This window comes from Variovorax sp. MSC1_012, from assembly GCF_023667525.1.
GTDB lineage: Bacteria > Pseudomonadota > Gammaproteobacteria > Burkholderiales > Burkholderiaceae_C > Variovorax > Variovorax beijingensis_B.
In genome coordinates this window covers 111251-338209 of sequence record NZ_CM174443.1, presented here as the reverse complement: position 1 = coordinate 338209, position 226959 = coordinate 111251, and the positions used below count along the sequence as shown (strand labels likewise).

The 226959-nt window shown below is 67.7% G+C and carries 208 protein-coding genes, 1 tRNA gene and 1 pseudogene (2 of these 210 only partly in view); 100 read left to right on the top strand and 110 right to left on the bottom strand.

The window, feature by feature from the left end:
- From L1081_RS01625 to L1081_RS01610, 4 genes are all read left to right on the top strand, one after another.
- Positions 1-7: the 3' end of a T6SS effector BTH_I2691 family protein gene (locus L1081_RS01625; RefSeq protein WP_489414893.1), read on the top strand. It extends 2876 nt beyond the left edge of the window; only the last 7 of its 2883 coding nucleotides appear in the window; its start codon lies beyond the left edge, outside the window; its stop codon occupies positions 5-7.
- Between the two features lie 14 nt (positions 8-21).
- Positions 22-1146 carry an MFS transporter gene (locus L1081_RS01620; RefSeq protein ID WP_489414892.1) on the top strand — a complete coding sequence of 375 codons (1125 nt, stop codon included), beginning with the start codon at positions 22-24 and terminating at the stop codon, positions 1144-1146.
- 37 nt (positions 1147-1183) lie between these two features.
- Positions 1184-2308: a hypothetical protein gene (locus L1081_RS01615; protein ID WP_489414891.1), complete on the top strand. Its 1125-nt coding sequence runs from the start codon at positions 1184-1186 to the stop codon at positions 2306-2308.
- A 233-nt stretch (positions 2309-2541) separates the two neighbouring features.
- Positions 2542-3588 carry a hypothetical protein gene (locus L1081_RS01610; protein WP_489414890.1) on the top strand — a complete coding sequence of 349 codons (1047 nt, stop codon included), beginning with the start codon at positions 2542-2544 and terminating at the stop codon, positions 3586-3588.
- A gap of 69 nt (positions 3589-3657) precedes the next feature.
- Here L1081_RS01610 and L1081_RS01605 read toward each other — a convergent pair whose 3' ends face one another.
- From L1081_RS01605 to L1081_RS01570, 8 genes are all read right to left on the bottom strand, one after another.
- Complete coding sequence (locus tag L1081_RS01605; protein ID WP_489414889.1) at positions 3658-4623, bottom strand: aliphatic sulfonate ABC transporter substrate-binding protein; 966 nt, start codon at positions 4621-4623, stop codon at positions 3658-3660.
- 34 nt (positions 4624-4657) lie between these two features.
- A complete protein-coding gene (locus L1081_RS01600; protein ID WP_489414888.1) occupies positions 4658-5827 on the bottom strand; it encodes a c-type cytochrome in 1170 nt (389 codons plus the stop codon).
- A 1-nt stretch (position 5828) separates the two neighbouring features.
- The gene (locus tag L1081_RS01595; RefSeq protein WP_489414887.1) at positions 5829-6626 is read right to left on the bottom strand and encodes an ABC transporter ATP-binding protein; all 798 of its coding nucleotides are present in this window, start codon (positions 6624-6626) and stop codon (positions 5829-5831) included.
- On the bottom strand, positions 6620-7702 hold the full coding sequence (locus L1081_RS01590) for an ABC transporter permease subunit (RefSeq protein ID WP_489414886.1): 1083 nt from the start codon (positions 7700-7702) through the stop codon (positions 6620-6622). Before L1081_RS01590 ends, L1081_RS01595 begins: the two co-directional genes overlap by 7 nt.
- Positions 7699-8712 carry an ABC transporter substrate-binding protein gene (locus tag L1081_RS01585; protein WP_489414885.1) on the bottom strand — a complete coding sequence of 338 codons (1014 nt, stop codon included), beginning with the start codon at positions 8710-8712 and terminating at the stop codon, positions 7699-7701. Before L1081_RS01585 ends, L1081_RS01590 begins: the two co-directional genes overlap by 4 nt.
- A gap of 22 nt (positions 8713-8734) precedes the next feature.
- Positions 8735-9559 (bottom strand): class II aldolase/adducin family protein, encoded by an 825-nt coding sequence (locus tag L1081_RS01580; protein ID WP_489414884.1) that lies wholly within the window; start codon positions 9557-9559, stop codon positions 8735-8737.
- 149 nt (positions 9560-9708) lie between these two features.
- Entirely contained in the window at positions 9709-10818 is a 1110-nt protein-coding gene (locus L1081_RS01575) for an LLM class flavin-dependent oxidoreductase (protein WP_489414883.1), read from the bottom strand.
- 36 nt (positions 10819-10854) lie between these two features.
- Entirely contained in the window at positions 10855-11844 is a 990-nt protein-coding gene (locus tag L1081_RS01570) for an ABC transporter substrate-binding protein (RefSeq protein WP_489414882.1), read from the bottom strand.
- Positions 11845-11953: 109 nt separating this feature from the next.
- On the opposite strand from L1081_RS01570, the gene L1081_RS01565 reads away from it, so the two are divergent.
- The 5 genes from L1081_RS01565 to L1081_RS01545 all read left to right on the top strand — a co-directional run bounded on the left by L1081_RS01565 (position 11954) and on the right by L1081_RS01545 (position 16759).
- A complete protein-coding gene (locus L1081_RS01565; RefSeq protein WP_489414881.1) occupies positions 11954-13186 on the top strand; it encodes an acyl-CoA dehydrogenase family protein in 1233 nt (410 codons plus the stop codon).
- A complete protein-coding gene (locus tag L1081_RS01560) occupies positions 13183-14163 on the top strand; it encodes an ABC transporter substrate-binding protein (protein ID WP_489414880.1) in 981 nt (326 codons plus the stop codon). Before L1081_RS01565 ends, L1081_RS01560 begins: the two co-directional genes overlap by 4 nt.
- A complete protein-coding gene (locus L1081_RS01555) occupies positions 14160-14780 on the top strand; it encodes a cysteine dioxygenase family protein (protein ID WP_489414879.1) in 621 nt (206 codons plus the stop codon). Before L1081_RS01560 ends, L1081_RS01555 begins: the two co-directional genes overlap by 4 nt.
- The gene (locus tag L1081_RS01550) at positions 14777-16402 is read left to right on the top strand and encodes a rhodanese-like domain-containing protein (protein ID WP_489414878.1); all 1626 of its coding nucleotides are present in this window, start codon (positions 14777-14779) and stop codon (positions 16400-16402) included. The genes L1081_RS01555 and L1081_RS01550 overlap by 4 nt, the downstream gene beginning before the upstream one ends.
- 135 nt (positions 16403-16537) lie before the next feature.
- Positions 16538-16759 (top strand): hypothetical protein, encoded by a 222-nt coding sequence (locus tag L1081_RS01545; RefSeq protein WP_489414877.1) that lies wholly within the window; start codon positions 16538-16540, stop codon positions 16757-16759.
- 15 nt (positions 16760-16774) lie between these two features.
- Here the strand turns inward: L1081_RS01545 and L1081_RS01540 are convergent, their stop codons facing one another.
- From L1081_RS01540 to dcd, 3 genes are all read right to left on the bottom strand, one after another.
- A complete protein-coding gene (locus L1081_RS01540; protein WP_489414876.1) occupies positions 16775-18235 on the bottom strand; it encodes a DEAD/DEAH box helicase in 1461 nt (486 codons plus the stop codon).
- A 131-nt stretch (positions 18236-18366) separates the two neighbouring features.
- A complete protein-coding gene (gene ypfJ / locus L1081_RS01535; protein WP_489414875.1) occupies positions 18367-19260 on the bottom strand; it encodes a KPN_02809 family neutral zinc metallopeptidase in 894 nt (297 codons plus the stop codon).
- Between the two features lie 97 nt (positions 19261-19357).
- The gene (gene dcd / locus L1081_RS01530; RefSeq protein WP_018905384.1) at positions 19358-19924 is read right to left on the bottom strand and encodes a dCTP deaminase; all 567 of its coding nucleotides are present in this window, start codon (positions 19922-19924) and stop codon (positions 19358-19360) included.
- 98 nt (positions 19925-20022) lie between these two features.
- Here dcd and L1081_RS01525 point away from each other — a divergent pair, with 98 nt between their 5' ends.
- Positions 20023-20430 (top strand): hypothetical protein, encoded by a 408-nt coding sequence (locus L1081_RS01525; protein WP_489414874.1) that lies wholly within the window; start codon positions 20023-20025, stop codon positions 20428-20430.
- A 25-nt stretch (positions 20431-20455) separates the two neighbouring features.
- Here the strand turns inward: L1081_RS01525 and guaD are convergent, their stop codons facing one another.
- The 5 genes from guaD to L1081_RS01500 form a co-directional block, all read right to left on the bottom strand.
- Complete coding sequence (gene guaD / locus L1081_RS01520) at positions 20456-21742, bottom strand: guanine deaminase (protein ID WP_489414873.1); 1287 nt, start codon at positions 21740-21742, stop codon at positions 20456-20458.
- A 95-nt stretch (positions 21743-21837) separates the two neighbouring features.
- On the bottom strand, positions 21838-22953 hold the full coding sequence (locus L1081_RS01515) for a BMP family ABC transporter substrate-binding protein (protein ID WP_489414872.1): 1116 nt from the start codon (positions 22951-22953) through the stop codon (positions 21838-21840).
- Positions 22954-23047: 94 nt separating this feature from the next.
- Entirely contained in the window at positions 23048-25576 is a 2529-nt protein-coding gene (locus L1081_RS01510) for a penicillin acylase family protein (RefSeq protein WP_489414871.1), read from the bottom strand.
- Positions 25577-25672: 96 nt separating this feature from the next.
- The gene (locus L1081_RS01505; protein WP_489414870.1) at positions 25673-26479 is read right to left on the bottom strand and encodes a helix-turn-helix domain-containing protein; all 807 of its coding nucleotides are present in this window, start codon (positions 26477-26479) and stop codon (positions 25673-25675) included.
- An 88-nt stretch (positions 26480-26567) separates the two neighbouring features.
- Positions 26568-27515, bottom strand: a complete 948-nt coding sequence (locus L1081_RS01500) for a LysR substrate-binding domain-containing protein (protein WP_489414869.1) — start codon at positions 27513-27515, stop codon at positions 26568-26570.
- Between the two features lie 97 nt (positions 27516-27612).
- Here L1081_RS01500 and L1081_RS01495 point away from each other — a divergent pair, with 97 nt between their 5' ends.
- Positions 27613-28923: an MFS transporter gene (locus tag L1081_RS01495; protein WP_489414868.1), complete on the top strand. Its 1311-nt coding sequence runs from the start codon at positions 27613-27615 to the stop codon at positions 28921-28923.
- Here the strand turns inward: L1081_RS01495 and L1081_RS01490 are convergent.
- Positions 28884-29945 (bottom strand): adenosine deaminase, encoded by a 1062-nt coding sequence (locus L1081_RS01490; protein WP_489414867.1) that lies wholly within the window; start codon positions 29943-29945, stop codon positions 28884-28886. The genes L1081_RS01495 and L1081_RS01490 overlap by 40 nt on opposite strands.
- Positions 29946-30026: 81 nt before the next feature.
- Here L1081_RS01490 and L1081_RS01485 point away from each other — a divergent pair, with 81 nt between their 5' ends.
- Entirely contained in the window at positions 30027-30389 is a 363-nt protein-coding gene (locus L1081_RS01485) for a c-type cytochrome (protein ID WP_489414866.1), read from the top strand.
- Positions 30390-30410: 21 nt separating this feature from the next.
- Here the strand turns inward: L1081_RS01485 and L1081_RS01480 are convergent, their stop codons facing one another.
- Positions 30411-31313: a LysR family transcriptional regulator gene (locus L1081_RS01480; RefSeq protein WP_489414865.1), complete on the bottom strand. Its 903-nt coding sequence runs from the start codon at positions 31311-31313 to the stop codon at positions 30411-30413.
- A gap of 139 nt (positions 31314-31452) precedes the next feature.
- Between L1081_RS01480 and L1081_RS01475 the strand changes: the two genes are divergently transcribed.
- Positions 31453-32466, top strand: coding sequence for a zinc-binding dehydrogenase (locus L1081_RS01475; RefSeq protein ID WP_489414864.1), 1014 nt, complete (start codon positions 31453-31455; stop codon positions 32464-32466).
- Positions 32467-32489: 23 nt separating this feature from the next.
- Here L1081_RS01475 and L1081_RS01470 read toward each other — a convergent pair whose 3' ends face one another.
- Positions 32490-33674, bottom strand: coding sequence for a glycoside hydrolase 100 family protein (locus L1081_RS01470; RefSeq protein WP_489414863.1), 1185 nt, complete (start codon positions 33672-33674; stop codon positions 32490-32492).
- Positions 33661-34659 (bottom strand): DJ-1/PfpI family protein, encoded by a 999-nt coding sequence (locus L1081_RS01465; RefSeq protein WP_489414862.1) that lies wholly within the window; start codon positions 34657-34659, stop codon positions 33661-33663. The genes L1081_RS01470 and L1081_RS01465 overlap by 14 nt, the downstream gene beginning before the upstream one ends.
- A 47-nt stretch (positions 34660-34706) precedes the next feature.
- Here L1081_RS01465 and L1081_RS01460 point away from each other — a divergent pair, with 47 nt between their 5' ends.
- Positions 34707-35843, top strand: a complete 1137-nt coding sequence (locus tag L1081_RS01460) for a DJ-1/PfpI family protein (protein ID WP_489414861.1) — start codon at positions 34707-34709, stop codon at positions 35841-35843.
- An 18-nt stretch (positions 35844-35861) separates the two neighbouring features.
- Here L1081_RS01460 and L1081_RS01455 read toward each other — a convergent pair whose 3' ends face one another.
- Genes L1081_RS01455 through acnA form a run of 3 tightly spaced genes read right to left on the bottom strand, consistent with a single transcriptional unit; the run spans position 35862 to position 40183 of the window.
- Positions 35862-36602 (bottom strand): transporter substrate-binding domain-containing protein, encoded by a 741-nt coding sequence (locus L1081_RS01455; protein ID WP_489414860.1) that lies wholly within the window; start codon positions 36600-36602, stop codon positions 35862-35864.
- Between the two features lie 13 nt (positions 36603-36615).
- On the bottom strand, positions 36616-37512 hold the full coding sequence (locus L1081_RS01450) for an FCD domain-containing protein (RefSeq protein ID WP_489414859.1): 897 nt from the start codon (positions 37510-37512) through the stop codon (positions 36616-36618).
- Positions 37513-37543: 31 nt separating this feature from the next.
- Positions 37544-40183: an aconitate hydratase AcnA gene (acnA, locus tag L1081_RS01445; protein WP_489414858.1), complete on the bottom strand. Its 2640-nt coding sequence runs from the start codon at positions 40181-40183 to the stop codon at positions 37544-37546.
- Positions 40184-40268: 85 nt separating this feature from the next.
- Here acnA and L1081_RS01440 point away from each other — a divergent pair, with 85 nt between their 5' ends.
- Genes L1081_RS01440 through L1081_RS01420 form a run of 5 tightly spaced genes read left to right on the top strand, consistent with a single transcriptional unit; the run spans position 40269 to position 45390 of the window.
- Positions 40269-41321 (top strand): beta-propeller fold lactonase family protein, encoded by a 1053-nt coding sequence (locus tag L1081_RS01440; protein WP_489414857.1) that lies wholly within the window; start codon positions 40269-40271, stop codon positions 41319-41321.
- Positions 41322-41365: 44 nt separating this feature from the next.
- The gene (locus L1081_RS01435; RefSeq protein WP_489414856.1) at positions 41366-42349 is read left to right on the top strand and encodes a tripartite tricarboxylate transporter substrate-binding protein; all 984 of its coding nucleotides are present in this window, start codon (positions 41366-41368) and stop codon (positions 42347-42349) included.
- A gap of 33 nt (positions 42350-42382) precedes the next feature.
- Positions 42383-43372, top strand: coding sequence for a tripartite tricarboxylate transporter substrate-binding protein (locus tag L1081_RS01430; protein WP_489414855.1), 990 nt, complete (start codon positions 42383-42385; stop codon positions 43370-43372).
- Positions 43369-43881, top strand: a complete 513-nt coding sequence (locus L1081_RS01425) for a tripartite tricarboxylate transporter TctB family protein (RefSeq protein ID WP_489414854.1) — start codon at positions 43369-43371, stop codon at positions 43879-43881. Before L1081_RS01430 ends, L1081_RS01425 begins: the two co-directional genes overlap by 4 nt.
- Before the next feature lie 9 nt (positions 43882-43890).
- A complete protein-coding gene (locus tag L1081_RS01420) occupies positions 43891-45390 on the top strand; it encodes a tripartite tricarboxylate transporter permease (RefSeq protein WP_489414853.1) in 1500 nt (499 codons plus the stop codon).
- Between the two features lie 24 nt (positions 45391-45414).
- On the opposite strand, the gene L1081_RS01415 is transcribed toward L1081_RS01420, so the two are convergent.
- The 5 genes from L1081_RS01415 to L1081_RS01395 are packed head-to-tail and all read right to left on the bottom strand — an operon-like array spanning position 45415 to position 50401.
- Positions 45415-46377 carry a tripartite tricarboxylate transporter substrate-binding protein gene (locus L1081_RS01415; protein WP_489414852.1) on the bottom strand — a complete coding sequence of 321 codons (963 nt, stop codon included), beginning with the start codon at positions 46375-46377 and terminating at the stop codon, positions 45415-45417.
- Positions 46374-47273 (bottom strand): amidohydrolase family protein, encoded by a 900-nt coding sequence (locus L1081_RS01410; RefSeq protein ID WP_489414851.1) that lies wholly within the window; start codon positions 47271-47273, stop codon positions 46374-46376. Before L1081_RS01410 ends, L1081_RS01415 begins: the two co-directional genes overlap by 4 nt.
- A 9-nt stretch (positions 47274-47282) precedes the next feature.
- Positions 47283-48476, bottom strand: coding sequence for a CoA transferase (locus tag L1081_RS01405; RefSeq protein WP_489414850.1), 1194 nt, complete (start codon positions 48474-48476; stop codon positions 47283-47285).
- Positions 48477-48493: 17 nt separating this feature from the next.
- Complete coding sequence (locus L1081_RS01400) at positions 48494-49492, bottom strand: tripartite tricarboxylate transporter substrate-binding protein (protein WP_489414849.1); 999 nt, start codon at positions 49490-49492, stop codon at positions 48494-48496.
- A 39-nt stretch (positions 49493-49531) separates the two neighbouring features.
- Complete coding sequence (locus L1081_RS01395) at positions 49532-50401, bottom strand: aldolase/citrate lyase family protein (RefSeq protein ID WP_489414848.1); 870 nt, start codon at positions 50399-50401, stop codon at positions 49532-49534.
- A gap of 77 nt (positions 50402-50478) precedes the next feature.
- Between L1081_RS01395 and L1081_RS01390 the strand changes: the two genes are divergently transcribed.
- A complete protein-coding gene (locus L1081_RS01390) occupies positions 50479-51375 on the top strand; it encodes a LysR substrate-binding domain-containing protein (RefSeq protein WP_489414847.1) in 897 nt (298 codons plus the stop codon).
- A 46-nt stretch (positions 51376-51421) separates the two neighbouring features.
- Here L1081_RS01390 and L1081_RS01385 read toward each other — a convergent pair whose 3' ends face one another.
- The 13 genes from L1081_RS01385 to L1081_RS01325 form a co-directional block, all read right to left on the bottom strand.
- Positions 51422-52594 carry a BMP family ABC transporter substrate-binding protein gene (locus tag L1081_RS01385; protein ID WP_489414846.1) on the bottom strand — a complete coding sequence of 391 codons (1173 nt, stop codon included), beginning with the start codon at positions 52592-52594 and terminating at the stop codon, positions 51422-51424.
- 49 nt (positions 52595-52643) lie between these two features.
- Positions 52644-53564: an ABC transporter permease gene (locus L1081_RS01380; protein ID WP_015866677.1), complete on the bottom strand. Its 921-nt coding sequence runs from the start codon at positions 53562-53564 to the stop codon at positions 52644-52646.
- 192 nt (positions 53565-53756) lie between these two features.
- A complete protein-coding gene (locus L1081_RS01375; protein WP_489414845.1) occupies positions 53757-54908 on the bottom strand; it encodes an ABC transporter permease subunit in 1152 nt (383 codons plus the stop codon).
- Positions 54901-56430, bottom strand: coding sequence for an ATP-binding cassette domain-containing protein (locus tag L1081_RS01370; protein ID WP_489414844.1), 1530 nt, complete (start codon positions 56428-56430; stop codon positions 54901-54903). The genes L1081_RS01375 and L1081_RS01370 overlap by 8 nt, the downstream gene beginning before the upstream one ends.
- 102 nt (positions 56431-56532) lie before the next feature.
- Complete coding sequence (locus tag L1081_RS01365; RefSeq protein ID WP_489416846.1) at positions 56533-57816, bottom strand: solute carrier family 23 protein; 1284 nt, start codon at positions 57814-57816, stop codon at positions 56533-56535.
- 177 nt (positions 57817-57993) lie between these two features.
- The gene (locus L1081_RS01360; RefSeq protein ID WP_319438991.1) at positions 57994-58977 is read right to left on the bottom strand and encodes a LysR family transcriptional regulator; all 984 of its coding nucleotides are present in this window, start codon (positions 58975-58977) and stop codon (positions 57994-57996) included.
- A gap of 201 nt (positions 58978-59178) precedes the next feature.
- Positions 59179-61629 (bottom strand): xanthine dehydrogenase molybdopterin binding subunit, encoded by a 2451-nt coding sequence (gene xdhB, locus L1081_RS01355; protein ID WP_489414843.1) that lies wholly within the window; start codon positions 61627-61629, stop codon positions 59179-59181.
- 2 nt (positions 61630-61631) lie between these two features.
- The gene (gene xdhA / locus L1081_RS01350) at positions 61632-63254 is read right to left on the bottom strand and encodes a xanthine dehydrogenase small subunit (protein WP_489414842.1); all 1623 of its coding nucleotides are present in this window, start codon (positions 63252-63254) and stop codon (positions 61632-61634) included.
- Positions 63255-63442: 188 nt separating this feature from the next.
- Complete coding sequence (locus tag L1081_RS01345) at positions 63443-64702, bottom strand: MFS transporter (RefSeq protein ID WP_489414841.1); 1260 nt, start codon at positions 64700-64702, stop codon at positions 63443-63445.
- Positions 64702-65658: a glycosyltransferase family 2 protein gene (locus tag L1081_RS01340; protein ID WP_489414840.1), complete on the bottom strand. Its 957-nt coding sequence runs from the start codon at positions 65656-65658 to the stop codon at positions 64702-64704. The genes L1081_RS01345 and L1081_RS01340 overlap by 1 nt, the downstream gene beginning before the upstream one ends.
- Before the next feature lie 8 nt (positions 65659-65666).
- Positions 65667-65885: an MbtH family NRPS accessory protein gene (locus L1081_RS01335; RefSeq protein ID WP_489414839.1), complete on the bottom strand. Its 219-nt coding sequence runs from the start codon at positions 65883-65885 to the stop codon at positions 65667-65669.
- An 18-nt stretch (positions 65886-65903) separates the two neighbouring features.
- The gene (locus L1081_RS01330; protein ID WP_489414838.1) at positions 65904-67229 is read right to left on the bottom strand and encodes a nucleotide disphospho-sugar-binding domain-containing protein; all 1326 of its coding nucleotides are present in this window, start codon (positions 67227-67229) and stop codon (positions 65904-65906) included.
- Positions 67230-67247: 18 nt separating this feature from the next.
- Positions 67248-74738: an amino acid adenylation domain-containing protein gene (locus L1081_RS01325; protein ID WP_489414837.1), complete on the bottom strand. Its 7491-nt coding sequence runs from the start codon at positions 74736-74738 to the stop codon at positions 67248-67250.
- Here L1081_RS01325 and L1081_RS01320 point away from each other — a divergent pair.
- Positions 74737-75066 (top strand): hypothetical protein, encoded by a 330-nt coding sequence (locus L1081_RS01320; protein ID WP_489414836.1) that lies wholly within the window; start codon positions 74737-74739, stop codon positions 75064-75066. The genes L1081_RS01325 and L1081_RS01320 overlap by 2 nt on opposite strands.
- Before the next feature lie 57 nt (positions 75067-75123).
- Here the strand turns inward: L1081_RS01320 and L1081_RS01315 are convergent, their stop codons facing one another.
- Positions 75124-76038: a LysR substrate-binding domain-containing protein gene (locus L1081_RS01315; protein WP_489414835.1), complete on the bottom strand. Its 915-nt coding sequence runs from the start codon at positions 76036-76038 to the stop codon at positions 75124-75126.
- A gap of 123 nt (positions 76039-76161) precedes the next feature.
- On the opposite strand from L1081_RS01315, the gene L1081_RS01310 reads away from it, so the two are divergent.
- The 10 genes from L1081_RS01310 (at position 76162) to L1081_RS01265 (ending at position 87926) form a co-directional block, all read left to right on the top strand.
- Positions 76162-77361, top strand: a complete 1200-nt coding sequence (locus L1081_RS01310; protein WP_489414834.1) for a PQQ-dependent sugar dehydrogenase — start codon at positions 76162-76164, stop codon at positions 77359-77361.
- On the top strand, positions 77358-78008 hold the full coding sequence (locus tag L1081_RS01305) for a c-type cytochrome (RefSeq protein WP_489414833.1): 651 nt from the start codon (positions 77358-77360) through the stop codon (positions 78006-78008). Before L1081_RS01310 ends, L1081_RS01305 begins: the two co-directional genes overlap by 4 nt.
- 109 nt (positions 78009-78117) lie before the next feature.
- Positions 78118-80277 carry a thiamine pyrophosphate-dependent enzyme gene (locus tag L1081_RS01300; RefSeq protein ID WP_489414832.1) on the top strand — a complete coding sequence of 720 codons (2160 nt, stop codon included), beginning with the start codon at positions 78118-78120 and terminating at the stop codon, positions 80275-80277.
- A gap of 8 nt (positions 80278-80285) precedes the next feature.
- A complete protein-coding gene (locus L1081_RS01295) occupies positions 80286-81908 on the top strand; it encodes an indolepyruvate oxidoreductase subunit beta family protein (RefSeq protein ID WP_489414831.1) in 1623 nt (540 codons plus the stop codon).
- A gap of 28 nt (positions 81909-81936) precedes the next feature.
- Positions 81937-82926, top strand: coding sequence for a tripartite tricarboxylate transporter substrate-binding protein (locus tag L1081_RS01290; RefSeq protein ID WP_489414830.1), 990 nt, complete (start codon positions 81937-81939; stop codon positions 82924-82926).
- Positions 82927-82966: 40 nt separating this feature from the next.
- The gene (locus tag L1081_RS01285) at positions 82967-83398 is read left to right on the top strand and encodes a thioesterase family protein (RefSeq protein WP_489414829.1); all 432 of its coding nucleotides are present in this window, start codon (positions 82967-82969) and stop codon (positions 83396-83398) included.
- Positions 83399-83407: 9 nt separating this feature from the next.
- Positions 83408-83611 carry a hypothetical protein gene (locus L1081_RS01280; RefSeq protein WP_319427222.1) on the top strand — a complete coding sequence of 68 codons (204 nt, stop codon included), beginning with the start codon at positions 83408-83410 and terminating at the stop codon, positions 83609-83611.
- A gap of 365 nt (positions 83612-83976) precedes the next feature.
- Entirely contained in the window at positions 83977-84204 is a 228-nt protein-coding gene (locus L1081_RS01275; RefSeq protein ID WP_489414828.1) for a hypothetical protein, read from the top strand.
- Between the two features lie 221 nt (positions 84205-84425).
- A complete protein-coding gene (gene mgtA, locus L1081_RS01270) occupies positions 84426-87101 on the top strand; it encodes a magnesium-translocating P-type ATPase (RefSeq protein ID WP_489414827.1) in 2676 nt (891 codons plus the stop codon).
- Positions 87102-87209: 108 nt separating this feature from the next.
- Positions 87210-87926, top strand: a complete 717-nt coding sequence (locus L1081_RS01265; RefSeq protein WP_489414826.1) for an MgtC/SapB family protein — start codon at positions 87210-87212, stop codon at positions 87924-87926.
- A gap of 5 nt (positions 87927-87931) precedes the next feature.
- Here L1081_RS01265 and L1081_RS01260 read toward each other — a convergent pair whose 3' ends face one another.
- The 4 genes from L1081_RS01260 to xdhC all read right to left on the bottom strand — a co-directional run bounded on the left by L1081_RS01260 (position 87932) and on the right by xdhC (position 93458).
- Positions 87932-89374 carry an aldehyde dehydrogenase family protein gene (locus L1081_RS01260; RefSeq protein WP_489414825.1) on the bottom strand — a complete coding sequence of 481 codons (1443 nt, stop codon included), beginning with the start codon at positions 89372-89374 and terminating at the stop codon, positions 87932-87934.
- A gap of 176 nt (positions 89375-89550) precedes the next feature.
- Entirely contained in the window at positions 89551-90891 is a 1341-nt protein-coding gene (locus L1081_RS01255; protein ID WP_489414824.1) for a DUF4147 domain-containing protein, read from the bottom strand.
- Positions 90892-91224: 333 nt separating this feature from the next.
- Complete coding sequence (locus L1081_RS01250; RefSeq protein WP_489414823.1) at positions 91225-92430, bottom strand: urate hydroxylase PuuD; 1206 nt, start codon at positions 92428-92430, stop codon at positions 91225-91227.
- 221 nt (positions 92431-92651) lie between these two features.
- Positions 92652-93458, bottom strand: a complete 807-nt coding sequence (gene xdhC, locus L1081_RS01245; RefSeq protein WP_489414822.1) for a xanthine dehydrogenase accessory protein XdhC — start codon at positions 93456-93458, stop codon at positions 92652-92654.
- Positions 93459-93511: 53 nt separating this feature from the next.
- Between xdhC and L1081_RS01240 the strand changes: the two genes are divergently transcribed.
- Positions 93512-94012 carry a hypothetical protein gene (locus L1081_RS01240; RefSeq protein WP_489414821.1) on the top strand — a complete coding sequence of 167 codons (501 nt, stop codon included), beginning with the start codon at positions 93512-93514 and terminating at the stop codon, positions 94010-94012.
- Between the two features lie 137 nt (positions 94013-94149).
- On the opposite strand, the gene uraH is transcribed toward L1081_RS01240, so the two are convergent.
- Positions 94150-94500: a hydroxyisourate hydrolase gene (gene uraH / locus L1081_RS01235; RefSeq protein ID WP_489414820.1), complete on the bottom strand. Its 351-nt coding sequence runs from the start codon at positions 94498-94500 to the stop codon at positions 94150-94152.
- A gap of 90 nt (positions 94501-94590) precedes the next feature.
- Here uraH and L1081_RS01230 point away from each other — a divergent pair, with 90 nt between their 5' ends.
- The 5 genes from L1081_RS01230 (at position 94591) to L1081_RS01210 (ending at position 100264) form a co-directional block, all read left to right on the top strand.
- Entirely contained in the window at positions 94591-95256 is a 666-nt protein-coding gene (locus tag L1081_RS01230; protein ID WP_230537845.1) for a GntR family transcriptional regulator, read from the top strand.
- A 7-nt stretch (positions 95257-95263) separates the two neighbouring features.
- Positions 95264-96235 carry an allantoinase PuuE gene (gene puuE / locus L1081_RS01225; protein WP_489414819.1) on the top strand — a complete coding sequence of 324 codons (972 nt, stop codon included), beginning with the start codon at positions 95264-95266 and terminating at the stop codon, positions 96233-96235.
- On the top strand, positions 96232-98010 hold the full coding sequence (gene uraD / locus L1081_RS01220) for a 2-oxo-4-hydroxy-4-carboxy-5-ureidoimidazoline decarboxylase (RefSeq protein ID WP_489414818.1): 1779 nt from the start codon (positions 96232-96234) through the stop codon (positions 98008-98010). Before puuE ends, uraD begins: the two co-directional genes overlap by 4 nt.
- Before the next feature lie 11 nt (positions 98011-98021).
- On the top strand, positions 98022-99257 hold the full coding sequence (locus tag L1081_RS01215) for an ArgE/DapE family deacylase (RefSeq protein WP_489414817.1): 1236 nt from the start codon (positions 98022-98024) through the stop codon (positions 99255-99257).
- 92 nt (positions 99258-99349) lie between these two features.
- Positions 99350-100264 carry an alpha/beta fold hydrolase gene (locus L1081_RS01210; RefSeq protein WP_489414816.1) on the top strand — a complete coding sequence of 305 codons (915 nt, stop codon included), beginning with the start codon at positions 99350-99352 and terminating at the stop codon, positions 100262-100264.
- On the opposite strand, the gene L1081_RS01205 is transcribed toward L1081_RS01210, so the two are convergent.
- Positions 100224-101543 carry an aminotransferase class V-fold PLP-dependent enzyme gene (locus tag L1081_RS01205; RefSeq protein ID WP_489414815.1) on the bottom strand — a complete coding sequence of 440 codons (1320 nt, stop codon included), beginning with the start codon at positions 101541-101543 and terminating at the stop codon, positions 100224-100226. The genes L1081_RS01210 and L1081_RS01205 overlap by 41 nt on opposite strands.
- Positions 101544-101545: 2 nt before the next feature.
- The gene (locus tag L1081_RS01200) at positions 101546-102439 is read right to left on the bottom strand and encodes a transporter substrate-binding domain-containing protein (RefSeq protein ID WP_489414814.1); all 894 of its coding nucleotides are present in this window, start codon (positions 102437-102439) and stop codon (positions 101546-101548) included.
- Between the two features lie 142 nt (positions 102440-102581).
- Between L1081_RS01200 and L1081_RS01195 the strand changes: the two genes are divergently transcribed.
- Both L1081_RS01195 and L1081_RS01190 read left to right on the top strand, forming a co-directional pair.
- Positions 102582-103502 carry a LysR substrate-binding domain-containing protein gene (locus tag L1081_RS01195; RefSeq protein WP_489416845.1) on the top strand — a complete coding sequence of 307 codons (921 nt, stop codon included), beginning with the start codon at positions 102582-102584 and terminating at the stop codon, positions 103500-103502.
- Entirely contained in the window at positions 103499-103978 is a 480-nt protein-coding gene (locus tag L1081_RS01190) for an SET domain-containing protein-lysine N-methyltransferase (protein WP_489414813.1), read from the top strand. Before L1081_RS01195 ends, L1081_RS01190 begins: the two co-directional genes overlap by 4 nt.
- Positions 103979-103999: 21 nt before the next feature.
- On the opposite strand, the gene L1081_RS01185 is transcribed toward L1081_RS01190, so the two are convergent.
- Entirely contained in the window at positions 104000-105277 is a 1278-nt protein-coding gene (locus tag L1081_RS01185; protein ID WP_489414812.1) for an FAD-dependent oxidoreductase, read from the bottom strand.
- 50 nt (positions 105278-105327) lie between these two features.
- Positions 105328-106194: a GNAT family N-acetyltransferase gene (locus L1081_RS01180; protein WP_489414811.1), complete on the bottom strand. Its 867-nt coding sequence runs from the start codon at positions 106192-106194 to the stop codon at positions 105328-105330.
- Positions 106195-106519: 325 nt separating this feature from the next.
- Here L1081_RS01180 and L1081_RS01175 point away from each other — a divergent pair, with 325 nt between their 5' ends.
- The 4 genes from L1081_RS01175 to L1081_RS01160 all read left to right on the top strand — a co-directional run bounded on the left by L1081_RS01175 (position 106520) and on the right by L1081_RS01160 (position 111214).
- On the top strand, positions 106520-108013 hold the full coding sequence (locus L1081_RS01175) for a cytosine permease (protein WP_489414810.1): 1494 nt from the start codon (positions 106520-106522) through the stop codon (positions 108011-108013).
- Positions 108014-108039: 26 nt separating this feature from the next.
- Complete coding sequence (locus L1081_RS01170) at positions 108040-108777, top strand: aspartate/glutamate racemase family protein (protein WP_489414809.1); 738 nt, start codon at positions 108040-108042, stop codon at positions 108775-108777.
- A 49-nt stretch (positions 108778-108826) separates the two neighbouring features.
- A complete protein-coding gene (locus L1081_RS01165) occupies positions 108827-109582 on the top strand; it encodes an FCD domain-containing protein (protein ID WP_489414808.1) in 756 nt (251 codons plus the stop codon).
- Positions 109583-109726: 144 nt separating this feature from the next.
- The gene (locus L1081_RS01160) at positions 109727-111214 is read left to right on the top strand and encodes a solute carrier family 23 protein (protein ID WP_489414807.1); all 1488 of its coding nucleotides are present in this window, start codon (positions 109727-109729) and stop codon (positions 111212-111214) included.
- Positions 111215-111221: 7 nt separating this feature from the next.
- Here the strand turns inward: L1081_RS01160 and L1081_RS01155 are convergent, their stop codons facing one another.
- Positions 111222-112079, bottom strand: coding sequence for an aldo/keto reductase (locus L1081_RS01155; RefSeq protein ID WP_489414806.1), 858 nt, complete (start codon positions 112077-112079; stop codon positions 111222-111224).
- Positions 112080-112164: 85 nt separating this feature from the next.
- Here L1081_RS01155 and L1081_RS01150 point away from each other — a divergent pair, with 85 nt between their 5' ends.
- From L1081_RS01150 to L1081_RS01140, 3 genes are all read left to right on the top strand, one after another.
- Complete coding sequence (locus L1081_RS01150) at positions 112165-114345, top strand: PAS domain S-box protein (protein WP_489414805.1); 2181 nt, start codon at positions 112165-112167, stop codon at positions 114343-114345.
- Positions 114342-114956, top strand: coding sequence for a response regulator (locus L1081_RS01145; RefSeq protein WP_489414804.1), 615 nt, complete (start codon positions 114342-114344; stop codon positions 114954-114956). Before L1081_RS01150 ends, L1081_RS01145 begins: the two co-directional genes overlap by 4 nt.
- Positions 114957-115103: 147 nt before the next feature.
- Entirely contained in the window at positions 115104-116456 is a 1353-nt protein-coding gene (locus L1081_RS01140; protein WP_319439126.1) for an MFS family transporter, read from the top strand.
- 21 nt (positions 116457-116477) lie between these two features.
- Here the strand turns inward: L1081_RS01140 and L1081_RS01135 are convergent, their stop codons facing one another.
- Both L1081_RS01135 and L1081_RS01130 read right to left on the bottom strand, forming a co-directional pair.
- Positions 116478-117386, bottom strand: a complete 909-nt coding sequence (locus tag L1081_RS01135) for a hypothetical protein (protein ID WP_489414803.1) — start codon at positions 117384-117386, stop codon at positions 116478-116480.
- Positions 117387-117430: 44 nt separating this feature from the next.
- On the bottom strand, positions 117431-118768 hold the full coding sequence (locus tag L1081_RS01130; protein WP_489414802.1) for a glycosyltransferase: 1338 nt from the start codon (positions 118766-118768) through the stop codon (positions 117431-117433).
- 199 nt (positions 118769-118967) lie between these two features.
- Between L1081_RS01130 and L1081_RS01125 the strand changes: the two genes are divergently transcribed.
- The 5 genes from L1081_RS01125 (at position 118968) to L1081_RS01105 (ending at position 124260) form a co-directional block, all read left to right on the top strand.
- On the top strand, positions 118968-120302 hold the full coding sequence (locus L1081_RS01125; protein ID WP_489414801.1) for a C4-dicarboxylate transporter DctA: 1335 nt from the start codon (positions 118968-118970) through the stop codon (positions 120300-120302).
- 9 nt (positions 120303-120311) lie between these two features.
- Entirely contained in the window at positions 120312-121016 is a 705-nt protein-coding gene (locus tag L1081_RS01120) for a GntR family transcriptional regulator (RefSeq protein ID WP_015866725.1), read from the top strand.
- 87 nt (positions 121017-121103) lie between these two features.
- Positions 121104-122186 carry an AI-2E family transporter gene (locus L1081_RS01115; RefSeq protein WP_489414800.1) on the top strand — a complete coding sequence of 361 codons (1083 nt, stop codon included), beginning with the start codon at positions 121104-121106 and terminating at the stop codon, positions 122184-122186.
- A 128-nt stretch (positions 122187-122314) separates the two neighbouring features.
- Positions 122315-122746, top strand: coding sequence for a DUF2141 domain-containing protein (locus tag L1081_RS01110; RefSeq protein ID WP_489414799.1), 432 nt, complete (start codon positions 122315-122317; stop codon positions 122744-122746).
- Between the two features lie 14 nt (positions 122747-122760).
- Entirely contained in the window at positions 122761-124260 is a 1500-nt protein-coding gene (locus tag L1081_RS01105; RefSeq protein ID WP_489414798.1) for a carotenoid oxygenase family protein, read from the top strand.
- An 18-nt stretch (positions 124261-124278) separates the two neighbouring features.
- Here the strand turns inward: L1081_RS01105 and L1081_RS01100 are convergent, their stop codons facing one another.
- Positions 124279-125181 (bottom strand): LysR substrate-binding domain-containing protein, encoded by a 903-nt coding sequence (locus L1081_RS01100; protein WP_489414797.1) that lies wholly within the window; start codon positions 125179-125181, stop codon positions 124279-124281.
- A gap of 112 nt (positions 125182-125293) precedes the next feature.
- Between L1081_RS01100 and gcl the strand changes: the two genes are divergently transcribed.
- From gcl to L1081_RS01085, 3 genes are read left to right on the top strand one after another with little or no spacing between them, the layout of a single operon-like run.
- Positions 125294-127087 carry a glyoxylate carboligase gene (gene gcl, locus L1081_RS01095; RefSeq protein ID WP_489414796.1) on the top strand — a complete coding sequence of 598 codons (1794 nt, stop codon included), beginning with the start codon at positions 125294-125296 and terminating at the stop codon, positions 127085-127087.
- Positions 127088-127103: 16 nt separating this feature from the next.
- The gene (gene hyi, locus L1081_RS01090) at positions 127104-127883 is read left to right on the top strand and encodes a hydroxypyruvate isomerase (RefSeq protein ID WP_489414795.1); all 780 of its coding nucleotides are present in this window, start codon (positions 127104-127106) and stop codon (positions 127881-127883) included.
- 28 nt (positions 127884-127911) lie between these two features.
- Complete coding sequence (locus L1081_RS01085) at positions 127912-128820, top strand: 2-hydroxy-3-oxopropionate reductase (protein ID WP_489414794.1); 909 nt, start codon at positions 127912-127914, stop codon at positions 128818-128820.
- A 3-nt stretch (positions 128821-128823) separates the two neighbouring features.
- Here the strand turns inward: L1081_RS01085 and L1081_RS01080 are convergent, their stop codons facing one another.
- Complete coding sequence (locus tag L1081_RS01080) at positions 128824-130158, bottom strand: FAD-dependent oxidoreductase (RefSeq protein ID WP_489414793.1); 1335 nt, start codon at positions 130156-130158, stop codon at positions 128824-128826.
- Between the two features lie 219 nt (positions 130159-130377).
- On the opposite strand from L1081_RS01080, the gene L1081_RS01075 reads away from it, so the two are divergent.
- The 8 genes from L1081_RS01075 to L1081_RS01040 all read left to right on the top strand — a co-directional run bounded on the left by L1081_RS01075 (position 130378) and on the right by L1081_RS01040 (position 139227).
- Positions 130378-132681: a phosphate acyltransferase gene (locus L1081_RS01075; RefSeq protein WP_489414792.1), complete on the top strand. Its 2304-nt coding sequence runs from the start codon at positions 130378-130380 to the stop codon at positions 132679-132681.
- Positions 132682-132904: 223 nt separating this feature from the next.
- A complete protein-coding gene (locus tag L1081_RS01070; RefSeq protein ID WP_489414791.1) occupies positions 132905-133519 on the top strand; it encodes a TRAP transporter small permease subunit in 615 nt (204 codons plus the stop codon).
- A 1-nt stretch (position 133520) separates the two neighbouring features.
- Positions 133521-134786: a TRAP transporter large permease subunit gene (locus L1081_RS01065; RefSeq protein WP_489414790.1), complete on the top strand. Its 1266-nt coding sequence runs from the start codon at positions 133521-133523 to the stop codon at positions 134784-134786.
- A 47-nt stretch (positions 134787-134833) separates the two neighbouring features.
- On the top strand, positions 134834-135835 hold the full coding sequence (locus tag L1081_RS01060; RefSeq protein WP_489414789.1) for a TRAP transporter substrate-binding protein DctP: 1002 nt from the start codon (positions 134834-134836) through the stop codon (positions 135833-135835).
- Positions 135836-136048: 213 nt separating this feature from the next.
- Entirely contained in the window at positions 136049-137083 is a 1035-nt protein-coding gene (locus L1081_RS01055; RefSeq protein WP_489414788.1) for an ABC transporter substrate-binding protein, read from the top strand.
- On the top strand, positions 137083-137946 hold the full coding sequence (locus tag L1081_RS01050; protein ID WP_489414787.1) for an ATP-binding cassette domain-containing protein: 864 nt from the start codon (positions 137083-137085) through the stop codon (positions 137944-137946). Before L1081_RS01055 ends, L1081_RS01050 begins: the two co-directional genes overlap by 1 nt.
- Positions 137947-137955: 9 nt before the next feature.
- On the top strand, positions 137956-138726 hold the full coding sequence (locus L1081_RS01045; RefSeq protein WP_489414786.1) for an ABC transporter permease: 771 nt from the start codon (positions 137956-137958) through the stop codon (positions 138724-138726).
- 18 nt (positions 138727-138744) lie between these two features.
- Positions 138745-139227: a deaminase gene (locus L1081_RS01040; protein WP_489414785.1), complete on the top strand. Its 483-nt coding sequence runs from the start codon at positions 138745-138747 to the stop codon at positions 139225-139227.
- A gap of 21 nt (positions 139228-139248) precedes the next feature.
- Here L1081_RS01040 and L1081_RS01035 read toward each other — a convergent pair whose 3' ends face one another.
- The 4 genes from L1081_RS01035 to L1081_RS01020 form a co-directional block, all read right to left on the bottom strand.
- Positions 139249-139740: an SUKH-3 domain-containing protein gene (locus L1081_RS01035; protein ID WP_489416844.1), complete on the bottom strand. Its 492-nt coding sequence runs from the start codon at positions 139738-139740 to the stop codon at positions 139249-139251.
- A gap of 57 nt (positions 139741-139797) precedes the next feature.
- Positions 139798-140022 (bottom strand): oxidoreductase-like domain-containing protein, encoded by a 225-nt coding sequence (locus tag L1081_RS01030; protein WP_489414784.1) that lies wholly within the window; start codon positions 140020-140022, stop codon positions 139798-139800.
- A 43-nt stretch (positions 140023-140065) separates the two neighbouring features.
- Entirely contained in the window at positions 140066-140962 is an 897-nt protein-coding gene (gene lpxO, locus L1081_RS01025; protein ID WP_489414783.1) for a lipid A hydroxylase LpxO, read from the bottom strand.
- 94 nt (positions 140963-141056) lie between these two features.
- Positions 141057-141929 carry an NAD(P)-binding domain-containing protein gene (locus L1081_RS01020; protein WP_489414782.1) on the bottom strand — a complete coding sequence of 291 codons (873 nt, stop codon included), beginning with the start codon at positions 141927-141929 and terminating at the stop codon, positions 141057-141059.
- A 126-nt stretch (positions 141930-142055) separates the two neighbouring features.
- Here L1081_RS01020 and L1081_RS01015 point away from each other — a divergent pair, with 126 nt between their 5' ends.
- Positions 142056-142388, top strand: coding sequence for a winged helix-turn-helix transcriptional regulator (locus L1081_RS01015; RefSeq protein ID WP_337314755.1), 333 nt, complete (start codon positions 142056-142058; stop codon positions 142386-142388).
- A 30-nt stretch (positions 142389-142418) separates the two neighbouring features.
- Here L1081_RS01015 and L1081_RS01010 read toward each other — a convergent pair whose 3' ends face one another.
- Complete coding sequence (locus L1081_RS01010; protein ID WP_489414781.1) at positions 142419-142817, bottom strand: OsmC family protein; 399 nt, start codon at positions 142815-142817, stop codon at positions 142419-142421.
- 55 nt (positions 142818-142872) lie between these two features.
- On the bottom strand, positions 142873-143340 hold the full coding sequence (locus L1081_RS01005; protein ID WP_015866742.1) for an Lrp/AsnC ligand binding domain-containing protein: 468 nt from the start codon (positions 143338-143340) through the stop codon (positions 142873-142875).
- Between the two features lie 129 nt (positions 143341-143469).
- Between L1081_RS01005 and L1081_RS01000 the strand changes: the two genes are divergently transcribed.
- Complete coding sequence (locus tag L1081_RS01000) at positions 143470-144771, top strand: D-amino acid dehydrogenase (RefSeq protein WP_489414780.1); 1302 nt, start codon at positions 143470-143472, stop codon at positions 144769-144771.
- A gap of 12 nt (positions 144772-144783) precedes the next feature.
- Here L1081_RS01000 and L1081_RS00995 read toward each other — a convergent pair whose 3' ends face one another.
- Entirely contained in the window at positions 144784-145866 is a 1083-nt protein-coding gene (locus L1081_RS00995; protein ID WP_489414779.1) for a Rieske 2Fe-2S domain-containing protein, read from the bottom strand.
- Between the two features lie 296 nt (positions 145867-146162).
- Between L1081_RS00995 and L1081_RS00990 the strand changes: the two genes are divergently transcribed.
- From L1081_RS00990 to L1081_RS00980, 3 genes are all read left to right on the top strand, one after another.
- The gene (locus tag L1081_RS00990; protein ID WP_489414778.1) at positions 146163-147191 is read left to right on the top strand and encodes an ABC transporter substrate-binding protein; all 1029 of its coding nucleotides are present in this window, start codon (positions 146163-146165) and stop codon (positions 147189-147191) included.
- Positions 147188-147712 (top strand): deaminase, encoded by a 525-nt coding sequence (locus tag L1081_RS00985; RefSeq protein WP_489414777.1) that lies wholly within the window; start codon positions 147188-147190, stop codon positions 147710-147712. Before L1081_RS00990 ends, L1081_RS00985 begins: the two co-directional genes overlap by 4 nt.
- Positions 147713-147846: 134 nt before the next feature.
- On the top strand, positions 147847-148677 hold the full coding sequence (locus L1081_RS00980) for an urease accessory protein UreD (RefSeq protein WP_489414776.1): 831 nt from the start codon (positions 147847-147849) through the stop codon (positions 148675-148677).
- Between the two features lie 4 nt (positions 148678-148681).
- On the opposite strand, the gene L1081_RS00975 is transcribed toward L1081_RS00980, so the two are convergent.
- The gene (locus tag L1081_RS00975) at positions 148682-149560 is read right to left on the bottom strand and encodes a LysR substrate-binding domain-containing protein (protein WP_489414775.1); all 879 of its coding nucleotides are present in this window, start codon (positions 149558-149560) and stop codon (positions 148682-148684) included.
- Between the two features lie 106 nt (positions 149561-149666).
- Here L1081_RS00975 and L1081_RS00970 point away from each other — a divergent pair, with 106 nt between their 5' ends.
- The 4 genes from L1081_RS00970 (at position 149667) to metC (ending at position 154242) form a co-directional block, all read left to right on the top strand.
- On the top strand, positions 149667-150257 hold the full coding sequence (locus L1081_RS00970; protein ID WP_489414774.1) for a mercaptosuccinate dioxygenase: 591 nt from the start codon (positions 149667-149669) through the stop codon (positions 150255-150257).
- A gap of 90 nt (positions 150258-150347) precedes the next feature.
- On the top strand, positions 150348-151934 hold the full coding sequence (locus L1081_RS00965) for a rhodanese-like domain-containing protein (protein WP_489414773.1): 1587 nt from the start codon (positions 150348-150350) through the stop codon (positions 151932-151934).
- A 59-nt stretch (positions 151935-151993) separates the two neighbouring features.
- Positions 151994-153004: a tripartite tricarboxylate transporter substrate-binding protein gene (locus L1081_RS00960; RefSeq protein ID WP_489414772.1), complete on the top strand. Its 1011-nt coding sequence runs from the start codon at positions 151994-151996 to the stop codon at positions 153002-153004.
- Between the two features lie 35 nt (positions 153005-153039).
- On the top strand, positions 153040-154242 hold the full coding sequence (gene metC, locus L1081_RS00955) for a cystathionine beta-lyase (protein ID WP_489414771.1): 1203 nt from the start codon (positions 153040-153042) through the stop codon (positions 154240-154242).
- 22 nt (positions 154243-154264) lie between these two features.
- Here metC and L1081_RS00950 read toward each other — a convergent pair whose 3' ends face one another.
- The 9 genes from L1081_RS00950 to L1081_RS00910 form a co-directional block, all read right to left on the bottom strand.
- Positions 154265-155101, bottom strand: a complete 837-nt coding sequence (locus L1081_RS00950) for an alpha/beta fold hydrolase (protein ID WP_489414770.1) — start codon at positions 155099-155101, stop codon at positions 154265-154267.
- A 14-nt stretch (positions 155102-155115) separates the two neighbouring features.
- Positions 155116-155445, bottom strand: coding sequence for a DUF1161 domain-containing protein (locus tag L1081_RS00945; protein WP_489414769.1), 330 nt, complete (start codon positions 155443-155445; stop codon positions 155116-155118).
- A 125-nt stretch (positions 155446-155570) separates the two neighbouring features.
- A complete protein-coding gene (locus L1081_RS00940) occupies positions 155571-155990 on the bottom strand; it encodes a sel1 repeat family protein (protein ID WP_489414768.1) in 420 nt (139 codons plus the stop codon).
- Positions 155991-156147: 157 nt separating this feature from the next.
- Entirely contained in the window at positions 156148-156354 is a 207-nt protein-coding gene (locus L1081_RS00935) for a YbdD/YjiX family protein (protein WP_307657088.1), read from the bottom strand.
- Between the two features lie 12 nt (positions 156355-156366).
- On the bottom strand, positions 156367-158433 hold the full coding sequence (locus L1081_RS00930; protein WP_489414767.1) for a carbon starvation CstA family protein: 2067 nt from the start codon (positions 158431-158433) through the stop codon (positions 156367-156369).
- A 132-nt stretch (positions 158434-158565) separates the two neighbouring features.
- Positions 158566-158970, bottom strand: a complete 405-nt coding sequence (locus L1081_RS00925) for a hypothetical protein (RefSeq protein ID WP_489414766.1) — start codon at positions 158968-158970, stop codon at positions 158566-158568.
- Positions 158971-159105: 135 nt separating this feature from the next.
- The gene (locus L1081_RS00920) at positions 159106-159627 is read right to left on the bottom strand and encodes an NlpC/P60 family protein (RefSeq protein WP_489414765.1); all 522 of its coding nucleotides are present in this window, start codon (positions 159625-159627) and stop codon (positions 159106-159108) included.
- 92 nt (positions 159628-159719) lie between these two features.
- Positions 159720-160088: a DsrE family protein gene (locus L1081_RS00915; protein WP_489414764.1), complete on the bottom strand. Its 369-nt coding sequence runs from the start codon at positions 160086-160088 to the stop codon at positions 159720-159722.
- A gap of 73 nt (positions 160089-160161) precedes the next feature.
- A complete protein-coding gene (locus L1081_RS00910) occupies positions 160162-161112 on the bottom strand; it encodes an IS110 family transposase (protein ID WP_209503614.1) in 951 nt (316 codons plus the stop codon).
- Positions 161113-161342: 230 nt separating this feature from the next.
- On the opposite strand from L1081_RS00910, the gene L1081_RS00905 reads away from it, so the two are divergent.
- From L1081_RS00905 to L1081_RS00890, 4 genes are all read left to right on the top strand, one after another.
- Positions 161343-162356 (top strand): cupin domain-containing protein, encoded by a 1014-nt coding sequence (locus L1081_RS00905; RefSeq protein ID WP_489414763.1) that lies wholly within the window; start codon positions 161343-161345, stop codon positions 162354-162356.
- A gap of 75 nt (positions 162357-162431) precedes the next feature.
- Positions 162432-162992, top strand: a complete 561-nt coding sequence (locus L1081_RS00900) for a hypothetical protein (RefSeq protein ID WP_489414762.1) — start codon at positions 162432-162434, stop codon at positions 162990-162992.
- On the top strand, positions 162989-164182 hold the full coding sequence (locus tag L1081_RS00895; RefSeq protein ID WP_489414761.1) for a PrsW family glutamic-type intramembrane protease: 1194 nt from the start codon (positions 162989-162991) through the stop codon (positions 164180-164182). Before L1081_RS00900 ends, L1081_RS00895 begins: the two co-directional genes overlap by 4 nt.
- Positions 164183-164236: 54 nt before the next feature.
- A complete protein-coding gene (locus L1081_RS00890) occupies positions 164237-165013 on the top strand; it encodes an extensin family protein (RefSeq protein ID WP_489414760.1) in 777 nt (258 codons plus the stop codon).
- A 52-nt stretch (positions 165014-165065) separates the two neighbouring features.
- On the opposite strand, the gene L1081_RS00885 is transcribed toward L1081_RS00890, so the two are convergent.
- Positions 165066-165470, bottom strand: a complete 405-nt coding sequence (locus tag L1081_RS00885; protein ID WP_489414759.1) for a hypothetical protein — start codon at positions 165468-165470, stop codon at positions 165066-165068.
- 340 nt (positions 165471-165810) lie between these two features.
- Here L1081_RS00885 and L1081_RS00880 point away from each other — a divergent pair, with 340 nt between their 5' ends.
- The gene (locus L1081_RS00880; RefSeq protein ID WP_489414758.1) at positions 165811-167379 is read left to right on the top strand and encodes a serine hydrolase; all 1569 of its coding nucleotides are present in this window, start codon (positions 165811-165813) and stop codon (positions 167377-167379) included.
- Positions 167380-167381: 2 nt separating this feature from the next.
- On the opposite strand, the gene L1081_RS00875 is transcribed toward L1081_RS00880, so the two are convergent.
- The 3 genes from L1081_RS00875 to L1081_RS00865 form a co-directional block, all read right to left on the bottom strand.
- Positions 167382-168005 carry a DUF938 domain-containing protein gene (locus L1081_RS00875; protein ID WP_489414757.1) on the bottom strand — a complete coding sequence of 208 codons (624 nt, stop codon included), beginning with the start codon at positions 168003-168005 and terminating at the stop codon, positions 167382-167384.
- A gap of 61 nt (positions 168006-168066) precedes the next feature.
- Positions 168067-168711: a response regulator gene (locus L1081_RS00870; RefSeq protein WP_489414756.1), complete on the bottom strand. Its 645-nt coding sequence runs from the start codon at positions 168709-168711 to the stop codon at positions 168067-168069.
- The gene (locus tag L1081_RS00865; RefSeq protein WP_489414755.1) at positions 168708-170078 is read right to left on the bottom strand and encodes a cache domain-containing protein; all 1371 of its coding nucleotides are present in this window, start codon (positions 170076-170078) and stop codon (positions 168708-168710) included. Before L1081_RS00865 ends, L1081_RS00870 begins: the two co-directional genes overlap by 4 nt.
- Before the next feature lie 80 nt (positions 170079-170158).
- On the opposite strand from L1081_RS00865, the gene L1081_RS00860 reads away from it, so the two are divergent.
- Positions 170159-170590: a hypothetical protein gene (locus L1081_RS00860; protein ID WP_489414754.1), complete on the top strand. Its 432-nt coding sequence runs from the start codon at positions 170159-170161 to the stop codon at positions 170588-170590.
- On the opposite strand, the gene L1081_RS00855 is transcribed toward L1081_RS00860, so the two are convergent.
- From L1081_RS00855 to ppk2, 10 genes are all read right to left on the bottom strand, one after another.
- Positions 170591-171529, bottom strand: coding sequence for a VTT domain-containing protein (locus L1081_RS00855; protein WP_489414753.1), 939 nt, complete (start codon positions 171527-171529; stop codon positions 170591-170593).
- Between the two features lie 40 nt (positions 171530-171569).
- Positions 171570-172580: an aldo/keto reductase gene (locus L1081_RS00850; protein WP_489414752.1), complete on the bottom strand. Its 1011-nt coding sequence runs from the start codon at positions 172578-172580 to the stop codon at positions 171570-171572.
- Positions 172581-172697: 117 nt separating this feature from the next.
- Complete coding sequence (locus tag L1081_RS00845; RefSeq protein ID WP_489414751.1) at positions 172698-173975, bottom strand: MFS transporter; 1278 nt, start codon at positions 173973-173975, stop codon at positions 172698-172700.
- Positions 173976-174098: 123 nt separating this feature from the next.
- A complete protein-coding gene (gene urtE / locus L1081_RS00840; protein WP_021008684.1) occupies positions 174099-174791 on the bottom strand; it encodes an urea ABC transporter ATP-binding subunit UrtE in 693 nt (230 codons plus the stop codon).
- A gap of 525 nt (positions 174792-175316) precedes the next feature.
- Positions 175317-176195: an urea ABC transporter ATP-binding protein UrtD gene (gene urtD / locus L1081_RS00835; RefSeq protein ID WP_489414750.1), complete on the bottom strand. Its 879-nt coding sequence runs from the start codon at positions 176193-176195 to the stop codon at positions 175317-175319.
- A gap of 61 nt (positions 176196-176256) precedes the next feature.
- The gene (urtC, locus tag L1081_RS00830) at positions 176257-177483 is read right to left on the bottom strand and encodes an urea ABC transporter permease subunit UrtC (protein WP_489414749.1); all 1227 of its coding nucleotides are present in this window, start codon (positions 177481-177483) and stop codon (positions 176257-176259) included.
- On the bottom strand, positions 177480-179027 hold the full coding sequence (urtB, locus tag L1081_RS00825; RefSeq protein WP_489416843.1) for an urea ABC transporter permease subunit UrtB: 1548 nt from the start codon (positions 179025-179027) through the stop codon (positions 177480-177482). Before urtB ends, urtC begins: the two co-directional genes overlap by 4 nt.
- A gap of 161 nt (positions 179028-179188) precedes the next feature.
- A complete protein-coding gene (gene urtA / locus L1081_RS00820; protein ID WP_015866788.1) occupies positions 179189-180457 on the bottom strand; it encodes an urea ABC transporter substrate-binding protein in 1269 nt (422 codons plus the stop codon).
- A 168-nt stretch (positions 180458-180625) separates the two neighbouring features.
- A complete protein-coding gene (locus L1081_RS00815; protein ID WP_489414748.1) occupies positions 180626-181675 on the bottom strand; it encodes an extracellular catalytic domain type 1 short-chain-length polyhydroxyalkanoate depolymerase in 1050 nt (349 codons plus the stop codon).
- A 42-nt stretch (positions 181676-181717) separates the two neighbouring features.
- Positions 181718-182638, bottom strand: a complete 921-nt coding sequence (gene ppk2, locus L1081_RS00810) for a polyphosphate kinase 2 (protein WP_489414747.1) — start codon at positions 182636-182638, stop codon at positions 181718-181720.
- A gap of 148 nt (positions 182639-182786) precedes the next feature.
- Here ppk2 and L1081_RS00805 point away from each other — a divergent pair, with 148 nt between their 5' ends.
- The 7 genes from L1081_RS00805 to L1081_RS00775 all read left to right on the top strand — a co-directional run bounded on the left by L1081_RS00805 (position 182787) and on the right by L1081_RS00775 (position 189136).
- Positions 182787-183821 (top strand): CorA family divalent cation transporter, encoded by a 1035-nt coding sequence (locus L1081_RS00805; RefSeq protein ID WP_489414746.1) that lies wholly within the window; start codon positions 182787-182789, stop codon positions 183819-183821.
- A gap of 97 nt (positions 183822-183918) precedes the next feature.
- The gene (locus tag L1081_RS00800; RefSeq protein WP_489414745.1) at positions 183919-184776 is read left to right on the top strand and encodes a 3',5'-nucleoside bisphosphate phosphatase; all 858 of its coding nucleotides are present in this window, start codon (positions 183919-183921) and stop codon (positions 184774-184776) included.
- Entirely contained in the window at positions 184773-185750 is a 978-nt protein-coding gene (locus tag L1081_RS00795; RefSeq protein WP_489414744.1) for an EamA family transporter, read from the top strand. The genes L1081_RS00800 and L1081_RS00795 overlap by 4 nt, the downstream gene beginning before the upstream one ends.
- A 15-nt stretch (positions 185751-185765) precedes the next feature.
- Positions 185766-186401: an L-threonylcarbamoyladenylate synthase gene (locus tag L1081_RS00790; protein ID WP_489414743.1), complete on the top strand. Its 636-nt coding sequence runs from the start codon at positions 185766-185768 to the stop codon at positions 186399-186401.
- A gap of 43 nt (positions 186402-186444) precedes the next feature.
- Positions 186445-187116 carry a site-2 protease family protein gene (locus tag L1081_RS00785; protein ID WP_489414742.1) on the top strand — a complete coding sequence of 224 codons (672 nt, stop codon included), beginning with the start codon at positions 186445-186447 and terminating at the stop codon, positions 187114-187116.
- 13 nt (positions 187117-187129) lie between these two features.
- Positions 187130-188461, top strand: a complete 1332-nt coding sequence (locus L1081_RS00780) for a tryptophan--tRNA ligase (RefSeq protein WP_489414741.1) — start codon at positions 187130-187132, stop codon at positions 188459-188461.
- Positions 188462-188533: 72 nt separating this feature from the next.
- Positions 188534-189136, top strand: a complete 603-nt coding sequence (locus tag L1081_RS00775; RefSeq protein ID WP_021008700.1) for a response regulator transcription factor — start codon at positions 188534-188536, stop codon at positions 189134-189136.
- A gap of 169 nt (positions 189137-189305) precedes the next feature.
- Here the strand turns inward: L1081_RS00775 and shkS are convergent, their stop codons facing one another.
- From shkS to serS, 3 genes are all read right to left on the bottom strand, one after another.
- Positions 189306-190721, bottom strand: a complete 1416-nt coding sequence (shkS, locus tag L1081_RS00770; protein WP_489414740.1) for a surface-behavior sensor histidine kinase ShkS — start codon at positions 190719-190721, stop codon at positions 189306-189308.
- 233 nt (positions 190722-190954) lie between these two features.
- Positions 190955-191044, bottom strand: a tRNA-Ser gene (locus L1081_RS00765).
- Positions 191045-191103: 59 nt separating this feature from the next.
- On the bottom strand, positions 191104-192435 hold the full coding sequence (gene serS / locus L1081_RS00760) for a serine--tRNA ligase (protein WP_489414739.1): 1332 nt from the start codon (positions 192433-192435) through the stop codon (positions 191104-191106).
- 62 nt (positions 192436-192497) lie between these two features.
- Here serS and L1081_RS00755 point away from each other — a divergent pair.
- Positions 192498-192898, top strand: a pseudogene (locus L1081_RS00755) (VOC family protein).
- Positions 192899-192908: 10 nt separating this feature from the next.
- Here L1081_RS00755 and L1081_RS00750 read toward each other — a convergent pair.
- From L1081_RS00750 to L1081_RS00740, 3 genes are read right to left on the bottom strand one after another with little or no spacing between them, the layout of a single operon-like run.
- Positions 192909-193871: a serine/threonine dehydratase gene (locus L1081_RS00750; RefSeq protein ID WP_489414738.1), complete on the bottom strand. Its 963-nt coding sequence runs from the start codon at positions 193869-193871 to the stop codon at positions 192909-192911.
- Positions 193868-194836, bottom strand: coding sequence for a 4-hydroxy-3-methylbut-2-enyl diphosphate reductase (gene ispH / locus L1081_RS00745; protein WP_489414737.1), 969 nt, complete (start codon positions 194834-194836; stop codon positions 193868-193870). The genes L1081_RS00750 and ispH overlap by 4 nt, the downstream gene beginning before the upstream one ends.
- Positions 194837-194870: 34 nt before the next feature.
- Positions 194871-195314, bottom strand: coding sequence for an FKBP-type peptidyl-prolyl cis-trans isomerase (locus tag L1081_RS00740; protein ID WP_015866808.1), 444 nt, complete (start codon positions 195312-195314; stop codon positions 194871-194873).
- 109 nt (positions 195315-195423) lie between these two features.
- Between L1081_RS00740 and radC the strand changes: the two genes are divergently transcribed.
- Positions 195424-196101 carry a RadC family protein gene (gene radC / locus L1081_RS00735; RefSeq protein WP_489414736.1) on the top strand — a complete coding sequence of 226 codons (678 nt, stop codon included), beginning with the start codon at positions 195424-195426 and terminating at the stop codon, positions 196099-196101.
- Positions 196101-196757: a Smr/MutS family protein gene (locus L1081_RS00730; protein WP_489414735.1), complete on the top strand. Its 657-nt coding sequence runs from the start codon at positions 196101-196103 to the stop codon at positions 196755-196757. The genes radC and L1081_RS00730 overlap by 1 nt, the downstream gene beginning before the upstream one ends.
- A 145-nt stretch (positions 196758-196902) precedes the next feature.
- Here L1081_RS00730 and L1081_RS00725 read toward each other — a convergent pair whose 3' ends face one another.
- The 3 genes from L1081_RS00725 to fabV are packed head-to-tail and all read right to left on the bottom strand — an operon-like array spanning position 196903 to position 199803.
- Positions 196903-198126 (bottom strand): FAD-dependent oxidoreductase, encoded by a 1224-nt coding sequence (locus L1081_RS00725; protein WP_489414734.1) that lies wholly within the window; start codon positions 198124-198126, stop codon positions 196903-196905.
- Between the two features lie 34 nt (positions 198127-198160).
- Positions 198161-198580, bottom strand: coding sequence for a group II truncated hemoglobin (locus L1081_RS00720; RefSeq protein ID WP_015866812.1), 420 nt, complete (start codon positions 198578-198580; stop codon positions 198161-198163).
- 26 nt (positions 198581-198606) lie between these two features.
- Entirely contained in the window at positions 198607-199803 is a 1197-nt protein-coding gene (gene fabV / locus L1081_RS00715; protein WP_489414733.1) for an enoyl-ACP reductase FabV, read from the bottom strand.
- A 184-nt stretch (positions 199804-199987) separates the two neighbouring features.
- Here fabV and L1081_RS00710 point away from each other — a divergent pair, with 184 nt between their 5' ends.
- From L1081_RS00710 to L1081_RS00690, 5 genes are all read left to right on the top strand, one after another.
- Complete coding sequence (locus L1081_RS00710) at positions 199988-200815, top strand: transporter substrate-binding domain-containing protein (RefSeq protein WP_489414732.1); 828 nt, start codon at positions 199988-199990, stop codon at positions 200813-200815.
- A 90-nt stretch (positions 200816-200905) separates the two neighbouring features.
- Positions 200906-201601, top strand: a complete 696-nt coding sequence (locus L1081_RS00705; protein ID WP_489414731.1) for an amino acid ABC transporter permease — start codon at positions 200906-200908, stop codon at positions 201599-201601.
- A 13-nt stretch (positions 201602-201614) separates the two neighbouring features.
- Positions 201615-202337, top strand: a complete 723-nt coding sequence (locus tag L1081_RS00700) for an ABC transporter permease subunit (protein WP_489414730.1) — start codon at positions 201615-201617, stop codon at positions 202335-202337.
- The gene (locus tag L1081_RS00695; RefSeq protein WP_489414729.1) at positions 202334-203077 is read left to right on the top strand and encodes an ATP-binding cassette domain-containing protein; all 744 of its coding nucleotides are present in this window, start codon (positions 202334-202336) and stop codon (positions 203075-203077) included. The genes L1081_RS00700 and L1081_RS00695 overlap by 4 nt, the downstream gene beginning before the upstream one ends.
- 16 nt (positions 203078-203093) lie before the next feature.
- The gene (locus L1081_RS00690; RefSeq protein ID WP_489414728.1) at positions 203094-204098 is read left to right on the top strand and encodes a 2-oxoglutarate and iron-dependent oxygenase domain-containing protein; all 1005 of its coding nucleotides are present in this window, start codon (positions 203094-203096) and stop codon (positions 204096-204098) included.
- A 7-nt stretch (positions 204099-204105) separates the two neighbouring features.
- Here the strand turns inward: L1081_RS00690 and L1081_RS00685 are convergent, their stop codons facing one another.
- Both L1081_RS00685 and L1081_RS00680 read right to left on the bottom strand, forming a co-directional pair.
- Positions 204106-204795, bottom strand: a complete 690-nt coding sequence (locus tag L1081_RS00685; protein WP_489414727.1) for an HAD-IA family hydrolase — start codon at positions 204793-204795, stop codon at positions 204106-204108.
- A gap of 82 nt (positions 204796-204877) precedes the next feature.
- Complete coding sequence (locus L1081_RS00680; RefSeq protein WP_489414726.1) at positions 204878-206218, bottom strand: MFS transporter; 1341 nt, start codon at positions 206216-206218, stop codon at positions 204878-204880.
- A 175-nt stretch (positions 206219-206393) separates the two neighbouring features.
- Here L1081_RS00680 and cyoA point away from each other — a divergent pair, with 175 nt between their 5' ends.
- From cyoA to trhA, 8 genes are read left to right on the top strand one after another with little or no spacing between them, the layout of a single operon-like run.
- Entirely contained in the window at positions 206394-207422 is a 1029-nt protein-coding gene (gene cyoA, locus L1081_RS00675; RefSeq protein WP_489414725.1) for a ubiquinol oxidase subunit II, read from the top strand.
- On the top strand, positions 207419-209431 hold the full coding sequence (cyoB, locus tag L1081_RS00670) for a cytochrome o ubiquinol oxidase subunit I (protein ID WP_489414724.1): 2013 nt from the start codon (positions 207419-207421) through the stop codon (positions 209429-209431). Before cyoA ends, cyoB begins: the two co-directional genes overlap by 4 nt.
- Positions 209424-210101 carry a cytochrome o ubiquinol oxidase subunit III gene (gene cyoC / locus L1081_RS00665; protein ID WP_489414723.1) on the top strand — a complete coding sequence of 226 codons (678 nt, stop codon included), beginning with the start codon at positions 209424-209426 and terminating at the stop codon, positions 210099-210101. Before cyoB ends, cyoC begins: the two co-directional genes overlap by 8 nt.
- The gene (gene cyoD / locus L1081_RS00660; RefSeq protein WP_489414722.1) at positions 210098-210511 is read left to right on the top strand and encodes a cytochrome o ubiquinol oxidase subunit IV; all 414 of its coding nucleotides are present in this window, start codon (positions 210098-210100) and stop codon (positions 210509-210511) included. The genes cyoC and cyoD overlap by 4 nt, the downstream gene beginning before the upstream one ends.
- A complete protein-coding gene (locus tag L1081_RS00655; RefSeq protein WP_489414721.1) occupies positions 210508-211365 on the top strand; it encodes an SURF1 family cytochrome oxidase biogenesis protein in 858 nt (285 codons plus the stop codon). The genes cyoD and L1081_RS00655 overlap by 4 nt, the downstream gene beginning before the upstream one ends.
- On the top strand, positions 211349-212749 hold the full coding sequence (locus tag L1081_RS00650) for an ATP-binding protein (RefSeq protein WP_489414720.1): 1401 nt from the start codon (positions 211349-211351) through the stop codon (positions 212747-212749). Before L1081_RS00655 ends, L1081_RS00650 begins: the two co-directional genes overlap by 17 nt.
- Positions 212746-213294: a response regulator gene (locus L1081_RS00645; RefSeq protein ID WP_489414719.1), complete on the top strand. Its 549-nt coding sequence runs from the start codon at positions 212746-212748 to the stop codon at positions 213292-213294. The genes L1081_RS00650 and L1081_RS00645 overlap by 4 nt, the downstream gene beginning before the upstream one ends.
- 12 nt (positions 213295-213306) lie before the next feature.
- Positions 213307-213969, top strand: coding sequence for a PAQR family membrane homeostasis protein TrhA (trhA, locus tag L1081_RS00640; RefSeq protein WP_489414718.1), 663 nt, complete (start codon positions 213307-213309; stop codon positions 213967-213969).
- Between the two features lie 305 nt (positions 213970-214274).
- Here the strand turns inward: trhA and L1081_RS00635 are convergent, their stop codons facing one another.
- The 12 genes from L1081_RS00635 to L1081_RS00580 all read right to left on the bottom strand — a co-directional run.
- A complete protein-coding gene (locus L1081_RS00635) occupies positions 214275-214499 on the bottom strand; it encodes a SlyX family protein (RefSeq protein WP_021008727.1) in 225 nt (74 codons plus the stop codon).
- Positions 214500-214545: 46 nt separating this feature from the next.
- Complete coding sequence (locus L1081_RS00630) at positions 214546-216030, bottom strand: AAA family ATPase (protein WP_489414717.1); 1485 nt, start codon at positions 216028-216030, stop codon at positions 214546-214548.
- A gap of 90 nt (positions 216031-216120) precedes the next feature.
- A complete protein-coding gene (locus tag L1081_RS00625) occupies positions 216121-218637 on the bottom strand; it encodes an FtsX-like permease family protein (RefSeq protein WP_489414716.1) in 2517 nt (838 codons plus the stop codon).
- Between the two features lie 70 nt (positions 218638-218707).
- Complete coding sequence (locus tag L1081_RS00620) at positions 218708-219580, bottom strand: formate dehydrogenase accessory sulfurtransferase FdhD (protein ID WP_319427341.1); 873 nt, start codon at positions 219578-219580, stop codon at positions 218708-218710.
- Positions 219577-219990: a hypothetical protein gene (locus L1081_RS00615; protein ID WP_489414715.1), complete on the bottom strand. Its 414-nt coding sequence runs from the start codon at positions 219988-219990 to the stop codon at positions 219577-219579. The genes L1081_RS00620 and L1081_RS00615 overlap by 4 nt, the downstream gene beginning before the upstream one ends.
- Positions 219987-221210 (bottom strand): formate dehydrogenase subunit gamma, encoded by a 1224-nt coding sequence (locus tag L1081_RS00610; RefSeq protein WP_489414714.1) that lies wholly within the window; start codon positions 221208-221210, stop codon positions 219987-219989. The genes L1081_RS00615 and L1081_RS00610 overlap by 4 nt, the downstream gene beginning before the upstream one ends.
- Positions 221211-221222: 12 nt before the next feature.
- Positions 221223-221477, bottom strand: a complete 255-nt coding sequence (locus tag L1081_RS00605; protein WP_489414713.1) for a hypothetical protein — start codon at positions 221475-221477, stop codon at positions 221223-221225.
- Positions 221474-222097 (bottom strand): formate dehydrogenase FDH3 subunit beta, encoded by a 624-nt coding sequence (gene fdh3B, locus L1081_RS00600; protein ID WP_015866837.1) that lies wholly within the window; start codon positions 222095-222097, stop codon positions 221474-221476. The genes L1081_RS00605 and fdh3B overlap by 4 nt, the downstream gene beginning before the upstream one ends.
- A 9-nt stretch (positions 222098-222106) precedes the next feature.
- A complete protein-coding gene (locus tag L1081_RS00595; protein ID WP_489414712.1) occupies positions 222107-225097 on the bottom strand; it encodes a molybdopterin-dependent oxidoreductase in 2991 nt (996 codons plus the stop codon).
- Positions 225098-225112: 15 nt separating this feature from the next.
- Complete coding sequence (locus tag L1081_RS00590) at positions 225113-225343, bottom strand: formate dehydrogenase (RefSeq protein ID WP_489414711.1); 231 nt, start codon at positions 225341-225343, stop codon at positions 225113-225115.
- 113 nt (positions 225344-225456) lie between these two features.
- Positions 225457-226074: a molecular chaperone TorD family protein gene (locus L1081_RS00585; protein WP_489414710.1), complete on the bottom strand. Its 618-nt coding sequence runs from the start codon at positions 226072-226074 to the stop codon at positions 225457-225459.
- Positions 226071-226959: the end of a 4Fe-4S dicluster domain-containing protein gene (locus L1081_RS00580; RefSeq protein ID WP_489414709.1), read on the bottom strand. Its footprint extends 1250 nt past the window's final position; 889 of the gene's 2139 nt are visible here — the last part of the coding sequence; its start codon lies beyond the right edge, outside the window — the gene reads right to left on this strand; it ends in the stop codon at positions 226071-226073. The genes L1081_RS00585 and L1081_RS00580 overlap by 4 nt, the downstream gene beginning before the upstream one ends.

Here is a 226959-nt window from a genome sequence, read left to right as displayed (position 1 = left end):
GGACTGACGAACGGCGACCACATGTTTCTTTCAGAGAGCGGTTATCGACAGGAGCAACGCAGCGGAGGTACACCTCAAGCGCTCACGTACTTTGCGGACATCAACCAATACACGCGGCTGTACGGGATCCATGAGGGCATGGCACCTCGCCGGGAGAGTGAGCCAAAGCTTACGAGAAAGGAAAAGATCGAGCAGCAGAAACTCGCACGGCCTCAACTCTACGGAATGCGCTCGTTGTTCGACTTCAACGAGCATTTCATTGAGCTAAGCAATGCGGAAGAGGAAAAACGTTCGCTCAGCTCATTGCTTTTTTTCCTTTTCGCCTTCGTCCTTGCCCTACCTTTATACGTAGCTGTCAGTGCAATTCTCGGAACAGACCCCGCTTGGTTCGCTGGTGCGATGTTTGGAATGTTCCTCTTGGTGTTCTGCCTGTTGTACTTCTTGGCATGGCCCTACCTGTTTGCTCCAGCCTTCTTCACCAGCCTGCGCGCCCGTTACCGCTTCAATCGAACCACTCGCAAGGTCTACGCACTGCGTCCAAAGAAGTACGGCGGCAATGTGGTGCTCGACTGGGACCGCGTGCAGGCGCACGTCCGTTGGGCCCCGCCAAAATCCTGGACGGCCGAACAACTCGCAGCGAGCGAGGTGGCGCGCGAAGAGCGCCTGCGCTCGGCGGGCCTGGACAGCAACCTGCTGTTGTACTGGCCTCCGCTGGATGCCAACGATCCCGAGCGCAAAGGAGAAGACGTACTCTGGGTCGGGCCCACCGGCAGTGGCGAGGCTTTGTGGCAATACATCCGCACCTTCATGGAGGAAGGCATGGATGCCGTACCCAGACCTTCCGAACACGAGTGGCTACGCAAAGGATTCAGCGGCCCTGGCGAGCATCTGGAAGAAACCGTCATGCACGGTTCGCACCTGCGCGACGACATCATCGGCAAGGGCACCTCGGGTGCGACCTTCACCAACTACGCGACGAACTTCCTGTGGGCGCCGCTGCACAGCCTGGCCGAGCGGCTGTGCTACTGGCCCACGTTCCCCGAAGAATGGAGCAGCGACTGTGGCCATGAACGTCGCGAGAGCGGCATCGGCCCCGAAGAGCCATTGCGCTGGCCGTGCAAGGTGCCGAGGCAGAACGGCAAGTAGCGTGCAGGCCGAACTGCACCCCACTTGAGAACCCTTCATGTTCGTTCGAGAAAACAGCTACTGGCTGGCCAGGCGCCGCTCCCCCGAAAAAGGCCGCGCCCACATCAACCTGCAAGGGCAAAGACACTGGCCGACCCAGCGCTCCGGTGCGCGCGGTATCGAGATGCCAGGTCGGGCTGCCTACGCCCAGAACGACGCGTACCTGGAACTGTGCAACCCAGGTTGGGATTTGCAGTGGCGTGCCGGAATGGGGAATCTCTATGTTCTCCTGCCGGCTCTCGTGCTGATATGGATGTGGTATGGATTCGCGGTCCATCCTCTTCTCTTCGAAACGATCATCTTCTTTTGGCCGACCATGCCCTATGGGCAGGACGACTGGCCCTATGTCGCCTTTGGCTGGCTCCTGCTATTTCCCCTTGCATTGGCCAGCGCCTTCATGATCTTCGCGTGGTTCCACTACATGGGCATGCGCACCTGCTTCTTCACCCATGCCCGGGGGCGCATCCGCTTCAACCGGCTCACCCGCAAGGTGTATGTGCTGCGGCCTGCCTACTGCGGCGGCAACGTGGTGCTGGACTGGGAGCGCCTGGCGGCATTGTTCGAACCCGAAGGCACCAGCGCGGGCGCCAAGCAGACCATCAAGGCGCTGGCGCTTTACCACCCGCCGTTCAACCCGGCCGATCCGAGCGCCAAAGGCGAAGACTGCATCTTCGTCGGCCCGGCTCTGTCGGGTCCGCAAGAGGCGGCGTCCCTGTGGGAGTACATCCGCCAATACATGGAGGTCGGTCCCACGGTCGATCACGTGCCCGCCGACGCCTCTTCCACCTACAAGGGCCTCGCCCGCTACCTGCATCCGGACTACACCACCTATTGCGGCAAGCCCGACGCGCGCCAGTACCGGTTGGAGCAGAAACCGGGCTTCATGGAGACGAGCTTCCACATGATGAGCCAAGTGACTTGCTCATGGCCTACGTTCCCGAAAGAATGGCAAAGCGATTCAGGCATGGGCGAACCGGAAGACAAGCCGGTGCAGACGGGCGCTGTGATGACGGCTCTCGTTTACCGGGCACAAGGCAAGCTGAGCAAGGCCGACGAGATCGAGTTCCTGCAGCACTGGGGAACGCCCGAGGCGCTGCGAGAAGCGACGTCACGCGAGGAGTGAACACCGAAACTTTCTGCTGTCGACTGCACTGGAAGATGAATGCATCAATTGGGCGGATCGTCCACTGAACAAGAACAAGCTCCGATTCACACCAACCTACAAGAAGCACTGCAGAAGGCTCGCCAACCTGCGATCTGAATTGCAATCGGACCACCAGGAATTACAGAATGTTCCCAAATGAGCATGTCTATCAGCGTGCACGCAGACGTTCGATTGAGGAGGGGCGCAGGTGCGTGCAGGCCGACGGCAGCAAAAGATTGCTGACAGCCGGTGACCGCCTCGATTCCGTTGGCACAGCAACGCCTAATCGATCTCTTTACGCGCAAAACGAAACCTATCTGGAGCTTTGCAATTCGGGGTGGGAAGAGCAGTGGAAGGCCGGCATTGGTATTTTTTTTGTTTTACTTCCTTGCTTACTGACTTTTTGGGGGTTCTACGGGTTTGCGATACACCCATTGATCACCCCAAACATGCTCTTCCTTTGGTTCGGAGCATTTGACGCACGACCAATCTATGTCTGGTTCGGCTGGCTGCTACTTTTCCCCTTGTCCCTCGGCTGCTGTGTCTTGCTCTGGCTGTGGTTCGACATCATGGGCGTACGCACGTGCTTCTTCATCTATGCACGAGGCCGCATCCGCTTCAATCGGGTGACGCGCAAGGTCTACCTTCTGAGGCCACGAGGTTGCGGTGGCAACGCCGTCTTCGACTGGGATCGCCTGCGTGCCATCGTCGACATGGACGGCTATGACTTGCTGGCCAGAAAGAATGGAGCGCCTGGCAAGGCCGCGTACTACTCGCTCATCCTCTACCACCCGCCCTTCGACGCTGCCGATCCGCACGCCCAGGGCGAAGACGCCATCTTCGTTGGCTCCACATTGCCCATGCAGCAGGACGCGGCTCCGCTGTGGGAGTACATCCGTCGCTACATGGAATACGGTCCTGGCCGGGAGGGCATTCCCGAGCGAATAGGGCAAGAGCACACGACCTACTGCGGCAAGCCCAGTGCCCGCCAGTACAAGCTGGAGCAACGCCCAGGGGTGATGGAAACCGCGTATCACATGCTCAGCCAGGTCACCTGTTCGTGGCCTGCATTTCCGAAGGAATGGCAAAGCGACTCGGGCATAGGCGAACCGGAAGACAAGCCTGTGCAGACGGGTGCCGTGATGACGGCTCTCGTCTACCGGGCACAGGGCAAGCTGAGCAAGGCCGACGAGATCGAGTTCCTGCAGCACTGGGGAACGCCTGAAGCGCTGCAAGAAGCAATGTCGCGCAAGGCGTGAAGCGACCGCGCAAGCACCGCGCGCCGGACGTATCTGTGCGAATGCCAAACGCGGCCCTGCGCTTCTTGCTCAGCCCGCCACGCCAAACCCCGTGTCGAAAGTGCCCTTCACATCGAGCGGCTGCTTGATGAGCCCCACCTGGCGGTAGAAATCTGCCGTGCCCTGCTGGTCGGCAATGACCTGCGCATCGATGGGCACCCACTTCTGCTGGCGGCGCTCGAACTGCAGCTTCGCCGCCTCGGGCGGAATGCCGATGATGCGGGCCAGCGCGGCCGAGTAGGCATCGACGTTGCGGTACGACCAGAGCTGGGCTTTCACCACGCGCTGCAGAAAGTCCTGCAGCACCGGCCGCTTGGCGGCAATGGCGGCGTCGGTGGCCGCGAGGTAGCTGAGCCCCGGCAGCAGCCCGCGTCCGCTCACGAGCACGCGCGCATGGCGGCTGACTTCGGCCAGCGCGGTGTAGGGCTCCCAGGTGGCCCAGGCATCGACCGAACCCTGCGTGAGCGCGAGCTTGGCATCGGCCGGCGCGAGGAAGCGGATGTTGACCTCGTCGGGCTTCAGGCCGGCCGCGGTGATGGCCTTGAGCGTGACGTAGTGGCCGATGGAGCCGCGGTTTGTCGCAATGCTCCTGCCCTTGAGATCGGCCGCAGTCTTGAGCGGCGAGTCGGGCCGCACCAGCACTGCCGTGCCGTACGAATCCGAACGGTTCGCGCCGATGGCCTTGACGCGCGTGCCGGCCGCAAGCGCAAAGATGAGCGGCGCATCGCCGATGGGGCCGGAATCGACCGCCGCGGCATTCAGCGCCTCGGCCAGCGGCGCGGCCGCGGGGAACTCGGACCACTGGATGTCGTAGCCCAGGCCGTCGAGTCCGCCTGCCGCTTCGAGCAGCGCGCGCAGCCCGCCCTTCTGGTCGCCGGCCTTGAGAACGGGACGGCCCTGTGCGCGGGCCTGCAGTGAGAAGGCGGGCAAGGCCACGGCGGCGGTGAGGCCGCGTGCAAGGAACTGCCGGCGTGATCGGTCGAGATGTGGGTTCATGGGTTCTCCGTGTTCAGTCGAGACAAGAAAAAAGTCAGTGGATGAAGCCGCCCTTGACGAAGCGCACCGGCTGCGCGTCCATGCGGGCGATCAGCGCGCCCAGGCCGTCGGCGGGCAGTGCAGCAGCGCCCTGCCCCACCGTCGCAGCGAGCGCGCGTTCGCTGCGGCACAGCAGGTCGTCGTCCGACCAGCCCGCCTTGCCGGGCGCACCGCGTGCGCGCAGCCAGCCGTCGCGATCGGCAATCAGTTGGGTGCCGGCCAGTTGCTCGGTGCCGGCGATGAGCGCCAGCGCCTCCCATGCAGCGGCGGAGTCGGCCACGCAATCGGCAGCCGTTGCAACCGCGCTCGAAGGCGGCCGCAGCAGCACGGTCACGAGGCGCGGGTCTTCGGCCGGCACCGCGCTGCCCGCCACGATGCGCACGCGCTGCCCGCGCCAGCTTGCGAGCAGCCGCGGCGGCTGCGAACCGCAGCGCACCGCCATGTCGGGCAGGCCGATGGGTTGCGGCCAGCTGCCGAGCGCACGCAGGCTCTGGCCCGCGCCCTGCGCCTTCATATAGTCGACCAGCGCCCAGGCGTCGGCCTCGCCGAGCTTTCCGGCGAAGCCGGGCATTGTGGGTTGGCCGCCCCGCTGCGCATCTCGCGTGCCGTGGAGGATGCGCCAGAGCAGGTCGCCATCGGCGCGCCGCCAGAGCAACGGTCCGCTGAGGTCCGGCGGCCACACCGCCAGCGAGGCTGCGAGCGGGCCTTCGCCCTTGCCGTCCGCCCCGTGGCAGGCCACGCAGTTCTGTTGGTAGAGCATGCGGCCCCGGGCGATGGACTCGGCCGTGAAGCCGGTCGGCGATGCCTGAAAGCTGGTGGGTGTTGCGTGCACCAGCACCACGCGCGACTCAGGCCAGGGCGCTGCGATCAGCAGCATCGGCACCAGCGCCAGCAGGTAGAAGCGCGGACGCCGCCAGAACAGCGCGAGCAGCAACGCGAGCACCGCCACGCCGGCGAACACCAGCGTCCATGCCAAGCTGCGCGCCTGTCCCAGGTCGATCAGCAGGTTCTCGCCCGACAGCCGCCGCGCCCACGGCCACGCCGGCTGGCCGTGCACATGCTGCGCGAGCCCGAGTGCATCGAGCACGCGCAGCAGCTGCAGCTGGGCGCCTTGCAGCAGGTCGATCAGCAGGTTGAGCCAATCGGCCTCGGGCGTGCTGTTCATCTCACCAGGTGGCGTCGAGCCCCAGGTGCCGCAACGCCTCGTGCCGCAGTTCGGCGAGCCTCGCATGGCCGCGGTGCCGCGGATACGGCAGGTCGACCACGATCTCCGCCGCGATGCGCGCCGGCCGGTCGCTCAGCACGATCACGCGGTTGGCAAGGAACAGTGCCTCCTCCACGTCGTGCGTCACCAAGAGCGCCGAGAAGCCGGCGCGCTGCCACAGGTTGACCAGCTCGCTCTGCATCGCGATGCGCGTGAGCGAATCGAGCTTGCCGAGCGGCTCGTCGAGCACCAGCAGCTGCGGATCGTTGACCAGCGCACGCGCCAGCGCCACGCGCTGCGCCATGCCGCCCGAGAGCTGGTGTGGAAAGGCCTTGGCAAAGTCGGCGAGGCCGACAAGCTTCAGCGCCTCGTCGACGCGGCCTCGCTGCGCCTTGAGCACGCCGCGCGCCTGCAGGCCCAGCGCCACGTTGTCCCACACGCTGCGCCAGGGATAGAGCGTCGGGTCCTGGAACACGACGATGCGCGAGGGGTCGGGCCGCGTGATGGGCGCATCGTCCTGCGTGATGCGGCCGGCCGTGGCGGGCTCGAGCCCGGCCACGAGGCGCAGCAGCGTCGACTTGCCGCAGCCGCTCGGCCCCAGCAGCGCGACGAACTCGCCAGGCTTCACCGTGAGGTCGATGTCGTCGAGTACCTGCAGCGGCCCCGCGGGCACATCGAACCAATGGCTCACGCCGCGGATGTCGATGTGCGCGCCGGCCTGGCGCACACCTGCACCTGCCGTTGTTGCGGTGGCTACCATTTCACGGTCCCCTTCTGCCACGACAGCACGCGGTCGCGCACCTTGAAGAGCAGCGTGATCAGGCCCGAGCACAGCACGGCCATCACAATCAGCGCGGCGTACATGTTCGAGTACGAGGCCCAGCCCTGCGCCCACGAAAGATAGAAGCCCAGCCCCGCCTTCACGCCCATCATCTCGGCCGTGACGAGCACCGAGAACGCCGCGCCCAGCCCCATGAAAAGGCCCACGAACACCTGCGGCAAAGCAGCGGGAATCGCCACGCGCAGCACCAGGAAGCGCTCGCTCGCGCCCATGGTGCGCGCCACGTCGTAGTAGTTGCGGTTGACCGAAGCGACGCCCGACCAGGTGAGCACCGCCACAGGAAAGCCCGTGGCGAGCGCGATCAGGAACACCGCGGCCGCATAGCTCGACGGAAAGAAGAAGAACGCCAGCGGCAGCAGCGCCGAAGCCGGCACCGGCCCCACGAAGCGCAGTACCGGATGCACCCAATAGCCCGCAGTGCGCGACCAGCCGATGGTCACGCCCGTGAGAAAGCCCGCGAGCGCGCCCAGCACGAAGCCGTGGGCCAGCAGCCGGGTCGAGTGCAGCAGGCTTTCTCCGAGGCGGCGCCAGTCGTCGATGTAGGTCTCGACCAGGCTTTGCGGCGGCGCGAAGAACGGCGTGGGGAGCAACGCGAGCTTGGCCGTCGCGATCTCCCAGATGGCGAACAGCACGGGCAGCGCGACGAGCCATGGGCCCGCGGGCCGCAGTGCATGCGCGACGCGGCCGGCGCGCGGCCCGAGCGATGCGACGGCCAGCAGCAATGCGCCCACCGCAATGGCGGCGATGCCGAACTCGTCGGTGTAGGCCCAGTCGCTAAAGCCGACGGCCTTGTTCGGCCAGCAGAGCGTGAGCAGGCCCAGGGCGAACCATGCCGCAGCGGCGGCGAAGCCGATGCCCCATGCGGGCGCAGCTGCTTGAATGCGCGCCGGTGTCGAAGCAGGAGCCGGCGCGCGTTCGGGCGCCGCGGCTCCCACCCTGGCCCTCCCCCGGAAGGTGAGGGAATCGAAGCCCAATGCGGGGTCGGGGGTGCTCATGCGAGTGGATCGAAAGAGACGTGCTCGGCGAAGCGCACCGGATCGGTGGTCTTCTTGAGCACGCCGACACCGCGGAAATCGCGCGCGTAGAACTCCACCTCGTCGCGCAGCTTCTTGCCGAGCGGATGGTGGTTGTGCGTGAGCGTGCCAAGCAATGCGCGCAGGTCTTCGATCGGCACCTTGGGCGAATACTTCGCAAACAGCTTGGCCGATTCGTTCGGGTTCTCGGCCACGTAGTCGGAGGCTTGCGCGATGGCGCGCACGAGGGCCGCGACGGTCGGCTTGTCCTTGCGCACCAGTTCGCCGCGCGCGCCGACGATGCAGCAGACCTTGTCCTTGTATTCGCCCGAGAGGTTGCTCGCAATCTCCACGAAGGCGCCCTTGTTGCGCTTCTCGATCAGGTAGACGTTGGGGTCGCCATCGGCAATCGCGTGGATCTCGCCCTTCTGCACCGCGATGTCGAGCAGGTCGGCCGGGTACTGGCGCCAGGTCACGTCCCTGTCGGCATCGATGCCGTTCTTCGCGAGCAGGATCGAGAAGAAGTTCTTGCCCGGGCTCGCGATATCCGACACGCCGATGATCTTGCCCTTGAGGCTCGCAAGGCTGGTCGCGCCCGCGCTCTTGGCGCCCACCAGCCGCACGCAGCCGCCGTGCGAGCTGCCGACGATCTTCACGTCGAAGCCCGACTCCAGCGGCTTGAGCCAGCGGTGGATCATGCCCACCGCCGCATCGGCCTTGGCCGTGGCCAGCGACTCCAGCAACTGGTCGGTCGAACCGGTGTAGTTGATCAGGTCCACCTGCAGGCCATTGCGCTCGAAGTAGCCGCGCTCCTGCGCAACGACGACGGGCGAGAGGCAGAACGCGGCGGCGTTCCATGCAAAAGTGAGCTTGCGCGCCTGCTGCGAGAAGGCCTGCGAGGCGATCAGGCCGCCAGAGGCAAGCACGGCGGCGCTGCCGCCTGCGCGCAGGACAACCCGGCGCGATAGGGGGCGTGAAAGAGATGCGGTCATCGAGAACTCCGGAAGTTATTCTTTAAAGGAGCAGATCGGGCTCCGCTTCGACCAGGCCTTCGTAGAGGCTGTCAAAGGAATGGATGGCCCCCTCCGGCCCTCCGATCTGGCTGTGCGTGTGGCGCGCGGTTTCCTCGTCGATGGGCTGCGGCTTGCCGGCGGCCTCGGCGAGGAGTTGCGTGTGGCAGGCGTTGTCGAGCGCGATGTACCACCAGGCGGCGGCCTCGACCGTGGGGCCCGCGGTCAGGATGCCGTGGTTCTTGAGGATCGCGCCCTTCCTGTCGCCCAGCGCCCGCGCGATGCGCTCGCCCTCGCTGGTGTCGACCACCATGCCGGTGAAGTCGTCGAACAGCGCCACGTCGCCGTGGAACACGCAGCTGTCCTGCGTGATCGTGTCGAGCTTGCGGCCGAGCGTCGACCAGGCCTTGCCGTAGGTCGAGTGCGTATGCGCGGCCGCGACGATCTTCGGGTTGTGCTCGTGGATCGCGGCATGGATCGCGAAGGCGGCCTTGTTGAGCGGCCGGTCGCCGATCACCGTCTCGCCCTTCGCGTTGACGAGCAGCAGGTCGGACACCTTGATGCGCGAGAAGTGGATGCCCAGCGGGTTGACCCAGAAGTGGTCGCTGAGCTCGGGGTCGCGCGCGGTGATGTGGCCGGCCAGGCCTTGGGCGAAACCGAAGCGGGCGAACAGGCGGAACGCGCTTGCGAGGCGCTCCTGCCGGTGGCGGCGCTCGGCCTGCACGCTGGTGCGCGGGGGGATCGGATCGAACCAGTACTTCTGCTGCGGATGAGGGTTGAGCTTGAGCGGCTGGGCCGCGTGGCGGTCGATGGAAAGAACGGCATTCATCGGAGATCTCTTGGGGTATTGGGTATTGCTCCTTCCCCTCCCGGGGGAAGGTTGGGATGGGGGCACAAAGGCCTCAAAGGCCATGGCAGTGGTCAAGGCCGCGAGCCCCCACCCCTGCCCTCCCCCGGAAGGGGAGGGAGAAAGTCAGGTCACGCCGCTTTCCGAGCCGAAGCCGCGCGCTGCGCCACCAGCTCGCGCGTGCGCGGAATCAGCTCGCGCCCGTAGTCGGTGGCGTCCTCCAGCGGATCGAAGCCGCGGATCAGGAAGGTGGTCACGCCCAGGTCGTAGTAGTCGAGCAGCGCATCGGCAACCTGCTCGGGCGTGCCGACCAGCGCGGTGCTGTTGGAGCGGCCGCCGATCTCCTGCGCCACCGCCGTCCACAGGCGCTTGTCGAGCCGCGTGCCCTTCTCTGCCGCGGCGAGCAGGCGCTTCGCGCCTTCGCTTTGCTGCGGGCCGCCGCGGTTGTAGCCCTGCACCACGCGCAGGCGCTTCGTCTCGGCCAGGATGCTGTCGGCGCGCGCCCATGCGGCCTCTTCGGTCTGCGCGAGGATCGGGCGGAACGAGACCGAGAAGCGCACGCTGCGCCCGTGCTTCGCGGCCTCGGCGCGCACGCGCGTCGTGAGCTCGCGCGCCTGGTCGAGCGATTCGCCCCACAGCGCATACACGTCGGCATACTTGCCCGCCACCGGAATCGCCGCCTCCGAAGCACCGCCAAAGTACACAGGCACATGCGGCCTGCCATTGCGCGTCTGCACCGGCTTCACTTCGGAGAAAGCGTTCTGGAAGCGGTAGTGCGCGCCTTCGTGGTCGAAGGGCTTGTCGGCGGTCCACACCTTGTGCAGCACGTCGAGGTATTCGTCGGTGCGCGCATAGCGCTGGTCGTGGCCGAGCCAGTCGCCGTCGCGGCGCTGTTCCTCGTCGGAGCCGCCCGAGATGTAGTGCACCGCGAGCCGGCCGCCGCTGAACTGGTCGAGCGAGGCGAACTGCCGCGCCGCCAGCGTGGGGGCGACGAACCCCGGGCGGTGCGCGAGCATGAAGTGGATGCGTTCGGTGACCGATGCGGCATAGGCCACGGTAAGCGTGGCATCGGGGCCGGTCGAATGGTGCGGCACCAGCACGCGGTCGAAGCCGGCGTTCTCGTGCGCCTGCGCAAAGGCGCGCACGTAGTCGCGGTCGATGGCCGGGCCCTTGGCGGCGTGGATCTCCGAGACCTTCTGGCCCTGGATCATGCCGATGAATTCGATGTCGTTCTGGCTCATGGTGTCCTCGTGTTTTCAGGGTGATGTGTGCGTTGTTCAGGCGGCGGGCAGGCGAAGCACGCTCTCGAAGCGGCGGTCCCACAGGGGCGTCACGTCGGCCGGGCCGTCGAGCACGCCGATCTTCAGGAAGGTGTCGGCCACTTCCTGGTGGCTGCGCACCACGGCGTCGGTGACCGGTCCCAGGCTGTAGTCGCCGCTGCGGCCGTTGAAGAGCTCGACCAGGTCGCCGACCGGCACGCGCGTCTCGGCCGACTGCGCACGCGCATAGGCCAGGAAGTTGCCGTTGATCCATGCGAAGGCGCGCTGCAGGCGCTGCAGCAGGTCGCCCAGCGCCGCGCGGCGCAAATCGTCGTCGAGCGCGCGCGGGTTAGCGTAGATGGGGAAGTTGCCCGACAGGTAGCCCACGCCGGTCTTGATGGTGCGCGCGCCGTATTGGATGCGCGCGATCTGGCCGTTGTAGCCGTAGATGGCCCAGGCATCGAGGTCGCCGCGCGCGAAGGCCGAGAGGCCGTCCGAAGGCGTGAGGCTCACGGCCTGGATGTCGCTGAACGAGAGGCCCGCCTCGGCCAGCTGCCGGGCCAGGTAATAGTGCGAGGTGGTGGCGCGCACGTAGCCCACGCGCTTGCCCTTGAAGTCGGCAATGCGGCGGATCGGCGAATCCTTGCGCGCCAGCGTGGCCTGGTTGTTGAGGTCTTCATGCGTCACGGCCACCAGCCGCACGCTGGACTTCTGGCGCGCCGCGAACACCGGCGGAATTTCGCTGCCCGAGCCCAGGTCGAGCGCATCACCATTGATGGCCTCGATGTGCAGCACGCCGTTGTTGAGCTCGCGCCAGTCGATCCTGTAGGGCGTGTTGGCCTGGCCGGAAGCCTGCAGCAGTGGCCGCCAGAGCCCCTTGTAGGTGCCCACGCGCAGCGTGACACCAGAGAGGTCGCGTGCCGGTGCCGCGCCGGCCGCGGCCAGGGCGCTCCAGCCCGCGGCGGCCTGCAGCAGGCGTCGCCTGTCGATCGGGAAGTCAGATGTCATGCACCGGACCGTACCGGGGCAGCCGGAAAAAGCGAACGCAGAAAAACGAGTTTGCATATGCGGGATGCGTCGTTTCCGGCGCGGCGCGGTCCCGCTACTGTGCGCAGCCATGAGTGCACTCCCCTTGCGCCGCCCGCCGGCCACGAATGAAGACCCCACGCCTGCCACCGTCGATGCCGCACTGCTCGCGCATCTGTCGGCGCTGTTCGCCGCCACCGCGGCCGATCACGACCGCAGCGGCGCCTTTCCACATCCGAACTTCGCGGCCTTGCAGTCGCACGGCCTCGTCGGCCTGGTAGCGCCCCCGGCGCACGGCGGCGGCGGTGCCACGCTGGCCACGGCGCGCCACGTGATCGCGGCGGTGGCACGCGGCGAGCCGGCGACCGCGCTGATCCTGACGATGACCTACCTGCAGCACCACGCCCTCGCGCGCAGCGACAGCCGTTGGCCGCCGCACCTGCGCGAGCGCGTGCTGCGCAGTGCGGTGGAACGCGGTGCGCTCATCAACGCGCTGCGCGTCGAGCCCGCGCTCGGCTCGCCCGCGCGCGGCGGGCTGCCTGCGACGGTCGCGCGCCGCGAAGGCAGCGGCTGGAGGATCGACGGCCACAAGCTCTACACGACAGGCATCGAAGGCCTCTCGTGGCTCGCCGTGTGGGCCCGCACCGATGAAGCCACGCCGCGCACCGGCGTGTTCCTGGTGCCGCGCGATGCGCCCGGCGTGCGCGTGATCGCAAGCTGGGACCACCTGGGCCTGCGCGCCTCGGGCAGCCACGAGGTGGTGTTCGAGAACGTGGCGATCGAACTCGACCACGCAGTCGATCTGCGCGCACCGGCCGACTGGGCGCCCGACGCCGGCAGCCAGACCGACATCGACGCCCACGCCGCGCAGCAGGCCTGGATGACGGTGCTGCTCGGCAGCCTCTACGACGCAGTGGCGCAGGCCGCGTGCGGCTGGCTGGTGGATTTCCTGAACCATCGCGCGCCCGGCAGCCTGGGCGCGCCGCTCGCGAGCCTTGCGCGCGTGCAGGAGCATGCGGGAGAGATCGAAGCACTGCTTCGCACCAACCACGTGCTGCTCGACGAAGCCGCCCGCGCCGTGGACGAAGGCCGCGCGCCGCCGGCCACCGACAGCGGCCTGCTCAAGTACACCGTGACCGGCAACGCGGTCCGCGCGGTCGAGCTCGCGCTGCAGCTCAGCGGCAACCACGGCCTCGCGCGGCAGAACCCGCTGGAGCGGCACTACCGCGACGTGCTGTGCAGCCGCATCCACACGCCGCAGAACGACGCGATCCTGATGGCGGCGGGCCGGCGCGCGCTGCTGTCCGAGGGAGCCGCCGCATGACCGCCCTGCTGTTCTCCAAAGCCTCGCGCCGCCATTGGCTCAAGCAGGGCGCAGCGCTCTCGCTCGCGGCCGCCGCGCCGCTGCGCGCATGGGCGCAACCGCAGGCGACGCTGGTGCTCGGCGACCAGGCCGGCGGCCTGCGCGCGCTGTTCGAGGCCTCGAAGGCGCTCGAGGGTGCGCCCTTTGCGTACCGCTGGGCCAACTTCCAGGGCGCGGCGCCGCTGTTCGAGGCGCAGCGCAGTGCGGCCGTCGACACCGCAGTGGCCGGCGATTTGCCGGTGCTGGCGGCGGCGGTCGGCAAGACGCCGCTGAAGATCGTCGCCACGCGCGTCGGCAAGGCCGATGCCCTGGGCATCGTGGTGCAGCCCGATTCGCCGCTGCGCAAGGTGGCCGACTTGCGCGGCAAGACAGTGATCGTGTCGTCCGCGCGCGGCAGCATCTCGCAATACCAGCTCTACGGTGCGCTCGAGGAAGCCGGGGTGCGGCGCGACGAGGTCACGGTGAAGTTCGTGCTGCCGACCGATGCGGCCGCGGCCTTCGCGTCGAAGCAGATCGACGCCTGGGCCGTGTTCGACCCCTACTACACGATTGCGCTGCAGCAGGGTGGGCGCATCCTGCGCGACGGGCGCGGCATCAACACGGCGCTGGGCTTCATCACGGCCAGCGAGCCCTCGCTGGCCGACCCCACCAAGCGCGCTGCCATCGTGCAGTTTCTGGACCGGCTGGCGCGCGCAGGCGAATGGGCGCTGGCCAACCCCGAGACCTATGCGCAGGCCTACAGCCGGCTCACGCGCCTGCCGATCGAATCGGCCCGCATCATCACCGCGCGCGCCTCGGTCACGGGCCGGCCGGTCTCCGAAGCCGACATTGCCGCGCTGCAGACGGTGGCCGACCGCTCGGCGCGCGACGGCATCCTGCCGGTGCGCGTGGACGTGCGCGCCATCACCGATGCGCAGCTGTGGAAGCGTCCCGCGTGAGCCGCGCATTCGACGCCATCGCACCGCTGCGCGAATTCGTCGTCGCATTCGGCCGCCTGCTCGACAGCGGCCCCGGCGAGCCGCGCATTCTTTCCGAAGGCGGCGCCCTGCTTCGCACACTGGTGGCACGCGACGACTGGCTGCCCGATGCCTTTGCCCAACCCGACCCGGCGCGCTACCAGCAGTTTTTGCTGCATGCCGACAGCACCGAGCGCTTCTCGGTCGTGAGCTTTGTCTGGGGACCGGGGCAGGCGACACCGGTGCACGACCACACGGTGTGGGGCCTGATCGGCATGCTGCGCGGCGCCGAGTACAGCCAGGCCTATGCCGTCGGCAGCGACGGCCTGGCACGGCCGCAAGGCGAAGCGGTACGGCTCGATGCCGGCGATGTGGAGGCCGTGTCGCCCGCCATCGGCGACCTGCATCGCGTGCACAACGCGCATGCAGACCGCGTGTCGATCAGCATCCACGTGTACGGCGCCAACATTGGCGCCGTGCGGCGGCATACTTACCCGGCCGAGGGCGCACGCAAGCCCTTTGTCTCGGGCTACTCCAACACGCTGCTTCCCAACCTGTGGGACCGCTCATCCGAACCCAGATCGACGACATCCGCATGACGACCACCGCCTTCCCCCTGCTGCCCTTCGCCACCGTGCGCGCACGCCTGCTCGCGCGCGAGGAAACCGCGCTGCTCGACGTGCGCGAGGAAGACCCCTTCGCGCAGGAACATCCGCTGTGGGCTGCCAACCTGCCGCTCTCGCGCATCGAGATCGAGGCCTGGCGGCGAATTCCGCGGCGGGACACCTTCATCGTGCTGTACGGCGCGCACGGCGGCGTCGACCTGGCGCCGCTGGCCGCGCGCACGCTGGCCGCGCTGGGCTACACGAACCTGCACCTGCTCGAAGGCGGCCTCGAAGGCTGGCGCGCGGCCGGCGGCGAGCTGTTCCGCGACGTGAACGTGCCGAGCAAGGCCTTCGGCGAACTGGTCGAGCACGAGCGGCACACGCCCTCGCTCTCCGCGCCCGAGGTGAAGGCGCTGGTCGAGGGCAAGGCCAGCGTGGTGGTGCTCGACGCGCGCCGTTTCGACGAATACCAGACCATGAGCATTCCCTCGGCCACCAGCGTGCCCGGCGCCGAACTGGTGCTGCGCGTGCGCGAACTGGCACCCGATCCGGCCACGCAGGTGATCGTCAATTGCGCGGGCCGCACGCGCAGCATCATCGGCACGCAGTCGCTGGTGAATGCGGGCATTCCGAACCCGGTGGCGGCACTGCGCAACGGCACCATCGGCTGGAAGCTCGCGGGACAGGTGCTCGACCATGGCGCGGACCGCAAGGCGCCGGCCACGGTGTCCGATGCGCACCGCGCGCAAGCCCAGGCCGATGCGCGGCGCGTGGCCGACAAGGCCGGCGTGCGCCGCATCGGGCTCGATGCGCTGCACGCGCTGGAGGCCCCGGGGCGCACTGTGTACCGCTTCGACGTGCGCACGCCCGAGGAGTACGAAGCCGGCCACCTGCCCGGCTTTGCAAGCGCGCCCGGCGGGCAGCTGGTGCAGGAAACCGATCACCAGGTGTCGGTGCGCGGCGCGCGCATCGTGCTGGCCGACGACGACGGTGTGCGGGCTTCGATGAGCGCCTCGTGGCTTGCGCAGATGGGGTGGGAGGCCTACGTGCTCGACACGGTGCCTGCCGCTTCGGCCTTCGCCGAGACGGCCGCGCCGCCGCCCGCCTTTCCGCCCGCCGCGGCCATCGTGGGAGAGATCTCGCCCAGCGAGCTGGCGGCCCTGCTGAAGCAGCAGGACGGCACGGCAGTGATTGACGTGACCACCAGCGCCAACTACGTGAAGCGCCACATCCCCGGCGCCTGGTATGCCATTCGCGCCCAGCTGGCGCAGGCCATCGGCACGGCCATCCCGCCGGCGCAGCGCTATGTGCTGACCTGCGGCAGCAGCCTGCTCGCACGCTACGCCGCAGCCGACCTGCGCCTGCTGCTCGATGCGCGCGGCCAGCGCGACGTGGACGTGCTGGTGCTGGCCGGCGGCAACGCGGCATGGTTCGCAGCGGGCCTGGAGGCCGAAAGCGGAGAGACGCGGCTCGCGACACCGCGCACAGACCGCTACCGCCGGCCCTACGAAGGCACGGATGCGCCGGCGGAGGCGATGCAGGCCTACCTGGACTGGGAATACGGCCTTGTCGCGCAACTGGGGCGAGACGGGACGCACCATTTCCACGTGATCTGAGGGCGCTGCACACTCCCGGGAGGCCGGGCTTGCAACCGGCCGGTCACATTATTTCGCGGGGGTAAAGGAGGTCATCCGCCGATGGCGCGGGGCGTTTTCTGGGAATACCGATCAACTCGTCCCAGGAGCATCGCCATGAGACTGCCTGTTCTCGCTCTTTCGGCCGCCGCGCTGGCGGCCCTCCTGACCGGCTGCGTGGTCGCACCGGCGCAACCGGTCTACACGGCGCCGCCGGGCGTTGCCTATGTGGCCCCGACCTACGTATCGCCGGGCGTGGGTTTCGTGTGGAACTACCACCCACGCTACGGATATGGCTGGCACCACCCACGCTATGGGTGGCACCGCGGATGGAGGTAACCCTCCACCCGGGCGTCAGCTGGTTTCGGCGCTCTTGAAGAGGGCCGCGACCTTGCGCTTGGTCTTGATGTTGCTCGAGATGCCGCGCGAAGGCGTTGCCTTGGCAGCAGCTTCCCAGGCCGGCGTGGCGTCGGCCTGGCCCGGTTCGTAGGGCTTGTCGAAGAACGGATCGCGCGGCGCGGAAGGTGCGCGGTGCGGGCGTCCGCCGCCGCGCCGGGCTTCGGTCTCGCGGCGCTCGCGCGGCTGGTCGAGCACATCGCGCGCGTCACCGGCTTCGCCTTCTTCGCGCCAGTGGCGGCGTCCGTCATTGATGCGGCCGCGCGGGGTGTCTTCCTCGAACTCGACCGGTTCGAGCTCGATCTTCTTCTTGATCAGCTTCTCGATGTCGGCCACCAGGCGCACATCGTTGCCGCCGCTCGCAAAGCTCACGGCCAGGCCCGAGGCGCCGGCGCGGCCGGTGCGGCCGATGCGGTGCACGTAGTCTTCGGCGTTGAACGGAATGTCGAAGTTGAAGACCGCGGGCACGTCCTTGATGTCGAGGCCGCGGGCCGCGACGTCGGTGCACACCAGAAGGTCGACTTCGCCGGCCTTGAACGAGGCGAGCGCCTTCAGGCGTTCGTCCTGGCTCTTGTCGCCGTGCAGCGCGGTGGTGCGAAGACCTTCGCGCTCCAGCGAGCGCGCGAGGCGCGCGCAGCCGAGCTTGCTGTTGACAAACACGAAGGCCTGCGTGATGCCGCGCTGCTTCACGATCTGCTTGAGCGCGCGGCGCTTGTCGTCGTCGGTCACGCTGTAGAAGTGCTGCTCGACCGTGGAGGCCGTTTCGTTCGGCCGCGCCACCTCGATGGTGACCGGGTTCTGCAGGTAGCTGCCTGCAAGCCGCTTGATCTCGGGCGAGAAGGTGGCCGAGAACAGCAGCGTGGTGCGCTGCTTGGGCAGGTAGCTCAGGATGCGCTGCAGGTCGGGCAGGAAGCCGATGTCCAGCATGCGGTCGGCCTCGTCGAGCACCACGTACTCGACCTGGTTGAGCACCGCGTTCTTGGCCTCGATGTGATCGAGCAGCCGGCCCGGCGTGGCCACCAGCACTTCGACGCCCTTCTTGAGTTCGAGCGTCTGAGGCTTCATGTCGATGCCGCCGAACACCACCGTGCTGCGCAGGTTGGTGTACTTGGCGTACAGCTTGACCTGCTGGGCCACCTGGTCGGCCAGTTCGCGCGTGGGCAGCAGCACCAGCGCACGCACCGGATGCCGCGCGGGCGAGGTGGAGGCGTTCTCGTGCTTGAGCATGCGCTGCAGCAGCGGCAGCGAAAACGCCGCGGTCTTGCCGGTGCCGGTCTGCGCGGCCCCCATCACGTCCTGCCCCGAAAGCACGACCGGAATGGCCTGCTCCTGGATGGGAGTCATGGTTTCGTAGCCCATTTCGGCTACGGCGCGCGCCAGCGGTTCCGCCAGCGATAGATTGGAGAAGGAGCTTGTCATTAAGCCTTCTATTGTCGCACTGCCGCAAAAAATGGCAGTGACAGCGGCGCGACAAACTCCGCGCCGGCGGTATTGCTATTTATATTATAGCAACAAACTCAATGTCCGCGCGGCTTTTTCGCCATCAATACTCAAAGATTACGTGCATTGAAGGTATCGCAGGACTTGACATCGCCGCTTTGATAGCCCGCGCCGAACCAGCGCTGGCGCTGCGCGCTCGATCCGTGGGTGAAGCTGTCGGGCACCACCGCGCGGCCCGCGGAACGCTGCAGCGCGTCGTCGCCGATCTTCTGCGCGGCATTCATCGCGGCCTCGATGTCGCCCGGGTCGAGCCACTTCTTCGACTCCTGCGAATGGTGCGCCCAGATGCCGGCAAAGCAGTCGGCCTGCAGCTCGACGCGAACGCTCAGCGCGTTGTTCTGCGACTGGCTCAGGCGCCCGCGCATGCCGTCGACCTTGGCGGTCACGCCGAGCTCGTCCTGCACGTGGTGGCCGACCTCGTGCGCAATGACATAGGCCTGCGCGAATTCGCCGGGGGCGCCGAGCTGGTTCTTGAGCGTGTCATAGAAGGCAAGGTCGATGTAGACCTTCTTGTCGCCGGGACAGTAGAACGGCCCCATGGCCGCCTGGCCGGTGCCGCATGCCGTGGGCGTGGCGCCGCGGAACAGCACGAGCCGCGGCGGCTGGTAGGTGCCGCCGTTCTGCCGGAAGATGTTCGTCCAGACCACTTCGGTGTTGCGCAGCACGGTCGAGACGAAGGCTGCCTCGCGGTCGCTCGAGGGCGGCTTGGGTGCGGGGCCTTGCTGTTGCTGCTGCACCTGGACCTGTTCGCCACCGCCGCCGCTCAGGAGGCTCAGCACGGTCAGCGGATTGATGCCGAAGATCCAGCCTGCGATCAGCGCGACGGCAATGGTGCCGATGCCGATGCCCCGGCCGCCGATGAAACCGCCGCCGCCACGGCCACCACCACCTTCACCGCGGCGGTCCTCGACGTTCTCGGATTGTTCGTTGCCTTCCCATCTCATCGCAGTCTCCTTGCCGGCCTTGCGGGTTTGCCGGATCGCCTCTGGATGGTACTTGGCCCGGCCGCCGGCTGCGTAACCGGCGGTCAGAATGCGTGGATCAGGTCTTGGGCAGCGTGACGCCGCGTTGCCCCTGGTACTTGCCGCCGCGGTCCTTGTAGCTGGTCTCGCAGACTTCGTCGCTCTCGAAGAACAGCACCTGCGCGCAGCCCTCGCCCGCATAGATCTTGGCGGGCAGCGGCGTGGTGTTGCTGAATTCGAGCGTCACGTAGCCTTCCCATTCGGGCTCGAAGGGCGTCACGTTGACGATGATGCCGCAGCGCGCATAGGTGCTCTTGCCCAGGCAGATGGTGAGCACGTTGCGCGGAATGCGGAAGTACTCGACGGTGCGCGCCAGCGCGAAGCTGTTGGGCGGGATGATGCAGTAGTCGCCGTGCATGTCGACGAAGCTCTTCTCGTCGAAGTTCTTCGGGTCGACCACGGTGCTGTGGATGTTGGTGAAAACCTTGAATTCAGGCGCGCACCGGATGTCGTAGCCGTAGCTCGAGGTGCCATAGCTGATGATCTTGTGGCCGGCGGCCTCGCGCACCTGTCCGGGCTCGAAGGGCTCGATCATGCCGGTCTGCTCGGCCATGCGCCGGATCCATTTGTCGCTCTTGATGCTCATATGCGGTCGCTGATGCTGCTGCGGGGAGGAATGGCGCGAATTGTGGCATGCGCCCGGCGCGCGCGGCCCGCCGACGGCTTGGGTCTATCCTGCGGGCCATGCCCCAGATCCGCGATCCGCAGCCCCTTCTCCCCCGTTCAACGCCATCGGGAAAACGCCCGTGGCGCACCGTCCAGTTGGTGCTGGGTGCCGCGCTGGTCGCCGGCGGGGCCTGGGCCGTGGGAACCCGGCTGCTGCTGATGCTTTTCCATACGCCTGGCATGCTCTACGCGGAACTCTTCATCGGCGGCGAAAGGGCGGCGGCGGCCGGCGCGCAATTCCACCAGGCGCTTGTCGAGGGCGTCGTCTCGCTGATCGCCGCGGCCTACGGGGTCGTGCTGGTCCTGTGCGGAACCATGAACTGGCGGCTGGTGAAGGCCTCGCTCTGGTTCTGCGGCCTGGTGGCCGTGCTGGCCGCAGCGTTCGCGTTCAAGATCTGGCGCGGCGTTGCCGCGGGCGGCGGTTGATTGGACTGAGCGCGCGCCTCCGGCATCATCCCGCCTGCGAGATCACCGTCCGCTCGATCAGCCGGTCGTCGCCCAGCACGATCATCGAGAACAGCAGCTCCTCCAGGCTGTTGGCGTGGGCGGCTTTGCGCGCCATCAAAGGCGTGGCCTGCGGGTTGAGCACCAGGAAGTCGGCCTCGCAGCCCGGCTGCAGGTTGCCGATCACGCCCTCGAGTCCCAGGGCGCGCGCCGCGCCCGCGGTATGGCGCCACCACAGCTGCGAAGGCGCAATGCTCAGGCCGGCCTTGGTCTGCCCCTCGCGGCCCACGTAATAGGCGGCCATCATCGTGTGGAAGGGGCTGAAGCTGGTGCCGCCGCCCACGTCGCTGGCCAGCCCGTACGGGTAGCCCACGCGGTCGGCCGCGCCGAAGTCGAAGAAGCCGCTGCCCAGGAACAGGTTGCTGGTCGGGCTCACGGCCGCGGCCGTCTTCGTGTCGCGCAGCAGCGCGCGGTCGGTGTCGTCGAGGTAGATGCAATGCGCGTACACGGCGCGTTCGCGCATCAGCCCGAAGCCGGCATACACGTCGAGGTAGGAGCGCGCCTCGGGATAGAGCTCGCGCACCCACGCCACCTCGTCGCGGTTCTCGGCCACGTGCGACTGGATCCACGTGTCCGCATACCTGGCGGCCAGCTCGCCCGCGCCGCGCAGTTGGGCGTCGGTGCTCGCGGGCGCGAAGCGCGGGGTGATGGCGTAGCCCAGGCGGCCGGTGTTGTGCCACTTGCGGATCAGCGCCTCGGAGTCGATGAGGCTCTGCTCGGTTTCGTCGCGCACGCCGTCCGGCGAATGCCGGTCCTGCAGCACCTTGCCGCTGATCATGCGCAGGCCGCGGCGCTGTGCGCCTTCGAAGAAGGCATCGACCGAAGCCACGTGCGAAGTGGCAAAGGTGAGCGCCGTGGTGACGCCGTTGCGCAGCAGCTCGTCGAAGAACACGTCGGCCACTTCGTTCGAATGCGAGGGGTCGACGAATTTTGCTTCCGCCGGAAAGGTGTAGTTCTCCAGCCAGGGCAACAGCCCCGGCGAGGGCGAGCCGATGATGTCCGTCTGCGGAAAGTGGATGTGCATGTCCACGAAGCCCGGCGCGAGGATGCGGCCCGGCAAATGGGTCGGCTCCGCATCGGGGTGGCGCGGCGACACGGCGGCATGGCTGCCGGCGTCGAGCACGCGCTGGCGGCCGGCGCTGTCGGGCGCAACGACCAGCAGGCCGTCTTCATCGAAAACGGGCAGGCCCGCGTCGTCGAATCGCAGGAGGGAGGCGCGGTAGGCTGTTTTCATCGTGGTTGCCGAGGGTAATCCAGCCCCGGGCCGCCGCAATTTCCATGTGCGTATGAGTGCTATATGCCAAAGCCACTCGGCAAGCGCCCGGCCAACTAACGCGCCACCCGCCCCTGCACACCTTCCACGAGCCAGTTCATCTTCAGGATCTGCTCGTCGTTCAGCTGCGCACCCTTGGCGATGACGCTGCGGCCTTCGTTGTCGCGCACGTCGCCCGCCACCGCGCGGAACGGCTGCAGCCTGCCGACGGCGATGTCCTTCTGCCGCGCCAGCACCTCGTCCTGCACCGCCTTGGGCACCTTGCTGCCGAAGTCGCCTACGCGGATCATTCCTTCCTTCACGCCGCCCCACACATTGCCGCTTTTCCAGTTGCCGTCGAGCACCGCCCGCGCACGCTCGGTGTAGTAGCCGCCCCACTGGTGCGTGACGGCGACGATCTGCGCGTCGGGCGCGATCTTGCGCATGTCGGAGTGGTAGGCCACGGCCATCTTGCCGCGTTCCTGCGCCGCGGCCATGACGGCCGTGGAGCCGGTGTGGAAGGCGATGACGTCGGCGTTCTGGTTGAACAGCGCCATGGCCGCGTCGCGCTCCTTGGGCGGATCGAACCACTCGTTGAGCCACACCACGGCCACCTTGGCATCCGGGTTCACCGAGCGCATGCCGAGCGTGAAGGCGTTGATGCCCTGCAGCACCTCCGGAATCGGAAAGCCCGCCACGTAGCCGGCGATGTTCGTCTTGGTCATGCGGCCGGCCGCGATGCCCGCGAGATAACGGCCTTCGTAGTAGCGGGCATTGGCGGTGGCGACATTGGGCGCGGTCTTGTAGCCGGTGATGGACTCGAACTTCACGCCGGGGAAGTCCTTCGCGACCTTCATCGTCGGCTCCATGTAGCCGAAGCTGGGCGTGAAGATCAGCTGGCAGCCCTGCTGCGCGAGGTCGCGGATCACGCGCTCGGCGTCGGCGCCCTCGGGCACGTTCTCGACGAAGGTGGTGCGCACCCGGATGCCCAGCGCCGCATCGACCGCCTTACGGCCTTCCTCGTGCTGGCGCACCCAGCCGGCATCGGTGACCGGAGTGACATAGACGAAGCCGATCTTCAGCGTGTCCTTGCCGAGAGGCGGTTTTGGTGGCGGTGCCTGTGCAAAGGCGGGAGATAGAAAACAGGCGGCCACCCACGCCAGAACGGCGCGGCCCGCGAGGTTTTTGTACATGGTGGTCCTCTACATGGCCCCGGAAAAGCAAGAACCCGCAGCCGGCCGGGACGCCCGGCTGCGGGGTGCGGATTCTAATGCGATGGTTTTCCGGCTACTCGCTGACCACCGCGCTGCGGTAGGCCGCGTCGGCCTTGATCTCGGCTTCGGAGAACGGCACCCTGAGCCACTGCCCCGCGCTGTAGGCGCGCGTGTAATCGGCGTTGTGCGCCGAGGCCGGGTCGTCCGACAGCGAGAACGTGAGGAAGGTGTGCGCCTCGACGCCGCCTTCGGGGAACCGCACGATCTGCATGTAGCTGTTGCCGTTGGGGTTGCCGTCCATCGTGTAGCCGCCCTTGTCGAGCCGGTTCTCCGAGCAGGCGATGGTGAAGTAGCCCGGGCCGTGGCAGCCGCCATACAACGGAATCTTCTGGCCGCCGCGCGTGGCGAACAGGTAGTCGCCGCGCTTCGCATCGAGCGCGAAGCCGCTGGCCTCCACGCGCGCGACGGCCGCGCCAAAGGCCTGCTGCAGCGCGGCTTGCGCACCGGGCTTCAGGTCGCGCGGCGTGTGGATCGGGTCGCTCGCGCTGAAGGGCACGCTGTAGAGCGTGGCCGCAGACTGCAACGATGCGCGATTCCAGAACTCGTCCCAGATGTGCGCGCCGCGCGCCCCGCTTGCGCCGGTGTTGTCCCAGGCCTGGAGTGCCGCGCAGGCTGGACCGGTGTCCACGTCGCGTCCGATGGCTGCGCCGCCCTGCGGATCGGTCGCCACGTTGATCGTCGGCGTCGCGCACACCATGGCCAGCGCCTGGTCCTTGAACAGCTCGGCGGTCAGCACGCGGCTGTCGAGCACCATGCGCTTCACGGTGTCGGACGTCGCGCCCTTCGCACCGTACGCGTCGAGCCCGTCGATCCGCCCCTGCGCGAGCAGGTTGCCCAGGCGCGTCCGGAAGGTGACCGGCTCGGTGCCCGCCGGCCCCATGATGGCCGGGTAGCCGGTCATCGGTGCCTTGGGGTTCGCGAGCCAGTAGCTGTCGTTCATGTTGGCCACGTAGTCGTCGCGCATCAGGCTCGGCATGCGGGCCGGGCCGATCGCGCCCCGCTGCGCGGAATCGGCATCGGTCTGCCAGTCGCACGCGCTCCGGGACCCATCGAAGATCGGCACGCGCGGCAGCAAGGCACCGGCTGCCGCGCCGAGCGCAGTCGTGCAGCCCGCCACCTGCTCGGGCGACACATTGGGGATCGCGCCGATATCGGCATACCAGGCCTTGGGCGCGCCGCGGCCCACGGCCACGGTGTTGACCCACGGAATGGCCGACTCCTCGCGCTGGATGGCGATGAACTCGTCGAGCGACTTCGCCTGGTTCCAGCGCAGCCAGTTGCGGAAGGTGCGGTAGTTCTCGCCGTTGATGTCGCGGATCGCGAAGGCCGTGGTCTGGCTCCATGCCAGCGCGGCGTTCAGCGGCGCCAGGTTGACCATCGGCCCGTACTCCGACTTGTACAGCGTGCGCGTCACCGGCGCCATGCTGCCGTCGGCCTGCCTCACGTCGACCGTGATGTCGAGCGCCTGCATCTTCACGGCGCTGCCGTCGCGCATGTAGCGGGTCGGATCGCCCTCCACGAGCTTGAGTTCGAAGAAGCCGAAGCGGCGCGCGGTCGACACCGTGTGACTCCATGCGACGTTGTCGTTGAAGCCGATCAGGATCACCGGAATCCCCAGGAAAGAGGTGCCGCTGATGTTGAGCTGGCCCGGGATCGTGAGCTGCGCCTGGTAGAAGCGGTCGGGCCCGCGCCAGTACCAGTGCGGGTTGCCAAAGAGCAGCGGACTCGCGTCGCCGGTGGCCGCCGTGCCGAAGCCGATCATGTTGCTGCCGACGCCTTCGTGCCCGCCCACCTGCAGCTCGGGCACGCGCATGCCGGCTGCCGCGAGTTGCAGCCTGGCCTTGTCGAGCCTGCCGCGTGCGGCGGTCTTGATGGACGCCGCCGGTGCCGGAGCGATCGCGTTGGCGATGTTCGGCAGGAAGTTGCTGTAGCCACCCGCGAGATTGGCCGCGTACATGCGGCGGTAGATGTCCTCGGCCGCGATGGGCTTCACCCAGGCCTCGTTGCGGCAGGCCTCGTGTGCCGCGCCGCCGGCCTTCAGGTCGCGCACATAGCGGTTGTAGCCCGCTGCAAAGCCCTCGACCAGCTGCCGGAGGTTGTCGGGCTGCGCGGCGATCATCTTCTCGAGCACGTCGGCCGAGATCACGTGCCTGTGGAAGAAGTCGGAGTCGATGTTCTTCGGCCGCCCGATGGTGCTGCCGGCCACGAGCTGCGCGTCGCCGCCGAGATGCTGCGAACGCTCGCCGCGGTAGGTGAGGAACGAGTCGGCCATGGTGCAGAGGTTGTCCTCGGCCTGCGCGTAGCCGTAGCCGTAGCCCGCGCCGGACCAGGTATCGGCCTTGATGTGCGGCACGCCCATCGCGGTGCGGCGGATCTCGGCCTTGTAGGTGGCCTCGGCCGGCGGGTTGCCGGGCGGATTGCCGGTGACGGGCGGGAACGAGAACCCGTTGCCTCCACCGCCGCCGCAGGCGGTGAGCACGGCCGCGGTGGCCAGCGCGAGCAGGGACAGCGGCATGGCGCCGCGCGAGGATGTCTGTCTCATGGATGTCTCCGGTTGATGCTCTCTTGATGGAGCACCTTGCAGCCTACGCATGGAGACAGGCCGCGGCTTGAACGCAGCCGCTGTCATGCGGGCGGCTCAGTGGAGGGTCGCGTGGCCCCACGCATGCGACGCCTGCGCGTCCGCCGTCACATGCACCCGGCTCGCGAGAAACGACGGCGGCAGCCCGAAGTAGCGCTGGAAGGTGCGGCTCATGTGCGCCGCATCGGTGAAGCCGCTGACCAGCGCCACATCGGTGAGCGGCCGGTGGCCGGTGAACTGCTGCACCGTGCGCCGCACCTTGGTCCACAACGCATAGCGCTTGACCGACACGCCCACCTGCTCGGCGAAGAGATGCGTCAGCCGATCGGGCGAGAGGCAGGCCACCGCCGAGAGTTTCTTCAGCGGAATCTGGCCCGCGTGTTCGCGGATGGCCTGCAGCACGCGCTCGATGCGCCGGTCGATCGGCGCCACGAGTTCCGGGCATCCGGTGATCGCCTCGACCATCTTCGCGCTGAGCGACTGCAGCCTGCCGTCGCCGAGCAGCCCGCGCTGCGCCGGGTCGAAGTCGTCGCGCAGCTTGCCGAAGCGGCGCGCATCGATCGGCTCGATGCCGTGGCCGCCCATGCACCGCGCGAGCATACGGTAGGCGCCCGATGCCGGATCGAGGTTGAGCGACAGCAGCCCGCAGCCATCGACGTCGAGCCGGCGCGACACATGCGGGGCCACCAGCGCGGCGGTGCAGTGCACGCGCGTGCCGTCGAGCGCCTCGAGCATGAACGGATGGCCGCTGACCGACGCCAGCAGCGTCGCCGACGAACGCGCCGTGAGCCCCGACTGGATCGCCGGCGTGATGTAGAGAAACCTGTCGTCCCAGAGGTGCAGGAAGTTTTGCTGCGTGGTCATGCCGTGTCTCTTTTTTTGTCTTGTCTCCGGCGACGGATTCTCAGGCATCGGCACGGCGCAAGGGCTACGGGATTGTGCCCGGTGCGGCTCAATGAAGCTGCGCCGGCTCCGCCTGCACATGCTCGCGCACGGCCTCCAGCAGCAGCGTGGCGAGACGCGCCACCGGCGCCTCGGCCGCGGCCTGCGCGCGATAGAGCATGAGCGACATCTGCGGCAGCGCCGGCAGGCCGATGGCCGCCCGGTCGACGGCACGCACGTGCGCGGGCAGGCCGAAGGGCGTGCGCACCGACAGGCCCAGGCCGGCCGATGTGGCGGCCCACAGCGCGGCCAGGCTGGCGCTGGTGAACGCATGGCGCCACGGCGTGCCGGCGCGGTCGAGCGCGGCAACGACGATCTCGCGCAGCGGGCATGGTGCATCGAGCAGCACCAGCGGCAGCGGCTCCTTCGACTTGCGCGCGCTGTTACCGCGGCGCTCGCGCTCCTTCCACCAGGCCGCATCGAGCGCATCGGGCGACCTCGGGCCGATCCATTGCAGCGGCAGCCGCGCCACGCGCTCGCCGTGCGGCGTCATCTGCTCGCCGGTGTCCCACACCAGGGCCAGGTCGAGCTGCCGCAGTTCGAGCCGTTCGCGCAGTTCGGCGCTGCGCGCCACGCAGGCCTCGATGCGCACCTTGGGATGCGCGCGCGCAAAGCGGCCGAGCACCGCTGGCAGCAGCGTTTCGCCGAAGTCTTCCTGCAGGCCGAGCCGCACCCAGCCCTGCAGGTCCGCACCGCGCATCGCGGCGCTCGCTTCCTCGTTGAGTTCGAGCATGCGGTGGGCATAGGCCAGCAGCGTTTCGCCCGCGTCGGTGAGCTCCAGCCCGCGGCCGGCCTTGCGGAACAGCGCGGTGCCGGCCTGCGCCTCCAGCTTCTTGAGCTGCGCGCTCACGGCCGATGTGGAGCGGCCCAGCCGGTCGGCCGCGCGCGCATAGCTGCCCAGCGCGATGCCGGTGGAAAAACTGCGCAGCACATCGAGATCGAACATCACCTGGGACATGGATTCACCCTTCGTTGATCGTCCTGTTTTTTGGAACGATCGGCTCATTATTTTCTGATTTTCAAAATCTTTGCAACGGCGGACACTGCGCCGCAACATGATCACTTCGCCCTCCTCCCTTTCACGCCCGCCGCGCCACCGCTGGAGGGTGCTGGCCGCCGGGGTGGCCGCCAACGCGGCGTTCTCCGTGGCCTTCAGCGGCATCCCGATGACCGCGGTGCTAATGCGCACCGGCTACCAGCTCGACAACGCCACGCTCGGCCTGGTGCTCGGCCTCATGGGCCTGGGCATCGCGGTCAGCGAACTGCCATGGGGCCTTCTGACCGACCGCTGGGGCGACCGGCCGGTGCTGCTCACGGGCCTTGGCAGCACGGCCATCGCACTCGTGGCGATGGCGCTCTGGGCCGCGCCCAGCGCGCAGCACATCCCCGGCCTCGGCTGGCTCGGTGCCGGCCTGCTGCTGGTAGGCTTGCTTGGCGGCAGCGTCAACGGCGCGAGCGGCCGCGCGGTGATGACGTGGTTCGATGCCAGCGAGCGCGGGCTCGCGATGAGCATTCGCCAGACCGCGGTGCCGCTGGGCGGCGGCATCGGCGCGCTGGTGCTGCCGTTCGTCGCATTGCACTTCGGCTTTGCCGCGCTCTACGGCCTGCTGGCGGTGCTGTGCGCGCTGAGCGCGGCCATGAGCTGGGCCTGGGTGCACGAGCCGCCTGTTGCGCCGGACACGCCGCGCACCAGGGCCGACGTCGCCGAGTCGGCGATCGCATCGAAGAGCGGCCCGCTGCGCGATGCCCGCGTCTGGCGCATCGTGCTGGGCATCGGCATCCTGTGCGCGCCGCAGTTCGCAGTGCTTTCGTTCGGCACGGTGTTCCTGCACGATTTCGGCCATGCGGGCCTTGCGGCCATCACGGCCACCATGGTGTTCGTGCAGGTCGGCGCGATGGCGATGCGCGTGTGGAGTGGCCGCTGGACCGACCGCCGCCGCAACCGCCCCGCCTACCTGCGCGCCTGCAGTGCGCTCAGCGTTCTGCTGTTCGCAGGGCTTGCGATGCTGGCGATGGCGGCGGGCACCCACGCGGCCGATTCAGCGGCGCTGCACATGGCACTGGTGACGCTGCTCGCGGCCAGCGGTGTCTGCGTGTCGGCATGGCACGGCGTGGCCTACACGGAACTGGCCACGCTGGCCGGCGCGGCCCGCGCGGGCACCGCCCTCGGCATGGCGAACACCAGCGTGTTCCTGGTGTGCTTCCTCACGCCCTTCTCCATCCCGCACCTGCTCGCGCTGCAGGGCTGGCCGCTGGTGTGGCTCGTGGCCAGTGCCTGCGCGCTGGTGGCGATGCCGCTACTGGTGCCGCGGGCCGCCGCAGCCGATCAGAAGCTCGCGAAGACGGCGTTGAGCCGGTCGACGTAGGCGCGCTTGGCGGCGGCGTCGATGAAGCTGCCTTCGAAGCTGTTGGCCGCGAGCTGCCAGGCCTGCTGCACACCGAGGCCGGTGGCAGCGAAGGTCTGCGTGAAGTTCTGGTTCATGTAGCCGCCGAAGTAGGCTGGATCGTCCGAATTGACGGTGGCCACCAGCTCCGCATCGAGCAGCGCGCCCAGGTTGTGCTGCGCCAGGTCGGGGAACACGCAGAGCTTGAGGTTGGACAGCGGGCACACGGTGAGTGGAATGCGGTCCTGCGCGAGCCGCTTCATCAGGGCCGGATCCTTTGCGCTCTGCACGCCATGGTCGACGCGCTCGACCTTGAGCACGTCGAGCGCGCTCCACACATAGGCTGGCGGGCCCTCCTCGCCCGCGTGCGCGACAAGGTGGAAGCCCAGCTCGCGGCAGCGCGCGAACACGCGCGCGAACTTCTCGGGCGGATGGCCGACCTCGCTCGAATCGAGGCCCACGCCGATGAACTTGTCCCGAAACGGCAGCGCCTGCTCCAGCGTCTCGAAGGCCTCTTCCTCGCTCAGGTGGCGCAGGAAGCACAGGATGAGCGCCGCGCTCACGCCCAGCTTCCCCTCTGCATCGGCGCACGCGCGGTGCAGGCCGTTGACGACCGTCTCCATCGGCACGCCGCGCGCGGTGTGCGTCTGCGGGTCGAAGAACATTTCGGTGCGCACCACGTTGTCGGCCGCGGCGCGCTCCAGGTAGGCCCAGGCCATGTCGTAGAAGTCCTGCTCCTTCAGCAGCACGCTCGCGCCGGCGTAGTAGATGTCGAGGAAGCTCTGCAGATTGGTGAAGGCATAGGCACGGCGCAGCTCTTCGACGCTGGCGTACGGTATGGCCACGCCGTTGCGCTGCGCGAGCGCGAAGATCAGCTCGGGTTCGAGCGAGCCTTCGATGTGCATGTGCAGCTCGGCCTTGGGCATGGCGCGCAGCAGTTCGGGCAGGCGCTCGGCGGCGATCTTGCCGAAGCTCTGGTCGAAGACGGGGCGGTAGTCGGTCATGGTGGGAAAATCGGTGTTGTGATTTCCGCACAGCATAAGCGCAGCCGCCGGCCGGGAGATGCGCCAGAACGTATAGGGCCCATGCCTCTCATTTCAAAACGGCCATCGCGCAACGGACGGAAACTTCTGTCGCTCGCGCTGCGGGTCTCGTTGCTGATGTCCGCTCCGGCGTTCGCCGGCACTGTCGACGGGGCGCAGGCACTGGCGCGCGAACGCGGCTGCCTCGCCTGCCACGGCATGCTCCGAAAGCAGGTCGGCCCCGGCTTCGCGCAGATCGCCGAACGCTACCGGAGCGACGCGGCGGCGCCCTCCCGGCTGGCCGGCAAGATCCAGGGCGGCAGCGTGGGCACCTGGGGGCGCGTCATCATGCCCCGCCAGCCGCAACTGAGCGATGAAGAGGCGAAGGCCCTGGCCGGGTGGGTTCTTTCGCAGCCGCCGCCATGAAGCGCGGCCGCGGTCAGCGCGTCAGTCGTTGAAGGCCCGCAGCATCGCCTTGCGCAGCCATGTCTCCGCCGCGTCCTTGTCGGTCACGGCGCGCCAGGCCAGCTTGATCTGGTAGCTCGGACTCTCGAACGGCAGTGCCTCGTAGCGAAGCCCGCCCTGCGCCGACAGCGCCAGCGCCACATGCTCCGGCACCGTGGCCAGCAACTCGGTGCCCGCGAGCACGGCGGGCAGGCTGCCGAACTGCGGCACCGAGAAGGCCACCTCGCGCTGCCGGCCGAGTTCGTTCAATGTTTCATCGACGGTGCCGCACAGGTCGCCCGCGTAGGTCACGAGCACATGCCGCCGCCGGCAATAGTCGTCGAGCGTCAGTCTTGCGGCTGCGGTGTCGGCACGCAGCAGTGCAAAGCGTGCCGTGCGGACCTTGCGTATCTTGGCGCCCGCCGGCAGGTCCTTCAGGAAGGTCATGACCGCGCTGACCCGCCCTTCGTCGAGATGGCGCGCGGCATTGCGGTAGCAGACCGTCAGGGTCACCAGCCTGGCGCGGGGTGCTTCCACGCTGAGCGCGCGAAGCAGCCGCGGCAGCATCGCGATCTGCAGGTCGTCAGTGAGCCCGATGCGAAACACCGGCGCGGCGCGCGCTGGCTCGAAGTCCGCCTGCGCCCGGAACGTGGCCTCGATCTGCTCGAGCGCCGGGCCCAGTCCCTGCATCAGCGCCAGTGCCCGCTCGGTCGGCTCCATCACACGCCCCTGGCGCACCAGGAGCGGATCGCCCGTGAGCTCGCGCAGCCGTGCCAGCGCGTGGCTCACGGCCGGCTGTCCCAGGTGCAGCCGCTGCGCAGCCCGGCTGACGTGCCGCTCGCGCATGAGGGCCGCCAGCACGGTGAGCAGGTTGAGGTCAATCCGGCTGAGTTCGATCGGTTTCATCCACACGCCTTGAAGTCATCGATTCCATGCATAGCGAATATCGTATGAATCGATTTCCTTGATTGTCCTGCGGCTTCTAGATTGATGCCTTCGGCCGCTTCATTCCGGGGCTGCCGGCTTTTTCCAAGGAGATTTTCGTATGGGCAGGATGGTTCGCTTTCACCGGTTCGGCGGCGCCGATGTTCTGCAGGTCGAGCAGGTTGCGACGCCGGCGCCCGGCGCTGGCGAAGTGCGCATCGCGGTGCAGGCGATCGGCCTGAATTGGGCCGACGCGCTGTGGCGCCAGAACCTGTACATCGAGGACGCGACGCTGCCGGCCGGCCTGGGCAACGAGGCCGCCGGCCTCATCGAAGCGGTGGGCGCGGGTGTCGATGGCCTGAGCGTGGGCGACCGCGTCGCGCTGCTGCCCGGAGCCAACCAGGGCCTGTATCCCACCTATGGCGAGCGCATTCTGTTTCCCGCCTCGCATGTGGTGCGCTACCCCGGCAAGCTCTCCGCCGAGCAGGCCGCCGGTGCCTACATGGCCTACCTGACGGGCTATTTCCCGATGTTCGAGATGGCCCGCCTGCAGCGCGGCCAGACGGTGCTGGTGACGGGTGCGTCATCCAGCACGGGCATTGCGGCGCTGCAGATGGCGCGCATGGCGGGCCTCCTTGCCATCGCCACCACGCGCACGGCAGCCAAGCGCCAGGCGCTGCTGGATGCAGGCGCAGCCCATGTGGTGGTGACGCAAGAGGAAAACGTGGTGGAGCGCGTGCTGGCGCTGACCGGCGGCCGCGGTGCCGACCTGGTGTACGACGGCGTGGGCGGTCCGCAGCTGGAGCGGCTCGGCAGCGCCGTCGCACAGCGCGGCTGGTATGTGCTGTACGGGCTCTCCGGCGGCGCGGAGTTCAGCTACCCCGTGCTTGCGCAGTTCCGCAAGAGCTGGCGCTTCCATGTCTACACGGTCCTGGAATTCACCGGCTCGGCCACCATGGGCTTGCCGCGCGACGAAGCTGCGCTGGGCCGCGCGCTGGCCTTCGTCGATGAAGGCCTGGCCAGCGGCGCCCTGCAGATGCGCATCGACCGCCGCTTTGCGCTCGACGAGGTGGTGCAAGCCCATCAATACCTCGAACGCGCCGGACACATCGGCAAGATCGTGCTCACGGTCTGATCGATCAGACCGGAGCGCAAGCGTCACCAGGCCGCCTCGCTCCCCTCCAGCGCACGCCGGGCCAGCAGAAAGGCCGCCGCATTCCAGCTCTGCCCCGCCATGCCCATCGGCGCGAGCGTGCGCCCGTGGAACCACTCGGTGAAGCGCCAGCCGCCGAGCTGGTTCACATGCGCGAGGCGCGCGAGTTCGCGCCAGGCCATGTCATGCAGCCCGAGGCGCGCGAGCGCCATCACCCAGAAGCCGCCCACGAAAGGCCAGATGCCGCCGTTGTGGTACTGGTGCACCACGTTCTGCTGGTGGCGCGCCATGTACGGCCGCCACAGCGCATGCTCGCGCGTCAGCGGATGCAGCACCACGCGCACCGGGTACGGCTCGCAGGCGTGCGCCGCGGCAATGGTCCTGACGATGCGGTTCGCCATCTCCGAATCGGCCAGCCCGCCCTGTATGGCCAGCACGTTGCCGAACACGTCGCCCTCGTCGCCGACGAAGGACAGGTTGACGAAGCTGAGGTACAGGCCCGGATCGGCTCGCCCGCGGCGCGCATAGTGCCGCAGCAGCCGGGCGCGGTGGTATTCGGGCAGGTCCTGCTGGAACGGATTGAACAGGTGGTTGAAGTGATGCTGCGTCGCATCGGCATGGTCCAGCGCGAAGCGGCGCTTCACCTCGTACCAGAGCGCATTGGTGTACAGCACGTAGCCCGAGCGCGGCATGATGTCGGCCCAGTCGCTGGCCTCGTTCTGCTGCAGCAGCCTGAAGTGCTGGTGCTCCTGCGCCAGCAGCCAGCCGATCGCACGCTGCACCTCGGCGCGCCAGTGCGTGGCGCCGACCTGGCCGTGGCGGCACACGTGGTCCACCGCGATCAGCCACCACAGCGTGGCGTCGATGCAGCCCAGGTACCAGAAGTCGGCATCCTGGCCGTCGGGGTCGACGTACTTGGGAATCTGCCCGTTGGCCGCCTGCTGCGCGGCCAGCGCGTCGAGGCTCGCGACCGCGCCCTGCTCCAGCGCGGGCACGTCGCTGCCGCACATGGCCATCACGCAGATGGCCGCGTCGCGCCCGAAGATGCGGGTGTAGCGCCGCGCAACGGCGGCCTCGGTGCGGGTGGCGGCCAGGATGCCGTGCGGCGTGAGGTTGCGTTCCAGCAGTTGCAGCGAGGCTTGGGAACAGTCGTCGATCAATGCAAGGGAAGTGGCGTCAGGTGTCGTCATGGGTTCGATAGGCTTGCGGCGTGAGGCCGTGCTGCCGCGCGAAGGCGCGCTGCAGCGCGTCCACCGAGCGGAAGCCGCTGCGGCTCGCGATGCGGTCCTGCGGCCACCGCGTCTGGCGCAGCAGCTGCGCGGCGGTGGCCACGCGGACCTGTTCTACAAAGCGCGCCGGCGTGCAGCCGATCTCGGCGGCGAAGGCGCGCGCGAAGTTCCGCGGGCTCATCTGCACGCGTTCGGCCAATGCCTCGACCGACAGGTCGTCCTGCGGATGCGTGCCGATCCACGCCACCAGCTCGCGCAGGCGATGGCTGGCCGAGGCCTGCGCCTGGAGCGCCTGCGTCAGCTGCGGCTGCGCTCCTCCGCGCAGCATCGGCAGCGCCAGCGTGCGGGCGATTTCCATCGCCACTGCATGGCCGAGGTCGTCCTCGACCAGCGCAAGCGCAAGCTCGATGCCGGTGGTGACACCGGCCGAGGTCCACACCGGCCCGTCGTGCACGTAGATGCGCTCGCGCTGCACCCGCACCTGCGGCCGCAGCGCCTGCAGCTGGTCGCACACGCGCCAGTGCGTGGTGGCCTCGCGGCCGTCGAGCAGGCCGGCCGCGGCCAGTGCGAAGGCGCCGCTGCACACGCTCGCCATGCGGCGCGTGCGCGGCGCCACCTGCCGGAGCCAGGCGCCGATGCGCTGCTCGAGGATGGCCGCGCGCACCGCCGGCTCGTCGCCGCCGGCGACGATCAGCGTGTCGATCGACGCGGGCAGCTGCTGCAGGCTGCAGGTGCCCGAAAAGCTCAGGCCGCCGTTCGTCGACACGGTGCCGCCGGCCGGCGATGCGATGTGCAGGCGGTAGCTGCCAGGCTGCATCTGCTCGGCCTTGCTGAACACGCTGGCCGGGCCGGCGACGTCGATCACCTCGACGCCGTCGAACACCACCAGCACCACGTCGCTGGCAGAAACCGCGGTTTCTTCGTCCTTGCGGGTCAGGGTGGGCATTCGTAGTCTCTGGGCATCGTCATCATCAAGTCGACAGGGGAACGGCCATGTGGAGATCGGCAGGAGCGCTGATCGGCGCAAGTATTGCAGCCTTTGTGCTGGCAGCCTGCACGGGAGGGGCGCCGGCGCTGCCGCCCGCGCAGGCCGATGCGGCCCGCAGCGAGCGCGAGAAGCAGGCCTTCGTCGAGGCCCTGAAGCCGCATCGCGCCGGCAGGCCCGTGGTCGCCGTGCTGGCGCTGAACGAAGGCACGGAAATGACGGATCTTCTGCTGCCGCATGCGGTGCTCCAGCGCGCCGATGTGGCCGAGGTGCGGATCGTGGCGCCGCACGCGGGGCGCGTGAGCCTGTATCCCGCACTCGAGGTCGATGGGGCGCAGGACTTCGCCGCATTCGACCGGCTTCATCCCGCGGGCGCCGACTACGTGATCGTGCCGGCGATGATCGCCGACGACAACCCGCAGGTGGCGGCCTGGCTCAAGCAGCACGCGGCGCGCGGTGCGCGGGTGATCGGCGTCTGCTCGGGCGCCCGCGTGGTCGGCCGCGTCGGGCTGCTCGACGGCCGGCGTTTCGCGGGCCACTGGTATGACCGCGGCACGCTGCTCGAACGCCACCCGGGCGCCAGCTACGTGCCGCACCAGCGCTACGTGGTGGACCGCGGCGTCGCCACCACCACCGGCATCACCGCCTCGGTGCCGGCGATGCTGGCGCTGGTGGAGGCGATCGGCGGGCAGGAGAAGGCCAGGTCCCTTGCAACGGAACTCGGCGTGGCCTCATGGACACCAGTGCACGACAGTTCTCCGTTCTACCTGGACACCGGCCGCAGGGTGGATTTCCTGCTCAACAAAGCCGCGTTCTGGCGCGGCGAGCGCTGGCGCGTGGACGTGCAGGACGGCGCCGACGACATCGCCCTCGCGCTGGCGGTCGATGCGTGGACGCGCACCGGGCACATCGGGGTCGATGCCGCATCGGCCTCGGGCCCGGTCAAGCTGCGCAGCGGGCTGGTGCTGCTGGCGCAGCCGCCCCGCGAAGGAACGGAGCGCCTGCCGCTCTCTTCGTCGCTGAAGCCGGTGCCGCAGCTGGACCGCACGCTGTGCGAGATCGGCGAACGCTACGGCGCGGCGCGGCGCGACTGGGTCATGCTGGAGATGGAATACCCGGGGCCGGTGGCTGCCTGCGCGGGCTGACCAGGCGCCGCAGATCGCCTATGCGCTGGCCGAAGGCGCCACGGATGCGCCCTCGATGCCGTGCCTCTTCAGTGCGTCGGCCACGAAGCCGGACGCTTTCATCTCTTCCACGAAACTCCACAGCGCGCGAGCCGCATCTGCGCCCCGCGTCTTGGGCGTTCCCATGGCCTGCTGGATCACCATGAAGCGCCCCGGCAGCAGCCGCAGGCCCGCATGTGCGCGGCTGTCCGCCTCGAGCTGCTGCTTCACGCCGGCGGCCACGTCGAGTCCCTGTTCGAGGAAGGTCTGGACGACGGTGGGCGATGTTGGCGCCCGCACGATCCGCGCATGCTTGAGTTCGCGCGTCAAGTACAGGTCGTAGGCGCTGCCCTTGCCGACAGTCACGGCGACGCCTTCGCGATCGACTTCGTCGTTCTGCCGCAGCGGCGAACCTTCGCGCACGAGGTAGCTGCCCTCGATCAGCACATACGCCTCGGTGAACGCGATCTGGGCGCCGCGAACGGGATCGATCGCGAAGAAGCCGACGTCGGCCCGGTCGCCGGCGACCGCTTCGACCGATTTTCCGGCCGCATCGAACACCACCAGTTCGAGCTCGACGCCCAGGCGCTCGGCGAAGGCGCCTGCCAGGTCCACCGAGACGCCGACGGGCGCGCCGGTCGCCTTGTCCGCATTGGCAAGGATCGGATTGCCCAGGTTGATGGAGGCGCGCAACACACCGGTGGGTGCGATTGCCTTGGCGATGGCGGGGTCGAGGCTCATGAAAGGATCGGGTTTATGGCTTGAGAATGCCGCGGATCTTCGCAACGTTGCGAAGCGTGCTGGAGAGGTGCTCGTGCATGGCCTGGGACGCCTTTTCGTTCTGGCCGCGCTCGAGCAGGTCGAGCAGATGAAGATGCTGCTTGCAGTGCTCCTTGTAGCGGCTGCGGTCCTGCATCGAGCGGTACGACAGAAGCCGCCGGACGCGGTTGACGCGGCGGATCGTGTCGATGAAGAACGCGTTGCCCGACCCTTCGACCAGGGATTCGTGAAACCGCACGCCGCGGTCATGCAGCTGGTCGGCGGTATCGGTTTCGATGCCGCCATCGAGCAGGTGCTTTTCCGCGGCGCGGCAGCGCGCGATCACGTGCGGCGGCAGGTGGTAGTTCGGTTCGAGCAGCGCGGCAGGCTCCAGCGCAAGACGGAGCCGGTACGACTGCAGCAGGCTGTCGGCCGTGGTGAGCATCGACGAGAACACCCATCCATAGCCCGGCTTCTTCTCGGCCCAGCCTTCGTTGGCGATGCGTCCGAGCACGCCGTTCAACTGCACCGGCGTGAGGCCGTAGCGCTGCTTGAGAAGCGCTTCGGAGAACTCGTCGGGCAGGAGCCCGCGCAGCCGATCGTCGGCAATGCGGAAATAGACCTCCGTCACCACGTCGGACCCGTCGAGGCCCAGCTTGTCCGCCAGCGATCTCGCGCCCTCGGCGATCGGCTGCACCAAAAAGTAGCCCCGGTTGGGCTGGCGCATGAGCACGCCCTTCTCGGCCAGGAGCGAAAGCGCATCGTTGACGGGCGAGCGCGACACCCGCAGGCGGTCGGCCAGCAGCTGTGCAGGCAGGTGGGTGCCCGCCGGCATGGCGTCGGCCTGGATCAGGTCGAGGATCTGCGAGGGAATGGATTGGTCGGTCCGCATGGACAGGGATTTTCCCGCGAATCCGGTGGGCTCACCCTGCTGGTCCAGCCGCGGCGCCATGCTTCTTCACCATCTTGTGCAGCGTGGAGGGGATGACGCCCCCGGCCTGGAGCAGCTCGACTTCCAGCTTTGTCTCCACGGCAGCCACCGCGTCGAAACGCTCCACGCGTCCGTCGGCCCGATGCAGCGTGACGGCGATGGGGCATCGGGGCGCGATGCCGCGTGGCTGCGCATCGATCTCGATGCGGTCGCCCGGCGCCAGCGCCAGCGTGGCAGGCGTCATGCCCGCCGGCATGCGCAGCGGCAGCACACCCATGCCAACGAGGTTCGAGCGATGGATGCGCTCGAAGCTGTTGGCCAGCACCGCGCGTATGCCCAGCAGCCGCTGCCCCTTCGCGGCCCAGTCCCTGGACGACCCGGTGCCATATCGCTCGCCGGCCACCAGCACGACCGAGTCGCCCGATGCGCGGTAGCGCTGCGCGGCCTCCCAGAGCGGCACCACTTCGCCGCTGGGCACGTGCAGCGTATGCGCCACCGGGGCGCCCGGCGCCATCAGGTTCTCGAGCGTCTTGCTGTGGAAGGCGGCACGCACCATGACTTCCCAGTTGCCCCGGCGCGAGGCGAACACGTTCAGGTCGTTGCGGTCGTCGCCGCGCGCCACGAGGTAGTCCGCAACCAGGCTGTCCTTCGGGATCGCGCTGGCTGGCGAGATGTGGTCGGTGGTGATGTCGTCGCCCACCACGAGCAGCGGATATGCGCTGTAGTGGCCGAGCATGCCGCCTTCGGACAGGGCGGCGAACGGCGGGCGGCGCAGGGCGTTCGAGCCCGGGTCCCACGGGTACAGCTGCGAATCGGGTGCGGCAAGGCCGTGCCAGAGCGGATTGCCGCTGGCGACCGTAAATGCTCGCCGGTAGTCCGATGGATCCTGCGACTGCGCCAGCACGGCGTCGATCTCCTCGTTCGAGGGCCACAGGTCCCGCAGGTAGACCGGTGTGCCGTCGGCCGCCACCTGTACCGGGTCCACGCGCAGGTCGCACTCGGCATCGCCTGCGAGCGCGAAGGCAATGACCAGCGGCGGCGACATCAGGAAGCCGAGATCGAGATCGGGATGCACGCGCCCCGGAAAGTTCCGGTTGCCGGAAAGCGCGGCGACGGGATGGATGGCACCCCGGGCCATCGCCTCCTGGATGGCGGGCGGCAATGTGCCGGAATTGCCGATGCAGGTCGTGCAGCCATAGCCCACGATGTCGAAGCCCACGGCGGACAGGTCCGGCGTGAGCCCGGCGCGCTCCAGGTAGGCCGCCGCAGCGGGAGATCCCGGCCCCAGCGATGTCTTGACCCAGGGCGGCACCTTCAGGCCCAGCGCCCTCGCCTTCCGGGCAACCAGGCCTGCCGCAACCAGAAGGCGCGGGTCCGAGGTGTTGGTGCAGCTCGTGATCGCCGCAATGGCCAGCGGGTATCGCGGCATGTGTCCATCGGCGGCCTTGGGCTGGAACCCGATGGCGGCCAGCGCCGACGCGGCCTCGCCGAATCCCAGCAGGTCCTGCGGCCGGCGCGGTCCCGCGATGTGCATCTCGACCGCATCCAGGTCGATGTGGATGGTGCGCGTATAGGTCGGCTGCGCTGAAGGGTCGAACCACAGGCCGGCCGCGCGGCTGTAGGCCTCCACGCGTTCGACGTCGGCGGCGGCACGCCCGGTCCGGCGAAGATAGTCGAGGGTGCGGCCATCCACCGGAAAGAAGCCCGTGGTCGCGCCGTACTCGGGCGCCATGTTGGCCACCACGCTCCGCTCGCCCGCCGCGAGCGCCGAAACGCCGGGACCGAAGAACTCCACGAACTCGCCGGACACGCCGATGGCGCGCACGCGCTGCGTGACGGCCAGCGCCAGGTCGGTCGCCAGCACGCCGGGCCGCAGCGCGCCCGTGAGCCGCACGCCGATCACGTCGGGAATGCGCAGCATCGTCGGCATGCCGAACATCACGGTCTGCGCCTCGAGCCCGCCCACGCCCCAGCCGAGCACACCGATGCCGTTGACCATGGGCGTGTGGCTGTCGGTGCCGATCATCATGTCGGGCACCAGCCAGCGCCTGCCGCCGCGCTCTTCGGCGGTGACCACGGTCGCCAGCTGCTCCAGGTTGATGGTGTGCATGATGCCCGTGCCGGGCGGGTGGATGCGCACGCCGCGCAGCGCCTTCGAGGCCCAGCGCAGGAACGAATAGCGCTCCGCATTGCGCCGGATCTCGAACGCCATGTTCAGCTCGGGCGCGTCCCGGCGCGCGAAGGCTTCCACGGCCAGAGAGTGGTCCACCGAGACATCCACCGGCAGGCTCGAATTCAGCAGCGACGGATCCACGCCGGCTTCCGCGAGCGTGCTGCGCATGGCGGCAAGGTCCACCAGCGCGGGGGTGCTGGTCGTGTCGTGCATGAGCACGCGGCCCGGCTGAAAGGCGATCTCCGCCTCGCTCGTGCCCGTGTCGGCCCACGCAAGCAGCGCAGCGAGCGCCGTCTCTTTTTCAGCACCTTGCATGTTGCGCGCGGCGTTTTCCATCAGCAGCCGCAGGACCACGGGCAGCCGCTCCAGCTTGTCCTTGCAAAGCGCCGGCAGATCCACGGCGAGGTACTCCTGCCCGGCAACGACAAGCCTCATGCAGGGCGTCTCAGTGTTTTCCATGATTCTTATTTTGCATTTGTTGTTCTTAAAATGCAATTAAGTGCAAACCCGCAGCCTTTCTTCCCCGCCAACCCCAACGCCCCCCATGTACGCCTACGTCGGCAGCCGCACCACCCGAGAGCGCAATGCGCGGGGCGACGGCATCAGCATCTTCAAGGTCGATTCCGCGAAAGGAACGCTGGAACACGTCGACATCGTGAGGAACCTCGTCAACCCATCCTTCCTCGCGCTCAGCGCCAATGGCGAGTTCCTCTACACCGTGCATGGCGACGAGAGCGAGGCGAGCGCCTTCCAGGTGGACCGCCGCACGGGCCTCCTGCGCTTCATCAACCGCCAGAGCACGCAGGGCAAGAACCCGGTGCACCTGGCCCTGGATCCGACGGGCCGCTTCCTGGTGGTGTCCAACCACATCGGCGCCAGCCTGGCGGTGCTGCCCGTGAACGCCGACGGCTCGCTGGGGGCACTGGCGCAGCTCGTGAAGCTGGAAGGCCCGATCGGGCCGCACCGTGTGGAGCAGAAGCAGGCGAAGCCGCACTTCAACCCCTTCGATCCGAGCGGCCGCTTCGTCGTGGTGCCGGACAAGGGGCTGGACCGGGTGTTCAGCTTCCGCTTCGACGAGGGCCGCCTGACGCCGGCGGCTGCGCCCTTCGCCGTGACGCGAGAAACCGCGGGGCCGCGCCATCTTTCGTTCCATCCCAAGGCGCCATTCGCCTATGTGGTCAACGAGCTCGACTCGACCGTGACGGCCTATCGCTTCGCGCCCGAGACCGGGGCGCTCGTTCCCTTCCAGATCCTGTCCGCGCTGCCCGAGACCTTCACCGGCAACAGCCGCGCATCCGAACTGCAGACCGACGCGCAAGGGCGCTTTCTCTATGCCTCCAACCGCGGCTGCGACAGCATTGCCGTGTTCAGCATCGACCCCTCTACGGGCGCGCTGAAGTTCATCGAGGCCGAGCCGACGCAGGGCAGGACGCCGCGGTTCTTCACCCTTTCGCCGGATGGCCGCTTCATGTTCGTGCTCAACGAGGACAGCGACTCCATCGTGGCGCTGGCCGTCGACCCTGTGGCCGGAACGCTCAAGCCCACCGGCGCCACGGTCAGGTCGGGCAGCCCGGTCTGCATGGTCTTTTCCGCATGAATCGCCACCCGCGCGCGGCAACTCTTCGATACCAAGGAACCCAGATGCATTCGATCCAACGCCGGGCGCTGCTGTGCGCCACCGCGGCCCTTGCCGCACTCCCGCTGGCCGCGCCCGCGCAGGACTACCCCGCGCGGCCCATCACGATCGTCGTTCCGTTCTCGGCCGGCGGCGGCGTCGATGCGATGGCGCGCCTCCTGGCTGAGAAGCTGCGCGTTTCGCTGAAGCAGTCGGTCGTCGTGGACAACAAGCCCGGCGCGAGCGGCATGCTCGGCGCAGGCTACGTGGCAAAGGCCGCTCCCGACGGCTACACGCTGCTGCTGGGATCGGCCGGCGAGACCGCCATCAATCCGCTGGTCTACAAGGCGAGGATGCAGTATTCGCCGGAGAAGGACCTGGCGCCCATCACGGCCGTCACGCGGGTGCCGAACGTGCTGGTTGCGAACCCGGCGTTCCCGGCCAAGGACCTGCCCGAACTCGTGGCCTACACGAAGAAGAACCCCGGCAAGGTGACCTACGCCACCAGCGGCGTGGGCAACCCGCAGCACCTGAACGGCGAGCTGCTCCAGTCGCTTGCGGGCATCCAGATGCAGCACGTGCCGTACAAGGGCGCCTCGAATCAACTGGTCGACGTGGCGTCAGGCACGGTCGACATCACTTTCGTGAGCCTCGCAGGCGCCACGCCTTTCATCAAGGGCAACCGGGTGAAGGCACTGGCAGTCACTTCCGCCAAGCGCGCGAGCTTTGCGCCGGACATTCCTGCCATCGCCGAGTTTGCGCCGACCGCCGCCTACGACCTCGACAACTGGTTCGGACTCTTCGCCCCGGCGAAGACGCCGCCCGCGGTGCAGGCAAGGCTCAACGAAGCGGTCAACGCGGCCCTGCAAGACCCCGACCTCATCAAGCGCTTGCGCGAGCAGGGCGGCGAGCCGATGGGTCTCACGCAAGCGCAGTTCCGTGACTTCATCAAGACCGAATCCATCAAGTACGCGCGCATCGTCGACACCGCAAAGATCGTCGCGGAGTAGTCCTTTCATCATCAAACCATTGGAGACACCGTCATGACCACCACATTCAAGTTTCATCGCCGCCCTCTTCTCGCAGCCTCCGTGCTGGCAGCGTTGTTCGGCGTTGCCGCGGTACCCGCCGCCGCGCAATCGCCGACCCTGGACCTCAAGATCATGGCCCCCGCCGGCCCCGGCGGCGGCTGGGACAGCGCCTCGCGCTCGCTGCAGCAGGTGCTCACCGCTACCGGCGCGGCCAAGAACGTGCAGGTGGTCAACGTGCCCGGCGCTGGCGGCACGGTCGGCCTGGCCCAGTTCGTGAACAACGCGAAGGGCGACGGCAACCAGCTGATGGTGATGGGCATCACCATGGTCGGCGCGGTGCTCACCAACAAGGCCCCGGTCGGCCTGGACGCCGTTACGCCGATCGCCCGCATGACCGGCGACCCGCTGGTGGTGGTGGTACCCGCGAACTCGCCGCACAAGACGCTGAAAGACCTGGCCGCCGCCGTGAAGGCGGACACCTCCAAGGTCGTCTGGGCCGGCGGCTCGGCCGGCGGCGCGGACCACATCCTGGCCGGGCTCATCGCCAAGCAGGCCGGCGGCGACGCGGCCAAACTCAACTACGTGCCCTTCTCGGGCGGCGGCGAGGCGCTGGCCGAAATGCTGGGCGGGCGTGTGACGGCGGGCATATCGGGCTACAACGAATTCGAAAGCCAGATCAAGGCCGGCAAGCTGCGCGCGCTCGGCGTCTCCACGGCCAAGCGCATCGACGGCGTGGACGTGCCGACGCTCAAGGAGCAGGGCCTGGACGTGGAGGTCGTCAACTGGCGCGGCGTGGTGGCCGGCCCTGCCATCAGCGCGCCGCAGAAGGCGGCACTCGCGGCAGCGGTGAACAAGGCGCTCAAGTCGCCTGAGTGGGCCAATATCTCCAAGGCCCGCGGGTGGGACGATGCATACCTCGATGCCGATGCGTTCGCCGCCTTCCTCAAGTCCGACCAGCAACGCGTGAAAGAAGTGCTGAGCTCCATCGGCCTGGTGAAATGAGCGAGTCCGATGAAGTCAACGGCCCGGGCTGGCATGCGCTGGCCACGGTGGCCGCGGTGCTGTTCGGGCTGGCCGCGCTCATCGGCTACGACATCAGGGGCATGGCGCCCGCGCAGGCGGTGGGCGTCGGACCGACGGCCGCGATGCGCATCGTCGCACTGCTGCTGGCGGTGCTTGGCGTGGCCCATGTGGTGGCCGCGCTGCGCCTGCGTAGCGCGCTGCACGGCAAGGAGACATCCGAACTCGGCGCCGTGCTCACCAACCGCGCTGCGTTAGGCTGGGTGCTCGGCGGCCTCGCGGGAATGATCCTGGTGCTGCAGTTCGGCGGCGGATTCGTCATCGGCTCGGCTTGGCTGTTCGCCGCGACCGCGCGAGCCTTCGGCCAGCCGATCCGAGCCAAGTCGCCTGCCATCGGCTTCGCGCTCGCAGTGCTCGTGTATGCCTTTTTCACGAAGGCGTTGTCGCTGTCGCTGCCGGCCGGACCGCTCGAGCGGCTGCTGCTCGGCTGAAGGAACGACATGGAAGTCTTCACGCTCCTGGGGCAAGGTCTGCTGGTCGCCATCCAGCCGGGCAATCTGCTCTTCGCCGGCATCGGCGTGCTGCTCGGCACGCTGGTCGGCATCCTGCCGGGCATCAGCCCGTCGCTGACGGTGGCCCTGCTGCTGCCCATCACCTTCAAGCTCGACCCCACGGGCTCCATCATCATGTTCGCCGGGATCTACTTCGGCGGCATGTACGGCAGTTCGACCACGGCGATCCTGCTCAACACGCCGGGCGAAGCGGCCTCCATCGCGACCGCGATCGAAGGACACCGGATGGCAAAGGCCGGACGCGGCGGCCCGGCACTGGCCACCGCCGCCATCGGTTCCTTCGCCGCAGGCCTGATCGCGACCATCGGCATCTCGGTGCTCGCACCCTGGCTGGTCGACTTCGCGGTGCAATTCGGCCCCTGGGACTACTTCGCGCTGATGGTGCTGGCCTTCGTCACGGTGTCGGCCACCTTCGGCGACTCCGTGCTGCGAGGCATCACCAGCCTGGCGCTGGGCCTGGTGCTCGGCCTGGTCGGCATCGACAAGCTCACGGGCCAGTCGCGCCTTGCCTTCGGCGTCCCCGCGCTGCTGGACGGCGTGTCGATCACCACGCTGGCCGTCGGCCTGTTCGCCATGGGCGAGACGCTCTACATCGCCTCGCGCTTCACCGGCGTGCAGGAAAAGATCGAGGCGGTGCGAGGCTCGCTGTGGATGACGAAGGAAGACTGGCAGCGCTCGTGGAAGCCATGGCTGCGCGGCATCGGGCTGGGGTTCCCGATCGGTGCGCTTCCCGCAGGCGGCGCCGAAGTGCCGACGCTGCTGTCATACACGCTCGAGCGCAAGCTGGCCGTCAAGCCCGAAGAGTTCGGCAAGGGTGCGATCGAAGGCGTCGCGGGTCCCGAGGCGGCCAACAACGCGGCCGCCACCGGCACGCTGGTGCCGCTGCTGGCGCTGGGCCTTCCGACCTCGGCCACTGCAGCCATGATGCTTGCGGGCTTCCAGCAATACGGACTGGTGCCGGGCCCGCTGCTGTTCGTGACCAACGCCGACCTTGTCTGGGGCCTGATCGCCAGCTTCTTCATCGGCAACCTGATGCTGCTGGTGCTCAACCTGCCGCTGGTCGGCCTGTGGGTGCGCCTGCTGAAGGTGCCGCAGCCATGGCTCTACGCGGGCATCCTGGTCTTCGCGGTGATGGGCACGCTGGCGGCCAACCCGTCGACGGTGGAGCTCGCCATGCTGGTGGCCTTCGGCATCTGCGGCTACCTGATGCGCTGCTGGGACTATCCGGTGGCGCCGATGATCGTCGGCCTCATCCTCGGCCCGATGGCAGAGAGCCAGTTCAGGCGCGCATTGCAGATCAGCCTGGGCGACGGCCTTGTCTTCTTCAAGCATGCGGGCTCGGCCACGCTGCTGGCGCTGGCGCTGTTCGCGCTGGTCGCGCCGCTGGTCTTCAAGGGCCTGAAGCGGTTCAAGGGCGAGGACGCCTGAACGCGTGTAAGAAGGCAGGCGCCTTCAATCGACCCGGATGTTGCGCGCCTTCACCAGCGCACCCACGCGCCCCGCCTCGTTCTGCACGAATTTCGCGAAAGCCTCCGGCGTGGTGCCGGCGGGTTCCAGGCCGAGCTGCAGCAGCCTCTGCTTGACCTGGGGCTCGTTGACCGCCGCCTGCACCGCCTTGCCGAGCCGCTGCACGATGTCGGACGGCGTGCCCTTGGGAAGGAACACGCCGTTCCACTCGACCACGTTGTAGCCCGGCAGGCCCGACTCGGCGAGCGTCGGCGTGTCGGGCAGGCCGGGCACGCGCTTGGCGGAACTCACGGCCAGCGCGCGCAGCTTGCCCGACTGCACGTAGCCGAGCGTCGACGCCACGTTGCCGAAGTAGGCCGAGACCTGCTCGCCCATCACATCGGTCAGCGCGGGCGCGCCGCCCTTGTACGGCACGTGCATCAGGCTGAGCTTGGCCTGCTCGTTCAGCGCCTCGCCGGCCAGGTGCGAGCCGGTGCCGCCGCCCGCCGAGGCAAAGCTCAGCTTGCCGGCGTTCTTGCGCGCGAACTCCAGGAACTGCGCCACCGTCCGGTACGGCGCCGTGGCAGGCACGACGAGGATCTGCGGCGCGGTGGCCACCAGCGACACCGGAATGAAGTCTTTCGCCGCATCGAAAGGCAGCTTGCGCAGCGACGGGTTCACCGAGAACGCCGAGGCGTCGTAGAGCACGGTATAGCCGTCGGCGGGCGCCTTGGCCACGTTGTCCTCGCCGATCACGCCGCCCGCGCCCGGCCGGTTGTCGATGACGATCTGCTGGCCGAGCGCGATGCTCATCTGCTGGGCGACGACGCGCGCGGTGTTGTCGGCGCCGCCGCCCGCGGCATACGGCACCACCATGCGGATCGGCTTCTCGGGCCATGCGGCCCAGCCCAGCAGCGGAATGCAGGCGGCCAGTGCGGCCATCGATTTCAGGATGCGTTTCTTCGTCATTCGGTCGTCTCGGTCTTTGTCGTTTCAGGAAAGTCGTAGAGCAGCGCGGGGTTGTCAACGAGCACGCGGCGGCGCTGCGCCTCGTCCGGAACCCATTGGCCCAGCAAGTCGAACAGCACCGCGTCGTCGGGCTTGGCGGCCGCAGGCTCGGTCGGGTGCGGCCAGTCGCTGCCCCACACCACGCGTTCCGGCGCCTGGCGGACCCAGGCCTGCGCGACGGGGGTCATATCTTCATAGCCGCCAGCGGCGCCCGTCTTCGAGTCGAGGTAGGCACCGGAGAGCTTGATCCAGCTGCGGCCGTTGTCGAGCAGCCGGCTCACGACGCCGAATGCGGGATGCGCCTGCGCATCGGGCAGCGGCAGCCGCGCGAGGTGGTCGAACACGATCGTGCAGGGCAGCCGCGCGAGCAGGGCCGCATGCCCGGCGATCTGGTCGGAGTTCCAATGCAGCTGCACATGCCAGCCCAGCGCATGCACGCGCTGCGCGAGCGGCTCGACCATTTCGAAGCCGGTCATCGCATTGGCGACCGTGTAGAGCGTGAAGCGGATGCCGCGAATGCCGCCCGCATGCAGGCGCTCGAGTTCGGCATCGCTCACGTCGGGCCGGACCACGGCCACGCCGCGGGTGCGCGCCGCGCCGAGCGTGCGAATGGCGTCCAGCGTCACGCTGTTGTCGGTGCCGTGCACGCGCGGCTGCACGACAACCGTGCGCTCGGTGCCGATGCGTTGCTGCAGCGCGCGGTAGTCGGCGGCCGTGGCTTCGTTGACCATCGCATCGGGCGATCCATGGAGCGCGAAGCGGCGGTCGTAGACATGCATGTGCGCATCGCAGGCGCCCGCGGGCGCGGTGCAGACGGGCTTGCGCGTGCCGCTGCTGTGGGGATAGGCGACGTCCATGCGCCTTGCTCAGTCGGCCGCGTCCGCGGCCCTGCGCGCCGCCAGCACCGCCTCCGTGTGCTGCCCCAGCGTGGGTGCCGCAAAGGGCTCGGGGCCAGGCGTGCGGCCGAACTGCACCGGCCGCGTGAAGCCGCGGTAGGCGCCGAGCGTGGGATGTGCGAAGGTTGCGACCATGTCCTCGGCCAGCACCTGCTCGTTGTCGAACATGTCTTCGACCGTGCGGGCTGCGGCGCAGGGCACTTCCTCGCCGAACAGCTCCTCCCACTCGAGCGCGCTGCGCGCGGCCAGCGCCTCGCGCAGGCGCGGCACGATCTCGGAAAAATGCTGCGCGCGCTTGCGCACCGAGTCGTAGCGCTCGTCGGCCGCGAGTTCGGGCAGGCCCACCTTGTCGCACAGCGCGCGCCAGAAATGCGGCGTGTTGGCCGAGATGTAGAGGTGGCCTTCGCGTGTCGGGTGGATGCCGGTGATGCCGCCCGAGCGCATGTCGCGCCCCACGTCCTTGGGCTCGCCCTCGGCCCACACCATGCGGGCCGACTGCATCGTGAGCGCGGAGCGCAACAGCGACACGCCGACGAACTGACCCTGCCCGCTTTTCTCGCGCTCGTACAGCGCCGAGGCCACGCCGGCGGCCACCAGCGCGGCCGCGTAGTAGTCGACCACCGAGCCATAGATGATCTCGGGCGGCTCGCCGCGCTTGCCCTGCAGCGCGCACATGCCGGTCATGGTCTGCAGCACCTGGTCGTAGCCCGCCTTCTCGCGCAGCGGACCGGCTTCGCCGTAGCCCGTGAGGCTGCAATAGATCAGGCGCGGATTGACGGCCTTCAGCTGCTCGTAGGCAATGCCCAGCCGCGGCGGCACACTGGGCCTGAAGTTGTGCACCAGCACGTCGGCCGTGCGCACCAGCGCGATCAGCGCGGCAAGATCGTCGGCCTTCTTCAGGTCAAGTACCACGCCGAGCTTGCTGCGGTTCACGCCGATGAAGGCGCGGCTCTCGGCCTCGAGCGTCGATGGGTACTTGCGCAGGTTGTCGCCCGTGGGCGGCTCGATCTTGATGACTTCGGCGCCCTGGTCCGCCAGCAGCGAGCAGCCGTACGGCCCCGCGATGTAGGCACTGAGGTCGAGCACGCGCAGGCCGCTGAGCGGGCCGGTGGGACCGCTGCGCGCAGGCAGGCGTGCGTCGTCTCTGGGGGTGTCGAAGCTCATGGATCTTTCTTTCTTCCTCAGTCTGCAGTGATGTTCTGCTGTTTGGCCAGCTTCTTCCAGCGCTCGACGTCCTCGGCGATGACGGCGGCGAACTGCTTTGGCGCGAGCGGCGTGGCGATGGCGCCTTCGCGCAGGAAGTTGGCCGCGATCTCGGGCTTGGCCAGGATCCTGTTGACGGTGGCGTTGAGCCTGGCGACCACCTCGGGCGGCGTGCCGGCCGGCGCCAGCAGGCCCCACCAGAGTTCGAACTCGTAGCCCGGCACGGCGGTGGACATCGGAATGAGGTCGGGCGCGATCGGGCTCGGCTTCAGGCTGGTGATGCCCACGGCGCGCAGCTTGCCCGCGCGCACCATCGGCAGCAGCGAAGGGCCGCTGGAGATCAGCAGCTGCGTCTGGTTGCCGACCAGGTCGGTCACGGCCGGGCCCATGCCCTTGTACGGGATGTGTGTGATCTGCATGTCGCCCACCTTGGCCTTGAGCAGTTCGGTGCCAAACTGGTTGACGCTGCCCGAGCCCGACGACGCATAGTTGTACTGCCCCGGCTTGGCCTTGATGGCGGCGATCAGCTCGGTGGGCGTCCTGGCGGGAAACTCGTTGTTCACCGCGACGATGAAGGGGCCCTTGGCGAACATGGCCACCGGCGCCAGCCCGTTGATCGGATCGAAGGGCAGCTTGGACTGCACGGCCGCGTTGGTGGTCATGCTCGAGGACACGGCCACCAGCGTGTAGCCGTCGGGCGCGGCCTTGGCGACCTGGCCGGTACCGGTGTTGCCGCTCGCGCCGGGGCGGTTGTCGATGATCACCGGCTGCTTGAGCTCGTCGCCCAGCTCCTTGGCCACCTGGCGCGCGAAGGTGTCGTTCGAGCCGCCCGCCGGATAAGGCACCACGATGGTGATGGCCTTGCTCGGGTAGGTCGCTGTTTGCGCGAACGCGCCGCCGCTCAACAGCAGGCCGCCGGCGAAGGCGGCCACAGCGAGCCAGCGCAGGCGAAGGGGCGAGTGAGAGTGAATGTGCATCTGTCTTGTCTCCTGGTCTTATTTGAAAAAGCGAAAGGCTCAGCCCGGCAGCAGACCGAGGCTGCGCGCGCTCGCGACGATGGCGCGCGCGCGGATCACGAAGGGAACGTCGATCATCTTTCCGTCCACCACATAGGCGCCCGTGCCGCTGTCGTCGGCCGCGCGGGCGGCCTCGACCACCTTGCATGCGTGCGCGATCTCCTCGTCGGTGGGGCGGAACACCTCGTTGGCGATCGCGATCTGGCTCGGGTGGATGCAGGTCTTTCCGAGGAAGCCGAGGTTGCGCGCCAGCATGGCTTCGGCGCGGAATCCCTCGGCGTCGCGGATGTCCGCGAACGCGCCGTCATAGGCATAGACGCCCGCCTCGCCCGCGGCAATGCGCACCGCGAACATCGCCTGCTGGATCGCGGCCGGCTCGCGCCGCGCGATGCCCAGCGGCTCGAACAGGTCGCCCAGGCCCAACTGCAGCCCCGCCACGCGCGGATGCGCGAGCGCGAGCTGCGCCGCGGTGCGCAGGGCCGCAGGGGCCTCGATGTTCAGCAGCAGGCCGATGGGCGCGGCCACACCGTTGGCGCGCTCGGCGCGTTCGATCGCCTCGACAGCACTGCGCACATGCGCCGGGCTTTCGGGCTTCGGAATGTTGATCAGGTGCACGCCGGGCCGGGCCACCGCCGCGATGTCGTCCGCGAAATGCAGCGTGTCCATCGCGTTGACGCGAACGATCACGGTCTTGCCCGACGCAACGGCGCCGCCGCCTTGCAGCATCTGCCGCACGGCGTTGCGCGCCTCGCCCTTGCGCGGCTCGGACACCGCATCTTCCAGGTCGAAACAGACGCTGTCGGCCGCGCTGCCCAGCGCCTTGGCGAACAGCTCGGGGCGCGTGCCGGGAACGAAGAGTTTGCTTCTCATGCGCCGCAGTGTGTGCGGTTCACGATGCCGGAAAAACACAGGCTCCCTATGATCAGATGATAGAAAATCTATCTTTCATGGAAACAGCCTATCTGCAAAGCTTTCTTCTGGTGGTGGAGTCGGGCTCCATGTCGGAGGCCGCGCGCCGCCTCGACCTGACGCCCGCGGCCGTGGCGCAGCAGATCCGTACGCTGGAGCGCGAACTGGGCGCCCCGTTGCTGGCGCGCGCCGGCCGCACGGTGCAGCCCACCGAGGCCGGGCACCAGCTGGTGCAGCGGGCCCGCAACCTGCTGCGCGAGGTGAGTGACATCAAGGCGCTGCTCGGCAGCGACGCGGCCGGCGGCGAGTTGCTGGTCGGCACCATCAACACAGCCATCCACAGCCTGCTGCCGGACATCCTCGCGCGCTTCGTGAAGACGCATCCGGGCGTCAAGGTGTTCCTGCAGTCGGGCACCACGGCCACGCTCTACAAGGCGGTGCAGCAGGGCGACCTCGACGCGGCCGTGTGCCTCTACCCACCCTATGTGCTTGCCAAGACGTTCGACTGGTCGCTGCTGCGCGAGGAGCCGCTGGTGCTGCTGGCGCCCAGCCGCCTCGCGCGGCGCGATCCGCACGAGCTGCTGCGGACCTCGCCGCTCATCCGCTACGACCGCAACCTGGGCGGCGGCAAGCAGGCCGACCGCTACCTGCGCGCCGCGGGCATCGTGCCGCAGGAGCGCTTCGAACTCAGTTCGCTGCTGGCCATTGCCATGATGGTCGACCGCGGCCTGGGCGTCTCGCTGGTGCCCGACATCGCGTCGCCCTTGCTCGACGGCCAGCGCGTGGTGAAGATCGCGCTGCCGCTGCCTTCGGAACCGCGGCGCTTCGGCGTCCTGTGGCAGCGCGCATCGCCGCGCCTGCGATTGATCCAGGGCTTTGTCGACAGCGCGCGGATGGTGATCGAAGGGAAGCCACGCGGCACGGCCCACAAATGAAAAGGGCCGCCCGCAGGCGACCCTTTCATGCAAAGCGCGCAGCGCTTTACTTCTTGTCCCCGCCCGGGACTTTACCTTCCACGCCCTTGACGTAGAAGTTCACGCCCGAGAGGAACTTGTCGTCGGCCACGGCTTCCTTGGCGACCACTTCCTTGCCGTCCTGGCCCAGGATCGGGCCCTTCCAGATCACGAAGCTGCCGTCCTTCAGGCCCTTCTTCACTTCCTCGACCTTGGCCTTGGTTTCGGCCGGCACGTCCTCGGCGATCGAGACGATGTCGATGGCGCCTTCCTTCACGCCCCACCAGCTTTGGCCCGTGGCCCACTTGCCGTCGAGCGCGTCCTGCGTGGCCTTGATGTAGTACGGGGCCCAGTTGATGGTGGCCGAGGCCAGGTGGGCCTTGGGACCGTAGGCGGTCATGTCGGAATCCCAGCCGAAGGCGCGCTTGCCCTTTTCCTGCGCGGTCTTGAGCACGGCCGGCGAGTCGGTGTTCTGGAACAGCACGTCGGCGCCGCCGTTGATGAGGGCGGTGGCGGCTTCGGTTTCCTTCGGTGGGCTGAACCATTCGTTCACCCACACGACCTTGGTCGTGATCTTCGGGTTGACCGACTGCGCGCCCAGCGTGAAGCTGTTGATGTTGCGCAGCACCTCGGGAATCGGCACCGAGCCGACCACGCCGAGCGTGTTGCTCTTGGTCATGGCACCGGCAATGATGCCGGCCATGTAGGCGCCTTCGTAGGTGCGGCTGTCGTAGGTGCGCATGTTCTCGGCGGTCTTGTAGCCGGTGGCATGCTCGAACTTCACGTCCTTGCTGTCGGTGGCCACCTTGAGCATCGGCTCCATGTAGCCGAAGGTGGTGCCGAAGATCAGCTTGTTGCCCTGCCCGACCATGTCGCGGAACACGCGCTCGGCGTCGGCGCCTTCGGGCACGCTCTCGACGAAGGTGGTCTTGATCTTGTCGCCGAATTCCTTCTCGAGCGCCTTGCGGCCGTTGTCGTGCGCGAAGGTCCAGCCGCCGTCGCCCACCGGGCCGATGTATGCGAATGCAATGTTGAGCGGCGCCGCCGGTGCCGGTGCGGCGGCAGCGGGTGCCGGCGCCGGTGCGGGAGTTGCAGCCGGTGCAGCCGCTTCCTCTTTCTTGCCGCAGCCGATCAGGGCCGCCGAAGCGACCGCCGTGAGGGCGGCCAGCTTGAGCAGGGAGCGCTTGTTCAGATCATTCATTGTCGGAAATCCTCAAAAAGGACAGGTTGGCGGAAATCGAGAAGCGAGATTATGAGCCGGGGTAGAACGGTTTTCCGATGGATGCCGGCATGTTGATGCGGATGAAAGCCGGGTTGCGCGAGATCAGCGCCAGCACCACGATGGGCGCGATGTACTGCAGCATGCTGAGGAACTGCGGCGGCACGTCGACGCCGCTGCTCTGCAGGTGGAAGCCCAGCATCGAGACGCCGCCGAACAGGTAGGCGCCCAGCAGCACGCGGATCGGCCGCCAGGTGGCGAAGGTGGTGAGTGCCAGCGCGATCCAGCCGCGGCCCGCGACCATGCCTTCGACCCACAGGGGCGTGTAGACGGTGGACAGGTACGCCCCCGCCAGTCCGCAGAGCGCACCGCCCGCGATCACCGCCATGAAGCGGATGCGCCGCACCGGATAGCCGAGCGCATGCGCCGACTCGGGCGATTCGCCCACCGAGCGCAGCACGAGCCCGGCGCGGGTGCGGTAGAGAAACCAGATCAGCCCGAAGGTCAGGACGACCGCGAAATACACCATGGGGTGGTGGCGGAACAGCGCCGGCCCGACGAGCGGAATGTCGCCGAGCACCGGCACCGCGTACGACACGCTCTCGGGCAGCTTGGCCTGCACGAAGTTGATACCCACGAAGGCGGAAAAGCCGACGCCGAACAGGCTGAGCGCGAGCCCGGTGGCGTACTGGTTGGTGTTGAGCCAGATCACCAGCACGCCGAAGAAGGCCGCAAGCAGTGCGCCGGCCGCCATGCCGGCCAGGAAGCCGAGCCAGGGGTTGTGCGTGATGACGACCGTTGCAAAGCCGGCGATGGCGGCGCAGAGCATCATGCCCTCGGCGCCGAGGTTGACGATGCCGGCCTTCTCGTTGATCAGGAGGCCCAGCGCGGCGATCGCGAGGACGGTGCCGGCGCTCAGCGTGGAGCCGAGCAGGAGTGCGTAGCTGTCCATTTTTCAGTTGCTCCGGCGCGGGTTGTATTGCTGTTTGCGTGTGTTCGGGCGCTCTTGTTCAGGGCGCGTGCACAGGCCACCGGGTACTCCCCTCCGCGAATGTCCCCCGCCTTCGGCTCCTCCTTGATTTCGCTGCGGGGAGCACCCGATGCCCTGTGCACCTGGGCACGCTGCTGTGGTGCGGCGGTTCATTCAGAGCGCTCCTTCGGTCGAATGGGCTGCCGGCGCCGTCAACGGGGTGCTGGCCTGCAGCGAACTCGTTGTCGCCGTGGAAGCCACCGCTTTTGCAGCCGCCTTGCGGCGGATGCGATAGGCAATGAGCGTGTCGCAGGCCAGCAGCGTGAAGAGCAGCAAACCCTGAAACACGCCCGTCAGCGACTTGGGCAGGCCCAGGCGCGACTGCGCAAGCTCGCCGCCGATGTAGAACATGCTCATGAGGATGGCCGAGAACACCATGCCCACGGGATGCAGCCGGCCGACGAAGGCCACGATGATGGCCGCGAAGCCGTAGCCGGCCGGCACGTAGGGGGTGAGCTGGCCGAGCGGTCCCGCCACTTCGAGCGCACCGGCCAGGCCTGCTGCGCCGCCCGAGGTCAGCAGCGCGATCCAGATCGCGCGCCGTGCCGAGAAGCCCGCATAGCGCGCAGCCGCCGGCGCGAGCCCGCCGACCTGCTGCGCAAAGCCTGCGCGCGTGCGGAACAGGAACACCCAGAGTGCGCCCACGCCCAGCAGCGCGATGATCAGCCCGATGCTCACGCGCGAACCCTTGACGAGCCGCGGGATCTGCGTCACGGCCTCGAAGGTCTTCGATTGCGGAAAGTTGTAGCCCTGCGGATCCTTCCAGGGGCCGAACACCATGTAGCCCAGCAGCAGCGTGGCCACGTACACCAGCATCAGGCTCACGAGGATCTCGTTGGCGTTGAACCGGTCGCGCAGGAAGGCCACGATGCCCGCCCACAGCATGCCGCCGACGGTGCCCGCAACGAGAATGGCCACCACGATCCACGAGCCCGTGGTCTTGTCGGCCATCAGCGCGACGCCGCCCGCGGCGATGGCGCCGAACACGAACTGGCCTTCGGCGCCAATGTTCCAGACGTTGGAGCGGAAGCACACCGCCAGCCCGAGCGCGATGATGAGCAGCGGCGTGGCCTTGATCGTGAGCTCGCCGATCGCATAACCGCTCTTGATCGGCTCGTAGAAGAACACCAGCAGGCCCTTGACCGGGTCCTTGCCGAGCGCCGCGAACAGCGCCACGCCGATCAGCACGGTGATCAGCAGCGCAAGGATCGGCGAGGCAAAGGTCCAGAAGCGAGACAGCTCCGGGCGGGGTTCGAGCTTAAGCATGGGTCGCCTCCTTGTTGTTGTTCTTCTTCTCCCAAAGGCCGCTCATCCATTCGCCGATCTGCGGCAGCGTGGCGGCCGCGCGGTCGACGGACGGCGACAGCCGGCCCTTGGCAATCACGTGCAGCCGGTCGCTGATGTCGAACAGTTCGTCGAGTTCCTCGCTGACCACCAGCACCGCGCAGCCGGCATCGCGCAGCGCAAGGATCTCGCCACGGATCAGCGCGGCCGCGCCCACGTCCACGCCCCAGGTCGGCTGCGAGACGATGAAGAGCTTGGGGTTGGCGTCGATCTCGCGGCCGACGATGTACTTCTGCAGGTTGCCGCCCGAGAGCGAGCGCGCCGCGGCATTCGGGCCGCCGGCCTTGACGTTGAAGCGCTCGATGATGGCCCTGGCATGCTTTTCGAGCGCCGCAGTGCGGATCCAGCCGCCCTTGCCCACCGCATTGCCGCGCGTGAGCAGCAGGTTGTGCGCGAGCCCGAGCGTGGGCACCGCGCCGCGGCCCAGCCGCTCCTCGGGCACGAAATGCAGGCCCATTGCGCGCCGCGCACGCGGCCGCAGCCTGCCTGCCGGCTTGCCGAACACCTGCACCATGGCGGACTCGGCGCGCACGTCCTCGCCCGAGAGGGTGTAGAGCAGTTCCTTCTGCCCGTTGCCGGAGACGCCCGCAATGCCGACCACCTCGCCGGCGCGCACCTCGAACGAGATGCCGTCGAGGTCGACGCCGAACTGGTCCTCGCGCGCCAGCGTGAGCCCCTTCACGCGCAGCGCCACCGCGCCCGCATGTACCGGCCGGTGCTGCAGGGGCGGCGGCTCGCTGCCGATCATCAGCCGCGAGAGCGACTCGTTGCTTTCGTTCTGTGGATTGCACACGCCCGTGACCTTGCCGCCGCGCAGCACCGTGCAGGCCGTGCACAGTTCGCGTATCTCGTGCAGCTTGTGGCTGATGTAGAGGATGCTGCAGCCCTCGGAAGCCAGCTTGTTCAGCACCGTGAAGAGCTTGATGACGGCCTGCGGCGTAAGCACCGAGGTCGGCTCGTCGAGGATCAGCAGCTTGGGGTTGGTGAGCAGCGCGCGGATGATTTCCACGCGCTGCATCTCGCCCACCGACAGCGTGTGCACCGGCCGCGAGGGATCGATGTCCAGGCCGTATTCGCTGGCCTTGGCCGTGATGCTGCGCGCCACCTCGGCCAGCTGCAGCGACTTGTCCAGGCCCAGCCACACGTTCTCCGCCACGGTGAGCGTGTCGAACAGGCTGAAGTGCTGGAACACCATGCTGATGCCCAGTGCCCTCGCCTGCTGCGGGTTGCGCAGGCTGACCGGCTGGCCGTCGAAGGTGACCGTGCCTTCGTCGGGCTTGACCGAGCCGTAGATGATCTTCATCAGGGTCGATTTGCCGGCGCCGTTCTCGCCGAGCACGGCATGGATCTCGCCGGGCGCCACGGCCAGCGAGATGTCGCTGTTCGCCACCACCGCGGGATAGCGCTTGGTGATGTTCGCGAGCTGGAGTCTGGGGGTTGTCATGCCGGGTTTCGTGGGTTTGTCTCGTTCAACAGCAACAAAGCGGAAGCAGCTATAAGTTTAATAGCGGCTTCCGCATCCATCGGCGCCCGACGGCGCTCCTCCTCAGTGTCCGCCGACGTAGGCGAACTTGAACAGGAAAATCGCCGCGATCACCCACACCATGACATGCACTTCCCGTGCCCGGCCGGTGAAGAGCTTGAGCACCGCGTAGGTGATGAAGCCGAAGGCCAGGCCATTGGCGATCGAGTAGGTGAAAGGCATGGCCAGCGCGGTCACGGCCGCGGGGATCACCTCGGTCGTGTCTTCCCAGTCGAGCTCGACCAGGTCGCGCAGCATCAGGCAGCCCACGAAGAGCAGCGCCGGCGCGGTGGCATAGGCCGGTACCGAGCCCGCGAGCGGCGAGATCATCAGGCAGGCGAGGAACAGCGCCGCCACCACCACGGCCGTGAGGCCGGTGCGCCCGCCCGCCTGTACGCCGGCCGCGCTTTCTACATACGCCGTGGTGCTCGAGGTGCCGAGCAGCGAGCCCGCGAAGATCGCGCCGCTGTCGGCCAGCAGTGCCTTGTTCATGCGCTCCATCTTGCCGGGCACCAGGAGGCCCGCGCGCTTGGCCACGCCCATCAGCGTGCCGGTGGCGTCGAACATCTCGACCAGGAAGAACACCAGCACCACGTTCAGGATGCCGCCCTTGAGCGCACCCATGATGTCAAGCTGCATGAAGGTGGGTGCGATGGATGGCGGCGCGTCGAACACGCCGTGGAACTTGTTGCCGCCGAAGAAGAACGACAGCACCGTCACCAGCAGGATGCCGATGAGGATCGCGCCGCGCACCTTGAGCCGGTCGAGCGCCACGATCGCCAGAAAGCCCAGCGTGGCCAGCACCACCGGCGCCGAATGCAGGTCGCCGAGCGTGACGAAGGTGGCCGGCGAGGCCGCGACCACGCCCGCGCTCTTGAGCGCGATGAGCGCCAGGAACATGCCGATGCCCACGGTGATCGCCGTTCGCAGCGACTGCGGTATGCCCCGTATGAACAGCTCCCGCAACCCGGTGACCGTGACGACCAGGAACAGGCAGCCCGAGATGAACACCGCGCCCAGCGCCACCTGCCATGTGTAGCCCATGCCCAGCACCACCACGTAGGCGAAGTAGGCGTTCAGGCCCATGCCCGGCGCCATCGCGATCGGGTAGTTGGCATACAGGCCCATGATCAGCGTGCCCAGCGCCGCGATCAGGCAGGTGGCCACGAAGACCGCGCCCTTCGGCATGCCCGCATCGCCGAGGATCGAGGGGTTCACGAAGATGATGTAGGCCATCGTCAGGAAGGTGGTGAGCCCTGCGATGACCTCGGTGCGCACGGTGGTGTTGTGCTCGCCGAGCTTGAACATGCGTTCAAGCCAGTTCGCGCCCTGCGGCGCGACGTGCGCGGCTGTCCCCGAGGCGTGGGGATCGGTGACCTTGGGCACCTCTTCAAACCTGTTCATGTCGCTTGTCTCCAGCTGTTGTATTTGGCGGTTCGTTCAAACGTGGCCTCGGCCGCGACGCCGGCGCGGCCGGAGGATTCGTCAAGGCGGGTCGGGTGCCTCGGCTGCGACGGCCCGCGAGGCCGGCGTGGTGAAGGCGGGCCGCAGCGACGCCGCCACCTCCTTGATGCATTCGCGCAGCCAGCGCGCGGAGCTCGACGAATGGGTGCGCTCGTGCCACAGCTGGTAGTACATGAGGCGCGGCAGCGCCACCGGGCATTCGAGGATCTTCACCGGCAGCCGCGCTGCGAAGCGCTCGCAGTACTGGCGGCCGGTGGTGAGCACCAGCAGGCTCGATGCGACCATGTCGGGAATGAGGCTGAAGTGCGCGCAGCGCGCCGTGATGTTGCGCTGCCGGCCGAGCTCGTCGAGCATCTGGTCGATGATGCCGCGCCCGCCCGGGTGCATGGGCGTGGGCGCGATGTGTTCGGCCGCGAGCCAGGTCTCCAGGTCCCAGCCGCGGCGCACCGCCGGATGGTCCTGGTTCACCAGCGACACCACCTCGTCGCCGAAGAGCCGCGCCATGTGCAGGTCTTCCGGCGGCTTGAGCCAGTTGCCGATCACCAGGTCGACCTGGCCGAGCGCGAGGTGGCCGTGGTAGTCCGAGTCGGGCGTGAGCGCGTGGATCTCGATCTGGCACAACGGCGCCTCGCGCTTCACGTGCGCCACCAGCATCGGCAGGAACAGCGGATCCATGTAGTCGCTCGCGGCAATGCGGAAGGTGGTGGCCGCCGACTGCGGCTCGAAGCCGCGCGCATCGGAAAAAAGCATCTCGGCCGCGCGCAGGATGCTCGCGGCCGGCTCGATCATCCGCAGCCCCGCGTCGGTCGGCACCATGCCCGAGCCCGAGCGCACCAGGAGCGGGTCGCCCGAGAGTTCGCGCAGGCGCTTCAGCGCGGCCGAGACGGCCGGCTGGTACATGCCCAGGCGAATGGCGGCGCGCGAGACGCTGCGGTCGGTCAGCACGGTGTGAAGCACCCTGATGAGATGAAGATCGATCTTGTCGAACAGCGCTTGATCACGCATGGCTTCCCCCCCCGGCACAGCCGGTTCCGCGGCGAAAATTGGGCTCGCCCCCAGTCTTCGCGCACTGCGTGTCGCTTCGCCTACCCCCTACCGGGGGCAACACCAGCGGCCCGGCGAAGCCGGTTCCGCGGTGTTTCGCGAAGAGGACGAGGGCGTAGGGCATTGGGAGGACTTTGGACATGCGCCAAAGTCTACGGGTGGCTAGGCGGACTGCACGGCCGTGATGGCGCGAAGGATCGACTCGCTCGTGGCCGGTGCCTTCAGCGGTGGATCGACCCTGTGGCCGCCGGCCGCCGACACCGCGTCGCGGATCGCGAAGAACACCGAGAACGGCAGCAGCAGCGGCGGTTCGCCCACGGCCTTGCTGCGGTGGATCGAGTCCTCGAAGTTCTGGCCTTCGAACAGGCGCACGTTGAAGACGGGCGGACAGTCGTTGGCGGTCGGGATCTTGTAGGTGCTGGGCGCGTGCGTGGTGAGCTTGCCGCTTTGCGGATGCCACACCAGCTCCTCGGTGGTGAGCCATCCCATGCCCTGGATGAAGGCGCCTTCGACCTGGCCGATGTCCACGGCCGGGTTCAGCGACTTGCCCGCGTCGTGCAGGATGTCGGCGCGCAGCAGCTTCCATTCGCCGGTGAGCGTGTCGACGATCACCTCGCTCACCGCCGCGCCGTAGGCGTAGTAGTAGAACGGGCGGCCCTGCATCTTGTCCTTGTCCCAGCTGAGGCCGGGCGTGGCATAGAAGCCGTCGGACCAGAGCTGCTTGCGGTCGAGGTAGGCCTCGCCCACCACGGTGCTGAAGGCCAACGAGCGGCCGTTGACCTCGACCTTGTCGTTGGCAAAGCGCACCTCGCTTGCCTTGCCGCCATGGCGCTCGGCCGCGCTCTCGGCCAGGCGCTCGCGGATCTGGCGCGCGGCATCCTGCGCGGCTTTGCCGTTGAGGTCGGCGCCGGTCGATGCGGCCGTGGCCGAGGTGTTGGCCACCTTGGTGGTGTCGGTCGCGGTCACGCGCACGCGCTCGAAGCTCACGCCCAGTTCGTGCGCCACCACCTGCGCCACCTTGGTGTTGAGGCCCTGCCCCATCTCGGTTCCGCCGTGGTTCACGAGGATCGAGCCGTCGGTATACACATGCACCAGCGCGCCGGCCTGGTTGAAATGCTTGACGTTGAACGAGATGCCGAACTTGAGCGGCGCGAGCGCGAGGCCGCGCTTGAGCACCACGCTCTTCTGGTTGAAGGCAGCGATCTCTTCGCGCCGGGCGCGGTAGCCGCTGCTGGTTTCGAGGTCGGCCACCAGTTCGTGAACGATGTTGTCGGTCACGGTCTGGCGGTAGGGCGTGACGTTGTTCTGCGTCGTGCCGTAGAAGTTGACGCGCCGCACGTCGAGCGGATCGCGCTTCAATTCGCGCGCCACCGAGTCCATGATGTTCTCGATGGCAATCGCGCCCTGCGGCCCGCCGAAGCCGCGGAACGCGGTGTTGCTCTGCGTGTTGGTCTTGCCCGAGTAGCCGTGCATGGCCACGTTGGGCAGCCAGTAGGCGTTGTCGAAGTGGCACAGCGCGCGGGTCATCACCGGGCCCGAGAGGTCGGCCGAGTGGCCGGCGCGCGACACCATCGTGATCTCCGCGCCGAGGATGCGGCCCTCGTCGTCGTAGCCCACGTCGTATTCGTACCAGAAGCAGTGGCGGCGGCCGGTGATCATGAAGTCGTCGTCGCGGTCGAGCCTGAGCTTGACCGGGCGCTGCAGCTGCCGTGCCGCGATGGCCGCCACGCAGGCGAACAGCGCCGACTGCGACTCCTTGCCGCCGAAGCCGCCGCCCATGCGCCGGCATTCCACGTGCACTTCGTTCGACTGCAAATGCAGCGCATGCGCCACCAGGTGCTGCATCTCGCTCGGGTGTTGCGTCGAGCAGTGGATGTGCAGCGCGCCGCCCTCCTTCGGAATGGCGTAGCTGATCTGGCCTTCGAGGTAGAACTGCTCCTGCCCGCCTACGTCGAGCGTGGACTTGTGGCGGTGCGGCGCCTGCGCGATGGCGGCGCGCACGGCCGCCTCGTCGCCTTCGTTGGCGCTGCCGCCGCTGCGCACGATGTGCATCGGCGGCACCACGTACTGGCCGCGCGCATGCGCGTCCTGCGGCGTGAGCACCGGCGGCTGCGCCTCGATGGTCATCGCCTCCTTGGCCCTGGAAGCGGCGCGGCGCGCGGCCTCGCGCGTCTCGGCGATCACCGCGAACACGGGCTGGCCGAGGTAGCGGATCTCGCCGCCGTCCTTCACGGGCAGCAGGATCGGGTCGTCGTGGACGATCGAGCCGCAGTCGTTGGTGCCGGGAATATCGTCGGCCGTGAGCACCGACACCACGCCCGGCATGGCGCGGATGGCATCGAGCGACAGCGCCGTCACACGGCCGTTGGCCGCGGGCGAAAGACCCAGCGCGCAATGCAGCGTGCCGGTGATCTCGGGAATGTCGTCGATGTAGGTCGCTTCACCGGCCACGTGCAGGTGTGCGGATTCGTGCGGCCGGCTGATGCCGACGCGCGCGCCGAGGTCGTGCGCGACCGCTTCGGCCACGGGGTCGATGCGCGCGGCGGTGTTCTTCAGGTAGTCGGCAAAGGCCTCGGCGGGCTGCAGCAAGCTGGCGTCGATGGGTTTGTTCATGGTCAGGCTCCTTCGGCCGCGGCTTTGACCGCGGCATGAGGCATCACGCTCCACACACTGGTCTCTTCGAGCGACAGCGCGTCTTCGGTGCGGGTTTCGAGCCAGAGGCGCTGGATGAGGTTCTGCGCCACCTGCAGCCGGTAGTCGGCCGATGCGCGCATGTCCGACAGCGGCTTGAAGTCCTGCGCAAGCGCGAGCTTGGCGGCGTTCACGCTGGCTTGCGTCCAGGGCTTGCCCACGAGTGCGGCCTCGGCCTGGGCGGCCCGCTTCACCGTGGCGGCCATGCCGCCGAAAGCCAGGCGCACGGCCTTGACGGTGTCGCCGCCCTCTTCCAGCTCGATGGCGAAGCCCGCGCAAAGCGCCGAGATGTCGCAGTCGAAGCGCTTGCTGATCTTGTATGCGCGCACCTGGCGGCGCGTGGCGGCCAGCGGAACCGCCAGCCCCTGCACGAACTCGCCGGGCTGCAGCTGGTTCTTCATGTAGTCGATGTAGAAATCGGGCAGCGGCATGCGGCGCACCAGGTCGCCGCGGCGCAGCTCGATCTCGGCGTCGAGCGACATCAGCACCGGCGGCGAATCGCCGATGGGCGAGCCGTTGGCCACGTTGCCGCCCATGGTGCCGGCATGGCGGATCGGCGGCGAGGCGAAGCGCAGCCACACGTCTTCGAGGCTGGGCACGCACTGCACCAGCGCTTCGAACGCGGATTCGAGCGAGGCGCCCGCGCCGATGTAAAGCTCCCCCCCTTGGTCGTTCGGCCGGGTCTCGATGGTCTTCATCTCGGCCACGTCGCCCACGTAGATGATGTCGCCGAGGTCGCGGAACTGCTTGTTGACCCAGAGGCCGACATCGGTCGAGCCGGCCAGCAGCTGGGCGCGCGGCTTCTGCTCGCGCAGCGCGGCAAGCTGTGCCAGTGTCCGCGGAGCATGGAAGTGGTCGATGCGGGCGCCAAGCGGCGCGGCGTAGTCCAGGCCGTCGTTCTGCAAGGCGGTGAGCGCCGCCACCACGGGTTTCGTGTCGAGCCGCACGGCCGGCAGGTCGAACATGCGCTGCCCTGCATCGAGGATCGGCCGGTAGCCGGTACAGCGGCAGAGGTTGCCCGAGAGCTCGTCGGCCAGCTGCTGGCGCGTGGGCTGCGTGCCTTCGGCCTGGTGGTGCTCGTAGGCGGACCACAGCGACATCACGAAGCCCGGCGTGCAGAAGCCGCACTGCGAGCCATGGCAGTCGACCATCGCCTGCTGCACGGGATGCAGCGTGTGGACGGCGTGCTTCTTGTTGTTGTCCTGCGGTTGGGCTGCAGCGCACTGCGCCTTCAGGTCCTCGACCGTGAACAGCGCCTTGCCGTGCAGCGTGGGCAAGAACTGGATGCAGGCGTTGACCGTCTGCAGCTGCAGCCCGCCGACCGTGCCCGGCGCGCCGGCGTCGCTGGCCAGTTCGCCGATCACCACGGTGCAGGCGCCGCAGTCGCCCTCGTTGCAGCCTTCCTTGGTGCCGGTGCAGTGCGCGTCCTCGCGCAGCCAGTCGAGCACCGAACGGGTCGGATGGACGCCGCTGACGTCGACGATCCTGCCGCGGTGGAAGAAGCGGACGGGTTGCGTGCTGTTGTTGTTGCTGCTCTCTGTGCTCATGCTCTTTGGCCTCGTGGGCGGCTCGGTTTCCCGGCCAAGCCTGGACGTTAGCCGCTTGCGCCCCTGACCACATACCGCAGGAGCCATATTGCGTATGTGGACGCGGGTATGCGGCCTAAGGGGAAACCCTCGAGAGCGAGAGCAATTCCCGGGCCATGGGTGCAGAGCGCTCCAAAGCCGACACCGCGTCAGGCCGGCTCGGCCACCGCTGCCGATGCCGTCGTCGGCCGTGTGTAACGCCAGGCGATCAGCGCGCCGATGCCCAGGAACACCGCGGCGATGAAGAATGGCGCGCCCGGCAGGTGCACCGGCGCGTCCGGGCCGATGAAATAGCCGAAGCTGCCGGCAAACACCGCCGGCCCGACGATGCCTGCCACCGACACCAGGCTCGTCAGCGCGCCCTGGATGCGGCCTTGCTCACCGGCTTCGACCTGCCTCGTGACCACCGCCTGTGCCGCCGGTCCGGCGAACGCCAGCAAGGTGCCGAACGGCAGTCCGGCCAGAAGGATCCAGCCGACATCGGCGAAACCGTAGATGACGAAGGCGAGCACGCCGAAACCCAATCCGAACAGCAGGGCGCGGCGCTCGCCGAAGCGCTTCACCCCCGGCCCGATCAACAGCGCGTTGACCCCCACGCTGAGCACGCCCACCAATCCGAGCACCCAACCCACGGCATCTTCCTTCCAGCGGTATTGGTAGTCGGCGAACAGCACGAACACGCTGGGATAGACATATTGGGCGAGGTTGACGAGGAAGATCACCGCCGCCAGCCCGAGCACCTGCGGATAGCGCTTGAGCAGCACCAGCGATCCGATCGGATTGGCATGCGACCAGTCGAACTTCCGGCTGCGCCGCTCGGGCGGCAGCGATTCCGGCAGCACGAACCATCCGTAGCAGAAGCTGAGCATCGTCAAGCCGGCCGCAAACCAGAACGGCAGGCGCGGATCGATGTGGCTCAGCTGCCCGCCGAGCACTGGCCCGATCACCAGGCCCACACCGAACGCCGCGCCCACGATGCCGTAGCTCCTGGCGCGCGCCGAAGGCGGCGTCACATCGGCGATGTAGGCATTGGCGATGGTGAAGCTGGCCGAGAACACGCCGGACACCACCCGGCCGATGAACAACCACGGCAGGCTGGTGGCCAAGGCCATGAACACAAAATCAATGCCCAGCCCCAGGCACGACAACAGGATCACCGGCCGCCGCCCGAAGCGATCGGACAACGCGCCCTGGATCGGCGAGCTGATGAACTGGATCGCCGCAAACGCCGTGCCGAACACCGCAATCCAGTACGCCGCTGCCGCGGTGCTGCCGCCGGCCAGGCGCTCCACCAGATGCGGCAAGCCGGGAAGGATCAAGCCGAACGCCAGGAAGTCGATCAGCACGGTCACGAAGATGAAGGCGAGCGCAGCGCGGCGCGCGCGCGGCGCTGGAAGGGTCGAGGTCATCAACCGCCGCGACTCAGGTACTTTCCCACTCGGGGATGCGCCTCGTGGATGCCGCCAAGCCGACCGAGCAAGCCATCGAAGAAGCCGAACATCAGCGCAATGCTCTTTCTCAGGCGATCGCGCTCGAACATCAACATGGGCAGGATCTGTTTGAGCGTATAGACGTTGATGAACAGGATCGCGGGAAAGGCACGCACATGCGCCCGCGAGAGGTCCAAGGCATTGCGCGCAATGTAGTAGCGCCGCACGGCCGAGTAGTTGATGACGTGGATCTTCCAACCGAACAGCGACCTGGCCTCGATCTCGCCGATCTGGTGCCGCAGGACGATGTGCGGATTGAGATAGAGCGGCACCTCGCATTGCAGGGCGCGCATGCAATAGTCGGTATCGACGTGGTCGATCACGTAGCGCTCGTCGAATCGGCCGACCTTGGCCCAGGCGGCGCGCGAAATCAAGGAGCCCGACGAGATCAGGAAAGCGCAGCGAACCAGCGGCTCGATGAAAGCCTGCCGCAGGTCGAACTGATAGACACGCTTGCCCTGGAGGCCGAAATGCGGAATCAGCGCGTCCAGGTTCGTGTCATGGATGAGCGGACCGATCAGGAAGACCGCGTCTTCGCCGCGCTCCTGGCCCCGGGCCACCATCGCAGCCTGGCACATGGCGTCGAAGTAGCCAGGCGGCAGCTTCGAATCCTGGTCGAGCAGGAAGAAGAGTTCGGCGCCCCGCGCTTCGAGTTCGGCGATCCCGCAGTTGAAAGCGCCCGCGATGCCGCCGCGGTTGCCGTTGTGCAGCACGGGGATTCCCGTATCGACGAGCGTCCGATGCCAGTCGCCCGCTTGTGGCGTGTTGTCGACCACGCACAGGCGCGTGCACGGCCCGGCAAGCGCGTGGAGATTCGCCACTTGCTCGCCGGTCGGGAAATAGGTGACGACGACGGCACCGAACGCGGAAGACATCGCAGGTTTCAACCCGCGCCGGCCGCCGTGGCCGTCGCCAGCGAGCGCGGCCGCATGTCGACCCAGTTCGCCTCGATGAATGCATCGCAGGCGGCCCGGTCGGTCGCCGCCAGCGCCACCTGCCAGCCGGCAGGCACGGCGATGAAGGCGGGCCATAGCGAGTGCTGGCCCTCGTGGTTTACCAGCACCAGGAAGCTGGCGCTCTTGTCGTCAAACGGGTTGCTCATGTCGATTTCCTTGGCGGTTCAGGCCATTGCCGCGGATGCGGGAGTTGTCGTGGTGCGGCGCAGCGCCGCCAGCGCCTCGGCGATGCCGGCGAGCGCCTGATGGCGCGCGAAGTCCTCGCGCAATGCGGCCGCGCGCTGCCGGTAGGTGGATTCGCCGAGTACCTTGCGCACGGCGTCGCCGATCTGGCGCGCGCCCGGCTGGCCGGTGCCCAGGTTGATGCCCGCGCCCGACCAGGCCACGCGCGCGGCGATCTCGGGTTTCTCTTCGCTGGTGCCGGCCACCACCAATGGCACGCCGAGGCTCAGCGCATGGTTGACCGAGCCGTAGCCGCCGTTGGTGACCATCGCATGCACCTTGGGCAGCAGCCGGTCGTAGGGCAAAAACGGCAGCACGCGGGCATTGGCGGGCAGGTTCGCAGCCAGCGCAGGCGGCACCGGGCCGCCGGTGGTGGCAATGACGAGCAACTTGCCGTCGCCCGCCAGCGCCTGCAGGGTCGGGCCGATCAGCTGCGCCGGGTTCTGGTTGGCCAGCGTGCCCTGCGTTACCAGCACGACCGAGCGGCCATCGTCCAGCTCGTGCCACCAGTCGGGCGGCGTGAAGCCGCGGCTCGCGGGTGCGAGCAGCGGGCCGACGAAGCGCACCGATGCGGGCAGGTCGCTGCGCGGGTATTCGAAGGAAGGCGCCGTGAGCTGCAGGTACAGGTCCGGCAGCTTGACCATCGCGTCGACGAAGAACTCCGGCAACGCCGGCAGGCCCGAGCGCGTCAGCAAGCCGTCGAAGTGGCGCTGCACCTCGCCGAACATCGCCTGCTTGAGGTTGGCGTTCATCGCCCGGTTGCGCGCGCGCCCTTCCGGCGTGCTCGACGGCGGCAGCGCGGTGCCGAAGAAGGCGGTGTCGCAACTGGACAGCGGCAGCGCCGAGATGCCGATGGCGACGACGGCCGGGCGCTCTTCGCGCGGCCCGAGCAGCAGCGGGAAGGTGCCGCAGAACATGGTGTCGACCACGATGGCATCGGCCTCGAACTCCTCGAGGATCGAACGCAGCCCCGCGTGCTGCGCGGCCATGGCATCGGCAAAGAAATGCTTGAGGCCGAAGCACAGCTGCGCATGCGCGGACGACAGGCGCTGGCGCTCGGGAAAGCGCTTGTCGAGGTCGCGGTAGTCGAAATCGATTGCGGCCGCGAACGGCGTGAAGCCTGCGCCCGTGGCCTCGGCCTGCGCCCTGAACTGACTCGCGGTGTGCACCCGCACCTCGTGCCCGAGGCCCACGAGGTGCTGCGCGATTGCCAGCATGGGCAACACGTGTCCCGGCAAGGCGGTAGCGGCGATGAGATAGCTTGCCATTTGCGTTCTTGCTCCTTCCTATGAAGTGGTGGTTTCCGCGACGCGGCGCGCCTTGGTGTCGATACCCAGGTCGACGAAGTAGCGCTGCAGCAGCTCGCGGTCCACCGGGCGGATCGGCGCGCCGATGGCTTCGAGCTGCGCATGCGTGGCCGCGCCGCTCACCTGCGGCGGCGTGGCCGACGTGTCGTAGCGGTCGAGAATCGCGAGCACCGCGGCCAGGTCGCGGTCCTGCACGGTGGCCAGTCTCTGGTGCGCGCGCTGCAGCCAGGGCTCGAGCCCCACGGGCTCCAGCCGCATGCCCATGCGCTCGAAGACCGGCGGAATGTCGCGCACCCGCAGCGCCTCCTGGCTCGTCAGGTGGAACACCTGGCCCCATGAGGCCTGCTGCCCCGCCAGGCCGAGGATGGCGCGCGCCACGTCGTCCACCGGCGTCAAGTTGAGCGGCAGGTCCATGTCGGGAATCGCTTCCAGGTCGGCATAGAGATGCGCCACGCGCCAGATCAGGTCGTCGGCGTTGCAGATCGCATGCGTGTGGTCGCCGGTGACTGCCCCCAGCCGGTAGATCGCCACCGGCATGCCGCGCGCCTGCGCCTCTCGGGCCAGCGCATCGCCGACCCACTTGCTCTGGCTGTAGCCGTCGACCAGCCCGCTCCACGAGGCCAGCGCCGACTGCTCGGTGATGGTGTCTTCCTTGTTGTTCTGGTCGATCACCGCGAGCGTGGAAACGTAGTGCATGCTCTTCACGCGGCCTTGCGCCGTCCATTCGAGCAGCGTGACCACGCTGTCGACGTTCGCGGGCTTGAGGCTCGCATAGGGATGCAGAAAGTCGACCTGCGCGGCGCAGTGGTAGATGGCGTCGCAACCGTCTCGCACCAGCTGCACGGCGCGGTCGTCCAGGCCCAGGCGCGGCTTGCCGAGGTCGCCGGTCACGACCTGGATGCGCGCGTCGTCCCACACCGCGCCCAGCTGGCGCTGGGCCAGCGTGCTCTTGATGCGGAGCTCACCGGCCTGCTCGTTCTCGGCGCGCACGTGGCACACCACGCAGGCCGTGGTGTCGCGCAGCAATGCGGCCAACAGGTGACTGCCGACGAAGCCGCTCGCACCGGTGAGGAACACGCGCTTCGGTTTCAGCGCCGGTGCGATGCCTTGCGGACGAATATGCGCGGGCAGGTCGAGTTCGCGCGACAGGTCCAGCGCCTGCCCCATGCCGCCGGCGTTGTCGTCGATCCATGCGGCCAGCTCGGCAATCGAGGGGCGGTTGTAGACCTCGGCATGCGGAAAGTCCGCACGCACCTGCTGGCGGATGCGCATGCCGAGCTGGATGGCCATCAGCGAATGCCCGCCGATCTCGAAGAAGTTGTCGTGGATGCCGATGCGCTCCAGCTGCAGCGTCTCGGCCCACAGGCCCGCGAGCAGCTTCTCGGTGGGCGTGCGCGGTTCCACGTAGTGCGCGCCGGGCTGCGGCTGCTCGGGCGCGGGCAGCGCCTTGCGGTCGAGCTTTCCGCTTGGTGTCAGCGGCAGCGACGGCAGGTGCACGAAGGCCGAGGGCACCATGTAGTCGGGCAGCGCCTTTGCCATGTGCGCGCGCAGCTCGATCGGCTGCGGATCGGGGGCGGCGGCGAAGTAGGCCACCAGGCGCTTGTCGCCCGGCACGTCCTCGCGCACGATCACGGCGGTCTGCGTCACCTGCGGGTGCTTCAGCAGCACCGACTCGATCTCCCCGGGCTCGATGCGGAAGCCCCGGATCTTCACCTGCTGGTCGGCACGGCCCAGGAAGTCGAGGCTGCCATCGCTGCGCCAGCGCGCGAGGTCGCCGCTGCGGTACATGCGGCTGCCGGGCTCGCCGAAGGGGTTGGCGATGAAGCGTTCGGCGCTCAGCACGGGCCGCTTCAGGTAACCGCGCGCCACGCCGCTGCCGGCGATGTACAGCTCGCCCGCGACACCGGGCGGCACCGGCCGCAGGCTGTCGTCGAGCACGTACATGCGCGTGTTCCAGACCGGCCGGCCGATGGAGGGCGGCTCCGTCGCATTCATCGGCGCGCTCATGCTCGCGCAGATGGTTATTTCGGTCGGGCCGTAGGCGTTGACCATGCGGCGGCCCGGCGACCAGCGCGCGGCCAGCGCCGCGGGGCAGGCGTCGCCGCCCACCACCAGCGTTTGCAGCCGCGGAAATTCGCCGGGCGGCAAGGTGGCCAGCGCAGCCGGCGGAATCAGCGCATGGCTGACAGCCTGCCTGTCGAGCAGCTCGGCCAGGTCCGTGCCCAGCAGCTGCTGCGCCGTGGGCACCACCAGCGCGGCGCCGGCGTAGAAGGCCATCAGCTGGTCCATCACCGAAGCGTCGAAGCCGCTCGAAGAGAACTGCAGCACGCGCGAATCCGGCGTGATCGCGAGCCGCTCCATCATGGCGGCGCCCAGGCTGCCCAGGCCCGCATGCGGCACCACCACGCCCTTGGGCACGCCGGTGGAGCCCGAGGTGTAGATGACGTAGGCGGCCTGCTGCAGATCGGCGACTTGCGCCGGAAGGCGGTCCGGCTGGATCGCCAGCGCGGCGATGGTCTCGTCGCTGTCGAGCGCCAGGCCATGCGGAACCCCGGCCAGTTGCGGCAGGAGCGCGGCATGGGTCAGCACGGCGGCAGGCGCCGCTTCCTCGAACACGAAGGCGCTGCGCCCGGCCATGTGGGCCGGATCGATCGGCAGGTAGGCCGCGCCAGCCTTGACGATGGCCAGGTGCGCCACCACGAGGTCGAGCGAACGCGGCAGCACCGTCGCAACGATGGCGCCGGCACCGATGCCCCGGCCGCGCAGAAGGTGCGCGAGCCGGTTGGCGCGCAGGTCGAGCTCGGCATAGCTCACGGTCGCGTCGTCGAGCACCACCGCCGCGGCATGCGGGCGCTCGGCGGCGTGGGCCTGCACCATGGCGGCCAGCGTGAGCGGCGCCAGCTCGCGCGTGCTGCCGCTCCAGTCTTCCAGTACATGGCGGTTTTCCTCGGCGCTCAGGATGGCCAGGCTGCCGATGGGTTCGTCGGGTGCATCGCAGGCCTCTTCGAGCAGGCGCGCGAGCCGCGCCGCGATGGCCTCGACCGTGCCGCGGTCGAACAGGTCGGTGCTGTACTGGATGCCGCCGGCAATGCCGCCCGGCAGGCCGTCGGCACCACGCTGCTCGTCGAGGATGAACGACAGGTCGAACTTGGCGGTGTCCACGGCCACCGGCTGCGGCGTGATCGACAGGCCCGGCAGGCTGAAGGACAACCGGTTGCTGCCCTGCTGGAATCCCAGCATGACCTGGAACAGCGGCAGGTTGGCGCCCGAGCGGCCCGGCCGCAGCAGCTCCACGATGCGGTCGTACGGGAACTCCTGGTTCGCATAGGCCGCCAGGTTGGTGGTGCGCACCCGCGCGATCAGCTCGCGCAGGCTCGGCTGCCCCGAGAGGTCGGTGCGCAGCACCAGCGCGTTGACGAAGCAGCCGATCAGCTCGTCCAGCGCGTGGTCGCTGCGCCCGGCCACCGGCGTGCCGATGGCGATGTCGTCGCCGGCGCCGAGCCGGTGCAGCAGCCCCGCGAGCGCGGCCTGCAGCACCATGAAGACGCTGGCCTGGCCGTCGCGCGCCAGCTGCAGCATGCGCTCGTGCACGCGCGGCGCGATCTGCATCGGCACCACGTCGCCGCGGTAGCTGGGCACCGCCGGATGCGGGCGGTCGACCGGCAGGCTCAGCCGCTCGGGCAGGTCGCAGAGGGTCTCGCGCCAGAACTCGCGCTGGCGGCCGGCCATGCTCTCGGGGTCGTCTTCGCTGCCGAGCAGTTCGTGCTGCCACAGCGCGTAGTCGGCATATTGCAGCGGCAGCGGCGCCCAGCCCGGCGCCTTGCCTTCGCAGCGTGCCGCATAGGCCACGCTCAGGTCGCGCGCCAGCGGCAGCAGCGAGGCGCCGTCGCCGACGATGTGGTGCGTCAGGAGCAGCAGCACGTGCTCGTCGGCGGCCAGCTTGAACAGGTGCGTGCGCAGGGGCGGCGTGGTGCCGAGCGCGAAGCCGAGGTGCGCCGCGGCATGCAGCTGCGCGGCGATCTCGTCCTCGCTGCTGTCGGCTTCGATCACCGCCGGCCGCGCCTCGGCACCATCGAGGATGTGCTGGTAGGGCAGCCCGTCCTCGTTCGGGTAGATGGTACGCAGGCTCTCGTGGCGCTGCACCAGGTCGCCCAGCGCCTCGTGCAGCGCCGCGCGGTCCAGCACGCCCGAAAGCCGCAGCGCCAGCGGCATGTTGTAGGCCGGGTTGGCTTCCTCGAGCTGGTTCATCAGCCACAGGCGGCGCTGCGCGAACGACAGCGGAATGCGCACCGGGCGCGGCATCGGCACGAGGCTCGGGCGCGCCACCGTCTCCTGGTCGAGCAGTTCCGCGAGGCCGGCGATGGTGGAGACCTGGAACAGCGTGTCCAGCGGCAGGTCGATCATGAACTGCTGCCGGATCATCGATATCAGCTGCACGATCATCAGCGAGTGCCCGCCGAGCTCGAAGAAGTTGTCATGGATGCCCACGCGCGGCAGGTGCAGCGTCTCGGCCCAGAGGCCGGCCAATATCCTTTCGGTGGGCGTGCGCGGCGCGGCGTATGGCGTAGCGGCCTGCAGTTCGGGCGCCGGCAGCGCCTTGCGGTCCAGCTTGCCGCTCGGGCCCAGCGGCAGCGCCGGCAGGCTCACGAAGGCCGAGGGCACCATGTACTCGGGCAGGGCCTGCGACAGGTGCGTGCGCAGTTCGGCGGCCTGCGGGTCCGCCGCATCGGCGGCCACCACGTAGGCCACCAGGCGCTTCTCGCCCGGCACGTCCTCGCGTGCAAGCACCGCGGCCTGCGCCACCTGCGGATGCCGCAGCAGCACCGATTCGATCTCGCCCGGCTCGATGCGCAGGCCGCGGATCTTCACCTGCTGGTCGGCGCGGCCCAGGAAGTCGAGGCTGCCGTCGCTGCGCCAGCGCGCGAGGTCGCCGGTGCGGTACATGCGGCTGCCTGGTTCGCCATAGGGGTTGGCAATGAAGCGCTCGGCGCTCAGCAGCGGCCGCCTGAGGTAGCCGCGCGCCAGGCCGATGCCTGCGATGTAGAGCTCGCCGGTCACGCCCGGTGGCACAGGCTGCAGGCCGCTGTCCAGCACATGCATCTGCGTGTTCCAGATCGGGCGGCCGATGGGAACGCTCGCCGATGCCGCCGCGGCTTGCGGTTCGCGCGGGCATTCCCACGAAGTGACGTCGACGGCGGCCTCGGTCGGCCCGTAGAGGTTGTGCAGCTCGCAGGACAGGCGCTGCTGGAACTGCGACACCAGCGCGGGCGACAGGGCTTCGCCGCTGCAGATCACGCGCCGCAGCGTGCTGCAGGCGGAAGCAGCGGGCTCGAGCAGGAAGACCTCGAGCATCGAAGGCACGAAGTGGATCGTGGTGATGCCTTCGCTGGCAATGAGCCCGGCCAGATAGGCCGCATCCTTGTGGCCGCCCGGCTTTGCGAGCACCAGCGTGGCGCCTTCGATCAGCGGCCAGAAGAATTCCCAGACCGACACGTCGAAGCTCGAAGGCGTCTTCTGCAGCACGCGGTCGTCGGCGTGCAGGCCGTAGCGATGCTGCATCCAGCGCAGGCGGTTGACGATGGCGCGGTGCGACACCACCGCGCCTTTCGGCGTTCCGGTGGAGCCCGAGGTATAGATCACGTAGGCCGGATGGTCGGGATCGATCGCCACGGCGGGATCGGTGTCCGGACAACTCCCCAGTTCGGCAATCGTTTGCGGTAGGTCGAGCAGCAATTGCCCTGCGCCGACCGGCAGCGTCTCCGCAAGCGCCATGGTCGTGATGAGACACACCGGCTGCGCATCGCCGAGCATGAAGGCGATGCGGTCCTGCGGAAAGTCCGGGTCGACCGGCAGGTAGGCAGCGCCTGTCTTCAGCGTGGCAAGCAGCGCCACCATCAGTTCCATCGAGCGCGGAATGGCCAGGGCCACGGTGCGCTCCGGCCCTGCGCCGCGTGCGCGCAGCAGGTGCGCGAGGCGGTTGGCGCGGCGGTTCAGTTCGTCGTTGCGCATCGCCTCGGCCTCGAAGCGCAGCGCAATGCCTTGCGGGTTGGCGGCAAGCTGCGCCTCGATCAATGCGGTGAGATGGGTGGCGGGCACCGGGTGCGCCGTGTCGTTCCACGCCACCAGCAGTTGCCTGCGCTCGTCGGCCCGGAGCAGGTCGACGTGGCCGATGGCCTGGTCCGGCTCGCGGATCACCGCGGCCATGAAGGCGAGCAGCCGGCGCTGGTGATCGGCCAGCCCTTCTGCGGTGTGCACCGCGGGGTTGGCGTCGAAGTCGATCTGCAGGTCCTGCCCGTTGCCGCGTTCGTACAGGAAGATGCCCAGGTCCTCGGCCGTGCCGTTCGACAGGTTGCGCGGCTTCGCGGCATGGCCCGCAAAACGGAAGTCGTAGTCGAAGGGCTCGACATTGACCACCGTGGTGAACAGCTGCCGGTTGGCGACCAGCATGTTGAGGTCGCTGCGCAGGTGCTCGTAGCGGTAGCTCTGGTGCCGCAGGATCTGCCGCATCTGCCGGCCGACCTCGCGGATCAGCTCCGGGATCGGCAGGTCCGCGCGCATGGCAAGGCGCAGCGGCAGTGCGTTGGCCACCATCGCCGGCACGCGCCGCATGCGGTCGTTGTGGCGCGCCGTCACGGGGATGCCGATCACCATGTCCTCGACGCCGGTGGCGCGGTACAGGTAGGCCGCTGTGGTGGCGATGAGGATCTGCGGCAGCGTGGTCCCGAGCTCTTGCGCAACGGCCTGCAAGGCCTGCACGCTGGCGGCCGGCAGGTGCACCGTCTGGCGCAGCAAACCGCCGATGTTGACCGAACGCTGCGAGGCCAGGCTCAGCGGATCCGGTGCGTCGCCGAAGCGCTCGACCCAGTACTGGCGGTCGCGCGGAAAGCGGCCCGATGCGCGGTAGGTGTTGTCTTCTTCGGCCAGCTGCGAGATCGGCGCGAGGCGCGATTCGTCGGGCACTGCCGCGCTGCCTTCGGCCATGGCGCTGTAGACGTCCGCGAAGCGGCGCGCAATGAGCCCGCCGCCAAAGCCGTCGAGCACGATGTGGTGGCTGCGGTGGTACCAGATGTGACGCGCGGGCGAGAGGCGGATCAGCGCGGAGAGCCACAGTTGCCCGTGCGCGAGGTCGATGTTGCGCGTGAAGTCGGCGCGCATCCAGCGCTCGGCCTCGGCCTGCGCGTCGCTGCGGCCGCTCAGATCGAGGTAGGGGATCTCGCCGGTGAAGGTAGGCGCCACGACCTGCCGCGGCCCTTCGCCCGTGTCGACAAAACCGAGCCGCGTGGCTTCGGCTTCATCGGCCACCTGGCGCATGGCGGCAAGGAAGATGGCGGGGTCGATCGGGCCATCGATCTCGATGGCTTCGGCAAGATTGAAATTGGTGTCGGGCGACGCGAACTTTGCGCCGAGCCACATCGCCATCTGACCCGAGGTAAGGGGCGCGGTGCGGCCCAGCTGATCGGCGGTAGTCATGCATTTCTCCAGGGTCTTGAATGAATTCGGCAACGATGCATGTGCGCGTGAATGGACGCGTGATGCACCCGCCGTTCAAGGAGAAATGCCGGCGGCCCGCGGCGACAAACCGTTCACATGGCCAAGCCACTCTACAAGTGGTTGCAACAATTTCGATGACGGTTTTTTGGCGCAGGAAGCCCTCTCGCGAAGCACTGAGCGCGAAAGAATTCATCGCGGAGAGCGCGCTCGATTCGCGATCGGCAAATGCGAAGGCTTTCATCGTATTTCGACGGAAAACCCACGGATTTCCATGTTGCGCCGCAGCAACTTGGGCTATTTTCCGTAGGGGAATCCATCCGCGCAGGACCGCGTACTTTGGTTGTGCCCTGCGAGCTTTCTTCTTCTACGTGCGCTCCGTGAACAGCGCCGCAATCACCTGCCGCAGCCACTGGTTGGCCGGGTCGGCCTCGAAGCGCTTGCTCCAGTGCAGCGAGACCGTGAAGTCGCGCAGCGGAAAGGCAGGCTCCACAATGGCGTAGCCGCCCTCCTCGGCAAACCCGCGCGCGATGTTGCGCGGCATCACCACGGCCAGGTCGGTGGCGCGCACGATGGCCGGCAGCACCATGAAGTGCTCGGTGGTGAGCCGCACGCGCTCCTCCAGGTTGAGCAACTGCAGGATGCGCAGCGTCTCCGCATGCGTGCGCACCGCCACGTACTCGAGCGTCTGCAGCGCCTCGATCAGCGCCTGGCTGCTGCGCCGCCCGCGCGCGAACGGATGGCCCTTGCGCAGCAGCACGATGTAGCGGTCCTTCAGCAGATGCTTGCGCTGCGTGTCGCGCACCTTGGGCAGGAAGCCGAAGGCGAAGTCGATGCGGCCGCTGTCGAGCGCGGGCGCGATTTCCGTCGGCTGCAACGGCAGGGTCTCGATGTGAACGTTGGGCGCCAGCTCGCCGAGCCGCGCCATGAGCGGGGGCAGGAAGCGGCCCTCGCCGATGTCGCTCATGTGGATGCGGAAGGTCTTGCGCGAGGCCTGCGGTTCGAAGCGGCCGGGCTCCTGCAGCGCTTCTTCCAGCGTGTTGAGCGCAGCCTGCACCGCGCTGGCCAACCGCTCGGCGCGCGGTGTCGGCGCCACGCCGCCCGGCGCGCGCGTGAAGAGCGCGTCTTTCAGCAGCAGGCGCAGGCGGCCGAGGCCGTGGCTCGCCGCCGGCTGCGTGAGCCCCAGCGCCTCGGCCGCGCGGCTCACGCTGCGGGCGCGGTAGACCGCGTCGAAAAGGCGCAGCAGGTTGAGGTCCATCGTCTGTATATGCATGGCATGCATATTACTTAGCTCGATTATTTTATTGAAGACCAGGCGCCAGGCTCGCACACTGGCCGCCGTCGCCGACCGCGCTCCGTTCGGTGAACACAAGAAGAGCACCCCACAACGAGAAGGAGACAAGACATGGCCAGACTCCGTCCGCATGCGGCAACAGCCGCCTTGCTTTGCGTTGCCGCCACCGCCGCCTGGGCACAGCAGCCACCGGCCGAGGAGCCGGGCTGGGCCAAGGGCCGCCCCAAGACCGAAGCCGCCACGCGCATGGCACCGGTGCCCTCCTTCCCCATTCCGACCGCGCCCGACCAGCTGCCCACCGCCAAGTTCAAGCTGCCGCCCGGCTTCAAGGTGGAGACCTGGGCCTCGGGCGTGCTCGATGCCCGCTCGCTGCGCCAGGGCGACAAGGGCACGGTCTTCGTGAGCACGCTGTTCGTGGGCAACAAGGTCTATGCCATTGCGGAGAAAGGCGACCGCAAGCCGAAGACCATCGTCGACAAGACCGAGTTCGCCACCGGCATCGAATATCACAAGGGCGCGCTCTATCTGGCCACCCACAAGCAGATCGTTCGCTACGACGGCATCGAGGACAAGCTCGACAACCCCGGCACGCCCGCGGTGCTCCATGACAAGCTGCCCGGCGGGCAGGACCACAGCTGGCGCTACCTGCGCGTGCACGGCGGCAAGCTCTACTACGCCGTGGGTGCGCCCTGCAACATCTGCGACCCCGACGAGGCGCATGCGCGCATCTTCCGCATGAACCTGGACGGCAGCGGCATCGAGACCGTGGCGCGCGGCGTGCGCAATACGGTGGGCTTCGACTTCGACCCCAAGACCGGCAGCCTCTGGTTCACCGACAACGGCCGCGACTGGCTCAGCGAAGACCTGCCGAACGACGAGCTGAACGTGGTGACCAAGCCCGACCAGCATTTCGGCTACCCGTACTGCCACCAGGGCAACATCGCCGACCCCGAGTTCGGCTGGGGCAAGACTTGCGGCGAATACACCAGGCCCGCCGCGCTGCTCGGCCCGCACGCCGCCTCGCTGGGCCTGGCCTTCTACAACGGCAAGATGTTCCCCACCAAGTACCGCGGCGCGATGTTCATCGCCCGCCACGGCCCGTGGAACCGCACCGTCAAGTACGCCGACATTGCTGTGGCCTGGCCCGACGGCAAGGGCGGCGCGAAGGTCGAGCCCTTCATGACGGGCTTCGTCGAGAACAACAACTACCTGGGCCGGCCGGTGGACTTCCTGGTGCTGAAGGACGGCTCCATGCTCGTGAGCGACGACCACGCCGGCGCGATCTACCGCATCAGCTACGGCGGCCGATGAGCAAGGGGTTCGCCATCATCCAGGCCATCGCGGGCATCGCCATGACGCTCCTCGCTGCAGCGGCACCGCCTGCCGGCGCGCAGGGCACGCAGCCGGCGCAGGGCAGCTATGCGCAGCGCTATGCGGCCGTGTGTGCCTCGTGCCACGGCGCGAACGGGCGCAGCGACATGGCGGGAACGCCGGTGCTCGCGGGCCAGCATTCGTTCTATGCGATCACGCAGCTGTTCCTGTTCCGCGAAGGCCGGCGCGACAACCCCGCGATGTCGGCAGTGGCAAAGACCATGAAGGACGAGGACCTGCGCGGCTTCTCGGAATTCATCGCCACGCTGCCGCCGCTGCCCGCCGTGCCGCCGGCCGCGCCACCCGATGCGGCGCGCATGGCACGCGGCCAGGCGCTGGCGCAAGCGCATCGCTGCGTGATCTGCCACGGCGCCGACCTGAGCGGCGGCCAGCAGGTTCCGCGCATCGCGCAGCAGCGCGAAGACTATCTGCAGCTGACCCTGCACGGCTTTCGCACGGGCAAACGCCCCGGCTACACGCAGGCCATGACCGAAGCGCTGAGCGGCATCCCGCCGGAGGACCTGGACACCCTTGCCTACTACGTGGCGCGCTTTCCCGGCGCAGCCACCAGGCCGCCCGGCAAGTAAGCAAACCGCCACCACGGCACGGCGTCGGCGAAGCGCGGCGCGGGCAGAGCGCTTGCCGCATCGCGCCATCGCCATCACTCAACCCCATCCATCAACGGAGTCGAATCTCTTGGAAGTTTCATTCAGCAAGGAAGTGGAGATGCTGCGCCTGGGCGCCGGCGACACCTTCCACGGCGAGGGCATCCTCGCAATCACCAAGGGCCTGCTGCAGTCGGGCGTGGCCTACGTGGGCGGCTACCAGGGCGCACCCGTGTCGCACCTGCTCGACGTGATGGTGCAGGGCAAGGCCTACATGGACGAACTCGGCGTGCATGTGGAGGCCTGCTCCAACGAAGCCTCGGCCGCGGCGATGCTCGGCGCCTCCATCCACTACCCGCTGCGCGGCGCCGTCACCTGGAAGTCGATAGTCGGCACCAACGTGGCGGCCGACGCGCTCTCCAACCTGTCCTCTCCTGGCGTGACCGGCGGCGTGCTGGTGGTAGTGGGCGAGGACTACGGCGAAGGCGCCAGCGTGATCCAGGAGCGCACCCATGCCTATGCGCTCAAGTCGAGCATGTGCCTGCTTGATCCGCGGCCCGAGCTGGGCGTGATGGTGCGCATGGTGGAAGAAGGCTTTCGCCTGTCCGAGACCTCGAACATGCCCTGCCTGATGGAGCTGCGCATCCGCACCTGCCACGTGCGCGGCAGCTTCGAGTGCAAGGACAACATCGCGCCCGCCGTGTCGACACGCGCGCTGATGAGCGAGCCCGCGGGCTTCGACTACATGCGGCTCGCGCATCCGCCCGTCACCTTCCGCCACGAGAAGCTCAAGGGCGACGAGCGCATTCCGGCCGCGCGGCGCTACATCATGGAGCACGGGCTCAACGAGCTGATGCCGGGCGGCCGGCATGCCGATCTCGGCATCGTGGTGCAGGGCGGGCTCTACAACGCGCTCATCCGCAGCCTGCAGCAGCAGGGCCTGGCCGATGCCTTCGGCGGCACCGACATCCCGATCCTGGTGCTCAACGTGACCTACCCGCTGGTGCCCGAGCAGGTGGCCGACTTCTGCCTGGGCAAGCGCGCCGTGCTGGTGGTGGAGGAAGGCCAGCCCGAATACATCGAGCAGGACATCGCCACCCTGCTGCGCCGGCGCGACATCCAGACGCCGCTGCACGGCAAGGACATGCTGCCCGCAGCCGGCGAATACGGCGTCGAGGTACTCGCAGGCGGCCTCGGCGCCTTCGCCGCGAAGTACATCGAGAGCAGCGAGGCTTCGTCTTCCGCAAAGGCCTGGCTGGCCGGCAACCGCGAGCGCCGCGAGGCCGTGGCGCGCCAGCTCGAGACGCTGCTGCCCAACCGGCCGCCGAGCTTCTGCATCGGCTGCCCCGAGCGGCCGGTGTTCTCGGCCCTCAAGCTCGCACAGCAGGAGACGGGGCCGGTGCACATCGCGGCCGACATCGGCTGCCATGCCTTCGGCACCTTCGAGCCCTTCTCGATGGGGCATTCGATCCTCGGCTACGGCATGAGCCTCGCGAGCCGCGCGGGTGTGGCGCCCATGATGAACCGCCGCACGCTGTCGATCATGGGCGACGGCGGCTTCTGGCACAACGGGCTGCTCACGGGCGTGCAGAGTGCGCTCTTCAACGGCGACGACGCGGTGCTCCTTATCTTCAAGAACGGCTACACCTCGGCCACCGGCACGCAGGACATCATCTCCACGCCCGACGACGAGATGAAGGAGCGCGCCGTCGACAAGCAGCAGAGCCTGGTCGACAAGAACCAGACCATCGAGGCCACGCTGAAGGGCCTGGGCGTGCAGTGGATGCGCACCGTGACCACCTACGACGTGGAGCGCATGCGCAAGACCCTGACCGAGGCGCTCACCAGCGACTTCAACGGCCTGAAGGTGGTGATTGCCGAAGGCGAATGCCAGCTCGAGCGCCAGCGCCGCATCAAGCCCTGGATTGCCGGCCTGCTTCAGCGCGGCGAGCGCGTGGTGCGCGTGAAGTACGGCGTCGATGAGGACGTTTGCAACGGCGACCACGCCTGCATCCGCCTGTCGGGCTGCCCCACGCTCACGCTCAGGGACAACCCCGACCCGCTCAAGGTCGACCCCGTGGCCACCGTGATCGACGGCTGCGTGGGCTGCGGCCTGTGCGGCGAGAACGCGCATGCGGCCACGCTGTGCCCGAGCTTCTACCGCGCCGAGGTGGTGCAGAACCCGAAGTGGCACGAGCGCCTGCTGCACGCGCTGCGCGGCGCCATGGTGCGCGTGCTCCAACCCGCATGAGAGACGACATGGAACAGAACCGCCCCATCTCCCTGCTCGTCTGCGCCCTTGGCGGCGAAGGCGGCGGCATGCTCACCGAATGGCTGGTCGACATCGCGCGCCATGCCGGCTACGCGGCGCAGAGCACGTCGATCCCCGGCGTGGCGCAGCGCACCGGCGCCACCACCTACTACATCGAGGTGTTCCCGGTGCCGCTCGCGCAGCTGGCCGGCCGGCGCCCGGTGTTCAGCCTGAGCCCGGTGCCAGGCGCGCTCGACGCCATCGTGTCGTCGGAGCTGCTCGAGACCGCGCGCCAGATCGGCAACGGCATGAGCGCGCCGCTGCGCACGCTGGTCATCAGCTCGTCGGCGCGCATCTTCACCACGGCCGAACGCATGCAGCCCGGCGACGGCCGCGCCGATGCGCAGCAACTGCTCGACGTGGTCAAGGCCTTCAGCCGCGAGCACCATGTGTTCGACATGAACGCCATGGCGCGCGAGACCGGCACGGTGGTCAGCGCGGTGATGCTCGGCGCCATCGCGGGCAGCGGCCTGTTTCCGTTCCCGCGCGAGGCCTATGAGCACGTGGTGCGCGGCGGCGACACCCGCGCGCCCGAGAAGCTCGGCAAGATGGCCGCCGCCAGCCTGCGCGGTTTTGCGGCGGGCTTCGAGGCCGTGGGCACGCCGCGCGCGCAGGCCGCCTTCGTGAGCAGCGTGCTGGCCGCCGACACCCGCGACGCGCCGCCACCGCCGCGCGCCTTGCCGGACGAACTGGCGCGGCGCTTTCCGCCGGCCGTGCACGGCATGCTTGCGCTCGGGCATGCGCGCGTGCTCGACTACCAGGACACCGCCTACGCCGAGCTCTATGCAGGTCGGCTGGCCAAGGTGCTCGATGCCGAGCGCGCCGCCGACCCGGCCGGCGCGCAGGGCTTTGCCATCACCCGCGAGGCCGCGCGCTGGCTCGCGCTGTGGATGGCCTTCGACGACATCGTGCGCGTGGCCGCGCTCAAGGGCCGTGCCAGCCGCGCACAGCGCGTGCGGCAGGAAGTGCGGGCGGCCGATGAAGACATCGTGAAGGTCTACGACCACTTCAAGCCTGGCGCGGCCGAGTTCGCCGCACTGCTGCCGCCGGGCCTGGCGCGCCGCGTCACCGCGTGGGACCGCGGCAGGCAGGCACGCGGCCTCGCGCCCTGGGCGCTGCCGCTGAAGGTGGGCAGCCATTCGGTGGCCGGCATGGCCTCGCTGCGCCTCTTGTCATCGCTGAAGTGGCTGCGCCGCCGCGGCCATCGCTTTGCCGAGGAACAGGCGCTGATCGAACGCTGGCTCACGGCGGTGGAGGCCGGCACGCGCGAAGCCTGGGCACTGGGCCACGAGCTCGCGCTGTGCGGGCGGCTCATCAAGGGCTATGGCAGCACCAACGAGCGCGGCAAGCACAACCTGCTGCACATGATCGGCGAACTCGCAGGCCATGCAACGCTCGCCGCGCCAGCGCGCGCCGAAGCGATTGCCGCGGCGCGCGAAGCAGCCCTGGCCGACGAGGGCGGCAAGGCGCTCGACGCCGCGCTGGTGCGCCACGGCGCCGCGCCGCGGCCGGTGCAGGCGCAGCCTATCCGCTGGATGAAGCGGCCGCCGTCCACCAGCGCCCGCCCCTGATTCCATAACAACCCAGGAGACAACACACATGCCCCACCACACCCTTCCCTGGCGGCGACGCCTGCTGTTCACCGCCGCCTGCGCGCTGCTGGCCTGCACGCATGCACAGGCGCATGCCGACACCTGGCCCGCCAAGCCGATCAAGGTGGTCGTCAACTTTCCGCCCGGCGGCGCCGCCGACCAGATCGCACGCGCCGTCTCGCAGCCGCTGCAGGAGGCGCTCAAGCAACCGGTGGTGATCGAGAACCGCGCGGGCGCCAACGGCAACGTCGGCGGCGAGGCGGTGGCGCGCGCACCGGCCGACGGCTACACGCTGCTCATGAGTTCGGGCGGCATGGTGTCGGTGAACCCTCACCTGTATTCGCGCATGAGCTTCGATCCCGCGAAGGACCTGGTGCCGGTGGCCGCGGCCGCGCGCGTGCTGGTGTTCCTGGTGGCCAGGCCCGCGCTGCCGCCCACCAACATCCGCGAGTTCATCGCGTACCTCAAGGCCAACCCGGGCAAGCTGTCGTATGGCTCGCCGGGCAACGGCAGTTCGCCGCACCTGGCGGGCGAGATGTTCAAGAGCCAGGCCGGCCTCTTCGCGCTGCACGTGCCCTACCGCGGCGCGGCGCCCGCGCTGCAGGACCTGCTGGCGGGCCAGATCGACTACGCCTTCGACCCGGGCATCGGCCTGCAGCAGGTGCGCGCCGGCAAGCTCCGGCTGCTGGCGGTGGGCAGCCCGCAGCGCTCGCCGCAGTTCCCTGAGGTGCCCACGCTCGACGAGGCCGGACTGCGCGGCTTCGACGCCGACACCGTGTTCGGCTTCTACGCGCCCGCAGGCACGCCGCCTGAAGTGGTGGCGCTGCTCAATGCGCAGATCAACCGCGCGCTCGCGCTGCCGGCCGTGAAGGAACGCATCGCCTCGCTCGGCGGCGAAGCGTTGCCGGGTTCGCCGGCCGAGTTCCAGCGGCGCGCGGCGGCCGATTCGCAGCGCTTCGGCGCGCTGATCCGCGACCGCAGGATCGTTGCGGATTGAGCGCGCGCATCGCCCCGTGGCTGCCGGCGAAAATGAATTGATGAGCAACAGCAAAGAAATCACCTACACCGCGCGCGTCGAGTTCGGCGACTGCGATCCCGCCGGCATCGTCTGGTTTCCCAACTTCTTCCGCTGGATCGATGCGGCATCGCGCCACTTCTTCGCAGAGTGCGGCGTGCCGCGCTGGGAAGAAACGGCGCGCACGCTGGGCGTGATCGGCACGCCGCTGGTCGACACGCACACGCGCTTCATCAAGGCCGCGAGCTACGGCGACACGCTGCAGATCGCGGTGCGCGTCACCGAGTGGCGCGACAAGAGCTTCGTGCAGACCTACCGCGTACTGCGCGGCGACGAGCTGATCCTCGAATGCGAGGAGGTGCGCATCTTCGCGGCAAGGCGCGAAGGCGGCGGCATCCGCGCGGTGCCCATTCCACCCGCGATCCGCGCGCTCTGCGACGAGGCCACGTCTTAGAATGGCCCGATGAACTGGCGCACTCTTCTTCCGCTCGCTTTGCTCGTCACCGGCTGCTCCGTACCTCCCAACCAGGTGGTGCCCTTCCGCGAAGGCGTGCTGCGCGCACCCACGTATACGCAGGCCACCGACCATTGCAGCGCCAAGGGCCAGACGCCGCGCTGGGTCGGCAAGGCACCCGCGGAATCCGGCGTCCTGTTCCAGTGCTACTGAGCTTCGCGGCGGCCCCTTGCGGGCGCGCTGCAGCGCGGCGCGATAGCCCTGCGCAGTGCCGAGCCAATGGGTTGACGACCCTATGACGCAGTGCAACAATCCCATATCTTTACTTCGGAGCCTCGTGCGTGGACAGTGCCAGTTGGATCAGTGACAAGACGCGTGCTTTGGCAGGCGTGACACACCCGGCTCCGTAGCGCAGGCTTCTTGCGCGCCGCGGCCAGTGTGCCCGCAGCGTGCGACCCCCTTGCCTCCTTTGGCAAGCGGCTCTCCCCCTTCCAGATCCCGTTGTTTTCGTCGCTGACTTTTTCAGTCAGCTTGGTGGTCTCATGCCACGAGGCCCTTCATCGCGAAGGAGCCTTGCCATGCGTCAGTTTCATTCCTGCCAGCAACGGCAACAACAGCAGCAACAACCATCGTCGCCGCAGGCGCAGCCGCGCGCTCGCGGCGCCTCGGCGCATGCCCAGGGCCATGCGGCCGCAGCGCCGGCCATCGACGAGACGCTGGACCAGGCGGCGGCGCTCTGGACCACGCGGCGCATCCGCAGCTTCTTCCTGCTGCTCGACCGGAACGCCGGTCCGAAGCAGCGCTGAGCCGGCCGCCGCGCAGCACCGCAACCGCATCATCTTCATCGCAGGAGGCCACCATGGACCCCGCCCCTCGCTTGCGCCGCAGCGCGCCCCACTCTTTGCTTGATTCGATGCCATTTGCTTTCATCACAACCCGGCGCGCCGCGCCGCGGAGGATCCCTGCCCGCTGATTGACGAGGCGGCCGGTTCCCTCCTTCGCGGCCCGCGCCCGAAGGAGAAGAACCATGATCCGCCGCGAACACCTGCCGCGCGCCGCACGGCCGCGCATCGCCCCGGCCGCCGCCGGCACCTCCCCAGACATCTCGAAGGCACTGCAGGCCGCGTCGCGCACCGATGCCGGCGCGGTGCTCCTCGAACTCCACAGCTCGCCGCAGGGCCTGAGCGAAATCCAGGCGCAAGCGCTGCGCAAGCAGTTCGGCAGCAACGAGGTGCGCCACGACCAGCCGCCGCCATGGTGGGTGCACCTGTGGCAGTGCTACCGCAATCCCTTCAACCTGCTGCTGACGGCGCTGGCGCTGATCTCCTGGATCACGGAAGACATGAAGGCCGCGCTCGTGATCGGCAGCATGGTGGGGCTGTCGACCGTGCTGCGCTTTCTGCAGGAGTCGCGCTCCAGCAAGGCGGCCGAGCGGCTCAAGGCCATGGTGAGCAACACGGCCACAGTGCTGCGGCCCGCCCCCGGCGCCGTGGGCGCGCTGCGCATCGAAGTGCCGATGCGCGAGCTGGTACCGGGCGACGTGATCGCGCTCTCGGCCGGCGACATGATCCCGGCCGACTGCCGGCTGCTCGCCGCCAAGGACCTGTTCATCAGCCAGTCGGCGCTGACGGGCGAGGCGATGCCCGTGGAGAAGTTCTGCATCGACCACGGCGGCCCCGAAGCCGGCGTGCTCGAGCGCGAGAACCTGCTCTTCATGGGCACCAGCGTGGTCAGCGGCACCGCCACCGCGCTCATCGTGCACACAGGCAATCGCACCTTCTTCGGCGCGCTGGCGCAGCGCGTGACCGCCGCCGACCAGGGCACCAGCGCGTTCCAGGCCGGCATCAACCGCGTGAGCTGGGTGCTGATCCGCTTCATGCTGGTGATGGCGCCGCTGGTGCTGGTGATCAACGGCGTGGCCAAGGGCGACTGGTGGGAGGCGGCGCTGTTCGCGCTGTCGATCGCGGTGGGCCTCACGCCCGAGATGCTGCCGATGATCGTGACCGCCACGCTGGCCAAGGGCGCGGTCGTGATGTCGCGCCGGAAGGTGATCGTGAAGCGGCTGGAGGCCATCCACAACTTCGGCGCCATGGACGTGCTGTGCACCGACAAGACCGGCACGCTGACGCAGGACCGCATCGTGCTGGAGCGTCACACCAACGCCTGGGGCGAAGCCTCGGACCATGTGCTGCAGATGGCCTACCTGAACAGCTTTCACCAGACGGGCCTCAAGAACCTGCTCGACAAGGCCGTGCTGAACCATGCCGAAATGCAGCTGGAGACGCGGCTGCAGACGGCCTGGCGCAAGATCGACGAAGTGCCCTTCGACTTCGCGCGCCGCCGCATGTCGGTGGTCGTGGAGAACGGCGGCAGCGAGCACCTGCTGGTCTGCAAGGGCGCGCTGGAAGAGATTCTCTCGGTCTGCACCTCGGTCGAGCGCGGCGACGAGGTGCTGCCGCTCGACGCCGATCTGCTCGCACGCATCCATGGCATCGCGTCGGAGCTCAACACCCAGGGCCTGCGCGTGGTGGCCGTGGCCAGCCGCGTGCTGGCCGCCGGGGCGCAGCGTCAGGCCCAGGTGGCCTACGGCGTGGCCGACGAAACGGCGCTCACGCTGCTGGGCTACGTCGCCTTTCTCGATCCGCCGAAGGAATCGACCGCGCCCGCGCTGCGCGCACTGGCCGAGCACGGCGTGGCGGTGAAGGTGCTGACGGGCGACAACGAGCTGGTGGCGCGCAAGGTCTGCGGCGACGTGGGCATCGAGGCCGGCCGCGTCGTGCCGGGCCGCGAGATCGACGGGCTGGACGACGCCGGCCTGCGCACGCTGGTCGAGCGGCACCAGGTGTTCGCCAAGCTCACGCCCGCGCACAAGGAGCGCATCGTGCGTGCGCTGCATGCGAACGGGCACGTGGTGGGCTTCATGGGCGACGGCATCAACGATGCGCCCGCGCTGCGTGCGGCCGACATCGGCATCTCGGTGGACGGCGCGGTGGACGTGGCCAAGGAATCGGCGGACATCATCCTGCTCGAGAAGAGCCTCATGGTGCTGGAGCAGGGCGTGGTGGAAGGCCGCCGCACCTTCGCCAACATGCTGAAGTACATCAAGCTCACCGCGAGCTCGAATTTCGGCAACGTGTTCTCGGTGCTGGTGGCGAGCGCATTCCTGCCCTTCCTGCCGATGCTGCCGCTGCATCTGCTGGTGCAGAACCTGCTGTACGACGTGTCGCAGATCGCGATTCCGTTCGACAACGTGGACGCCGAGTTCCTGCACAAGCCGCAGAGCTGGAACCCGGCCGAGCTGGGCCGCTTCATGCTGTTCTTCGGGCCGCTGAGCTCGGTGTTCGACATCCTGACCTACGCCGTGATGTGGTTTGCCTTTTCGGCCAATACGGTGGCGCACCAGGCGTTGTTCCAGTCGGGCTGGTTCGTGGAGGGGCTGCTGTCGCAGACGCTGATCGTGCACCTGATCCGCACCCGCAAGATCCCGTTCCTGCAAAGCCGCGCGGCCTGGCCGCTGCTGGCAATGGGCGCGGCGATTGCCGCGGCGGGCATCTGGCTGCCGATGGGGCGGCTCGCGCACTACTTCAGGCTGCAGGCGCTCCCGCTGGCCTACTTTCCGTGGCTGGCCGCGATGCTGGCGGGCTATGCGGCGCTCACGCAGGCGGTCAAGGGGTGGTATGCGCGGCGGTTCGGGTGGCAATGATGTTTTGGCGCCGCTGTTCGGGGCGCGTGCACAGGCCACCGGTACTGCTCTACACATCAATGACACCCCCAACCCGCAAACTGCTGCGAATACCGAAGGACACCCCGGATGCAAGCCATTCAAAACTTCAACCTTCTCTCGCTGCTGGACACCTTCGTCAGCGTGGCTGTCGCCTTCGCGCTCGGCTCGCTGATCGGCCTGGAGCGCCAGATCCGGCAGCGCGCCGCGGGGCTGCGCACCAACACGCTCGTGGCGGTGGGGGCGGCGGTGTTCGTCGACATGGCGAACCGGCTGCATGGCCACGATGGGGCCGTGCATGTGGCGGCCTACGTGGTGTCGGGTATCGGCTTTCTGGGGGCGGGCGCGATCATGAAAGAGGGCACCAACATCACGGGCCTGAACACGGCGGCCACGCTGTGGGGATCGGCGGCGGTAGGCGCCTGCGCGGGCGCCGACCTGATCGGTGAAGCGGCGATTGCGGCGCTGTTCGTGCTGGCCAGCAACACGCTGCTGCTGCCGGTGGTCAACCGCATCAACCGGCGTCCGATCAAGGAAGAATCGAGCGAAGCCACCTACACCGTGCGGGTGATCTGCTCGCGCGCAGCGCGGCCCGAGGTGATGGACCAGTTGCTGCTCCTGCTCGAAGCCGCGAACTACCCGGTGCGCGATGTCGACCAGCACGCCTTCGGGCCCGCCGACACGGAGATCGAGGCCACGCTGTACGCCACCGCGGTCGAGCCGCAGGAGCTCGACCAGGTGATTGCGGACCTCGAGGCGCTGGACGGCGTCCAGCAAGCCTTCTGGAACGCCAGTGCAGACGACTGAGCCGCCTACACGCTCATGATCGATACGGCCTTGGTGTTCAGGTAGGCCTCGAGCGCCTCCGGGCCGCCTTCCGAGCCGTAGCCCGAATCCTTCACGCCGCCGAAGGGCATCTCGGGCGAAGGCGCGGCGGGCTGGTTGATCCACAGCATGCCGAGTTCGAGCTTCTGGCTCAGCAGGTGCGCGTTCTTGATCGACCGGGTGAAGGCGTAGCCGGCCAAGCCGAACGGCAGGCGGTTGGCTTCGGCAATCGCTTCTTCCAGCGTGTCGAAGCCGCGGATCGCTGCGATCGGGCCGAAGGGCTCGTTGTTGAAGACGTCGGCATCGAGCGGCACGTCGGTCAGCACGGTGGGCGCGAAGAAGTTGCCGGTGTCGCCGACGCGCTCGCCGCCGGCCGCCACGGTGGCGCCCTTCTTGCGCGCATCTTCCAGCACGTGGGCCATGGCCGTGAGGCGGCGCGCATTGGCGAGCGGGCCGAGGGTCGTGCCTTCGGCCAGGCCGTCGCCGAGCTTCAGGCCTTCGGTGTACTTGACCAGCGTGCGGGCGAATTCCTCGCGCAGGCTGTTGTGCACCAGGAAGCGGGTCGGCGAGATGCAGACCTGGCCCGCGTTGCGGAACTTGGCGGCGCCCGCGGCCTTCACCGCCAGCGCCACGTCGGCGTCCTCTGCCACGATGACCGGTGCGTGGCCGCCCAGCTCCATGGTGACGCGCTTCATGTGCGAGCCGGCCAGCGCGGCCAGCTGCTTGCCGACCGGGGTGGAACCCGTGAAGGTGACCTTGCGGATGATCGGATGCGAGATCAGGTAGTTCGAGATTTCGGCCGGGTTGCCGAACACCAGGCCCACGGTGCCGGGCGGAATGCCGGCATCGACGAAAGCCTGCAGCAGCGCGGCGGGCGAAGCCGGGGTTTCTTCGGGCGCCTTCACCAGGAACGAGCAGCCGGTGGCCAGCGCGGCGCCGAGCTTGCGCACGATCTGGTTGATGGGGAAGTTCCAGGGCGTGAAGGCGGCGACCGGGCCCAGCGGCTCCTTGATCACCAGCTGCTGCGCATTCAGGTTGCGCGAAGGCACGATGCGGCCGTAGACGCGGCGGCCTTCGTCGGCGAACCATTCGATGATGTCGGCGGCAGCCAGCGTCTCGCCCTTGGCCTCGGCCAGCGGCTTGCCCTGCTCCTGGGTCAGCAGCCTGGCGATCTCCGGGGCGCGTTCGCGGATCAGGCCGGCGGCGCGGCGCATGACGGCGGCGCGCTCGTTGGCGGGCGTGTTGCGCCAGGTCTCGAAGCCGCGCTGGGCGGCGGCCAGGGCGCGGTCGAGGTCGGCGATGCTGGCATGCGCCACCTTGCCGATGGCCTTGCCCGTGGCCGGGTTCACGACGTCCAGCGTCTTGCCGCCGGCGGCGTCGACCCATTCGTTGTCGATCAGCAGGCGGGTGTCGGTGTAGGTGGCGGTCATGGCGAACTTTTCCTTCGAGGACTGGATGATGAAAAGGGGAAATCTGGGTGCGCGGCGCGGCACCCGGAAGGTGCGCTTGCGACACCGGCGGCAAATTGCCGCCGGGTGCATAGATTAACCCGAGTTCGCGAAGCCCGCCGGCGCCGGGAAACCGGCCCCTTTTGCCGTTGCAGCCGCTACAGGATCAGCAGCGCCCGGAAGTCGTTGACGTTGGTGTTGGTAGGGCCGGTCACGAACAGGTCGCCGATGGCGTCGAAGAAGCCGTAGGCGTCGTTGCGGTCCAGGTGGTCCGGCAGTTTCTTTCCTGCGGCCGTGGCGCGCGCCAGCGTGTCGGGCGTGACGAAGGCGCCGGCGTTGTCTTCCACGCCGTCGATGCCGTCGGTGTCGGCGGCCAGCGCCCAGACCTGCGGCTGGCCCATGAGGGCGCCGGCCAGGCCCATGCACAGTTCGCCGGCGCGCCCGCCCCGCCCCTTGGCCTGGCCGGGCTGGCGCGGGCGGATCGTGACCGTGGTCTCGCCGCCCGAAAGAATCACGCAGGGCCGCGCGAACGGCTGGCCGCGGTGCGCCACGGCGCGTGCCAGCGCGGCATGCACCTTGCCGACTTCACGCGATTCGCCTTCGATCTCGTCGCTGAGGATGTGCGCCTCGATGCCAGCCTCCCGTGCCGCCCTGGCCGCTGCTTCGAGCGACTGCTGCGGCGTGGCGATCAGGTGGACTTCATGGCCCTTGAAGACCGCATCGTCGGGCTTCGGGGTTTCGAGCTCGCCGCTCTCGAGCTGCGCGCGCACCGGCGCCGGCAGCTCGATGCCGTAGCGGTCGAGGATGGCGAGCGCGTCGGCGCAGGTGGTGGCGTCGGGCACCGTCGGGCCGCTCGCGATGACGGCCGGATCGTCGCCCGGCACGTCGCTGATGGTGAGCGTGACCACGCGCGCCGGCGCGCAGGCCGCGGCCAGCCGCCCGCCCTTGATGCGCGAGAGGTGCTTGCGCACGCAGTTCATCTCGCCGATGCCGGCGCCGCTGTCGAGCAGCTGCTTGTTGATGCGCTGCTTGTCGGCCAGCGTGAGGCCTTCGGCCGGCAGCACCAGCAGCGAGGAACCGCCGCCCGAGATCAGGCACAGCACGAGGTCATCGGCCGTGAGGCCTTGCGCGAGCGCGAGGATGCGCTCGGCTGCCTGCTGCCCGGCCGCATCGGGCACCGGATGCGCGGCCTCGACGAGCTCGATGCGCTGCGGCACGCCCTCGGGGCGCGGCGGAATGTGGTCGTAGCGCGTGACGACCAGGCCCGACAGCGGCGCATCGGCCGGCCACAGGGCCTCGAGCGCCTGCACCATCGAGCCGCCGGCCTTGCCGGCGCCCAGCACCAGCGTGCGGCCCTTGGGCGGCTTGGGCAGATGCGCGCCCAGCGTGGACAGCGGCAGCGCACGGTCCACTGCCACGCGGTAGAGATGTTCGAGGAAGGCGCGCGGTGCTTCGCGCGGATCGGGTGCGGGGCCGAAGGAAGGGTTCGATGCGGTCATGGCTTGCTTTGTCTCCATCCGGCAATTGTGCGGCGAACGGCGGGCCGCTCTCTTGACCGCGGTCTATCTAGGGCCTGTTAACGCCATGGAAGGGGATCGCGTTGCTTCGCCAAGGGGCTGGATGCAAGGCGCCCGGGCGCAGCAAGGCTTTGGCCTTGCAAGCGCGGGCAACGCCGCAGACGGCCCCTTGGCGAAGCAACCCGCAGGGAAGCTCGCCACAGCCCGCCCCTCGGCGTTGCGCTCCTTGTGCGTGCGGACGCACGCACGGCGTCACGCGCCTTGATGGGCGGGCCGTGGCGAGCTTCGCGACCCCTTCCATGGCGCTAACAGGCCCTAGTTGGTCTTGGCGCCGGCCTGGAACCAGCGGCCGATCAATGCGCGCTCTTCGTCGGTCATGCCGGTCGCGTTGTTCATCGGCATGATCTTCGTCACCACCACCTGCTGGTAGATGGCCTGCGCATGCGCCGCCACCTGGTCGGGCGTGTCGACGCGCACGTTCTTCATCTGCACGGCCTCGCCGTGGCACATGAAGCAGCGCTGTTCGAGCACCTTCTGCACGTCCTTGAATGCCACGGCGGGCGCCGCTGCCGAGGCGACTGGCGCTGCCACCGGCTCGGGCTTCATCCAGACGATGGTGAGCCCCAGCACCACGATGCCGATCAGCGCATAGGGCAGCGGATTGCCCGCGTTGCCGAGCTTGAAGCGGTGCCGCACCACGAAGAACTGCCGGATCGCCGCGCCGCCCAGCATGATGAGAAGCAGCACGATCCAGTTGTACTCGTGCGTGTAGGTGAAGCTGTAGTGGTTGCTCAGCATCGCGAACAGCACCGGCAGCGTGAAGTAGGTGTTGTGCACGCTGCGCTGCTTGCCGCGCTGCCCGTGCACCGGGTCGACCGGCCGGCCTTCGCGCAATGCCTGCACGTTCTTACGCTGTCCCGGAATGATCCAGAAGAACACGTTGCCGCTCATCGTGGTGGCCATCATCGCGCCCACCAGCAAAAAGGCCGCGCGGCCCGCGAACCACTGGCAAGCGAGCCAGGTCGCGAACACGATGAAGAGCGCGATCAGCACGCCCACGATGGTGTCGCCGTTCTTGCGGCGGCCGAAGATCTGGCAGATCCCGTCGTAGACCATCCAGAACACCACGAAGAAGGCCAGCGCCACGCCAATGGCGGCGCCGGGCTGCCAGTCCATCTTCGACTTGTCGATCAGGTAGGTGCTGGCGTTCCACAGGTACGACATGGTGAACAGCGCAAAGCCCGTGAGCCAGGTGCTGTAGCTCTCCCAGTACGACCAGTGCAGGTGGTCCGGCAGCCTCTTGGGCGCCAGCGCGTACTTCTGCATGTTGTAGAAGCCGCCGCCGTGCACGGCCCACTGCTCGCCGCCCACGCCCTTGTCGAGCGACTCGGGGTCCTGCGGCTTCTCGAGGCTGTTGTCCAGCATCACGAAGTAGAAGGAGGCGCCGATCCAGGCGATGGCGGTGATGACGTGGACCCAGCGCAGCAGCAGGTTGGCCCAGTCGAGGTAATAGCTTTCCATGTGGTGCTCTCTCTCAACCCCGCCGGCGCGTGGGGGCGTCGCGAAGGGGTTTCTTCAGCCTGCTCACCACTGCGGGCGCTGTAAGCAGAGAAAGTGCCGCGAACGCAGGCTCCATGAAATGGGCCTCGCTCCGCTGCGGCTTGTTGTGGACCGAAAGTGTATACAGTTTTGGCAAGTGGCGGGATGCTTTTTTGAAGGCGTCGCCGCCGGGAAAACCCTGTTCAGCCCAGTGATTGCAACAACTGTGCCGCCACCGCGACGGCGATCACCTCGGGCTCCTTGCCGGTGATGCCGGGCACGCCGATCGGGCAGGTGATGCGCGCCAGTTCGTCGGGCCCGAAGCCGCGCACCTCGAGCCGGTGGCTGAAGGTCGCCCACTTGGTCTTGCTGCCGATCAGGCCGATGTAGGGCAGGTCGCCATGCGTGCGCAGGCGCTTGAGGCAGGCGATGACGATGTCCAGGTCTTCGGCGTGGCTGAAGCTCATGATCAGCACGCGGCTGCCCGGCGCGAGTCCGGCCACGGCGTCCTGCACGGGCTCGGAATGCTCGGTTTCGATCTGCGCCGGCAGCGCATCGGGAAACACGCCGTCGCGGCTGTCGATCCAGCGCACCGAAAACGGCAGGGTGGCCAGCAGCCGCGCGAGCGCGGCGCCCACGTGGCCGCCGCCGAACAGCGCCACGGGCTGGAGTTGTGCGACCAGTTCGCGCTGCAGCTCTGGCACATCGGCCGCCGTGATGCGCCGGTAAGAGAGAAGCATCACGCCGCCGCAGCACTGGCCCAGGCTCGGGCCGAGCGGGTAGCGCTCGATGCCGTCGATCGCGCGCCGCCCCGCGAGCAGTTCGCGCGCTTCCTGCGTTGCCTGGAACTCGAGCTGCCCGCCGCCGATGGTGCCCGTGAGCCCTTCGGCCCACACCGCCATCCAGGTGCCCGCCTCGCGCGGCGCCGAGCCCTGCGTGGATTCGACGCGCACCAGCACCGCGTCTTCGCGGGCCAGGCGCGCCAGCAGCTGATCGACCAAGCCGTTCATTCTCGATACCTTCGGTTGCGGGGGTGCGCGTGACTCACTGTATAAACCCGGCGATGAACCGTCAGCTTACGCCGCGCCACCTCGCCCTCCTGGCCTCTTCCCTCTGCGCCCTCTGGATCGCCGGATGCGGCACCACCGGTTCGGTGCCCGGCCAGCTGAGCGGGGCCACGGCCGACCGCAGCGCCAGCGGCCCCGCGCCGCGCGCGTCGAACGCGGCCACCGCGCGCGACTACCGCCGCGATGCCGCGCGCCACATCTACGAGATCAACCGCTCGCGCATCTACGGCGGCCAGCTGCCGCCGCTGCTCTATGCGGTGGGCACGCTGCAGGTGAACCTCGATGCCGGCGGCAAGGTGGTGTCGATGCACTGGATGCGCGCCCCCAAGCATGCGCCCGAGGTCATCGCCGAAATCGAACGCGCCGTGCTGCAGGCCGCGCCCTTCCCCGCCGCCACCCGCCTCGGCCCGGTCACCTGGACTGACACCTGGCTGTGGGACAAGAGCGGGCGCTTCCAGCTCGATACGCTGACGGAAGGTCAGCAGCAGGGGGATTAGGCTCACCCCCAGTCTTCGCGCACTTCGTGTCGCTTCGCCAATCCCCTCGCCGGGGGCAACACCAGCGGCCCGGCAAAGCCGGTTCCGCGGTGTTCCACGAAAAGACATCAGTCGCCACATGAGAACGCGACCGGCGATCACGACCCGCGGTAGGTCGAGTAGCTCCACGGGCTCACGAGCAGCGGCACGTGGTAGTGCTGGTCGGTGTGCGCCACGCCGAAGTCCAGCGACACCTTGTTGAGGAAATTCGGCTCGGGCAGCGTGACGCCGCGCGCCTTGAAGTAGCCCGCCACGTCGAACACCAGCCGGTAGGTGCCGACCTCGAGCGAGTGGTTGTCGTAGAGCGGCGCGTCGCTGCGGCCGTCCGAATTCAGCGTGAAGCGCTTCACCAGCGTGGCGTCGTCGCCTTGGGTGGTGTACAGCGCCACCTCCATGCCGGCCGCGGGGCCGCCGTGCATCGTGTCCAGTACGTGAGTGCTCAAGCCCATGGGGCGCTCCTTCGAAGGTCGATCAGCTGCGGGAAATTCCGGTGGACAAAAGTGTATACAGTTACCGCCTTTGGGTCTATCATGAAAAACATGGAGTCCTCCACCACCCGTTCGATCGTCGACGCGCTCACCAAGGCGATCGTCGACCACCGGCTGCAGCCCGGCACCAAGCTGGCCGAGCAGAAGCTGGCCGACCACTTCGGCGTGTCGCGCACGCTGGTGCGCCAGGCGCTGTTCCAGCTCTCGCAGAACAAGCTCATCCGCCTGGAGCCCGCGCGCGGCGCCTTCGTGGCAGCGCCGGCCGTCGACGAGGCCAGGCAGGTGTTCGCGGTGCGCCGCATGCTCGAGGCCGAGATGACGCGCGAGTTCGTGCGTACCGTCACGCCGGCCAAGATCAAGGCGCTCAAGGAGCACGTGGCGCTCGAAAAATCCGCGGTGTCGGGCGAGGACATCTCGGGCCGCACCGAGCTGCTCGGCGACTTCCACGTGCGCATGGCCGAGCTCATGGGCAACCAGGTGCTGGCGCAGATCCTCGGCGAGCTGATCTCGCGCTGCGCCCTCATCACGCTCATGTACCAGAGCACCAGCGCCGCCGAGCACTCCAATGACGAGCACGCCGACATCGTGAAGGCGCTGGCCGCGCGAGACGAGGAGCGCGCCGTGCGCCTCATGACCGAACACCTGGAACACGTCGAGGCCAACCTGACCTTCGATCGCAAGGTGCCGACCAACGACATCTCTTTGGCGCTGTCCTGAAAAGCCTATGACCGTCTACGACACCACCCTGCCCTACCCGCGCGACCTCGTCGGCTACGGCCGCAACCCGCCGCATGCCCAGTGGCCGGGTGGCGCGCGCATCGCGGTGCAGTTCGTCCTCAACTACGAAGAGGGCGGCGAAAACGCCACGCTGCATGGCGACGCGGGCTCGGAGCAGTTCCTTTCCGAGATGTTCAATCCGGCGAGCTTCCCGGACCGGCACATCAGCATGGAAGGCATCTACGAATACGGCTCGCGCGCGGGCGTCTGGCGCATCCTGCGCGAGTTCGAGAAGCGCGGCCTGCCGCTCACCGTGTTCGGCGTCGGCATGGCGCTCGAGCGCTACCCCGAGCTGGCCGCGGCCTTCAAGGAACTCGGCCACGAGATCGCCTGCCACGGCTGGCGCTGGATCCACTACCAGAACCTCGACGAGGCCACCGAGCGCGAGCACATGCGCCTGGGCATGGAAGCCATCGAAAAGCTCACGGGCGAGCGCGCCCTGGGCTGGTACACCGGCCGCGACAGCCCGCGCACGCGCCGCCTCGTGGCCGACTACGGCGGCTTCGAATACGACAGCGACTACTACGGCGACGACCTGCCCTTCTGGATGAAGGTGCAGAAGACCGACGGCACCGTGGTGCCGCAGCTCATCGTGCCCTACACACTCGACTGCAACGACATGCGCTTTGCGCTGCCGCAGGGCTACTCGCACGCCGATCCCTTCTTCCAGTACATGAAGGACAGCTTCGACGCGCTCTATGCCGAAGGCGACCCGCAAGGCGACAACAGCCCCAAGATGATGAGCATCGGCATGCACTGCCGCCTGCTCGGGCGGCCCGGCCGCATCACCGCGCTGCAGCGCTTTCTCGATCACATCGGCCAGCACGAGGACGTGTGGGTCTGCCGGCGCGTGGACATCGCGCGCCACTGGAAGCAGGCCTATCCCTTCGAACCGGCCGCCACAGGAGACCCGTCATGAGCCTGACCCTCGACCAACTGAACGCAGCAGCGCCGGGCGATGCCCTGGCACTGCTCGACGGCACCTACGAACATTCGCCGTGGATCGCCGAGCGCGCGCTCGCGGCGCGCCCGTTCCGCTCGCTCGCGCACCTGAAACATGCGCTCGTGCGGGCGGTGGCCGCGGCCTCGGCCGACGAAAAGCTGGGGCTGATCCGCGCCCACCCCGAGCTCGCGGGCAAGGCCATGGTCAGCAAGACGCTCACGGCCGAATCGACCCATGAGCAGGGCAAGGCCGGCCTCACCGACTGCACGCCCGAAGAGTTCGCAAAAATCCAGCAGCTCAATGCCGACTACAACGCGAAGTTCGGCTTTCCGTTCATCCTGGCGGTGCGCGGGCCGCGCGGCACGGGGCTTTCGAAGCGCGAGATCATCGACACCTTCGAGCGCCGGCTGCACCATCACCCGGACTTCGAGCTTGGCGAGGCGCTGCGCAACATCCACCGCATCGCCGAGATCCGGCTCGACGACAAGTTCGGCGCCGACGTCTCTCTCGGCAACGACGTGTGGGACTGGCAGGAAGCACTCTCGGTGCACACCGACCCGGGCTACGCCGAGAAGGGCCAGCTCACCGTCACCTACCTGACCGATGCGCACCGCGCCTGCGCCGCGCAAATTTCCGGCCTGATGCGCGATTGCGGCTTCGACTCGGTGCATATCGATGCGGTCGGTAACGTGGTCGGCCGTTACGAAGGCGCCACGCCCGATGCAAGGGCACTGCTCACCGGCTCGCACTACGACACCGTGCGCAACGGCGGCAAGTACGACGGCCGACTGGGCATCTTCGTGGCCGTAGCCTGCGTGCGCGAACTCAAGCGCCAGGGCCGGCGCCTGCCGTTCGCATTCGAGGTGGTGGGCTTTGCCGAAGAGGAAGGCCAGCGCTACAAGGCCACTTTCCTCGGATCGGGCGCGCTCATCGGCCACTTCGACCAGCGCTGGCTCGACCAGAAGGACGCCGACGGCATCACGATGCGCGAGGCCATGCGGCACGCGGGCCTGAAGGAAGAAGAAATTCCCAAGATCCAGCGCGACCCGGCGCGCTACCTCGGCTTCGTCGAGGTGCACATCGAGCAGGGCCCGGTACTCACAGAGCTCGACATTCCCCTGGGCATCGTCACCTCCATCAACGGCGGCGTGCGCTACGTGGGCGAGATGATCGGCATGGCCAGCCATGCCGGCACCACGCCGATGGGCCGTCGCCGCGATGCTGCCGCCGCCGTGGCCGAGCTGATCCTCTTCGCCGAGCAGCGCGCGGCGAAGGACGGCGACTCCGTGGCCACCGTGGGCATGCTCGAAGTGCCGAGCGGCTCGATCAACGTGGTGCCCGGGCGCTGCAAATTCAGCCTGGACATCCGCGCACCCAACGATCCGCAGCGCGACGCCGTGGTGCGCGACGTGCTGGCCGCGCTGCAGGAGATTGCCGATCGCCGCGGCGTGCGCTTCGTCATCGAGGAGGCCATGCGTGCAGCCGCCGCGCCCAGCGCCCCCGAATGGCAGCAGCGCTGGGAAAAGGCGGTGGAATCGCTCGGCGTGCCGCTCTTTCGCATGCCCAGCGGCGCCGGCCACGACGCGATGAAGCTGCACGAGGTGATGCCGCAGGCCATGCTCTTCGTGCGCGGCATCAACTCGGGCATCAGCCACAACCCGCTCGAATCGAGCACCAACGACGACATCCAGCTCGCAGTGCAGGCCTTCCAGTTGCTGCTGGACAACCTCGCCGCCGAACAAGCCCACTGAAAAGAAAACACATGACCGACTACGCCAAGCTCGACGCCTGGATCGACGCGCACTTCGACGAGGAAGTGCAGTTCCTGCAGCAACTGGTGCAGGTGCCCACCGACACCCCGCCCGGCAACAACGCGCCGCATGCCGAGCGCACGGCCGAGCTGCTCAAGGACTTCGGCCTGGAGGCCGAGAAGCACGCCGTGCCCGCGCAGGAGGTGAAGGACTACGGGCTCGAATCGATCACCAACCTGATCGTGCGCCGCAAGTACGGCAAGGAAGGCGACGGTGGCCGCACCGTCGCCCTCAATGCCCACGGCGACGTGGTGCCCCCGGGCGAAGGCTGGACGCACGACCCGTACGGCGGCGAGATTGCCGACGGCAGCCTCTACGGCCGCGCGGCCGCCGTGAGCAAGAGCGACTTCGCGAGCTTCACCTTCGCGCTGCGCGCGCTCGAGGCCGTGGCCAGGCCCGCCAGGGGCAGCGTCGAGCTGCACTTCACCTACGACGAGGAATTCGGCGGCATCCTCGGCCCGGGCTGGCTGCTCAAGCAGGGCCTGACCAAGCCTGACCTGATGATCGCGGCCGGCTTCAGCTACGAAGTGGTCACCGCCCACAACGGCTGCCTGCAGATGGAAGTGACGGTGCACGGCAAGATGGCGCACGCGGCCATTCCCACCACCGGCGTCGATGCGCTGCAGGGCGCCGTGAAGATCCTCAATGCGCTCTATGCGCAGAACACGCTCTACCAGCAGGTGACGTCGAAGGTCGAGGGCATCACGCACCCGTATCTCAACGTCGGCCGCATCGAAGGCGGCACCAACACCAACGTGGTGCCCGGCAAGGTGGTGTTCAAGCTCGACCGCCGCATGATCCCCGAGGAGAACCCGGTCGAGGTCGAAGCCACGATCCGCAAGGTGATCGCCGATGCGGCCGCGGAAAGCACCGGCATCACGGTGGAGATCAGGCGCCTGCTGCTGGCCAATTCGATGAAGCCGCTGGCCGGCAACAAGCCGCTGGTCGATGCGATCCAGAAGCACGGCCAGGAAGTCTTCGGCGAACCGATCAAGGCCATGGGCACGCCGCTCTACACCGACGTGCGGCTCTATGGCGAAGCCGGCATTCCAGGCGTGATCTATGGGGCCGGCCCGCGCACCGTGCTCGAATCGCACGCCAAGCGCAGCGACGAGCGCGTGGTGCTCGAAGACCTGCGGCGCGCCACCAAGGTGATCGCGCGCACGCTGAGCGACCTGCTGGCCTGATCGGACGCAGCGCCCGCGTTGCGTGCGTCCGACGCCGCGCATCAGTCGGCGCCTACAAACGCCTTCGCGCCCCGGCGCGCAGCATGGGCTGCATGACCGAACGCAGTTCCACGCCCACCCTCACGGCCGATGCCCATGCGGTCGCCCATCGCTTCGTCGACCTCGACGGGATGCAGATCTTCTACCGCGAAGCCGGCCCGCGCGACGCGCCGGTGCTGCTGCTGCCGCACGGCTATCCGTGCTCGTCATTCCAGTACCGCCGGCTCATGCCCGCGCTGGCGGACCGGTGGCGCCTGGTGGCACCGGACTACCCGGGCTTCGGCCTCAGCGATACGCCGCCCGCCAAGGCCTTCGGCTTCGACTTCGATGCCTATGCGGGCTTTCTCGAAGCCTTCTGCGGCAAGCTGGGCCTCGACCGGTACGCGCTCTACCTGCACGACTACGGTTCGCAGATCGGTCTGCGCCTGGCCATCCGGCACCCCGGGCGCGTGTCCGCGCTGATCATCCAGAACGGCGACATCTACGAAGACACGCTCGGGCCCAAGTACCACGCCATCCAGGCGTTTTGGCGCGATCCGTCCGCCAGCAACCGGGCAGTGCTCGAAGAGGCAGTGAGCGAAGAAGGTTTTCGCGCCGAGTTCGTCGGCGAGGTTTCCGGAGCCCAGGCGGCGCAGATCCCACCCGATCTGTGGAAGCTTCATTGGCCGTTGATGAACACGCCGCAGCGCCGCGCGCTCGCGCTCAAGCTGATGGAAGGCCTGAAGCAGAACCTCGAATGGTTCCCGCGCTACCAGGCCTACCTGCGCGAACGCCAGCCGCCCGCACTCATCGTCTGGGGACCGAACGACGGCTACATGCCAGAGGCCTCCGCGCGCGCCTACCTGCGCGACCTTCCGGAGGCCGAACTGGTGCTGACCGACGGCGGCCACTGGCTGCTGGAGACGCACCTCGCGCAGGTGGTGCCGATCATCCGGCGCTTCCTGTCCGCGGCCCATTCGCCGCGCTGAGGGCAATCTCCCGCGTCACGCGCAGGAACTTCTCCATGTCGGCCGCCGAGTGGCAGTGCAGCGGCGAAACCCGCACGGTGCCTTCGAGGCCGAAGGAATCGAGCATGCGCTTCGAGTAGATGCTGCTCGCCACCCGCTCGTAGACCGTCACGCCGCGCAAGCCGTACTCGACCACCGCCTGCGTGCAGTCCAGGTGCGCGAAGCCGATGCCGATGATCAGGTCGCGCTTCGTCAGGTCCGGATGGTCGAGGAACACCTTCACGCCTTCGATGCTGCGCAGGCCCGCGGCGCCGCCGCTTCCGTCCAGCAGCGCCGACAGCAGCGCCCGCTCGTGCAGCTCGATGTGCGTGATGCCGGCCTCGAACAGGGCGCGGCGCCCGCTGGCATCGGTGAAATGGCCGCCGAGCCAGCACACGTAGTCGACGATTTCGGTGAGCACGGCAAACTGCCACGGCGCGGAGCTGCCCAGGTCCCAGAAGTCAGGCTTCTTGCCCGCGAGCTTGTGGTGCGGCAGCTGCGCCGCGCGGTCCGACACCCATGACAGGCCCGAGCCGCGGCAGCCGAAGAACTTGTAGGGCGCCATGTTGATGCCGTCCACCGGCGTCTTCTGCAGGTCGATCAGGCCGTGCGGCGCATGCTGCACGGCGTCCACCACGATGTAGAGATCGGGCTTGATCTCGCGCGCGCGCCGCACGATCTGCTCCAGGTCGAGCTTGGCGCCCGAGATGTTCGAGGCATGGATCACGTTGAGCAGGCAGGTGTTCTCGTCCACCAGCCGCACGATCTCGTCGGCATCGACGCCGCCGGTCTCTCGATTGCTCCTGGCCACCCGCAGCTCGCGGCCGGACTTGCCGGCATAGAGGCTCATCGCATCGAAGGACGAGGGATGCTCGAGCACCGTGGTGACCATGTTGGTGCCCGGCACGTTCTCGGCCACCGCGCGCACCATGTCGAACATCGCGCCCGATGCCGTCAGCGACGCGTAGACACTGCCGCCCTGCGCGTTGAGGATGGTGCGCACGTCGTCGGTGCCCCGGGCCTGGATCTGCTGCAGCTCGACGGCGGTGGCATGGATGCGCTCGGCGTTGTCGGGAATGGCATCGACCTGCGCGAAGCGCTCGGCCGCGGCCTTGAGCCGGAACGAGCCGCCCGCGTTGTCGAAATAGAGGCGCTCGCGCCCGTGGTGGTCGTGGTCGACGTTGAGAAAGCGCTGCTTCACCTCGCGCATCAGCGCATCGGAGAACGCCAGCCCGTTGGCGTGCTGTGTGGTTGCCGGCATTCTCAGACGCCCTTGTTGTTCGGGTTCCTGTAGGCCTCGCGCACCGCGTCGGACATCGGGAAGTTGAGGTTCACGTTGCGCGGCGGGATGGGCGACATGAACCACTTCGCATAGAGCTTGTCGATGGCGCCCGACTTCATCATCTCGGTCACTGCCTGGTCGACGATCGCCTTGAACTCGGGGTCGTCCTTGCGCATCATGATGCCGTAGGGTTCCTGGCGCAGCACGTCCTTCAGCAGCTTGTAGTCGGAGGCGTTGGGCTGGTTGGCGATGAGGCCGGCCAGCTGCACGTCGTCCAGCACGTAGGCCACCGCGCGGTCGCTCGCGAGCAGCAGGAAGGCATCGGCCGTGTCCTTGCCCGCGATTTCCTGCACCTCGATGTTCTCGGTCTTGCGGAAGCCGCGCAGCAGCTGCATCGAGGTGCTGCCGGCCACGGTGGCCACGGCCTTGCCCTGCAGGTCGGCGATCGAATTGATGCCCGAGTTCTTCTTCACCGCGGCCGTGATGTTGGTGACGAAATGGCTCGGCGCGAAGTCGACCTGCTGCTGGCGCTGCACCGTGTTGGTGGTGGTCGCGCAGTCGAGGTCGACCGTGCCGTTCTGCACCAGCGGAATGCGGTTGGTCGAATTGAGCAGCGTGTAGCGCACCTCGATCTTCTGCATGCCGAGCCTGGCCTTGATGGCGTCCACCACCTTCAGGCAGATCTCGTTGGTGAAGCCGATGGGCGCGCTCTCGCCGCCGGTCTTGTAGGAGAACGGGATCTGCGTGTCGCGGCTGCCGATCTGCACCGTGCCCGTTTCCTTGATCTTGCGCAGCGTGGGGCTCTCCTGCGCGGCCGCGGCGCCGCAGAGCAGCGCAATGCTGGCGCCGAATGCGAGGGACAGTTTGAAGTTCATGGAATGTTCCTTTGAAGATGAGGCAGGAAGTACGCGGGACTGCACGGGGCGAATCTTCGGCGTGCCATCAAATTTCCAAAAGCGATTTTTTGTGATTGAATAAGATGAATAAAAGTATTCGATCCAAGAGGCGTGCACCGTGATGACCTTCAAGCAGCTCGAGGCCCTGTACTGGATCGCCAAGCTCGGCGGCTTCGCGCAGGCGGCCAACCAGCTGCATACCTCCCAGTCGGCCGTGTCCAAGCGGGTGCATGAACTCGAGCTGCTGTTCGACACCGAGCTGTTCGACCGCAGCCAGCGCACCGCGCGGCTCACTGAAAAGGGCGAGGAGATGTTCGTGCTCGCGTCCCGGCTGCTCGAGCAGCGCGATGCCGCGGTCGAGCAATTCAGCAAGCCCGGCGTGGTGGAGCGGCGGCTGCGCATCGGCGTGACAGAGCTCACGGCCATGACATGGCTGCCGCGGCTGGTGGGCCTGATCCAGCGGCACTACCCCAAGGTCATCCTCGAGCCCGACGTGGACGACAGCCTGCAGCTGCGCGACAAGCTGCTGGCCGACGAGCTCGACCTGGTGATCGTGCCCGACACCTTTGCCGATTCGCGCATGCAGAGCAAGGCCATCGGCAAGGTGCAAAGCGCCTGGATGTGCAAGCCCGGCGTGATTGCCGCCACCGGCACCGTGCGGCTGCACGAGCTCGCGCGCCACCGCATGCTGGTGCAGGGCAAGAACTCGGGCACGGGGCGCGCCTACGACGCCTGGATGAAGGACCAGGGCGTGCAGCCCGCCGACACCATCGTGGTGAGCAACCTCGTGGCGCTGACCGGGCTCACGGTGTCGGGCCTGGGCGTGAGCTACCTTCCGCGCCGCTGCCTGGACCCGCTGGTTTCGGCCGGCATGCTCGCGGTGATCGACGTGGTACCCGCGCTGCCGGTGGTGCGCTACGTGGCCATGCACAAGGGCGAGCACCGCAGCGCGCTGACCTCCTCCATCGTGATGCTGGCGCAGGAATGCTGCGATTTCACCCGCATGTTCCAGGCGCAGCAGGACGAAGAGCCTGCAGAATGAGCGGCATGAAACCCCGCAAGCAAACCTCCTCCACGCCTTACATCCGGGTCGGTCCCAGCGGCGTGCACGGACTCGGCGCCTTCGCGACGCGCGACCTGCCCGCCGAGGCCTTCCTCGGCCTCTACGAAGGCCGCCGCTACACGCAGCAGGAGATCGCCGCAAGGACGTGGAACGACCAGCTCACCTACCTGTTCACGCTCTCCAACCACGAGACCATCGACGGCGCCAAGGGCGGCAACGGCACGCGCCACCTGAACCATGCCTGCGACCCCAACTGCGAAGCCGTCGAGGAGTACGACGAGGCGGGCGAGCTGATGCTGAAGTTCCAGACCCTGGTTCCCGTGGATGCCGGCGACGAGCTGTTCATCGACTACTCGCTGACCGCGGACGACGGCTCGACCGCCGAGAAATACCCCTGCCGTTGCGGCTCGCCCAACTGCCGCGGAACGATGCTGTCCCCGGCCGAGGCCGACTGACCGCCGGGCCGCCGAGGGTATTCAGCGCACCAGGTCCTGGAAGCGGTAGTAGGCGCCAACGATGGGAAGAAACCATGGCTTGCCGAAATGGCCTGGAATCGCCGGCCAGTCGAAGTCCCGCCATGGGTTCAGGTCGGCGCGGCCATCCAGCACCTCCGCCATGATCGCGCCCATATAGGTCGACATGTGGGTTCCGTGCCCGCTGTAGCCCATGGAATAGAAAAGGCCATTGCGCTCCCCGGCGCGCGGCAGGCGGTCGCGGGTCATGTCGACCATGCCGCCCCAGCAGTAGTCGATGCGGGTATCCCGGAGCTCGGGGAAGACCTGCACGAGCGATCGCTGCAGGATGGCACCGCTCTTCATGTCCGACTTGGGGTTGGTCGCCGCGAAACGCGCGCGGCCGCCGAACAACAGGCGGTTGTCCGGCGTGACGCGGAAGTAGGTGACGAAGTTCTTCGTGTCCGTGGTCATCCGGCGCCGCGGCGTCAGCCGGTCGAGCACTTCGACCGGCAGCGGCTCGGTCACGATGATGAATGCACCCACCGGCACGATGCGGCGGCGGAACCAGGCCAGTGGCCCCACGGCCGAGGTACCGGTCGCAAGCAGGACCTGCCTGGCGCGGAGGCTGCCGCCTGGCGTTTCGACCTGATGCACCGAGCCTGCCTGGCGCTTGAGGCCGATGACGGGCGTGTTCTCGTGGATGCGCACGCCGCGCTTTGCCGCCGCGACGGCAAGGCCGTGGCCATAACGGCCTACGTGCATGCCTGCGCTCTTGCCGAAGACCAGGCCGCCAAAATACTGGTCCGTGCCGATCTCGCTGCGCAGTTCCGCCCGCGTCACCATGTGGGTGTCCGGATCGCATTCCTTCGCCATCAGCGCCTGCGAGCGCGCCAGCTTGTCGTAGTGCTCCGGCTTGGCCGCGAGCTTGAGCTTGCCGACGCGCTTGAAATCGCAATCGATGCCCTCCTCCGCGATCAGCGACTCCACCTTGCAGACGCCCGCATCGAAGGCGCGATAGAGCATGTTGGCGCGCTCCCGCCCGAGCCTCGCCGACAGCGCGCAGTAGTCCTGTGCGAAGCCGTTGTTGCACATGCCACCGTTGCGGCCGGAAGCAGCGCTGGCCACGGTTGCGGCATCGAACACCGCAACGCTTGCGCCTTTCTTCGCCAGTGCGATGGCCGCGGACAGGCCGGTAAAGCCTGCGCCGACCACCGCGACATCGACCTCGCCGTGGGGCGCCTCCGCCTGCCCACCGGTGAATCTGGGCGAGGTATCGAGCCAGTAGGGCATCAGCTTCATAGATGAGTTTCCATCGTCCCGGGGACGTATTGATGTGAGGAGTCGTCGCGTCAGCCGAACGACTGGTTGGAAAGGGCAAACAGGCGCGCGCCCGCACCTCCATCTGCATCGGCGTCGATCGCCCGCGCGTGGACGCCGCGCACCATGGGCACTGCATGGCCGACGCAGGGCAGCCCCATGGCGGTCAGCCACGCAGACAGGCCACTGCCCTCGGTCACGTCGATGCGCAGGAACCGGCCACGGGCCCAGTCGGCGAGTGCGGCGATGAGATCCATTGCATCGGCAGCGCCGCCTGCACCCGACGCAACCACCGGGCCGATCACCACGCCATGCCCGAATTCCCTTGCGCAGGCGTAGGCCGACAGACCGGCGCCGTGATCGATGACCATTGCCGTTCCGGCCGCGAACAAGGCATCCAGTAATGCAGTGCGGTCCATTCCCGTGGCAGCGCGGTCCAGCCGGCGCACGCTCTCGCCGTCTGCTGCCTGCATGGGGCGCACGCCCGCCGGTGGTGCGGCAAGCGCGGCTCCCGGCGGCAGCACCGCCTGATGCTGGAACACCTGCCCGCGGGCGACGAACCCGAGCCGCGCATAGAGCGGGAGCCCTTCGCGGGTGGCGTTCAGGAACACCGTGCGGTGGCGCGCCTCGTCGAGCAGCTTTCCCATCAACGCACGCCCCAGGCCCCGCCCCTGCATGCCCGGGTCGACGATGACCATGCCCACCGAGGCATGGCTCTCGCCATAGGGCCACCACATCGCCGTCGCGACCAGACGGCCATCGACTTCCGCTGCAAAGCCACGGCCGAGATCGAAGGCGAAGCGCCAGTCGGCCTCGCGGTAAGGCCATCCCAGCCCGGAAGACTGCCTGGCCGCGTCCGGCAAATGATCGGCGCGAAGCGCGGTCAGGTGCGGCGCCATGGTGTCCGCGGGTCGAACCTGGAAAGGGATGGGAAGCTTTGACATCTGAGGCCTGTGCGCGGGGGCTGATGGTGGGCCCATGCTAAAGAAAGCACGGCCGCGCCGATGCTGAACCGGGCACCAGGAAAGGTGCGAAATGCGCGATTGCGCGCCTCCAGCAGCGGATCGTGCGGCGGCCGCCATCTCAGGGAATCTACGGATATATGATTTGCCGGATGGGCTTGATTGCACACGGTTTTTGTATACAAATAACGCACCCGATAGCCGGTGCGGAAATTTGCGCTGGAAGCGGTCCCTCAACCACCCATTCGCACGAGGAAAGACCATGAGCACAGTCGTCAGCCAGGCCCCCGCGGGGGCGAGCGAAGCCGGCCATGCGCCGCATGCCGAATCCAATGCGCTGATCAAGCCCGGCTACCACCCGCGGCTGACCAACGAAGACCTGGCTCCGCTGCGCAAGCAGACCTGGGGCCAATACAACATCTTTGCGTTCTGGATGTCCGACGTGCACAGCGTGGGCGGCTACATCACGGCCGGCAGCCTGTTTGCGCTCGGCCTGTCGAGCTGGCAGGTGCTGGTGTCGCTGCTGGTGGGCATCGTGATCGTGCAGTTCTTCTGCAACCTGGTGGCCAAGCCGAGCCAGGTGACGGGCGTGCCCTACCCCGTGGTGTGCCGCGCGCCCTTCGGCGTGCTGGGCGCCAACATCCCGGCCATCATCCGCGGGCTGATCGCGGTGGCCTGGTACGGCGTGCAGACCTATCTGGCCTCGGCTGCCTTCATGGTGCTCGCGCTGCACATGTTCCCGAGCCTCGCGCCGTATGCCGACGTGGCGCAGCACGGCTTCGCGGGCCTGTCGATGCTGGGCTGGCTGGCGTTCATGATCATGTGGGTGCTGCAGGCCTTCGTGTTCTGGCACGGCATGGAAGCGATCCGCAAGTTCATCGACTGGGCCGGCCCGGCCGTGTACGTGGTGATGGCCATCCTGTGCGGCTGGCTGGTGTGGAAGGCCGGCTGGAGCAACATCGACCTGAACCTGGGCGGCATCAAGTTCCAGGGCTGGGACGCGCTCCCGGTGATGCTCTCGGCCATTGCGCTGGTGGTGAGCTACTTCAGCGGCCCGATGCTCAACTTCGGCGACTTCTCGCGCTACGGCAAGAGCTTCGACGCGGTGAAGAAGGGCAACTTCTGGGGCCTGCCGATCAACTTCGTGTTCTTCTCGCTGCTGACGGTGATCACCACCGCGGCCACGCTGCCGGTGTTCGGCGAGCTGATCACCGATCCGGTGCACACCGTGGGCAAGATCGACAGCACCACCGCCGTGGTGCTGGGCGCGCTGACCTTCATGATTGCGACCATCGGCATCAACATCGTGGCCAACTTCGTCTCGCCCGCCTTCGACTTCTCGAACGTGGCGCCGCAGCACATCAGCTGGCGCACGGGCGGCATGATCGCGGCGGTGGGCTCGGTGTTCCTCACGCCGTGGAACCTCTACAACAGCCCCGAGGTCATCCACTACACGCTCGACGTGCTGGGCTCGTTCATCGGCCCGCTGTTCGGCATCCTGATTGCAGACTACTACATCGTGCGCAGGCAGCAGATCGACGTGGACGCGCTCTACACCATGAGCCCCAAGGGCGAATACTGGTACAGCGGCGGCTACAACCCGAAGGCGATCCAGGCGCTGATCCCCTCCGCGCTGGTGCCGATCCTTTGCGTGATGGTCCCGGCGCTGCGCGGTGGCGCGAACTATGCATGGTTCATCGGCATGGCACTGGGCTTCGTCATCTACGCCCTGCTGAACCGTAACAACAAGACTTGAAACACTGAAAGAGAAAGGGCCGCGCCGTGCGCATCAAGATCATCAATCCCAACACCACCTGGAGCATGACCGAGAAGATCGGCGCCTGCGCCCGTGCGGTGGCGAGCGCCGGCACGGAGATCGTCGCGGTCAGCCCGGCCATGGGGCCGGTCTCCATCGAGAGCCACTACGACGAGGCATTGGCCGTGCCCGGCCTGCTGCAGGAGATCGCGGCCGGCGAGCGCGAGGGCATCGACGGCTACGTGATCGCCTGCTTCGGCGATCCGGGCCTCAAGGCCGCACGCGAACTGGCGCGTGGGCCGGTGGTGGGCATCGCCGAAGCCGCGATGCACCTGGCCAGCATGGTGGGCAGCCGCTTCAGCGTGGTGACCACGCTCGGCCGCACCATGGGCCAGGCCTGGCACCTGGCCGAGATCTACGGCATGGAACGCTTCTGCGCCAACGTGCGCGCCTGCGAATTGCCGGTGCTCGAACTCGAGGAGCCCGGCTCCAAGGCGCGCGAGCGCATCGTTGACGAATGCCGGCGCGCGCTCGAGGAAGACGGCTCCGACTGCATCGTGCTGGGCTGCGCCGGCATGACCGACCTGTGCGAGCACATCGGCGGGCTGCTCGGCGTGCCGGTGATCGACGGCGTGGCCGCGGCCACCAGGCTCGTCGAATCGCTGGTCGCGCTGAAGCTTTCGACCAGCAAGCGCGGCGAGCTGGCCCATCCGCTGCCCAAGGCCATGAAGGGCGCGCTCGAAGGCTTCACGCTGCGCGGCTGACAGAAGGCGGCGCGGGCGCGGCAGCCACCCGCTGAGCCACAATCTCCGCATGCCCCGCGCCAGCACCAAATCCACCGCATCCCCTGCCACCGCCGCTGCGGCCGAAAACGGCGCGGCTGCCACCGACAAGGGCAGCTCCATCGAAAGCATCGCGCAGGACATCGCCACCGCCATCGTCGAAAAGCGCCTGCCGCCCGGCACCTGGCTGCGCGAAGAGGCACTGGGCCGCGTCTATTCGGTGAGCCGCACCAAGATCCGCGCAGCCTTGCTGATGCTCTCGAAGGACAAGCTCATCGAGATGATTCCCGACAAGGGCGCGTTCGTGTGCCAGCCCACGGTGCAGGAAGCGCGCGAGGTGTTCGCGGTGCGCCGCATCCTCGAGAGCGAAGTGGTGCGCCTGTTCATTGCCAGTGCACGGCCGCGCGACTACCAGGTGCTGGAGCAGCACATCAAGTTCGAGCGCACCGCGCTGCGCCAGACCACCACCACGGGCACCGTGCGCGAGAAGGTGCTGGGCGACTTCCACGTGGCGCTGGCCGAGGCCACGGGCAACAAGACGCTGGCCGAGCTGGTGCGCGAACTGGTCGCGCGCAGCTCGCTGATCGCGATGCTCTACCACTCGTCGAACGACCCGCATTGCTCGTCGGACGAGCACTCGGACTTCCTGCGCATCTGCCGCAAGGGCGACGTTGAAGGCGCCGTGCTCTGCATGATCGACCACCTCGAGCGCATCGAGGCCAGCCTGGAGCTCGGCACCGAGAAGCCGGACCGCCAGCTCGACCTGGTGAAGGCGCTGCTCGCCTGAAAAAAGAAGCGGCACCGCGATGCGGGTTTTCCTGCATCCAGATTGCGGCATAAATTGTATACAGTTTGGCGTACACAACGAGTGGACGCCACGGGCACCGCGCCGTCCACGCACCTTTCCCCTTGCCGCTGCAGGAGAAACGCAATGACGGCCGACACCCTTTCCACAGTCCACCCGGTAGACCAGCGACTGCCTTCGGGCAAGCTCGCGGCCCTCGGCCTTCAGCATGTGCTGGTGATGTACGCGGGGGCCGTGGCGGTGCCGCTGATCGTCGGCCGCGCGCTCAAGCTCTCGCCCGACGAGGTGGCGCTCCTGATCTCGGCCGACCTGTTCTGCTGCGGCATCGCCACGCTGATCCAGGCGCTGGGCGCCACGCAGTGGTTCGGCATCAGGCTGCCGGTCATGATGGGCGTGACCTTCGCATCGGTCGCGCCCATGGTGGCCATTGCCAATGCCAACCCGGGCCAGAACGGCGCGCAGCTGCTGTTCGGCGCGATCATCGGCGCGGGCGTGGTGTCGATACTGATTGCGCCGCTGGTGAGCCGCATGCTGCGCTTCTTTCCGCCGGTGGTCACGGGCACCATCATCGCGGTGATCGGCATCAGCCTGATGCGCGTGGGCATCAACTGGATCTTCGGCAACCCGGTGGGGCCGACGGCGCCCGCGCTGGTGGATCCGGTGTATGCCAAGTGGCTCGCAGAGGTCACTTCGCCGGGCAGCTCGATTCCCGCCGTGCCCAAGGGCTTTGCCATCATGCCGACCGTGCCCAACCCCAAGTACGCGGATCTCCCGGGCTTCGGCGTGGCGGCGCTGGTGCTGGTGTCGATCCTGCTGATCGTCAAGTACGCCAAGGGCTTCGTCGCCAACATCTCGGTGCTGCTGGGCATCGTGATCGGCGCGGTGGTGGCCTCGATCGCCGGACTCATGACCTACGAGAAAGTCGGCAAGGCGGCCTGGGTGGACGTGGTGCTGCCCTTCCACTTCGGCATGCCGCAGTTCGATCCGGTCCTGATCCTCACGATGACGCTCATCATGATCGTGGTGATGATCGAGTCGACCGGCATGTTCCTCGCGCTCGGTGAAATGACCGACCGGAAGATCACCCAAAAAGATCTGGCCAAGGGCCTGCGCACCGACGGCCTGGGCACGCTGATCGGCGGCATCTTCAACACCTTTCCGTACACCAGCTTCTCGCAGAACGTGGGGCTGGTGGCCGTCACGGGCATCAAGAGCCGCTATGTCTGCGTGGCCGGCGGCGTGATCCTGGTCGTGCTGGGCCTGCTGCCCAAGATGGCGGCGCTGGTCGAATCGCTGCCCACGGTGGTGCTCGGCGGCGCGGGCCTGGTGATGTTCGGCATGGTGGCGGCCACGGGCATCCGCATTCTCTCGGGCGTGGACTTCAAGACCAACCGGCACAACGCGATGATCGTGGCGGTGTCGATCGGCATCGGCATGATTCCGCTCATTGCGCCCAACTTCAAGCAGTGGATGCCGCATGCGATCCACTCGCTGATCGAGTCGGGCATCCTGCTGGCGTCGATCAGCGCGGTGCTGCTGAACCTGTTCCTCAATGGCGCGAAGCACGACGAAGAGGCCGTGATCGCCGCGGCCAAGCAGGCCGAAGCCCACTAGAAACTGCTCAGATCATCGCCAGCGGCGCCTTGCGGCGCGGCGGCGGATGCAGGCGGTCGAGTTCGGCAAGCGTTGCCGCATCGAGCTTCAGGTCGGCGGCGGCGAGGTTCTCCTGCAGGTGCGCGCTGCGCACGGCCTTCGGGATCGCGGCGACGCCGGGCCGCGCGATCACCGCGGCCAATGCGAGTTGCGCGGCGCCGATGCCGAGCCGCGCGGCCAGCTCCTGCAGTGCGCCGTCCGCGGCCAGCGCGCCCTGGTCGATCGGGCTGTAGGCCATCAGCGGCATGCCGTGTTCGCGCAGCCAGGGCAGCAGGCTGAACTCCGGGCCGCGTTCGGCCAGCGACAGGTACACCTGGTTGGCCGCGCAGCCGGGGCCTGGTCCGACGAGCGGCGCCAACTCCTGCATGTCGTCGGTGTCGAAGTTGCTCACGCCCCAGCGCGCGATGTGGCCCTTGGCCACCAGCGCCTGCATCGCATCGACCGTTTCGCGCAGCGGATGGCTGCCGCGCCAATGCAGCAGGTAGAGGTCGATCGTGTCGAGCCCGAGCCGCTTCAGGCTGCGCTCGCAGGCCTCGGGCGTGCCGCGCCGGCTCGCGTTGTGCGGGTAGACCTTGCTGACGATGAAGAGCTCCTCGCGCCGCACGTCGCCCGCGCGCAGGGCCTCTGCCACGGCCTGTCCGAGGACGGTTTCGGCGCCGCCCTCGCCGTACATCTCGGCGGTGTCGATCAGCCGGTAGCCCATCGCGATGGCTTCGCGCACCGCGGCAACCTCGGCCGCACGGCGGCCCGCGATCTCGCCCATGCGCCAGGTGCCGAGGCCGAGCACCGGCATCTCGCCGCCGGCCGGGAGTGAAAGGGTTCGCATGAGGGCGATGGTACGGCGGCCCCGGCGGCCGATCCGCGTATCGGGGCAAAATCCCCGGTCGCCGCCCCGGTCGGCCCCGCCTCCCATGCCGCCCCTGCCTCCCCTCCCGCCCGAAACGCCAACGGCCCGCTCCCGCACTGGTCGATGGCGCACGCTGCTCGCCTGGACAGCCGCCGTGGCCGTGGCGCTGCTGCTGATCGGCGCGGCGGGCCAATGGGCCGCGGCCCGAGAGGCGACCTTCCAGGCAGATTCGATCCGCCGCGCGATGGAAGTCCATGTGCTGGGCCTGCGCGATGCCGCCGGCAAGTACGGCTACCTGCCGCGCACCGCGGGCATGCACCCCGATGTCTTCGACGTGCTGGCCCATCCGCGCGACCCGGCCGCGCAGCAGCGCGCCAACCGCTACATCGAGGAGGTGAACCGCCACGCGGGCTCGGACGCGCTCTACCTGATCGACCTGCAGGGCCTTACGCTGGCGGCAAGCAACTGGGCCACGCCGCAGAGCTTCGTCGGCGAGTCCTATGCCAACCGGCCCTACTTCATCGACGCGCGGGCGGGCCGCAGCGGCCTGTTCTACGGCGTGGGCCAGACCACCGGCGAGCCCGGGCTCTTCATGTCGGCACCGGTGCGCTCCGAGGCCGGCGCCGTGCTGGGCGTGCTGACGGTCAAGATCAGCCTGCGCCAGCTCCAGGAGGCCTGGACCTTCGCGCGCGAGCCGATCCTGCTGGCCGATGCGCGCGGCATCGTGTTCCTGAGCTCGGTGCCGGCATGGATGTACCAGGCCACGCGGCCGCTCGCCGCCAGCGACCTGGACCGCATGACGCGCGAGCAGCAGTACGGCGACCGCACCGGCTTCTCGCCGCTGCCATGGACGGTGGAGCGCGAGAAGGGCCATCCGGGCTACCTCGTGCGCACAGAGGTCAGCGGCAAGGCTCGCCGCTTCCTCGCGCTGGACGAGCCGCTGCCCGACCTGGGCTGGACGCTGACCGTGATGGCCGACCACGCCGAGGTCGCCCGCGCGCGCGAGCGCACCTGGATGCTGGGCCTGCTGTGCGCGGGCGTGCTGCTGCTGGGCGGGCTGTACTGGCAGCTGCGCGAGCGCCGCTTCGCCGAGCAGCGCGATGCGCGGCGCGACCTGGAGCGGCGCGTGCGCGAGCGCACGCACGCGCTGGACGAGGCCCACGCCTTCCGCAAGGCGATGGAAGACTCGCTGCTGGTGGGCATGCGCGCACGCGATCTCGAAGGACGGATCATCTACGTCAATCCCGCCTTCTGCGAGATGACCGGCTACGGCGCCGACGAGCTGCTCGGGCGGCTGCCGCCCTACCCCTACTGGCATCCCGACGACGTGGCGCAGCACTGGCTGCACTACCAGGCCATGATGAGCGGGCAGCCCGCGCGCTCGGGCTTCGAATCGCGCCTGCAGCACCGCGACGGGCACGAGGTGATCACCATGGTCTACACGGCGCCGCTCATCGATGCCGATGGACGCCACAGCGGCTGGATGAGCTCGGTGGTCGACATCACCGAGCAGAAGCGCGCCGAGCTGCGCCAGCGCCAGAACGACGAGCAGCTGCAGCATGCGCAGCGCCTCGCCAGCCTGGGCGAGATGGCGTCGACCCTCGCCCACGAGCTGAACCAGCCGCTGATGGCGCTGAGCAATTTCGCGAGCGCCGCCAAGGCCTTCGCGGAACAGGGCAACCAGCCGCTGCTGGCCAGCAGCCTCGACGAGACCGTGGCGCAGGCCCGGCGCAGCGCCGAGATCGTGCGGCGCATCCGCGGCTTCGTGCGCCAGCGCACCGCCGGCACCGAGGATTGCGCGGTGGCGGCACTGGTCACCAATGCGCTGGCGCTGCTGCAGGGCGAGATGCGGCTGCGCCAGGCGCGCGCGGAGGTCCGCATCGCGCCCTCGCTGCCCCCGGTGCGCGGCGACCGTGTACTGCTGGAGCAGGTGCTGCTGAACCTGCTGTCCAACAGCCTGCACGCCATGCTGGGCACGCCGCCCGAAGAGCGCGTGGTGGAGGTCGAGGCCGAACTGCTCGAAGGCCGCGTGCACATCCGCGTGGCGGACCGGGGTTCCGGCATCGACGCCGCGCTGGCCGAACAGGTGTTCGCGCCCTTCTTCACCACCAAGGCCGGCGGACTGGGGCTGGGGCTGAACATCTGCCGCACCATCGTCGAAGCCCACCGCGGCCGGCTGTCCTTTGCCAACCGGGCCGGTGGTGGCACAGTTTTCACCCTCGAACTGGAAATCTCACCCCCGTGACCGCCCTTGCCAACCACCTGTGCATCGTCGACGACGATGAGGCCGTGCGCCGCTCGCTGGGCCTTTTGCTGCTGTCGCGCGGCCATGCGGTGCAGGCCTTTGCCTCGGGCGAGGCCTTCCTGGCCGGCGCCGACCTGCAGCGCCCGGGCTGCGTCGTGCTGGACCTGCGCATGGAGGGAATGAGCGGGCTGCAGGTGTTCGATGCGCTGCGTGCGCAGGACAGTCCGCTGGTGGTGATCTTCCTGTCCGGCCATGGCGACATTCCGATGGCCGTCGAGGCGGTGCAGAACGGTGCCTTCGGCTGGCTCGAGAAGCCCTGCAACGACGAGCGCCTGCTCGAGAGCATTGCCAAGGCGCTGCAGAAGGCCGAGGAGATCGCCCTGCGCCGGCAGGCCCGCCAGGCCGCCGAGGCCCTGTGGTCCAAGCTGACGCCGCGCGAGATGCAGGTGGCCCGGCTGGTCGCCCAGGGCCTGCCCAACAAGCGCATTGCGCTGGAGCTCGCGCCGCTGGAGCAGCGCACGGTGGAAACGCACCGCGCCCACGTGTTCGCCAAGCTCGGCCTGTCGAACAGCCACGAGCTCGACCGCTTCCTGCGCGAGCACGGCTTGTAACTTTTTCTAGGTATTTACCCTTGCGTACACGTACGTAGCGGCGCGGCGGGCGGCTACGGACGACAGCGCGGCCCCGGCCGGACAGACTTGCCGGCACGGCTTTCCGCGGCTCCGCGGGGGGCCTCAGCCAGAGACAAGGACCCCCGAATGACCGCCATTGCCAGCGCCACCGCCGGTGCCTCCAGCCCGGACGCGACCAGCGCCAACGCGCCCAACACCACGCCCTACACCTTCGAGGAAAAGCGCAAGCGCATCTTCGCCATCTTTGCCGCCTCGTCCGGCAACCTGGTGGAGTGGTTCGACTTCTACGTCTACGCCTTCTGTGCGATCTACTTCGCGCCCTCGTTCTTTCCCAAGTCGGACCCCACGGTACAGCTGCTGAACACGGCGGGCGTTTTCGCGGCCGGCTTCCTGATGCGCCCGATCGGCGGCTGGCTGTTCGGCCGGCTGGCCGACCGCAAGGGCCGCAAGACCTCGATGGTGACCTCGGTCGTCATGATGTGCGTGGGCTCGCTGGTCATCGCCTGCCTGCCCACCTATGCGCAGATCGGCGCCTGGGCGCCCGCGCTGCTGCTGGCCGCGCGCCTGCTGCAGGGCCTGTCGGTCGGCGGCGAGTACGGCACCACCGCCACCTACATGAGCGAGGTGGCCATGCGCGGCCAGCGCGGCTTCTTCTCGTCGTTCCAGTACGTGACCCTGATCGGCGGCCAGCTGCTGGCCGTGGTGGTCGTGGTGGTGCTGCAGCAGGTGCTCGACGAGGCCGAGCTCAGGGCCTGGGGCTGGCGCATTCCCTTCGTGCTGGGCGCCGTGGCGGCCATTGTGGCCCTGATGCTGCGCCGCACGCTGACCGAGACCGCCAGCACGCAGACCCGCGCCGCCAAGGGCGCCGGCAGCGTGGCCGAGCTGTTCAGGCACCACAAGCGCGCCTTCTTCGTGGTGCTGGGCTACACGGCCGGCGGCTCGCTGATCTTCTACACCTTCACCACCTACATGCAGAAGTACCTGGTGAACTCGGCCGGCATGTCGATCAAGACCGCGAGCAACGTGATGACCGCCTGCCTGTTCATCTACATGTGCATGCAGCCGCTGTTCGGCGCGCTGTCGGACCGCATCGGCCGGCGCAGCAACATGCTGCTGTTCGGCGCGCTCGGCGCGCTGATGACGGTGCCCGTGCTGAGCAACCTGCAGAGCGTGGGCAGCCCGCTGATGGCCGGCGTGCTGATCACGCTGGCGCTGGCGGTGGTGAGCTTCTACACCTCGATCAGCGGCATCGTGAAGGCCGAGATGTTCCCGCCCGAAGTGCGCGCGCTGGGCGTGGGCCTGTCGTATGCGGTGGGCAATGCCATCTTCGGCGGCAGCGCCGAATACGTGGCGCTGGGCCTGAAGTCGATCGGCCACGAGTCCTACTTCTACTGGTACGTGACCGCGATGATGGGCGTGGCCTTCATGGTGAGCCTGCTGCTGCCGAAGCAGGCGACCTACCTGCACCACGACAAGTAGCCAGGCAACAGGCGCCCGGCCTCAGAAAAGAATCACCCACTCCCCGCGCAGGTAGCGGTACTGGTAGCTGGGCCCCGAGAAGGTGGTGCTGCGGCTGTAGCCGGCGCCGAAGCGGAACACCTGCGATCCCCTGACGGGGCTTTGCAGGTTCACGTCCAGCAATCGCGTCGGCTGCCGGAATTCGTGGTTGATCGTCTCGGTCCCGAGCCCGGCCGTGACCGCGAGGGTCCAGCCCTGGAAGCGCTGCCGCCAGCCGACCGCCAGCATCGCCTCGCTGTAGTTCTTCGGATTGAAATAGGCCCTGTCCACATCCTCGTGGCTGCTGCGGTAGGTTCGATAGCGCGCCTGCAGGGTCAGGCCCAGGTCGAGCGACGGCTGGTAGATCAGCCGCAGGCGGCCGTGGTCGCGCCGGTTGCCGTCCGAGAAATACTGCTGCGCCGCGAGCCCGACCAGGGTCACGTGGCTTCCAAGCCCCTGGTCCACGGCCACCCCGACAAACGAAAAATCGATGCCGCGGTCCAGCGACTTCGGGGTCTCCACCCAGTCGCGCGTCACGAGGAACTCCACCGCCGTGCTCTTCGTGGGCGACAGGCGGTAACTGCCGTCGAGCGTGAGCAGCGTGTGCCCGCCCTGCTGGAACGCGCCGACCTCGATCGCGCCTCCGTCGGTGGTCTTCGTTTCGACCGAGCGGGCCAGGAACGAGACCTTCTTGCCGGCCCTTTGCCAGTTGCCCTGCTTGTATTGGTAGTCGCCGAGCCGGAACCCGAGGTAGCGGTCGGCGTTTTCAAAGGCGGGAAAGAATTCCACCGACACCCGGCGCGATTGAAAACTGTCGCTGTCGCTGGTGAGGAAGAATTCCGGGCCAAAGGCCATGCCGGCCGGTTTTTCGCTGGCCTTTTCTTCCTCCGCCCTGCAGGGAGCGGTCAGCACCAGGACGCCCAGGGAAACCGCGGCAAGAGACCTCGGCAGCCCCCTCATTTGGTTCCCCAGGCCTTGGGCTTCCTGAACAGTTCATCGAGATAGCCGAGCACGCTGGCCGGCTGCAGGATCAGGCTGTACAGCAGCACGTAGACCAAGAAGCCCTGGATATTCTTTCGCACCACGAGGCCTGTCTTCCTGAACATCCGCCGTTCGATCCGGAACATGAGCAGGCTCAATGCGAATGTGGCCGGTATCAACGCGAGGGTCATGATTCCCACGATCCAGTAGTGGCCGAAGAACGCGAGAATTATTCCGGGTATGAAGCCGATGGTGCATGCCAGGTCCAGCCACGGAAACAGCAGGTTCCAATAGATGAAGAAGGTCGACAAGCGCGGCTTGACCAGGATCCCCGGGTGCTTGATGAAGGCTTCCGCCATGCCGCGCGCCCATCGCTGGCGCTGCTTGACCAATTGCTTGACGGTGGTGGGCACATTGGTGAACAGGCACGCATCCTCGCAGTGGCCCACCCGGTAGCCGGCTTTCAGCAGGGCCCAGGTGAGCACGATGTCCTCGCCCACGCATTCGGGCCATCCGCCAACCTCGATCAGCGCAGCCCGGTCGTAGATGGAAAACGCACCCTGGGCAACCAGCGTGCCCTGGAACAGCGATTGCACGCGCTTGATGGCGGCAATGCCATGGAAGTAATCCCATTCCTGACAGCGGGTGATCCAGTTCAGCCGCGAGTTGCGGACCAGGATTTTTCCCGCCACGGCCCGCGTATGGGGCGGATCGGCGCGATAGCGCTCGACGATGCTGGTCAAAGCGCCGCGGTAAAGGAAGGAGTCGGCATCGACGGTGATGACCAGGTCGTGCGCCACCTCCTTGAACCCGATGTTCAGCGCGCGCGCCTTGCCGCCGTTTTTTTCCAGGTCCAGGAAGGTCAGCCACGGGTACCGTTCCCGGGCACGCTGAACGACAAGCGAGGTGCCGTCCGCGGACCCGTCATTGATCACGATCACCTGCAGCTCGCCCGGGTAATTCTGCCGATCGATGCTGACCAGCGTCTCGTCGATGGACGCTTCCTCGTTGTAGGCCGCGATCAGGATGGAGATCGGCGGGTAGACGGCCAACGCGGGATGCGCCGGCCTCTTGTCCAGCAGCAGGCTGATGGCCAGGAATGCATTCATGAAGCCCGGAACAATGGCAATGCCATACACCAGGAAAATGGCCAGGGCCATCCCGACGCGATCCGTCAGATCGGCCAGCCAGGGGTCCGCCGCCCATATCGAGAACCACATCCAGGCGCAGGCGCCAATCAACGCAATAAAAAACTTGCCCGATACGGGCAGGTAAATCATTGGCTGCAGCGCCTTCTGGCCTTCTTCGTTCATGTCGCTCTCGAGTGTTCCAAGCGAATGTAACTCTCGACAAATGTTGTGAACAGTTTAGTTACATTCTTGGTGACTGTTAACAACACTGGAAGCCGGGAATACCCTCTGGCTCCCTGGAAGTCTTCTTGCCTACATTGCTTGTATGCAAGAAAAGCGATCCTTGCATGCAAACACCGCCAAGACATACAAGGAGACTTCCATGCCTCGCTTCGCCAAATCGCTCTTCGGCCAGGTCGTCATCGCCCTGATGCTCGGCGTGCTCGCCGGCCTCTTCATGCCGGAGTTCGCCGTCAAGCTCAAGCCGCTCGGCGACGGCTTCATCAAGCTGATCAAGATGATCATCCCGGTGCTGGTGTTCTGCGTGGTGGTGCACGGCATCGCGGGCGCGGGCGACCTGAAGCGCGTGGGCCGCGTCGGCGTGAAGGCGCTGATCTACTTCGAGGTGCTCACCACCATCGCGCTGGCCATGGGCCTGGTGCTGGCCTTCGTGTTCGAGCCCGGCGTCGGCATGAACGTGGACCCGGGCAAGCTCGACGCCGCGGCCATGAGCGCCTACGCCTCGAATGCCGACAAGCTCACGAGCGGCGGCACGGTCGAGTTCCTGATGAAGCTGATTCCCACCACGGTGGTCGCCGCCTTTGCCACCGGCGACGTGCTGCAGGTGCTGCTGTTCGCGGTGCTGTTCGGCTGCGCGCTGTCGCTGCTGGGCGAACGCGGCAAGCCGGTGGGCGCGGTGGTGGACGCGCTTTCGCTGGTGCTGTTCAAAATCATGGGCATCATCATCAAGCTGGCGCCGCTCGGCGTGCTGGGCGCCATTGCCTTCACGGTGGGCAAGTACGGCATCGGTTCGCTCAAGCAGCTGGGCATGCTGGTGGCCCTGTTCTACGGCGCGGTGCTGGTCTTCGTATTCGTGGTGCTCGGACTGGTCATGCGCATGTCGGGCTTCAGCCTGTGGAAGCTGCTGCGCTACCTGCGCGAGGAGCTCGCCATCGTGTTCGCCACCACCTCGTCGGACAGCGTGCTGCCGCAGATCATGGCCAAGCTGCGCCGCATGGGCATCCGCGACTCGACGGTGGGCCTGGTGATTCCCACGGGCTACTCGTTCAACCTGGACGCCTTCTCGATCTACATCACGCTCGCGGCGGTGTTCATCGCGCAGGCCACCAACACGCCGATCTCGATGGCGGACCTGCTGACCATCCTTGCGATCGCGCTGGTCACCTCCAAGGGCGCGCACGGCGTGCCGGGCTCGGCCATCGTGGTGCTGGCCGCCACGCTGCACGCGATTCCCGCCATTCCGGCCATCGGCCTGGTGCTGGTGCTCTCGGTCGACTGGTTCATGGGCATTGCGCGCGCGCTGGGCAACCTGATCGGCAACTGCGTGGCCACGGTGGCCATCGCGGCCTGGGAAGGCGACATCGACCGCGAGCGCGCCCATGCCGTGCTCGACGGCAGCTACTCGCCCGACGACGAGCCGCTGGCCGAGCCTGACGTGCCGGCAGCGCCCCTGGGCGCGGGCGCCGGCGGCCGCTGAAAACGACCGATGGCCACCGACGTCAATCCCACCTCCATCGCCGAGCGCGTGGTCGAGGCCATCCTGGCGCAAAAGCTCGCGCCGGGCGAGCGGCTCGGCGAGCAGGCGCTGGCCGAGAACTTCGCGGTGAGCCGGACCATGGTGCGCGAGGCGCTCATGCAGCTGCAGGCGCGCGGCTTCGTCGAGGTGCAGTCGCGCCGCGGCTGGTACGTGGTGGAGCCCTCGGCCGAGGAAGCGCGCGACGCCTTCTCGGCACGGCGCATCGTCGAGGCGGGCATCCTGGCCGAAAGCGAAGGCCGGCCGCTGCAGAAGGCCATCCGCAAGCTGCGCGACCACATTGCCGACGAGCAGCGCGCCATCGAGGGCGCCGACGCCGCCACGCGCGCTTTCCTGCTGGCCGATTTCCACGTCTGCCTGGCCGAGCAGATGGGCCACCAGTTGCTGGTCGACGTGCTGCGCGACCTCACGGCCCGCACCACGCTGGCCGCGACGCTCTACCAGTCGAGGCACGAGGCCGGGCAGTCCTGCGCGGAGCACGGCGCCATCGTCGCCGCGCTGGAGGCCGGCGACACGGCCAGGGCGCGCCAGCTGATGATCGAGCACATCGGCAATGTCGAGCGCTCGCTCGAGGTCGAAACCACCGCCGGGCCCGACGCGCCCGCCCGGCTGCGCGCCACGCTGGCGCCGGTGGCGCTGCCGCGCGCCAGGCGCTGACCCCCGGCACTCCGGCGGCAGCGCCGCACAAGGGCGTGCCGACCGACACGGCGGTGCATTCAGGCTCGGCTACAGTCCGAATCACCTATGAATTCACCCCAACTCCAGCGCGGCGTGTTCCTCGCCCTGCTCGCCGCCGTCACCGTCGCCTTCCTCTGGGTGCTGATGCCGTTCTTCGGCGCGGTGCTGTGGGGCGTGGCGCTGGCCATCCTGTTCACGCCGCTCTACAAGCGGCTGCTGAAGAAAATGCCCGGCTGGCGCAACGCCGCGGCGCTGTCGACGCTGGCCATCTGCCTCTTCATCGTGATTCTTCCGCTGGCCATGGTGGGCGTGTCGCTGGTGCAGGAGATCGTGCAGGTCACGCAGAGCATCCGTTCGGGGCAGATCAATTTCGCGGCCTACTTCCAGCAGATCCTCAACGCCTTGCCGCAGTGGCTGCTGAACCTGTTCGACCGGTTCAACCTTGGCGACATGGAGGCCTGGCAGGCCCGCATCTCCGCGGGCGCGGCGCAGGGCAGCCAGCTCATCGCCGGCCAGGCGCTGACCATCGGCCAGAACACCTTCGACTTCGTCATCAGCTTCTTCGTGATGCTGTACCTGCTGTATTTCCTGGTGCGCGACGGCGCGGCGCTTTCGAAGTCGATGCGCGAGGCCGTGCCGCTTGCCAGGCCGCACACGCACTACCTGCTCAACAAGTTCACCACCGTGATCCGCGCCACCGTCAAGGGCAACGTGGCGGTGGCCATTGCGCAGGGCGCGATCGGCGGGCTGGCCTTCTGGCTGCTGGGCGTGCAGGGTGCGCTGCTGTGGGCCGTGCTGATGGCCTTTCTCTCGCTGCTGCCCGCCGTGGGCGCGGCGCTCATCTGGGGACCGGTGGCCATCTATTTCCTTGCCACCGGCCATTTCTGGCAGGGCGGCATCCTGGTCTTCGTGGGCGTGTTCGTGATCGGCCTGGTCGACAACATCCTGCGCCCCGTGCTGGTGGGCAAGGACACGCAGATGCCTGACTACATCGTGCTGATGTCGACCATCGGCGGCATGGCGATCTTCGGCATCAACGGCTTCGTCATCGGTCCGGTGATCGCGGCGCTGTTCATGGCGGCGTGGAGCCTGTTCGTGGAGTCGGGCCAGCTGGAGACCGGCCCCGGCGACGACAAGAAGGGCAGCTGAAGCAGGCGCGCCCTGCGCCGGCCGGGCGCATTTCGCGCGGGCGTTTCCGTATTTCGTCGCATCGCGCTGGGCGGCGCGCGGCGCTTGCGGGATCGTCGAGACCTCCAACTTCCGACGAGGTCTCTCCCATGAACTTCCTGCTGTCCCGAGCGAGCCGGCGCGCCCTGTGCGCCGCGGCGCTGCTCTCCCCGCTGGCCGCGCTCGCGGCCGACCTGAGCGTGAACGTGGCCGACGGCCCGGCTGGCGACGCCACGCTGTACGTGGCGCTGTACAACGACACCGCTAGCTACGCCGACAGCAAGGTCGCAGCCTCGCAGACCGCGCCGATGCAGGGCGGCAAGGCCCGGCTCGTGTTCACAGGACTGGAGCCGGGGCGGTACGCGCTGCGGGCGTTCGCCGACGAGAACGGCAATGGCAAGCTCGACACCAACCTCATGGGCATGCCGACCGAGCGCTATGGCTTCTCGAACGACGCGAAGGGCAACCGCGCCGCGCCCGCCTTCGAAGCCGCGGCGATCAGCGTCGATGCCGACCTGCAGACCGTCATTCACCTGCGCTGAGGGGCAAAAACGCCATGGAACGACGCGAACTCCTGCGCCTGCTGGCCTCGGCCGGCGCCCTGAGCCTCTTGGCACCGCTGGCCCGCGCGGCCGGCACTGCCGACGACTGGCAAGCCCAGTTCGAAGCCGCCGGTGCGCCCTGGAAGACCGGCTTCGCCACGCCCCCGGACGACCTGCCGCTGACCCGCGCCACGGTGCGCGGGCGCTTTCCCGATGCCGTGGCCGGTACGCTTTTCCGCATCGGCCCGGCCGGCCACGACCTGGGCGGCAAGCGCTACCACCACTGGTTCGACGGCGACGGCATGGTGCACCGCTTCGTGATCGACGGCGCCGACGTGCGGCACCAGGGCCGCTATGTCGCCACGCCCAAGCGCGTGGCCGAGGTGCGGGCCGGGCGCCGCCTGTTCGAGGCCTTTGGCACCATGCCGCCGGGCGTCGAGCCGCCGACCTCGGCCGACAGCATCAACGTCGCCAACACCAGCGTGCTGCCGATGCAGGGCGAGGTGCTGGCGCTCTGGGAAGGCGGCTCGGCCACGCGCGTCGACGCGCGCACGCTGGACACGCTGGGCGTGAAGACCTGGCGGCCCGACCTCGCGGGCATGCCGTTCTCGGCCCATCCCAAGGTCGATCCGGACGGCACGGTGTGGAACTTTGGCGTGAGTTCCGGCCAGGGCCTGCTGGCGCTGTACGAGATTGCGCCCGAAGGCATGCTGCGGCGCGCAGCCGTTGTGCCGGTAGCCGACATGCCGATGGTCCATGACTTCGCCGTGACCGAACGGCACATGGTGTTCCTGATGCCGCCGCTGGTCTACGACGGCAGGCGCAAGGAGGCGGGTGCGAGCTTTCTCGACGCCCATGTCTGGCGGCCAGAACTCGGCATGCGCGCCCTGGTGGTCGACAAGCAGAACTGGGAGCGGCGCCAGCTTCTCGCGCTGCCAGCCGGCTTCCTGTTCCACGTCGGCAATGCCTGGGAAGAAGACACGCCGCGCGGCCCCCTCATCCACATCGACTATGTGCGTTCGGACAACGCCGACTCGGTGTTCACGGCCAACCGCGAAGTGATGCGCGCGCGCCGCGTGAAGAGCACCCACCCGCGGCTGACCGTCGCCACGCTGAACCTCGGCACTGGCCAGGCCACGCAGCAGGTGCTGGCGCAGGAAGCCGAGTTTCCGCGCATCGACCCGCGTCGCGTCGGCCTGCGCCATCGCCATGTGGTTCATGCCACCCAGACGCGCCTCGATGTGCCGGGCTTCGGTGCGATCGCGCGAACCGATGTCGAAAACGGCCGCAGCCAGCGCTTCAGCTACGGCACGCAGGCCATGGTGGAGGAACATGTCTTCGTGCCCGACGGCACCAGGCCGGGCTGGGTGCTGGGCACGGTGCTTGATTTCGGCCGGCAGAAGACCGTGCTGTCGTGCTTTGCGGCCGACCGGCTGGCTGCAGGGCCCGTGGCGCAGGCCACGCTGCCGTACACACTGCCACTGGGCCTGCACGGCGCCTTCGTGCCGGCCTGAAGCAGGCCGTGGGCATGCTCAGCCGCCCCACCAGCCCTCGGCAAAGCGCCCCTGCAGGAAGGCCACGAAGCCCGACACCTTGCCCGGCACCAGCTTGGGCGAGGGAAAGACGGCGTGAATCTCCTGCTCGGGCAGCTTATGGTCGCCGAGCACTTCGAGCACCTTGCCCGAGGCCAGCGATTCGCTCGCCACGTAGCGCGGCATGAGCGCAATGCCCAGGCCGTCGCGCGCCGCGGCCAGCACCGCGGACAGGTTGTTGGAGCGGAAGCGGCCCGAGACCGGCACCGTCACCGGATCGCCCCTGGGCGTGTGCATGCGCCAGAACTCGTCGCCCACCACGCTGCTGTAGATGAGGGCGACGTGCGCGCTCAGGTCCTGCGCGCGCCTGGGCGTGCCGTGCTTCTTCAGGTAGCCCGGCGCCGCGACCATGGCCCACGGGTTGGTGCCGAGATAGCGCGCGCCCAGCGACGAATCGGCCAGCTTGCCCATGCGGATGGCCACGTCGATGCCCTGCGCGATGAGATCGACATAGCGGTCCTCGAAGCTCAGGTCGAGCTGCACCTGCGGATGCCGGCGCATGTATTCGAGCGCCAGCGGCACCACCACGCGGCGGCCGAAGGCCACCGAGGTGCCGATGCGCAGCAGCCCCTGCGCCTGGTTCTGGCGCAGCTGCACGATGCTCTCGGCCTCCTCGGCCTCGCGCACGATGTTCTTGCACTTCTCGTAGTAGAGCGCGCCCGGCTCCGTGAGGCTCACGCCGCGCGTGTTGCGGTTGAGCAGCCGCACCTTCAGGCGCGCCTCGGTGGCCGCGACCTGCTTGGTCACGGTGGGCTGGGTGGTGTGGAATTCGAGCGCCGCCTTCGAGAAGCTGCCGGTCTCGACCACGCGCACGAACATTTCCATTGCCAACAATCTGTCCATGGCCGGCATCGTAATCACTTATTCCAGGTTGGAATAGGTTTTATGGCCCGCAGCCGTCTTCTTCGAATGGCCCGCGCTTCCTACAGTGGACGCCACTCAAGGAGACAGTCCCATGGCAAAAATGAAAGCGGTCCAGGCCGCCGTGCTGGTGATGGAAAAGGAAGGCGTGACGCAGGCCTTCGGCGTGCCCGGCGCGGCCATCAATCCGATGTATTCCGCGCTGCGCCAGCGCGGCACCATCTCTCACATCCTCGCGCGCCACGTCGAGGGCGCCTCCCACATGGCCGAGGGCTACACCCGCGCCGTGGCCGGCAACATCGGCGTGTGCATCGGCACCTCGGGGCCCGCGGGCACCGACATGATTACTGGCCTCTATTCGGCCTGGGCCGATTCGATTCCGATCCTCTGCATCACCGGCCAGGCGCCGCGCGCACGGCTCTACAAGGAAGACTTCCAGGCAGTCGACATCGAGTCGATCTCCAAGCCCGTCACCAAGTGGTCGGTCACGGTGCGCGAGCCGGGCCAGGTGCCGCAGGTGTTCCAGCAGGCCTTCCACCTGATGCGCTCGGGCCGCCCGGGCCCGGTGCTGGTCGACCTGCCCTTCGACGTGCAGATGGCCGAGATCGAGTTCGACATCGACAGCTACGAACCGCTCACCCCCTACAAGCCGGCCGCCACGCGTGCCCAGATCGAGAAGGCCATCGGCATGCTCCAGGCCGCCGAGCGCCCGCTGATCGTGGCCGGCGGCGGCGTCATCAACGCCGATGCGGCCGACCTGCTGGTGCGCTTTGCCGAGACCACCGGCGTGCCGGTGATCCCCACGCTGATGGGCTGGGGCGCCATTCCCGACGACCATCCGCTGATGGCCGGCATGTGCGGCCTGCAGACCAGCCACCGCTACGGCAACGCGACGATGCTCGCGAGCGACTTCGTGCTGGGCATCGGCAACCGCTGGGCCAACCGCCACACCGGTTCGGTCGACGTCTACACCAAGGGCCGCAGCTTCGTGCACGTGGACATCGAGCCCACGCAGATCGGCCGCGTGTTCACGCCCGACTTCGGCATCGTGTCCGACGCCAAGGCCGCGCTCGCGCTCTTCGTCGAAGTGGCCGAGGAGATGAAGGCCGCCGGCAAGCTGCGCGACCGCCGCGAGTGGGCCAGGTCGTGCATCGAGCGCAAGAAGACCATGCTGCGCAAGACCAACTTCGACGAAGTGCCGATGAAGCCGCAGCGCGTGTACCAGTGCATGAACAACAACTTCAGCAACGACACCTGCTACGTGAGCACCATCGGCCTCTCGCAGATCGCGGCTGCGCAATTCCTGCACGTGTACAACCCGCGCCACTGGATCAACTGCGGCCAGGCCGGCCCGCTGGGCTGGACCATTCCGGCCGCGCTGGGCGTGCGCGCCGCGGACCCGACGCGCAAGATCGTCGCGCTCTCGGGCGACTACGACTTCCAGTTCATGATCGAGGAGCTCGCGGTGGGTGCGCAGTTCAAGCTGCCGTACATCCACATCGTGGTCAACAACTCCTACCTCGGCCTGATCCGCCAGGCGCAGCGCGGCTTCGAGATGGACTACTGCGTGCAGCTCGCGTTCGACAACATCAACGCGGGGCTCGATGCAGGCATTGAAAGCAGCTACGGCGTGGACCACCTGAAAGTGGTGGAGGGCCTGGGCTGCAAGGCGATCCGCGTGAACAGGCAGGAAGAGATCGCACCGGCCATCCAGCGCGCCGAAGCGCTGATGGCCGAGTTCAGCGTGCCGGTCGTGATCGAGGTGATGCTGGAGCGCGTGACCAACATCGCGATGGGCACCGAGATCGACAACATCACCGAGTTCGAGCCCCTGGCCGAGCATCCGGCCGATGCTCCGACCGCCGTCGCGGCCGAGATGCTGGACTGAAGAGGAGCGACACGCCATGCCCAAGTTCGCAGCCAACCTCACGATGCTCTTCACCGAGCTGCCGTTCATGCAGCGCTTCGAGGCCGCCGCCAAGGCCGGCTTCGAGGCGGTGGAATACCTGTTCCCCTACCCCTTCGAAAAGAAGGAGCTCGCGGCCGCGCTGCGCGCCAATGGCTTGCAGCAGGTGCTGCACAACCTGCCGGCCGGCGACTGGGACAAGGGCGAGCGCGGCATCGCCTGCCATCCCGATCGCACCGGCGAGTTCCGCGAAGGCATCGCGATGGCCATCGACTACGCCACGGCGCTGGGCTGCCCGCAGCTCAACTGCCTGGTCGGCAAGGTGCCTGCGGGCGTGAGCACCGAGGCCGCGCACAAGACGGTGGTCGAGAACCTGCGCCTTGCCGCCAGCGAGCTCGAGGCGGCGGGCCTGCGCCTCTTGATCGAGCCGATCAACACCTTCGACATCCCGGGCTTCTTCCTGACGCGCACCGACCAGGCGCTGGCGCTGATCGACGAGGTGGGCTCTTCCAACCTGCGCGTGCAGTACGACATCTACCACGCGCAGCGCATGGAAGGCGAACTCGGCAACACGCTGTCGAAGCACCTTGCGCAGATCGGCCACATCCAGCTGGCCGACAACCCCGGGCGCGGCGAACCGGGCACGGGCGAGATCAACTATCCGTGGCTCTTCAGGCACATCGATGCGATCGGCTACGACGGCTGGATCGGCTGCGAATACAAGCCGCGCGCCACCACCGCCGAAGGCCTCGGCTGGCGCCAAGCGCTCACGCAATAAAAGTCAACTTCAAACCGGAAACAGAGACATGTCGCAATCGCAGAAAATCGGATTCATCGGCCTGGGCATCATGGGCGCGCCCATGGCGGGCCACCTGGTCGACGCGGGGCACCAGCTCTTCGTGAACACCCAGGGCAACACGCCCGAGCCCTTCATCTCGAAGGCCACCATCTGCGCCTCGGCGGCCGAGGTGGCGCGCCAGGCCGACGTGATCTTCATCATGGTGCCCGACACGCCCGATGTGGAAAAGGTGCTGTTCGGCGAGCCGGGCACGCAGGGCGTGGCCGAGGGCCTGAAGGATTCGCGCGGCAAGATCGTGGTCGATTGCAGCTCCATCGACCCGATTGCCACCAAGGGCTTCGCCAAGCGCATCATCGCGCTCGGCTGCGGCTACATCGACGCGCCGGTCTCGGGCGGCGAAGTGGGCGCCAAGGCGGCCAGCCTCACCATCATGTGCGGCGGCGACGAAGGCACCTTCGGCCAGGTACGGCCGCTGCTCGAGAAGATGGGCAAGAACGTCACGCTGGTCGGCAACGTGGGCGACGGCCAGGTCTGCAAGGTGGCCAACCAGATCATCGTGGCGCTCAATATTGCTGCGGTGGGCGAGGCGCTGCTGTTCGCCTCCAAGGCCGGCGCCGATCCGGCCAAGGTGCGCCAGGCGCTGATGGGCGGCTTCGCGAGTTCGCGCATCCTCGAGGTGCATGGCGAACGCATGATCAAGCGCACCTTCGCGCCGGGTTTCCGCATCTCGCTGCACCAGAAGGACCTGAACCTGGCGCTGCAGAGCGCACGGGCACTGGGCGTGGCGCTGCCGCAGACGGCGGGCGCGGCGCAGCTGATGAACGCCTGCGCCGCGTTGGGCCATGGCCAGCAGGACCACTCGGCGCTGGTGCGCGCGCTCGAGGCGCTGGCGCAGCACACCGTCACGCCGGACTGAGGCTCAGGTCTTCGCGGTCTCCAGAGACTCTTTCAGGTTGCGCCGGCGCCATGCCCAGGTCTTGATGGCCTGCGGCAGGATGCCGATGCACGAGGCGTAGTAGGTGATCTTGAAGCCCCAGAAGCGCGGGCCGATGGGCGTGTTGCGGAACAGGTCGCCCGCCAGGATGGACAGCAGCGCCTCTTGCATGCGCCAGATGTTGCGCGGGTTCATGAACAGCCGGCGGATGGCCGGCGAGGTGATGCGGTAGATGAACCACGAGAACATCTTCGGGCCGTGCTTCATCACCTTGTCGAAGCGGCGGAAGGCCTTCTCGGCTTCCTTCATCTCGCCCTTGAGCCACAAGTCGGCCGCGGCGGCGCTCTCGAAGGCGCTGTTCATTGCCAGGTACACGCCCGACGAGAACATCGGGTCGACGAAGGCATAGGCGTCGCCGACCATCATGAAGCGGTCGCCGCGGCAGAACTTGGAGTCGTAGGCGTAGTTGCCGGTGGTGGTGGCGCCTTCCATCAGCGTGGCGTTCGCAAGGCGCGCGGCCAGCTTGGGCGCGAGCGCGATGGTTTCCATCAGGAACTCCTCGAGCGTGCCCTTGCGGCGCTTGAAGTACGCGGGCGACGCCACGGCGCCGACGCTCACGGTGCCGTCCTTCAGCGGGATGTACCAGAACCAGCCGTGGTCGAACCAGAAGAGCGAGATGTTGCCTTCGTAGCGGCCGGGCCGGCGCTCCGCATTTTCAAAGTGGCCGAACAGGGCCGCGCTGGCGTGCTTGCGGTTGCGCTGCTTGGCGTCGAACTGGTTCGACAGCACCGTGTCGCGGCCGCTCGCATCGATCACGAAGCGCGGGCGCCAGCTGGTCTCGCTGCCGTCCTCGGCCTTGATCTTCACCAGCGCGCGGTTGTCCCCGCCCTTGCCGGCGTCCATGTCCACGCCCATGACGCGCTGGCCCTCGAAGGTGCGCGCGCCGCGCCGGGCGGCATGGCGGAACAGCAGCTCGTCGAACTCCGAGCGGCGCACGTGCACCGCATACGGAAAGCTCTTGTCCATGGCCTCGCCGAAGAAGAAATGGCTGGTGTGGTCATGCCAGGGCGAGACGAACTCGGCGCCGTGCTTGGCAATGCCGATGGCCTCGACCTCGGTGCGCACGCCCAGGCGGTCGAACAGCGGCATGTTCATCGGCAGCAGAGATTCGCCGATGTGAAAGCGCGGATGGTGCGCCTTTTCGAACAGCACCACGTCGTGGCCCTTGTCCGCAAGCAATGCGGCCACGGTGGAGCCCGCCGGCCCCCCGCCGATGACCACGACGTCGGGCTCTGTACTCGTGAAAGGTCCGGGCGTCATGTGCTCCCCTCCTGGGTCTTCTTCGTTGTTGATGGTGATCGGCCGCAAGGCCGATGCACGGGGCGTTCGCCAAGCGTTAAATCCTGGTAACAGCCGGGAGTTTAGCGAGTCGGCATGCCGGAAATTCACGCCCGCCGCGCCAAAACCCGTGCCCACCCGCAGAGGATGCGGCAGTTTTTGCGGTAGCCTCATTGCCCGTCAGAAACAAGGAGACTTTTCATGGCTGCCCCTCTGTCACCCGCCGAAGAAGCACTTCGCGAAGCAGCGCGCGAATACCACCGCTCGCCCGTCAAGGGCAAGATTTCCATCAGCCCGACCAAGCCGCTCCTGAACCAGCGCGACCTGTCGCTGGCCTATTCGCCCGGCGTGGCCTACCCCTGCCTCGACATCGCGGCCGATCCGTCGATGGCGGCCGAGTTCACTGCGCGCGGCAACCTGGTGGGCGTGGTCACCAACGGCACGGCGGTGCTGGGCCTGGGCAACATCGGCCCGCTGGCCGCCAAGCCCGTGATGGAGGGCAAGGGCTGCCTGTTCAAGAAATTTGCCGGCATCGACGTTTTCGACATCGAGCTGGCCGAGAACGACCCCGACAAGCTGGTCGAGATCATCGCGGCGCTCGAGCCGACGCTGGGCGGCATCAACCTCGAGGACATCAAGGCGCCCGAGTGCTTCTACATCGAGAAGAAGCTGCGCGAGCGCATGAACATCCCGGTGTTCCACGACGACCAGCACGGCACGGCCATCATCTCGGCCGCGGCACTCATCAACGGCCTCGAACTGGTCGGCAAGAAGATCGAGGAGGTCAAGATCGCCGTCTCCGGCGCCGGCGCCGCCGCCATTGCCTGCCTCGACGTGATGGTGGGCCTGGGCGCCAAGCCCGCCAACATCCATGCCTGCGACTCCAAGGGCCTGATCTACATGGGCCGCGCGGGCGGCTTCGACGAATCCAAGGCGCGCTACGCCCAGAAAGACACCGGCGCCCGCACCCTGGCCGATGTGGTGAAGGACGCCGATGTGTTCCTGGGCTGTTCCGCGCCCGGCGTGATGAGCGCCGACATGGTGAAGTCCATGGCCGGCCAACCGATCATCCTGGCGCTGGCCAACCCCGAGCCCGAGATCCGCCCCGAGCTGGCCAAGGCCGTGCGGCCCGACTGCATCATCGCCACCGGCCGCTCGGACTACCCGAACCAGGTCAACAACGTGCTGTGCTTCCCGTACATCTTCCGCGGGGCGCTCGACTGCGGCGCCAGCAAGATCACGGAAGAAATGAAGCTGGCATGCGTGCGCGAGATCGCCGAACTCACCAAGGCCGACATCAGCGAGGAAGTGGCCACCGCCTATGCCGGGCAGGAACTGTCTTTCGGGCCCGACTACATCATTCCCAAGCCCTTCGATTCGCGGCTCATCCTGCGCATTGCGCCAGCCGTGGCCAAGGCCGCGGCCGCCTCCGGCGTGGCCGCGCGCCCGATCGAGGACCTGGAGGCCTACCGCCAGCACCTCACGCGCTTCGTGTTCCAGACCGGCATGTTCATGCGCCCGGTGTTCAGCGCCGCCAAGATCGCCGCATCCAAGCGCGTGGCCTACGCCGAGGGCGAGGACGAGCGCGTGCTGCGCGCCGCGCAGTGGGCCATCGACGAAGGCTTGGCCCAGCCCATCCTGGTGGGGCGCCCGGCCGTGATCGAGGCGCGCATCCAGAAGGCCGGCCTGCACATCCGCGCCGGAACCGACTTCGAGATCGTCAACCCCGAAGACGATCCGCGCTTTCGCACCTACTGGGAGAGCTTCCACAAGATCATGGGCCGCCGCGGCGTCACGCCCGAGGCTGCCAAGACCATGGTGCGCCGCTCCAACACCACCATCGCCGCGCTGATGATGCACCTGGGCGATGCCGACGCCATGATCTGCGGCCTGGTCGGGCGCTTTGACGTACACCTGGAGCACATCCGCAACCTGATCGGCCTGAAGCGCGGCGCGCCGGGCTTTGCCACGCTCAACGCGCTCACGCTCGAGAAGCGCACGGTGTTCATCACCGACACCAACGTGAACGAAGACCCGAGCGCCGAGCTGCTCGCGAGCATTGCCATGATGGCGGCCGAAGAGGTGCGCCGCTTCGGCCTGCCGCCGAAGGTGGCCTTTCTCTCGCACTCGAACTACGGCACCTCGAGCCGCGGCTCGGCACGCAAGATGCGGCTCGCGCGCGACCTGTTCGCGCAGATGGCGCCCGACATCGAATGCGACGGCGAGATGCACGGCGACGCGGCGCTGTCCGAAGAAGTGCGCCGCACCGCCCTGCCCGAGAGCACGCTCACCGGCGAGGCCAATCTGCTGGTGTGCCCCAACCTCGACTCGGCCCACATCCTCTACAACGTGCTGAAGATGACGGGCGCCAACGGCATCACGGTCGGCCCGATCCTGCTGGGAGCCGCAGGCTCGGCGCATGTGCTCACGCCCTCGTCGACGGTGCGGCGCGTGGTCAACATGACGGCGCTGGCGGTGGCGAACGCGACGACCGCGCTCAAGTAGGCCTCTTCCGTTTCCCCTGAGCCAACGCCCCGCTGCAGCACGCAGCGGGGCGTTTTTCATTGCGGCCCGGCCGGTGCACGCACCGTTTTCGCCCGCCCATCATTTTTTCGGCTGGCATGCAATCTGCTAATACCCTGAGCGGATATCTCAAATATCTTATTAATATATTTAGAGAAAGCCACGGCCCTCCGGGCCCTTCGTCAACCTTCCCTTCTCTTCTCACATGGCAGAACACGCCTTGGAACGCGGGAGCTTCTCCCGCCGTGTGCTCGATGCGTCCGACTTCGTGCTGCGCTGCGAACGCCGCCTGCTCTCGGCCCTGATGGGCCTGCTCATCGCGCTGGTGCTGCTGAACGTGGTCACGCGCTATGGCGGCGTGCCGCTCTACTGGGTCGACGAAGCTTCCGTCTACTGCGTGGTCTGGCTCACCTTCATCGGCGCATCGGCCATGACGCGGCTGCGGCTGGACTTTGCGGTGACGCTGCTCACCGACAAGCTCGGCGAGAAAGCTGCGCGCATCGCCAAGGCCGGCGCTTCGTGCGGCGTGCTGCTGCTGGGCCTCGCGCTGCTGGCGATGTGCTGGCTCTACATGGACCCGGTGGGCATCGTGCGCTGGGGTTTCGATGCCAAGGAATACGCGGCCGAGTCCTTCAACTTTCTCTACACCGAGCGCACGCAGACGCTGAACTGGCCGACCTGGGCCATCCAGCTGATCCTGCCGATCTTCTCGCTCACCCTCAGCCTGCATGCGCTGGCCAACCTCGTCGAGGACCTCGGCCTGCAGCCCCGGCGCACGCACGCCGAGTTCCACGTGACCAACGCAGACGCGGTGAACTGACATGCTGACCTCCGCATTCTTCCTGTTGATCATGCTGGTCGGCGTACCGATCGGCGCCTGCCTGTGCCTTGCGGGCATCGTCTACATCCTCAACTCCGGCGACACGGTGCTGTTCCAGTCGTTCCCGGTGCAGATGTTCGGCGGCGTCGACAGCTACAGCCTCATTGCGATTCCGCTGTTCATCCTGATCGGCGAAATCATGAACGGCGGCGGCATCACGAAGCGGCTGGTCGACCTCGCGCTGGCCTTCATCGGCTCGGTGAAGGGCGGGCTCGCCTACGTGAACATCCTGGCCAACATGCTGGTGTCGTCGATCATCGGTTCGGCCACCGCGCAGGTGGCCATCATGAGCCAGATCATGGTGCCCGAGATGGAGAAGCAGGGCTACGACAAGACCTTCGCAGCCGGCATCACGGTGTATGGCGGCATGCTGGGGCCGATCATTCCGCCCTCTGTGATGTTCGTGGTGTACAGCGTGCTCGCGCAGGTGGCGGTGGGCGACATGCTCATTGCCGGCATCATCCCCGGCGTGATCCTCACGGTGCTGTTCTTCATCGTGATTGCGTGCATGGGGGTGGTCTACAACTACCCGCGCACCGAGAAGCGCACCCTCCGGCAGCGCCTGCACACGGTGCTCACGGCCTGCCCGACGCTGCTGATTCCCATCGTGATCGTCGGCTCCATTCTGGGCGGCGTGGCCAACCCCACCGAATCGGCAGCGGTGGGCGCGGTGGCCGCGGTGCTGATCGGGCGCTACGTCACGAAGGAATTCCGCTTCGCGATGATTCCGCAGATCCTGCTCAAGTCGGCGATCTACTCGGCGGTGGTGCTGTTCCTGGTGGCCGCGGCGGCCGTGTTCTCGTGGCTCCTGATCTACGGCAAGGTGCCGCAGGCCACGGCCGCATGGATCCAGACCGTGGCCAAGGACCCGATCGCGTTTTTGCTGCTCGTGAACCTGATCCTGCTGGTGATCGGCACCGTGATCGACGGCATTCCGGGGCTGATCATGACCGTGCCCATCCTGCTGCCCATTGCCACCGATATCTACGGCATCGACCCGCGCCACTTCGGCGTGGTGGTGGTGATCAACCTCGTGCTCGGGCTGATGACGCCGCCCGTGGGGCTGAGCTTCTTCGTGGCCTCCGCCGTAACCGGTGCCAAGCCCGGAAAGATGTTCATCGTCACCATGCCGTTCTTCCTGATCTGCTGCGCGGCACTGGTGCTGCTGTCGCTGTTCCCGAGCCTGTCGCTCGCGCTCATCAAGTAAGTCCCGCCGCCGTCCCCTTTTCCTTCTTCACTCAACCGGAGCCTCGCATGTCCCTTTCTCGCCGCAAATTCGTCGTCCAGGCCGCAGCCGGTACCGCTGCCGCGTCGTCCGCCCTCTTTTGCACCTTGTCGCGCGCGGCGGCTGCCAAGGAGTTCCGCCTCGGCCTCATCACGCCGGCCGGCCATTCGTGGAACCGCGCCGCGGTGAGCTTCGGCGAAGCGCTCAAGAAAGCCACGGACGGCCGCCTGAGCGCCACGGTGTTCCATTCGGGCCAGCTGGGCAACGAGTCGGCCATGATGCAGCAGCTGCAGTCGGGTGCGCTGGACATGGGCTGGATCCAGGCGGCCGAACTCGGCTCGCGCGTCTCCAGCGTGGCGGCCATCAACGCGCCCTACCTCGTACGCTCGACCACCAACGTGGCCTCGCTGGTGCGCACGCCCGCCGCGCTGAAGCTGCTCGAGGTGCTGCCGCGCGAGACCGGCACCATTGGCCTGGGCTGGGGCATCACCGGCATGCGCGTGGTGTTTGCGACCAAGCCCATCTCCACGCCTACCGACCTCAAGGGCATGAAGCTGCGCATCAACCCGACGCCGGTGTACCGCGACTTCTACCAGCTGCTGGGCGCCGCGCCCACGCCCATTCCAACGCCGGCCGTATTCGACGCCATGTCCAACGGACAGGTCGACGGGCTCGAAGCGGACATCGAGTTCTCGTGGAATCAGCGCTTCGACCGCGTGGCCAAGACGATGCTGCCGATGAATGCGCTCTTCATGCCCTTTGCGCCGCTGGTGTCGGGCCGCATCTGGCAGACGCTCGACGGCAAGGACAAGGCGCTCATCACCGACCTGGTCAAGCAGTCGCTCGACGCGCAGATCAGGGACATCGTGACCACCGAGCTCGGCCTTATCGACAAGTTCAAGGCGAGCGGCATCACCATCAGGAGCGACGCGGGCTACAACCCCGCGCCGATCATCGCGGAGTTCGACAAGATCTGGCTGGCCAAGGCGCCGCAGATCGCGGAGCTGCGCAAGATCGGCGCGGCGCTTTGAGGCCCTGGCGCCGGGGCGCCGGGTGGCAGGCCAGCGCCCCATGTTGGTTCGGCGCCTGCGCTCTTTTCCGACGGAATTTGCCGCAACCCCCAAAGTTGGTGCAAAACCGTACCGGCATTGCACCGCACCGGGTCCCCGGAAGGGTTCGCACCAATCGCGTGCGGGCACCGTTTTTGCTTGAATGCAGAAGCATTCACCTCCAACGGATCTCGCATGAACAAGCGCCAATTGCTCCAGTCCTTCCTCGCCGCCTCGGCCCTCAGCTTCGGCCTTTCCTCGGCCCTGGCCCAGCCCACGACGCCGATCAAGTTCCAGCTCGACTGGCGCTTCGAAGGACCGGCCGCGCTGTTCCTGCATCCCGCCGCCAAGGGCTACTTCAAGGCCGCGGGCCTCGACGTGACCATCGACGCGGGCAACGGCTCGGGCGGCACGGTCACGCGCGTGGCCTCGGGCGCCTATGACATGGGCTTTGCGGACCTCGCCGCGCTGATGGAATTCCACGCCAACAACCCCGACAGCCCCAACAAGCCGGTGGCGGTGATGATGGTCTACAACAACACGCCGGCCTCGGTCATGGCGCTCAAGAAGAGCGGCATCGCGAAGCCGGGCGACCTGGCCGGCAAGAAGCTCGGTGCGCCGGTGTTCGACGCGGGCCGCCGTGCGTTCCCGATCTTCGCCAAGGCCAACAACATCGGCGCCGTGAACTGGACCGCCATGGACCCGACGCTGCGCGAAACCATGCTGATCCGCGGCGACATCGACGCGATCACCGGCTTCACTTTCACCTCGCTGCTGAACCTGGAGGCGCGCGGCGCCAAGGCCGCCGACATCGTCGTGCTGCCCTACCCCGACTACGGCGTGAAGCTCTACGGCAACGTGATCATCGCCTCGCCCAAGCTCATCAAGGAGAACCCGGAAGCGGTGAAGAAATTCCTTTCGGCCTTTGCCAAGGGCGCGAAGGAAGTGATCGCCAATCCGGCCGTGGCCATCGAGTCGGTCAAGGCGCGCGACGGCATCATCGACAGCAAGCTCGAGACCCGCCGCCTGCAGCTGGCCATCGACACCGTGATCAACAGCGCCGATGCGCGCAGCGAAGGCTTCGGCGCGGTCAACGCCGGCCGCATGTCGCTGATGGCCTCGCAGGTGTCGGACGCGTTCAACACCAAGACCCGCGTGAGCCCCGACGCCGTGTGGACCGCCGCGCTGCTGCCGCCGGCGGCCGAACTCAACGGCGTGCTGCGCAAGTGATGCAGGCGGACGCATCGGGCGCGGCCGCTGCTCCCTTCGTCGACTTCCAGGACGTCTGGCTCGCCTACAACGAAGAGTTGCTGCGCGAGAACCACTTCGCGGTCGAGGCCATCGACCTGAAGGTGAAGCGCGGCGAATTCATCGCCATCGTCGGGCCCTCGGGCTGCGGCAAGTCGACCTTCATGAAGCTCACCACGGGCCTCAAGATGCCCTCGATGGGCAAGATCCGCATCGACGGCCAGCCCGTGACCGGACCGCTCAAGATATCGGGCATGGCCTTCCAGGCGCCTTCGCTGCTGCCGTGGCGCACCACGGTCGACAACGTGCTGCTGCCGCTGGAGATCGTCGAGCCTTATCGCTCGAGCTTCAAGGCCAAGCGCAAGGAATACGTCGAGCGCGCGCGCAAGCTGCTGCAGAAGGTCGGCCTTGCGGGCTACGAAGACAAGTTCCCATGGCAGCTCTCGGGCGGCATGCAGCAGCGCGCGAGCATCTGCCGCGCGCTCATCCACGAGCCCAAGATGCTGCTGCTCGACGAGCCCTTCGGCGCGCTCGACGCCTTCACGCGCGAGGAGCTCTGGTGCATCCTGCGCGACCTCTGGACCGAGCAGCAGTTCAACGTCATCCTGGTGACGCACGACCTGCGCGAATCGGTGTTCCTGGCCGACACGGTGTACGTGATGAGCAAGAGCCCGGGCCGCTTCGTGGTCAAGCGCGAGATCGAGCTGCCGCGCCCGCGCGAGCTGGAGCTCACCTACACCAAGGAGTTCACCGACATCGTGCTGGAGCTGCGCGGCCACATCGGCGCCATCCGCAACACGGGCATCAGCGCGGCGCAGACTGCCGCTGCTGCGGTGTCCCACTGAAGGCGCACTATGAAGAACACCAAGCAACTCGAACGCTGGTCGCCCTGGCTGCTGCTCGTGGCCGTGATCCTGCTGTGGCAGGTGATCTGCGCGGGCTTCGGCGTGTCGGACTTCATCTTTCCGAGCCCGCTGCGCATCTGGAACCAGTTCTGGGAGTTCAAGGAGATCATCGCGGGCCACGCCTGGCGCACCTTCTGGGTCACGATGGCGGGCTTCGGCCTGGCCATTGTGGTGGGCGTGCTGCTGGGCTTCGTGATCGGCAGCTCGCGCATCGCATACGCGGCGATCTATCCGCTCATGACAGCCTTCAACGCACTGCCGAAGGCGGCCTTCGTGCCGATCCTGGTGGTGTGGTTCGGCATCGGCGTCGGGCCGGCGATCCTCACGGCCTTTTTGATCAGCTTCTTCCCGATCATGGTCAACATCGCGACCGGCCTGGCCACGCTGGAGCCCGAACTCGAAGACGTGCTGCGCGTGCTCGGCGCCAAGCGCTGGGACGTGCTCATGAAGATCGGCCTGCCGCGCTCCATGCCCTACTTCTTCGGCTCGCTCAAGGTGGCGATCACGCTGGCCTTCGTCGGCACCACGGTCAGCGAGATGACCGCGGCCAACGAAGGCATCGGCTACCTGCTCATTTCGGCCGGCTCGGCCATGCAGATGGGCTTGGCCTTCGCGGGCCTGATGGTGGTGGGGGCGATGGCCATGCTGATGTACGAGCTCTTCAGCGTGATCGAGAAGCACACCACGGGCTGGGCGCACCGCGGCTCCCAGAACCAGTGATTCGCGCATGATCCACGGATGACGCACGAACAGATCATCCGCGCGCTTCGCCGCGCCAACGAGGTCGCCCGCCGCGCCATGGCGATGGGCCGCCATCCCTTCGGCGCGGTGCTCGTGGCGCCCGACGGCGAGACGATCCTGGCCGAGCAGGGCAACATCGACACCGTGAACCACGCCGAAGCCACGCTGGCGCGCCATGCCGCGCTGAATTGGCCGGCCGACTATTTGTGGCAATGCACGCTGGTCACGACCTTCGAGCCCTGCGCGATGTGCGCGGGCACCAGCTACTGGGCCCACATCGGCCGCATCGTCTACGGTGCGGAAGAAAGCGCCCTGCTCGCACTCACGGGCGACCACCCCGAGAACCCCACACTGAGCCTGCCCTGCCGCGAAGTGTTCGCGCGCGGGCAGAAGAAGATCGAGGTAATCGGGCCGGTAGCCGAGGTGGCGGAAGAAATGATCGCCACGCACCGGGGGTTCTGGGAGGCGCGCGGGCATTGAAGCCGAGTCCGCCCGCAATGATCAGGGGCGGTAGACGGCGGGATGCGACGCATCATGGTCGATGCCATGGAGACTCGTGCTCGCCTGGCCGTGAAGCAGCACCGGACGAACCCTTCGCCCCTGCAACAGCGTGCGCAGCGCATCGGCCATCGACTCGCCGCAAAGCCAGAACGCATCGTGGACCAGGCTGGCGCCGAACCACCGTCCCTTGCCGTCGATCAAGAGCAAGCTGTAGCCTTGGCCGACCTCCGCCACCGTGACGAGGTGCTCGCCGACGGTCGCTTCGTAAAGCTCGTGGCTCGAGTCTTCGAAGGGCTGCGCCATGAAGTTGATGTCGGACGTTGGGCATTCCTCGCCTGCGCCCGGATTGAAAACCTTCAGACCCAGAAAGTTGGCCAGGATGCCTGCCGCAGGATGCCCTGCGGGAACGCCCTCGGGGACCGGCACCACCCTGCCGGGATACCAGCCAGCAGCAAGGAAGAAGGCTTGGAGTTCGGCTGGAACTTCGGGCATGGGGAGCAAGGAGGTGGCCCTTGTGTATTGCGAGTAGCTAAAAAAAGCTCCGCGGCGCTAGGCCAGCAGCAGCGTGGCCTCGTCGCGCCAGTAGGCCACGGCGGCCAGCCAGCCCTCCCACACGCAGCCGTTGCAGCCGCGCCCGCAGCAGGTGGTGGGCTCGGGCGGCGGCACCCGCAGCGCGAGCCGCTGCGCAGCGGCTTCGAGCTGAATCGCCGCGATCAGCGCCTGTGCGCTGGCAAGGTCGACCGGAACGGGCAGGTCTTTGTCTGCAAAGGACATGGGCTGGCGACGGTGGCCAGGCACCGTGCGGCAGGCTTGCGCCTTACCAGAAGATCCAGAGCGCCAGGCCGCCGAAGATGGCCCACTTCACAAGGTAGTACACCCGCTTGTCCCAGGCCTTGAGCCGCTTGCCGATCACGCGGACCTGGTAGATGTACTTGAATGCACGGTTGATGCCGCCGGTCTTGTCGCCGGCGTCATTGGGCGAGGCGGCGGCCGCCAGCAGGTTCTTCGCGAACCAGCGGTTCACGGCGCTGGCCCAGCGGTACTTCAGCGGGCGCTCGATGTCGCAGAACAGGATCACGCGGTCGTGGTCGGTCGTGTTCTCGGCGTAGTGGATGTAGGTTTCGTCGAACACCACGGCCTCGCCATCGCGCCAGTGATAGCGCTGGCCGTCCACGTCGATGTAGCAGCCCTCCACGCCAGGCGTCCACAGGCCCAGGTGGTAGCGCAGCGATCCGGCGAACGGGTCGCGGTGGCGCACCAGGCGGCTGCCCGGCGGCAGCTCGGCGAACATGGCGGCCTTGATGGTACCGATGCCCTTGAGCAACTCGGTGGTGCGGGGGCACAGCACGGCGGCCGAGGGATGGGCTTCGTCGTACCACTTGAGGTAGAAGCGCTTCCAGCCGCTCTTGAAGAAGGAGTTGAAGCCCACGTCGTTGAACTGGCTCGAGGCCTTGATGCTGCCGCCGTTGCGCATGGCGAGCGCCTCTTCGCGGATGACCTGCCAGTTCTCCTCGAGCACGCGCATCTCCGGAAACTGCGCGGGCGACAGGTACGGCGTGCTCGGCACCTTCGAGAAGATGTACATGAAGGCGTTCAGCGGCGCCAGGAAGGTCGAGTGGTCGGACAGCTGCCTGAAGAAGCGGTGCCGGACCTGGCCGCGGAAATGAACGTAGAGCGCGCTGAGCGCAAAGATGGCGAGAATGACCCACTTCATTAAAGTGTCCTGTAAAGCGGGTCGTAGTGTAATTGTTCACACTTTTTCCGGCTGCCGCGGCCTTTCATGCCCTTTTTAGCCTCTCACAGGCCCTTCAGCGGCGCAGCAGCTTGATCAGCGCGGCGAGTTCCTCTCCGCCCAGTCCCGCCGCATCGGCGCGCTGGAACAACCCTGCCGCGAACGTCGGAAACTCTGTATTGATGCCCGCCTGCTGCGCGGTCTGGAGGATGCGCTGGGTCGCTTCCACCGAAATGCGCATCGGGCTTTGCGATATCGCGAAGTTGCCCGACTGGATGACGCCGCCTTCGTGCTGCAGGAACCCGGCGAAGGTGGGCATGATGCCCGCCACGATGCGGCCGTATTCCGCCACGTCGAAGCCTTCGTGCTCGGCCACGCGTGCGCCATGCAAGAAGCCGAGCATCGTGCCGTAGATGGTCGACAGCGTGGCCAGGTCCATGGCCGCGGCGGCGCTCGACTTTTCGCCCAGGTACACGATGCCGCCGCCGAGCACGCCGAGCAACAGCTCGGCCGCGCGAAACACCTGCTGTGCGCCCGACACGAGAATGGGCGTGTCGGGCTGTCCCATCTGGTCCGGCGCGGCCTGTATGGCGCCTTCGAGGTAGGTCGCGCCCTGGCGGTGCGCCCATGCTTCGGCATTGCGCGCGTCCTGCGGACTGCCGGTGGTGAGCTGCACCAGCAGACGGCCATCCATCGCCGCGGCCACGCCCTCCGCGCCAAGAATCGCATCGGCCGCCCGGTAGTCGTACACGCACATCAGGGCCACGGGGCTTGCGCGCAAGGCATCGGCGGCACTGCGCGCGAGCACCGCGCCCCGGCTCACCAGCGCGGAGGCCTTGTCCGCCGTGCGGTTCCACACCGTGACCTTGTAGCCCTTGTCGAGGTAGAGCCGCGCGATGGTCATGCCCATCGATCCCAGGCCCAGTACGGTGATTTCCTTGTTGCTCATGCCAGTCGTCCGCAAGTTGTGAAGAGGTCTGCATCGTAGGAATTGCACTCTCCAATGGTCAAGTACCTACAATAAAGTAAGGTACTTACCAGAACGTATGTATTGAACCAGCAAGGGCAAGAACGGATGAAAGCCAAAAAGCCGTACAACTGCGGCATCGGCCCCGCGTTCGAGGTCATCGGCGGCAAGTGGAAAGCCGTGATCCTGTGGGAGCTTCATGCGCAGCCGCGCCGTTTCGGCGAGCTGAAGCGACTCTTGCCGGACATCAGCGAGAAGATGCTGATCCAGCAGCTGCGTGAACTGGAGGCGGACGGCATCGTGCACCGCGAGGTGTTCCACGAAGTGCCGCCGCGGGTGGAGTATTCAGAGACGAAGCTCGGCGCATCGCTCAATGCGGCGCTCGGGCCTCTGGCCGATTGGGGCGACCGCTATGCCAAGCGCGCGGGCGCTGCGCGCTGAGCGGCATCAAATGCCGCCTGCCCGGGCCGATCAAGCCCAGCCGGTCTCGATCTCGGTCTTCACCTCGGTCATGAGCCGGTGCACCGGGCACTTGCCGGCCACGCGCAGCAGTTCGTCGCGCTGCGCCTCGGTCAGTTCGCCGGTTACGCGCAGGCTCGACTTCAGCCGGTAGACGCCCTTGCGCTCCTCGCTGTCGTCGCGGTCGACGATCACTTCGATGTCTTCCACGGGCATGCCCTTGCGGCGCGCGTAGAGCAGCACGGTGAGCGCCTTGCAGGCGGCCAGCGATGCGTCGTACAGGTCGTGCGGCTGCGGGCCCGCATCGCTGCCGCCGCCGGCCGGCGAGGCATCGATGGGAATCTCGTGGCTGCGGATCTTGAGGATGTGACGCGTGCCCGAAATGCCGTCGCGCCGGACCGTGATGCTCATGCCGATGTCCTTGTGAGGTGTGGATGCCGGGCGCGATGGTAGCCCGCCACCCGCTTCAGCGGTCGACCGCGAGCATCAGCGTTTCCTTGATTTCCTCCATCACCACGTAGCTGTGCGATTCGGCCGCCACGGGCAGCTTCTTGAGGATGTCGCCCAGGAGGTGCCGGTACTCGCTCATGCCGCTCAGGCGCGCCTTCACCAGGTAGTCGAAGCTGCCCGAGACCAGGTGGCACTCGAGCACCTCGGGCATGTGCAGCAGCTCCTTGCGCACCTTGTCGAACACCTCGCCCGACTTGGCCGAAAGCTTGATCTCCACGAACACCAGCAGCGTCTTGCCCAGCGCCTCGGGCGACACATGCGCGTGGTAGCCGCTGATGACGCCCTCGCGCTCCATGCGCTTCACGCGCTCGGCGCAGGGCGATGCCGACAGGCCAATGCGCTCGGCCAGCTCGGTCATGGAAATGCGGCCCTGGCGCTGCAGCAGGTCGAGGATCTTGCGGTCGATACGGTCGAGTTCGGGCATTTCACTCCGCGGCTGGCAATTGGCAGTCTCACTGCAGTGAATTTCACCGCAAAACACCAAAAAACAATCAAATCCACTGCATTGTGCACTTTAGATTCCATGCATTCACCTTCATTCACGTAAATACCCATGAAAGTCATCGTTCTCGGCGGCGGCGTGATCGGCACCACCACGGCCTACTACCTCGCGCGCTCCGGCGCCGACGTGACGCTGCTCGACCGGCAGGCCGGCCCCGCGGAGGAAACCAGCTTCGGCAACGCCGGACAGGTGTCGCCAGGCTACTCGACGCCATGGGCCGCGCCCGGCATTCCGCTGAAGGCCATCAAGTGGATGTTCCAGAAGCACGCGCCGCTGTCGATCCGCCCCGACGGCACGCTGTTTCAGCTGCGCTGGATGGCCGCCATGCTGCGCAACTGCTCGCCCGAACGCTACGCGGTCAACAAGGAACGCATGATGCGCGTCGCCGAATACAGCCGCGGCTGCCTGCAGCAGCTGCGCGCGGAAACCGGCCTTCACTACGAGCATCGCACCGGCGGCACGCTGCAGCTGTTCCGCACCCAGGCGCAGCTCGACGCGGTGCAGCGCGACATCGCGGTGCTCGAGGAATGCGGCGTGCCCTACGAACTGCTCGACCGCGATGCGCTCGCACGCGTGGAGCCCGCGCTGGCCGGCGCGCGCGACCGGCTCGCGGGCGGCCTGCGCCTGCCGAACGACGAAACCGGCGACTGCCATCTTTTCACGCGCGGCCTGGCCGACATCGCGCGCGGCCTGGGCGTGGACTTCCGCTTCGGCCAGCCGGTCGAAGGCCTCGAGATGACGGGCGACCGCATCACGGGCGTGCGCACCAGCGCCGGCAAGATCCTCACGGCCGACCGCTACGTGATGGCCTTCGGCAGCTACTCGCGCGCCGCCATCGCATCGCTGGGGCTGGACATTCCGGTGTACCCCGTCAAGGGCTACTCGCTCACGGTGCCGCTGGTCGATGAATCGCTGGCACCGCAATCGACCGTGCTCGACGAGACTTACAAGGTGGCCGTGACGCGCTTCGACAACCGCATCCGCGTGGGCGGCATGGCCGAGCTCGGCGGCTTCGACCTGCGCCTGAACCCGCACCGCCGCGCCACGCTCGAGAAGGTGGTGAGCGACCTGTTCCCGGGCGGCGACCTGCCGCGCGCCACCTTCTGGACCGGCCTGCGCCCGATGACGCCCGACAGCACGCCCATCGTCGGCGCCACGCGCTATGCGAACCTGTTCCTCAACACCGGCCACGGCACGCTCGGCTGGACCATGGCCTGCGGCTCGGGCAAGCTGATCTCCGACCTCGTCACCGGACAGCGTCCGGAGATCCGCACCGATGGCCTGGCGATGGACCGCTACGAATCCGGCTCATCGCACGCGGCGCGCCCGAACCCGGCAACGGCTCACGCCTGAGGCAGCGGCCGGTCAGGCGGCCTTCGCGATCGGAATCGTCCCGCTGGCCATGCCGCGGTAGACCTCCGCCTCGCCATGCTTCGCCAGCAGCTGCATCAGGTGCTTGCGGATCAGCATGCCAGGCCGGTCCGATTCCATCGAATACTCGACGCCGCGCCGCCGCGTGTCGACCAGCGCGTCGGGGTCGGTCGATTCGAGGATGTCCTTGTCCTCGCGCGTGACCGCCTCGTCGAAGTCGATCAGCATCTGCGCCGTGCAGTCGGACTCGGTGTCGTTGCGGAACAGCCACTGGCACAGCTGCATGCGACCGTCGTCGATGGGCGTGAAGCAGTTGATGATGATGTGGCGCACGCCGCTCGGGTATTCGATGTCGAGCCGGCGCGAGAACGGCAGGAAGTAGGCGTTGCGCATGTGACGCGTGGTGATCGCATCGGTCACGCCGCTGATGGCATGGAACTTCACCGGGTTGGCCGCCTCGATGATGGTCTCCGCGTAGAAGCCGCCCTCGTTCTCCACCAGTTCGTACTTGCTCGGCTTCGGGCTCGCCGCCACGCCGAAGGTGGCGCGGTGCACGAAGCTGAAGTGCGAGTTGTCGAACGAGTTCTCGAGCGCGCGCATCGGGCTTGTCTGCCACTCTTCGTAGAACTGGAAGATCGTGCGGTAGCCCGGGTCGTCGAATTCCGGAATGGCGGGAATGTCGGCGATGGGCTCTTCCAGCGCCACCCAGGCGTAGCCATAGCGCGCGGTGCAGCGGTAGGCGGCGGTCTTGTATTCGGGCGAGATCTTGCGGTCGGCCTCGTACTGTGGAATGCGGATCACCTGCCCGCTGCGGTCGTAGGTCCAGCCGTGGTAGCCGCACTGGATGGCGCCCTGCCCGCAGGCCCGGCCTTCGGCATCGACGCACCAGCCTTTCGACAGCTTCGCAGTACGGTGGCAGCAGCGATCGCGCAATGCGGCAGGCTGGCCGCCGGTATCGAGGAAGAGAACGATGTCTTCGCCCAGCAGCCTGAAGGGCTTCGGGCCGCTGGCCAGTTCGGTAAGCGGCATGACGGCATGCCAGAACTTGCGGAAGACGGGTTGTTGGGTGACGAGCATGCGTGGACTCCTTCTGTTGTTGCGCGTGGGTACGAACGAACCTGAAAGAGCAATTTCCTGCCGCAAGGGCTGAACGCTTCTACTCTGCGCCACCTGCCATGCAAATTGCGCGCCTGCATTGTGGCTGGCGTCAGCCACGCATTCAAGCCCTGGCATGGCTCGTGCAACGACTCCCGCAAGAGTAGAAGCGTTCAGCAGCGCACGCACCACCTTTGTGCGCCCGCCCGGAAATTGCTCTTGAAGTGCCTTCCGCCCTGCGCGGAGGGATTCAAGACCCGAGGATTCCGAGGCCCCACATGCAACGTCGATTCTTTCTTGCGGCCAGTGCCGCCACCCTTGCCGCTCCCGCCGTCTTCGCCCAGGGCGGCGGCAAGCCGACCCCGCTCAAGTTCACGCTCGACTTCCGCATCAACGGCCAGACCGCGCCCTTCTTCCTCGCGCACAGCAAGGGCTACTACAAGGACGAAGGCCTGGACGTGACCATCGACACTGGCGCAGGCTCGGTCGCCTCGATCACGCGCATCGCGAGCGGCGTCTACCAGATGGGCCTGGGCGACATCAGCTCGCTGGTCGAGTTCAATGCGCAGAACCCCGGCACCCCGATGGTGCAGGCGGTGTACCAGTACTACAACCGCGCGCCCTTCGTGATCATCGGCCGCAAGGACCGCGGCATCACGGCCGACTTCAAGAGCCTCGCGGGCAAGAAGGTGGCGGCCGCGGCCGTCGAATCGACCCGCCGCGCATGGCCGATGGTGGCGCGCAAGCAGGGCATGCGCAGCGACGCCTTCCAGTGGCAGACCACCGACTTCAGCGCGCGCGACAACGTGATGGTGCGCGGCGACGTCGATGCCGCCACCTACTTTCACGACTCCGCCATTTCGCTCTTCGCGCGCATGAAGCCGGAAGAATTGTCGGTGCTCAAATATGCGGACGCGGGCGTCAACCTGTATGGCAATGCCATTCTCGCGAGCAGTAACCTGATCGCGCAGAACCCCAGGGTGGTCGCGGCCTTCCTGCGCGCGACCAACCGCGCCATCGCCGAGACCTTTGCCAACCCCGCGCCCAGCATCGCGGCCATGCGCCAGCGCGAACCCATTCTGGACGAAAGGATGGAGCTTGAACGCTGGAGTGTCACGGCGCAATATGTGAGTGCCGCGGACACGCGCAACCATGGCTTGGGCGACATCAACAAGCTCACGCTCGAGCAGCAGGTCGACGAGGTGGTCGACCTATTCGGCCTCAAGGTCAAGCCCTCGTCCGACGCCATCTTCAACACCTCGATGCTGCCATCGCGCACCGAACGCATGATTCCCAACAAGGCATGAACTTCAGCAAGAGCAACTCCATACTCCCCGAAGAAACCACGCTCGACGAACGCGACGGACGCTATCTGCGCAAGGCCATCGTCTGGTCGCATGCGGCGCGCCGCCGCGGCAACCGGCCCTTCGGATCGGTCATCGTCTCGGCCGCCGGCGAAGTGCTGGCCGAAGCCGGCAACAGCAACACCGAGACCGGCGACTGCACCGCGCATGCGGAGGTGAACGCCCTGCGCGCACTTGCGGGGCGCGGCCTCACGCGCGAGGAACTCGCCGGCGCCACCATCTATGCTTCGGGCGAACCCTGCGTGATGTGCGCGGGCGCGATCTTCTGGTCGAACATCGGCCGCGTGGTGTTCGGCATCGACGCCGAGCGGCTGCGCGTGTTCCGCGGCGAGCGGCAGGACCAGCGCGATGCCGAGCTGTCGTGCCGCGACGTGTTCCGCGCTTCGCCGCATCCGATCGAATGCATCGGGCCCGCGCTGCTCGATGAAGCGAGCGCTGCGCACGACGGCGCCTGGAACGCTTAGGCTCGCCCCCAGGCTCCGCGCACTTCGTGTCGCTTCTCCCTCCCCCTACCGGGGGCAACACCAGCGGCCCGGCGAAGCCGGTTCCGCGGTGTTTCGCGCGAAGACGGGCGATAGCGGGCGAATAGACTTGCTGGATGTCCTGGCACGCCCACCTTCATCTCGACTACCGACAGGAAGCCGCCCGCAGCGTCGCGCGCTTTCGCCATGACGGGCCGCTGCGCATTCTCCAAAGCCTCTATCCCGAGGGCGATGCGATCTGCCATAACGTGCTGGTGCATCCGCCGGGCGGGCTGGTGGGCGGCGACACGCTGGACATCGACATCGAGGCGGCCGACGCAAGCCATGGCCTGATCACCACGCCGGGCGCGTCGCGCTTCTACCGCTCCGAAGGCGAGCTGGCGCTGCAGCGCACGCGCATCCGGCTTGCCAAGGGCGCGCGGCTCGAGTGGCTGCCGCTGGAGGCCATCTGCTACAGCGGCTGCCGCGCCGAGAACCGGCTCACCATCGAAGCCGAGCCCGGCGCCGAGATGATCGGCTGGGACGTGACGGCCCTCGGGTTGCCGAATGCCAACCAGCCGTTCGAGCGCGGCACCTACCTGCAGCACATCGAAGTGCCCGGCGTCTGGCTGGAGCGCGGGCGCATCGACGCGGCCGACCAGCGGCTGCTGCAAAGCCCGTTGGGCTTCGGCGGGCATCGCTGCATCGCGTCGCTGTTCTTCGTGTCGGGCACGCCGGCCGCGCGGGCGCGGCGCGAGGCGCTGCTTGCGCTCGCGCGCACCGCCATCGATGCACACGGGCTACAGGAAAGCGCCGGCGCGACCAGTCCGCATGTGGAGATCGTCGTGCTGCGCGTGCTGGCGCCGGTGGTCGAGCCCGCGATGCAGCTGCTGCGGCAGGTGTGGCAGGCCTGGCGCGCCGAGCTGTGGCAATTGCCGGCGAGTTCGCCGCGCATCTGGGCGACCTAGCGTTTCAAGCCGGCATGTCGGTGCGCGGCAGCCGCAGGTGCTTCTTCAAGGTCTCGAACACCTGCCGCGTGACCGGGTTCACCACGTGGCTGCGCACGTACAGGTAGTACGCCAGGTCGGGCAGGCGCGGCATGCCGTCGCCCGCGCCCAGCACGCGCAGGCCCGCGTCGAGCTGCTCCACGCCGCGCGCCGTCACGCCGAGGCCGGCGCGCAGCGCGGCCTTGATGCCGATCAGGCTCGACGAGGTGTAGCGCGGCGTCCAGGCCACGCCTGCGGCGTCGAGCGCCTCGTGGCCGATGCGGCGGAAGATGCTCGGGCCGTCGGCCATGATCAGCGGCACCGGCTTGGCCGGGTCATGCACGTAGCTGGCCGCGCACAGCCACACGGTGGGCGAGTTGCGCAGCACCACGCCCTCGAACTGCGATTGCGCATCGGCGCGGTTCGAGATGATCATGTCGACCTCGCCGCTCTTGAGCGAAGTCATCAGGTAGGGGCTGCGGCCGATGTGGATGTCCAGCTGCAGCAGCGGCGAGGTGCGCGCCACTTCAGTGAGCAGCAGCGGCAGCATGGTCTCGGCCACGTCGTGCGGAGCGCCGATGCGCAGGTTGCCTTCGAGTTCGCCCTGTCGGAGGCTGCGCAGCGCCTCGTCGTTGAGCGCGAGCAGGTGGTGCGCATAGGTCAGCAGCCGCTCGCCATGCTCGGTGAGCCGCTTCTGCCGGCCCTGCTTGGCGAAGAGCGCATGGCCCACCTGCTCTTCGAGCCGCTGCATCTGTTGCGTGACGGCCGACTGCGTGCGGCCCAGGTGCACGGCCGCCGCCGCAAAGCTGTGGTGGCTGACGACGGCCGCGAAGGAGCGCAGCAGTTCAAGATCGAGCGTGGGCATACATTAATTTTATTGATGTATTTCTTGCGCGGGATGGATTGTCGTGTCACGCCCCGGTCACTACAGTGAATGCGACCACGACAAGCATCCCCACTGGAGAATCTGCATGAGCGCCCTGTCCGACCAACGCCGCGAGGCGGTTGCCGCGTCCATCGACCGAATGAAGAAAGCCATCGGCGGCGCTGAACCAACCCGCGAAAAGCTCGGTGCGGTGCTCGACGCGCTGCAAGGGCTGGCCGCGCGCACCGACTACTGGGGCGCCGCCGACTTTCCGGCGCCCGAGGCCGGCGAGCACCAGGCCCGCTACCTGATTGCCGAGGACCCGGACCAGAGCTATGCGCTCTACCTCAACGTGATGCGGCCGGGCAAGAAGATCGTGCCGCACAACCACACCACCTGGGCCTGCATTGCCGCGGTGGAAGGCACCGAGCACAACCGCGTGTACGAGCGGCGCGACGACGGCTCGGTGCCGGGCGTCGGCAAGCTCGAGGAAACCGCGCTGGTCGTGGTCACGCCAGGCAAGGGCATCGCGCTGATGCCCGAGGACATCCACTCGGTCGAAATCCAGGGCGAGCAGGTCATCCGGCACCTGCACATGTACGGCCGCGCGCTCGAAACGCTGAACCAGCGCACCGCGTACGACCTGGAAGCCGGCACGTACCAGACGATGGGCATCGGCGTGCAGACGCGCCGCTAGGCCCCTCTTCTTTCAACCTCGTCTTCGTTCATGCGGACCGTGCAGCGCACGGCCCCGCAGGACCGCGTTCGTCCCAACGGCTTGCTTCCCATGACCTCTTTCATCGACCCGAAGACCCTCAAATCCTGGCTGCACGACGGCGGCGAGATCGCGCTGCTCGACGTGCGCGAGCACGGACAGTACGGCGAGGCGCACCTGTTCTACGGCATCCCGCTGCCCTTCAGCCGGCTCGAGCTCGATGCGCCGCGCCTCGTGCCGCGCCGCAGCGTGCGCGTGGTCGCGTATGACGGCGGCGACGGCGACGTGGCCGAGCGCGCCGCCCGCCGCCTCGCCGTGCTGGGCTACACCGGCGTGCATGTGCTGCAGGGCGGCACGCGCGCCTGGAAGGCCGCGGGCCATGCGCTCTTCGCGGGCGTCAACCTGCCTTCGAAGACTTTCGGCGAGCTGGCCGAAGAGGCCTATCACACGCCGCGCGTGAGCGCCGACCAGCTGGCCGAAATGCTGGCGCGCAAGGAGAAGGTGGTGGTGCTCGACGGCCGGCCGGTGAGCGAGTTCCACAAGATGAACATCCCCACGGCCACCTGCTGCCCCAACGGCGAGCTGGCCTACCGCGTGCGCCGGCTGGTACCCGACACCACCACGCCCATCGTCATCAATTGCGCGGGCCGCACGCGCAGCATCATCGGCGCGCAGACGCTCATCAACCTGGGCCTGCCCAACCCGGTCTATGCGCTGGAGAACGGCACGCAGGGCTGGTACCTGAACGACCACGCGCTGGAGCACGGCGGCACGCGGCGCTATGCGGACGACAGTGGCAACGCCGACCTGCGGCCGGCCGCCAAGGCACTGGCCGAGCGCTTCGGCGTGCCGACAGTCACGGCGCAGACGGTGCAGCAGTGGGCCGGCGATGCCAGCCGCAGCCTGTTTCTCTGCGACGTGCGCACGCCGGAGGAATTCGCGGCCCGCACGCTGCCCGGCGCGCAGCACACGCCCGGCGGGCAGTTGATGCAGGCCGGCGACCAGTACTTCGGCGTGCGCGGCGCGCGGCTCGTGCTGTTCGACGACGACGGCGTGCGCGCGCCCACCGTCGCGCACTGGCTGCGGCAGATGGGCCACGATGCGAGCGTGCTCGAAGGCGGGCTAGCGAGTGGGCTGTCGCTCGCGCCTGCCGCAGCGCCCACCGCACCTGCGCTGGCGACGATCGATGCGAAGGCGCTGTCCACCCACCTCGCGCGGGGCGACGTGGCGCTGGTCGACCTGCGCCCGAGCATGCAGTTCCGCGCCGGCCATGTTCCAGGGGCGCGCTGGTCGATACGCCCGCGCCTGGCGCAGGACGTGATGAACGAAACGCGCCAGCTCGTGCTGGTGGCCGACGATGCTGCGCTCGCGGCCTGGGCTGCGGCGTCCGAACTGGCCGGCCTCTCGCCTGCCCCGCTGCTGCTCGAAGGCGGTATGGCCGCATGGCGCGATGCCGGCCTGCCGGTGCAGGCCACGCCCGCCCTGCCTGCCGATGCGGACTGCATCGACTACCTGTTCTTCGTGCACGACCGCCACGACGGCAACAAGGAAGCGGCGCGCCGCTACCTGGCCTGGGAGACCGGCCTGGTCGCGCAGCTCGACGCGCAGGAGCGCTCGGCCTTCAGGCTGCCGGCCGCTTCCGCCGCGCGGCACGCCTAGCTCCCCCGGTTTCGCTTTCTCCGTTCGTCGTTGTCAGTTCCTATTCCAGGAGTCCCGCCATGTCGTCTGCCCTTCGCATCCCGAGCCTTGCCCGCCTTTCCATCGCTGCCGCATGGCTCGCGGCCATGGCCCTGCAGCCTGCCTCGGCCCAGCCGCTGCCTGCGCGCAACGGCTTTCCTTCGCAAACGGTGAAGTTCGTCTCGCCTTTTCCCCCGGGCGGCGGCAACGACGCCACGGCCCGGCTGGTGACCACGCGGCTGCCGGAAATCATGGGCCAGGCCGCGGTGGTGGACAACCGCGGCGGCGCGGGCGGCAACATCGGCGCCAAGTCGGTGGCCGAGGCCAAGCCCGACGGCTACACCGTGCTGACCTCGCAGGTGTCGATCATGGCGGTGAACCCTTCGCTCTACTCGGCGCCCGGCTTCGACCCGATCAAGAACTTCACGCCGATCACGCAGATCAACGCGGCGCCGCTCGCGCTGGTGGTGGAAGCCAACTCGCCCTACAAGACCTTTGCCGACCTGGCCACGCGCGCCAAGGCCAGCCCCGGCAAGGTCACCTATGCCACGCCGGGCAACGGCACGCTCTCGCACCTGGTCGGCGTGGTGCTGCAGAAGGACAGCGGCGTGGACATGACGCACGTGCCCTACAAGGGCGCCGGCCCCGCGCTCACCGACCTGCTCGGCGGGCAGGTCGACGTGCTCGTGACCTCGACCTCGTCGGTCGCGGGCATGGTGCAGAACGGCAAGCTGCGCGTGCTGGCCGTCACCAGCCCGCGCCGCATCGGCGTGTTCGCCAAGGTGCCGACGCTCGAGGAACTGGGCTATGCCAATGCCCGCTTCGAGGACTGGTACGGCTTCTTCGCGCCGGCCGGCACGCCGCCCGAGCGCGTGGCCTACCTGAACGAAGCCATCGTGCGCACGCTGCGCCTGCCCGAGGTGACCAAGCTGGTGAACGACGGCGGCAGCGAGGTGGTGGCCAACACGCCCGAAGCCTTCGCCGCGCAGCTGCGCCAGGACATCGACCGCTGGTCGCGCATCGTCAAGCTTTCGGGCGCGAAGGCGGATTGACGCACCATAGAGGCCCGCGCCCGCTGGAACACACCATGTCCGATTCGCCCCAAGACACCGCTGGCCAGTCCCTCGACACCCGGCTCGTCCACACCGGCAAGGCCCCGGCCTACTTCGGCGGCTCGCCGGTCAACACGCCGCTGGTGCGCGCGAGCACCGTGCTGTTCGACAGCGTGGCCGCGATGCGCGAGACGCGCGCGCGGCGCGGCGAAGAGCGCGCCTTCAGCTACGGCGCGCGCGGCACGCCCACCACCTTCGCGCTCGAAGACGCGGTGAGCGAACTCGAAGGCGCCCACCGCACGCGCCTCTTTCCCACCGGCCTTGCCGCCATCGGCATGGTGCTGCTGTCGTACCTGAAGCCTGGCGACCATGTGCTGATGTCGGACAGCGTGTACGAGCCCGCGCGCAAGCTCGTGCATTCCTTCCTCGATCCCTATGGCATCCGCTGCACCTTCTTTGCCGCGGACGGCAGCGGCATCGAGGAACTGTTCGAGCCGAACACGAAGCTCGTGTATGCCGAATGCCCCGGTTCGCTGGTCTACGAGATGTGCGACCTGCTCCGGCTGGCCGAGCTGGCCCATGCGCGCGGCGCGCTCGTTGCCGCGGACAACACCTGGGGCTCGGGCGTTCAATACCGGCCGCTCGCGCTGGGCGCCGACATCTCGCTGATGGCCGCCACCAAGTACCTCTCGGGCCATTCCGACGTGATGATGGGCACCGTGGCCACCACGCGCGAAGCCTGGCAGCCGCTCAACGAGCGCTGCGACGCCTTCGGCATGACGGTGAGCCCCGACGATGCATGGCTGGTGCTGCGCGGCATGCGCACGCTGTCCGCGCGGCTGCAGATGCACGAGCGGCATGCGTTGGAGGTGGCGCACTGGCTGCAGGCGCGGGCCGAAGTGGCGGCCGTGTTCTGCCCCGCGCTGCCGCAGCATCGGGGCCACGCGCTCTGGAAGCGCGACTGCCGCGGCACCAACGGGCTCGTCTCGTTCGAGCTGCAGCCGGGCATCGGGAACGCCGCGGTCGAGCGCTTCGTCGATGCGCTGTCGCTGTTCGGCCGTGGCTCGTCCTGGGGCGGCTATGAAAGCCTGGTGGCCTGGGCCGACATGCGCGCGGCGCGCAGCGTGACCGACTGGAGCGCACGCGGCGCGGTCATCCGGCTGCACGTGGGGCTGGAGGCGCCTTCGGATCTGCTGCGCGATCTTGAAGGCGGCTTCACGGCCCTCGGCGCCGGCTGAAGGAAGGCCCCTGCGCAGCGGCTCAGGCGGCAATCGGCTCGGGAAGGATGGCCGTCAACGCAAAGTCGATCAGGTAGAGCCAGGTCGCTTCGATGCCCATGATGCTGTGGTGGTCCGAGGCGGGCACGGTCTGCACGCTGATGGGCGTGGGCCAGGCGGCGATGAGCTTCTGCGAGCGCTCGGGCAGCACCACGTCGTCGCGCTCGGCCAGCAGCACCTGGGTCTTGGCGGCCACTTCCTTGCAGTGCGTGAGCGAGTCGAAGCGGTGCCGCAGCAACAACGCCAGCGGAACGAGCGGAAAGCGCCTCTTGGCCACTTCGAGCATCGAGTCGTAGGGCGTGACCAGCTGCAGGCTCGAGAAGTCCTGCTGCGCCACCAGCTGGATGGCCACGCCCGTGCCGAGGCTGCGGCCGACCACGTGCAGGCGCGCCTGCGGAAAGGCCTTGCGCAGGTGGTTGGCAAACTGGATCGCATCCGCCACCGAGGCGATCTCGGAGGGATGCCCCTCGGAGTCGGCCACACCGCGGTAGTTGACGGCCGCAAATCCGAAGCCCTCCGGCAGCCAGTGCAGCGCCTGCGCGGTGGCGCGGACGTCTTCGCCCCGACCGGCAAAATAGATGAACAGGTCCTGCAGCGCGTCTTCGCCCTGCGGGTGATAGACATAGCCGCGCACCATGCCGCCCGGCACGGTGTGGGAGTAGGTGGAAAAGTCGTCGGACAGATGGACGACCGGAAGCTTCCTGGCGTTGAAGAGGATGTGCCCCTGCCGCGTGGCCAGCAGGGTCCAGTACGCCGCAATGCCGCCAATGGCGGCGGCCGAGGCCGAGAGTGCAATGCGAAAGGCTTTGGAAGATGACAAGGCTTGGCTCCTGCCTACTTCTTGCAGTCGCCGCCGACGGACACCGTGCCGTCCTTGCACTCCGTCAATATCTCTTCGTCGGCCGCGCCTGCACTCGGGCGCGCCGGCGCCGTACCGGCTGGCGTACCTTCTCGCTGGTAGACGATCTTCTTGCTTCCGAGATCGCAGCTGCCCACCACCTGTCCTGCCGCTTCTGCATTGGCGTCGACGGTGGTGACGGTGAAGCGCGTCACGCCGGCCCCGGCAATCTTCGCTTCGATCTGGGTGCGCAGGGCTTCGCAGTTTTCGGCGCCGTGGGCGGTGCCCGCCAAGGCAAGCGCCATGGGAATCAACCAGGGTTTCATGATGAGTCGGCCTCGCAGCGGAGGGATTGGCAAACGAAGAGTCTAGCCCTTCATTTTCCAGCGACGCATCCCGGCGCGCGATGCGGTAACCAGGCGTCACTGCCCGCACAGTCAGGGGCGCAGGCTCAGTCGCAAGCGTTCCTGCCGGCCGGGGACTGGCGCAGCCTGTTGAGAAAGGCGAGCTGGACCCGGGCCGTATCGCTGCCCTGCGCGGCGGCGCGCAGCATCCAGCGGCGCGCCTCGCAGCGGTCGGCCTTGATGGCGGAGCCGTACAGCGTCGACCCCGCCAGCAGCACCATGCCCAGCATCTCCTGCGCCTCGGCGTTGTCCTCGGCCGCCGCTTGCCGAAGCTGTTCGAGCATCGAGCGGTAGTCGCGTGCGGCCTGCGCTTCCAGCGCCAGCTGGAAGCGCTGCTCGGCATGCAGCACGACGCCCGCGTCGGGCGGCTGGGCCGCGGAAAGCGCCGCCGCGAGACACAGGGCGGCCGACAGGCCGATGCGCCAGCGCAGCGACCCGCTTGCGATTTGATTCAATTCGGATGCCATCGATGTTCTCCACCACTCAGTGCATGGAGGCCATCGTGGCAGCAAGTGCCGGCCCAAAGAAACTGGAATTGACGCAGCCAGGCTCAGCCGGCGCCTGAGCCCTTGCCTGTCTTCGGAATCTGCGGTCGTGCGGCAGGCATGCAGCCGCCACCGTCCTTCAGCAGCAGCGCCCCTTGCCTCCGCCGTAGCGCGCCTCCAGCCGCTCGCGGAAGAAGGCCTCGTAGCTCATCGGCGGCTGGTCCGGGTGCGTGGCCGCCATGTGGGTCAGGTAGGCGTCGTAGTCGGGCAGCCCGACCATGAGCCGCAGCGACTGCTTGAGCGAGCGCGCGAAGTAGCGCCCGGCTTCCGGCAATGCGAGAGCCATGGCACCCGCTGCTCAGCGCGCCGCCGAGGTGGCGAGCGGTTCGAACGGCGTCTCTTGCGCGGTCGGCCGGTGGGCCGCGCGTGCCGCGAGGCAGGCCTTGATGCTGTACACCAGCACGCTCAGCACCACGAACATGAAGAGCGCGCACAGCGCCGCGTCGAGCCGGTCGTTGAAGACGATGCGCGACATGGCCTCGGGCGTTTTCGCCGGCGCCACCAGCACGCCGTTGGCCAGGCCTTCGGTGTACTTGGCCGCGTGCGAGAGAAAGCCGATCTTCGGGTCGGGCGAGAAGATCTTCTGCCAGCCGGCCGTGAGCGTGCAGGCCAAGAGCCACGCGGCCGGCGCAATGGCCACCCATGCGTAGCGCTCGCGCTTCATGCGGAACAGCACCACCACGCCCAGCAGCAGCGCCACCGCGGCCAGCATCTGGTTGGAGATGCCGAACAGCGGCCACAGCGTGTTGATGCCGCCCAGCGGATCGACCACGCCCTGGTAGAGGAAGTAGCCCCAGGCCGCCACGCACAGCGCCGTGGCAAACAGGTTGGCCGGCAGCGAGTCGGTGCGCTTGAGCGCAGGCACGAAGCTGCCCAGAAGGTCCTGCAGCATGAAGCGGCCCGCGCGGGTGCCGGCGTCCACGGCCGTGAGGATGAAAAGCGCCTCGAACAGGATCGCGAAGTGGTACCAGAAGGCCATCATGGCCTGCCCGCCGATCACCTGGTGGAGGATGTGGGCCATGCCCACGGCCAGCGTGGGCGCACCGCCCGCGCGGCCGAGGATGGTGCTTTCGCCCACGTCCTTGGCGGTTTGCACGAGCATCTCGGGCGTGACCACGAAGCCCCAGCTCGAGATGGTCTGCGCCGCCTGCTGGGCGGTGCTGCCCACCAGCGCGGCCGGGCTGTTCATTGCAAAGTAGATGCCGGGCTCGATGCATGAAGCCGCCACCAGCGCCATCACCGCCACGAAGGATTCGGCCAGCATGCCGCCATAGCCGATGAAGCGCGCATGGCGCTCGTTGTCGAGCATCTTGGGCGTGGTGCCCGAGGAGATCAGCGCATGGAAGCCCGACACCGCGCCGCACGCGATGGTGATGAACAGGAACGGGAACATGCTGCCCGACCACACCGGTCCACCGCCCTGCGCAAACTGCGTGAGCGCGGGCATCTGCAGCGTGGGCATGACGAACACGATGCCCAGCGCCAGCGCGATGATGGTGCCGATCTTCAGGAAGGTCGACAGGTAGTCGCGCGGCGCCAGCAGCAGCCACACCGGCAGGCTCGCGGCCACGAAGCCGTAGCCCACGAGCATCCAGGTGAGCGCCTTGCCGTCGAAGGTGAAGAGCGGCGCCCACGCGGGGTTCTGGCTCACGGCCTGGCCGCCGAAGATGGCGAGCATCAGCAGCACGAAGCCGATCAGCGACACCTCGCCAATGCGCCCCGGCCGGATGAAGCGCAGGTACACGCCCATGAAGAGCGCCACCGGAATGGTGGCCGCCACGGTGAAGGTGCCCCACGGCGATTCGGCCAGCGCCTTCACCACGATCAGCGCCAGCACCGCGAGGATGATGATCATGATCATGAAGGTGCCGAACAGCGCGATCATGCCGGGCACCGTGCCCATCTCCTGCTTGACGAGGTCGCCGAGCGAGCGGCCGTCGCGCCGCGTGGAAATGAACAGGATGATGAAGTCCTGCACAGCGCCCGCGAACACCACGCCCGCCAGCACCCACAGCAGCCCGGGCAGGTAGCCCATCTGCGCCGCGAGCACCGGGCCCACCAGCGGACCGGCGCCCGCAATGGCCGCGAAGTGGTGGCCGAACAGCACGTTCTTGTCGGTGGGCACGTAGTCCAGGCCGTCGTTGTGGCGGTGCGCCGGCGTCTTGCGGTTGCCGTCCAGTCCCAGCACTTTCTCGGCGATGAACAGGCTGTAGTAGCGGTAGGCGATCAGGTAGGTGCAGACCGCGGCGGTCACCACCCACAGGGCGTTGACGCTTTCACCGCGCGTGAGGGCCACGGTGCCCAGCGCGAATGCGCCGGCCACGGCCACGACGAGCCACACCAGGTGGCGGCGGATGCTGTGCATGGGAATGTCTCCTGGGAATGAACCCGGGAGTTTTGCCGCAGGGGCGCGCGGGCGCATCCGTCGGACCGCGCGACCGGCGTGCGTGGCTTTGCGTAATGGAAAACCCTGCCAGCGCTTGCTGGCGCCGTGGCCCTAACGCACCGTCGACATCACCGTCGCGCGGCAGCGGGGCTGGTCGCGCGGCGCCAACAGGTTGCAGTTGTCCAGCGCGCGCTGCTGCATGTCGCTGAGGCGGGGCTGCTCGCCGGGCGGCGGGCCGTCCCACTGGCGGTAGGCCGGCGGCGGAGGCGGCTGCTCGGCCCAGCGCTCGCGGCGCTCGTATTCGCGCCGCTGCTCGCGTTCGTAGGCGCGCTGCTCGCGGCGGTCGTAGCGCTCCTCGCGATCGCGCTGGATGCGCCACATGCAGGTGTTGAAGTCGACGCCGGAGCGGCCGCTGGCGCAGTAGCGGCGGTCGTTCTCGTAAGGATCGCCGCGCTGCGCGAACGCCGGGAGGATGGTGGCAATGCCCAGGACGGCCAGGGCTAGGATTTTTTTCATGGGGGACCTCTCCGAGCTTCGGTGATACCGGCACAGCATGCCATACCGGCCAGGCCGTCCCAAGGCAGGCATCCCCGTAGAACCAACGGCAACACCCGTGCGTTGAGTGGGATTGGGCCGCGTTTCTCTTCGAGGCTAAAGCCGGCGCGCCTGAATCGGCTGGCGCGACCAGTAGACGCCGTCCAGCCGGTCGAGCCGCACCTCGCCGCCCGTCGAAGGCGCATGCACGAACTGCCCGGCTCCCACGTAGATGCCCGCATGCGACGGCGTGGACGCGCCGAAGAGCACCAGGTCGCCCGAACGCAGTTCGGACGTGGGCACGGGACGGCCGAAGCCGGCCATGCGCGCCACGGTGCGCGGCGTGGCCTGGCCCGTGCTGTTCCTGTACACGTAGCCGATGAGCCCGCTGCAATCGAAGCCGCCCTCCGGCGTGTTGCCGCCATAGCGGTACGGCGTGCCGACCAGGCCCAGCGCATGAATCGCGACGCCGCTCGATTGCTCGGCCGTGAGCACGGGAGGCGGCCCGTAGCCGGCCACGGGCTGCGGCGGCCGCGGGCCTGCGCAGCCCAGCACCAGCAGGCAGGCGCCTATGGGCAGCAGCCGAAGAAGCAGCAGCGGCATGCGGGAACGTGGCGTGGGTGCATAGGCATGGGGCATGTGGCGTGGCGGTCTTGTGGACGTGGCCAGACTCTAACGCGGTTGCCCCGCGGACGGCATCCACCGGCGGCCCCGGACCGCCGCGGCGCGCTTCAGAAACTCAAGGTTGCAGCGCCCCGCTTGATCAGCTCGTGCATCACGCTCGAACCCGCGATGACGACACCCTCCAGCAGGTTCTCCTGCGTGTAGCCGCGGCTCTTCACGCAGGGCGTGCAGGCCCAGAGCGTGCCGCCGCGGCCGAGAAAGTCGCGCAGCATGTCCGCCAGCGGCTCCAGCGGCTTGACATGCGTCGTGTCGGACGCGCCGCGCCGCACAAGGTCGACGCCCGCGCTGGTCAGAAAAATGGAAACCTTCAGGCCCGAAGTCATGCCGCCCAGGGCGATGACCAGCCCGACGGAGGACAATTCGTGGTCGATTCCATGCGTAATCACAACAACCAGATCGCGTGCGTCGGTGTTCATTGCTGCCTCCGTTGGATGATGAATGGGCGAGGCCAGCGTACGCTTCATGCAGCAACCATCTTGTATGACCAACTCAAGCTGCCACCGCAAAGTCGTCGCGCCAAGGTTGCCTGGTTCTGGCAATGGCGTTGAGGATGATGAGCAGCTTGTGCATGCATGCCACCAAGGCGACCTTCTTTGGCTTGCCTGCGGCCAGCAGGGCCGCATAGAAGGCCTTGAGCACGGGATTGAATCGCGTGCCTACCAAAGCGGCGACGTACAGCACGCGGCGCACGTCCGCGCGTCCACCGAAGATGTGACGCTGTCCGCGCAAGGTGCCCGAGTCGCGGTTGACTGGAGCCAGGCCCACCAGGGAAGTGATCTGCTTGCGGTTGAGCTTGCCCAGTTCGGGCAATTGCGCCAGCAGGGTGCTGGCCGTGGTCGGCCCCACCCCCTTGACCGAGGTCAGCAAACGCGCCAGGTCTGCGTGATGTGCGTGCACGTGCTCGCGCAGCTCGCCGTCCATGTCGTGAAGCTGGGCGGCAATGGCATCCATGATCGCCAGGATGCTGGCCTTGGCCTTCGGATGAGCCAGTGCAAGGCGTTGGCGTTCGGCCACGAGCATGGCCACCAGCTGGCGTCGGCGGGCCACCATGGCGGTGAGCTCACGCTGCTGCTCGTCGGCCAGCGCGCGTGGCTCATGGCCCTGGGCGTCCAGCAGTTCGGCGAATCCGCGAAGCATCTGCGCGTCGATTCGATCGGTCTTGGCCAGCTTGCCCATACAGCGCGCGAAGTCGCGCGCCTGTCGCGGGTTAATGACCGACACGCGCAGACCAGCGGCTGCCAGCGCGAGCGCCAGACCCTGCTCATGGCCACCGGTGGCCTCCAACAGGATCAGGCGAGGTGCCAGCGGCACGAGCACCTGACACAACTCGGCATGACCGGCCTCGTCGTTGCCCAGGTTCAAGGTCTGTGTCTCGCCACTGGCGGCCACCTCGAAGCTGGCCTTGGCGATGTCGATGCCTACGTAGACAGGTTCACTCATGACAGTTCTCCGGCTCCCAGCCTTATGAATACGAAATGTGTTCGATCAACCATTCGGGATGCAGCAGAACAAAGAGACCACCACCGCGCGCCCTGTGCTGTAGGTCGAGCTCGGGCTCGCAGGAGACCCAGGCTGCGCGGTGGCGAGTCAACCCGTTCACTGATCGACGTGCTTTGCAGCACCTCGAGCAATGAAGTTTGAACTATTCGAAAGATATAAGGAGACAGGCCATGACCGAAATGCCGGGAGTCTTGATCCAAACAGCGCCGGGCCCGGCGACCGACATGCTGTCGGACCTGCTGGAGAGCATGCACGTCACCGGCATGGTGTTGTTCCGCGCCGAATTCCGCGAGCCGTGGTCGGTGACCAGCGTCGACTCCGGCCAGCTGGCCGCAATGCTCTCGCTCGGTTCGAGCCGTGTGATTCCGTTCCACATCATCGGCTCGGGCGGCTGCCGGATCGACCTGCCCGATCGCGAGCAGCCGCTATGGCTGAACGGCGGCGACGCCGTGATGCTGCCCTACGGCGGCCTCCACCGCCTGAGCGGCCGGGACGCCACCGCGCCGGTGCACATCGGCCAGCTGCTGCCCCAGCTCCCGTGGGCCGGCATGCCGGTGGTCGAGCATGGCGGCGGCGGCGATTCCACCAGCGTCATCTGCGGCTTCATCCGCTGCGACGAGCTGCTGTTCCATCCCGTGCTGCGGCACCTGCCGGACGTGCTGTACATCAGCCCCGAGGCCACGCCGGCCGACCACTGGCTGGCAACCACGATCCGCCACACCGTGACGGAAGCCAGCCAGCCGCAGCCCGGCTGGCGGAGCATGCTGCCGCGGCTGACCGAGCTGATGTTCGTGGAGATCCTGCGCAAGCACATGCAGGGCCTGTCGGCGGACGAAGTGGGCTGGTTCGCGGCCTACAACGACGGCGTGGTCGGGCCGGCGCTGAGGCTGCTGCATGCGGCGCCGCTCGAGGACTGGAGCCTGGAGAGCCTGGCGCGCGGCGTGGGCGTGTCGCGCACGGTGCTGAGCGAGCGCTTCAGGCACTTTCTCGACCAGCCGCCGATGCAATACCTCGGACACTGGCGCCTGCAGCTGGCGGCAAAGCACCTGAAGAGCAGCGAGCTGCCGATCAAGACCATTGCCGATCATGCGAGGTACGAGTCGGAAGCGGCCTTCAGCCGCGCATTCAAGCGGCGCTTCGGCCTGCCGCCCGGGGACTGGCGAAGAAGACAGGCATTGCGCTGAGGCGCGCGTTCAAAAGACCGGCCTGATCCTCGCGGGACGCTCCAGCCCCGGCCGTTCGTATGGCACGATCACCGCATGCCCGAGCCATCCCGCCGCATACCGTACCGCACCTGGCCAGGCGCGCTCGCGGTGCTCCTTGCCATTGCCGCCTACGTGGGCGGCCTGAGCTTCTGGGACAGCCGCACGCCCGGCAGCCGGCCGCTCGCGGCGGGAGAAACGGTGTCCGTCGGCCATGCCAGGTTCGTTCCCGCGAGCGGATGGGAGATGGACGTGTCGCGCTCCAGGGCCGGCCAGTCGCTGATGCTGTTCAAGGGCGGCCACAAGTTCCTGGTGACCACGCATGCGTGGGCCGGTGGGCCCGACGGTCCGCTGATGCGCCAGCAAAGGCTCATGGAGCGCGGCCAGCGCCTGAACATCGATGGCGACGTGTCGGACTTCGTCACTTCGTGGGGACTGCAGGGCAAGACCTTTGCGTACTACGGGTCGAAGCTGGCCGGCCGCTTCTGGCAGGTGGTCGACCTGCAGCGCCGCTCGCTCGTGCAGATCGATTGCTACGGCGCCAGCGACGGCCTGAACGAGGCGATGGCCGATGCGCGCAGCATGCTGGAATCGATGGACCTGGAGGCACCGCAGTGAGCCCGCCCGCCTTCGAAGGCCAGCAGGACCGCGGCGACTGGCCGATCGGCACTGATTCGTTCTTCCAGCCGCAGCGCGCGGCCTTCTGGCTGCTGGCGGCGCTGATCCTCAACGGCCTGTTCTACACCGTCAGCATGTTCTCGATGGGTTTCCGTGTCGTCCCCGTCACGGCCCTGCTGGGCATTCTGGTGTGGGGCATCTACACGCTGCTTTTTCTTTTGGTCTTTCGCATGCTCGACCTGCTCGAGCAGCACCCGCCGGAAGCCTTCGTGCTGGCTTTTGCATGGGGCGGGCTCGGCGCCGTCTACTTTGCCGCGCCGGCCAACATCGCCATCCAGAGCCTGTGCGCCAAGCTGGTGTCGCCGGATTTCGTGGCGCTCTGGGGACCGGCCATCGCGGGCCCGGTCACCGAGGAGTTCCTGAAGATCGCCGGCGTCATCCTGCTGGTGCTGGTGGCGCGCAACCAGTTCCAGACTTACCTGTCGGTGCTGATCGTGGGTGCCATGGCGGGCCTGGGTTTCCAGGTGGTCGAGAACCTGAGCTACACCGTCAACGCCTCGATGCACTTTCCGCTCGAGAACCAGGTGTCTCCGGTGTTCATCAACCTGCTGACGCGCGGGCTGCTGAGCGGACTGTGGAGCCACGCGGCCTACACGACGATCGCGTCCTTCGGCGTTGCCTGGTTCCTGCTGCATCCGGAGCGTTCGCTGGCGGCGAGGATCGCCTGCGCCCTGCTGTGCTTCGCGCTCGCGTGGGCGATGCATTTCATCTGGAACTCCCCATGGCTCGAAGATCTCTTCGACGGCGGCTATGGCGACATGGCCGTGATGCTCGCCGTCAAGGGCGTTCCCGCGATGATCGCGGCCGGGCTCTTCTGGCGCGTTGCCGCACGCGAGAACGGCGCCTACCTGCATGCACTGGCCGCCTACTTCGTGCCGGAGCGCGAGCTGATCCGCGACGACGAGTGGATCCGCCTGGGTGCGCCCCTGCAGCGCTACAAGGTTCGCCGGGAGATGGGCTGGGCTTTCGGGCTGCGGGCAAGGCGCCTGAAGACACAGCTGCAGCGCGAGCAATTGCGGCTGATCCGCAAGGCCATGACCTACGGGCGCGGGGCGCAGACGCTGCGGCATGAAGTGGCGATCAGGCGCGTGCGGGCCGAACTCGATCCGCTCATTGCCACGCGCCCCTGAAGCAAGGGGCCCCACGCCTCGCGATCGATCCGTCCCTGGCAATTCATCGACGACATGGCCCTGGATCCTTCTGAGCGCCCGCTAAAGCCCGTGCCTTCGCGCGTCAAGCGCTGGCTCGGCATGGCCGCGGTATGCGCCGCGCTTGCCTTGGGCGCATGGGCCGTGGCCACCGGCACCGTCGAGATTCCCGAACGCTTCAATCCGTGGGCGCCGCTCGACGTGGCGGCATCGCCCGATTGGCTGACCGGCTTCAAGCTCGAGCGGGCCCGCCGCGAGCCGGCGCGCTGCCTTGCGGCGCTGGCGCAAACCGGCATGCAGTACGAGCTGCTGCCCGACCGCGTCACCGGCCCCGGCTGCGGCTTCAAGAACGCCGTGAGGCTGCGCTCCGCCGGCGTGCGCCTGGGCACCGCGCCTTCACTGAGCTGCCCGATGGCGCTGTCCTTCTTCATGTGGGAGCGGCACGCGCTGCAGCCGGCCGCCAGGCAGCGCTTCGGCCAGCCGGTGGCGGCCATCGACCACCTCGGCAGCTACGCCTGCCGCAACGTCAACCGCGGCGACGATGCCATGCCGGGCCCTTCGCGCAGCCGGCATGCCACGGCCGATGCGCTGGACGTCGCCGGCCTCACGCTGGCCGACGGCCGCCGCATCACGGTACTGCAAGCCTGGCCCCGCAGCAGTGCCGCGAGCACGGACGATCCGGCGGCGCTGCTGCTGCGCGATGCGCACCGCGGCGCCTGCCGATTCTTCAACGGCGCGCTGGGCCCCGACTACAACGCCGCGCACAAGGACCACTTCCACCTGGAGACCGGCGGGTACGACATGTGCCGCTAGCTGGCACACCAAGGATATGGCGCCAATGCGCCAGCATCTTGAAGCGTGGGCACTACGCAGTGGTTTCGCTCTTCTTGCGGGCCACCAACGCTGCGAGACCTGCACTGACGATGGTCCAGGCTCCAATTCCAACAGCCATCGCGTTCTCGGGCTTCATCGGCAATTGAATCGGAACGATGCCAAAGACAACGCTGGCGGCTGCATTGGCAGCAAGCATTCCAAGCGCCCGACGTGGACTCGTCGCGGCGACGCCGCCGACCCAACCACCCAACGCGGCAGAGGCTGCGCCACCCATGAGGACATACACGCGCAGCATCCGAGCGGCTTCATCCTCGCCGTGATGCCCAATCCCCGTACCCGGAAACGCGAGTGAAAAGAGGATGGGCATGCCCAGAAACAGAGCGACGCCGAGCAAAGCCCCGAACGATATCGGCTTTGCCATTTCGGGAAGTGGCATCTGTTTTTGCCTTCCTGTGCTTATCTAGCTTGGTCCAGCGAACTGACCAGCAACCGCTGCGAGTCCGACGCATCTTATCGACCCAGGTTCGTGCTGCCAGCCACTCGAAAGCTACGTTCACACGGGCCGTCTCCTGCGATCATGAAATATTGCCGCGTCCTGCAGGCAAGCACGATGCGGGGACCCTCCAATCATCGAATCCAACGGTGAGAACCTTGGCGCTACATCGCGCGCGCCTCATGCGAAAGCGCTAGCCGCCCTCACGGGATTCACCCACAATCCCGCCGGTGCCGAAAGTTGCGCACCGCCATCGACTCCCGCGAAAACCCAAGGACCGCCAATGAAGTGCTCGATCCGCCGCTCCCTCGCTACCACCGCTGCGGCCCTGGGCCTGGCGGTCGCACTGGTCTCATGCGGTGGAGGCGGCGGCGGCGGGGGTGGAGGTGTCGGAGGCATTGGCATCGGCGCCCCATCGACGCCCGCCGCGGCACAATTGCCGGAGCGCGAGGCGCTCATTGCCCGCGCACGGGCACTCGAACTCAACACGCCCTACGTGCCGCCGCCCGGCAACGCGCTGGAGCACCACACCTCCGGCTATGCCAAGGCGATGTGCTCCGCCGTGTTCATTACCGGCATCGACCCCGAGGTTGCGGCCGAAAGCCTGGGCTACTTCGTGGGGCCGTATGAGCAGCGCAAGAACGTGGACAAGCCCGTGGTCGACCGCGTGAAAAAGGAGGTTCGCATCTCCATTCCCAACGGCCCGACGCTGGTGGCGCGCCACTTCGGTTCGCAGGGCTGCGTCACGCTGCCGGCCGGCCGCGACGACGTGTTCTTCACGCCCGTCGAAGTCAGGAGCGCGCTGCCCGACCCCGCGACCCAGCCATGGCCGATGGGCGACGTGTTGCCGGGCGACCCGCCGCCGGCCGAGGTCGACATGGCCAAGGTGACCCGGGCCGTCGATGCCGCATTCGATGAGCCCGAGGCCTATACGTCGGCCTTCGTGGTCACGCACAAGGGCCGCATCGTCGCCGAGCGCTACATGAACGGCATCGGCCCGACGACACCGCTCGAATCGTGGTCGATGGGCAAGAGCGTGGTGGCCACGATGATGGGGGTGCTCATCAAGCAGGGTGCGTACAGGCTCGACCAGCCGGCGCCGATTCCCGAGTGGCAAGGCGCCGGCGATGCGCGCCAGCAGATCAAGATCTCCGACATCCTGCAGATGTCGAGCGGCCTGCGCATCAAGGCGCCGGACGATCCGGACTTCGACCCCAACGGCACCTACCCCGATCACGTCTACTACTACACGGGCCGGATCAACGCATTCAACTATGCCGCGACCCGGCCGCAGCAATGGCCGCCCGGCGCGGTGGGCCGCTACCGCAACACCGATCCCGTGCTGGCCAACTACCTGGTTCGCCTCGCGGTGGAAAAGAGCGGCGAGGAATATCTTTCGTTTCCGCAACGCGCGCTCTTCGACAAGATCGGCATCCGCTCGATGGTGATCGAAACCGACCCCTACGGCAACTTTCTCACGCAGGGCTACGACTTCATGTCGGGGCGAGACTGGGCACGCCTGGGCAATCTCTATCTGCAGGACGGGGTGTGGAACGGCGAGCGCATTCTTCCCGAGGGCTTCGTCAACTTCGTGAGCAGCGTGGCGCCGGCCTGGGCAGCGGACAAGCGCCCGATCTACGGCGGCTTCTTCTGGATCAACGGAATGAGCTCGCTCGCGGCGCCGACCTCGGCCTACTACATGCTCGGCGCAGGAGGCCAGCACGTGGTGGTGATTCCGTCGCACGATCTCGTCGTGGTGCGGATCGGCCATTCGAGGGGAGCGCGCTTTGCGGGCTCGACGCTGAACCAGGCGCTGGGGCTGCTGACCGCTGCGGTGCCCCGCGTGCGCTGAGCCTAGAAGCCGAAGACCAGCAGCAGGTTGTTCGCTGGCATTGCATGCCGCTCGCGCAGCGCAAGCCCTGCGCGGTGCGCCTCGGCCACCACGTCCTCCAGGCGGCGTATGCCCCATGCGGGATTGCGGGCACGCAGGTCTTCGTCGAACGCCAGGTTGCTCGGCGCCGGCGTGCCTTCTTCTTCGAAGTACGGCCCGTAGGTGATCAGCAATCCATCGGCAAGCTGATGCCGCGCGGCCCCTTGCATCAACGCGGCACATGCGGCCCAGGGCGCGATGTGCAGCATGTTGGCGCAGTAGATCGCATCGAACTTTTCTTCTCCTCGGGCGAATGCGGCGCCTTGCGACGGCCATTGCGGCGCCATCACGTCGAGCAGCAGCGGCGCACGGAGATTGGGCAGCGCGGCCTGCGCGACGCGGCTTGCAATTGCGGGGAGCATGCGCGCGTCTGCGTCGGTGGGCTGCCAGGTCCACCCGGGCATTGCTGCGGCGAACCAGGCAGCGTGCTGGCCTGTGCCGGATGCGATCTCGAGTGCGCTGCCGCGCTCGCCGAGGATGCGATTCAACGCCTCGAGGATGGGCTGCTTGTTGCGGTCGGCGGCGGGGCTGTGGGGAAGGTCGGACATGCGAAACAGGCCTGGATGATGGTGATGGGTCGGGACAAGCGCTTGAACAAGGCAGCGTATCTCAGCCCTGCCCGAACTCCCGCGCATGCTCCACCGCATACTTGATGAGTTCCGCCTGCCCCTCGATGCCGAGCCGCCGCTTGATGCTCTGCCGGTGCGCCTCCACGGTGCGCACGCTCAGGCCCAGGTCGCGCGCGATCTGCTTGCTCGACTCGCCGCGGCCCAGCGCGGTGAGGATCTCACTCTCGCGCGGCGTGAGCAGCGGCCTGGGCGCCTGGTTGCGGAACAGCTTCTTCGACACGGCCGGGCTCAGGAAGGTGCCGCCGGCCGACACCGCCTCGATGGCGGCCACGATCTCGGCCGCGGGCGCGTCCTTCAGCACATAGCCGCGCGCGCCCACCTGCAGGGCCTTCTGCACGTACTCCGGGTTGTCGTACATGCTGAGCATCACCACGTGCGGCGCGGGCTGATGGTGCTGCAGCACCAGCGCGGCCAGGTCGATGCCGTTCATGTCCTTCATGCCGACATCCATCAGCAGCAGGTCGGGCCTGAGCGACTCGACCAGCGCCAGCGCTTCGGCCGCACTGCCGGCCTCGCCGACGATCTCGAGATTGGGCATGGCGCCGAGCCGCGCGCGCAGGCCATCGCGCACCAGCGGATGGTCGTCGACCAGGAAGAGGCGAATGGGGGCGGCGTCTTTCTTCATGCCGGTTCGGGCCTCGCGCTGCGGGCCGGCACTTCGGCCACGATGGTTGTTCCGCCTTCGCCCGATTGCACGTCCAGGCTTCCACCGATCGACTCCATGCGCTCGCGCATGTTGCGCAGGCCGATGCCGCGCCGCGCATCGAGCTGCATCGCCTCCACGTCGAAGCCGATGCCGTCGTCGCCGATCGCAAGCCGCACGCCGTCCTCGTCGGAAAAGCCCAGCGCAATGTGCACGCGGTGCGCCTGGGCGTGCTTGCGCACATTGGTGAGCGCCTCCTGCGTGACGCGGAAGAGCGCGGTCTTTGTCTCCTGCGAGAGCTCGAAGGCCTCGCCCTCGATCATGATCGAGGCATCGATAGCGCCCTCTTCGGCGAATTCGTCGCCCAGGCGCTCGAGCGCGGCGGGCAGGCCGAGCGTGTCGAGCAGGGCCGGCCGCAGGCGGTGCGAAATGCGGCGCACCTCGAGCAGCGAATCGTTGAGCCTTTGCAGCGCCTTGCTCAGTGCGGGTGGCGCGGACTGGTGTTCGCGGTCGAGCGCATCCACCGCCGATTCGATCAGCAGCTTGGCCGACACCAGCGTCTGGCTGGTGCCGTCGTGCAGCTCGCGCGCGAGGTGGCCGCGCTCTTCTTCCTGCGACTGCACCACGCGCCGCGCCAGCAGCCGCATCTTGGCCTCGGCCGTGCGATGCTCGCTGAGGTTGAGCAGCAGCCCGGTGGCGCTCACCACGCCCAGGCACAGCGCCGCGATGCTGGCAATCCAGAGCAGCGTGGTGGTGACGTTGGCGCTCATCTGGCGGTCGAGCGCCTGCATGGTGGCCTCGATGTCGTCCAGGTACAGGCCGGTGCCGACCATCCAGTTCCAGCGCGGCAGCGCAGTGACGTAGCCGAGCTTGGGTGCCATCTGCTCGCTGGAGGGCTTGCGCCATTCGTACTCCACATAGCCGCCGCCCGCGCGCGTGCCCGCGATCAGGTCCTGGATGGTGAAGCGGCCGCGCGAGTCGCGCATGTCCCAGAGGTTCTGGCCCACGAGATCGGGCTGGCGCGAATGCATGAGCGAGCGGCCCTGCATGTCGTAGACGAAGAAGTAGCCGTCGTCGCCATAGTCGAGCGCGGCCAGGCGGCGCAGGGCCTCGCTGCGGGTGTCCTCGTCGTCCCGGCCGGCGTCGTACAGCGGCCGCACGGTGCTCACGGCAAGGTCGACGTAGCTGCGCAGTTCGCTGCGCCGCTGGGCCATGTAGCTTTTCTCGATCAGCGCGCGTTCGCGCTGCGCCAGGTCATGCTCCTGGTGGCGCACCGCCAGGGCCACCAGCACCAGTGCAACCAGCAGCGGTGCAACGGCCAGTGCGACGATCTTGGTGCGGAGGTTCATCGGGGGGCAAGACTACCACCGGGCAAGGGCATGAACCTTAAGATCATGAGAGCACAGGGACGCACACCGGAGACGACAACATGAAGACAAGCAGAGCGGCCGTACTGTCCTTGCTCGTCCTGGCAGGTACGGCAGGTACAGGTACGGCAGCCGCCGGCGCACCGTTGACCGGGGTGTTCAGCGGAACGGGGCGCGCATGTTCGGGCGGGCTGTATGTGCGAGCCAGGACCATCGAATGGAACTCCAGCTTCAGCGTTTGCAAGCCCGCTCGCTACCGGGTTCTGGAGCAAGTCCTTGCCAAGGATCACGGCCGAATCGCCTTTCGCCTCGATGCCCGCAGCCGGCAGTGCCGCTACGAGGTGATCGAGGCGCTGCAGGTCAGCACCTATGGCTGGAGCGTTCAGGGCTATCGGTCGCTCGAGGCCTATCAGAAGCGCGCCCTGCCCGGTTGGCGCCATTCGGCGCTGGATGAGCGATTGGTGCTGTCCTGCCCGATGACGCGGTTGGACTGATCAGTGCAGGCTGGTGGGACGGCCCGAGGCCACCCAGGCATCGAGCCCGCCCGTCAGCGGCAGGGCGCGCCGCGCACCGCGCGCCAGCAGCACGCGCGCGGCCAGCGCGGCCGACACCTCGTTGGGGCAATTGCAGTAAAGGACCACGTCGCGCCCGCCGACGAGCGGCAGTTCCGGATGCCGCTGCTGCAGCGCCTTGAGCGTATATGGCAGCGCCCCGGGAATGCGGCGCGGATCTACCTGCACGCCGGCCTCCCCGCGCACGTCGATCACCAGCGGCGGCGCCTCGCTGGCGAGCAGCTCGTGCAGCTCGTCCACGCTGATGCGCGGCATGCCGGTGAGCCGCATGAACACGCGCCGGCGCCAGTAGCGCACCACCAGCATCACGGCCAGCACCACCACCAGCGCCAGCGTCGCGATGCCGCCGGCCTGGGCCAGCATGGCCAGCACCTCCTGGATCTGGTCGCGAAAGATCCAGCCCAGCCCGAGGAAGACGCCGGTCCAGACCAGCGCGGCGCCAATGTCGAAGCCGATGAAGCGCCACACCGACATACCCAGCGCACCGGCCATCGGCGGCGCAACCACCGACACGCCCGGCACGAATTTGGCGGCCACCAGCGAGAGGCCGCCCCACCGGCCGATCAGCGATTCACCGCGCCGCACGCATGAATCGGGCGACAGCGAGATGCGGCACAGAAGGCGCATGAAGCGGTAGCCGAAGCGGCGCCCGGCATAGAACCAGGCGCCGTCGCCGAGCACGTTGGCCAGCACCGCGGCCAGCACCACGCCCGCCACCGAGACATTGCCGGCCGCCAGCAGCGCGCCCGACACCACCAGCACCGCGGCCGCGGGCACCGGCAGTCCGAGGCGCGCGGCAAAGCTCGCCGCGAAGACGATCGCGATCGCGTTCTGCACCAGCAGCGACATCAGCTGTGCCATGGCAGCAGCGCGAGCTTCTTCGGGTTCACTCCTTGGCTGCCTACCTGGGCGCGTCGCCCTTGCGGTATTCGGCCGTGAGCTCGTCGAGCTTCTGCTTCAGCGCCGGGTCCAGCTTGTAGTCGGCCGCGGCCAGCGTGGCGTCGAGCTGCTCGGGGCGGCTGGCGCCGAGCAGCGGCGCGGTGATGAGCGGGTTGGCCATGACCCAGGCCACCGCCAGCGTGGCCAGCGGCACGCCGGCTTCGTCGGCGAGCTTGTGGAGCTGGGTCACGGTGTTGAAGCTGCGCTCGTTCCAGTAGCGGTCCTGGTACATGCCGCCGGCGGTGCCGAGCGTGAAGCGGGTGTTTTGCTCGGGCGTGGCGCCGGGCTTGTACTTGCCGGTGAGCAGGCCGCCGGCCAGCGGGTTGTAGGGAATCACGCCCAGGCCCTCTTCGCCCGCAAGCGGCAGCAGCTCGCGTTCGATCTCGCGGAACAGCAGGCTGTAGCGCGGCTGCACCGAGACATAGCGTGTGAGCTTGTGCAGCTCGGCCTTGCCGAGCGCACGGGCCAGCCGGTAGGCCAGGAAGTTGGACACGCCGATGTAGCGCGCACGGCCCGACTTGACGATGACGTCGAGCGCCTCCAGGCTCTCTTCGAGCGGCGTCTCGCGGTCGTCGCTGTGCAGTTGGTACAGGTCGACGTGGTCGGTCTGCAGCCGCTTGAGCGAGGCGTCGATGGCGTCGAGCAGGTGCTTGCGCGAGGCGCCCTGGTCCCAGCTGTTGGGGCCGACCTTGCCGACGGCCTTGGTGGCCACCACGAAGCGGCGGCGGCCCGCGGCGCCCTGCTTCTGCAGCCAGCGACCGATGATCTCTTCGGTGCGGCCCGTGGTTTCGACGGTGCCGCCGAGCGGGTACACGTCGGCGGTGTCGAGAAAGTTGATGCCGCCCTCGGCGGCCTTGTCGAGGATGCGGTGCGACACGGCCTCGTCGGTCTGCAGGCCGAAGGTCATGGTGCCGAGCGCAAGGCGCGAGACGGTGAGGCCGGTGCGGCCGAGTCGGGTGGTCGGGATGCTCATGGGGGTGTCGCTCCGGGCGATGGAAGGGCGACGGCCATCATAGTCACGACGGCGCGAGGCTGCAGCGCCCGGGTGCTTTCGAGCTGCACGCCGCGCGCATCGAGAGCGCCATGTGCGCTAGCCGGCGGAGCCTTCGCAGGCCACCTTGTCGTTCGGCCGCGCATCGCCGGCCCGCGCGCTCGCCCGTGCGCTCGCGAGCGCCCAGCCGAACACCCCGATGCCTGCCAGCGCGAGCAGCGCACCCACCCACCCGGTCGAGGTCCAGCCCAGCCCGGCCGCAATGGCCACGCCACCAAGCCAGGCGCCCAGCGCATTGGCCATGTTGAAGGCCGAGTGGTTGAGCGCGGCAGCGAGCGTCTGCGCGTCGCCGGCCACGTCCATCAGGCGGATCTGCAGCGCCGGGCCGATGGCCACGGTGGTGCCGATGAGAAACACGTTGATTGCCGCGGTGACCACGTGGTGCGCCGCGAACGAGAACATCGCGAGCACCAGTGCCGCATAGACGAGCAGGCCGCCGATGGTGCGCATCAGCGACTTGTCGGCCAGCCGCGAGCCGACGAGGTTGCCGGTGACCATGCCCAGGCCGAACAGTGCGAGCACGAAGGGCACGCCGCCCAGCGGCAGGCCCGCCACCTCGATCAGCGTCGGCTTGATGTAACTGAACACCGAGAACATGCCGCCGAATCCGATGGCGCCGATGCCGAGCGTGAACCACACCTGCTTGCGCTTGAGCGCGCCGAGCTCGCGCCAGGGGCTGGCACCCGCGGGCGGGGCAAGGTCGGGGATGTCGCGGCGCAGCAGCGCCACGGCCACCAGTGCGATCACGCCGACGAACACGAAGGCGGCGCGCCAGCCGAACAGTTGGCCGAGCCATGCCGCGATCGGCACGCCCACCAGCGTGGCGCCGGTGAGCCCCAGCATCACGAGGCCCACGGCGCGTGCGCGGCGCCCGGGCGGCGCGAGCGTGGCGGCCACCAGTGCGGCCACGCCGAAGTAGGTGCCGTGCGGCAGCCCGGTCGCAAATCGCAGCAGGTTGAGCGACATGTAGCCCGGCGCCATCGCGCTCGCGAAGTTGCCGGCGGCAAACACGGCCATGAGCGCGATCAGCAGCGCGCGTCGGCCCCAGCCGGCGGCCAGCACCGCGAGCACCGGGGCGCCGATGACCACGCCGAGCGCATAGGCGCTGATGACGTGGCCGGCCTGGGGGATGCTGACGTCGATGTCCTTCGCCACTTCAGGCAGGAGGCCCATGATCACGAACTCGCCAGTGCCTATGGCGAAGCCGCCGACGCCGAGCGCGAGCACGGCGCGCAGGAAATTCACGGGCCGTGCGGAGGGAGAAACAACGGAAATGTCGGTGTCCGCGCTGTCCAGCGCGGGTGGGGAGGCGTTCAAGGCCAGGCTCCTGGGAGGGTGCCCGGCGGCGGCGGGCAGAGGCCTGATTTTAGGGTAAACCCTGAATTTCTGCCGATACGGCCATGCTGCGAGGCTGATACCGGCATGCCGGCCGGCTCGTTGTCAGATCGCGACGAGTTGGCGCACGCCCTGCGCTTCCATGTCCTTGCCGAGGCCGCGCGCAATGACCTCGCCGCGCTCCATCACGAGGTAGTCGTCGGCCAGCTCCTGCGCAAAGTCGTAGTACTGCTCGCACAGCACGATGGCCATGTCGCCGCGGTCGGCCAGCATGCGGATGACGCGGCCGATGTCCTTGATGATGCTGGGCTGGATGCCTTCGGTGGGCTCGTCGAGGATCAAGAGCTTGGGCTTGGGAGCCAGCGCGCGCGCAATGGCAAGCTGTTGCTGCTGGCCGCCTGAGAGGTCGCCGCCCCTCCGGTTGATCATCTGCTTGAGCACGGGGAAGAGGTCGAACAATTCCGACGGAATGGGCGTGCTGCCGCTCTTGTAGGCCAAGCCCATGCGCAGGTTTTCCTCGACCGTGAGCCTGGCGAAGATCTCTCGGCCTTGCGGCACGAAGCCGATGCCGGCCCGTGCCCTTTCATAAGGTGTGGCCTTGTGGATCGGCTTGCCTTCGAGCTCGATGCTGCCGCTCTTGATGGGGACCAGGCCCATCAGCGACTTGAGCAGCGTGGTCTTGCCTACGCCGTTGCGGCCCAGCAGCACCGTGACCTTGCCGAGCGTGGCCTCGAAGCTCACGTCTCTGAGGATGTGGGAGCCGCCGTAGTACTGGTGGATGTTCTTGACTGTCAGCATTTTGGGGATGCCTTCCTTTGTCCTTGTTGGAGGCGCCCGGTATGCGGCACGGCGCGGTCGGCCCCACTATGCCGGCCCTTCGGGCTCCCCTGCGGTGCTCGCGTTTCGCGGGGTCTCGCAGAACTCGCTTCGCTCAAACAGCTGCGAGCCCTGATCCGCGAAACGCTGCGCTCCTCGGCGGCACAGAGGGGCCGCCCGCACCGCGCCGCATGCCGGGCGCTGGTCGTGGTTTTGATGCCGTCTGCCCTCACCCCGACCCTCTCCCGGGGGGAGAGGGAGGGTGTCAGGGGATGCACGACTGCTCTGACCACGGCGACGGGGGCTGTGGCCTTGGGTGGCCGTTGAGGCACCGCCGAGCAGCGCAGCGACGGGCGGATCAGGGCTCGCCCTTGTTTGAGCGAAGCGAGTTTGGGCGAGACCCCGCCCGTCGCGAGCAGCGCAGGGGAGCCGCGAAGCGGCCGGTGACGTCGGCCGCCCAAGGGCACAGCCCCCGTCGCCGAGCCCCGGACACCAACGGCGATCCGTTCACCGTCCAAGATAAACCTCGATCACGCGTTCATCCGCCTGCACTTCGTCCAGCGTACCCTGCGCCAGCACGGACCCGTCGCACAGCACGGTGACGATCTCCGAAATGGTGCGGATGAAGCTCATGTCGTGCTCCACCACCATCAGCGAATGCTTGCCCTTGAGCGTGAGGAACAGCTCGGCGGTGCGGGCCGTTTCCTCGTCGGTCATGCCGGCCACGGGCTCGTCGAGCAGCAGCAGCTTCGGGTCCTGCATCAGCAGCATGCCGATCTCGAGCCACTGCTTCTGGCCGTGGCTCAGGTTGCCGGCCAGGCGCGACACGCTGTCGGCCAGGTGAATGGTCTGCAGCACCTCGGCCAGCCGGTCGCTCTGCGCCGAGTCGAGCCTGAACAGCATCGACGCGCGAACGCCCTTGTTGGTCTTGAGCGCGAGCTCGAGGTTCTCGAACACGGTGAGATGCTCGAACACCGTCGGCTTCTGGAACTTGCGGCCGATGCCCAGCTGGGCGATGTCGGCCTCGCGATGGCGCAGCAGGTCGATGGTGCTGCCGAAGAACACCGTGCCCTCGTCGGGCCGCGTCTTGCCGGTGATGATGTCCATCATCGTCGTCTTGCCCGCGCCGTTCGGGCCGATGATGCAGCGCAGCTCGCCCGGCGCAATGTCGAGCGACAGCTTGTTGATGGCCTTGAAGCCGTCGAAGCTCACGCTCACGTCTTCGAGGTAGAGGATGCGGCCATGCGCCACGTCCACTTCGCCCGGCGTTGCGATACGGCCGAAGTCCGCGGAGCGGCCGCCCGATTCGGTGCTGCCGCTGGCGTGGTGCATGCCCTTGGCGCGGGCGGCGCGCTCGGCGCCGGCTTCCATCAGGTCGGGCGTCATTCAGAAACCTCCGTGCTCCGCACTGCGGTGCGAGCCCCCTTCGGAGCGGCCGGGCGGGGGCTCATGCGCGCGCTCCCTTCACTTCTGCCACCAGCGGCGCGTGCAGCGCCTCCGGCTCCACGCCTTGCGCGGCGGCCATGGCGCGCTGCGCTTCTTCGCGACCGGCATTTACTCCGCCCGGTGCTTTCTCCCTCGACAGCCACTTGCGCACCAGGCCCACGATGCCGTTCGGCAAGAACAGCGTGACAGCAATGAACAAGGCCCCCAGGAAGTACAGCCAGTACTCGGGGTAGGCCACCGTGAGCCAGCTCTTCGCGCCGTTGACGATGAAGGCGCCGATGATCGGCCCGATCAGCGTGGCGCGCCCGCCCACCGCGGCCCAGATCGCGATCTCGATGGAGTTGGCCGCGCTCATCTCGCCGGGGTTGATGATGCCGACCTGCGGCACATACAGCGCACCGGCCACGCCACACATCACGGCCGAGATGACCCAGATCGTGAGCTTGTAGGGCAGCGGGTTGTAGCCCGAGAACATCACGCGCGTTTCGGCGTCGCGGATGGCCTGCAGCACGCGGCCGAACTTGCTTGCGATGAGCCACTTCGCAAACAGGAAGAAGCCCAGCAGCGTGAGGCCAGTGAGCGCGAAGAGCGTCATGCGCATTTCCTGCGTGGCGATCGGAATGCCCAGGATGCGCTTGAAGTCGGTAAAGCCGTTGTTGCCGCCGAAGCCCGTCTCGTTGCGGAAGAACAGCAGCATCGCGGCAAAGGTCATGGCCTGCGTGATGATCGAGAAGTACACGCCCTTGATGCGCGAGCGGAAGGCGAAGAAGCCGAACACGAAGGCAATCAGGCCCGGCACCGCAACGATCAGTATCAGCGTGGCGATGAAGCTGTCGCTGAAGGTCCAGTGCCAGGGCAGCGTCTTCCAGTCGAGGAACACCATGAAGTCGGGCAGGTCGCTCTTGTAGTTGCCGTCGCGGCCGATCTGTCGCATCAGGTACATGCCCATCATGTAGCCGCCGAGCGCAAAGAACAGGCCGTGGCCCAGCGAGAGGATGCCGGTGTAGCCCCAGATCAGGTCCATGGCCAGCGCGCAGATGGCGTAGCACATGATCTTGCCGACCAGCGCCACCGCGTAGTCGCTCATGTGCAGCGGGCTGCCGGCGGGCACCACCATGTTGAGCACCGGTGCCACCGCGCACACCACGATCAGCGCGACGAAGAAGGCTGTCCAGCCCTTGCCGCTCAGGAGCGGCCCCTTGGTTGGAAGTACGACCTTGTTGCTCATGCCTCGGCGCTCCGGCCCTTCATCGCGAAGATGCCCTGCGGCCGCTTCTGGATGAAGATGATGATGAAAACGAGCACCGCGATCTTCGCGAGCACCGCGCCCGCCCAGCCTTCGATGAACTTGTTGAGAATGCCCAGCCCCATGGCCGCATACACCGTGCCCGCGAGCTGGCCCACGCCGCCCATCACGACCACCATGAAACTGTCGACGATGTAGCTCTGGCCGAGGTCGGGCCCGACGTTGCCGATCTGGCTCAGCGCACAGCCCGCGAGGCCCGCAATGCCGGAGCCGAGCGCGAAGGCATAGGTGTCGATGCGCGCGGTGTTCACGCCCATGCACGAAGCAATCGGGCGGTTCTGCGTAACGCCGCGCACGAACAGGCCCAGGCGCGTGCGGCCGATGAGCCAGCCCATCGCAAGCAGCACCAGCACCGCGAAGACGATGATGCAGATGCGGTTCCACGGCAGCGTGACGTTGCTCAGCATGGTGAAGCCGCCGCTCATCCAGCCGGGGTTCTCCACGCCCACGTTCTGCGCCCCGAACAGCGAACGCACGAGCTGCTGCAGCATCAGGCTGATGCCCCAGGTGGCGAGCAGCGTCTCGAGCGGCCGGCCGTAAAGGAAGCGGATCACGCCGCGCTCGAGCACCGCGCCCACCAGCGCCGAACTCAGGAAGGCCACCGGAATGGCCGCCACCAGGTACCAGCCGAAGGCCGCCTCGGGCATGTAGCGCTGGAAGATGCCCTGCATCACGTAGGTGGCGTAGGCGCCGATCATCATCAGCTCGCCGTGCGCCATGTTGATGACGCCCATCAGCCCATAGGTGATGGCCAGGCCCAGCGCGGCCAGCAGCAGCACCGAGCCCAGGCTGATGCCGCTGAACACGGCATTGATGCGGTCGCCCCAGACCAGCGCGCCGTCGATGCTGGCAATGGAAGCGACGATGGCGGCCTTGACGTCGGCCTCGGTCTCGTCGGCCAGGCGCTGGTTGAGCAGCAGCTTGGTGTCGGGGCTCGTGTTGGCGCCGAGTTCCTTGGCCGCGGCAAGGCGCCGGGCCTTGTCGGCGCTGCCGAGCATGCTGGCGGCGCGCACCAGCTGGAGCTGCGCCTTGATGCCGGGGTTGGCCTCGGCGGCCAGCGCCTTCTCGACCATCGGAACGCGCGATTCGTCCGGCTCCTTGAAAAGAGCCTGCGCGGCTTCGGCGCGCACCGCATCGTCCTTGCTCGTGAGCTTGAGCGCGGCCTGTGCGGCATCGAGCGCGCCGCGCATGAGGTTGTTGTTGACCACATCCTCGGCCGTGTCGGGCACCTTCAGCTCGGCGCCGGTCACGGGGTCGTAGCCCTTGTCGTCCTTCATTACGAAGACCTTGTCCTCGGTGTACTTGACCGCGTCTTCGGACATGGCCTGGATGAAGGCGGCGGTCTTGTCGTCGGCCGTGAGCACGGCCTTGTTGAGCGCGGTGATGCGCGCTTCGGATTCGCCGGAGGCGATGGCGCGGGCTTCGTCGGCGGTCAGCGCGTGGACAGGCGCCGCTGCCAGAAGCAGCAGCGCCGTCGTGCAGGAACAAATTGAGCGCAGTAGAAAATGCACAGCGTTTCTCTCATTCGGGAACACCGAGGAACCGGCTTTGCCGGGCCTCTGGTGTTGCCCCCGGTAGGGGGTTGGCGAAGCGACACGAAGTGCGCGAAGACTGGGAGCGAGCCCAGTTACAGCGACTTGCCAGCCGGCTGGTCCGGCTTCTTGTCGTTGCCTTCGATGTACGGGCTCCAAGGCTTGGCCTTGACCGGGCCCGGTGTCTTCCACACCACGCTGAACTGGCCGTCGGCCTTGATCTCGCCGATGAACACACTCTTGTGCAGGTGATGATTCTTCTCGTCCATCTTCGAGACGATGCCCGAGGGGGCAGTGAACGTCTGGCCGGCCATCGCCGCGATCACCTTGTCGGTGTCGGTGCTCTTGGCCTTCTCCACGGCCTGCTTCCACATGTGGATGCCGATCCAGGTGGCTTCCATCGGGTCGTTGGTGAGCGGCTTGTCCTTGTGGCCGGCGATGTTCTTGGCCTTGGCGTAGTCGCTCCACTGCTTGATGAACGCCGTGTTGGTCGGGTTCTTGATCGACATGAAGTAGTTCCATGCGGCCAGGTGGCCCACCAGCGGCTTGGTGTCCACGCCGCGCAGTTCTTCTTCACCCACCGAGAAGGCCACCACCGGCACGTCCTTGGCCTTGAGGCCGGCGTTGCCGAGTTCCTTGTAGAACGGCACGTTGGAGTCGCCGTTGATGGTCGAGACCACCGCCGTCTTGCCGCCCGAGGAGAACTTCTTGATGTCGGCGACGATGGTCTGGTAGTCGCTGTGGCCGAAGGGGGTGTACTTCTCGTCGATGTCGGTGTCCTTCACGCCCTTGCTCTTGAGGTAGGCGCGCAGGATCTTGTTCGTGGTGCGCGGGTAGACGTAGTCGGTGCCCAGCAGCACCCAGCGCTTGGCACCGCCGCCTTCCTTGCTCATCAGGTAGTCGACCGCCGGAATGGCCTGCTGGTTGGGCGCGGCGCCGGTGTAGAACACGTTCTTGCTGAGCTCTTCGCCCTCGTACTGCACGGGGTAGAACAAGAGGCCGTTCATTTCCTCGACCACCGGCAGCACCGACTTGCGCGACACCGAGGTCCAGCAGCCGAAGATCACCGAGACCTTGTCCTGGCCCAGCAGCTGCTTGGTCTTTTCAGCGAACAGCGGCCAGTTGGACGCCGGGTCGACCACCACGGGCTCGAGCTGCTTGCCCAGCACGCCACCCTTCTTGTTGATGTCGTCGATGGCCATCAGCACGGTGTCCTTCAACACGGTTTCCGAAATGGCCATCGTGCCCGACAGCGAGTGCAGCACGCCGACCTTGATGGTGTCGGCGGCAAAGGCCGGCGCAGCGGAGATGCTGGCCAGGGCGACGGCGGCGGTGAGCGCCTTGAGTGTGAAACGACGTTGCATGTGGACTCCTGCTCCGGGGTGGTTGAAACCTGGTCGCCGGTGGGGGCCGGACGATGGAGGGGAGTCTGCGGATTCGCCCGCCCGCGAGAAATACGCCGGGTGGCGTACACGGAGGTACTCAGGAACGGCCGGCAGGGCCGCCGGCGCATGGCATGCGGCGCGGGTTCCTCAGACCAGGCTCCTGGCCGCGCGCTTGAACTGCGCCGCCGCAAAGGCCCACACCATGCGCGTGGCATCGGGCCCGGCCGGATCGCTGAAAAGCGTCGCGGCAGCGCCGCCGCTCCAGGCATGCCCGAGTCCCGCGATCTCGCACAGCATGACCAACGTGCGCCCCTTGCGCCGGAAGTCAGTCAGCCGCATGGCGTGCCGCTTGCCGCGCTGCAGCGTGCGCGTGAGCCCCGGCTTGGCGCCCACGGCCGTGGCCCACACGGCCGCGCTGTTGACGGCATTGCTCGGCGCCACCACGGCATCGGCCTCGCCATGGATCACCAGCATTGGCGGCAGGGTCGTGAACACGGCGGCCGCGCCCATGGCCTTGCCGACGGCGGTGGTCGGCATGGGCGGCGTGTGCTGCCCACGCATCGCGCCCAGGGCGGTGGCCGAAGATTTTGCCGCGCCCGGCGCCACGCCCGAATGCATGGCCACGGCGCGGAAGCGCGCCGGATAGCGCGTGGCCAGCAGTGCCGCCATGCTGGCCCCGGCCGACAGGCCCGCCAGCGCCACTCGCTCGCGGTCCACCGGATAGAGCATCGAGGCCTGGTCGATGGCCGCCATCAAGGTGGCGGCCTCGGCGTCGGCCTTGCCCGAGCGCCGCTCGTACCAGTTCCAGCAGCCTTGGGGATGGGCCAGCCGGTCCTGCTCCAGGTAGAGCACCAGGAAGCGCTGGCGCACCGCAAGCGCGTTCATGCGCGTGCTGGCCGCGAAGTCGCGCCCGGTCTGGCCGCAGCCGTGCAGCATGACCATGAGCGGCAGCTTCTCGCCGGGCTGCAGCTTCAGGTCGGCCGGGCGGAACAGGTGATAGCCGCGCGCGCCGCCGGGGCCCAGCGCCATGCCGCCGAGCCAGTCGCCCTTGCCCGGCGGCGGCTTGAGCCGCTTGGCGGCTGCGCGCTGCACCTGGCCCGCCACGCGCTTGCTGTTGCCGAGCGTGATCTTGGTGAGGGCCTTCAGGTTGCGCTCATACGCGCGGGCGAACAGGGAAGCAGTGGAACGACGGACCATGGGCGCAGTGTGAGGGCAAAGCGCCGGCCGTCCAAACAGGCGCTAGTAGATCTCCGGCACGATCATGCTGGCCGGCACGGGCTGGCGCAGGTAGTCGGCATGGCGCTCGCGCGCCGGCAGCTCGACCGTCGGATGCGGCACCTCCTGGTAGGGCAGCTGGCCCAGCAGGTGACTGATGCAGTTCAGCCGCGCCTTCTTCTTGTCGACCGCCTGCACCACCCACCACGGCGCCTCCGCAATGTGGGTGCGCTCCAGCATGATTTCCTTCGCCTTGGTGTATTCCTCCCAGCGGCGGCGGCTTTCGAGGTCCATGGGGCTCAGCTTCCATTGCTTGAGCGGATCGTGGATGCGGCCGAGAAAGCGCATGTGCTGCTCGTCGTCGGTGATGGAGAACCAGTACTTGATGAGCTTGATGCCCGAGCGCACCAGCATCTTCTCGAACTCCGGCACGGTGCGGAAGAACTCCTCGTACTCGTCGTCGGTGCAAAAGCCCATCACGCGCTCCACGCCGGCGCGGTTGTACCAGCTGCGGTCGAACAGCACCATCTCGCCGGCGGCCGGCAGGTGCGCGGCATAGCGCTGGAAGTACCACTGCGTGCGTTCGCGATCGTTGGGCGCGGGCAGCGCGGCCACGCGGGCCACGCGCGGGTTCAGGCGCTGGGTGATGCGCTTGATGACGCCACCCTTGCCCGCCGCGTCGCGGCCCTCGAAAAGAATGACCACCTTCTGCTTGCTGTGCTGAACCCAGTCCTGCAGCTTCACGAGCTCGCCCTGCAGCCGGAACAGTTCCTTGAAGTAGGCCTGGCGCGCGGCCTTGTCGCTCGTGCGCGACGCGGGGTCGAGGCCGTCGATGCTGCGGTCCTCGATCTCGAGTTCGAGCTCCTCGTCGTAGCTGTCGATCAAGTCGCGGGCGATGCGTTGCATCAGGTCTTCGTGGTCTGGAAGTGCGCTCGTCAGCATCATGGGGAAAAAGGAGGTGTGGGGTGGAACGGGGCATGCTGCCCGCGACACATGACAGTTGCGTGACGACCCCAAAGCTGCTGACACGAAGTTGTCACATGCGGCGAACACCATTCGGTGCACCCCTCCGTCTTTCCTGATTCAACGCACCTTGCCGGCACTCCACGACCTGGCCGCCAATTCATACGGCGGCGACGAAGCCGGACTGATCTGCGGCTATCTCTTCGACGCGATGGCGCCGGAGCCCGTGCGGGCGATCGACTCGGCGCAGGCTGCGGCCTGGCTGGATACCGCTGCGCGCCCTTCGTCCGAGTCTGCATTCCTCTGGCTGCACTTCAATCTCAGCCACGCCCAGGCGGAGCGCTGGCTGCTGCGCCATGCGCGCCTGTCCGACACCTTCTACGAAACGCTGCACGAAGGCCTGCCCTCCACGCGCATCGAGCGCGCCGACGATTCGCTGATCGCGGTCATCAACGACGTGCACTTCGAGTTCAGCTTCGAGCCCTCGGACATCTCCACGCTCTGGATCAGCGTGGGGCCGCGGCTGGTGGTCACGGCGCGCACCAAGCCGCTGCGCTCGGTCGACGCGCTGCGCACGGCGGTCAAGGCCGGCGACGCGCCACGCTCGAGCACCGAGCTGCTCGAACATTTGCTGCGCGCGCAGGCCGACGTGCTGGTGAAGATCGTGCGCGGCGTCACTTCGCGCATCGACCGCATCGAGGACGAGCTGCTGGCCGGCCGGCTCGACCACAAGCGCGCCCGGCTCGGCGTGCTGCGCCGGCTGCTGGTGCGGCTGCAGCGCCTCTTGGCCCCCGAGCCCGCCGCCCTCTTCCGCCTGCTGCAGGGGCCGCCGGCCTGGATGGCGGAGCCCGATGCGCAGGAACTGCGCGGTTCGACCGAGGAGTTCTCGGTGGTGCTGCGCGACATGCAGGCGCTGCAGGAGCGCATCAAGCTGCTGCAGGAAGAAATTGCCGCCAATGTGAACGAGGACAACAACCGCAGCCTGTTCGTGCTGACGGTGGTGACGGTGCTCGCACTGCCGATCAACATCCTGGCGGGCCTGTTCGGCATGAACGTGGGCGGCATTCCGCTGGCCGAGCACAGGCACGGGTTCTGGATCGTGGTGGCGATCGTCGCGAGCTTCACCGCGGTGGCCGCATGGACGGCTTTCCGCAAGAAGCGCTGAGCCGCGTCGGTCGCTGCAGTAATGCTATTTATTTAATAGCAACCACAATAGCATCCATGCGCCCGCATCGGTGTTCCAGACCCAATAGAATGCAAATGTGTCCTCCATTCTCAATGCCGATCTGCACTGCCATTCCGTGGTTTCCGACGGCACACTGACGCCCGAAGAACTGGCCGCGCGCGCCGCCGCCAACGGGGTCGAGCTCTGGGCGCTCACCGACCACGACGAGGTCGGCGGCCAGCACCGCGCGGCCGCCGCGGCGCGCGCCAACGGCATCCGCTATCTCACGGGCACCGAGATCTCGGTGACTTTCGCCAACGAGACCGTGCACATCGTCGGCCTGGGCTTCGACCCCGACGACGCCGCGATGACGCAGGGCCTTTACGACACGCGCGGCGGCCGCGGCAAGCGCGCGCAGGAAATGTCCGAGGGGCTGGCCAGGGTCGGCATCCACGGCGCCTACGAAGGCGCGCTCAAGTTCGTCGGCAATCCCGAGCTGATCTCGCGCACCCACTTCGCGCGCTTCCTGGTCGAGCAGGGCCACTGCCGCGACACGCCCGAGGTGTTCCGCAAGTACCTGACCGAAGGCAAGCCCGGCTACGTGCCGCACCGCTGGGCCTCGCTGAAGGATGCGGTGCACTGGATCACGGCTGCCAAGGGCATGGCCGTCATCGCGCATCCGGGGCGCTACAAGTTCACCGCGAACGAGGAATACGCGCTGTTCCTCGAATTCAAGGCGCATGGCGGGCAGGCGATCGAGGTCGTCACCGGCAGCCATACGACAGCCGAATACGTCGAGTACGCCGACAAGGCGCTCGAGTTCGATTTCGCCGCCTCGCGCGGCAGCGATTTCCACAGCCCCGACGAAAGCCATTGCGATCTTGGCAAGCTGCCACCGTTGCCCGGTGCGCTCACGCCGGTGTGGGAACTGCTCAGCCACCGCATCCAGCAGTGAGCCAGAGCCCCGGGCCCGGCAGCGACAGCGCGGCAGCGGCGGCACTGGCGAACGCCCGCGCCACGGCGCGCCAGACCCGCGACCTCGAATCCGAACGCATCCTCGCGGGCATCGGCATGGTGCTGGTGGCGGTGGCCTGCTTTGCCACGCTCGATACCGCCACCAAGACCTCCACCGCCGCCGTGCCCATTCTGATGGGCGTGTGGTTCCGCTATGCGTTCCAGGCCGTTGCCACCACCGCGGTGCTGCTGCCGCGGCACGGCACGGCGCTGCTGCGCACGCAGCATCCGCGCTACCAGCTGCTGCGCGGCGCGCTGCTGCTGGTGTCGAGCACGCTGGCCTTCCTGAGCCTGCGCTACATGCCGCTGGCCGAGTTCACGTCCATCGTGCTCATTGCACCGCTCGTCATCACCCTGCTTGCGGCCACCACGCTCAAGGAGCAGGTCTCCGCGCTGCGCTGGGTGCTGGTGGCCGGCGGCTTCGCCGGCACGCTGGTCATCCTGCGCCCGGGTGGCGATGCATTCAGCTGGGCCGTGCTGCTGCCGATCGGGCTGGTGCTGACCAACGCCTGGTTCCAGGTGCTCACGAGCAAGCTGGCGCAGACCGAGAATCCGCTCACGATGCATTTCTATACCGGCTGGGTGGGCGCGCTGATCGCCTCGCTGGCGCTGCCCTTCGTATGGACGGCCCTGCCTTCGTGGCACTGGTGGGCCTTGCTGTGCCTCATGGGGTTCATGGGCACGGTGGGACATTTCATCCTCATCCTGGCCTACCAGCGCGCACCGGCATCCACGCTCACGCCTTACCTCTATGCGCAGATCGCCTTTGCCATGCTCGGCGGCTGGCTTGTCTTTTCGCACGTGCCCGACCGCTTCTCGCTCATCGGCATGTCGATGATCGCGGTCTGCGGCGCGGCCGGTGCCTGGCTCACGGTGCGCGAGCGCCGCGTGCCGATCGAGCCGGCCGAATCCTGATCAGGAGTTTTCTTCATGGCCCAGTATTTCGAAGTCCACCCCGAGAACCCGCAGCAGCGCCTGCTGAAGCAGGCTGCCGCGCTGCTGCAGCGCGGAGAGATCGTGGCCGTGCCCACTGATTCGAGCTACGCGCTGGCCTGCCACCTCGACGACAAGGACGCCGTCGATCAGCTGCGCCGCATCCGCCAGGTCGACGAGAAGCACCATCTCACGCTCATCTGCCGCGACCTGAGCGAGCTGGCCAACTACGCACGCGTCGACAACAAGCAGTACCGGCTGCTGAAGGCCGCCACGCCGGGGCCCTACACCTTCCTGCTCGAGGCCACCAAGGAAGTGCCGCGGCGCGTGAGCCATCCGCAGCGCAAGACCATCGGCCTGCGCGTGCCCGACCACAGGGTGCTGCTGGAGCTGCTGATGCTGCACGGCGCGCCGCTGCTGGCCACCACCTTGATCGCGCCCGGCGAGACCGACGCGCTGAACGATGCGCAGACCATCCGCGAGCGTTTCGAAAAGCAGATCGGCGCCGTCATCGACGCCGGCGCCTGCCCTTCGCAACCGACCACCGTGGTGGACCTCACGCCCATGGGCACGGGCGACGATCCGGTGGTGGTGCGGCAGGGCCGCGGCGCGCTGGCGGTGCTTGGCCTCTGACAGGCGGCGCCGCAGCTTTCACTCCGTCTGACACAATCGCCCAGTGGATATTTCCAACCTGATACAGACCGTACTTATTTACGCTTTGCCCGTGGTCTTCGCGATCACGGTGCACGAGGCGGCGCATGGCTATGTGGCGCGCCATTTCGGCGACAACACCGCCGAGGCAATGGGCCGCGTCACGCTCAACCCGATGAAGCACATCGACCCCATCGGGACCATCCTGATGCCGCTGATGCTGTACTTTGCGACCTCCGGAGCCTTCCTGTTCGGCTATGCCAAGCCGGTGCCGGTGAACTTCGGGCGGCTTCGCCATCCGAAGCGCGACATGATCTGGGTGGCTCTGGCAGGGCCTGCGTCCAACTTCGTGCAGGCCATCCTCTGGGCGCTGGTGCTGGTGGGGCTCGTCGCGGCCGGCATCGATGAAACCTTTTTCATCAAGATGGCGCAGGGCGGCGTGCTGGTCAACCTCGTGATGTGGGCCTTCAACCTCTTTCCGCTGCCCCCGCTCGATGGTGGCCGCGTGCTCGCAGGGCTGCTTCCCAACGGGCCAGCGCAAAATTTCCTCGCTCGCATCGAGCCCTTCGGTTTCTTCATCGTGATGGGCCTGGTGCTCGCGGGCATCGTCAGCACCTTCTGGCTGCGTCCGCTGATGGACGTCGGCTACACGGCCATCAACCTGCTTATTTCCCCGCTCACGGCTTTGCTGCGTTAAGTTCCTCCCTGTCATGGCTTCGTCTTCTTCCGCTCCCCTGCGCGTACTGACCGGCATCACGCCGTCGGGCACGCCGCACCTCGGCAACTACGTCGGCTCGATCCGCCATTCGGTGCGGCAGAGCGTCGCGCCGGGCGTCGAGAGCTTTTTCTTCCTGGCCGACTATCACGCGCTCATCAAGGTGCAGGAGCCGGCGCTCATCCAGCGCTCCACGCTCGAGATCGCCGCGAGCTGGCTGGCCTGCGGACTCGATCCGGAACGCGTCACCTTCTATCGCCAGTCGGACATCGTCGAGATCACCGAGCTCACCTGGTTTCTCACCTGCGTGACCGGCAAGGGCGTGCTCAACCGCGCCCATGCCTACAAGGCGCAGCTCGACAAGAACATCGCCAAGGGCGAAGACCCCGATGCCGACGTGACGGCCGGCCTCTTCATGTACCCGGTGCTGATGGGTGCCGACATCCTGATGTTCAACGCGCACAAGGTGCCCGTGGGGCGCGACCAGGTGCAGCACATCGAGATGGCGCGCGACATGGCGCAGCGCTTCAACCACCAGTACGGCGAGCACTTCACGCTGCCCGAAGCCGAGATCGACGATGCCGTGGCCACCCTGCCCGGCCTCGATGGCCGCAAGATGAGCAAGAGCTACGGCAACACCATTGCCATGTTCGCGCCGCGCGCACAGCTGCAAAAGCAGATTGCCAGCATCGTGACGGACTCGCGCGCGCCCGGCGAGCCCAAGGACACCGAAGGCTCGGCGCTGTTCCAGATCTACCAGGCCTTTGCCAGCGCCGAAGAAACCGAGGCGCTGCGCAAGGCCTATGCGGACGGCATCGGCTGGGGCGACGCGAAGCAGATGCTGTTCGAGCGCATCGACCTCGAAGTGGCGCCGCTGCGCGAGCGCTATGAAGCGCTGATGAACGACCCGGCGGAGATCGAGCGGATCTTGCTCATCGGCGCCGAAAAGGCCCGCAAGCTCTCGCGCCCCTTCATGGCCGAGCTGCGCCACGCGGTGGGGCTGCGCAACCTTGGATCCGGCCGCGACAAGGGCAGTGCCCGCAAGGCGGCCAAGGTCGCCAAGCCAAGTTTCAAGCAGTACCGCGAGCGCGATGGCCTGTTCTATTTCAAGCTGCTCGACGCCCACGGCACCGCCCTGCTGCAGAGCCGCGGATTCGCCTCGCCGCAGGAAGCCGGCCGCGCCATCGCCGCCCTGCAGCAGCAGCGCGGCGCGGCACTGGCCACGCTCGCCGAACAGCTCGAGCCGGCCGGCCCGGAAGAATTGCGCGCCGCGAAAGAGGCGCTGGAAGCACTGGCGGAGACAACAACCTCTACCAACGGAAGTTGATCCGGCAATATCCATCGGCTTACCCGCCGAGGACTGACGAGAGAAGACCGTGCGATCACTAAGGAAGAAAACATGAGCATTTATGTCATCGACGACCACCCCCTGATGCGCGACGCGATCGTGATGGTGTTGCGGCGTCTGCGTCCGGCCGAAAACATCGTCGAGCTCGAGCGCCTCGACAAGCTCGCGAGTTCGGTCCAGCAGCGCGGCGAGCCAACGCTCTTCTGCCTCGACCTGAAGCTGCCCGACACCAATGGCGTCTCGGGCGTGGTCGCTGTCAAGCAGGTCTATCCCAACGTGCCGATCGCCGTCTATTCGGCGGCACCGGCCGGGGACATGGAAGACGCCTGCATCGAGGCCGGCGCCGACACCTACATCGAGAAGTCGGCCAGCTCGGCCGAGCTGGCCGCTGCGCTGCGTGGCCTGCTCATGGCGGGCTCGGAAGAGGCGGACGAGCCGGCGCTGGCCAGCAACAGCAAGCTGTCGAAGCGCCAGACGCAGCTGATCGCCATGCTCGACAAGGGCATGAGCAACCGCGACATCGCCACCGACCTCGAGATCAGCGAGCACACCGTGAAGGTGCACCTGTGGCGCCTGTTCCGCCGCCTGGGCGTGAAGAGCCGCACGCAGGCGCTGCACTATGCGCGGACCAACGGGTTGCTTTCCGGAAATTGAGCCCACCCCCGAAGCGGCTCACTTCGTGTAGCCGCCTCCCCCTCAAGGGGGCAACACCGGCGGCCCGGCAAAGCCGGTTCCACGGTGTTCCTGGAAGGGGCATGCGCAGGTTGTAGGCTGCTGAAAACCGCGCTCTGACGCGGTTTTTTGTTGGTTGGGTGGCTTTGGCTCAGCCGCCGGAGGCGCTGACGCGGGCTTGGGCCACGGCTTCGTCGGCGTCATGCAGGGCGACGCGGAACACGCTGCCGCTGCCCAGGCGGGAGCGCACGCTGACGGGGTGGCCCAGCACGTGCGAGAGGCGCGCGACGATGGCCAGGCCCAGGCCGAAGCCGTCGGAGGTGCCGGCATGGTCGGCCACCTTGTAGAACTCCAGGAACACGTCGCGCAGGTGCTCGGGCGCAATGCCGATGCCGGTGTCCCACACCTCCACGCGCAGGCCGTCGCGCGATTGCCGCGAGGCCAGCAGCACGCCGCCATCGGTGGTGTACTTGATCGCGTTGGCCAGCAGGTTGCCGAGCATGCGGCGCACCCGGATCGGATCGGTCAGGAAGCTGCCTTCGGTCACGTGCACGCGAAAGTCGAGCCCCCGGCTTTCGGCCACGGGTCGGTATTGCAGCTCGAGGTCATGCAGCAGCTCGGCCACGTCCACGCGCTCGATGTGCAGGCGCACCTGGCCCGAGTCGATACGCGCCAGGTCGAACATCGAATCGAACAGCGCGTTCACCGCATGCGTGGCGCGAACGATCTTGGGCGCTAGTTCCAGCACCAGTTCGGGCTCGTTGCGCAGCCAGTCGGCGTAGAGCGACAGGGCCAGCACCGGCTGGCGCATGTCGTGCGCGGCACTCGCGAGAAAGCGGTTCTTCATGGCCACGGCCGCCACCGCCGCCTGCCGCTGCTGCGTGAGCGACTTGATCAGGATGTGGTTGTGGAACAGCAGCTCCAGGCTGTTGCGCGCCGTCTCGTGGATGTGGCGCCCCGCGCGCAGCAGCAGGAACCAGTGCAGGATCGGCAGGATCGGCATCAGGAAGCCGTAGTGGAAATGCGGCGCCACGAGGTTGATGCTCACGAGCCGGATCAGCACCGCCCCCAGCATCGTGATGAACAGCGTGTTGACGTAGCGCTTGAGCAGCGGCGGGTGCAGCGCCAGCCCGTTGAGCGGAAACGTGCCGACGCCGGCCACGATGAGCCAGCTCATGAACTGGTTGACCTGCGGCGTACGCTCGAAGAACAGCAGGATCGACAAGCCCCACACGATCGCGCTGGTGCTCCAGATGAAGCCATAGCGCTCGGTGAACTGCTGTTGCGCCGCCGCACTCCTGCCGGCGTAGCGCACGGCATAGACCCTGGCACCCCAGGCCCGGCAGGCCGTGGCAATAAGGCCGGCGGCGAGCCACGTGAGCAGCTCCCAGTGGGGCACGTAGCTCCAGTTCAGCCCGACCATCGCCGGCATGAGCGCCGCCGAGACAATGTAGGACCCGCGCGCGGAGCGCATGAGGCTGCGGATCAGCTCGCCGCGAACCCAGGATTCGGCTTCGTCGGCTGAAGCCGGGACCGGTGTCACGCTCGCGATCGACGGATTGGCCATGTGGCGCGGAGCCTCTTGTTCATTCGACTACAAGGAAAAATCCCGGCATGCGGGAGCATGGGGAGGTGGCGATCTTAACGGGCCGATACAGTTGCTTTGAAGCTTGGCTGGACGCCGTGAACAGCGGTCGCGAAAAACGCGAAAGCATGGAAACGAAAGGCTCCGGTTTCGCCAGCGCGGACGGCCGTGCCCGTGGAACGGGCAAAAAAATAGCCCCTTTGCGGGGCCATTCTTGGAGGAGAGGGAGGGATTCGAACCCTCGGTACTATCGCTAGTACGCCTGATTTCGAGTCAGGTACATTCGACCACTCTGCCACCTCTCCGGTGCTGTCGAGCCTGCGATTATAGCAGACCAAAACCGGGCTTTTGAAGCCCCGTCCATTCAACCGCGCAACAGTTCCAGTCCGCCGAGGTAAGGCCGCAGCGCGGCGGGCACGTTGATCGAGCCGTCCTCGTTCTGGTGGTTTTCCAGCACCGCGACCAGCGTACGGCCCACCGCCAGGCCCGAGCCGTTGAGCGTATGGACGAGTTCGTTCTTGCCCTGCGCGTTCTTGAAACGGGCCTGCAGGCGGCGCGCCTGGAAGGCTTCGCAGTTGGAAACCGAGCTGATCTCGCGGTAGGTGTTCTGCGCAGGCAGCCACACTTCGAGGTCGTAGGTCTTGGTGGCGCCAAAGCCCATGTCGCCGGTGCACAGCAGCACCACCCGGTACGGCAGTTCGAGCGCCTGCAGCACGGCCTCGGCGTGGCCGGTCATCTGCTCGAGCGCGTCGTAGCTCTTTTCAGGATGCACGATCTGCACCATCTCGACCTTGTCGAACTGGTGCTGGCGGATCATGCCGCGCGTGTCGCGGCCAGCGCTGCCGGCTTCGGAGCGGAAGCACGGCGTGTGGGCCGTGAGCTTGATCGGCAGCTGCGCCTCGGCCACCACCTCGTCGCGCACGAAGTTGGTGAGCGGCACTTCGCTGGTGGGGATGAGATAGAGCGCCGAATGGTCGGGCGCGGGCTCGCCGTCCTGGCCGCCCTTCTTGGCGGCGAACAGGTCGCCTTCGAACTTGGGCAGCTGGCCGGTGCCGCTGAGCGTGGCGGCGTTGACGATGTAGGGCACGTAGCACTCGGCATAGCCGTGCTTCTCGGTCTGGATGTCGAGCATGAACTGCGCGAGCGCGCGGTGCAGCCGGGCAATCGGCCCCTTCATGACGGTGAAGCGCGAGCCCGCGAGCTTGGCACCCATCTCGAAGTCGAGCCCCAGCGGTGCGCCCAGGTCGACGTGGTCCTTGGCCGCGAAGGCCAGCGGCGCGGCATCGGCGCCGGCACCGCCCTTCGGGCTCCAACGGCGCATCTCGACATTGCCGGTTTCGTCCTCGCCGACCGGCACGCTGGCGTGCGGCAGGTTGGGCACGGCCAGCAGCAGCGACTGCAGCTCGGGCTGGATCTGGTCGAGTCGCGCGGCCTGCGATTCATGCTCGGCCTTGAGCGCGTTGACCTCGGCCATCAGCGCCTCGACCGGCTCGCCCTTGGCCTTGAGCGGCCCGATCTGCTTGTTCAGCGCGTTGCGCCGGGCCTGGATTTCCTCGGTGCGGGTTTGCAGCGTCTTGCGCTCGGCCTCGAGCGCGGTGAACGCCGCCACGTCGAGGTAGGGCTGGTTCTTCTTGCGTTTTTCGAGGCCGGCCACAGCGGAAGCCAGGTCTTTGCGGAGCAGAGTGATGTCAAGCATGGGGGGATTTTAGGTGGGCGTAGCATCGCCCTCCCCGCAACTTCAACCGAAGGGAAAGAGCGATGCAAGCCTATCTGACATTCAACGGCAACGCGGCCGAGGCGCTGGCCTTCTATGCCAAGGCGCTGGGCGGCAAGGTCGTCTTCAGCATGAGCTTCGGCGAAAGCCCGATGGGCGCCGAAACGCCGGCCGCCTACAAGGACAAGATCATGCACGCCACGCTGGAAGCCCGCGGCCACCAGCTGATGGCCTCCGACATGCCGCCCGGCATGCCCTTCGAAGGGCACAAGGGCTTCTCGTTGTCGGTGGACGGCAACACTGTGGAGGAAGGAAAGAAGCTTTTCGACGCGCTGGCCGAGGGCGGCGAAGTCACGATGCCGTTCGGCCCGCAGTTCTGGCCGCGGGCTTCGGCATGCTGAAGGACAAGTTCGGCGTGCCGTGGATGGTCAATTGCGAGAAATAGGGCGGCAGCCTCAGGCCACGGTGGCCGGGTCGACGTTGGCCCCGCAGACGATCAGGCACACCTTCTCGCCTTCGCGCGGCAGGTAGGCGCCGGTCTGCAGCGCCGCCAGCGGCAGCGCGGCGGCCGGCTCCACGGCGAGCTTCAATTCCTTCCACAGCCACTGCTGCGCGGCGCGGATGGATTCGTCGGACAGCAGCAGCGCGTCCTGCACGTATTGCTGGGTGATGTCCCAGGAAATGGCGCCGATGCGGCGTGCGCCGAGCGAATCGGCGGCAATGCCGCCGACGTCGACATCGACCGGCTCGCCGGCCTGGCGGGCGCGGTACAGCGTGGGCGCCTTTTCCGGCTCGAGCGCCACCACGCGGGCGCGCTTTTCGAACCAGCCGGCGAGGCCGCCGATCAGCCCGCCACCGCCCACGCTCACGAGCACGGAATCGGGCAGGCCGCCCTGCGCCTCGATCTCCTGGCCGAGCGTGCCAGCGCCGGCCACGACTTCGGGCTGGTCGTAGGCATGCGTGAGCAAGGCGCCGGTTTCCTTCTGGCGCGCGAGGCAGGCCGCCAAGGCGTCGGGATAGAGTTCGCCGACCACGATCACCTCGGCGCCGAGCGCCCTCAGGCGGGCGCGCTTGGCTTCGGGCGAGACGCCGGGCAGGAACACCTGGCAGCGCACGCCCAGCGCCTTGGCCGCCGCCGCGGTGGCAATGCCCGCGTTGCCGCCCGAGGCCACGATCACGCCGCTTTCGGGAATGTCGTTGGCCAGCAGGCGGTTCATCATGCCGCGCGCCTTGAAGCTGCCGCTCACCTGCATGTGCTCGAGCTTGAGCCACACCTCCACGCCCGGCGCCGCCAGGCCGAAGGCCGCGGACGGCAGTTTCCAGAGCGGGGTCTGGCGCAGGAAGCCGCCGGCGCGTTCGCGCAGCCTGCGGGAGGCGCTCTCCGTTTCAGAGCGCCAGCGGGTGTTTTCGTTGTTCAAGAGATGTGTCCAGGAGGGGGAATGTCGTCGAGCTTGAGGCCCTTGGGGAGCGGAAACTTGATGGTTTCCTCGATGCCGTCCATCTTGCGGACCGACACGGCGCCCAGCGCCCTCACGCGGTCGATCACTTCTCGCACCAGGATCTCGGGGGCGGAGGCGCCGGCCGTGAGGCCGACCCGGCCCTTGCCCTCGAACCACTCGGGCTTGAGTTCGTCGGCCGAATCGACCATGTAGCTTTCGGTGCCCAGGCGCTCTGCCAATTCGCGCAGCCGGTTGCTGTTGGAGCTGGTGGGGCTGCCGACCACGATCACCAGGTCGACCTGCGGGCTCAGGATCTTGACCGCGTCCTGGCGGTTCTGCGTGGCATAGCAGATGTCCTGCTGCTTGGGCTCGCGCACCTTCGGAAAGCGCGCACGCACGGCCGCCGCGATCTCGGCCGCGTCGTCCACGCTGAGCGTGGTCTGCGTGACCACGGCGAGCTTCTCGGTCTGCGCGGGCGTCACCTTCGCCACGTCTTCCACGTCTTCCACCAGGTGGATGCCGCTGGCGAGCTGGCCCATGGTGCCTTCGACCTCGGGGTGCCCCTTGTGGCCGATCATGATGAACTCGTAGCCCTCCTTGGCGAGCTTGGCGACCTCGACGTGCACCTTGGTCACCAGCGGGCAGGTGGCATCGAAGACGTCGAAGCCGCGGTCGCGCGCCTCCTGCTGCACCGCCTTGCTCACGCCATGCGCGCTGAACACCAGCGTGGCGCCGGGCGGCACGTCGGCCAGGTCCTCGATGAAGATCGCGCCCTTGGCCTTGAGCTCGTTGACCACGTAGGTGTTGTGCACGATCTCGTGGCGCACGTAGATCGGCGCGCCGAACTTGGCAATGGCGCGCTCGACGATCTCGATGGCGCGGTCCACGCCGGCGCAGAAGCCGCGCGGCTCGGCGAGGATGACTTCCTCGATGTTCGTGTTCATGCCAGGCATCCTGCGGTTTTTGCAGCCGGGCCGCTCATAGAACGCCGATCAGCCGGACCTCGAAGGTCACAGGCTGCCCGGCCAGCGGATGGTTGAAGTCGAAGCGCACCGCGGTCTCGTTCGATTCGACCACCGCGCCCGCATAGCTGCCCGCGCCGTCGGGCGTGGGGAACTGCACCACGTCGCCGACCGCGTATTGCTCGTCGGGGTCGCCCATCTGCGCGAGCAGCTTCCTGGCCACCCATTGCTGCATCTCGGGATTGCGCTCGCCGAAGGCCTCGCCGGCGGGCAGCTCGAAGGTGGCGTGGGTGCCCTCTTCCAGGCCCATGAGCCGCTGCTCCATGGCGGGCGAGAGCTCGCCGGTGCCCAGCGACAGGGTCGCGGGCTTGTCGGCGAAAGTGTTGATGATGTCGCCCGCCGGACCGGCCAGCCGGTAATGCAGGGTCAGGAACGAGCCGGAAGTCACAACGTGGGACATGGGGGCAGCGGAGATAGGCAAAGACAAGGTGGGTGTCCCGATAAACTGGACTGCATTTTAAGGAGCCGGGGCTTCCACCCGCTCTTTCAAGGTTTCACCCAGGCTTTCGATGGCATTCAAGGATCTCCCCGCCCACGCCCGCCCGCGCGAAAAGCTCATTGCGCGGGGCGCCGCCGCGCTGGCCGACGCCGAGCTGCTGGCGCTGCTGCTGCGCACGGGCGTGGCGGGAAAAAACGTGCTCCAGCTCGCGCAGGAACTGCTCGACCACTTCGGCGGCCTTTCGGGCCTGCTGCAGACCAGCGCCGAGGACCTGAAGGTGATCAAGGGCATGGGCGGCGACGCCAAGCGCGCCGAACTCATCGCCGTGCTCGAACTGGCGCGCCGCGCCATGGCCGAGCGCCTGAAGGAACGCACCGTGTTCGACTCGCCCGGCACGGTCAAGCAGTACCTGCAGCTGCACATCGGATCGCGCCCCTACGAGGTGTTCGCGGTGCTGTTTCTCGATGCGCAGCACCGGCTGATCGTGCTCGAGGAGCTGTTTCGCGGAACGCTCACCCAGACCAGCGTCTACCCGCGCGAAGTGGTCACGCGTGCGCTGCACCACCAGGCCGCGGCCGTGGTGCTGTCGCACAACCATCCGAGCGGCAGCATCGAGCCCTCGCGGGCCGACGAGTCCCTCACCCAGACGCTCAGGGCCGCGCTTTCGCTGATCGACGTGCGCGTGCTCGACCATGTGATCGTCAGCACCGGCCAGAGCTTTTCGATGGCCGAGAAAGGGCTGCTCTGATGGCCTCCCGCACACCGCCCATCAAGAACCTGGCCGACTTGAAGCAGGTGCAACGCACGCTGGCCGAGACCCGCGAGCGCGAAGCAGCGGCAGCCGCCGCCAGGGCCGCGGCCGAGCGCAAGCGCACGGCCGAGAAAGACCTGTTCACGCGCGCCATCGGCGCGACCGAGCCGCTGCGCCGCAAGGCTGCGGTGCCGCTCGCGCCCGAGCCGCCGGCGCCCATTCCGGTGCAGCACCAGCTCGACGAGCAGCGGGTGCTGCGCGAGTCGCTGTCCGACGAGTTCGACGTGACCACCTTGCTCGACGTCGACGACGCCATGAGCTTTCGCCGCCCTGGCATCGGCACCGACGTGACCGCGCGGCTGCGCAAGGGCGACTGGAGCATCCAGGCGCAGGTCGACCTGCACGGCCTGCGCAGCGACGAGGCGCGCGAGGCGCTCGGCGGTTTCATCCGCAATGCCTACAAGCAGGGGCTGCGCTGCGTGCGCGTGGTGCACGGCAAGGGCCTGGGCTCCCCCGGCAAGCAGCCGGTGCTCAAGACCAAGACGCAGCGCTGGCTGATCCAGAAGAACGAGGTGATCGCCTTCGTGCAGGCCAAGCCGGCCGAGGGTGGGGCCGGCGCGCTGGTCGTGCTGCTGGCGCCCGCGCGGCGCTGACGCTTTCTGCCTTGCTCCTTCCCCTCCCGGGGGAAGGCTGGGATGGGGGCTCGCGGCCTTTGCACGGGCCGTGCCTCATCCATCGCCGTCGTGCCCCCACCCCTATCCTCCCCCAGCGGGGGAGGGAGCAGGAAGCGCAGCCGGCTTACGCCAAGTGATTCTTCAGCGGAACCGATGCATCCGCCACGGCCGCCGCATCGGGGCTGCGCCCCGCTTCGAGCAGCTTGCGGCTCATCATGTGATCGACCGGCGCATTGACCGATTCGACGCACGCCAGCTGCCCGTCGACATAGTGGAACAGCGAGAAAGCCTCGGGCTTGGGGCCGGCGCGGCGCACGCTGGCCAGGCCCGGCGTGCCCTCGGCCGGCATCAGGCCGACCATCTGCAGGCGCATGCTGCCCTGGTCGGACCAGAACCATGGCACCACGTCGTGCGGGCGCGGCGCGCCGGTCAGCGTGGCCACAGCCGTGCGCGCCTGGTCGTTCGCGTTCTGCACCGATTCGAGCCGCAGCGCGCGACCTGCGCGGCGGTCGGGAAAGCGTGTGCAGTCGCCCACGGCGAGCACGTCGGCCGCGCTGGTCTGCATGTGGCCATCGACCACGATGCCGTCGGCGCACTCGATGCCCGCGGCCTGCGCCAGCGCCGTCTCGGGCACCGCGCCGATGCCCAGCAGCAGCAGGTCCACCGGCTGCTTCGCGCCGTTGACCTGGATCGACAGCAGCCGCTCGCCCTCGACCTCGAAGGCGCCGGTGCGCGCGCCGAGCACGATGTCGATGCCCGCCGCACGATGCGTCGCGAGCACATGGGCCGAGAGTTCCGGCGACACGGCGCGGCCCAGCAGCCGCGGCGCGCTCTCGATCACCTGCACGCTCTTGCCGAGCGCCCTGGCGGTGGCTGCCACTTCGAGCCCGATGAAGCCGCCGCCCAGCACCGTGACCTGCTGCGCAGCAGCCAGTCGCGAACGCAGGCGATGCGCCTCATCGGCCGCGCGCAAGCTCGCGACGTTCTCGAGCCCCGGCTTCAGGTCGGGCATCTGGCGCGCGCGCGTGCCGGTGGCCAGCACGAGTCGCTCCCACGGCAGGATCGCACCCGAACGCAGGGTGACGGTGTGCGCCTCGCAGTCGATGGCCACCGCCGCATCGCCCAGATGCAGCGTGATACCCGCTTCGCGGTACCAGTCGGCGGCCTTGTGCGGCTGCGTGGTTTCCTCAGCGCTCTTGAGAAAGGCCTTCGACAGCGGCGGCCGGTGGTACGGTTCGCAAGCCTCCTCGCAGACCAGGTGCACGCGCGCGCCCTGCCCGGCTTCAGCCAGCCCCGCGCAAAGCTGGGCCGCGGCGTGGCCGCCGCCGATGATGACGATGGGATTCATGGAAGAGGATCTTTCGGAGTCGTTGTCTGTCTTGTCATTCGCCGCGGTTTCGCATCCAGTCCGCGGTCTGGAAAAACGAATCGCGCAACCGCGCGCGCAATCCCTCGGGCACCCCGGTCTCGCCCATCGCCTGGTCCATGCAGGCCAGCCACTGGTCGCGCTCCTTGATGCCGATGCTGTGGCCGCCAATGCTTTGCGGCAGATGCCGCGCGCGCAGCATCGGATGGCCGAAGCGGTCGGTGTAGTGCTGCGGTCCGCCGAGCCAGCCGCACAGGAACCAGAAGAGGCGCTGGCGCGCGTTGTCGAGGCTGGTGCCGTGCACCGCGCGCAGCTGCGCATAGGCGGGTTCGAGCTCCATCAGGTCGTAGAAGCGATCGACCAGCGCCTGCACCCTGGGTTCGCCGCCGATCCATTCGAAGGGGGTATCGGCGGGAGGCTTTTCGTGAATCTGCATGGCGGGAGTATCCCTCTGTGCGCCTGTCAGGCCTGGACGAGGTTCGGAATTCCCACGTCGGGATTCACGTCGGCCTCGTAGTCCACGCCTTCGATGCCGAACCCGAAAAGGCGCAGGAACTCCGCCTTGTAGCCGGCGAGATCGGTGAGCTCGTGGACGTTCTGGCTCGTGACCTGCGGCCAGAGCGCCATCACGCGCGCCTGCACTTGCGGGGACAGTTCCTTGTAGTCCGCACGCAGCCGGCCCTCCTCGTCGAGGTGCGGCGCGTTGCCATAGAGGCTGTCGGCAAAAAGCCCGTGGACCTGCTCGATGCAGCCCTCGTGCGTGCCCTCGGCCTTCATCACCTTGAACAGCAGCGACAGGTACAGCGGCATCACCGGAATCGCCGAGCTCGCCTGCGTGACGACCGCCTTCAGCACCGAAACCCGCGCATCGCCGCCCTTCGCGGCCAGCCCGGCACGGATGCCGAGCACCTTCTGGTCGAGGTCCTTCTTGGCGGCGCCGATGGAGCCGTTCCAGTAGATGTCGTGCGTGATCCGCTCGCCCAGGTAGGTGAAGGCCGTGGTCTTGGCGCCATCGGCCAGCACGCCGGCGGCCTGCAGCGCGTCGATCCACATCTGCCAGTCTTCGCCTCCCATCACGGCCACGGTGTCGTCGATCTCTTTCTGCGTGGCGGATTCGAGCACGGTGTCCTTGACGACTTCGTTGTCGGTGTCGATGCCGCGCAGGCTCACGGCCTTGCCGATGGGCTTGAGCGCCGAATTGAAGACCTCGCCGGTCTTCGGATGGGTGCGCCGCGGCGCGGCCAGGCTGTAGACGACGAGGTCGACCTGGCCCAGCTCCTCGCGGATTGCATCGATGGCTTTCTGCTTCACGTCGTCCGAGAAGCCGTCGCCGTTGATGCTCTTGGCATAGAGGCCTTCCTGCGCGGCGGCGCGGTGAAAGGCGGCCGTGTTGTACCAGCCGGGCGAGCCGGGTTTGCTCTCGCTGCCAGGCCGCTCGAAGAAGACGCCCAGCGTGCCGGCGCCGCAGCCGAAGGCCGCAGTGATGCGCGCGGCGAGCCCGTAGCCGGTCGATGCGCCGATGACCAACACCCTCTTCGGCCCGCCCGCGATCCTTCCCTTTGCCTTGACATAGTCGATCTGCTGCCTGACGTTGGCCTCGCAGCCCGCAGGATGGGTCGTGACGCAGATGAAGCCACGCACGCGCGGTTTGATGATCATGAAGAGCTCGCTGAAGATGGATGCCGCGGGGGCCGGAGGCGGTTTTTGCGCCGCGAATTTAACCCAGGCCGTGCCAGGGCCGATCCGGCAAGGCCATATGCATATGTCGATTGAGGATTTAATAATCGCGGGTTTTGTTGATAGGGTCCAGCCCTTCGTCTTTTCATCCGGAGTGAGAACAACCATGCGCCACACCCTGCTTGCCGCGGCCCTCGCCGCCTCCACCCTGCTGACGGGCATCGCCGCCCATGCCGATCAGCTCGCCGACATCAAGAAAAAAGGCGAACTCGTGGTTGGCGTGCTCGGCACCGACGAGCCCGCGACCTTCATCGACCCGAAGACGCGGCAGATCGTCGGCTACGAGGTCGACCTGGTCAACGCCATTGCCAAGAAGATCGGCGTGAAGCCGGTGCTCAAGCAGATTGCCGTGGCCGCGCGCATTCCCGAGCTGCAGCAGGGCCACGTGGACCTGGTGGCCGCCGGCCTCACGCACAACAAGGAGCGCGAGGCGCAGATCGACTTCTCGCTGACCACCTTCGTCACCGGCCAGAAGGCCATCGTGAAAAAGGACAGCGGCATCACCGAGGTGCCGCAACTCGCCGGCAAGAAGGTGCTGACCATCCGCGGCGGCACGCAGGAGCCCAACATCCGCAAGGCCGTGCCTACCGCCGAGGTCGTGACCTTCGACACCAGCCAGCAGGCCTTCCAGGCGCTGCAGCAGGGCAAGGGCGTTGGCTACGTGGACGACGAGGCCGCGCTGCTGCGCAGCTACGCCAAGCTCGGCCCGCAGAAGGCCAGGTACGTGGTGCTCAAGCAGAACCTGAGCACCGAGGCGCTGGCCATCGGCATCAAGAAGGGCGAGAGCGCACTCAAGGCCGTGGTGGACGAGACGCTGCGCGAGCTCGAGAAGTCGGGCGAGGCGCAGAAGATCTTCGTCAAGTGGTACGGGCCGAATACCGCATCGGGCTTCCAGACGCGCGACTTCAAGCTGGAAAGCGACAAGATCGACTGACATGGCATTTCTCCTTCCCCTTCCGGGGGAAGGCCGGGATGGGGGCTCGCAGCTTCTGAACAGTCCGCGGCGGTGATACTGTCGCCCCCCATGCCCCTGTTCGACTATTCGCTGCTGCTGACCGGCAAGTACCACGACATGCTGGTCGCGGGCCTGCTGCTGTCGCTGCAGCTGCTGGCAGCCTCGCTCGTGCTGGCGCTGCCGATCGCGCTGGTGGTGGCGCTGCTGCGCCTTTCGCCGCTCGCGCCGCTGCGCTGGCTCGGCTTTGCGTATGTGGAGACCATCCGCAACATCCCGCTGCTTGCGCACATGCTGTTCTGGTACTTCGGTGCGCCCGAGCTGCTGCCCGAGGGCATCAAGCAATGGCTCTATGCGGGCCACATCGAGGCCTACAGCGCCATCATCGCACTGTCGCTCTACACGGCCGCCTTCATGGCGGAGGACATCCGCAGCGGCATCCGCGCGATTCCCACGGTGCAGTTCGAGGCCGGCCGTGCGCTGGGCTTCAGCTTCCTGGGCACCATGCGACGCGTGGTGCTGCCGCAGGCGCTGCGCGTGACGGTGCCGCCGCTGATCTCGCAGACGCTGAGCCTCTGGAAGAACACTTCGATCGCCACCGTGATCGGCGTGGCCGAGCTGATGTACCAGGCCGGACAGGTCGAGAGCGCGACCTTTCGCAGCTTCGAGTCCTTCGCGTTTGCGAGCGCGGCGTACCTGACGGTGTCGCTGGCCATCACGGGGCTGGCGACCTGGTACCACCACCGCTTCCCGGTGCGGACCATCTAGGAATGTCGACGAGATGCTAGAAATCATCAACGACTACTGGGTCTACTTCCTGATCGGGCAGTATCCGAACGGGCCGCTCGGCGGACTGGTGCTCACGCTGCTGCTCGCCTCCTGCGGCCTGGTGCTCGCGCTGCCATTGGGCATCGCGCTCGGCCTGGCGCGCGTGAGCCCATGGCGCTGGCTGCGCTGGCCGGTGACGGGCTTCGTCTTCGTGGTGCGCGGCCTTCCCTTGCTGATGGTGATCTTCTGGGCCTACTTCTTCCTGCCCAGCGTGACGGGCGTGAAGACCGACCAGTTCACCACCATGCTGATCGCGCTCGTGGTGTTCGATGCGGCCTACCTGGCCGAGATCGTGCGCGCTGGCATCCAGGGCCTGCCGCGCGGCCAGATGGAAACCGCCCGCGCACTGGGCCTGGACTACGGCCGCGCGATGCGCCTGGTGGTGCTGCCGCAGGCCCTGCGCAGCATGCTGCCCTCGCTGGTGAACCAGTTCGTCTCGACCATCAAGGAGACCTCGCTCGGCTACATCATCGGGCTGGCCGAGGTGTCGTTCATTGCGACGCAGATCAACACGCAGGTGTTCACCAAGCCCGCGCAGATCTACCTGATCCTGGGCCTGACCTACTTCATCCTGTGCTTCGGCCTCTCGCGCTTTGCCTACTGGCTCGAACGCCGGCTCGCGCGGCGCGGCATGTCCACCGCCAGCTCCGTCTCGGCTCCCAAGGTATCCGCATGATCGAACTCCAGAACGTCAACAAGTGGTACGGCAGCTACCACGCCCTGGTCGACATCAATGAGACCATCCGCAAGGGCGAAGTGGTGGTCGTGTGCGGGCCTTCGGGCTCGGGCAAGTCGACGCTGATCCGCACCTTCAACCGGCTGGAGCCGATCCAGTCGGGCCGCATCCTCATCGACGGCAAGGACATCCATGCGCCGGGCACCGACGTGAATGCGTTCCGCTCGCGCATCGGTTTCGTGTTCCAGCAGTTCAACCTGTTTCCGCATCTCACGGTGCTGCAGAACTGCATGATGGCGCCAATGCAGCTGCGCGGCCTCTCGCGCAAGGAGGCCGACGAGCGCGCCCTCGCCCTGCTGCAGCGCGTGGGCCTTGCCAGCAAGGCGAACGCATGGCCGAGCGAACTCTCGGGCGGCCAGCAGCAGCGCGTGGCGATCGCGCGCGCACTCGCCATGCAGCCGCCGCTGATGCTGTTCGACGAACCCACCAGCGCGCTCGACCCCGAGATGGTGGGCGAGGTGCTGCTCGTGATGCGCGACCTCACGCGCGATGGCATGACCATGGTCTGCGTGACGCACGAGATGGGTTTTGCTCGCGAGGTGGCCGACCGCGTGCTCTTCATGGACGAGGGCAAGGTGCTCGAACGCGCCACGCCCGACGACTTCTTCAACCGGCCGCAGCATCCGCGCGCGCAGCAGTTTCTTTCGGACATCCGCTCGCCCTTCGCGCGCGACGTGTGACATGCTCCTCACGCCCATGACCGACCCGCAAATGCTCCCCGTGATCGACGTCGCCTCGCTCGTGGCCGGCGCCCCTGGTCGCGAAGGCGTGGCCGCACAGATCGGCGCCGCCTGCCGCGCGCATGGCTTCTTCTATGTCACGGGCCACGGTGTCGACGCGGCGCTGGTGCGGCGGCTCGAAGACCTGAGCCGCCGGTTCTTCGAACTGCCCGAAGAAAACAAGCTGCAGTGGCGCATGGCTTTGGGCGGACGCGCCTGGCGCGGCTACTTCCCGCTCGGCGGCGAGCTGACCTCGGGCCGGCCCGATTGGAAGGAAGGCCTCTACCTCGGCACCGAGTTGCCCGCATCGCATCCGCTGGTGCAGGCAAAGACGCCGGTGCACGGGCCCAACCTGTTCCCCGGCGTGCCGGGTTTGCGCGAAACCATCCTCGCCTACATGGCGGCCGTCACGCAGCTGGGCCACCGGCTGATGGAGGGCATCGCGCTGAGCCTCGGCCTGCCGGCGTCGTATTTCGCCGAACGCTACACCGCCGACCCGCTGATCCTGTTCCGCCTCTTCAACTACCCTTCGCAGCCCGTGCCCGAAGGGCTCGACGTGCAATGGGGCGTGGGCGAGCACACCGACTACGGCCTGCTCACCCTGCTGCACCAGGACGACGTGGGCGGCCTCGCCGTGCACACGCCCGGCGGCTGGATCGATGCGCCGCCGATTCCGGGCTCCTTCGTCTGCAATATCGGCGACATGCTCGACCGCATGACGGGCGGACTCTACAAGTCGACGCCGCACCGCGTGAAGCGCAACACCTCGGGCCGCGACCGGCTCTCGTTTCCGCTGTTCTTCGACCCGAACTTCGAGGCGCGTGTGCAGCGCATCGAGGGCCTGGCGGGCGCCGAGGCGCGCGACGACAGCGCCGGGCGCTGGGACCGCGCCAACGTGCACGCCTTCAACGGCCGCTACGGCGACTACCTGCTCGCCAAGGTGTCGAAGGTGTTTCCGCAGCTGCGCGACGAAGTGCTCTGACTCCGGACTACGCGAGCCTCTCCAGCGGCACGGGGAACCAGCGCGGCACGTGAGCGATGGCCTCGTGCAGCGAGTCGAGCACATGGAATGCCCGCTCGACGATCGCGGCGGGCGGATGCTTGAGGTCCGGCACGATCACGACCCGAAGGCCCGCCGCCAGCGCGGCCTTGGCGCCGTTCTCGCTGTCCTCGAAGGCCACGCATTCCGCCGGGTCCACGCCCAGGCGCTCCGCCGCGAGCAGGTAGAGCGCGGGATCGGGCTTGGCGCGCGCCACCTCGTCGCCGCCTGCGAAGGCCTCGAAGTGATGGAGCACGTCGAGGCTGCCGAGGCAGGCCGCGATCTGGCCGCGCGCGGACGACGAGGCGACCGCGCAGCGTGTGCCGCGTCCGCGCAAGGCAGCGAGCAACTCGGCCGCGCCGGGCTTGATGGGAAAGAGTGGCCGGGCGTCGCCGTCGGCGCGCTCCAGCTGCAGCGCGGCGGTCACTTGCGTCGCCGCGTGCTGGTAGGCGGCCATGCCGCCGAGCAGCGCCGCAAGGATCTGCTTCGATTCGCCCATGGCCAGCCCCACGCATTGCAGGTACTGGGCGTGCGAAAGCTCGATGTCGAGCGTGCGGGCCGCTTCGATCCAGGCGGCCATGATGGGCCGCTCCGAATCGATCAGCAGCCCGTCCATGTCGAAGATGGCGGCGGTGAACATGGGGTGATCCTAAGCCCCGTGCACCGGAAAACAAAAAGGGGCCCAGCGGCCCCTTTTGGAGAAACGGCTGCGATCCGCCTCTTCAGTCGCGCACCAGCGCCCGGTTGAGCCCCAGCGCCGCCAGCGTGCCGACCGCACCGGACAGCAGGTAGACGCTGACATAGGCCAGCCCGAAATTCGCCGACAGCCCCAGCGCCACCAGCGGCGCGAAGGCGGCACCGATGAGCCAGGCCAGGTCGGCCGTGAGCGCGGCGCCGGTGTAGCGGTACTTGGGCTCGAAGTTCGAAGTCACGGCGCCCGCCGCCTGGCCGTACGAGAGGCCCAGCAGCACGAAGCCCAGCAGGATGAAGATGTCCTGCCCGATGCGGCCGCCGTCGAGCAGCGTGGGCGCAAAGCCGCTGAACACCGCGATCATCGCGGCCAGCCCGCCCAGCGTGAAACGCCGGCCCACGCGGTCGGCAACCAGGCCCGAGGCCACGATGCCGCCGGCGCAGAACACCGCGCCGATCATCTGCACCACCAGGAACTCGGTGATCGACTGGTCGGAGTACAGCGTGATCCACGACAGCGGGAACACCGTGATCAGGTGGAACAGCGCATAGCTGGCCAGCGCCGCGAACGCGCCGATCAGCAGGTTGGCGCCCTGCGAGCGGGTCAGCTCGACCACGCTGGTGGGCTGCAGCTCGCGCTCTTCGAGCAGGCGGGAATATTCTTCGGTAGCCACCAGCCGCAGGCGCGCGAACAGCGCCACCACGTTGATCGCGAAAGCCACGTAGAAGGTGTAGCGCCAGCCCCAGTCGAGGAAGTCCTTGGACGGCAGGTTGGCATAGAGGTAGGCGAACAGCGCGCTGGCCACGAAAAATCCGAGCGGCGCGCCCAGCTGGCCCAGCATGGCGTACCAGCCGCGGCGGTTTTCCGGCGCATTGAGCGCCAGCAGCGACGGCAGGCCGTCCCACGAGCCGCCGAGCGCCAGGCCCTGGGCGAAGCGGAACACCGACAGCAGCACGATCGACGTGAACCCGAGGCTCGCGTAGCCCGGCAGGAAGGCGATGCCGGCGGTAGAGGTTCCCAGCACGAACAGCGCAATGGTCAGCTTGGCTTCCCGCCCGAAGCGTCGCTGGATGGCCATTGAAATGACAGTTCCGAACGGCCGCGCAATGAACGCGAAGGAAAAAACCACGAAGGCGTAGAGGGTTCCCTCCAGACGCGCCTCGAACGGAAAGAAGACCGCCGGGAACACCAGCACCGAGGCAATGCCGTAGACGAAGAAATCGAAATATTCCGACGCCCGGCCGATGATCACGCCCACGGCGATCTCGCCCGGCGCGATGTGTGAATGTTCGCCGCCCTGCCGGGCGTCGTTTTCGGACGTGTTCGGCACAGGCTGTGCGCCTTGCGGACTGATGCTGGACGTCGTCGTCATTGCGTTTTTTAATTCGGGTGTCACCGGCAGTGACCAAGGTAGACCATTGAACAGGGTCCAAGCGTCTCACCGAATGAGGATTCCCGCCATAGGACAAAACGTCCAATAGGCGGCAGAAGCCTTTGGTCGTAGATTGTGGAGTCTTTGCGCAGCCCACGCACTTCTTTCTTTCGGCATGCCCACCCTCAAATCTCTTCGCCGATGGCCCCTGTTGCTTCCGCTTGCCTTGCTGGCAGGCTGCAACACGGTGCTCATGAACCCTTCCGGCGACATCGCCAACCAGCAGGGACGCCTCATCGTCGTCTCCACCGTGCTGATGCTGATCATCATCATTCCGGTGATCGCGCTGACCCTCTTCTTTGCCTGGCGCTACCGCCAGTCGAACAAGGAGGCCGACTACAGCCCCGACTGGGACCATTCCACCCAGCTCGAGCTCGCGATCTGGGCCGCGCCGCTCCTGATCATCATCGCGCTGGGCGCCATCACCTGGATCAGCACCCACACGCTCGACCCGTACCGCCCGCTCAGCCGGCTCGACGCCGAGCGCCCGATTCCCGCCGAGGCCAAGCCGCTGGTGGTCGAAGTGGTGGCGCTCGACTGGAAGTGGCTCTTCATCTACCCCGAGCAGGGCTTTGCCACGGTGAACGAAATGGCCGCGCCGGTCGACCGGCCGATCACTTTCAAGATCACGGCCTCCTCGGTGATGAACTCCTTCTTCATTCCTGCGCTGGCCGGCCAGATCTACGCCATGCCGGGCATGGAAACCAAGCTGCACGCGGTCATCAACAAGCCGGGCGAGTTCGAGGGCTTCTCGGCCAACTACAGCGGCGCCGGCTTCTCCGGCATGCGCTTCAAGTTCCACGGCCTGAGCAACACCGACTTCGACCAGTGGGTGCAGAAGGTCAAGGCCGGCAAGGACGGCGAACTCACGCGCGAGCAGTACAAGAAGCTCGAAGTGCCGAGCGAGCGCGAGCCGGTGCGGCACTACGCCGCAGTGGCCCCCGACCTGTACGACGCCATCCTCAATCTCTGTGTCGACCGCAACAAGATGTGCATGAAGGAAATGATGGCCATCGACGCGGACGGCGGACTGGGCAAGCCCGGCGCGTTCAACATCGCCACCAGGCAGGCCTGGCAGGCTGACACCCTCACCAATTCGCCCAAGCGCAAGTACGTCACGGCGATGTGCACCACCGAAGAATGACGATGTTCGAGAACCTTGACCTGACGAAGCTCATCTTCGGCCGCCTCACCTGGGAGGCGATTCCCTACCATGAGCCGATCCTGATCGGCACCTTCATCGCGGTCGTCCTCGGCGGCCTCGCACTGCTGGGCGCCATCACCTACTACAAGGTGTGGGGCGTGCTGTGGCGCGACTGGATCACCAGCATCGACCACAAGAAGATCGGCATCATGTACATCATCCTTGGCCTGGTGATGCTGCTGCGCGGCTTCTCCGACGCCATCATGATGCGGGCCCAGCAGGCCATCGCCTTCGGCGACAACGCCGGCTTCCTGCCGCCGCACCACTACGACCAGATCTTCACCGCCCACGGCGTGATCATGATCTTCTTCGTGGCCATGCCGCTGGTCACGGGCCTCATGAACTTCGTGGTGCCGCTGCAGATCGGCGCGCGCGACGTGGCCTTCCCGTTCCTGAACAACTTCAGCTTCTGGATGACCACCTTCGGCGCCGGCCTCGTGATGGCGTCGCTCTTCGTGGGTGAATTCGCCAAGACCGGCTGGCTCGCCTACCCGCCGCTGTCGGGCATTCTCTTCAGCCCCGACGTGGGGGTGGACTACTACATCTGGTCCTTGCAGATCGCAGGGGTCGGCACGCTGCTGTCGGGCGTCAACCTGCTGGCCACCATCGTGAAGATGCGCGCGCCCGGCATGACGATGATGAAGATGCCGGTGTTCACCTGGACGGCCCTGTGCACCAACGTGCTGATCGTGGCCGCCTTCCCGGTGCTCACGGCCGTGCTCGCGCTGCTGTCGCTGGACCGCTACGTCGGCACCAACTTCTTCACGAACGACCTCGGCGGCAACGCCATGATGTACGTGAACCTGATCTGGATCTGGGGCCACCCCGAGGTCTACATCCTGATCCTGCCGGCCTTCGGCATCTTCTCGGAAGTGGTGTCCACCTTCAGCGGCAAGCGCCTTTTCGGCTACGCCTCGATGGTCTACGCCACGGTGGTGATCACGATCCTGTCGTACCTCGTGTGGCTGCACCACTTCTTCACCATGGGCTCCGGTGCCAGCGTGAACTCGTTCTTCGGCATCACGACGATGATCATCTCGATCCCGACGGGCGCGAAGATCTTCAACTGGCTCTTCACCATGTACCGCGGCCGCATCCGCTTCGAGTTGCCCATGATGTGGACCATCGGCTTCATGATCACCTTCGTGATCGGCGGCATGACGGGCGTGCTGCTCGCGGTGCCCCCGGCCGACTTCGTGCTGCACAACAGCCTGTTCCTGATCGCCCACTTCCACAACGTGATCATCGGCGGCGTGCTGTTCGGCATGCTGGCAGGCATCACCTACTGGTTCCCGAAGGCCTTCGGCTACAAGCTCGACCCGTTCTGGGGCAAGTGCTCGTTCTGGTTCTGGATCGTGGGCTTCTGGTTCGCGTTCATGCCGCTGTATGTGCTGGGCCTGATGGGCGTCACGCGCCGCATGAGCCACTTCCAGGACATGTCGCTGCAGATCTGGTTCCAGGTTGCGGCCTTCGGCGCGGTGCTGATCGCGCTGGGCATCGCCTCGTTCCTGATCCAGCTGGTGGTGAGCTACATCCGCCGCGACTCGCTGCGCGACACCACGGGCGACCCGTGGAACGGCCGCACGCTCGAATGGTCGACCTCGTCGCCGCCGCCGGCCTACAACTTCGCGTTCACGCCGCGCATCCACGACAACGATGCCTGGACCGACATGAAGCGCCGCGGCTACGCCCGCCCGGTCGACGGCTTCACGCCCATCCACATGCCCAAGAACACGGCCGCAGGCTTCATCATCGCGGCCCTGGCCGGGGCCTGCGGCTTTGCGCTGATCTGGCAGATGTGGCTGGTGGCGGGCGTGGCGTTCTTCGCCATGCTGGCAGCCGTCATCATCCACACCTTCAACTACAAGCGCGACTACCACATCCCCGCGGAAGAAGTCGTTCGCACCGAGGCCGAGCGCACCCGCCTCCTGGCAGCAGCCCATGTCTGATACCACCGCCCTCCACTCTCCCGCGGGCCATCACGCCCAGGCCGGCGCCCACAGCGACGCCACGGGCAAGCCGCCCGTGTTCGAGCTGTTCCACGTCGGCAACGACCACCACCCCGAAAACGGCACGCTGCTCGGCTTCTGGCTCTACCTGATGAGCGACTGCCTCATCTTCGCCTGCCTGTTCGCGGTGTACGGCGTGCTCGGCCGCAGCTACGCGGCCGGCCCTTCGGGCGCCGACCTGTTCGACCTGCCGCTGGTGGCGGTCAACACCTCGCTGCTGCTGCTGTCGTCGATCACCTATGGCTTTGCGGTGCTCGAGATGCAGAGAAAGCGCATGGGCGGCACGCTGGCCTGGCTGGCTATCACGGGCCTCCTGGGCGCGGGCTTCATCGGCCTGGAGCTCTATGAGTTCGCGCACCTGCTGCACGAAGGCGCGGGCCCGCAGCGCAGCGCGTTCCTGTCGTCATTCTTCGCACTGGTGGGCACCCACGGCCTGCACGTGACCTTCGGCATCGTGTGGCTCGTCGTGCTGATGTTCCAGCTGCCCAAGCACGGTTTCACCGCCGCCAACCGCCGCCGCCTGATGTGCCTGTCGATGTTCTGGCACTTCCTGGACGTGGTGTGGATCGGCGTCTTCACCTTCGTCTATCTCATGGGATCGATGGCATGAGCAACGCCCACACCGAAAACGCAGCGCACGGCCATGGCGCACACGATGCGCACGACGATCATCACGACGATGGCCCCGTGAGCCACAGCACCTTCAAGGGCTACATGACCGGCTTCGTGCTGGCCGTGATCCTGACCGCGATTCCCTTCTGGCTCGTCATGGGCAACGTGCTCGGCAAGACGAGCACCACCTCGCTTGTGATCCTGGGCTTTGCCGCGGTGCAGATCGTGGTCCACATGATCTATTTCCTGCACATGGACGCCAAGTCCGAGAGCGGCTGGAACATGCTGGCGCTGATCTTCACGATCGTGCTCGTCGTCATCACGCTGGCCGGATCGCTCTGGGTCATGTACCACATGAACGCCAACATGATGCCGATGTCGGTGCACGACATGAAGAACATGCCTTGACGTCCCCGCCGCCAGACCCCAGCACCCACGACGACACACCGGCCGGCCGCCAGCGAGGCGCGGCGGCCCGGGTGGCTCTGGCGGTCTGTGCGGCCCTTGCCTTTGCCGGCTTCTTCGCGCTCGGCACCTGGCAGGTCGAGCGCCGGGCCTGGAAGCTCGATCTCATCGCCCGCGTCGAGCAGCGCGTGCATGCCCCGGCCTCCGAAGCGCCCGGACGCGAGCGCTGGCCGCAGGTGAGCGCGGCCGCCGACGAATACCGCCGCGTGCGCATCGCCGGCCGCTTCCTCCACGACAAGGAAACCCTGGTTCAGGCCAGCACCCGGCTCGGCGCCGGCTTCTGGGTGCTGACGCCGCTGCAGGCCGCCGACGGCAGCATCGTGCTGGTCAACCGGGGCTTCGTGCCGCCCGAGGCGCGCGACCGCGCCGCCCGCGCAGCCACCGAGCCCCAGGGCGAAACCACCGTGACCGGCCTCCTGCGCATCAGCGAGCCCAAGGGCGGCTTCCTGCGCCGGAACGAACCGGCCGCCGATCGCTGGTTCTCGCGCGACGTGCAGGCCATTGCCGCGGCGCGCGGCCTCGACGACGCGGCACCGTACTTCGTCGATGCCGAGGCCGCGCCCTCCCCGCCCGGCGCGGCCCCCGCCTGGCCGGCCGCGGGCCTCACGGTCATTGCCTTTCCCAACAGCCACCTGGTCTATGCGATCACCTGGTACGGCCTTGCGCTGATGGTCCTGGGCGCAGCCTGGTTCGGCTGGCGCGAGGGGCGCCGGCGCGCCGGCGGGGCCGATGGCGGCACAGGCGAAAATACGGCCCATGCCGACGCCACCGCCCGCCCCGATGCCCGCCGCGACTGAAGCCGTCGCGGTCGCGGGGGAACTGCATCCGCCGCGCGCGGGCGTGGCAAGCCTGGACAACGCCACCGGCCACAAGAACATGCAGCAGCTGATCCAGCTGCGCTGGTTCGCGGTGGTCGGGCAGGTCGCCACCATCCTCGTCGTGCACTACGGCTTCGGCATCCGGCTGCCGCTGGAGCACATGCTGCAGGTGCTGACCTGCCTCGCGCTCTTCAACGGCGTGAGCCTGCTGCGCTCGCGCAGCCCGCGCCGCGTGACCAACGGCGAGCTCTTTCTCGCGCTGCTGGTCGACGTGGCCACGCTCACCGCCCAGCTCTACCTGAGCGGCGGCGCCACCAATCCCTTCGTCTTCCTGTACCTGCTGCAGGTCATCCTGGGCGCGGTGCTGCTCAAGGCCTGGTCGACCTGGACCATCGTGGTCGTCACCAGCCTCTGCTTTGCGGGGCTGGCGCTCTTCTCGCGCCCCCTCGCACTGCCGCTCGACCACGACCGCGGTCTCTGGAGCCCCTATGTGCAGGGCATGCTGATCTGCTTCGCGCTCAACGCCGCGCTGCTGGTGGTGTTCATCACGCGCATCAGCCGCAACCTGCGCGCACGCGACGCACGGCTGGCCGACCTGCGCCAGCGTGCATCGGAAGAGGAGCACATCGTGCGCATGGGGCTGCTGGCCTCGGGCGCCGCGCACGAACTGGGCACGCCGCTTGCCACGCTGGCCGTGATCCTCGGCGACTGGCGCCGCCTGCCGCATTTCAGCTCCGACCCCGAGCTGCTGACCGAGGTGGCCGAGATGGAGCTGCAGATCCAGCGCTGCAAGAGCATCGTGAGCGGCATCCTGCTGTCGGCCGGCGAGGCGCGCGGCGAATCGTCGGAAGAAACCACCGTCCGCACCTTCCTCGACGAACTGGTCGAGGAATGGCGCAGCACGCGTCCGGTCGAAGAGTTCGACTACGAGAACCGCTTTGGCCAGGACCTGCCCATGGTCTCCGACTCGGCGCTCAAGCAGATGATCTGCAACGTGCTCGACAATGCGCTGGAAGCCTCGCCGCACTGGCTGCGCTTCGAAGTGGCGCACGACGCCGACGCGCTGACCCTCACGGTCACCGATGCAGGCCCGGGCTTCCTGCCGTCCATCCTGAAGGAGTTCGGCAAGCCCTACCAGTCGAGCAAGGGCCGCCCGGGCGGCGGGCTCGGGCTGTTCCTGGTGGTCAACGTGGCGCGCACCCTGGGCGGCCGCGTGGCGGTGCACAACCGGCCCGAGGGCGGCGCCATCGTGGCCATCACGCTGCCGCTTGCGGCGGTCGTGCTCGAAGAGGAAGACGAGGACGAAGAGACCCAGGCCATCGGCGCCGCCGACACCATCATCGATCGAAACGCAAGGCCATGACGGAAACCACCGAAGCCGAACGCCAGCTGCTGATCGTCGAGGACGACGCGGCCTTCGCGCGCACGCTCGGCAAGTCGTTCGAGCGCCGCGGCTATGCGGTCACGCACGCCACCAATGCCGACGAGGTCGAGGCGCTGCTGCAGGCCCATTCGCCCGGCTATGCGGTGGTCGACCTGAAGCTCAACGGCGAGGCCTCGGGCCTGGCCTGCGTGCAGATGCTGCACCGGCACAACCCGAAGATGCTGATCGTGGTGCTGACCGGCTTTGCCAGCATTGCCACGGCTGTCGAAGCCATCAAGCTCGGCGCCTGCCACTACCTGGCCAAGCCATCGAACACCGACGACATCGAGGCCGCCTTCGGCCGCGCCACCGGCACCACGGAGGTGGAGCTGACCAACCGCTCGACCTCGATCAAGACGCTCGAATGGGAGCGCATCCACGAGATGCTGGCCGAGACCGGCTTCAACATTTCCGAAACCGCGCGGCGGCTCGGCATGCACCGGCGCACGCTGGCGCGCAAGCTCGGCAAGCAGCAGGTCAAGTAAAGGTGAAATAGCATGACTTCCAGCAAACCGGTGTCTGCGGTCCGCGCCCAGACCGCGCTCGAAGAGATCTTCAATGCGTTGAGCCACGGCCTCGGCCTGCTGCTGGCCGTGGCGTCGCTGCCGATCCTGGTCTACAGCGCCTCGCAGAGCGGCCAGGCCGCGAGCGTGGTCGGCGCCTCGCTCTTTGCCGGCACGGCCATCGTGCTGTATTTGATCTCCACGCTGTACCACGCACTGCCGATGGGCCGGGCCAAGGCATGGTTCAACCGGCTCGACCACGCGGCCATCTACCTCTTCATCGCGGGCAGCTACATGCCGTTTCTCTTCGGCGTGCTGCGCGGGCCCTGGGGCTGGACGCTGTTCGGCTGCATCTGCGCCGCGGCGGCGCTCGGCGTGGGCGCCAAGCTGTTCAACCGGCTGCGGCATCCGCTGTGGTCGACCGGGCTCTACGTGGCGATGGGATGGATGGCGCTGATGGCAGCGGTGCCGCTGTACGAGCGCATGTCACCCGCGGGCCTGGGCTGGCTCGTGGCCGGCGGGCTGTTCTACACCGCGGGTGCGGTGGTCTTCCTGTTCGACAACAAGGTGCGCTTTGCCCATTCGGTGTGGCACCTGTTCGTGCTGGCGGGCAGCACCTGCCACTTCTTTGCGGTGCTCTGGCATTCGCACGGTTGATCTTGTTTTGGGCGCTGCTGTTCGGGACGCTGCTGTTCTTGTTCGGGGCACGTGCACAGGCCACCGGGTACTCCCCTCCGCGAATGTCCCCCGGCCTTCGGCCTCCTCCTTTATTTCGCTGCGGGGAGCACCCGATGCCCTGTGCACCAGGGCACGCTGCTGGTGTACCGCTGATCAACGACCGCTCTGCATAACGATCCCGCCGATGGGGTGCCTTGCGCAGCGAAATAAAGGAGGAGCCGAAGGCGGGGGACATTCGCGGAGCAAGGTACCCCGTCGGCGGGAGCGCCCCCCGAACAAGGCACTCAATAATGCGGCGGCAGCTCGTCGCGCAAGTTGCGCGCCGCCCCCTCCTGCCCCGCGTTCTGGCTTTGCTGCTTGAGCTGGGTGACCTGCAGGATCAGACTGTCGATCTGCTGCTGTTGCCGGTAGATCGTCATGTTGAGCTGCTCCAGCAGGTCCTCGGCATAGCTCGACTTGATCTCGAGTTCGGTCAGGCGCTCTGCGAGCTCGTTCGGTGGATAGTCCATGCCGCTATTGGACAGGAAGATCCACCGTTTTTTTGTGACGCCCCGCTCAGCAAGGAAGACTCGCCACCGGCTCGCTGACCTCGCGCGATGGCACCGCGACGCGCGCCGTACTCTCCTTTGACTGCGGCTTCGCGGCCTCGCCCGCCATTCGGCTCAGCGCAAGCGCCACCTGCAGCGGATAGAGCGTGCGCGCATCACCCTCGGCCTTGTTGCTCACGGTGGTGCCGGCGGCTTCGCTCATGCTGGCCGTGCGCACCGCGTCGGGCCGGTGCACAGGCACCATGAACGGCGAGTGCGTGGTGTAGATGATCTGATTGGCGAAATCCTGCTCGAAGTGCGCGAGCAGGTCGGCCTGCGAGCGCGCATGCAGATGCAGGCCGGGCTCGTCCAGCAGCAGGACGGCATCGCCGGCACCCTTCGTGTCCGCGAAGAAGGTGACGTAGAACGAGAAGAACCACTGGAAGCCGCGGCTGCGCTCGTCGAGGTTCACTTCCACGTCGTAGGCGCGGTTCGGGTCGGACACCAGCGTGTCCATGTACGGCCCGTCCAGGTTGAAGCGGACCTTGAGCTCGCGGTCCTTCCAGAGCCGGCGGATCTCGGCGGTGACGACGGAGCCGGCGCGGTTGGCGAGCTGGTTGCGCGTGGCCTGGTCGTTCTTCTCCAGCAGGTCCTGCAGCTGCTGCGGATCGAGCCCCGCGACCTTGCAGAGCTTCTCGAAGTTGCGCTGCTCCGGCGCGGCTTGCCCCCAGCCCTTGCGCGCGAGGTGCTCGGCAATGTTCTGCCGGCCGGGCAGCGCCGGGTACTCGTCCACGTAAATGAACCGGGGCAGCTTGTCGAGCACCCACTGCTTCGCCCTTGCAAGCGCCGGCGTGTCGTTGGCGATAGCGCGGGCCATCTCCTCGAGCTCGACGAGCATCTGCTCCTGCTTGTCGCTGAGTTCGGCATCCGCGGCGGCCATGGCTTGGCGCAGCGACTGCAGCGCCGCCACCGCACCTGCCGACCACCGGATGTAGTCGGGGCTCAGGATCATCGCGGCGTCGAAGGCGTCGGCCGCCTGCTCCAGCGTCGCGCGCGCGTCGTCGGCGAGCTTCTCGGCCGCGGCCTTCACCGCGGGCACGATCTTGCGGACCTTGCCCTTGATGTCGGACACGTCGAGCGAGAGGTCGCCGAGTCCTTCGAGGCCGCTCCAGCGCGCCGTGCCGTAGCCCCGGCCCGCCGTGACGTGGCGCACGTTGGCCGCGCGCGGAAGCATCTGCGCCAGCTCGGCCCGCTCGCTGTCTTCGAGGGCCCAGCGCGTCGCGACGACCGGCGTGTCGTCCTGGCATTCCTCGAGGCGGCGATGCCGCGGAAAGTCCTTGACCGGGCTGAGTTCGGCCAGGCCCTCGGCCGGGTTCAGGCTGTGCAGCGCGCGCAGCAGGTTCGATTTGCCGCTGTCATTTCGACCGAGGATCGCCGTGATCTGTGGGGTATCGATGGAGCCGCTGTCGTTGATCGAGCGAAAGTTGGTGATCTGGAATGACGCCAAGCGCATGGAGGGGGTTTCTTCTCAACGAATGAATGATTGCAGGGCCGGGGAATGTATTGCATTCCCCGCCCTCTTCGCCCCCGCGGAAGGAAAAATCTATTCCGCCGCGCGCCGCAGCGTGTCGACCACCGGCCTGCGCAGCACGTCGCGCAAGCCCCACCAGCCCGCCGCCAGCGCCAGCACCGCGCCCGCGAGCGCGCCGGCAATCGGCACGATGGGCGACGCCGTCCAGGTGAAGTCGAACACGTAGCGTGCAAGGCCCCAGCCGATGGCCGAGGCCACGATGCTTGCGAGGAAGCCCGCCAGCAGGCCCACGCCCGCCAGCTCGGCGCGCTGCACCTGGCGCAGCAGGCTGGCCCGCGCGCCCACCGCGCGCATCACGGCGAACTCGCGCGCGCGCTCCTCGCGCGTGGCGGTGACTGCGGCGAACAGCACCACCAGCCCCGCCGCGAGCGTGAAGCCGAACAGGAACTCGACCGCGCGGATCACCTGGTCGAGCACGCGCTGCACCTGGTTGATGGTGGCGCTCATGTCGACGTTGGTCACGTTGGGGTAGCTGCGCACCAGCGCGTTGTCGAAGCCGCGCGTCTCGGGCGCGCGGAAGGCGCCCATGTAGGTCACCGGCACGTCGGGCAGCGCGGCCACGGTGTACATCACGAAGAAGTTCGCATGCATCGAGCCCCAGTCGACCTTGCGCAGCGAGGTGATGCGCGCATCGTTCTGCATGCCGCCGATGTCGAAGCGCAGCACGTCGCCGAGCTTGAGGCCGAGCGTCTCGGCCAGGCCTTCTTCCACGCTCACTTCGCCCGGCGCATCGGGCTTCCATGCGCCGGCCACGATGCTGTTGTGCGCCGGCGCCTCCACGCTGTTGCTGAGGTTGAACTCGCGGTCCACCAGGCGCTTGGCGCGGTCTTCCACGTAGTCGTCGGGCGACACCGGCTTGTCGTTGACGGCCACCAGGCGGCCGCGGATCATCGGATACCAGTCGAACTTGCGCACGCCGGCATCGCGCAGCGACTTCTGGAACGCGGTGCTCTGGTCGGGCATGACGTTGATCACGAAGCGGTTCGGCGCATCGGGCGGCGTGGCCTTGCGCCAGCTCGCGACGAGGTCGGTGCGCAGCAGCACCAGCAGCACCAGTGCGAGCAAGCCCACGGCCAGCGCGCTGACCTGCACCACCGCGTAGGCCGGCCGCGCCGAGATCTGGCGCGTGGCCAGCACCAGCCAGCGCGGCGCGGTGCTTTCATTGACGCTGCGGCGCAGCACCTTCACCGCGAGCCAGCTCAGCAGTGCGAACACGGCCACCGCGCCCGCGAAGCCGCCGACGGCGATCAGGCCCAGTTTCAGGTCGCTGCTGGCCGCGATCAGCAGGGCCGCGAAGCCGGCCACGCCAATGCCCAGCACCGCGAGCGACGCGGGCTTGAGCCCGCCGACGTCGCGCCGGATCACGCGCAGCGGGGGCACCCGCGCCAGCTGCAGCACCGGCGGCAGGCCGAAGGCGAACAGCAGCGTGAGCCCCATGCCCAGGCCGAAGGCCACGGGCCACAGGGTGGCCGCGGGCAGCGCCGCTTCCACCAGCCCCGCAAGGAGCACCACGAACACGTAGTGCACGCCGAAACCGATCACCACGCCGAGGCTGCTGGCCACGATGCCGACGACGGCAAACTCGAACGAATAGGCCAGCGCAATGGTGCGCTGGCTCTGGCCGAGCACGCGCAGCATGGCGCAGTCGTCGAGATGGCTGGCCGCGAAGCCGCGCGCGGCCAGCGCCACCGCCACGGCCGACAGCAGCGCCGCGAGCAGTGCAACCAGGCTCAGGAATTTCTCGGCGCGGTCCAGGGTCTGGCGCATCTCGGGCCGCCCGCCTTCGAAGGAGTCGAGCCGCACGCCGCGCATCTCGCCCTTCTTGATGGTGGCCTCGGCCCAGTCGGAAAAGCGCTTGACGGCCGCGTTCTCGCCCGCCACGGCATAGCGGTAGCCGACACGGCTCGCAGGCTGCACGAGGCCGGTGCGAGGCACGTCCACCTGGTTGAGCATCACGCGCGGCGAGAAACTCATGAACCCCGCCCCCCGATCCGGCTCCAGGGTAATCACGCGCCCGATGCGCAAACCGCTGTCGCCAAGAAGAAGCATGTCCCCCACCTTGAGCGCGAGCGAATCCAGCAGCGAGGCATCGACCCAGACCTCGCCCGCCGGCGGAATGTCGCGCGTGATGCTGCCGGGCGCATCGGGGGCGATTGCGGTCTGCAGGTTGCCGCGCAGCGGATAGCCCGCGGTCACGGCCTTCAGGGCCACCAGCTTGCTCGCTCCGCCTTGGGCATCGTCGGCCCGCGCCATGGTCGGAAAGCCATAGGTGCCAGTGCCTTCGAGTCCGAATGCGCGGGCCTGCGCGATGAAGGTCGCAGGCGTGGGGTTGTCGCTCACGACCACCGCATCGCCGCCGAGCAGCTGCCGCGCATCGCGCTGCAGGCCTCCCTTCAGCCGGTCGGCAAAGAAGCCGACCGCCGTGAGCGCGGCCACGGCCAGCACAACGGCAACGATCAAGAGGCGCAGTTCGCCGGCGCGCAGATCGCGCCACAGGGTGCGCCAGCCAAGGCGGAAGGAGGCATTCATGGGCGAGACGATAGCCGACGCGCGTGCACCGGGGCCTTTCAGGGGCTTACCGCGAGTAGGGTGAAAGGCCTTAGGCCGGATTGCGGCGCGCGAGTTCCGGCTGCAGCACCAGCCGGTCGACGCCCGCGTAGCAGACGAAGTGTCGGTTGGTCGCGCGGCCGATGGCGCACAGGCCCACGCGCGTTGCCACCTCGTGGCCCATCTGCGTGATGCCGCTGCGCGAAACCACGATCGGCACGCCCATCTGCGCCGACTTGATCACCATCTCGCTCGTGAGCCGGCCGGTGGTGTAGAAGACGCGGTCGCCGGCCAGCGCGCCGGGCGGCTGCATGGCGCACCAGCCCGCGATGGTGTCGATGGCGTTGTGGCGGCCCACGTCTTCCACGAAGGAGTGCATCGTGGCCTCGGTGCCGCCGGGCTCGAGCGTGAACAGCGCGCAGCCGTGCACCGAGCCGGCCGACTTGTAGGTGCTCTCCTGAAGCCGGATCGCGTTGACCAGCGCATAGAGCTGCGCCTGCGTCATGCGCGTGGGCGGCAGCTGGAGCTTGTCGATGTCGGCCATCAGGTCGCCGAACACGCTGCCCTGGCCGCAGCCGGTGGTCACCACTTTCTTGGCGGTGCGCTCTTCGATGCGGTCGATGCCCGCATGCGTCTTGACCGCAGCGGCGCCGACCTCCCAGTCGACCGTGACCGACTCGACGTCGCTGGCCGCTTCGATCAGGCGCTGGTTCAGCAGATAGCCCAGCACCAGCAGTTCGGGCTGGGCGCCGAGCGTCATCAGCGTGACGAGTTCGCGCCGGTCCACGTACACCGTGAGGTCGCGCTCGGCGGGAATGGAGACGGTGCCGCGCGCGCCATGCTCGTCGACAACCTCGACCTCGCGCGTCAGCGCGGCGCGGGCCTGGGTGAGACGCGGAAGCGGTAACGGCAGCGGCGTCGTCACTGCGCCTTCGGCGTCGGATTGGTGGTGGCGGCAGGCTGCGTGGTGCTGGGCGGCGATGCGGCCGTGGTGGCCGGCGAGTGCGCGCCCGCAGCCTCGATGGGCTTGGCTTCCGCCGGTGGCGTGAAGGCAAAGGGGCCAGGGTCGGCGCAGGGCGGCGTGGCAGGCGCTGGCGGCACCGGCTTGCCGGCCGCGGTGGCGCTGGCGCGGTACTTGGCCGCGACGCGGTCCTGCGCCTGGCAGAGCTTGTAGGCATCGACCTTGCCGTTCCAGGCGGTCTTGGCGGCGGCTTCGGCGGCCTTGGCCTTGGCCTCGGGAGTGGCGGACGGCGGCGGCAGCTTGGCCCATGCCGCGGGCGCGGCCAGCGCGAGCACCAGCAGCGATGCGCAAGAGAGATTCAACGGCAGCTTCATGAGGGTGTTCCTTCGGCGGGTCTCACGGGCCGCGCGGCCGGTGCCGTGGCCAAGCCGGCCGGCACCGTGCGCTGCGCAGGGATCTTGCCCGCGGCGATGTCGTCGTACCAGAGTTCGTGATGCTCCCTGGCCCAGGTCTCGTCGACGTAGCCGGTGCGCATGGCCTTGTAGGCGCCCGTCATGCCGAGCGTGCCGATGTAGATGTGGCCCATGATCATCGCGATCATCAGCAGGGTTGCGATGCCGTGGACCATGTGCGCCACCTGCATCTCGCCGCGCGTGTAGACGAAGCCCGGCAGCAGCTTGTCCAGGAAGAGCCCCGAGCCGATGACGATGGATCCGAGGAACAGCACGCCGCCCCAGAAGACCATCTTCTCGCCCGCATTGAAGCGGTGCGACGGCACTTCCTTGCCGCCGAACAGGCCGCCGAAGCGCGCGAGCCATTGGAGGTCGCTGGCGCGCGGCAGGTTGTCGCGAATGAAAGTGAAGACCATGAGCACGATCGTCACCACGAACAGCGGCCCGACGAAGTTATGGACGTTCTTGAGCGCGTAGGCAATCCAGCCGAAGAGCGAAGCGCCCATCCACGGCATCAGGAAGAACTTGCCGAAAGCCATCACGAGGCCGGAGATCGCGAGCGTGACGAACGCGATGGCGTTCGACCAGTGCGTGGCCCGCTCGAACGGCGTGAAGCGCTCGATCTTGCGGCCGGTTTCCTGGCCATGCAGGCGGATGGGACCGCGCGTGAAATAGAAGATGGCCAGCGCCAGCAGCACGACGAACAGCAGTGCCGCGCCGTAGGGAATGATCCAGTCGTTGCGCACCTGGCGCCAGGCTTCGCCGGCATTGGTGAAGCGCGAACCGGGGTACTGCACGAACGGCTGGATCAGGTTGCCGGCCTCGGGCGCCTGGCTTTTCGGCAGGCTGCTGTAGCCGGTCACGCCCTGCCCCACCTGGCGCCACATCGGCGCGTTGTTGCCGGGCTGCACCTTCATGCGCTCGCCATTGGTCTGGTTCGCGTAATTGGGGTCGGCGCTGGCTTCGGGCTTGACCTCGAAGATGTTCTGGCCGCGAATGCCGCCCGCGGCGGGTTCCAGTGCGGCGGTTGCGGCAGGTGCCGCGGGTGCGGACGCCGTTCCAGGGGCGGCCGGCGGCTGCGCCTGCGCGAAGGCCGTACCCAGCGCGGCAAGAAGAACGAGAGCGGTCAGCGCTTGCTTCATGGGCTCTCCGCTTCAGTTCTCTTTGTTGTATTCGTTCTGCCCGTTCTGCGTGCGGGTCTTGAGCTGCTGCTGCCAGGCAGTCTTGTCGCCGACCTGCCAGCCGGGCGCGGTGAACACCGTGCCGGCGTTCTCCTTGGTGCCCGTGCCGCTCCAGGGCACGGCGTCGTGCTTGACGCCCTGCGCGTTGGTCTGCGGCTTCTCGCCGCAGGCCGCCAGGCACGTTGCGACCAGCGCAACGCCGGCGAAGACGAGGCCCGGCCGCTTCACTTGCGCACTCCACCGGCCGGCGGGGTGCCAGCCTGCTGCGAGCCGTAGGCGGTGCCCCAGCCCCAGACCTCGGCGCCCTTGCCGCGCTGGACCACGCGGGTGCGGAAGATGTCGGCCACCACGTCGCCGTCGCCGGCCAGAAGCGCCTTGGTCGAGCACATCTCGGCGCAGGCCGGGAGCTTGCCTTCGGCGAGCCGGTTGCGGCCGTATTTCTCGAACTCGGCTTCGGAGCCGTTGGCCTCGGGGCCACCGGCGCAGAAGGTGCACTTGTCCATCTTGCCGCGCACGCCGAAGGTGCCTTGCGACGGGAATTGCGGCGCGCCGAACGGGCAGGCGTACGAGCAATAGCCGCAGCCGATGCACACGTCCTTGTCGTGCAGCACCACGCCTTCTTCGGTGCGGTAGAAGCACTGCACCGGGCACACGGCCATGCAGGGCGCGTCGGAGCAGTGCATGCAGGCCACCGAGATCGACTTCTCGCCCGGCACCCCGTCGTTGAGCGTGACCACGCGGCGGCGGTTCACGCCCCAGGGCACCTCGTTCTCGTTCTTGCAGGCAGTGACGCAGCCGTTGCATTCGATGCAGCGTTCCGCGTCGCAGACAAATTTCATTCGTGCCATGGTGCTTCCTTATGCCTTTTCCACATTGCAGACCGTGGTCTTGGTCTCTTGCATCATGGTCACGCTGTCGTACCCGTAGGTCGTTGCGGTGTTGATCGCCTCGCCGCGCACCACGGGGGCTGCGCCTGCGGGGTAGTAGCCGAGCATGTCGACGCCCTGCCAATGGCCCGAGAAGTGGAACGGCATGAAGACCGTGTCGGGCCCCACGCGTTCGGTCACCAGGGCCTGCACGTTGAGCTTCGCGCCGGTGGGCGTGTGCACCCAGGCGCGCTCGCCGTTGCGGATGCCCTTCTCGGCCGCGACCTTGGGGTTGATCTCGATGAACATCTCCTGCTGCAGCTCGGCGAGCCAGGGGTTCGAGCGGGTTTCCTCGCCGCCGCCCTCGTACTCGACCAGCCGGCCCGAGGTCATCACGTACGGGAATTTCTCGGCCACCTTGTCGGCGATGTTCTTCTGCTGCACGCTCTTGTAGAGCGTGGGCAGGCGCCAGAACGCCATCTTGTCGTCGTGCGTCGGATACTTGGCCATGAGGTCGGGCCGGTTGCCGTACAGCGGCTCGCGGTGCTGCGGAATCGCGTCGGGGAAGTTCCAGACCACCGCGCGCGCCTTGGCATTGCCGAAAGGGTGGCAGCCATGGTTCTTCATGAACACGCGGATCATGCCGCCCGAGCTGTCGGTCTTCCAGTTCTTGCCTTCGGCCTTGGGCTTCTCGGCCTCGGTAAGCTCGTCCCACCAGCCCAGCTTCTTGAGCAGCACGTGATCGAGTTCGGGGTAGCCGGTGGTGATGTCGGCACCCAGCGAATGCGAGCCATCCTCGGCCAGCAGGTTCTTGCCGTCGCGCTCCACGCCGAAGTTCGCGCGGAAATTGCCGCCGCCTTCCATCACGTGCCTGGAGGTGTCGTACAGGTTGGGCGAACCCGGGTGCTTGAGCTCGGGTGTGCCGTAGCAGGGCCACGGCAGGCCGAAGTAATCACCCGTGAGGTCGTAGCCGTTGACCTTGTCCTTCACGCCGGCCTTCACCTTGAGCGTACGCACGTCGAAGGCGCCCATGTTGCGCATGTGCGCCTGCAGCCGCTCGGGGCTCTGGCCGGTGTAGCCCACGGCCCAGCAGGTCTTGTTGATCTCTCGCAGGATGTCGTCGGGCAAGGGCTCGTCCATGCCCTTGACCTTCTGCATCTTGTAGTTCTTGCTCAGTTCCTTGCCGAAGCCCAGGCGATCGGCGAACTGCTGCATGATCATGTGGTCGCTGCGGCTTTCCCACAGCGGCTCGATCACCTTCTCGCGCCACTGGATCGAACGGTTCGACGCCGTGACGGAGCCGCTGGTCTCGAACTGCGTGCATGCGGGCAGCAGGTAGACGGCGCGGTTCTTGTTGAGGTCGTCGGGGTTGCCGGGCATGGCCGCCATGGCCGCGGTGGCCGAAGGATAGGGGTCGACCACCACGAGCAGGTCGAGCTTGTCCATGGCGCGTTTCATCTCGAGGCCGCGCGTCTGCGAGTTGGGCGCATGGCCCCAATAGAACACGCCGCGCAGGTTCGAGTCCTGGTCGATCAGCTCGTTCTTCTCGAGCACGCCGTCGATCCAGCGCGACACGGTGATGCCGGGCTTCGTCATCATCGCGGGCGACGCGAAGCGGCCCTTGATCCACTCGAAGTCGACGCCCCAGGTGGCGGCGAAGTGCTTCCACGAGCCTTCGACGATGCCGTAGTAGCCGGGCAGCGAGTCGGGGTTCGGACCCACGTCGGTGGCGCCCTGCACGTTGTCATGGCCGCGGAAGATGTTGGTGCCGCCGCCCGACTTGCCCACGTTGCCGAGCGCGAGCTGCAGGATGCACGAGGCCCGCACGATCGCGTTGCCGATGGTGTGCTGCGTCTGGCCCATGCACCATACGACGGTGCCGGGGCGATTCTCGTTGAGCCAGGTGGCTACCTTGAGCACCTGCGCCTCCTTCACGCCGCAGGCCTCCTCGACCTTGTCGGGCGTCCACTTGGCCAGCACTTCCTCGCGCACCTTGTCCATGCCGAAGACGCGGTCGTTGATGTACTGCTTGTCTTCCCAGCCGTTCTTGAAGATGTGGTGCAGGATGCCGAACAGGAAGGCGATGTCGGAGCCCGAGCGGATGCGCACGTACTCGTCGGCCTTGGCCGCGGTGCGCGTGAAGCGCGGGTCGACCACGATCATCTTGCAGCCATGCTCCTTGGCATGGAGCATGTGCAGCATGCTGACCGGGTGGGCTTCGGCGGCGTTGGAGCCGATGTACATCGCCACCTTGGAGCCGCGCATGTCGTTGTACGAATTGGTCATGGCGCCGTAGCCCCATGTGTTCGCGACGCCGGCAACGGTGGTCGAGTGGCAGATGCGCGCCTGGTGGTCGCAGTTGTTGCTGCCCCAGAAGCTCACGAACTTGCGCAGCAGGTAGGACTGCTCGTTGCTGTGCTTGGACGAGCCGATCCAGTAGACCGAATCGGGCCCGCTGGCCTGGCGCAGGTCCTTCAGCTTGGCGGTGATCTCGTCGAGCGCGGTGTCCCAGCTGATGCGTTCGTACTTGCCGTTGACCAGCTTCATCGGGTAGCGCAGCCGGTATTCGCCGTGGCCGTGCTCGCGCAGCGCGGCGCCCTTGGCGCAATGCGCGCCAAGGTTGATCGGCGAATCGAACACTGGCTCCTGGCGCACCCAGACGCCGTTCTCGACCACCGCATCGGAGGCGCAGCCGACCGAGCAGTGGGAGCACACGGTGCGCTTGATCTCAACCTTGCCGGCGCCGACCGCGGCGGGCCGCGCTTCGCCGGCAGCCTCGGCCTTGCGCATCAGCGTGAGCTGGCCCGCGGCCAGGCCCACACCGACGCCGAGCCCGGAGCGCCGCAGGAAGGCGCGCCGGTCCATGGTGGGCAGCGCGCCCGAAAGGCCGCGCCGCAGGCTGTGGATGAACGGGGAAGACGACTCGCGCTCCCCTTGCCGCGAGACACTGTTCGCGGGGGCTGTTTTCTTGGTCAACAACATCTTGGGTTTTCCGCTTCAGGCCGAAGCGGTCTTGTAATAGCGCTTGACGTGTTCGCTCAGCGAATAGCCGCCGCCTTTTTCAGGCGCGGGCTTCGCCGCGGGCGCAACGGCCTCGACGGCCGCAGGGGCCGGCGCGACCTTGGGGAGCACCGAAACCGCGGCAACCGCGGCACCGGCGCCGGCGGCACCTAGAAAGAAACCTCGACGCGAGGCCGGCTTGGTGCCGGCCGCTTGGCTGTCCTGCATGTGATCTCCAGGAGTGGCTGGGGGCAAATCAGATGTGAACTGATCTTCGTACATCTGGATACTAGTCTAGACCCTTAGTTCCGACAATCGAACTTTCCCTGTGAAATGGTCAATCAGCCGAGCATGTCGAAGCCTTGGACTTCGATCTCGGCGAAAGCGCAAGTAAAACCGGCCAGCGACGCATAGAAATGCGCCTTCGGATGTTGCGCCACCGCATCGCACAGTGTCGGCAGCCACGACTGCAGATGGGTGGCAAAAAAAGCCCGCTGCTGCGCGAGGTTGGCCACCGCCGCGTCGTCGCCGGCAATCAGGTAGCGCATCACCTCGAACAGGCAGGCGACATGGTCTTCGCTCTCGGACACGGTCTCGTCGCGCGCGAGCCCCAGCCGTGCCAGGTCGGTGCGCAGCTGCGCCAGCGGCTTGTCGTTGAGGAAGCCGCTCAGGTAGTGCGAGCCGAACAGGTAGATCTCGGGCTTGCCCATGCCGCCGAACAGCGCGTCGTACTCGGCATGCACCGCGGCCGCGTCGGTGCCGCGCGCCGCGCCGACCAGCTGTCGCCAGGGCTCCTCGAGGAAGGCGCCAGCCGCGGGAGCCTCGGTCGGCGCCACGCCGAAGGCGCCGAGCAGGTCGGCGTCGGGCGCCGCATACCAGAGGCGCGCGAGCAGGCCGTAGACCTCGGCGCGCGCAATTTCCTCGTCGAGCGCCGAGGTCATGGGAGGAAACTGGCTCATAGCTGCGTGATCTTCATTTCGTTCTGCGCGCTGTACAGGTCGATCACCCGGCAGTCGCTGCACATCTTGAGCCGCTCGAGCGCCTCGCCCTGGAACATGGCGTGGCCCGCCAGCTTGCCGAGCATCGCCTCGATGGCCTTCTGCGTTCCGAACGGCTTGCTGCAGCGGATGCAGGCCCAGGGCTTGGCCTCGTTGAGCACCACGGGCTGCTTGCGCTCGGGCGCGGCCAGGAGGCGCGGCACAAGCGCAATCGCGTTCTCGGGGCAGGTGGTTGCGCACAGCCCGCACTGCACGCAGTTCTTCTCGATGAAGCGCAGCTGCGGCGCATTCTGGTTGTCCTGCAGCGCACTCGCGGGGCAGGCGCTCACGCAGGCCAGGCACAGCGTGCAGCTGTCCTTGTTCACCGTGACCGCGCCAAAAGGGGAGCCGGCGGGCAGCGCAATTTCAAGCGCAGCGGCGGCATCGGCAGGCGGCGCCGACAACGCGGGCGCCTGCGCCATCAGGTGGTCGAGCGTCATCTCGAGCGTGCCGCGCTTTTCGGCGCCCACGGCAAAGCGCGCCGCGGTGGCAGGCACGCGCTGGCGCGTGGTGCGCAAGCCGGCCAGGGCCGCGTCGAGAGCGGCCGGCGTGCCGGCCTCGACCAAGTGGAAATGCGTGCCGGTGTAGCCCAGGCCCGTGAGCAGCGCCTGCGCGACGGCCATCTGCTTCTTCAGCGCATCGAGGTACTGCGGCGCTTCCTCGCCGGTGGAAAGCACCGCCACCTGCGAGGCGCCGAAGGCGATGGCACTGAGCCACAGGTCGATGCCGGTGCTCGCGACATGCATCAGCGCCACCGGCAGCACATGCGCGGGCATGCCGCCGAGGCCGTCGCGCTTGCCGCGCCCC

What these genes read in the sequence shown, in the direction of transcription:
- L1081_RS01315 (WP_489414835.1), bottom strand. Translation starts at nt 76,038, where the DNA reads ATGCATGCCATGCATATACAGACGATGGACCTCAACCTGCTGCGCCTT.
- xdhA (WP_489414842.1), bottom strand. Translation starts at nt 63,254, where the DNA reads ATGAGCACAGAGAGCAGCAACAACAACAGCACGCAACCCGTCCGCTTC.
- urtC (WP_489414749.1), bottom strand. Translation starts at nt 177,483, where the DNA reads ATGAGCAACAAGGTCGTACTTCCAACCAAGGGGCCGCTCCTGAGCGGC.
- L1081_RS01330 (WP_489414838.1), bottom strand. Translation starts at nt 67,229, where the DNA reads ATGGCAAGCTATCTCATCGCCGCTACCGCCTTGCCGGGACACGTGTTG.
- ppk2 (WP_489414747.1), bottom strand. Translation starts at nt 182,638, where the DNA reads ATGATGCTGACGAGCGCACTTCCAGACCACGAAGACCTGATGCAACGC.
- L1081_RS00710 (WP_489414732.1), top strand. Translation starts at nt 199,988, where the DNA reads ATGCGCCACACCCTGCTTGCCGCGGCCCTCGCCGCCTCCACCCTGCTG.
- uraH (WP_489414820.1), bottom strand. Translation starts at nt 94,500, where the DNA reads ATGGGCTTGAGCACTCACGTACTGGACACGATGCACGGCGGCCCCGCG.
- gcl (WP_489414796.1), top strand. Translation starts at nt 125,294, where the DNA reads ATGGCAAAAATGAAAGCGGTCCAGGCCGCCGTGCTGGTGATGGAAAAG.
- L1081_RS00875 (WP_489414757.1), bottom strand. Translation starts at nt 168,005, where the DNA reads ATGTCCGACCTTCCCCACAGCCCCGCCGCCGACCGCAACAAGCAGCCC.
- ispH (WP_489414737.1), bottom strand. Translation starts at nt 194,836, where the DNA reads ATGAACACGAACATCGAGGAAGTCATCCTCGCCGAGCCGCGCGGCTTC.
- L1081_RS00615 (WP_489414715.1), bottom strand. Translation starts at nt 219,990, where the DNA reads ATGAAGCTGCCGTTGAATCTCTCTTGCGCATCGCTGCTGGTGCTCGCG.
- L1081_RS01005 (WP_015866742.1), bottom strand. Translation starts at nt 143,340, where the DNA reads ATGCCCGAACTCGACCGTATCGACCGCAAGATCCTCGACCTGCTGCAG.
- L1081_RS01360 (WP_319438991.1), bottom strand. Translation starts at nt 58,977, where the DNA reads ATGCGTGATCAAGCGCTGTTCGACAAGATCGATCTTCATCTCATCAGG.
- L1081_RS01595 (WP_489414887.1), bottom strand. Translation starts at nt 6,626, where the DNA reads ATGGTAGCCACCGCAACAACGGCAGGTGCAGGTGTGCGCCAGGCCGGC.
- cyoA (WP_489414725.1), top strand. Translation starts at nt 206,394, where the DNA reads ATGCCCACCCTCAAATCTCTTCGCCGATGGCCCCTGTTGCTTCCGCTT.
- L1081_RS01420 (WP_489414853.1), top strand. Translation starts at nt 43,891, where the DNA reads ATGGAAGTCTTCACGCTCCTGGGGCAAGGTCTGCTGGTCGCCATCCAG.
- L1081_RS01215 (WP_489414817.1), top strand. Translation starts at nt 98,022, where the DNA reads ATGACCGACTACGCCAAGCTCGACGCCTGGATCGACGCGCACTTCGAC.
- L1081_RS01305 (WP_489414833.1), top strand. Translation starts at nt 77,358, where the DNA reads ATGAGCAAGGGGTTCGCCATCATCCAGGCCATCGCGGGCATCGCCATG.
- L1081_RS01385 (WP_489414846.1), bottom strand. Translation starts at nt 52,594, where the DNA reads ATGAATGATCTGAACAAGCGCTCCCTGCTCAAGCTGGCCGCCCTCACG.
- L1081_RS00905 (WP_489414763.1), top strand. Translation starts at nt 161,343, where the DNA reads ATGACCGAAATGCCGGGAGTCTTGATCCAAACAGCGCCGGGCCCGGCG.
- L1081_RS01115 (WP_489414800.1), top strand. Translation starts at nt 121,104, where the DNA reads ATGAATTCACCCCAACTCCAGCGCGGCGTGTTCCTCGCCCTGCTCGCC.
- L1081_RS01545 (WP_489414877.1), top strand. Translation starts at nt 16,538, where the DNA reads ATGAGACTGCCTGTTCTCGCTCTTTCGGCCGCCGCGCTGGCGGCCCTC.
- L1081_RS01440 (WP_489414857.1), top strand. Translation starts at nt 40,269, where the DNA reads ATGTACGCCTACGTCGGCAGCCGCACCACCCGAGAGCGCAATGCGCGG.
- L1081_RS01370 (WP_489414844.1), bottom strand. Translation starts at nt 56,430, where the DNA reads ATGACAACCCCCAGACTCCAGCTCGCGAACATCACCAAGCGCTATCCC.
- L1081_RS00865 (WP_489414755.1), bottom strand. Translation starts at nt 170,078, where the DNA reads ATGAACCTCCGCACCAAGATCGTCGCACTGGCCGTTGCACCGCTGCTG.
- L1081_RS01590 (WP_489414886.1), bottom strand. Translation starts at nt 7,702, where the DNA reads ATGAGCACCCCCGACCCCGCATTGGGCTTCGATTCCCTCACCTTCCGG.
- L1081_RS01560 (WP_489414880.1), top strand. Translation starts at nt 13,183, where the DNA reads ATGACCGCCCTGCTGTTCTCCAAAGCCTCGCGCCGCCATTGGCTCAAG.
- uraD (WP_489414818.1), top strand. Translation starts at nt 96,232, where the DNA reads ATGAGCCTGACCCTCGACCAACTGAACGCAGCAGCGCCGGGCGATGCC.
- L1081_RS01130 (WP_489414802.1), bottom strand. Translation starts at nt 118,768, where the DNA reads ATGAACGAAGAAGGCCAGAAGGCGCTGCAGCCAATGATTTACCTGCCC.
- L1081_RS01260 (WP_489414825.1), bottom strand. Translation starts at nt 89,374, where the DNA reads ATGACCGCCACCTACACCGACACCCGCCTGCTGATCGACAACGAATGG.
- L1081_RS00680 (WP_489414726.1), bottom strand. Translation starts at nt 206,218, where the DNA reads ATGACGACGACGTCCAGCATCAGTCCGCAAGGCGCACAGCCTGTGCCG.
- L1081_RS01340 (WP_489414840.1), bottom strand. Translation starts at nt 65,658, where the DNA reads ATGTCTTCCGCGTTCGGTGCCGTCGTCGTCACCTATTTCCCGACCGGC.
- L1081_RS00935 (WP_307657088.1), bottom strand. Translation starts at nt 156,354, where the DNA reads ATGGCTCTCGCATTGCCGGAAGCCGGGCGCTACTTCGCGCGCTCGCTC.
- L1081_RS01000 (WP_489414780.1), top strand. Translation starts at nt 143,470, where the DNA reads ATGAAAGTCATCGTTCTCGGCGGCGGCGTGATCGGCACCACCACGGCC.
- L1081_RS00930 (WP_489414767.1), bottom strand. Translation starts at nt 158,433, where the DNA reads ATGCACAGCATCCGCCGCCACCTGGTGTGGCTCGTCGTGGCCGTGGCC.
- fabV (WP_489414733.1), bottom strand. Translation starts at nt 199,803, where the DNA reads ATGATCATCAAACCGCGCGTGCGTGGCTTCATCTGCGTCACGACCCAT.
- metC (WP_489414771.1), top strand. Translation starts at nt 153,040, where the DNA reads ATGTCCGATTCGCCCCAAGACACCGCTGGCCAGTCCCTCGACACCCGG.
- L1081_RS01210 (WP_489414816.1), top strand. Translation starts at nt 99,350, where the DNA reads ATGACCGAACGCAGTTCCACGCCCACCCTCACGGCCGATGCCCATGCG.
- L1081_RS01540 (WP_489414876.1), bottom strand. Translation starts at nt 18,235, where the DNA reads ATGACAAGCTCCTTCTCCAATCTATCGCTGGCGGAACCGCTGGCGCGC.
- L1081_RS00995 (WP_489414779.1), bottom strand. Translation starts at nt 145,866, where the DNA reads ATGCTCGTCACCCAACAACCCGTCTTCCGCAAGTTCTGGCATGCCGTC.
- L1081_RS01460 (WP_489414861.1), top strand. Translation starts at nt 34,707, where the DNA reads ATGTGGAGATCGGCAGGAGCGCTGATCGGCGCAAGTATTGCAGCCTTT.
- L1081_RS00970 (WP_489414774.1), top strand. Translation starts at nt 149,667, where the DNA reads ATGAGCGCCCTGTCCGACCAACGCCGCGAGGCGGTTGCCGCGTCCATC.
- L1081_RS01295 (WP_489414831.1), top strand. Translation starts at nt 80,286, where the DNA reads ATGGAACAGAACCGCCCCATCTCCCTGCTCGTCTGCGCCCTTGGCGGC.
- L1081_RS00595 (WP_489414712.1), bottom strand. Translation starts at nt 225,097, where the DNA reads ATGTTGTTGACCAAGAAAACAGCCCCCGCGAACAGTGTCTCGCGGCAA.
- L1081_RS01290 (WP_489414830.1), top strand. Translation starts at nt 81,937, where the DNA reads ATGCCCCACCACACCCTTCCCTGGCGGCGACGCCTGCTGTTCACCGCC.
- L1081_RS00925 (WP_489414766.1), bottom strand. Translation starts at nt 158,970, where the DNA reads ATGAAAAAAATCCTAGCCCTGGCCGTCCTGGGCATTGCCACCATCCTC.
- L1081_RS00700 (WP_489414730.1), top strand. Translation starts at nt 201,615, where the DNA reads ATGCTAGAAATCATCAACGACTACTGGGTCTACTTCCTGATCGGGCAG.
- urtD (WP_489414750.1), bottom strand. Translation starts at nt 176,195, where the DNA reads ATGACGCCCGACCTGATGGAAGCCGGCGCCGAGCGCGCCGCCCGCGCC.
- L1081_RS00900 (WP_489414762.1), top strand. Translation starts at nt 162,432, where the DNA reads ATGCCCGAGCCATCCCGCCGCATACCGTACCGCACCTGGCCAGGCGCG.
- L1081_RS01510 (WP_489414871.1), bottom strand. Translation starts at nt 25,576, where the DNA reads ATGAGACAGACATCCTCGCGCGGCGCCATGCCGCTGTCCCTGCTCGCG.
- L1081_RS01180 (WP_489414811.1), bottom strand. Translation starts at nt 106,194, where the DNA reads ATGGCGCCGCACCTGACCGCGCTTCGCGCCGATCATTTGCCGGACGCG.
- L1081_RS01400 (WP_489414849.1), bottom strand. Translation starts at nt 49,492, where the DNA reads ATGCACATTCACTCTCACTCGCCCCTTCGCCTGCGCTGGCTCGCTGTG.
- L1081_RS01265 (WP_489414826.1), top strand. Translation starts at nt 87,210, where the DNA reads ATGCAAGCCATTCAAAACTTCAACCTTCTCTCGCTGCTGGACACCTTC.
- lpxO (WP_489414783.1), bottom strand. Translation starts at nt 140,962, where the DNA reads ATGAAGTGGGTCATTCTCGCCATCTTTGCGCTCAGCGCGCTCTACGTT.
- mgtA (WP_489414827.1), top strand. Translation starts at nt 84,426, where the DNA reads ATGATCCGCCGCGAACACCTGCCGCGCGCCGCACGGCCGCGCATCGCC.
- L1081_RS01380 (WP_015866677.1), bottom strand. Translation starts at nt 53,564, where the DNA reads ATGGACAGCTACGCACTCCTGCTCGGCTCCACGCTGAGCGCCGGCACC.
- L1081_RS00975 (WP_489414775.1), bottom strand. Translation starts at nt 149,560, where the DNA reads ATGCCCACGCTCGATCTTGAACTGCTGCGCTCCTTCGCGGCCGTCGTC.
- L1081_RS01060 (WP_489414789.1), top strand. Translation starts at nt 134,834, where the DNA reads ATGTCCCTTTCTCGCCGCAAATTCGTCGTCCAGGCCGCAGCCGGTACC.
- L1081_RS01470 (WP_489414863.1), bottom strand. Translation starts at nt 33,674, where the DNA reads ATGACGACACCTGACGCCACTTCCCTTGCATTGATCGACGACTGTTCC.
- L1081_RS00870 (WP_489414756.1), bottom strand. Translation starts at nt 168,711, where the DNA reads ATGAAGAAAGACGCCGCCCCCATTCGCCTCTTCCTGGTCGACGACCAT.
- L1081_RS00910 (WP_209503614.1), bottom strand. Translation starts at nt 161,112, where the DNA reads ATGAGTGAACCTGTCTACGTAGGCATCGACATCGCCAAGGCCAGCTTC.
- L1081_RS01105 (WP_489414798.1), top strand. Translation starts at nt 122,761, where the DNA reads ATGGAACGACGCGAACTCCTGCGCCTGCTGGCCTCGGCCGGCGCCCTG.
- L1081_RS01125 (WP_489414801.1), top strand. Translation starts at nt 118,968, where the DNA reads ATGCCTCGCTTCGCCAAATCGCTCTTCGGCCAGGTCGTCATCGCCCTG.
- L1081_RS00960 (WP_489414772.1), top strand. Translation starts at nt 151,994, where the DNA reads ATGTCGTCTGCCCTTCGCATCCCGAGCCTTGCCCGCCTTTCCATCGCT.
- L1081_RS01070 (WP_489414791.1), top strand. Translation starts at nt 132,905, where the DNA reads ATGGCAGAACACGCCTTGGAACGCGGGAGCTTCTCCCGCCGTGTGCTC.
- L1081_RS00725 (WP_489414734.1), bottom strand. Translation starts at nt 198,126, where the DNA reads ATGAATCCCATCGTCATCATCGGCGGCGGCCACGCCGCGGCCCAGCTT.
- L1081_RS00685 (WP_489414727.1), bottom strand. Translation starts at nt 204,795, where the DNA reads ATGTTCACCGCCGCCATCTTCGACATGGACGGGCTGCTGATCGATTCG.
- radC (WP_489414736.1), top strand. Translation starts at nt 195,424, where the DNA reads ATGGCATTCAAGGATCTCCCCGCCCACGCCCGCCCGCGCGAAAAGCTC.
- L1081_RS01450 (WP_489414859.1), bottom strand. Translation starts at nt 37,512, where the DNA reads ATGCGGACCGACCAATCCATTCCCTCGCAGATCCTCGACCTGATCCAG.
- L1081_RS00990 (WP_489414778.1), top strand. Translation starts at nt 146,163, where the DNA reads ATGCAACGTCGATTCTTTCTTGCGGCCAGTGCCGCCACCCTTGCCGCT.
- L1081_RS00775 (WP_021008700.1), top strand. Translation starts at nt 188,534, where the DNA reads ATGAGCATTTATGTCATCGACGACCACCCCCTGATGCGCGACGCGATC.
- L1081_RS00965 (WP_489414773.1), top strand. Translation starts at nt 150,348, where the DNA reads ATGACCTCTTTCATCGACCCGAAGACCCTCAAATCCTGGCTGCACGAC.
- L1081_RS00915 (WP_489414764.1), bottom strand. Translation starts at nt 160,088, where the DNA reads ATGAACACCGACGCACGCGATCTGGTTGTTGTGATTACGCATGGAATC.
- L1081_RS00815 (WP_489414748.1), bottom strand. Translation starts at nt 181,675, where the DNA reads ATGGTCCGTCGTTCCACTGCTTCCCTGTTCGCCCGCGCGTATGAGCGC.
- L1081_RS00885 (WP_489414759.1), bottom strand. Translation starts at nt 165,470, where the DNA reads ATGCCACTTCCCGAAATGGCAAAGCCGATATCGTTCGGGGCTTTGCTC.
- L1081_RS01455 (WP_489414860.1), bottom strand. Translation starts at nt 36,602, where the DNA reads ATGAGCCTCGACCCCGCCATCGCCAAGGCAATCGCACCCACCGGTGTG.
- L1081_RS01600 (WP_489414888.1), bottom strand. Translation starts at nt 5,827, where the DNA reads ATGAACAGCACGCCCGAGGCCGATTGGCTCAACCTGCTGATCGACCTG.
- L1081_RS01085 (WP_489414794.1), top strand. Translation starts at nt 127,912, where the DNA reads ATGTCGCAATCGCAGAAAATCGGATTCATCGGCCTGGGCATCATGGGC.
- L1081_RS00860 (WP_489414754.1), top strand. Translation starts at nt 170,159, where the DNA reads ATGAAGACAAGCAGAGCGGCCGTACTGTCCTTGCTCGTCCTGGCAGGT.
- L1081_RS01425 (WP_489414854.1), top strand. Translation starts at nt 43,369, where the DNA reads ATGAGCGAGTCCGATGAAGTCAACGGCCCGGGCTGGCATGCGCTGGCC.
- L1081_RS00980 (WP_489414776.1), top strand. Translation starts at nt 147,847, where the DNA reads ATGTCCTGGCACGCCCACCTTCATCTCGACTACCGACAGGAAGCCGCC.
- hyi (WP_489414795.1), top strand. Translation starts at nt 127,104, where the DNA reads ATGCCCAAGTTCGCAGCCAACCTCACGATGCTCTTCACCGAGCTGCCG.
- L1081_RS01465 (WP_489414862.1), bottom strand. Translation starts at nt 34,659, where the DNA reads ATGCCCACCCTGACCCGCAAGGACGAAGAAACCGCGGTTTCTGCCAGC.
- L1081_RS01615 (WP_489414891.1), top strand. Translation starts at nt 1,184, where the DNA reads ATGTTCGTTCGAGAAAACAGCTACTGGCTGGCCAGGCGCCGCTCCCCC.
- L1081_RS01255 (WP_489414824.1), bottom strand. Translation starts at nt 90,891, where the DNA reads ATGACCGCATCGAACCCTTCCTTCGGCCCCGCACCCGATCCGCGCGAA.
- L1081_RS01320 (WP_489414836.1), top strand. Translation starts at nt 74,737, where the DNA reads ATGCATTTCTCCAGGGTCTTGAATGAATTCGGCAACGATGCATGTGCG.
- L1081_RS01605 (WP_489414889.1), bottom strand. Translation starts at nt 4,623, where the DNA reads ATGAACCCACATCTCGACCGATCACGCCGGCAGTTCCTTGCACGCGGC.
- L1081_RS00630 (WP_489414717.1), bottom strand. Translation starts at nt 216,030, where the DNA reads ATGCGCTTGGCGTCATTCCAGATCACCAACTTTCGCTCGATCAACGAC.
- L1081_RS01140 (WP_319439126.1), top strand. Translation starts at nt 115,104, where the DNA reads ATGACCGCCATTGCCAGCGCCACCGCCGGTGCCTCCAGCCCGGACGCG.
- L1081_RS01120 (WP_015866725.1), top strand. Translation starts at nt 120,312, where the DNA reads ATGGCCACCGACGTCAATCCCACCTCCATCGCCGAGCGCGTGGTCGAG.
- L1081_RS01195 (WP_489416845.1), top strand. Translation starts at nt 102,582, where the DNA reads ATGACCTTCAAGCAGCTCGAGGCCCTGTACTGGATCGCCAAGCTCGGC.
- urtA (WP_015866788.1), bottom strand. Translation starts at nt 180,457, where the DNA reads ATGCAACGTCGTTTCACACTCAAGGCGCTCACCGCCGCCGTCGCCCTG.
- L1081_RS01325 (WP_489414837.1), bottom strand. Translation starts at nt 74,738, where the DNA reads ATGACTACCGCCGATCAGCTGGGCCGCACCGCGCCCCTTACCTCGGGT.
- shkS (WP_489414740.1), bottom strand. Translation starts at nt 190,721, where the DNA reads ATGGCCAATCCGTCGATCGCGAGCGTGACACCGGTCCCGGCTTCAGCC.
- L1081_RS01185 (WP_489414812.1), bottom strand. Translation starts at nt 105,277, where the DNA reads ATGAAGCTGATGCCCTACTGGCTCGATACCTCGCCCAGATTCACCGGT.
- L1081_RS00740 (WP_015866808.1), bottom strand. Translation starts at nt 195,314, where the DNA reads ATGTCCCACGTTGTGACTTCCGGCTCGTTCCTGACCCTGCATTACCGG.
- L1081_RS01410 (WP_489414851.1), bottom strand. Translation starts at nt 47,273, where the DNA reads ATGGACGTCGCCTATCCCCACAGCAGCGGCACGCGCAAGCCCGTCTGC.
- L1081_RS01200 (WP_489414814.1), bottom strand. Translation starts at nt 102,439, where the DNA reads ATGAACTTCAAACTGTCCCTCGCATTCGGCGCCAGCATTGCGCTGCTC.
- L1081_RS00790 (WP_489414743.1), top strand. Translation starts at nt 185,766, where the DNA reads ATGGCCCAGTATTTCGAAGTCCACCCCGAGAACCCGCAGCAGCGCCTG.
- L1081_RS01205 (WP_489414815.1), bottom strand. Translation starts at nt 101,543, where the DNA reads ATGCCGGCAACCACACAGCACGCCAACGGGCTGGCGTTCTCCGATGCG.
- L1081_RS00690 (WP_489414728.1), top strand. Translation starts at nt 203,094, where the DNA reads ATGACCGACCCGCAAATGCTCCCCGTGATCGACGTCGCCTCGCTCGTG.
- L1081_RS01280 (WP_319427222.1), top strand. Translation starts at nt 83,408, where the DNA reads ATGAACTGGCGCACTCTTCTTCCGCTCGCTTTGCTCGTCACCGGCTGC.
- L1081_RS00720 (WP_015866812.1), bottom strand. Translation starts at nt 198,580, where the DNA reads ATGCAGATTCACGAAAAGCCTCCCGCCGATACCCCCTTCGAATGGATC.
- L1081_RS00590 (WP_489414711.1), bottom strand. Translation starts at nt 225,343, where the DNA reads ATGCAGGACAGCCAAGCGGCCGGCACCAAGCCGGCCTCGCGTCGAGGT.
- L1081_RS01415 (WP_489414852.1), bottom strand. Translation starts at nt 46,377, where the DNA reads ATGACGAAGAAACGCATCCTGAAATCGATGGCCGCACTGGCCGCCTGC.
- L1081_RS01480 (WP_489414865.1), bottom strand. Translation starts at nt 31,313, where the DNA reads ATGAAACCGATCGAACTCAGCCGGATTGACCTCAACCTGCTCACCGTG.
- L1081_RS01165 (WP_489414808.1), top strand. Translation starts at nt 108,827, where the DNA reads ATGCCCCGCGCCAGCACCAAATCCACCGCATCCCCTGCCACCGCCGCT.
- fdh3B (WP_015866837.1), bottom strand. Translation starts at nt 222,097, where the DNA reads ATGGCACGAATGAAATTTGTCTGCGACGCGGAACGCTGCATCGAATGC.
- L1081_RS01230 (WP_230537845.1), top strand. Translation starts at nt 94,591, where the DNA reads ATGGAGTCCTCCACCACCCGTTCGATCGTCGACGCGCTCACCAAGGCG.
- L1081_RS01525 (WP_489414874.1), top strand. Translation starts at nt 20,023, where the DNA reads ATGCCCCAGATCCGCGATCCGCAGCCCCTTCTCCCCCGTTCAACGCCA.
- L1081_RS01310 (WP_489414834.1), top strand. Translation starts at nt 76,162, where the DNA reads ATGGCCAGACTCCGTCCGCATGCGGCAACAGCCGCCTTGCTTTGCGTT.
- L1081_RS01390 (WP_489414847.1), top strand. Translation starts at nt 50,479, where the DNA reads ATGGAAACAGCCTATCTGCAAAGCTTTCTTCTGGTGGTGGAGTCGGGC.
- L1081_RS01110 (WP_489414799.1), top strand. Translation starts at nt 122,315, where the DNA reads ATGAACTTCCTGCTGTCCCGAGCGAGCCGGCGCGCCCTGTGCGCCGCG.
- serS (WP_489414739.1), bottom strand. Translation starts at nt 192,435, where the DNA reads ATGCTTGACATCACTCTGCTCCGCAAAGACCTGGCTTCCGCTGTGGCC.
- L1081_RS00645 (WP_489414719.1), top strand. Translation starts at nt 212,746, where the DNA reads ATGACGGAAACCACCGAAGCCGAACGCCAGCTGCTGATCGTCGAGGAC.
- trhA (WP_489414718.1), top strand. Translation starts at nt 213,307, where the DNA reads ATGACTTCCAGCAAACCGGTGTCTGCGGTCCGCGCCCAGACCGCGCTC.
- L1081_RS01075 (WP_489414792.1), top strand. Translation starts at nt 130,378, where the DNA reads ATGGCTGCCCCTCTGTCACCCGCCGAAGAAGCACTTCGCGAAGCAGCG.
- L1081_RS00730 (WP_489414735.1), top strand. Translation starts at nt 196,101, where the DNA reads ATGGCCTCCCGCACACCGCCCATCAAGAACCTGGCCGACTTGAAGCAG.
- L1081_RS00650 (WP_489414720.1), top strand. Translation starts at nt 211,349, where the DNA reads ATGCCCGCCGCGACTGAAGCCGTCGCGGTCGCGGGGGAACTGCATCCG.
- L1081_RS01190 (WP_489414813.1), top strand. Translation starts at nt 103,499, where the DNA reads ATGAGCGGCATGAAACCCCGCAAGCAAACCTCCTCCACGCCTTACATC.
- L1081_RS01485 (WP_489414866.1), top strand. Translation starts at nt 30,027, where the DNA reads ATGCCTCTCATTTCAAAACGGCCATCGCGCAACGGACGGAAACTTCTG.
- L1081_RS01475 (WP_489414864.1), top strand. Translation starts at nt 31,453, where the DNA reads ATGGGCAGGATGGTTCGCTTTCACCGGTTCGGCGGCGCCGATGTTCTG.
- L1081_RS01585 (WP_489414885.1), bottom strand. Translation starts at nt 8,712, where the DNA reads ATGACCGCATCTCTTTCACGCCCCCTATCGCGCCGGGTTGTCCTGCGC.
- L1081_RS00890 (WP_489414760.1), top strand. Translation starts at nt 164,237, where the DNA reads ATGGCCCTGGATCCTTCTGAGCGCCCGCTAAAGCCCGTGCCTTCGCGC.
- puuE (WP_489414819.1), top strand. Translation starts at nt 95,264, where the DNA reads ATGACCGTCTACGACACCACCCTGCCCTACCCGCGCGACCTCGTCGGC.
- L1081_RS01620 (WP_489414892.1), top strand. Translation starts at nt 22, where the DNA reads ATGTTTCTTTCAGAGAGCGGTTATCGACAGGAGCAACGCAGCGGAGGT.
- L1081_RS01275 (WP_489414828.1), top strand. Translation starts at nt 83,977, where the DNA reads ATGCGTCAGTTTCATTCCTGCCAGCAACGGCAACAACAGCAGCAACAA.
- L1081_RS01155 (WP_489414806.1), bottom strand. Translation starts at nt 112,079, where the DNA reads ATGCGAACCCTTTCACTCCCGGCCGGCGGCGAGATGCCGGTGCTCGGC.
- L1081_RS01515 (WP_489414872.1), bottom strand. Translation starts at nt 22,953, where the DNA reads ATGTACAAAAACCTCGCGGGCCGCGCCGTTCTGGCGTGGGTGGCCGCC.
- L1081_RS00780 (WP_489414741.1), top strand. Translation starts at nt 187,130, where the DNA reads ATGGCTTCGTCTTCTTCCGCTCCCCTGCGCGTACTGACCGGCATCACG.
- L1081_RS00855 (WP_489414753.1), bottom strand. Translation starts at nt 171,529, where the DNA reads ATGGCACAGCTGATGTCGCTGCTGGTGCAGAACGCGATCGCGATCGTC.
- L1081_RS01035 (WP_489416844.1), bottom strand. Translation starts at nt 139,740, where the DNA reads ATGCCCGAAGTTCCAGCCGAACTCCAAGCCTTCTTCCTTGCTGCTGGC.
- L1081_RS01055 (WP_489414788.1), top strand. Translation starts at nt 136,049, where the DNA reads ATGAACAAGCGCCAATTGCTCCAGTCCTTCCTCGCCGCCTCGGCCCTC.
- cyoB (WP_489414724.1), top strand. Translation starts at nt 207,419, where the DNA reads ATGACGATGTTCGAGAACCTTGACCTGACGAAGCTCATCTTCGGCCGC.
- cyoD (WP_489414722.1), top strand. Translation starts at nt 210,098, where the DNA reads ATGAGCAACGCCCACACCGAAAACGCAGCGCACGGCCATGGCGCACAC.
- L1081_RS00945 (WP_489414769.1), bottom strand. Translation starts at nt 155,445, where the DNA reads ATGAAACCCTGGTTGATTCCCATGGCGCTTGCCTTGGCGGGCACCGCC.
- L1081_RS01575 (WP_489414883.1), bottom strand. Translation starts at nt 10,818, where the DNA reads ATGAGCCAGAACGACATCGAATTCATCGGCATGATCCAGGGCCAGAAG.
- xdhB (WP_489414843.1), bottom strand. Translation starts at nt 61,629, where the DNA reads ATGAACAAACCCATCGACGCCAGCTTGCTGCAGCCCGCCGAGGCCTTT.
- guaD (WP_489414873.1), bottom strand. Translation starts at nt 21,742, where the DNA reads ATGAAAACAGCCTACCGCGCCTCCCTCCTGCGATTCGACGACGCGGGC.
- acnA (WP_489414858.1), bottom strand. Translation starts at nt 40,183, where the DNA reads ATGGAAAACACTGAGACGCCCTGCATGAGGCTTGTCGTTGCCGGGCAG.
- xdhC (WP_489414822.1), bottom strand. Translation starts at nt 93,458, where the DNA reads ATGAACGGCTTGGTCGATCAGCTGCTGGCGCGCCTGGCCCGCGAAGAC.
- L1081_RS00985 (WP_489414777.1), top strand. Translation starts at nt 147,188, where the DNA reads ATGAACTTCAGCAAGAGCAACTCCATACTCCCCGAAGAAACCACGCTC.
- L1081_RS00880 (WP_489414758.1), top strand. Translation starts at nt 165,811, where the DNA reads ATGAAGTGCTCGATCCGCCGCTCCCTCGCTACCACCGCTGCGGCCCTG.
- L1081_RS00610 (WP_489414714.1), bottom strand. Translation starts at nt 221,210, where the DNA reads ATGAAGCAAGCGCTGACCGCTCTCGTTCTTCTTGCCGCGCTGGGTACG.
- L1081_RS01335 (WP_489414839.1), bottom strand. Translation starts at nt 65,885, where the DNA reads ATGAGCAACCCGTTTGACGACAAGAGCGCCAGCTTCCTGGTGCTGGTA.
- L1081_RS01030 (WP_489414784.1), bottom strand. Translation starts at nt 140,022, where the DNA reads ATGTCCTTTGCAGACAAAGACCTGCCCGTTCCGGTCGACCTTGCCAGC.
- L1081_RS00920 (WP_489414765.1), bottom strand. Translation starts at nt 159,627, where the DNA reads ATGCCCCATGCCTATGCACCCACGCCACGTTCCCGCATGCCGCTGCTG.
- L1081_RS01490 (WP_489414867.1), bottom strand. Translation starts at nt 29,945, where the DNA reads ATGACCGACTACCGCCCCGTCTTCGACCAGAGCTTCGGCAAGATCGCC.
- L1081_RS01375 (WP_489414845.1), bottom strand. Translation starts at nt 54,908, where the DNA reads ATGCTTAAGCTCGAACCCCGCCCGGAGCTGTCTCGCTTCTGGACCTTT.
- L1081_RS01500 (WP_489414869.1), bottom strand. Translation starts at nt 27,515, where the DNA reads ATGTCCCAGGTGATGTTCGATCTCGATGTGCTGCGCAGTTTTTCCACC.
- L1081_RS01010 (WP_489414781.1), bottom strand. Translation starts at nt 142,817, where the DNA reads ATGAGCATCACGGTCCGGCGCGACGGCATTTCGGGCACGCGTCACATC.
- L1081_RS01365 (WP_489416846.1), bottom strand. Translation starts at nt 57,816, where the DNA reads ATGTTCAAGCTCGGCGAGCACAACACCACCGTGCGCACCGAGGTCATC.
- L1081_RS01580 (WP_489414884.1), bottom strand. Translation starts at nt 9,559, where the DNA reads ATGAATGCCGTTCTTTCCATCGACCGCCACGCGGCCCAGCCGCTCAAG.
- L1081_RS00850 (WP_489414752.1), bottom strand. Translation starts at nt 172,580, where the DNA reads ATGAGCATCCCGACCACCCGACTCGGCCGCACCGGCCTCACCGTCTCG.
- L1081_RS01435 (WP_489414856.1), top strand. Translation starts at nt 41,366, where the DNA reads ATGCATTCGATCCAACGCCGGGCGCTGCTGTGCGCCACCGCGGCCCTT.
- L1081_RS00585 (WP_489414710.1), bottom strand. Translation starts at nt 226,074, where the DNA reads ATGAGCCAGTTTCCTCCCATGACCTCGGCGCTCGACGAGGAAATTGCG.
- L1081_RS01065 (WP_489414790.1), top strand. Translation starts at nt 133,521, where the DNA reads ATGCTGACCTCCGCATTCTTCCTGTTGATCATGCTGGTCGGCGTACCG.
- cyoC (WP_489414723.1), top strand. Translation starts at nt 209,424, where the DNA reads ATGTCTGATACCACCGCCCTCCACTCTCCCGCGGGCCATCACGCCCAG.
- urtE (WP_021008684.1), bottom strand. Translation starts at nt 174,791, where the DNA reads ATGCTGACAGTCAAGAACATCCACCAGTACTACGGCGGCTCCCACATC.
- L1081_RS01020 (WP_489414782.1), bottom strand. Translation starts at nt 141,929, where the DNA reads ATGAGCAACAAGGAAATCACCGTACTGGGCCTGGGATCGATGGGCATG.
- L1081_RS01150 (WP_489414805.1), top strand. Translation starts at nt 112,165, where the DNA reads ATGCCGCCCCTGCCTCCCCTCCCGCCCGAAACGCCAACGGCCCGCTCC.
- L1081_RS01285 (WP_489414829.1), top strand. Translation starts at nt 82,967, where the DNA reads ATGAGCAACAGCAAAGAAATCACCTACACCGCGCGCGTCGAGTTCGGC.
- L1081_RS01565 (WP_489414881.1), top strand. Translation starts at nt 11,954, where the DNA reads ATGAGTGCACTCCCCTTGCGCCGCCCGCCGGCCACGAATGAAGACCCC.
- L1081_RS01345 (WP_489414841.1), bottom strand. Translation starts at nt 64,702, where the DNA reads ATGACCTCGACCCTTCCAGCGCCGCGCGCGCGCCGCGCTGCGCTCGCC.
- L1081_RS01395 (WP_489414848.1), bottom strand. Translation starts at nt 50,401, where the DNA reads ATGAGAAGCAAACTCTTCGTTCCCGGCACGCGCCCCGAGCTGTTCGCC.
- L1081_RS01160 (WP_489414807.1), top strand. Translation starts at nt 109,727, where the DNA reads ATGACGGCCGACACCCTTTCCACAGTCCACCCGGTAGACCAGCGACTG.
- L1081_RS01040 (WP_489414785.1), top strand. Translation starts at nt 138,745, where the DNA reads ATGACGCACGAACAGATCATCCGCGCGCTTCGCCGCGCCAACGAGGTC.
- L1081_RS01015 (WP_337314755.1), top strand. Translation starts at nt 142,056, where the DNA reads ATGAAAGCCAAAAAGCCGTACAACTGCGGCATCGGCCCCGCGTTCGAG.
- L1081_RS01080 (WP_489414793.1), bottom strand. Translation starts at nt 130,158, where the DNA reads ATGACGCCCGGACCTTTCACGAGTACAGAGCCCGACGTCGTGGTCATC.
- L1081_RS01430 (WP_489414855.1), top strand. Translation starts at nt 42,383, where the DNA reads ATGACCACCACATTCAAGTTTCATCGCCGCCCTCTTCTCGCAGCCTCC.
- L1081_RS01250 (WP_489414823.1), bottom strand. Translation starts at nt 92,430, where the DNA reads ATGGAAAGCTATTACCTCGACTGGGCCAACCTGCTGCTGCGCTGGGTC.
- L1081_RS01405 (WP_489414850.1), bottom strand. Translation starts at nt 48,476, where the DNA reads ATGAGCTTCGACACCCCCAGAGACGACGCACGCCTGCCTGCGCGCAGC.
- L1081_RS01570 (WP_489414882.1), bottom strand. Translation starts at nt 11,844, where the DNA reads ATGACATCTGACTTCCCGATCGACAGGCGACGCCTGCTGCAGGCCGCC.
- L1081_RS00695 (WP_489414729.1), top strand. Translation starts at nt 202,334, where the DNA reads ATGATCGAACTCCAGAACGTCAACAAGTGGTACGGCAGCTACCACGCC.
- L1081_RS01505 (WP_489414870.1), bottom strand. Translation starts at nt 26,479, where the DNA reads ATGACCACGCAGCAAAACTTCCTGCACCTCTGGGACGACAGGTTTCTC.
- L1081_RS01550 (WP_489414878.1), top strand. Translation starts at nt 14,777, where the DNA reads ATGACGACCACCGCCTTCCCCCTGCTGCCCTTCGCCACCGTGCGCGCA.
- L1081_RS01175 (WP_489414810.1), top strand. Translation starts at nt 106,520, where the DNA reads ATGAGCACAGTCGTCAGCCAGGCCCCCGCGGGGGCGAGCGAAGCCGGC.
- L1081_RS01240 (WP_489414821.1), top strand. Translation starts at nt 93,512, where the DNA reads ATGAACCGTCAGCTTACGCCGCGCCACCTCGCCCTCCTGGCCTCTTCC.
- dcd (WP_018905384.1), bottom strand. Translation starts at nt 19,924, where the DNA reads ATGAGCATCAAGAGCGACAAATGGATCCGGCGCATGGCCGAGCAGACC.
- L1081_RS01050 (WP_489414787.1), top strand. Translation starts at nt 137,083, where the DNA reads ATGCAGGCGGACGCATCGGGCGCGGCCGCTGCTCCCTTCGTCGACTTC.
- L1081_RS00635 (WP_021008727.1), bottom strand. Translation starts at nt 214,499, where the DNA reads ATGGACTATCCACCGAACGAGCTCGCAGAGCGCCTGACCGAACTCGAG.
- L1081_RS00940 (WP_489414768.1), bottom strand. Translation starts at nt 155,990, where the DNA reads ATGGCATCCGAATTGAATCAAATCGCAAGCGGGTCGCTGCGCTGGCGC.
- L1081_RS00705 (WP_489414731.1), top strand. Translation starts at nt 200,906, where the DNA reads ATGCCCCTGTTCGACTATTCGCTGCTGCTGACCGGCAAGTACCACGAC.
- L1081_RS01495 (WP_489414868.1), top strand. Translation starts at nt 27,613, where the DNA reads ATGATCACTTCGCCCTCCTCCCTTTCACGCCCGCCGCGCCACCGCTGG.
- L1081_RS01045 (WP_489414786.1), top strand. Translation starts at nt 137,956, where the DNA reads ATGAAGAACACCAAGCAACTCGAACGCTGGTCGCCCTGGCTGCTGCTC.
- ypfJ (WP_489414875.1), bottom strand. Translation starts at nt 19,260, where the DNA reads ATGAGATGGGAAGGCAACGAACAATCCGAGAACGTCGAGGACCGCCGC.
- L1081_RS01100 (WP_489414797.1), bottom strand. Translation starts at nt 125,181, where the DNA reads ATGGACAGATTGTTGGCAATGGAAATGTTCGTGCGCGTGGTCGAGACC.
- L1081_RS00625 (WP_489414716.1), bottom strand. Translation starts at nt 218,637, where the DNA reads ATGAATGCCTCCTTCCGCCTTGGCTGGCGCACCCTGTGGCGCGATCTG.